This window comes from Paenibacillus tianjinensis (genome assembly GCF_017086365.1).
Taxonomy (GTDB): domain Bacteria; phylum Bacillota; class Bacilli; order Paenibacillales; family Paenibacillaceae; genus Paenibacillus_AQ; species Paenibacillus_AQ tianjinensis.
The window spans coordinates 5,880,529-6,111,214 of sequence record NZ_CP070969.1 but is presented as its reverse complement, the minus strand read 5'-3'; the positions used below and the strand labels follow the sequence as shown (position 1 = coordinate 6,111,214).

Below are 230,686 nucleotides of genomic sequence, written 5' to 3'. Positions count from 1 at the left end.
CCGGCTTGATGGAACGGTTCGCAAAGTAGCGGCTGGTGAAATACAGGATAATCAGCATCACGACACCGACAAGAGAGAAGGTATAGATCAGGTTTGTAAGAATCTTCTGTCTGGCGGTAATGTCAAGGAATACGAGCTTATGCCCGTCAGTGGTCGGCTTGATCTCAAAGATCCAGAGACTGCCGTCCAGCTCGAATTGTCCCCGGGTGGTATCCATGTCCACGGCTTCCTGCAGCGCCTGAGCATAAAACTCGTCATCCATGGTTAGCTGTGATGCAGGTGTCCCTACCTGGTTCCACTCGGCATCCGTTTCAATCATGAAGGAAATCAGACGCTCCGGCGGAGGATCCCCTATTTTGCCGAATGAACCGCCGTCCTGACGCTGCATTCCGTCGTCAATCCCGCCATCCGCGCCGCCATCAAATCCACCGGTAATCCCGCCGTGGCGCTCCCCGTTGCCGGGCTTCTGGTACAATTCCACGCTCCGCTGCAGATCCCTGTTGATATCATTATGAACATCCAGGTAGTTAATAACATAGATGGTAGCAAAGGCGACCAGCATCATTACGGAGATCGTCACCAGGTTCACAATCAAGAAGCGGTTTCTGAGCTTTGTGAACATCAGGCATTCACCTCTAATACATAGCCTACATTCCGTATCGTGCTGATCCGTGTCCCCGAGCCGAGGAACGTCAGCTTTTTACGCAGAAAAGAGATGTACACCTCCACATTGTTATGCTCTGCTTCCGAATCGAACCCCCACAGCTTCTCGATAATCTGCTCCTTGGAGGTTACGGATTGCTTACGCAGAATAAGCAGCTCCAGCAGCTCGCTCTCCTTCAGGTTCAGTTTCATTTCCTTACCGCTCACTGTAAGCCGCAGATTGGTTGTATTCAGCTCCAGATCCCCGAACTTCAGCGCATCATCCGGCAGAATCTCACCTTTACGCCGCAGCACTGCACGGATTCTCGCCAGCAGCTCCTCCGACGAAAAGGGCTTGGCAATATAGTCATCGGCCCCGTAGTCCAGCCCGGTCACCATATCGGTAATTTCTCCTTTTGCAGTCAGGAAGATGACAGGAGTGGCTACACCCTTGGTCCGGAGCGCCCGCAGCAGGCTGATTCCATCCAGCTCCGGCATCATGATGTCAAGCAGCAGGAGATCATAGATCCCGCTCAGCGCGTAGTCCATGCCCGATCTGCCGTCATGCACCGCGTCGACCGAATAATTATGTTTTTTCAAGATTTGGGTTACGGCCTCGGCCAGATGCACCTCATCTTCGACGATTAATATTCTCATAGGTTTGTCATCCTCTGCGTGCTTGATGTGTACTGCTTAACTTCCGCTATTATATCAAGATTACCTTTAACCAACCTTAACCGCGGCAACAAAAGATAAAGCCTCTACTATATATCCGTGATAGCCCAAAAACACAATTGTTAAGCAAGTGTAAATGAATCAACGCAGTGTAAAAAGCATTTAAGATTCATTAAAGGTTTAGCCGCTAAGATACATTCATAAGCAAGCGAGACACGCGAACTACTCCAATAAGAAAGGAACTGATCCCTATGGCTATCGAGGTATTCAACCGGTATGAGAACAAGTACTTGTTCGATACTGCAGCCTACCACCAGCTCTATAATGAACTGCTCGAATATATGGAACCGGATGATTACAACAAACAGCATGAGTTTTATTCCATTACTAATCTGTACTACGATACACCGAGCAACACACTGATCCGCAACAGCCTGTCCAAGCCGAAATACAAAGAGAAGCTTCGCCTCAGAGCTTACGGTGTTCCGGACGGAGACTCTAAAGTCTACCTAGAAATCAAGAAAAAGGTCTTCGGTCTCGTCAACAAAAGAAGAACCCCGCTCAAGCTGCACGAGGCTTATGATTTTGTCCGCACAGGCAACCCGCCGGAATACAAGGACTACATGAACAAGCAGGTGGTTGAGGAAATCAAGTACTTCCTGAGCTGTTATGACCTTAAACCGATGGTGTATCTCTCGTACGACCGCAAAGCGCTGTTCTGCAAAAATAACCGTGATCTCAGAATCACCTTCGATACGAATATCAGAAGCCGGCGGTACGACCTCAAGATGGAGCATGGCACGCATGGTGAGCTGCTGATGGAGCCGGGTCAATGGCTGATGGAGGTCAAAGCCGAGAAGACGATCCCGGTCTGGCTGTCCAAAATGCTCTCAGAGCACCAGATGTACCGCACCAGCTTCTCCAAATACGGCAATGAATATAAAAAAATGCTGAGAAACAGCAAAGTAGAAAGCGAGAGTGTCCTGTATGCTTGATTCCATCTTCACCGCCGTCTCTGACAATACGGCTTTAACCTTTGGCAACGCGGTTCTGACGATCCTGATCTCCCTGGCGCTTGGCGCGCTGATCAGCCTGACCTATATGAAGACCAGCCCTGCCGGTTACACGCAAAGTTTCACCCTCACCATGGTGCTGCTGCCGGTCATTGTTGCCATTATCATTCTCCTGATCGGCAGCAACGTTGCCAGAGCCTTCAGTCTGGCCGGAGCGTTCTCGATTATCCGCTTCAGAAGTGCGCCCGGTGATCCTAAGGACATCACCTTTGTCCTGTTCACCATGGCATCGGGCCTAGCCTGCGGCGTTGGCGCTTACGGTTACGCGGTCCTGTTCACCATCATTCTCTGCCTCATCATGGTGATCCTGAACCGTACAGGCTTTGGCGTTAGAAAATCGATGCAGAAAACACTCAAGGTTACGATTCCTGAGAATCTGGGCTATGAGGAGGCTTTTGCTGAAGTATTCAACAAATTCAATGTCGCTTATGAGCTGAAAAAGGTCAGAACCACCGAGCTCGGCAGCCTCTATGAGCTGGTGTATAACGTTACCCTTGATGAGCACACGAGCCAGAAGGAATTCCTGGATGCCATCCGCACCCGGAACGGCAACCTGGATCTATCGCTTACGATGTGCCCCACTACCACGGAATACTAAACCAGAAACTGAAAGGATTGATCCGATATGAATAAATTTATAATGGCAAGCAAAGCGGGGCTGATTCTGCTGCTGGCAGCGGTTATGTCTGCCTGCGGCACAACCAGCAATGCCTCTACCTCTTCGTCTGCTGGTACGGCAGCAGTAACTACTGCAGCTGCTACCAGCGGGGCTGTAGCAAGTGTGCAACTGGCAGATGTGAAGGCAGCAGACCTCGTCAGCTTTGACGAGGAGGATACCGCAGCGGGCTGGAACGCTGATAGTGCAACAACGGTTGCGCTGAATGGAACCGCCGCTACGGTGACCGGTTCCGGAGCAACAGCTTCCGGCGGAACCGTGACGATCTCGGCCGGAGGGACCTATGTCCTGAGCGGAACGCTGAGTGACGGCCAGATTATCGTTGATGTTCAGGATGACAGCAGCGTGCATCTCGTGCTGAACGGAGTGAAGCTTTCGAACAGTGACAGCGCACCGGTCTACATTAAAGAAGCCGGCAAAGTGATTATGACGCTGGAGGATGGCACAGAGAATACGGTAACAGACGGAGCAGCCTATGTATTCGCTGATGCCGCGGCCGAGGAGCCGGGCGCAGCGATCTTCAGTAAGGCAGATCTGACGATTAATGGAACGGGCACGCTGAAGGTTACCGGCAATTACAAAGACGGGATTTCAAGCAAAGACGATCTGAAAATCGTCTCCGGCACCATTGAAGTACAGGCTGCGGATGACGGAATGGTCGGGAAAGACCTGGTAGCTGTGCAGGACGGGAAGATTACCATCAAGGCAGAAGGCGACGGTATCAAGTCGACCAATGATGAAGAGACAGACAAAGGCTTCATCGCTATATCCGGAGGAACCTTTGATATTACGGCTGTAAACGATGGGATTCAAGGTGAGACTTCGCTTGTCATTGACGGCGGCACGTATAGTCTGGTGACCGGCGGAGGCAGTGCCAATGCTGAAGTGAAGACCAATGATGAGGGCGGCTTTGGCGGAATGGGCGGAGGCGGCGGAATGCGCGGTCAGGCTCCGGCATCCGGCGATGGGGCGGATCAGGCTGCACCACCGGAAAAGCCGGCAGCTGACGGAGTGGCAGGCGCCACAGCAGAAGCTGAGCCGGGAGCTGCATCTGCTGACAGCAGTGCAGAGGCATCTACTGACACGGCAACAACAGCAACAACAACAGACACTGAATCAACAAGCGCAAAAGGCCTTAAAGCCGGAGGCGACATTACGGTTAACGGCGGCAGCTTCACCCTTGACTCTGCAGATGATGCACTGCACAGCAACAGCAACGTCTCCATCACGAATGGAGAGTTCGAAATTACGGCCGGCGATGATGGTGTTCATGCCGACAGTCTGACCGCCATTGCCGGCGGAACGGTCAAGATTACGAAGAGTTATGAAGGGATTGAAGGCGGCGACATCACCATCTCCGGCGGCGATACGCATGTAACAGCCTCCGATGACGGTGTTAACGTATCAGGAGGTAATGATGATAATGCCGCACAAACCACTGGCGGACAGGATCAATTCAGCAGCTCCGGCAGCGGCATGCTGACGATCAGCGGGGGTACATTAACAGTCGATTCCACAGGTGACGGACTGGATTCCAACGGGTCGATCACAATGAGCGGCGGTACGGTGATCACGAATGGCCCTACCGGCGATAACAACGGCGCCTTGGATTACGATGGAACCTTCGAGATCAGCGGCGGTTATCTGGTGGTAGCAGGAAGTGCGGGTATGCTCCAGGCTCCAACCGATGCATCGAGCCAATACTCGGTCGCTATGACATTCACCGATTCGCAGGAGGCCGGACAGCTGGTGAACCTGCAGGATAGTGACGGCAACACGATTGCCACCTTTGCTCCGGCGAAGAGCTATCGGGCGTTTGTCGTTAGCTCGCCGGATCTTAAAGAAGGCGGATCGTACACCCTCTTCACCGGCGGAACCTCAACAGGCACAGCAGTGGACGGCCTGTATGCAGACGGTGCATATAGCGGCGGCAGCAAAGTGGTATCCTTCGACATCTCCGATAGCGTAACCTGGTTGAATGAATCAGGAGTAACCACTGCCACACAAGGCATGGGCGGAGGCATGGGCGGAGGCCGGGGCGGCTTTGGCGGCGGAGCAAGACCTGACCGCGGAACAGCGGGAGGCACGCCTCCAGCCGGCGATGACGTACAATAATGGCGATGACGTACAATGTTGTGAGTGGGCAACGGGTCGGAATGAACGGTATAAATACCGTTGAATTTGCCGAAAGCGGGCAACGGAGGATGGCGTAAAGTAAGTTGTGTACCAAGATTTGGAGCCTAGTCAGGCAACAAAAAAGTAGGGTATTCTCGGGATTGCGAAGTCCACCAAGAAAGGAACCCTACTCGATGACTATTCTACCCGAAAACATGTTAAATAATCTATTTGAAAATCTTGTCACCCAGTTTGTAAAAGATAATCTGGAGTCCATTATGAAAGCGGAAATCCAGCAATTCATGACCAGTGATGAGGCAGGGAATCACAACAGCCGTAACGGATACTACACCCGGGATCTGCACACGAAATACGGTAATGTTGAGGATCTGGCCGTTCCTAGGGACCGTCAGGGAGCTTTCCAAACGCAGTTGTTCGAGCCCTACCAGCGGCGGGACGGATGGCTGGAGGAGGCTGTCATCCAGATGTACAAAAGTGGCATGGGAACGCGAGATGTGGCCCGGTTCATTGAAAGTATGTTCGGCAGCCACTACTCACCCACCACCGTCAGCAACATTACAGCTACGGTACTTGACGACATTCATCAGTGGCAGAAACGCCCGTTAAACAAACGCTACTCCGTGATCTACCTGGACGGCCTATATGTGAAGCTCAAGCGCAGCACCGTGAGCGGAGAAGTCGTTTATTTCGCCATGGGTATCGACGAAGAGGGTCACCGGCAGATCCTTGGCTTTTACGTAGGCGGCCAGGAGAGCGCAAACGGCTGGCGTGAGGTGCTGAAAGACCTTTACAACCGTGGTGTCCAGGCAGTCTTGCTGGGCGTATTTGATGGGCTGCCGGGACTCGATGCAGCGTTTCGTGAAACCTATCCGAAGGCGGATGTGCAGCATTGTATCGTCCACAAAGTGCGTTCGACCTTTCCGAAAATTCGAGTTCAGCACAAAACGGAAGTCATTGAAGATCTGAAGACCATCTACACGGCTGCAGACCATGATCTGGCCCGGGCTGCGTTTGACACGGTGAAGGCCAAATGGGGCAAGCTCTACCCGAAAGAAATGCGGTCCTGGGAAGAACAGTTACCGACGCTGCTGACCTTTTACAAGTATCCCGTGCTCATAAAAGAAGCCATCTACACATCCAATCCGATTGAACGAATGAACAAGGAAATTCGAAAACGCCTGAAGCCGATGAACAGCCTCACGAATATGGATGCGGCAGAGAAAATTGTCTACCTGGACGTCATCGATTACAACGAACGTTTTAGCGAACGGGTCATTCGCGGCTTCGGCGATCTGGAAGTAAAGAAGAAACTAAATGAGATGTTTGAAGCGCGATATTCAGCGCAGGCAGAGCAAGAGAAGTAACTCAAAATCCCTTGTTCTTTGGGGCGGGTCCCCCCGCGCCAAAGAACATCTGCACTTACCAACGAACACCCGAGAAGTTACATTCTGCTCTCTTACACAAACTTCTTGACGCTACCCGGCGGTGCGAGATCAACGGTATAAATACCGTTGAATTTGCCGAAAGCGGCCGGCGGTGCGAGATCAACGGTATAAATACCGTTGAATCCGCCGAAAGTGGGCAACGGTGCGAAATGAACGGTATAAATACCGTTGAATCCGCCGAAAGCGGGCAACGGTGCGAAATGAACGGTATAAGTACCGTTGAATCCGGCGAAAGCGGGGCAACGGTGCGAAATGAACGGTATAAATACCGTTGAATCCTCCGAAAGCAGGCAACGGGATGAAATGAACGGTATAAGTACCGTTGAATCCTCCGAAAGCAGGCAACGGGATGAAATGAACGGTATAAGTACCGTTGAATTTGCCGAAAGCAGGCAACGGTAACCCAAGGGAGCCCGCTGTCCACCAGTCAGGTTACATGAAGTCGAAAAAATACCGGATCACATGGAAGAAGATCGGCGAGGTATATGCCAGGCTGTCGACCCGGCTCAGATAGCTTTTTTGGAGTGCGGCGAACTTGTCGTCGTCACCGATCAGCAGGTCACGCTTCAGGACGGAGACGGTTAAGCTGCCGAAGTAGCCGCTCAGGCTGATCAGCATCCCGGACAGCAGTCCGAACAGCGGAGTGAGTGGTGTCAGGTAGGGATAGATGAGATAGGACACGGCTGTCGTTGCTGCAAACCCGCAGATAAAGCCTTCCCAGGTGAGATTTGGATTGGCGGTCGGGACCACCTTGTGTTTGCCGAAATAGAGCGACGCCAGATAGTGAACCACATCATTCAGCTGGGTGAGCACCACCAGAAACAGTACCAGTCCTGCTCCATATTCCGGGGTGGCAAACTGGAAATAGGCCAGATGGCTAAGCCCGAACACCATCAGCATCATCCCCCACTGGGTGGAGCTGACGCTGCGCAGAAAGCCGAGTGTTCCTTTGTTAAGGAGCCGGGGAAGCGGCAGGAGCAGGAAGACATAGACCGGAATAAAGACGATAAACATCCCGTACCACTCGATATAAATCCAGTAGAACTGCAGCGGGATAGCCAGATAAGCCCACAGGAACAGTCTGCGGTCGGCCTTCCGCGTGCGGATCATAGAGAAGTATTCTTTTAGCGCGAAGAAGCAGAGCACCATCAGAGAGAGCAGGGAAACTACGGAATTAAAGAGAGTTGCCAGGCAGAAAATAAACAGCATGCCCCACCAGGTTTTGATGCGGAAGCCGATGCCCGTATAGTCCTTGTCCTTCTGAAGTCTGCTCACGGCCAGATAAATCAGATGGACGGCCGATAGGCCGGCAAAAATAAGGAGTAGCGTGAATAAGGAGCTGTTCACCAGCAATCACCAGCCTGTTGCAGGATAGGATTCCATTAAAGGAATCATATGTTATTATGGAGGAAAACTCCGAACATGATAAGGGGAAAATTTGTAAAATGACAGGTGATCAATCGGTCTTTATTTTGCTTACGAATACAGGCACACTGTTTACCAGGCTCATTCAGGGCTACACGAAGGCCCCGTATAACCATGCCTCAATCTCATTTACCCGTGATCTGTCAGAGATGTACAGCTTCGGGAGAAAGCATCCCAGCAATCCCCTGAACGGGGGCTTTGTGAAGGAGGATATTCAGACAGGCACCTACAGCAAATATCCGAATACGACCTGTGTCATCTACAAGCTTCAAGTCACGGAGCGTGAAGTGGAGAAAATGAAGCGGGTCCTGCATATTTTTATCCGCAGCCAGCAGAAGTACCTGTACAACATTCTCGGTGTAATCGGCATCGCGCTGAAAGAGCCGGTTGAATTCAGCAACTCTTACTTTTGCTCGCAATTCGTTGCGGAAATACTGGACCGTTCCGGAATTAAGCTGTGGAATAAGCTGCCTGCGCTCGTGACGCCGGATGATTTCCGCCAGAGCGGAAGGCTGGAATTAATCTATCAAGGGAAATTAAGTGAATATAAGCCGGAGGAGTGAGAACCATGGTTCATGCCAAAGAGGTGCTGGCTAATCAATTGCTCGCGGGTGCCAATGATCCCAGCTGGCACCTGCCGTTCATGCAGGCGGTTCAGGGGATTACGGAAGAGGAGGCCTTTTGGAAGCCGGGAGATGACAGTAACAGTATTGCAGAGCTGACGCAGCATTTACGGTATTGGAATGAAACCTGGCAGATCCGGTATACCGAAGGCCGGGTGGATGCGGTGCCGCCGATCGGAGACAACAACGACAGCTTTATTCTGCCGGAGAACTCCTCTTACAGTGAGTTGAGCACAGCTCTGCTGGAGGTGCTGCTGCGATGGCAGGCCATCCTTGCGGAAGACAGCCTGGAAGCACAGGTGACCGGCTTCCCTGAGCCGGCCCGGTGGTGGGAGATCATCAGTAATGCAGCGACGCATAATGCTTATCATATCGGTCAGATCGTCTATATCCGCAAGCTGCGGAGACACTTAGCCTGAATACTTGGCAAGCCGGAGGATTAGGGCTCTGGTACGATGACCTCGATATAACGGGGAAGCAGGCTGAGCCGGATCGGCAGCGCCGGCCCTTCTTCACCGTCAACATTGGTCCGCATAATGTCAGACGATTCCACGGTTACGCTGCGGGCCGTAAAGTAAATTACATCCTTATGATGATTAAGGTTGCCGAGCAGGAGGGAGAGGCTGACGGTCAGGGTGCTCAGGATCGTGAGGTCTTTGAGGATGAAGCAGTGGATCAGGCCGTCGTCAACAGCGGCACCGGGTGCCAGCCGTTCGAAGCCTCCGACCGAATTCGTTAAGGCGGCAATAAACAGCGGAGAGTCCCCTTCCCAGACTTCACCGTCATGGGTGATGCTCAGGCGATGAGCGGTATTGCCTGTCAGCTCCTTAATCCCCTCCTTGAAATAAGCCAGTGCCCCCAGCTTCGACTTATCCTCCGAAGATACAGAAGAGACCGATTCAGCAATAGCTCCGGCGGCCACCACATTGATGAATAAGCGGTCATTTAACCGGCCGGCATCCACTGCACGGGTGCTGGAGGAGGCGAGCGCCTTAATCGCTTCCTCTGGAACCAGGGGAAGCCCGATGGCCCGGGCGAAATCATTAACTGTTCCAAGCGGGATAATCCCCAGCTTCGGGCGGTGCGGCTGGCCGCCCAGCCCGTTGATCACCTCGTGCAGTGTACCATCTCCGCCTATTGAAACCACCAGTTCATAGCCCTCTTCACATGCCGCGATGCAGAATGACGTTGCATCCCCCGCCTTTTGCGTCTCATTAACGGTAATTTCGTACCCCTGCGCAGTCAGAATCTCTTCCACCATGGTGATATATGCGGGTCCTTCTTCTTTACCGGAAGTAGGATTGATAATAATCATTGCTTGCTCCATCGGTAACCTCGTCCTCTCGTGCTCAGATTAGTGTTCTTCACGCCGCCTGCGGAAGGATTCCCCGTAGGCGCTGTGGCGGAAATGAAGGATAGGATCCTCAGACAAGGCTATGCCGGCAGGAACTACGGCCGGGTCCATCAGCAGCCCGTCCGGCTCGTCTACAATTTCTGTAAGGTGCAGGTTCCCGATTTCGATCCGCCTCCGCTCGTCGGGCCAGGCATGGGTCGGATCATCGGTTGGGTCGTCCTCTTCACCAAAAATAACGGCCAGCTGAAACACGGGGGACTCATCCTGCAGGCGCAGCACCAGCTCATCCTCCAGATAATGGTCCGGCTGCTGTGAGGCATCCTCCAGGGACAGGGCACGGACTCCGGTAACCGGGGTCCATTCGAATTTCACCGGCCGCTTGTTCCCCTCAGCATCCACGAAGAAGTAAGTATGAATGCAGTAATAATGAGACTCGGCATAGCTGGCCGGCGGCTGCAGCTTTTTGAGGGCAAGGAAGCTCGCCTTACTTTCGGTGAAGTGGGCCGAAATCTCCTTAACCAGCTCCAGTGGGCGCAGATTACCTGCGCGGGCACGATGTACGGAACGTACGATGTCAACAAAGGATTCAGGGGTACGGGCGAAAAAAACCGGCAGCGTCACCCCGACCAAATTCGTAATGCTGCCATCCGGCAAGCTGAACTGTACAGCCATCCCTTTGGCCGGGGAGAGGAGATCAGCCAGTGCCGGATCGGTAGAGCTGCCGGAGAAACGGACAACCGCCTCTACCTCCTGTTCCTGAAGATGTGCGGCAGTAGTGAAAGGGGCGGCAAGTCCGTTCGGGCGGAAGACCGCACGGCAGCAAATCCCCTTGGCATGTGCACGGCGGTAGCCGGGATGGACGCCGGACAGATCCTCAATAGCATCTACCGCTTGCGCGGTGAGGCCGGAACCGCCCGCAGCAGCGGGAATTCCGCCAGGTGAACCGGAATCCTTCATAATGGAATGACCTCCTAAAAGTTTTGCTCTATCCACATTCATAACCACGCGGGTTTTTAATTAAACGCTGGCTTTTTCCTTCCAGTATTTTTGCGATGATAATAGACTCTGTCTCTGGTATACTTTCGGCAAATTGAACACCGAAGGAGGCTTCACTAATATCATGAAGAGTATGGTGGGAAGATTAGCAGCCGGTGCAGCCGCCGTCTTGTGCGCAGCCGGGCTGTTTATTCCGTATGGCCGGTCTGTCTCCGCGGAGGACACGCTGCCCTTTGAAGATATAGCAGCCAGCTATGCCAAGAATGAGATCATAGACTTGTATAACCGGAAGATATTAACCGGCATTTCGGAGACCAGCTTCTCGCCGGAGGGTAAGGTGACGAGAGCGGAGTTCATTATGATGCTCGGCCGGCTGCTGAAGCTTGAGCCTGTGGCAAGTCCGGTCTCTCCCTATACAGATACCGGGAAGGGCGCATGGTATTACGGCTGGATACAGGCAGCGGTTCAGCTGGGTCTGGCGGGCGGCACCTCGGCTTCCACCTTTGCACCGGCGAAGCCGGTAACGCGCCAGGAGGCTGCCGTCTGGTTAACCAAAGCGTTCAAGCAAACGGGGAGCACAGCAGGCGGGGCAACGGTATTCACCGACGCAAGCACCATCGCTGTCTGGGCGGAAAGTGCCGTGGAAGCTGTAAACCGCTTAGGCTTGATGAAAGGCGACGAAACAGGCGCTTTCCGCCCGGCCGCCCCGATTACAAGGCAGGAAACGGCGGTGCTTCTGTACCGCGTACTGCAGCAGGAGAAATGGACGGCAGAGCTGGCGTCTGCGAAGGACCCTCACATTGTGCTGGGATGGCAGTATGGCCAGACGGCCGCGGAGTATGAGAGTAATATTCTGCAGTCCAATGTGAACACCTTATCTCCGCGCTGGTATTTTGTAGGGAGTACGGGTGTAGTCCCGGATTCCACGGTGGCTTCACTGGTAGCCTGGGCGAAGAAGAACGGCAAGCAGGTGTGGCCGCTGGTCGGTAACCGGTTTGATCAGGCGGCGACACATCAAATGCTGTCCAGTACAGCAGCGAGGAATACGGCGGTTAATCAACTGGCGGGATTAGTCAGTACATACGGCCTGGATGGGCTGAATATTGATTTTGAGAATGTGGCAGCGGCAGACCGGGCTTCGCTGACCGCTTTTATTACACAGCTGGCCGGGAGGCTGCATGCGCTCGGCGCAGTGCTGTCGATGGATGTGTCGCCCGATCTCGGGACAGACTGGACGGAGGCTTTTGATTATGCGACACTTGGCAGGCAGGCTGATTATCTGGTAATGATGGGGTATGACGAGCATTATAGCGGAAGTATGAATCCTGGCTCTAATGCTTCGCTGCCTTATGTTCAGCAAGCGGTAAGCACACTGCTGAAATCTGTACCCGCCGAAAAGGTGATTTTGGCAATGCCTCTATACACCCGTGACTGGACGCTCAAACAGAATGGCATCACTCCGTCGTCCGCTGAACTTTCGCTAACCCAGCAGAACCAGCTCTTGAGCAGCTATTCACTGCATCCTGTATGGAACAGCACACTGGGGCAATATGTGGCCAGTTATACCAAGCAGTCACTGAAGCATACTCTCTGGCTGGAGGACGGAAGGTCTCTTACGGCAAAATACAATCTCGCAGTGAAGCACAAGCTGGCGGGAATTGCCTACTGGCATATAGGCGGGGAGAGTCCTGATATTTGGACCAGCATAAGCAATGCGGAGAAATTCGCCGGCTATTCCTTCTGAAAAGAATCGCATACTGCACTTATAACGGCGCCCGTGTATGGGCGCCTTTAATTTACCCCAAATAACCCCTCAGAGCGTGATGCCGGTTCCCCGGCCGCACCTTCTGAGGGGCTCTTTGCAGTAGGACTATAGAATTCTGCGGGCGGTCACAAAGCGGTCCTTCCACTGGCCGTCAAAGGCTTCCATATGAACGCCCAGCTTAGCGGAATAGGTATGCAGTAACTGATTGTTCCCGGCATAGATGGCTACATGGCCGATGTCCAGCCCGCGCGCGCTGAAGAACAGCAGGTCACCCGGCAGGAGCTCGTCCAGCCCGACCTCCTTGCCTTCCTTGGCCTGATCATAGGATACGCGGGGCAGCTCAATAGACAGGATGTCCCCGAATACGCGCTTCACGAATGAGGAACAGTCGAAGGTACCCGTCTGATCAGGAGAGGCTCCAAATTCATACGGGGTACCGTAAAAGGTCTTGCCGTAGGCAATCAAGGCCTTGGCCTGCTTGTCTGCAAGGGAGGCGCTGGTGTAGTCGGTAAATTTCGGCTTCGCCGAGATATATCCGGTCTGATTGTCCTCGGTCTTTACTTTCAGCCAGAGGGCATCGGCCACACTGACTACATGCACCTTCGTACCTGCTGAGAGTAAATCCGCAGTAACAGGCTTACTCTCGGCATCCGGCTGACTGCGCAGTGTCACTCCCCGGAGGATCGAGGTCTCATAAATGACTGCGGATGTGATCTCCACGGACTGGGTGCTTGGAACCCACTCTACGGTATTTCCCAGGGCCTCGCTGACGAAGCGCAGCGGGATCATCGCGGAACCGCCCGTGAGCTGGCCGGGAACAGCCACATCAATACTTTGACCGTTCAGGTCGGCGGCTGGGGCTCCCATCTGATAGGTAAGCGTAGTGTCTTCTTTGGTGACAGTTACGGTTTTGTCCGTATTGTTCCAGCCCAGAGATGCCCCCTGCGCCTCAAATAACCCGCGCATCGGCACGAGTACGGTTCCGCCCTCGTTCAGAGGCGGGACCTCCGTGTGAAGCAGCTTGCCGTCCAGGTAGACGGATATGACCCCGGATGCTGCCTGCTCCTGTGGCAGGGCATCTGCATAGGCAGCTCCACAGCCGCATAGGGATAGGGTTAGCAGTGAGAGAATTACGGTATTGCGTTTCATCATGTGTTCATCACCTTGCTGATAGAATTCGTTCTATACAGTTGAACTCCGGCAAGGAGAATTGGTTTTGTGGTAAATGATGGTAGTCCGGCCTGATTAAATCCGTCAATAAAATACTTTCTCCTGTAGCAGCTCGAGCGCCCGCCCGATCTCTAGGCGTTCGGCTTCGCTCAGATGCCCGGTGCGCTCGGCGAACCGGATTCCGATGTGCCGGAACGCTTCGTTCATCATGTGTTGGCCTGCAGCGGACAGCGTGATGCCCTGCTTGCGCCGGTCCCCGGGATCGGTCACCCGCTCGCACAGCTGCTTCTCCGTTAATTTCTTCAGCTCGCGGCTCGTATTAGGCATAGACATATGCATACAATCGCTGATTTCACTCAGTGTCACCGGCTGGCTTACCGCAATATATTCGAGAATTTTATACTGCAAAGGCGTTAGCGCCTCGGATTTCACATCTTTGGATAGTTCGCTGGTTATTTGATGGACGGCGGCGGTGAAGGTCACGAATTTCTGAAATAAAGTATTGTTGTCCATAGGATCACCTCTAGAGGACACCATAGCAAAATAATTATCATAAAACAATTATCATTTGACAACTAAAATCCAGGTGTGCTACCCTTTGGTTATCAAATGATAAGTAAAGAGGTGTCGACATGAACACACTGGTTATTTATACTCATCCGAATCATCAGAGCCTCAGCTATGCTTTTTTACAGGAAGTGCTGCGGGGCAGCCGGGAAAATGCTGAAGTTACAGAAATTAAAGTGCTGGATTTATATGAGGAGGGCTTTGATCCGGTGCTGGTGTTTAATGAACAGAAACGCCGCAGAGATATGCACAGCGATCCGAGGCTGGCCGAGTACAGGGAGCAGCTGATCTGGGCTGACCGGATTGTACTGGTCTATCCGATCTGGTGGGGCCGGCCTCCGGCGATGCTCATGGGGTACATTGATCAGATGTTTGCTTCAGGCTTCGCTTACAGGGATAAGGGCGGGATACTGCCGGAGGGGCTGCTGAAGGGGAAGTCTGTAGTGTGCATCTCCGTCATGAAGGGACCGGCGCATTATCCGCTGCTGTGGCTGGGTAATGCGCACAAGATCCTGATGCGCAAAGCATTGTTCAACTATGTCGGAATCCGCAAGGTGAAGTTTTTTGAGTTCGGCAGCATGGAGAGTCCGCGCGGCAAGCATGAACGCAAGCTTCAGCAGGTATACCGCTATTTCAAGACGGTAAGAAGCTAAGCCGCTGAAGCGGAAGCGTTGGTTACAGGCCGCCGGTGTCTCCTGCGGAAGGTCAGGAATATTGCTCCACGTACCAGTCAATAATTTTGCGGGCAATACTGACGGATGGCGGAATATTCGGCAGATTGTCCGGCGTGAACCAGGCGGCATGGTCCAGTTCCAGGCCGTCTACGGTAATTTCCCCGCTCTCGTATTCGGCCAGGAAGCCGACCATCAGCGAATGGGGGAAGGGCCATTGCTGGCTGCCGAAATAAGTGATGTTCTTGACCTTGATGCCCACTTCCTCGCTGATTTCACGCTGCACACAATCCTCAAGCGTCTCGCCCGGCTCGACGAAGCCGGCAATCAGCCCGTACATATTATTCTGGAAATGCGGTGCATGGGCGAGCAGGATCTGGCCGTCCTTCAGGATTGCGGTTATGACCGCAGGTGCAATCCGCGGATAACTGACCTGTCCGCATGCCGGGCAGACCCTGGCATGCTCTGCTCCGGAGAGGACGGTTGCTGTACCGCACTTGCCGCAGAATTGATGGGTCTCATCCCAGGCCAGCAGCTGCAGGGCCCTTCCCGCCAGATGGAATACATCCTCATCGAGCACATCATACAAGGTGCGCAGAGGATGGAAGGCCATACCTGCAGGTTCAGGCATATCTGACGGAACCTCTGCCGCGAAGCAGGGTGTGCCGGCGAACAGGCCAAGATAAAGTGTCCGGATGGGGGCGGCCGCAAGCTGATCCGGCGATTCCAGCTGCGGGATATCTGCCTGTCCGGAAGTTTCCGTTACCAGCAGCTTGCCGGAATGGGTGATGAACCAATAGGCAGATCCGCTGTATTCCGGGTCTGGATTAACGGATGGAAGATAACGCTGATAAACAGATGCTCTTGGTTTAGGCATAATACAGAACCTTTCTGAGTAACGGTAATGGTATTCGTATGCTGTTAAGAATAGCACTATGCGGGAAGGCTAACAAATAAATGGACTGACGGCGGGCTCTCCAGGCTATGGACGGGGCCGCTTTTTGCATTACGAAACAAAGGATTTGACAATCAGTACACTTGTAACTACAATAGTTACAGGAAGCGCGAATCCTTTAATACATCATGAAATACATGGCAGCACAAATAAATAGTTCTAAACGGAGGAATTTGAGATGAAGATCGGATTAACAGGAGCAACTGGACAATTTGGTTCTATCGTGGCGGAAAATTTGCTGAAATCTGTACCAGCCGGCAGTCTTGTCGCCAGTGTGAGAAACCCGGAGAAGGCGGACAGCCTGCGGGCCCGCGGCGTTGACGTCCGCCACGGGGATTTCGATCAGCCGGAGACTTTGGATGCGGCATTTGCCGGTGTGGAACGGCTGCTGATTGTCTCGGCAGACGGGGACAATGATACACGTATCCGCCAGCATAAGGCGGCTGTAGACGCTGCCGTGCGTGCAGGCGTAGGCTTCATCGTCTATACCAGCGTGGGGCATGCGGATTCCAGCTCCCTGTTCCTCGCTCCGGTACACCGAGCAACCGAACAGTTCATTCGTGAATCCGGCATTCCGTACTCCTTCCTGCGCAACAACTGGTATCTGGAGAATGAGGCCGGCTCTATACAGGCTGCTGCAGCTGGAGCACCTTGGCTGACATCCGCCGGAGAAGGCAAGGTTGGCTGGGCAACCCGCCGTGATTATGCAGAGGCAGCGGCCGCTGTTCTCTCTGCTGAAGGCCATCAGAATTCGGTCTACGAATTATCCGGCAAACCGGCTACCCAAGGAGAACTGGCGGCGGTTGTCGGCAGCGTGCTGGGTAAGGAAGTGCCGGTGCAGCAGGTGGATGATGCTACTTATTCCAGTGTGATGGCTGGAGCGGGTGTGCCGGAAGCGGCGTTGCCGATTGTGGTAGCCATCCAGGCCGCAATCCGTGAAGGAGCACTGGACATCGAGAGCGGCGACCTGGAGAAGCTGCTGCAGCGTCCGCTTACGCCGCTTAGTGAGGGTGTAAGTGCAATCCTGAATGGTGCCAAGGCGTAAGACATCACAGCCACACATCAATAAAAAGCGGCCAGAGCCGGATATATCCGTCCAGCTCCGGCCGCAACACGAAAGAGGCTGCACTCATGGTTGATGACCGGAGGGCTGCCTCTTTTTCCTATTGATCAAAATAATTCTCCAGAAGCCTGAGAACAGCTTCCTCCAGCAAGGGCTCCGGCTTCTTGCCAAGCCATTCCTGCGGAACAATCAGATAGCTGCCGGAGCTGCTCTTCAAATAGCTGTAGATGATCTGGGCTTCATCAATCGTATGGCGGCTGATCTCTGTGGCCGACTCAGAGGATGCAGCAGCGAAATGCCCGTTGACCGCTGCGAGTACCGTGCGGTGCAGCTGTTTCATATCCGGCTCGCCCACATCGAGTTTGGTGCGGAAGAGAATCTTTGCGCCTTTGATCAGGATCAGTTTAAGGGTATGCTCGTCCACCGGCTCCAGTACGGCGATGTTTTTGTTCTCTCCGGTGAACCTGGAGACCTGTTCCTTTTGAAGCAGCGCCTGAACCGCTCCTGCATAATCGCGGTATTTGGCGGCTGCCTCGAAATCAAACCGCTCCGCCGCCTCATCCATGCGCTGTTCCAGGTCGTTCAGTATCCCCCTGTCACTTCCGTCCAGGAGAGCGATGATCCGGTCCATAATTGTATTATAGGCATCAAGTGCTTCGCCGCCGCCGCACATTCCGATACAGAGGCCAAGCGAGTGGTTGAGGCAGAGCGAATGCCCGGTGTGCGGGCTGCTGCAGAGAATCCGCTGGCTTTCTTTGATCCCTTGTACCGCCCGCTCGACGGTGCTCCTGCTCGTATAGGGACCGAAATGCAGCTGCTGTCCGGGAGGGCCGGGATCATAGCCCACTTCAATCTGGCGGCGCCCGGTCCTATCCGCACGGATGGAGATGTAGCTGTAGGCCAGCGGATTTTTCATTTTTTTATTGTACATCGGCTTGATTTCTTTAATGAGCTGGCACTCCAGCATGAAGGCCTCAAACTCCGTATCGGTCAGCCTGTATTCAAGGTCTCTGATATTGCGGACGAGCTGCACCACCTTGGGAGAGTGGCCTTTGTTATTATAAAAATAAGACTGCACCCGTTTCCGCAGTTGCTTAGCCTTGCCGACATAAATGATGTGGCCGAGGCTGTCCTTCATCAGATAGACACCTGGCGTTAAGGGAAGGCTTTGCACTTTTTCGGTTAGATTCATAGGAGTCACCTCCGCTTATAGCGTTCATTGGTATATTTAAGTATATACGAGATTTGTGCCCGCAGGCGACTGGCAAAGTATAAGGCTTCGCTCTACAATGGGAGTACTAAGTAGAGTGTAGAGTGGCATCCTGATAGGGGGTAGGCCGATGAAATTCCGGACAACTGTAATACTTGGCGGCAAGACAGCAACGGGGATACCGGTCCCGGCAGAGGTAGTAGCCAGCCTTGGCACAAGCAAGAAGCCGGCGGTCAAGGTAACGATTGGCGGCTATACGTATCCCAGCACGGTGGCTGTTATGGGCGGGCAGTTTCTGATTCCGCTTAGTGCGGACCACCGCAAAGGCGCCGGCGTTAGCGCCGGAGAGGAAATCGAGGTAGAGATAGTGCTCGACAACGAGCCGAGGGAAGTGACCGTACCGCCTGATTTTGCGGAGGCGCTTGACCGGGAACCGGCGGCCCGGAGCTTTTTCGACGGGTTATCATACAGCAATAAGCAGCAGTTCGTGCTGTCCATTGAAGAGGCTAAGACTGCCGAAACGCGGCAGCGGCGCATCGGCAAGGCGGTTCTGAATTTGAGTGAGGGCCGCTCCCAATAGGACGATTCTCCAATAATCGCCAATAATAACCTTTAGTGAAGCGGTCCTTCGGGATCGCTTTTTGCGTTGGCCGGGTGGCAAATAGCGGCCGGGTTTAGATCCCAGTGCCGCTGCTGTGTGATAAAGACCACAAAAGCACCGGGCGGAACCCCTTATCATTAAAAAGATGAATACATGAGTTTCGCCAGAGCTGGGGGGCTTTGATATGAAATATTCTATCGGGGAGTTCGCGTCAATTCTTGGAATCACAGCGGATACGCTGCGGCTGTATGAGAAACATGATATTGTCAGACCGATGAAGGATCATCATAACAATTATCGTTATTTCGATGATTTGGATGCCCGGAATCTGCTGTCGAGCCGCTGGTACCGCAGTATGCAGATTCCGCTGCAGGAAGTAGCGGAGCTGATCAATGAAGCGCCGGCGGAGCGGGTGGTGGAGTCTATCGCAGCCGCACAGCTGCAACTGGAAGCAGAAATCCGGCGGAGCACGATGCTGCTAGGCAAAATTAATGACATCCATAAGGAGCTTAAAGCCATCGGCGAATCCTTCTACAAGTGCCGGATTAAGCAGATGCCGGGTATGTACCGGATCCGGCAGACGGACAAAAATCATCTGCTGCAGAAGGATTGTCTCAAAAGAACGGTGCAGGCCTGGATGGAGCTGCTGCCGTTCACCTTCTATTCTTTCCGCATCCGGAACTCGGAAAGCTGCAGCGGGGAGTTTGATTACAACTGGGGCCTGGCGCTGCTTGAAGAGGATCAGGAGCAGCTTGGGGTATGCTTGAACGACAGCGTGGAGTATCTTCCGCCCTGCACCTGTATCTCCGCGGTTATCGTCGCTTCTGATGAGGAATATATCGAGCAGAAGGTCTTCCAGTTTATGCTCGATTACGCCGGGGAACACCGTTATACAGTTACTGGCGATATATACGGCAAGATTCTTTTCACGGAACGTGTTGAAGGGGAGAACAAATCCTATCTGGAGATCAACATTCCGATTTAATCCGGCCCGGACTGTATACGGCAGATAAACTTTGAGAAAAAATTCACAACTATTTCATTGACCTTGGTGCTGCACCAAGGTTTAGACTCGGTGGCATAGGCGGCCTATAGCAGAGAAAACGGTTAGCCATAAACCATATGGGGGGAAATAGAAGTGCACAAGCAAATCAATTCTAGAATGTTCATTTTGTTGCTATGTCTCGTTATGATCCTGGCAGTCATCAGCGGCTGCAGCGGCAATTCTGCTGAACCGGCAGCTTCAGAGCAGCCATCGGCTTCGCCTGAGGCTACGCAGGGGACGGCAGATAGCAGCGGGATACCGGCTTCTTTCAAAGCGGGAACCTACAAGGCGGAAGCCGACGGCAAAGACGGCAAAGTCCAGGTAGAGGTTACACTGGATGCCGCGCAGACCATTACGGATATCAAGGTCCTGGGCCAGAGTGAAACTGCAGGCATCGGCGTGGAGGCCATGAATAAGATTAAGGACGAGATTATTGCCGGCCAGACTCTGGCGGTCGATGCGGTCAGCGGTGCTTCCGAGTCCAGCAATGCCATTCTGGCTGCGGTAGAAGATGCGCTTAAGCAGGCTGGCAGTAACGTAGAGGCGTTCAAATCACGTGAAGTGGCCAAGGCAGGCGCGGGTAAAACAGAGCAGCTCTCGGCCGATGTTGTCGTCGTGGGGGCAGGAGCCTCCGGCGTGTCGGCGGCTGTATCGGCTGCGGATAAAGGTGCGAAGGTTATTATTATAGAGAAAACCGCTACGATCGGCGGAGCAAGCAATCTGTCCTGGGCAGGCAAGTTCTATAATTCCTCAGCTGCAATCAGCAGCGGGCTAAAAATCAGCGTCGAGAAGGAAATCTCCGACTGGATCGCCAATAACCACTGGCGGGTGGATGCGGCGGCTATACGCCAGTATGTGACGAAATCCGGAGATACCTATGACTGGCTGGCCAAAAAGGGCTATCCAACGACCTTCATTAATTTCGCCGGAGAACAGCTGCATATGCTGCCGGCTTATGATACGCGTCAAGGACTGCTGCGGGCAATGCTGGCGGAATCGGTGGAAAAAGGCGGCGGACAGGTCATTACCGAAACGACTGCCAAGAAGCTGATGACAGGCGCAAACGGCGAGGTAACCGGAGTAGTGGCTGAGAAGGCTGACGGCACAACGCTTGAAATTACCGGCAAAAGCATTGTAATGGCAACCGGCGGTTACGCCGCCAACAAAGAGATGGTCAAAGAGGCCTTCGGCTTCGAAGGTGTAAACGGCGGACTCGGCCAGAATATCGGCGAAGGCCTGAAGATGTCATGGGATGCCGGCGCGAAGGTTCCGGATAATTTCGGCGGGCAGATGCTGCACCAGACCCTGGCCAGATCTACAGAGAAGCTGAAAACCCAGTATGAGCCGTTTGAGGCCAGCTATCCGCTAATGACCACCTACCTGCCTAATTTCATGAACGTCGGCCCTTCCGGGGCGAGATTCAGAGATGAAGCGGCGACACTTACAGCTGTAGCAGCAGCTAATACCAGTGCTTTTAACGGGGCTTATCATTTGGTTATCGTCTCTCAATCGCAAATCGATGCCCTTCAGGCGAAAGGAATGAAAGGGGTAAAAGCACCTGCCCTGCCGGGAATGCCGCCGGAATTCTATGCAGCATTTGCTGATCAGTTCACGCTGGATAACCCTTGGAAGGATGCCGACAAAGTATTCGAGTCCATGGTTGCTAACGGGGACGGTTATAAAGGCAATACCATTGAAGAATTGGCCCAAAATGCCGGCATGGATGCGGCTGTATTTACCGATGCCTTCACTAAATACCAGGAAGCGGCTAAGACCGGTGTGGATACCGAGTTTGGCAAAGCCAAGGAATATCTGCTTCCGATGGGGGAGAGCGGACCTTATTACGCGGTAATCGCTGAGATTAACAATCTCGGTTCGGTCGGCGGATTACTCGTCAACACCAAGTTCCAGGTGCTGAACGACAAGCGGGTGCCAATTAAGGGCTTGTACGCTGTCGGTCTGGAATCGGAAGGCGTATTGTTTAATGATACTTATGTCGGCAACGGTGTCGGCATCGGCTACTCCTTCACCTCCGGACGTCTCGGCGGAGAGGATGCGGCAGCCGGCGCTATGGCACAATAATACTTTATGCTGCTGCCAGAAGCAGGTAGGAAGGGGGAGCCGTTAGGCTTCCTCTTTCCTCTGTCCCCGTGCTACTATGTAGAGGTATTACATCTATTCCAAAAGTGAGGCTGATACATATGGTGATGGCGCGAGGTAACTGCCCGGTGCGGCCAGACTAATCTGATAACAGGATAGTGCCGGGCGTTTCGATAAACAGGTTATCAGGTGAAAATCTCAGCTGCACCTTATCCGCAGAGCGTACTACAATACACATGCGAGAGGGGTATAGTTATGGGAACGGACGATTTAAGAAGACATGATACAGGAAGCAGCGAATGGAAGCAAAGCTGGCTGCAGGAGGAACGGTGTTCCTTCAAGGGATGGGATTTCTCTGCATTATCCGGGCGGATGGAGGACGACGGCCTGCCATGGGATTATGAAGCAGCAGTTAGAACATATATGAACAACAATGAGGGCGCCCTGCTGGATATGGGGACAGGCGGAGGAGAATTTCTCCTGTCGCTCTCGCCTCCGCCGGGACGTACGTACGCTACAGAGGCGTATCCGCCCAATGTGGAGCTCTGCAGGAAGCTGTTCCCGCCGCACGGAATCGAGCTGAGACAGGTGTTTAGCGATGATTCCCTTCCGTTTGAAGACCACAGTATGGAGCTGATTATAAACCGGCATGAGGCATTCTCCATTCAGGAGGTAAAGCGGATATTGAAGCCTGGAGGGGTCTTTGTTACCCAGCAGGTGGGCGGACGGAACAACCGCACCTTATCGGAGTTTCTGCTGGGGGACGAAGCCGCACCGGTCGATGAAGCCTTCAACGTGGAGCAGGTCAGCGATGAGCTGCGCAGCAGCGGATTTACGATTGTTCAGGCGGATGAAGCCTTTCCCTTGCTGAAGTTCAAGGATGTGGGGGCACTGGTGTACTTTGCAAAGATTATGGAATGGGAGTTCCCCGGCTTCTCGGTGGAGAAGTGTTATGACCGGCTGTGCCTGCTGCAGGAGCAGCTTGCGAAGACAGGTTATATCGGGAGTATGGAGCACAGGTTTTATATCATCGCTATAAAAGCTTAACAGAAACCGCCACTCCGGCTTGCCGGGGTGGTTTTTTGCTGTCTGCTGCTCCAGCCAATACCGCTTTTCATGAGGCTGACGAACACTGTCATTTCCCGCCGGACTCCGCGAACAAACGCCTAACCCGATGCATAGCATATAGCACCATCTTGCTATAAAGGAAAGGAGGCGCTATCTATAATGGACATCCATTTAGGTGCGATCCACTATGTATATCTGGTGTTTATTGTGTTCATCCTGGCGCTGCTGATCCGGCGGCGTGACACGACCATGATCTGTGTGGCCGGGATCTTCACCCTGGGGCTGCTGGCTACAGAAACGCTTAGCGGTTCGGTGTCGGGGATCTTCAACTCTTTTGTCTACGCGACCAAGGAGCTGCTGGGCACCATTATGATTATCTCCATCATTGTGGCGATGAGCCGGATTCTGATTATCACAGGCATCAATGAAGCGATGGTCGCTCCGCTTACCCGCTTCCTGCGCACCCCGGCGATGGCCTACTGGGGCATCGGGCTGATTATGATGGTGACGTCGCTCTTCTTCTGGCCTTCGCCTGCAGTTGCGCTGGTCGGTGCCGTGCTGCTGCCGGTAGCGCTGCGGGTCGGTCTGCCCGCGCTTGGCGCGGCGATGGCCATGAACCTGTTCGGCCACGGCATGGCATTATCCGGGGATTATATTATCCAGGGAGCTCCGAAGCTGACGGCGGATGCCGCCGGTCTTCCGGTATCCAGTGTGATGGAGGCGAGCATTCCGCTGGTTATTGTTATGGGCCTGGTGACTACGGTCTCCGCCTTCTGGATGATGCGCAGGGATCAGAAGAACGGGACCTGGAGAGACGGACTCGTATCCTCCAAAGGCGGGGCAGGCCCGCTTACAGCAGCTGAGGCGGAAGATACAGCACCGGTGTTCATGAGCGCGAATCTTAGAAAAGGGCTGGCGATCGCCATTCCGCTGCTGTTCCTGCTGGATCTGGCAGGGATGTTCGCCCTTAACCTGCAGGGCGGCGATGCGACTGCCCTTGTCGGCGGAACAGCTGTGTTCATTCTTATTGTCATTACACTGCTGGCCCACCGGAATCAGGGCCTGGAGAAGGTTACCTCTTACCTGATCGAAGGGTTTGTGTTCGGCTTCAAGGTGTTCGGTCCGGTAATTCCGATTGCCGCTTTCTTTTATCTCGGTGATTCCGCCTTTACCGAACTGTTCGGCAGCACGCTGCCGGCCGGTTCCCACGGCATCGTGAACGACCTGGGCGTCGCCCTGGCGGACCATGTGCCGCTTAACGGCGCGGTCGGAGCCGTAACGCTGACGGTGATCGGGGCGATCACCGGTCTCGACGGCTCCGGCTTCTCGGGCATCTCGCTGGCCGGCTCGATTGCCCAGATGTTTGCGGCGGCGATTCACTCCGGCGCCGCAACGCTGACTGCCCTTGGCCAGGTGACCGCCATCTGGGTTGGCGGCGGCACACTGATTCCGTGGGCACTCATTCCGGCTGCCGCCATTTGCGGCGTCAGCCCGTTCGAACTGGCCCGGCGCAATCTGAAGCCGGTCCTGCTGGGTCTCGCGGCGATGACAGTGGTCGCCATGTTCCTGGTATAAGGGCTCCTTGCCCAAAGCTCCGGTGCATAAGAAATGCTCTCCCTATCCATGCTAATGGAGAACGAAAGCGTGAGAAGGGAGAGTGTTCTTAGTATGAAACATTATGAATCCAGTCTGCGCACGAATAGTACAGTGGATCAGGCGCAGGACTCGGTAACGAAGCTGCATAATGCTGTATCCCAGGCGCTGAGCCATCCGAATGAGCAGACCCTTACCCAGGCAGAGAATAGTCTGGAGCATGCCGAGGAGGCTGTACGGCATGCCCCGGAGGGCTCGGTCGGCAGACGTGGTGTGGAGCTGACCGAAGAACGGCTGGCTGACGAAAAGGAAAGATTGGCCGGTCTGCAAGACCAAGCATACCGGCTCGAAGACTAGGCAGTCATAGGGCAGCAGGGTCTCGGCATTTCCGGCAATGGCCGGGAATGCCTTTTTCCTGTGGTTAAATCCTGAACTAAACGCGGACAACCGCATTCAAACCGCCCGTTTCGGGTTATAGAAGTAAGAGATATGAGGAGGCGATTATATGCTGGAACCCGCGGAAACATTCGTACATCTGGAAACACGGGAGGAGCTTCAGGCTGCGCTTGCTGGAATTGCCAAGTGGGAAAAGGAACAGAATAAACTGATGATCTGGGACCGGATCACCCGGCTCCCGTTCAAACTGCTCGATAAGGTCACTCCGAAGGTCATCCACGAGAAGGTGGGCAAGCTGCTGGATGAGCTGGGCAGCTATATTCAGAACGGGGGCAATTATCTGGTGGCCGGGCGCAAGGTGGGACTGCTGATGGAAGCTGCAAGCAAGGCTGCGGGAGCCCCGGAGAAGGGGCCGTTCCCTCTGGCTGTTATGGATGCCGCTGCACAGAAGCTTAGCCAGAGCAGCCGCAATGTGGCAACGGCGCAGGGAGCAACGACCGGCTTCGGCGGTGTGTTCACGCTCGCAGCTGATATTCCTGCAGTTCTGGGCCTGTCGCTGAAGGTCATTCAGGAGATCGGGTTATGCTACGGATATAATCCTACAGAGAAAGCCGAGCGGATCTTTACAGTGAAGGTGATGCAGTTTGCCTCTTCGGACATCGTGGGTAAGCGGACGATTCTCCGGGAGCTGAATTTGCAGGCCGGAGGCGATGGAGATATAACAGCCGGGGCAAATGCCGCCGTCTCCTCCATCCAGGGCTGGCGCGAGGTTATCACCGTCTACCGTGACAACTGGGGCTGGAAGAAGCTGCTGCAGACCGTTCCGGTGGCCGGGATGTTCTTCGGCGCATTCATCAACCGCAAGGCGCTGGAGGATGTGGCGGAGGCTGCACAAATGCTCTACCGTAAACGGAGAATTATGGCCCGGCTGGCCGAATTAGACAGCGAATAGCCAGGCCAGCCAGGGGTATTCCTGGATTTAACCGAATAACAGCCCTTTGCCGCCCACTGGCTTGATCTTCGTAGACTCGACACCGGCAATCAGCGGCATGGCGCGCCGGATCGCAGCTTGGGTGTCTTCAAGGGTGAGTGAGGCTGCATGGGCATCCGGGCTGCTCCACACCTCTGTTACCCAGAGAATATCGGGCTCAGTATCGGAGATATTGATAATGTACAGTTCACATTCTTCTACAGCCTCGGCGGCAGCTGCACTTTCCAGCAGAATGGCCGCCAGGGTATCGCGCTGGCCCGGTTTGGCGGTGAATTTCGCATACATTCCGAATTTACTCATGGTTCACGCTCCTATCTGCTCTCGATTTCCAGCCAGTTTTTGCGGATCAGCTTCTGGTACCAGTAATAGCTTTCCTTTGGTGTCCGTTTTTGGGTACGGAAATCGACATGCACCAGCCCGAAGCGGCAGGAGTAGCCGAATGCCCATTCAAAATTGTCAATCAGCGACCAGGTCAGATACCCTTTAACGTTGACTCCGGAGTCGATGGCCCGGCCAAGCTCGGTAATATGGCTCTGCAAAAAGCGGATTCTCCGCTCATCCGGCACCCGTCCGTCAATCACTTCGTCATTGTAACAGGCGCCATTTTCCGTAATATAGATCGGCAGCGGACCGCACAGCTCTTTAAGCCAGTTTAAGGTCAAATACAGCCCTTCCGGGAAAATAAACCAGCCCTTGTCGGATTTGTCGTAGCCGATGTCCACATGCTCGAGGTCCAGATAGTTATTCCCCGCTTTGTGCCGCACGATGTTTCCACCGTAGAAGTTGAGGCCCAGGAAATCAAGCTTCTGCGAAATAAGCTCCATATCCCCTGCTTCAATCACCGGTTCAGCGCCTTTGGTCTTGAACCATTGCGCCATGGCCTCGGGATATTTGCCGGTAAAGACCGGCGTAACAAACCAGGTATAGATGGAAAAAGCACGGTAGGCCGCATCTACATCCTCCTGCTTCTGCGAGAACGGATCGTACCAGTAAATGTCCGGCGCATAGCCGATGACACCTGCCGTCCCGAGTTCCCGGAACTTGCGTACCGTAGCCCCGTGCGCAACCAGGACATGGTGAGCGACCTGGATGGCCGACTGCCAGTTCTGGATACCCGGCGCATGTCTGCCCAGCAGATGGCCGTTAATGGCGATGCACCAAGGCTCGTTAAACGTAATCCAGTGCTTGATCAAGCCGTCAAATTCCCGGAACATGGTTTCGGCAAACTGGACAAAAGCATCGATGGTTTTCCGGTTCTCCCAGCCGCCCTGCTCCTGCAGCGCCTGCGGCAGCTCCCAGTGGTAGAGCGTGCAGAAGGGCTCAATGCCGTTATCGAGAAGGGCCGCGACGAGTTTTTTGTAATACGCTATCCCTTTAGGATTCACTTCACCGCTGCCGGTGGGATAAATGCGCGGCCAGGAGACGGAGAAGCGGTAGGCTTTGACACCCAGCTCCTTCATCAGCCGGATATCCTCCTCGTAGCGCTCATAGCTGTCGCAGGCCACACTGGCATCATCACCGTTATAAATACGGCCGGGAATGGCGGCAAGCTCGTCCCATATGCTTGGCCCGCGGCCATCCTTGTCTAAGGAACCTTCAATCTGATAGGCAGAGGTGGAGACGCCCCAGACAAAATCTTCAGGAAACTGAATAATCGTACTCACTGCTAATTCCTCCTATACTGGACTTCTGATCCGGTCTCTTCCCATTTTAGCAGGAAGATCTCAAGGTTCTATATTCAACAGCTGCGCTGCCTTCTCCTTGATCGCCACAGTATTTTTTGGAATAAACGATAAGGTCTTATTTGAGCAAACTAAATAAGAGGTTGATTATTTAATATGGAGAAGGGTATACTTCTAATTAAGAAAGTGACTGATCAATAACTAAGCGAAATAACAAGAGCAGGAGGCACAGACATGACAAGCGGACAGTCAGGCACGACCCGGCTCAAGACGGCAGAAGCAACCAGCGTGAATCGGCGGGAGCAGATTTTAGAGGCGGCGGTTGTAGTTTTTGCGGAGCACGGCTATTTCCGGGCGACCACGGCGCAGGTGGCAGAGAAGGTGGGGATTTCCCAGCCTTATATTTTCAAGCTGTTCAAGAACAAGGAGGAGCTGTTTGTGGCGGCGCTGGACCGGGCTTTTGAGCGGATTATCCGCAGCTTTCAGAGTGTTACGGCTCCGGCCGGGGAGCTGCTTAATGAAACCATCCGTGTGTATGAGCAGCTGATGGAGACACATCCGAGCGAGATTGTGCTGCAGGTGCAGGCCTTCGGCATCCGCGATGACGCGATCCGCCAGGCGGTGCAGAAAGGAATGCAGGAGGTAACCCGTCTGGTCGAAGGAAAGTTTATAGCAGCCGGAATCACGAATCCCGAAGTGGAAGTAAGCACCTTTATGGCCAACGGCATGCTCTGCAATATTGCAATGGTGCTGGAAATGCCTTCGCTTAAGCCGAAGCATTTGAAGCTGGAATAGGTCCCGGCGCAGCGGGGAGTAAGCAGTTATTCTTGAATTTCAGGGTGTAGGGCCCTGAAGCATGGTTTAAATAGTGATTAATCAATAAAAAAACCGCTCCATTATGGACCGGCAGGCGAAATCTTTGTGAACCGAGGACTAAAAACAACCTTTCCGGCGGAAGATAGAAATAGTCAGGCTCTTTGATCTGTGATACTATTTATTTCTATATATAAGAGGGAAGTGAACACGAATGATCAGCATTACAATTCCTGCACCGGATGTAACCATATTCAAACAGGAGAACCCTGTACTAAGCCATATTTACGGGTTTACGGACTTTCACCTGATCACACGGGAAGCCGGCGGTATCTTCATGTTCTACAATGATCAGGATGAGCTGCTGTTTGTGGGCAAAGCCAGAAAGCTTAGACCCCGGATTAAGAAGCATTTTGAAGACAGTGTATCTGTAATGAAGGGGCACCGCGATGAGGTCACCAAGATCGAAGTCTGCCTCGTCGAAGATCCGGTAGACCGGGAGATTTATGAGACGTACATCGTGAACAAGCTCAAGGCGAAATACAATGTAGAGAAAGTACTGTATAAATAAGCTGTTGATGCATAAGCGTAGTCCTTTGGGGCTGCGCTTTTTGCTGTGTTTGTGTTCATAAATCGTTCCAAAGACTTGGGTAATCCTTCCTTCACAGATAAACTGGGCCTTAGGATATATTTAACAAAGTTAGACATTAAGGCTCACTTATACACCGGGCAAATCAACTATAATAATCTCGTATATGCTCGACATTTTTTGACATTATAATGAGGTGATTTATAGATGGCTGCTCCTTTTTTCAAGAAAAGAGATGCGGTGGATAAAACGCTGAGGCCGGGCATGGTTCCAAAGATGCAAGTGGAGGAGGCCCCTCCGGAAGACCTGAACAGCTATGAGAAGAGTGAAAGTCCGGCCAGCCTGATCTCTACAGGCAAGGCGCAGCTGGACAAGAAATCGCTCGATCTGATCTTTGCCGTGGAGCAAATGATCCAGGCCAGAGCGCATACCGAGTCCAATAATCATGAGCTGCAGGACCGGCTGATCCATTCCAGCGGACATGTGGAGCGGCTGAATAAGGATCTGAAGAACCTGAATAAGGTGATTGAGGACCGGGAAAAGAACATTATGGAGCTTGAGCAGAAGCTGGTGGAGAGGAATCTTAAGGTCGACCAGGTGCTTGAGGACTACCGCGAGCTGCATGCGTCCTTGTCAGGCGAAATGGATGAACTGAAGAGCACGATTGATCTGGAGCAGCAAAAGTACGCCAATCTGGTGCAGAAGCATAACGAGGCCCATGCGGAAAAGCTGAAAAAGATGAACGAGCTGGAAGAAAAGATCGGAAGGCTGGAAACGGAAAACAGCCATTTAAGACAGAAGTACGAAACGGTCCGGCAGGAGAAAGCCTACCTCTCCAGCATGATCAGCGATTTCACGAACCGGATGACGGTTCCTTTTGGCGGCAGCATGCCCGCTGCAGAGCGTAATGAAGGAAACGGGGATACCTAGAGCCTATGCCGGTTCATGACATAAGCGCCAATCTGATGGTTGAGCTGTTGTCGCTAGAGCACAGCCCGGATGGCTGGCAGATGGAGGTAGGTCTTACCCGCAGCGGCGGATCACATAAGAGACAAATGATAAGCATCGATGAATATACATATCTGCAACTCCTTGCATTAGGCCCTTTTGAAGGGCAGAGAGTACGGCTGTCGCTTTACACGAAGTGGGACCCGTTTCGCGGAACCCATTTCAGCAGCCTGGTCAAAATGAACCGGACATTCAGCGAAACCCTGTATTTTGCCTGTTCGGAAGGCTATAAATTGCTGCTGCTCCAGCTTGCGCAGCAGAAGGAGGACGCTTCTTCCGGGCCAGGCAATCAGCCAGTGGCCGAAGAAGCGGCGGCTCCGGCAGCGCCTGCACAGCAGAAGCTTGAGCGGACAGCGCTGCTTAGCCGGCCCATCCTCCTGCGGGGCCTCGTGTTCAGCCTTGTGCTGGCGGTGTTTCTCCTGCGCATGGATGGCGAGGTGGAGCTGTTCACGAACAGTGTGGAAGCGAAGCAGGATGTCTCCCTGGCTGCGGCTGGAGCCGGAACACAAGAGGCCGTTCCTGTCCCGGTCTCTAATGCTTCTGATATTCAGCTGGCTGCTCTTCAGAGCGAACCAGCCGGGGCTACCCCGGCACCTGCGGAGATCCCTGAGATCACTGAGCAGTCGAAGCTGTCCTATGAGACGATTGAGCTTACCGGAGACAGCTATGAGTACAGTCTGCCGAAAGGCTATGTTGCACTATCCTTTGATGACGGCCCGTCGCGTTACACGGAACTGCTCGTGGATATTCTCGTGAAGGCAGGCGTCGCGGCGAATTTTCTGTTCATCGGGCAGAATGTCAGCCAGTATCCGGAGGCAGTCAGCTATGCGGATGAACACGGGATGCCGGTCGGCAATCATTCCTGGGACCACAGTGATCTGACCGCTAACAGTGCGGAAGAGAACCGGACTAATCTGGCGCGGGCGAGCCAGTCGCTGGAGCAGCTGATTGCCGGCCCGGTCACGATATTCCGTCCCCCTTATGGAGCGGTGAATCAGCAGCTGGCGGAAGAGGCCGGCAGACAGCATCTGAAGGTGCTGCTCTGGAATCGTGATCCGGAGGACTGGAAGGCGGACAGTCCGGAGAAGATTCTGAATTATTTCTATCATACCGAACCATCCGGCGGCATATATCTCCTGCATGAGAAGAGTATAACGGTTAAAGTGCTGCCCGAAATCATTGCCTACCTGAAGCAAAAAGGGCTGAAATTCGCCATTTTCAAATAACATCAGCAGGAAGAGCGTACTCTTGGCAGGGGTGCGCTTTTTGTGTATGTTGGCCTGAAATTGTAATATACCGGGGCTGCAGGCGGGAATTCCCCTTGTTTTAATAAAATAAATTTGAGAGAATGAGTATTATAGACCGAACTTTAATGTTTTGAAAAGAGGATAAATAACAATGAATAAACAATCCATTTATGGATTAACCCTGGAGCAACTGGCGTCATGGCTGCTGGAGCACGGGCATAAGAAGTCACGCGCTGCGCAGGTCTGGGATTTTGTGTACCGCAAGCGGGTGTCAGACTTCGCTGACATGTCGGAGATGAATCAAGACTGTGTCCGGCTGCTGGCGGAGCATTTTGTGTTTCAAACGATGGAAGAGCATGTGAAGCAGGAATCGGCCGACGGCACGATTAAGTTCCTGTTCCGGCTGAATGACGGCAACCTGATTGAAACCGTACTGATGCGCCAGAAGTATGGCCTGTCTGTATGTGTGACCACTCAGGTCGGCTGTAATATCGGCTGCAGCTTCTGTGCCAGCGGGCTTTTGGCGAAGAGCCGTGACCTGTCGAGCGGAGAGATTGTGGAGCAGATTATGAAGGTCCAGCAGCATCTGGATCAGGCCGGGCTTGGACAACGGGTCAGCCATGTCGTGGTGATGGGCATCGGTGAGCCGTTCGATAATTTTACGAACCTGCTGAACTTCCTGACCACCGTTAAGGATCATAAAGGGTTGGCGATTGCCGGCAAAGGCATCACCGTCTCGACGAGCGGTCTGGCCGACAAAATCAGAGAATTCGCTGATGCCAATATGCAGGTGAACCTGGCGATCTCTTTACATGCGCCGAATAATGAGCTGCGGACCCGGATCATGAAGATCAACCGCGCGATTCCTATAGAGAAATTAATGCCGGCGATTGATTACTATCTGGAGAAGACGAACCGGCGGATTACGCTGGAGTATATTCTGCTGAAGGATATCAATGACCGCCAGGAGCATGCCCTGGAGCTGGCCGAACTGATCGGCGACCGCCGGCAGCTTGTGAATGTGAACCTGATTCCTTACAACCCGGTGGATGAGCACAGCCAATACCAGCGGACGGAGCGGGAGACGGTGCGGGCCTTTTTTGACACCCTGAAGAAGCAGGGCGTCAGCGTAAGTACCCGGCTGGAGCATGGTGTGGATATCGACGCCGCCTGCGGCCAGCTGCGCAGCAAGCAGATCAGAAAGACCAAAGCGGATACAGCGGTGATGGGGTAAGCTGAGGCCGCCCTGTCCGGGCATCATTGCCGGTTCCTGATTTTGTGATACAATAGCTGGGCAGAGATTTAGGAAAAGAGGAATGCGCAGTGCTGACATTTACGAGTTACACCGTGGAGGATGTTAAAGACCCTTTTGGCATTCTAAGCGGGAAGCGATATGAATTCGTCATTCATCTGGATGTGCCGGAAGAGGACGAACTGTACGAAGAGAACGGTGTTTCGATCCGCGCAATTGTCAAAGCCGAAGCCGGAGAAGCGGCGCTGGTTACTTATGACCTGCTGGAAACGACGACCGGCAAGCTGCTGGAGTTTGATCTGGAAGAGGACGAGGAAGCTGAGCTGGCTCAGTTCTGCAAAGAGCATCTGCCGGAATAACGGAACACAAGGAAGCCCCGGGGTAAGCACGTTAACCCGGGGCTTTTTGCTATATAGATAGGCGGATATTACAGGCAGCTGCTGACATAATAATGAATCTGCCTGTTCCACCAAGGCCAGTCATGGTTCACGTCATGGCCCCAATAGTCAATCCGTGCAGGAATGCCCTTGCGCTGCAGCAGGTCCTGAAGCAGACGGGTCTCATGAAGCATCTCGTCTTCATAGGCTCCTTGTCCGACACAGAGGATGATCTGGCTGCTGCGGTATTGACCCAGATAATGCTCATCATTCAGGCCGGGCAGATAATGGAGCGGAGAATTGAAGTAGACGTTCTCGCTCATATAGTCGCCGAAGAAATAATAGGTGGAATATACGCCGCTCAGGGCAATTAAGGTATCGAAAAAGTGCGGATAACGGAAAAAGAAGCTGGCGCTGTAGTACGCGCCCATGGAGCAGCCTGAGATCAGGATTTTCTGGTCGTCACCGCCATTGTTCCCTTTGCTCTCTTGGAGGATGCCGGGGATCAGCTCCTGCGTAATGTACTTGTCGTATTGTTCATGCCGGATCGCCTTATCCTCATGGTTCCAGTGGGTGGAGAAGAAGGTCTCTTCGTCGATGCTGTCGCAGGCCCAGATCTGCAGCTTGCCGGCCTCGATGAACCCGGAGAGCGTTTCGATCATCCCGGAATCCTCGTATTGGTAGAATCTGCCGAGCGAGGTGGGGAAGACAAGCATCGGTTTGCCGGCGTGGCCGTATACTTTATACTCCATGTCCCTCTGCAGGTGACGGCTGTATTCCTTGCGGTAGCTTGTCTTCATCCGTTAACACATCCTATCCCTCTTCTTGTTGTATATACCGTACGATTTCCCTAACATCCTCTAAGGATGGAGAACGGAACTGGTAGGCGCTGTTTCCCATCGCTCTGCTGAATACCTCTTCGATCTCGGCGTAATTCACAATTTTCGCGCCGTAGGTACGGTAAATGTCTTCATGGCTGTGCGTGTAATGCTTGTGCTTCTTGCGGCTGGCATAGCCGGTATAATATTTGCCTTCATAAGGGCCGCCGACCTCATTATTTGCGATCATGCCCGCCCATTCCTTATACACATCGATATCGTACGAGAAGTTAATGGCATCAGTCATCCAGGCACCGGGCGGACGCATATTCACCTCAAGCGCGATGATCCGGCCATCCTTGTTCGACTTGAACAGCTCAATATGGAAGAAGCGCTCCCTGATATCAAAAGCCTTCAGGATACTCCGTCCGGCCTCCTCGACCTCAGGACTGATCTCCTTCAGGCAGAAATAATAGAGATGGTTATCGGTGTTGACCACTTCCATGACGCTGTTCTCGAACAGATGGCTGACGGCAAACCGCACTTCCCCGTTAATATCCACCAGCCCGTCATAGGTGAGAATCACCCCGTCAATGAATTCCTCAATAATGAAGGAGACATCCGCAGGCTTCGTATCAAAAAAATGCTGCAGCTCTTCCTCATTGCTGATTTTGTAAGTATTGCTGGCTCCGGAACCGAGGTCCGGCTTCACCACCAGCGGGAATCCGGCACTGCGGATGAAATCATCTACACTGTCGCGGGTCGTTCCGGTAGAAAACTGGACGGTACTTACCCCACTTTTGCGGAAAAACTCCTTCATCTTGGACTTCTGCTTCAGGTTGGCGACGAAATCATTCTTCGTGCCGTAAATGTTGAAGTCTGTCCGGATCTTCGCGTCCTGCTCCAGCCAGTATTCGTTCAGCGACTCGAAGCGGTCGATTTTGCCGTATTTATGGGTGAAATAGCCGACGGCCCGCAGAATCTCCTCATAATTCTCCAGATCAGACACTTTGTAATATTCCGTAAGCGCGAGCTGCAGCTTGTCCTCTAAATGGGCGTATTCGGCATCACCAATCCCGAGCACGATGACCCCCCGGCGCTGCAGCTGGGTACAGAAATCGGCACTGTTCTTAGGGAAATGAGGGGAAAAGAAAACAAAGTTAATAGGGATCAGCCCCTTTGGTTAAAATGTAATTCCGAGTCGAACCGTATGATTAATTTAATCTAATCTACCAGCTGAATCTGCTTTCGTCAATCCTTTTAAGGGGGAATGCTACTCCGTCAGCTTACGGTTAAGTTTGGCCAGCAACGAGCGGAACGTTTGGCATTCCTCAGGTGACCAATCTTCGAAAATCTCCTCATACCGCTGCAGGCGGAGCCGCCGGGCATTGGCCAGGGTCTGCGTCCCAAGCTCCGTAATCTGAAAATAGCTTGATCTTCCATCCTGCGGATCAGGAATCCGCACGACATACTCCTTGCTCTCCAACACAGCGGTCTGTCTGCTGATGGTTGAGGTGTCCAGTCCAAGCTCTTCGGCCAGCGCCTTAACACCAGTCTTATCGTGTCTGGAGAGATAATGGAGCAGGGTATAGGACGAGCGGTCCAGCCCGCCATGTTTCTTGTCCAGCGTGGAACGGCGTATCAGGGTCATCATCTCATTGTTAAGGGCATCAAGATTTTTTTCATCCATTGGATTATTCAGTCCTTTGTTCAATACTCTTCTCCATAGTATAAGTGAAAATACAGGCACACGGTTAAAAATGGCCGGCTGTTTTGAAAGTACCATGAAACAAGTCACATTGACTTTCAAATCAATAGTTGTATAATACACATATATTATTAATTGTATTATACACCTATTTTATAGAGAAAGTTGAAGTGAATCCGTTGAATCAGCAAAAGGCAAATGCTTCATCGTTCTGGCTTATTATACTGGCGATATTTTTCGGTAATTTTATGGCGATCTTGAGCACGACGACCATTAATGTGGCCTTTCCGGTATTTCTGAAAGATTTTCATGCGGAAATCAGCACCGTCCAGTGGATGATTACCGGTTATCTGCTGGCTACCGGCGTTGTGGCTCCGGTTGTCGGCTATTTTGGCGACAAGTGGAGCTACAAATATGTGTACGTGTTTGCCTTGTCGGGTTTTACCCTGTTCTCCGGACTGTGTACCGTATCCTGGAGTATTCATTCACTCATTACCTTCCGGATTCTCCAAGGGGTATTCGGGGGGCTGATTATTCCTACGACCATGACCATGATTTATCAGTTCATCGCCAAGGAGAAGCAAGCCTTTGCCATGAGCCTGTGGAGTCTGTCTTCCATGCTGGCTCCGGCATTCGGACCCACGCTGGGCGGCTGGCTGACCGGCTATTTCGGCTGGGAATCGCTATTCCTCATTAATCTGCCTATAGGGATTATTGCCATTGCAGTAGCCCTTAAATGCCTGCCCTTCCAGCGGAGCGCCAGTGAGTCCAAGAGCTTTGATCTGCCGGGATTTGTAACGGTTATTCTCAGCAGTGCCTTCATTATTCTGGCCTTTAATAAAGGGAACGCGTGGGGCTGGACTTCCTGGAAGACGCTCTCGCTGCTGGTTACCGGGTGCATCACCCTGGCTTATTTCATCCGCAGAGAGCTGTCGCTGAAGGAGCCGCTGCTGAATCTGACGGTCTTTCGGCAGAACCGCTTCACGTACAGTCTGATCATTAATTGCATCATCACCGTCGCCCTCTATTCCGGGACGTTCCTGATTCCGGTCTTCCTGCAGGATATCCAGGAGTCTACTCCGCTGAAGACAGCTCTGGTGCTGCTGCCCGGCTCCATCGCCATGGCGGTATTATCGCCCGTGGTCGGCAAGCTGTATTCCAGGGTCGGCCCGTTCTGGCTGATTCTCGGCGGTATTCTGCTGCTTAGCCTTTCAACCTGGGAGCTCAGCCACATTACAATGGCGGCTACCCATACGTATATTGCCCTGCTAATGACGCTGCGCAATGTAGGGATCGCCCTGGCCTTTATGCCCGTGACTAATGCCGGGATGTCTGCCGTGCCCAAACCGATTACCGGGCATGCCTCATCTGTGACGAACTGGGTCCGCCAGGCGACGGGCGCACTATCTATTGCAGTGTTCAGCTCGCTGCTGTCCTCGCGGTCCCTTGTGCATCTGAAGGAGCTGGGAGGTGGTTCAGCTTCTGCTGCCGGCTCCCTGCTGAAAGCGCAGGGAATGACAATGAGTGTGCAGGACATCTTCCTCATTGCCACAGTGGTCGGCCTGCTCGCCATTCCGCTGACCTTCCTGCTGAGAACAGGCCGGGGTCATGGTGGAGCTTCCGCAGCCGCAGAGAAATCTGCTTCCGCCAAGCAGGAAGTGAAGGTGTAAGGGATTGGACGCCTCCGGAGCGTATTCTTCACTTATTTTTTCGCATGTTTAGGAAATATGGGGTAGAATACAATAAAGCAGGCAAAAATAGGAGTTGTGGAACATGTCCAATGAAGAAGTATTCTTGACCAAAGAAGGGTTGGCCAAGCTCGAGGAAGAGCTTAGGGAGCTCAAGGAAGTAGGGCGCAAAGAGCTTGCAGCCCGTCTTAAGCTGGCGATCAGCTATGGGGACCTGAAGGAGAACAGCGAATACCACTCGGCCAAGGAAGATCAGTCATTCATGGAGACCCGCATCATGATTCTGGAGAAAATGCTGACTAAGGCACAGATCGTTGATGCCAGCAGCATGGATCTGAGTGCAGTGAGCGTAGGCTCTATCGTGATTCTGAATGATGTGGAATACTCGGAAAGAATCGAATATAGAGTGGTGGGACCGGCTGAGGCCGATGTGCTGGATAACAAGATTTCGTACGAGAGTCCGCTGGGTAAAGAGCTTATCGGTAAAAAAGTAGGCGACATTATCAGCGTAAATGCTCCAATGGGCGTCATTAAATATGAGCTGCTGGAGATCAAAGCATTGTAATTAAAAATCCCTGTTTCCGGGCCACTTGCCGGGGAACAGGGATTTTTACTAAATATAAGCCCTTAAACCAGGCGGTGTCCGCCATCCACATGCAGTACCGTGCCTGTTACAAATCCGTTGTGAATCAAATAAAGGACCGCCTCCGCGACGTCCTCTGCTGTACCAATGCGCTGCACCGGCAGCCTGGCGGCTGTAGTGCTGTAGAACGCACTGCGGGCTGCTTCCGGCATTCCTGCCCGGGAAGGGGTGTCGATAATGCCCGGGGAGACCACATTCACCCGCAGCGGAGCCAGCTCCAGAGCCAAAGTCTGCCCCAGATTGGCAACCGCGGCGTTCACCGCGCCGAGCACCGATGAGCCGGTCATGGTTTTGAAGGCCACAATGCCTGAGAACAGGGTAATGGACCCCTGAGGGTTCAGCTTGGGCGCACCATACTTGGCAGCATAGTACTGGCCCCAGAATTTGTTCTCAAACAGCCCGCGTGCAGCACCAGTAGGCGTAGTCAGAAAAGCCCCGCCGCCCGTTTCCGCTGCGCTGACAACCAGATGATCGAAGGCTCCGGTGTCCGCAAAAAAAGACTGCACCTGCTCCTCATCCGTCACATCCAGCGTATAGGTGCTGACCTTCGCGTTATCGCCGATAGCTGCCTTGGCCTGCTCCAGCTTTTTCCCGGAGCGGCTGGCAATGATAAGCTCCGCGCCTTGTGATGCCGCACGTTTTGCCGTCTCCAATCCAATCCCCGAGCTCCCGCCGATAATGATCACCTTTTGTCCTGTTAACATGGTAATTCCTCCCCTAAAGATAAATTTGTGCTGCTCTTTGAGGAGAGTATATTCCCATAACTTCCTTTAGGGAAGTAGTTACCTTTTTGACATGCAGTTTCCAAAAGGTTAGTTTTGTGCTGGCGCTGCGCTGCGGCTTAAAACTTTTTTAGAGCGCCAGGCCGTATCTTTTGAGTTCGATAAAAATTCCTTCCAGCTGTTTGCCTTTGGGGGTCAGCTTGTATTCCACACGCGGCGGAACCTCGGGATATACCGTCCGTTCAACGATGTCATGGTTCTCCAGCTCCCGCAGCCGCAGCGAAAGGGTCTTCGGGCTGATTCCCTCCAGCGATTTCAGCAGATCACTGAACCGCAGAGTACCCTCAATCAGCAGGTCGCGGATAATCAGAAAGGTCCACTTGGTTCCGATGACATCGAGTGTCTTGGCAATGGGGCAGGGCTCGCCGGGTATGCCTTTGGTCAGAATGACCGGCTCGGGTCCGTTCATATTCATTCAGCCTCCTTGGGGAAACGATGGTTTTGTCTATCATAGCACAATACTATCTTTTGGGAAGTAATGTGCTGCCATAGGCATTGTCTATTAAGCATATTGTTTCCATATCTTAGACGGCTCCTGTGTACGGAGGTATAGTAAGGATTAACTATAGAACAGAGGAGTCTTGGCCGTGATTCAGACTGTGTTGTCGACTCTAGTAGAGGTCATTGTGCCGCTGTCCATTCCCGTCACTGCCGGTGCGCTGCTGGGCCGTTACCGGAATTTAGATACTAAGCCGTTGCTGACGCTTTATTTGTATTTTTTGAGCCCGGCGATCATTCTGGATACGCTGGCTAAGGCTGAGATTTCCCTTGATGATATTTATAAGACGCTCGCCTTTGCGCTGCTGAACTTGCTGTCCTTATGGATCGTGGCGGTATTGCTCGGCCGGATCCTGAGACTGGCTCCGCCGGAAGCAGCCGGACTGACCCTAATCTCCACCTTTACCAACAGCGTGAATTACGGGCTGCCGCTTGTACTGCTGGCCTTCGGCCAGCTGGGGCTCGACAAGGCATCTGTTTATGTCATCGCCCAGATGGTCATTGTCAATACGATCGGCGTGTATTTCGCCGCCAGATCGCAGTTTAATGTCCGCAGCGCCGTGAAATCGGTGTTCGCCCTGCCGGCCATCTACGCGGCGATTCTGGCATTTCTGCTGCGGGCGCTCGGCCTGCAGCTGCCGCAAGAGCTGGCCACAGGGGTGTCCATGGTGGCCGGGGCGTATTCGCCGGTGGTCCTGGCAATCCTCGGTGCCCAAATGGTCAAGGTCAAGGCCGCCCACACGGAGCGCAATGTGCAGCTTGCCTTCTGGACGGGTCTGAGCGTCCGCCTGCTGCTGGCGCCGCTGATCGCCTTGCTCGTTCTGCTCCTGCTGAATATCACCGGCACGCTGTTCTCGGTGCTGCTCATCCTGGCCTCCATGCCGGTCGCCGTTAATTCCGTCGTGCTGGCTGAACGCTTCGGCAGCTCACCTTCGCTGGTCTCGCGCTGTATTGTCTGGACCACGCTGGCCTCCTTCCTTGTACTGCCGGTACTGATTGCCGCGGTAGGCAGCGTCTGACCGGCTTACAGGCAGGACGACAAACAAAGCCCCTCCTTCTCCGTGAGAAAGAGGGGCTTTCGGCGTATCAGAAATTGAAATTGTCGGGGTCCGGACCGACCCGCTGATCGCGGTTCAGCCTGTCAATCCGGGCCATATCCTCAGCGCTCAGGACAAAATCAAAGATGGCGGCATTTTCGGTAATCCGCTGTTCCCTGGTCGACTTCGGAATCGTCACAATGCCGTGCTGCAAATCCCAGCGCAGGATGACCTGGGCAACCGACTTGCCGTATCTGGCAGCAATCTCTTTCAGGTCAGGCTGATCCAGCAGCCCGCCCTGCATCAGCGGCGACCAGGCTTCAATCTGAATGCCCTGCTCCCTGCAGAAGGTTCGCAGCGCCTGCTGGGACAGGTAGGGATGCAGCTCGACCTGGTTGACCATCGGCCGGATTTCGGCATCCTTCAGCAGATCTTCCAGATGATGAATCTGAAAATTGCTGACTCCAATCGCCTTGATGCGGCCAGCTTTATAGAGCGTTTCGAGCGCTCTCCAGGCTTCCTTGTACTTGCCCTCCACCGGCCAATGAATGAGGTAAAGATCAAGATAATCCAGGCCCAGCTTCTCCAGGCTGGCTTCATAGGCGGCAATTGTCGCTTCATAGCCGAGGTCAGCATTCCACACCTTTGAGGTGATAAAGAGATCTTCCCGGGAGAGCTGGTTCTCGGTCATTGCCTCCGCCAATGCTTGTCCCACTCCCCGCTCATTCTGGTAGATTGCCGCAGTATCGATGCTGCGGTAGCCGTGGGCAATGGCGGACTTCACCGCCTGTACAAGTTCGGCGCCGTCGGCTACCTGGAATACCCCAAGGCCGAACCATGGCATCTTCACCCCGTTCTGTAATACTGTCCAATCTTGCAGATGCTGTGCTGTATGCTGTGTCATTATCAATAACCTCCGTAATGTAATTAGTGCTCTGAATTAAGCTGTATTAAATACTTGTTTGATTATGCGGCTTTATGCTTCAGTGTCCGTTCGTCCTTCCGCTCCAGCGCACGGCTCCAGGCCGTAAGAAACACTGCCCCGAGCACCATAACTGCTCCGACCCAGGCGGTATGAATCAGACCCATGTGATCCGTAACCAATCCTCCGAGATAAGCACCGATGGCAATGCCTGCATTAAAAGCAGCGATATTAACAGCTGAGGCGATATCTCTGGCGCTGGGCGCATACCGGTCCGCCAGGATGACCACATAAGCCTGCAGCCCGGGCACATTCATAAAGGCGAGCAGCCCCATGAAGAAGATCGTAATCAAGGCTGCGGCTTTAAACGGGGCCGTAAAGGTTAAGACCAGCAGAACGGCAGCCTGCAGGGCAAACATATAGAACAAGGCGTTCATTGGCTTATGGTTGGCTGCCTTGCCGCCGATCATGTTGCCGATGGCAATGGCTACACCGTAGACAAGCAGAATAACCGCGACAGTCTCTTCCTTGAAGCCGCTAATCTCATGCAGCAGCGGAGACAGGTAGGTGAAGACGACAAAGGTTCCGCCGTACCCTAAAGCGGTGATGGCAAAAGCAAGCAGCAGCCGGCCGTTCGTCACGAGCTTCACTTGCTCGCTGAGCGGCGTACGGGTGCCTTTTCGCAGTCCTGATGGAATGAGAATCAGATTGGCAACCAGCGCGATAACGCCGATGGCAGCAATGGCGACAAAAGCGGCCCGCCAGCCCAGCTGCTGGCCGAGAAATGTACCAAGCGGTACACCTGTGACAGTGGCTACCGTCAAGCCGGTGAACATAATCGAAATCGCGCTGGCCTTACGGTTCTCAGGCACGAGATCGGCAGCAATCGTTGAGGCGATCGACATGAACAGGCCGTGCGACAGGGCGGAGAACACCCGGGCAATCAGCAGCAGGGTAATGCCGCCAGCAGCGGCTGCCAGGCTGTTGCCGATGATGAACAGCACCATCAGTGACAGCAGCAGCGTTTTGCGCGATACCGCTGTAGTCAGCGAAGTCAGGACGGGGGCGCCGAAGGTGACGCCCAGGGCGTACAATGTGACAGTCAGACCAGCCGCAGTTACGGATATATGCAGGTCATCAGCAATGAGCGGCAGCAAGCCAACACTGATAAACTCGGTTGTTCCGATAGCAAAAGCGCTAACTGCCAGAGCCAGCAGCGCGAGGGTGCTTCTTCTTTGTTCTAAGGACATGTTTTCCACTCCTACAGTATGGTAATCACCGGCCGGTAAATGCTATTATGAATTATTCAGTCAATAATGGATAGTACGTACTTTAAAGTAATATAGGTACTAAAAAGTACCCATAACCTAACTTTTAGGAGGATCCTATGTCCAAAAAATATAATATTTCTGTTGAAGCAACGCTGGAGGTTATCGGCGGTAAGTGGAAGTGCGTGATCCTCTGCCATCTGACGCATGGCAAGATGCGGACCAGTGATTTGAAGCGCCATATGCCGAATATTACGCAGAAAATGCTTACCCAGCAGCTCCGGGAGCTGGAGCTGGACGGCATTGTTAACCGGATCAGCTATAATCAGGTTCCGCCCAAAGTAGAATACGAGCTAAGTGATTATGGACAATCACTGCGCTCCATTCTCGATTCCTTATGCGACTGGGGAGAGCAGCATATCATCAGAGAATACGGAGACAAGTTCGCCGTGCTGGAGGATAATGTGCTGAACCATAAGAAGCTTGAGGTTCAGGCAACCGGGGCGGAGCAGCTATGAAGGGCTTAGGCTGCCCTAACAAATAATGAACTCACGGCAAAACCGGCCCTCTGCAAACAGTTGCAGAGAACCGGGCAATTAGAAAAACCGCAAGCGCTCCCTGTCCCGGAGACTTGCGGTTTTAATTTTTTGGAGCAGCGAAGATTAATCCGGGCTGCCTTCGGTGACCTGGATCGTGAAGACAAACGCCGCGCCCTGTTCCATATCCGGCCGGGCATAGATGGTGCCCCCCATTAGCTCCACCAGCATTTTGCTGATGGAGAGGCCAAGGCCCGTTCCCTTGAGCTTGCTGTCAACGGTTGCGCCGATCTGGGTGAAGGGCTGGAACAGATATTTCATTTTGTCAGCGGGGATCCCAATGCCAGTGTCCTCAATGACGAATTCCAGCTGCAGGACGCCATCCAGCGCCTGCCTGAGGCCGACATGGACCTTCACACTTCCGCTGGGCGTGAACTTGATTGCGTTGCCGATCAGGTTGTTGAGCACCTGTCTAAGCCGGTTTGGATCACCGACCAGCAGGGCGGGAATGTTCGGATCGATGAACATTTCCAGCTGCAGGTCGCGTTCCATGGCCAGCGCCCTGAACAGGTCGATCGTTTCTTTAAGGCAGGAATGCAGGTTGAAGAGCTCGTAGTCCAGCTCCATTTTACCGGATTCGATCTTCGTGAAATCAAGAATATGGTTGATGACAGACAGCAGCGCATGACCGCTGGTATGAATGATTTCGGCCATCTCCAGATCCTCCGGCGTCAGCTCCGAGGTTCTCAGCATATCTGACATCGCGATAATACCATTGAGCGGCGTGCGGATTTCATGGCTCATCATGGCGAGAAAGCCGCTTTTGATCCGGAGGGCCACCTCGGCTGTTTCCTTCAGCTCGGTGAGCACCACATTGGCCGACTCCAGCTCCTGCGTTTTGAGCTGCAGCTCCTTACGGGTCTGGTACATACGGACGAAGCCCTCGATCTTGCTCTTCAGGACAAGGGGATGGAAGGGCTTCGTCAAATAATCAATCGCACCGGCCGTATAAGCCATCATATAATTCTCCAGCTCGGAGGTTAGTGAAGTCAGGAAAATAATGGGGATATCCTTTGATTTTTTGCGCATTTTAATCCGTTTGGCCGTTTCAAAACCATTCATATCCGGCATCAGGACATCCATAATAATCAGGGCAAACTCCTGCTCCAGCAGGTACTTCAGGGCATCCATCCCTGATGAGGCGTAAACCAGCCGGTATGGCTTATCCGCAAGCAGGGCTTGAACAGAGAGAAATTCATCGGGACGGTCGTCAACAAGCAGAATATTTACAGGATAATCCATAGTTCCTCCTATGATGAGTTGAAATATTACGGCAAATGCTGTGTAAGAGCTATTGGATTAACCATACTTTCAGTACTGTGACCAATTGTGTAGTATTGATCGGCTTAGAGATATAGTCTGAGGCACCTGCCTGCAGGCATTTTACCCGGTCCTCTTCCAAGGCGCGAGCGGTTAGGGCAATAATGACAAGCTGGTCATAGGCAGGATTTGCCCGGATATGCTTCATGGTCTCATAGCCATCCATTTCCGGCATCATGATGTCCATGAATACTAGCTGCGTTTCCGGATGCTGCTCCAGATGCTCCAGGGCTTCCCGGCCGTTCTGGGCAAAGCTGATCTCCATATTATACCCTTCAAGCACACTCGATAGAGCAAAAATATTGCGCATATCATCATCGACCAGCAGGATCTGCTTGCCGGCAAAGGCGGCCTCCGGATTATGCAGCTTCTCGATCAGCTCCTGCTTGTCCGGCGGCAGATCGGCGTGTTTGCGGTGCAGGTACAATGCGGTTTCATCAAAGAGCCGTTCCATGGAACGCACATTCTTGATTACGATGCTCTCGGCGTAATGCTTCAGGCGCTGTTCATCGGTTTTGCTGAGATCCTTGCCCGTATAGATAATGACCGGCAGCGTCTGCAGCTTGCGGTTGGTCTTGATCTGCTCAAGCAGATCGAAGCCGCTGATGTCTGACAAGCCCAGATCAAGCACCATGCAGTCAAAATGATGGCTGCCCAGCTGTTCCATTGCTTCCCGTCCGGTACCTACAGCGACAACCCGCACATCGGGATGTGCGATGAATTCCACCAGACTGCTGCGCAGGAGGTGGTTATCCTCGACGATCAGCAGGCTCTTGACCGGACGGCGGATGTACGTCTCAATCTGCAGGAAGGCTGTTTCCAGCTCAGTCTGGTCACTCGGTTTTTTCCAGAAGGAAAGTGCACCCATTACCAGGCTCTGCTGGTTCTCTTCGGCAGTTGAAATGACATGAACCGGAATATGGCGCAGCTCCGGCCGGCTCTTCAACCGGCTGATGATCGCCCAGCCGTCCAGTACCGGAAGATGCAGATCGAGCAGGATAGCATCCGGCTTGTAAGCATGGGCAAGGGCAAGCCCCTGGTCGCCCTGGAAGGCTACAATAGCCTTAAAGCCTCTGCTGCGTGCCAGGTTCAGCAGAATAGTCGCGAACTCGGCATCTTCCTCGATAATCAGGAGCAGTGTGTCGCCGCTTGCCAGATTATTCCGGTCATCATCCATCTCTGCATACTGGAGCAGCTTGGGATTGGAGATTGAAATATCCGGTACGAAGGATTCGCGGAAGGCAGAGTGCTCATTGACCGGAGCTATATCTTGCTCGTCAACATGGTGGGCTGCAGCGGCAATGGAGGCGGCTGCCTGGATCAGGTCATGCTCATCCGGCAGCTCCGCAGGAAGAATCAGGGCAAAGGTGCTTCCCTTCCCTTCCACAGAGTCAACCTCGATCCTTCCGCCCAGCAGAGTAGCCAGCTCCCGGCAGATGGTTAGTCCGAGACCTGTACCCCCGTATTTGCGGCTGGTTGTTCCGTCCGCCTGCTGGAAGGCTTCGAAGATACTCTCCAGTTTGGAAGCGGCGATGCCGATTCCCGTGTCGCTGACCGAGAAGATGATCTCATTGCCGCTCGTGCGGACCGACAGGGAGACGGAGCCTTGCTCAGGTGTGAACTTTAAGGCGTTGGAGAGCAGGTTATTCATAATCTGCTGCAGTCTGTGCCCGTCGGTCATCAGGTGCTCAGGCAGTCTGCTGTCACAGTGGACATCAAAGCGCAGATTCTTTTTCTTCGCCTGCTGCTCGAACCGGCGGAACAGGTGGCTGCTGATATCGTTCAGCGGGACAGGCTCAAGAACAGGAGTCATTTTGCCGACTTCCAGCTTGGCCAGGTCGAGAATCTCATCAATCAGCTGCAGGAGGTCCTTGCCTGCCGAGAAGATGGTATGCACGTATTCCAGCTGTTTCACATCCAGATTGCCTTCCTTGTTCTCGGCCAGAATCTGTGACAGGATCAACAGACTGTTCAGCGGTGTGCGCAGCTCATGGGACACGTTGGCGAGAAATTCCGATTTGTATTGGGCGGCCATGAAAATTTCTTCCGCCTGGGCCTTAATTTCGGCCTTCTGCTGTTCGGTCAGCTCCATCTGCTGCTGGAGGCTGCTGTTGGAGGCAGCCAGCTCCTCAGTCTGGGCAAGCAGCTCCTGGGCCTGCGCCTGGAGTTCCTCCTTCTGGTCCTGCAGCTGATTCGTCTGGGCCAGCAGCTCGTCGGCCTGCTCCTGAATCTCTTCCTTCTGCCTTGCGGTCAGCTCCATCTGCAGCTGAAGGTTGCTGTTGGAGACAGCCAGCTCCTCAGTCTGGGCCAGCAGCTCCTGGGCCTGCGCCTGGAGTTCCTCCTTCTGATCCTGCAGCTGATTCGTCTGAGCCAGCAGCTCGTCGGCCTGCTCCTGAATCTCTTCCTTCTGCCTTGCGGTCAGTTCCATCTGCTGCTGGAGGTTGCTGTTGGAGGCAGCCAGCTCCTCAGTCTGGGCCAGCAGCTCGTCGGCCTGCTCCTGAATCTCTTCCTTCTGCCTTGCGGTCAATTCCATCTGCTGCTGAAGATTGCTGTTGGAGACAGCCAGCTCCTCAGTCTGGGCCAGCAATTCTTCCCTCTGTGCTTCCAGTTCCTCTGTCTGGGCTTGCAGCTCCTCAGTCTGGGCCTCCAGTTCATCCTTCTGCAGTTGAGTTTCACTGAGCAGTTCTTCAATACGGACGACATCGGCCAGGGTGTTGATCAGAACCCCCATGTTCTGGCCGGTCCTTTCAATTAATTGCTGCTCCTTGTCGCCAAGCCCGTTCATCATAGCCAGCTCAACAACGGCGACAACCTCAGTCTCATAAAGAACCGGCAATACAATCAGTGTGGAGGGAGGAGCTTCACCAAGTCCCGAATGAACCCTGATATAATTCTCCGGAAGATTGTGCAGTACCATCAGTTGCTTATCCACTGCACATTGGCCGACCAGTCCGCTGCCTAGTTCAATGGGCTTGCGGTTCGAAGCTTCTTCATCGAAGGCGTAGCCGGCCGTGAAATGCAGGCGATTGCCCTGCCTCATATATACCGCTCCATAAAGACCTCCGGCAGCAGAAGTCAGCTTGCTGATGAAGATGCGTGCGGCGGTCTGTAAATGCACGGAGCCCTGAAGCATCAGCGCAATTTCCGAGACCTGGGTATTGATCCAGGCCTGTTCTTCAGCCTTCAGCCGCAGGCTGCGTTCCTCGGCTGTTTTATGATGCAGATCAATCCCCAAATTATAAAAGGACTGTGCCAGCTGTCCGAATTCATCGCTTTGGGCAGCTATACCCGAGGCATTAAGTGTGCCTTGGGCAATATCCTCTGTTATACTAATAATCCTGTTCATGCCCCGGCTCAAATTCCGCTGAACATCTGTCATCAGGTATAGAGCCAGCAGCATGCCTGCCGCTCCCATCCCTGTGGACAGGTACAGCGGAACTCCTTCAAGATAAATAATAGCTATAGTAATCATACTGCCTAAGAGCAGTACAGAGGTTACAGTTGCAAACCCGATTTTCTGTTTTATATTCATGCTCGTCCGCCTTTATCTCGCTAGTTTTACTAATTATACTTTTAATAGAGGGGCGGCGGTAGGGGAAGCGCAGGTAAAAAGCCAGTTTACCCAGAAATTAGCCAGGGAAACAGATAGTTGTGTCAAAAAAGTATAGTTTATATACCATTTGGTGCTAATTGCTGGTGTTGTAAGACCCCTGAACAAGTACAGGCTAGGGGAGTTGGTTGAAACTGGGTGTATTTCATGAAAAATTGTCATTATTAATGATTATTTTCAAGAAATTAAGCTTGTAAGGAGCGCACAGAGCGTGTAAGATATACAAAGGTTTTAAACCGATTATTCATATAACAACTCATATAATCTTGGGAATATGGCCCATAAGTTTCTACCGGATAACCAACGTAATTATCCGACTATGAGTGAAATAGCGCATCTAGGGTTCCGTTTTTTATGCCGTACGGCGGCATAGGAAGGGCTGGTCCAAGCGATGCGGACACTGCGATGTGTTACACCACTTAGGGACAAAAACCCAGAAGGACAGATTCACTTGAGAGAAACGCTCAAGAGAATCTGTCCTTTTTTTGTTTCAGTAAAGGATTGGGCGGGAAGAACCTTGAAGGAGAGAAGCTGCTGTTATGAGAGTATTAGAGGAACGTATTAGAGAAGAAGGCCTGATTCTGTCGGAGACCGTACTGAAGGTAGACTCGTTTCTGAACCACCAGGTGGATACAGAGCTTGCCCTGCAGATCGGGCAGGAGTTCAAGACGGTTTTTGGACATTTGCCGATTACAAAGATCTTAACCGTGGAGGCCAGCGGAATCCAGTTCGCCATGGCAGCGGGGATTGCGCTGGGAGTTCCCTTTATTTATGCCAAGAAAAAGAAGGCTGTTACCTTGTCAGAAGGGGTCTATTCGGCACCGGTTCATTCGTTTACCCGTCAGGAAGACTATCTGATCAGCATTTCACAGAAATATCTGGGGCCGGAGGACAAGGTGCTGATCGTTGATGATTTCCTCGCTACCGGGGCTGCGCTGGTCGGACTGGCCGATATCGTTAAGGAATCAGGGGCACAGCTGCTGGGCGTGGGCTGTGTGATTGAGAAGAGCTTTCAGGAAGGGCGGAGCCTGCTGGAGAAGAGAGGCATTCCGGTGCATGCACTGGCACGCATCTCTTCCATGGCTCCGGGAGAAATTCATTTTATCGCTAATGAAGAACAGATTAAGGAGAGTGCGGGATGTTAAGTAAGCAGAAGATATTCGCCCTGGGATTACAGCATGTGCTGGCGATGTACGCGGGGGCGGTCATTGTACCGCTGGTTGTAGGGGGCGCACTGAATTTAAGCGCAGCGCAGATGGCTTATCTGATCGCCGCCGATTTATTCACCTGCGGGTTGGCCACATTACTGCAGGTAATCGGCAGCAAACACTTCGGCAGCGGCCTTCCGGTTGTTCTGGGCTGTACCTTTACTGCGGTCAGCCCGATCATTGCGATTGCTTCGGGGTCTAACCTGGCGACGGCTTATGGTGCGATTATTATTTCCGGATTGTTTGTTGTGCTGGCAGCCCCGGTTTACGGAAAGCTGCTGAAGTTCTTCCCTACGGTAGTCACCGGATCTGTGGTGACGATCATCGGACTGTCGCTCATTCCGGTAGCGATGAACAATGTGGCCGGCGGTCAGGGCAGCCCCGATTTCGGACAGCCCCGCAATTTGTTGCTGGCCTTGATCACGCTGCTGGTTATCCTTGCAGTGAACCGGCTGGCTACAGGCTTCCTGCGTTCCGTTTCCGTGCTGGTAGGCCTCGCTGTCGGTACGGCAATCGGCTATTTTATCGGTCTGGTCGATTTCGCTGCCGTGGGCACGGCCTCTTACGTCAGTATCGCCCAGCCTTTCTATTTCGGCTGGCCGCAGTTCAGTGTGACGGCAATTTTCACGATGATTATTGTCAATATCGTCTCGATGGTCGAATCGACCGGTGTGTATTTCGCGGTCGGCAAGGCTACGGATCAGAAGGTGGAGGATAAGCAAATCGTGAACGGCCTGCGCTCTGAAGGGCTGGCGATTATGCTGGGCGGGCTATTCAACGCTTTTCCGTATACGGCGTTCTCCCAGAATGTCGGCCTCTTGTCCCTGACCCGTGTCAAGACACGCAATGTGATCTTCGCGGCAGGCGGAATTATGGTTGTGCTGGGTCTGCTGCCTAAGCTGGCTGCGCTGACAACCGTTGTACCGAATGCGGTGCTGGGCGGTGCAATGATCGTGATGTTCGGGTCCGTTGCCGCTTCCGGGATGTCCATTCTGTCCGAGGTGGATCTGCGCAAAGACGGCAATCTGCTGATTGCCGCCTGCAGTATCGCTGTAGGTCTCGGGTCGGCCGTATTGCCGTCCATGTTCGATCAGCTGCCGGAGTTCGCCAGAATGCTGCTGCAGAACGGAATTGTCTCGGGTTCCCTGACGGCGATTATCCTGAATATCTGCTTGTCAAAAACGCAGGATCACGCTGTTTCGGCAGCATCTCCGGCGGCAGCGCCGGAAATCAAATAAAATCTAATCTATTAAAAGAATGACCGCCGATTCCGAAGTATATGGGAATCGGTTTTTTTCTTTATTAACCCAAGTCATACAAGGTATAATTTCTCACATAAAGCAGAAGGGAGCAGAGAATATGAAGAAATATTGGCTGAGCATACTGGCCAGCCTGCTGCTGGTATGCATAGTGCCGCTGTTCTCCATCCTTCAGAATGTTATGGTTAAGCAGGATATACCCGTTTCTAGGCAGGGTGTGATCGATCTGCGGGAATGGGATTTTCAAGAGGACGGTGCCGTGAAGCTGAACGGGGAATGGGAGTTTTACCGTGGCAGGCTGCTGACACCGGAGGATTTTCATTCAACGCGGGCGGACCGGACGGCTCCCTCTGTGTCCACGATGATCCATGTGCCGGAGAAATGGAATACCTACATATCAGATACAGATAAAAGTCAGGCCAAAGGATACGCCACCTACCGTCTGCAGGCGAGGGTTTCCGGCGGTCAGGATATTATATACGGCTTGCGGACGCTTAATATCCGGACAGCTAGCAGAATATTTCTGAACGGACAGGAGATCGGCAGAAGCGGTCTTCCTGCAGTAACCCCGTCACAGGGGAAAAGCAACAACATTCCCTACATGGGATTTGCCGCAGTCGACGGCGATAAATTGGAAGTTATTGTGCAGGTGGCGAATTATAACTATTCTTCCGGCGGGATTGTCCAGCCGATCATCCTCGGTGACCAGTCAACGATCCTGAAGCACCGGGAATTTGCCCTGTTTGTGGACGGTGCAACACTGTTTGGTTTTTTTGCGCTTGCCTTGTTTCTGCTGATGTTCTCCAGGGTAAGGGCGAGCCGGGGAATTACGCTGTACCTGGGATTGTTCAGCTTAGCGGCTCTAGTGTATATTCTGACGCACGGTGAGAAATTGATTTCCGCTGTAATGCCCGGCCTGCCTTATGAAATTGTGCTGAAGCTGCAGCTCGCCTCCTCCACACTTGTCTATTACTATCTGCTCAGATACGTAGCTAACTCGATCAACTATCCAATGCCTCAAGCGGTTATGAGAGCCTCCAAAGCGATTACTTCCGTGCTGCTGCTGATCGCAGTGTTCGTTCCGGCACAGTACTTCAGTTATCTGGAGGGGATGCTGTTAACTTGGGGTGTGGTTGCAATCAGCTTTGTGCTCTACTCAATGGTCGTAGGAACAAGGCAGAATCCGAAGAATATGTTCCTGATGATGGTCAGTATAGAGAGTCTGAGTGTAGTCATCATTTATTATCTGGCCAGTGTCTGGAACCTGTTGTTCCACTATTACGTGCTATCCTATGAAATTTTTCTGTTCGGATTTCTTCAAGCCATTATGATGGCCCGCCAGTATGCCGCTTCCTTCCTGGAAGTGGAGCAGCTCTCCCGCAGGCTGCTCACGCTGGACGGGCTGAAGGATGAGTTTATGGGAGCTACCTCACGTGAATTGCGCAGACCCCTGCAGGGGATTGTGAACATTGCTCAGACGCTTGCGTCAGGGGCGGCAGGCCCGTTAAACGCCAAGCAGAACGAACAGCTGTCAATGGTGGTCTCCACCGGCAAGAGACTGTCCGCATTGATCAATGACATGGCGGATTTCGCCAAGCTGAACCACGGGGATCTGTTCCTGCAGCGGGAGGCTGTTGACCTGCGGAGCGTAGCTTCTTCTGTTATCGAGGTTACCCGTCATGTGACGGGCAATCCCAAGCTTAACTTCAGGCTGGAGCTGCCGGATGAACTCCCGCTGCTAGAAACGGATGAACAGCGTCTTGCGCAAATTCTGTTCAATTTACTAGCAAATGCCCTAAATTATACCCATCAGGGTGTGATAACTGTGTCGGCAGAGGTTATAGAAGATTATGTGGTTATTCAGGTAGCTGATACCGGGGCAGGAATCTCGCCGGAACGCCTGCGGACGCTCTTTGATGCCTTTGATCCGCAAGGTGCCGCAGCCCAGAAAACGTACCGTGAGAACGGTCTGGGCCTCAGCATTACCCAGAAGCTGGTGGAGCTGAACGGTGGAAGGATCGAGGTGCATTCCACCCTGGGAGAAGGGACGGTGTTCCGTTTTACCCTGCCGGTCCTGAAAGACCGGACGGCATTTCCTGCTCAGGAGTATCTGGAGATTACAGGCTGGGAAACAGCGGCTGCGGCAGCGCTGGAAGAAACTCCGCTGGAGCAGACCCAGGAAGGGGAATGCTGCACAATCCTTGTTGTTGATAATGATCCCGTCAATCTGCTGGTGCTCTCCAATGCGCTCCGGCTGGAAAAGCATCAGGTGATTACGGCTGTCAGCGGTACTGAGGCGCTCGCGATCATGCAGAGGCAGCCTGACCTGGATCTGGTCATCATGGATTGGGCTATACCGGGAATGCCGGGACTGGTCTTATGCCAAGCCATTCGTGAGCGATTCATCTTATCAGAGCTGCCTATACTCGTTCTGACAACCGGGAACCGCCCGGAAGACATTCAGGCCGTTTTTGAGGCAGGTGCCAATGATTATTTGAGCCAGCCTGTGGAGCTGAGGGAATTCAGGGCGCGTGCGCAGACCCTGCTGGATATGCGCAAGTCGATCCGCATGTCCGTAGAGACGGAAATTGCCTTCCTTCAGGCGCAGATCAAACCCCATTTTCTATATAATGCGCTTAATGCCATTATCTCGGTTTGCCCGGATGATCCGGAGAAGGCAACCGATCTGCTGCTGGATCTCAGCCAATATCTGCGCAGTAGCTTTGATTTTCAGAACCGCGGGCAAACCGTGCCGATCGGGAAGGAGCTGGAGCTGGTGCGCTCTTATCTGGCCTTGGAGAAGGCGAGGTTTGACGAACGGCTGAACATTGAAATCGATGTACCCGAGAGAATCAGGGAGCTGGTCCCTCCGCTCAGCATTCAGCCAATTGTTGAAAACGCCGTAAACCATGGACTGATGCAGAAGGAAACCGGTGGAACAGTCCTGCTGTCGATCAGGCTTCTGCCGCGGCAGCTGGTGGTTGCCGTCTCTGATGATGGAATCGGCATGTCCCATGAACGGATTGGTGAGGTACTCTCGGAAGAACGTACCGGAGGCGGTATTGGTCTGAGAAATATTCAGCGGCGGCTGCTCAAAATATACGGAACCGGTTTGCTGATTGAGAGTGTGCCCGGCAGGGGAACCCGGATTTCCTTCGCCATTCCTCGAACAGACGCAGCTTTAGAATGAATGACAAACAAGAGGTGAGCCCGGCCTATGAAGGCAATATTAATAGATGATGAAAAACCTGCGCTGCAGCACCTTGAACGACTGCTGGCCAGAGACGGGCGGCTGCAGATTACCGGCAAATACACTTCGGGAAGAATGGGGCTGCAGCATCTGCAGCAGGAGAAGGCTGACATCGTCTTCCTGGACATCGGAATGCCGGAGATGAATGGCCTGGAAGCAGCCGAGCATATTATGGGAGTGGACCGAAATATCCGGATTGTGTATATTACGGCGTACAGTGACTATGCTATTGATGCTTTTGAGCTGAATGCCGTGGATTATCTGCTAAAGCCGGTTACAGCACAACGGCTGAATAAAACGCTGGAGCGGCTGGTGGGCCGTGAAGAACCGGCAGAGGAAGCTTCCGTATCACCGGCAGCCGTAGAGAATCCCTATATCCGCTGCTTCAAACGGCTTGAGTTCATGGATCAGAATGACCCCGGGCGGAGAACACAGTGGAGAACAAGCAAGGCGCAGGAGGTTTTTGCGCTAATGCTTCATTACCACGGGCAATGGATCCTGAAGGATATGATCGTGGATCTGGTCTGGCCGGATTTCCAGCCGGAGAAGGCGGTTACCAATCTGCATACAACGGTGTATCATATCCGCAAGCTCCTGAAAACCTGGGGGATGGACGTGGTTGTGGAATTTTCGCAGGAACGCTACCGCCTGGTTTTAGGGAATGTGACGCTGGATGTGGAGCAATTCGTGCAGGGCTGGCTGGGCGGCCCTGTGGAGAACGAACAGGAATGGGAGCGCCGTGAAGCTGTGCTGGCCTTATACCGCGGGGATTATTTAGGCGAGCATCATTATGACTGGGCCGAGACGAAGCGCAAGGAGCTGCGGGCCAAGTATCTCCAGATGGCACTCCGTTCGGCAGAGTATGAACTCGGCTCCCAGCGTCCGCAGCAGGCACTTACCCGGCTGACTGCACTGCAGGAGGTAGATCCCTATTCGGAGGATATTTGCAGGCTGGCACTGCGCAGTTATGCGGATCTGGGTGATTTTCTCGGATTCAGAAACCACTACGAAAACTACAAAACGCTTTTGCAAAGCGATTTAGGTATTCATCCCGGCAGCATTATGGATAACTGGGTGCAAAAGGTCTTTTAGTCCCCTTTCCCTTCCTTCTGTTCAGGATGAAACGAAAAGAGGATAATTGCGTATCAGAAGCGTAATAGTTAACAGGAAGGAAGTGTAATAAGTGGATAATGGAATGGGTGTCATTCTGCTGGAAAAGATGCCGGAGGGCGACCTTCGCGTCATTGAGGAGCGCACGTGGAGCATGAATATGATTACCGCGCTGGAGCATGTCAATTACATTGTGGTCGGCAACCGGGAGTTTGAAACGGTTGAAGGGCGGCTGAATGTGGACCAGGGGAAGCTGGAGCTTCTGCTCGTCCCGATGCGGACCGAAGACTAAATGTAGGTGTCAGGAAGGGAGGCAATAAGGTTGGAGAACGATGAGCAAAAACCAAAGGGACCGGACAGAGAATCAGCCGGGTCCAAATTGTTTAATGCGGAAGGCAAACCGCTGCGTGTATTATCCACCTCGCTGGGCATTGCGCTGCTGGCCAATGCGATGTTCATTCCGGGAGGCGTTCATGCCACCGGGAGCGGCAGCGGAGAAGAACCGCAGCTGGTCTCCTGGTCGACCGAAGAGGTCAAAGCTTATTTTGACAAAAATGTAGACTGGAACATTCCCTATCCGGAGGAGAACGCTGGAGAGACGGTGCAGGAGGGGACGGGAGTTGTTACCTCAGGCGGAACGACAGTCATCAATAACTACGGCGGCTACAGCTCCGGGTTTGGCTGGGACGATCTGCTGCTCTACCACATGCTGTTCAACAGTGGTTCCTTCTATTCATCCAGAGGCTGGTACAATGACCGGCCAACCTATTACGGCGGTACACGGACTACCTATAGACCGCCGTCTTACAACAGCGGCAGCTTTCAGAATAAGCCGGTCGCCGGGTCAGTGGTTAAGCCGAGGACATCCACCTCTTCCACGGGTTCCATCACCCGAAGAGGCTCTTCCAAGGCCGGCGGGGTCGGAGGCAAATCAAGCGGACTGGGCTCTTCCAAGAGTTCAAGCTCCAGCAAGTCCAGTTCATCATCCCGGTCCGGCTCCAGCAAGAGCGGTTTCGGCGGATGACCAAGGTAGAGAGTGTCTTTCAATTACTGGATCAGTCAGCGCTGGAACGGGCGCCCCGGGTAGAACAGCTGCGTGAGCTGGGCTTTACCTGGGCTGATCTTGGGGAGGAAGAGTACTGGCTGGATGCGATAGCAGTCATGCCGGGAGAGCTTTACCGGGAGCTGGAGGAGGCTTCCGGGAAGTTATGGATGATCCTCGACAAAGCGGTACGGTACGTCCACCGCAGGCATGATCTGTATGATCTGCTCGGCGTTCCTCCTGTACTGTGGCAGATGCTGGATGATATGCCGCTGCCGGAACCGGGCCTGATCAGCCGTTATGCCCGGTTTGATTTTGCCGTGGCGGATGACGGCAGTATTAAGCTGCTGGAGCTGAATGCGGATACGCCTACAGGTTATGTGGAAGCTTCCATTGCGACACCATGGATCTGCGGGCAGGCCGGAATATCCAGTCCGAATGCCGGGATGAAGGAGCAGCTGGCCCGAGCCTGGGGTGAGGAACGCCCGGACACGGCAGCCTGTGTGGCTTATGGCTCTCATCAGGAGGATTCCGGTACGATTGAGGCGCTGGTCCGCCACAGCGGCCTGGACATTAAATGTGTGGATTGTCTGGATTTATGGATTGATAACGGAACGGTTTATGACGGGGAGAACCGGAGAATTGAGCGGATGTTCGCTCTGTATCCGAAGGAATGGATGGCGGTTGACGAAGGCGGGGATGCCCTTGCTTATGCCATAGAGACCGGGCGCCTGCAGCTGTTCAACGGCCCGCACAGTATTTTGCTGCAGTCCAAAGGACTGATTGCCGCGGTATGGGGCATGTATGAACTGGGGCTGCTGTTTACCGAAGAAGAACGCGGGGCCATTTCCAGCTACATCCTGCCGACCTACAATAAGCCTGTATTCTCCGGAAGCTTTGTGTCCAAATCGGTGTTCGGACGTGAAGGCGGTTCCGTACGCCTGTATGGCGACACCGGGGAACTTGAGCTTCAGGATGAGGAAGGCTTTGACAGCAGTGTATTATTCCCGACCGTGTACCAGAAGCGGGCACAACTGGCCCGGATTCAAACGGCGGAGGGTGAGCTTCATCTGCTGACCGGCATGTTCGTGATCAACGGGAAGCCCTGCGGGCTGCTCGGGCGGGCAGGCGGGCCGATTACAGGCAATGCCAGTCATTTTATCGCGCTAGGAGTGAGGGAGCTTGAATAGGAACCAACGGAGAGAGAAGCGGATCCACGGAAAGGCGAGGATCCGGCTGAGTGCTGTTCTGGGTATGCTGCTGCTTGCGGTGCTGCTGAGTGCATGCTCCAGCAACGAAGACAGCGTATTTCATACCGGGACTTCAGCAGAAACAACGGCCAGCGTATCGCGTGTACCCTGGGATTACCGGGTAGTGGAGAGTACAGTGGGCGATTTGATCGGCAGTGACATGACTGTATTGCCTGATAATGAGCTTCTGCCCAATGACGGCAATTATGCTACGGGTGACAAGATTTGGACGCTGCAGTTTATGGATGCCGAGTTGACTACAGATGCAGATCAGAAGAATGAGGTCCGCCTGTCCGCCTGGACAACGATCAAATCGTACGGGACGCAAGAGGCGGCAGCGGAAGATCTGAAGAATCTGAAAGTATCGATTACCACCGATGTTGACCTTGTCGGGGTATATAAGACCAAGTACCAGGAGAAGACGAGAAACTTCGCCGTGCTTGAGCTGCCCTCCGGCAACCGGATCAAGCAGCCGATAGACGATAAGCGCTACACGGCACTGGAGAAAGCAAAGACAGCTTCTGTAGTGCTGGAGGAAGTGCATGATTTCGCCGATTATGATTCGGCTTATGCGAAATTTCGGGGGTGGGCAAAATGACGATAGTTATTAATCTGGTAGTAAGTGTTTTAACGATCATTCTGCTGCAAGTGCTCGGTATGGTCGTCTTTACCCTGATGACTCCATTTAAGGATATGGACGAGATTAAGAAGGGCAATGTGGCGGTGGCTCTGGCGCTCGGCGGCAAATTCCTGGCTACGGCGATTATCCTTGGGGTAGCGGCCTATACGAATACATCGATCTGGCACATGATGCTGTGGTTCGCTGTAGGGTATGTCTGCCTGATCGCGGCGTATTGGATATTTGAGCTGTTTACCCCTGGCTTCAGAATATCCGAACAGCTGCAGAAGGGGAATGTAGCGGTGGGCACAATGCTCTGTCTCGTCTTCATCGGAACATCCTTTGCAGTGAGCAGTCTGATCATCTAGGCTTTTGGGGCTGCCCCGCACGTGTCATCGGTGCGGGGCACCACTTTTATTAGGGAAGAGGGGCGGGCGGATGCATTTTATCCTCAGGATATCAGGGAAGCTGATGGCGCTCAAAAAAAAGACCATTGCACTCCTGATTCTTTGTTTTGTTGTTCTGAGCGCCACCATTGCGTATACACTGGAGCCTAGTACCTTTAATAACTGGTTCAACGCCTTCTACTGGGTAATGACTACGATGTCTACCGTCGGGTATGGCGACTTTTTTGCCAAGACGTTCTCCGGCAAGCTGTTCACTATTTTTTTATACATTTTTGGCATCGGTCTGTTGAGTTTGGTTATCGGCAAAGTTGTTGAAGCCATGGGGGAGATACAGAGAAGGAGAGGAGCTGGAACCTTGAGCTTTCACGGGGAAAATCATGTGCTGCTGATTAACTGGAGCCGGAAAACGCAGGCGGCCGTGGATGAGATTCTATGTTATGACCCGAAGTGCCAGATTGTCATCATTGATGAGACAGGCCAGCATCCGCTGGAGCAGATGGAGCAGGTGCATTTCATCAGCGGCGATGCCTCGAGCGACGATATTCTGCTGAAGGCCGGTATCAGGGAAGCAAGAGCGGCCATTGTATTTGGCGACAACCGCATAGATGAAGCCTCGCTGATTGACGGCAAATCGCTGCTGATCGTCTCCAGCATTGAGCGGATCGCCCCGCAGGTACATACTACAGTCGAGATTATGCAGGAGAAAAATATAAAGAATTTCCGGCATGTTCATGTGAATGAGTTTGTACTTTCGCATGATGCCATCTCCAGGCTGGCCGTGAGGTCGGCACTGCAGGAAGGGAATTCTGAGGTAATCAGCCAGCTGCTCAGCCGTCAGCATGGCGATGACATCTATGAAGTGCCGCGGAATCCAGTCTGGCGAACCTACGGGGATGCTTTTCAGGATCTGCTCCTTCAGGGGGCTACCCTAATTTCCGACCATAGCGATATGGGGATTAACCGTAAGCTAGACCAGCCGATCCCGGCCGGTGCACGTTTGTATATTGTCACCGATGAAGAAACTTACCGCAGAATCAAAGGATAGGAACGGAAGGATCTAATTTTTTCTTCATACCCATAGAGCTGCCCAGGGTTGTTTTCGACCTGAAGGCAGCTCTATTTGTGTTATAAGTCCGCTTTTTTACAAAAAATAGTAGGAAAAATGAATCATTTTATTAATTTGACGCAAAATGAACGATAAAACAGTCAACTTTGTGACTAATATTACCGTAATATAGTTATCGACAAAATATGACCTTCATAAAGGAGTGATGATTTGGGTAGAGGACGCAGCACAGTTCTTGCTTGTCTGATGTCTCTTGCCTTCTTGGCCGCCTGCAGTAATGGGGCGCAGCCGGTACCTACAGCAAGTGCAGTAGTCTCGCCCAGCTCATCAGCGGGACCGGAACAGCCGTCAGAAGAGCATGTAAAAGAAAAGCAGGAACTATATACTTTCATAAATACGAAACTTACCGGCCCCTTTGGAGTGTACACCAATTTACTGGAGACGGATCAGTCAGCAGAAGCCGCCACAGGTCACGAGGTATTAAGCGAGTCAGCCTCCCTGATGATGTTAAGTGCTGTCCGGAACGGTGATGCACAGCTTTTTGCCCGGCAATGGGTGCTCGGCAAACAGACCTTCGACATGGAAGGCGGATTCAGCTACCGGTACAGCCCGAAGCAGCAGAAGCAGTACGCGGTTAATGCGGCGGTGGACGACCTGCGGATGATCGGTGCTTTATTTGCTGCGGGAGAGGTTTTCGGGAATCAGCAGTATACAACGGAAGCTGAGCAATATTCCAGGAGGTTCTATTCTAGTAATGTTAAAGACGGAAACATGTATGACCTATATGACAATTTACACCAACAAAATAACGGGTTTATTACTTTATGTTATATTAATCTGAGTGTGTTGCGAAAATTGTCGATTGATAGCGAATCTTTAGATATTTTGTTGGATAATATGAGCAGAATTCTTGAGCAGGGCTATCTGTCAGACTCATTTCCTTTCTATGAAACGAGATTTGATTATAAGTCCGGAGCATACGGATCAGAACATATCAATACAGTGGAATCGCTGCTGAGCATTCTGAATTTGGCAGAGGTGGGCCGCCAGCGTCCGGAGAGCATCCGCTTCATCAAGCAGCAGGTCGAGGCAGGTACGCTGTACGGACAATATACCCGTGAAGGAAAACCGGCGAATGATGTCCGCTCCACAGCAATCTATGCGCTGACGGCGATGATTGGTGCGGAGGCCGGTGATGATGCCCTCTATGAGGCAGGTATCAAGCGGATGAACGAGTTCAGAATTACCGATCCCGCAAGTCCGCTGTACGGCGGGTTTGGTGATCCGAATACCGGCCAGGCGTACTCTTTTGACAATCTGATGGCTTTATTAGCCTATTCTTATCCGCCCAAAAACGAACATTAACGAAGGTGAATCCGCATGATCTACAACACTGTGAAAACAACCCTGCGGCAGGGCGTCATGCTTGCCGGTTTCCGAGCATCCCCTGCATTTATAGCGGCCTTCGGAGTACTGATGATTACGGTGGTTGCCCTGTTTACGGCTCCTTATATCGGGATGGCTGATAACGGCGACTTTTTTCGCAATATTTACAGCAATGGGCTCTATTTCAGCAAGCCGGGTTATGACAGCCAGTATTTTGGCTATTTCGTAAAGCATTTTGGAATCTATCAATACTATAACGAGAATGGGGCGACCCTTGATTCTTCCCAGTCTCTGTTCATCAAGCTGGCTATAGGCCTGAATAAACTGCTGTTCAGCAGCACGGTGTTCGATATCCGGTTCCAGGCGGCCGTCTATACGATTCTGTATGTAGCCGCTATTTATTTGCTGGTGGAAGCAATCACGTGCCGGATGACCCGCAAGCAGGGGATGATCGTGGCGGTGCTGGCGGTTTTTGTTTTTGGCGATACGGGATACACCGCTTATTTCAATTCTTTTTACAGTGAGAGCCTTGTACTGATCATGATGTTGTTCATCTTTGCCGCATGGCTGCTGCTGTACCGCAAGCGGTACAATGATTATTTTTTGCTGGTGCTGTTTGTAATCAGCGGTCTGATTCTGACGACCTCCAAACAACAGAATGCTCCTGTAGGCATTATTTTATCGGTGCTGGGTATCTCGCTTTTGTGGGTAAGGAGAGACCGGATTTTCCGCAGTCTGACGGTGGTCTCGCTGATTCTGCTGCTGGCTGCCGGAATTGGAACCTATCTCAATATCTCCAAGGAATTCGTAAACATCAACCAGTATCATGCGATGACCCGCGGCGTACTGCAGGATTCTGCCAATCCGGAGACTTCGCTGGAATCCTTCGGGATCTATGGGCAGTATGCGATCCTAAAAAGCAATATTTACTATGAGCAATACGGGACGGTCGATGTGAATTCGCCGCTTCTGGAGAAGGATTTCTACAGCAAATACGGTTTTGTCTCTATCCTGAAATATTATGTCAGGAACCCAAGCCAGCTCAGCTCGATGCTCAATGTGGCTGCCCGGAGCGCTTTTTCGATCAAGCCGGCGGCCATGGGCAATTACGAGGAATCGGCGGGTAAGGCATTTCGGGCCCAGAGTCACTTTTTTACACTCTATAGTCTGTTGAAGGGAATTCTGGCCCCCAAAACCTTCGGGTTCATTCTGCTCTGGATGGTGCTGGTCATCGGTTTGTATATGCCTTCCTTTGTAAAAGCGTTGAAGGCACGGGATCCCAGGGGTATGCAGCGGATGATGCTGATTGTGGCCAGCATGGCGATAGGTTTGTCCGGGATTCTGGTTTCCATCATCGGGGCGGGAGATGCGGACATCTCGAAGCATGAATTTTTGTTCACCCTGGCGTTTGATCTGGTCTCGCTTCTGGCAGTATCCGGTGTGGTCGGGCGGAGAGTCTCGGGCAGCCGCGAACCGGCAGCGGACAGAGCCGGCAAAATTCCGAATGTGCAGGAGGGCGTCAGCGCATGAGCCGGCATAAGCTTGCCCGGCTCATGCTGCTGATGGCGCTGCTGCTGATTATAGCTGCATTAGTCCAGCCGGCTGTCCCGGTTCACGCTGCCGCCGAAGCGCAGTCCGCCGTGCAGCAGCCCAAGGTTCTGCTGCTGTATGACAGCCTGGCAGCGGGAACCCCGCGGGAAGGCAATGTGCGGGAAGTGCAGCGCCAGCTTGCCGCATATCATGTACAGGTCACAGTGGCCGCACTGGACCGCTATGAGCAGGGGATGATGACGGCGTTCTTAAGCGTCATAACCGTTATCAATGCGCCTGATCTGAAGCTGTCTCAGAATAAGCCGTATATGGAAGACTTAGACCGGTATAACGGACAATATTTGCATATTGGCTATCAACCCCCGGCCAGGCTGGAGCAGAACTTACAGCTGTCCACCGGACTTGCGGAGGAGGAGCGCGCAACGCTTACGGCCGGGGCGTTCCGCTCAGAGGCTCTTAAGCTGCTGCAGGTCCCTTATATTACTTCCAGTAAGGCAGAGCGGGAATATGGCAGTCTGTTCCTGAAGAGCAGCGGCCGCAAGGTGCCGTATGCTGTTAGTTCAGGGACCTTCACCTATATCCCTTACCTGGAGAAAGGCAATGCTAGTGTGCTGGCGGCAGCTGCTGTGCTGAAGGATTGGCTGGGGGCTGCTTCTGCGGCCGGACCTTATCTGGTGATTAAGGAAATTTATCCGTTCTCAGATCTGGCGCTGCTGGAAGAACTGTCCGGCCGGCTGTATGAGGCAGGAATACCGTTCACCGCCAGTGTGCGGCCGGTATTCAGCAACACGGACTTTCCGGCCATGCAGCGGTATTTGAAGGCGCTCAAGGTGGTGCAGGCGAAGAACGGGAGCATTCTGGTGAATGCTCCGGCCCTGATGCCCTCCATTAACAGCAGTGACCATACGCTCGGCGGCAAGATGAGCGGATTCATTGATCTGCTGGCCGAGAACGGCATAGCGCCGCTCGGCATGGGTGCGGAAGCCTTCTGGACCTATGACAAGGAATATGCTGCGGCAGGCATGGGTTTTTTTGACTCCGTAGTGCTGTTTCCGGATGAGAACGTGATCCATATGGAAGAGACCAACGTATCCGCAAGCTTTGCCTCCTCGCTGTACAGCATAACGCCGGAGTTCCTGCAGAGCCTGAAGCATGAGGGGAAGGCCATGCCGCGGCTGCCGATGGATGCCGCTGTTACAGTGAATCTTCCGGAGGATGAGGCCGGACTTACGCTGCTGCTGCAGACTGTGGACGACTTATGGATTACCTTTGCCGATTATAAGCAGGCTGGCCATACGGTAGCTACGGATACGAACACTGTAAGCTCCGCGGACGGCATTATTAAAGTGAACGGCAGCACGCTCAATATTGACTATGTACCGGAAATTGTCAGCAGTGATTATCAATACAAAGAAGAGCAGTTCAAAAGCTTCAAGACATTGTTCAGTGTGCAAAGCAAATTTTTCATCGTAGTGATTACCGTCGCGCTTCTGCTCTTCGGGGGACTGCTCACGGTCGGCTACAGGCTGTACCGGAAGAAATACCTGAAATGAACAATTTTTACGTAAGGAGAACAACATGACGATCTCAGACGTGCTGATGGTGATTGCGGTGATCTGTATCTGGTCGCTGCTGCTGGTGAATGTGGCCCTGATTATAGCCGGATATTTGTATTACATTCAAACGGAGAGTGAGGGTGTCCCTGAGATTAAGGGCGAGTATCCGTTCGTGACCATCATGGTTCCCGCACACAATGAGGGCGTGGTCATCAGCAAAACCGTGGAATCCCTGCTGGCGCTTGATTACCCGCATGACCGTTATGAGATCATCGTCATTAATGATAACTCTTCGGATAACAGCGCCCAGCTGCTGGGAAATATACAGGAGCGGAACCCGCAGCGTAACCTGCTGGTCATCAACACCGATTCTGTCACTGGCGGCAAAGGAAAGTCCAATGCGCTCAACATCGGATTTGCCCGCAGCAGAGGCGAGCTGATTGCGATTTATGATGCCGATAATACGCCGGAGCGGACGGCACTGAAATATCTGGTTGCTGAGATTGTGTCAGATTCAAGCCTCGGCGCCGTTATCGGCAAGTTCAGAACCCGCAATCGTGATGCCAGTCTGCTCACACGGTTTATTAATATAGAGACGCTCTCCTTTCAGTGGATGGCGCAGGCAGGGCGGTGGAAGCTGTTCAAGCTGTGCACGATTCCCGGAACGAACTTTATTATGCGCAGGTCGATTGTTGAAGCCATCGGCGGCTGGGACGTCAAAGCGATTGCCGAGGATACCGAAATCAGCTTCCGGATCTATATGATGGGCTACCGGATCAAGTTCCAGCCGAAGTCGGTGACCTGGGAGCAGGAGCCGCAGACCGTGAAGGTCTGGTTCAAGCAGCGGACCCGCTGGGCGAAGGGGAATGTCTATGTCATTGTAAAAAACCTGCCGCTGCTGTTCGACCGGACGGCGTCCAAAATCCGGTTTGATATTCTATATTACGTGTCGATCTATTTCCTGCTGCTAATCTCGCTGATCACTTCCGATCTGCTGCTTGTGCTGCATGCGATGGGATATGTTCATACGACGATTGCCGGACTAAGCAGTTTTCTATGGCTGCTGGCCATTGTGCTGTTTGTAGTGGGGATCTTCGTCACGCTTACCACTGAGAAGGGCGAGATGAGCCTATCGAACTTTTGGATCATTCTGCTGATGTATGTCTCGTACTGCCAGCTGTGGATGGTTGTCGCCGCTTATGGAATGTACAACTACCTTAAGGATGTCATCTTCAAACGGGAAGCGAAATGGTATAAAACCGAGCGCTATTAAAGGCCGGAGGAAGAGAAATAAGACATACAGGAGATACAGAAGATGATAAAAAAACAGATGATGATATGGGCGCTCTGCCTCTCCCTTGTCCTGATTCAGCTTCCGGCAGCCGCTGCCGCCGCTGCACTTCCCGGAGCTGGCAAACTGACGTATGAGACCTCCTTTACAGGCAGCGATACTTCGCTCTCGGGCGGAGAGGCGCAGCAGCAGTATTTTTCGGTGATGGATTACTGGAATGTGGACAGTGTGACGATCAATCTGCACTTCCAAATTTCGCAAATTACGAAGGACCAGCAGTCCAGTGTAACCCTGTCGCTGAACGGCACTCCCTTCTACTCGTTCCGTCCTTCTCCGGACAATAACGGGGAGCAGATGTTGAGTATTCCTGCGCCTAAAGGTTTTCTGAAGGAAGACAGCAACACACTCACCCTGCAGGGGGATCTCAAGACGGCCGGGGACGATAATCAGGTATGTTATGTGGACAACTCGTCCGATAACTGGCTGCACTTTTTCAATACTTCCGGCATTGCTGTGACCTATACTTCCAAAGCACTGACCGGGGGCATCCGTGATTTCAGCGAACGGTTCTCCGGAATAGATACCGTAAAGAGCAATAAGAGTCTTATGACGGTGCCGGTGAATGCCAGCAGTGCTGAGCTGGAGTCGGCCACTTATGCCCTGTCGGGATTCGCTAAAGGGAATACCCTGACGGATAAGACGATCGGAATGCTGCCTTACCGGGAGGATTCCGTGCAAGACAAGAATGCGGTGGTGCTGGTCGCCATGTACGACCATGTGCCGGGTGAACTGAAGCAGCTGCTCAGCGGGACAGAGGATCTGACCACACATGCGCTGATCCAGCTGGTGAACAAGGATACCCGGCCTACGCTGGTAGTAACCTCGAAGGACGAGAGTCTGCTGATCAAGGCTGGAAGAATGGCTGCGAGCACCGGGCTGATGAGTCAGATGAATAGGGATTTGAAGGTGATCGATGATGCTACAGAGGTGAACGAGCCGGCTTCTGTCATCAGTTCGGATGTGACGCTCACGGAGACCGGAGATAAGTTATCCGGGCCGAACCACCGGGAGCAGACGTATTTTGTCTCTTTGCCGTCCAACCGCTCGATTGCCGATTCCGGGAAAATCAGTCTCGATTTCCGCTATGCGGAGAATCTGGATTTTGCCCGCTCACTTGTTACGGTAAGCATCAATGATACGCCGATCGGCAGCAAAAAGCTGACGAAAGAGCTGGCGAATGGCGACACGCTGACCTTGACGGTGCCGCAGAACCTGGGGATTTCCGGGAACTTTTCGGTGAAGGTAGCCTTTGATCTGGAAATGCAGAGTGCAGTCTGCACGCCGAATACGGAGCAGATGCCCTGGGCGTATATCGGCAAGGAGTCACTGCTGCATCTGAATACTAAAGACCGTACGGACCTGCTGTTTAACAATTACCCGTATCCGTTCCTGCGTGACGGAATCTACAACCATGTTGCCGTAGTTCTGCCGCAGGAGATGGATGACTATACGTATCAGAGTCTGGCAAATGTCTTTAATCTGCTGGGTCAATATACGAGCGGGAATACCGGAGACATTCATTATTACACGGATGAGGTCAGTGCGGACAACCTGAAGAACAACAATATTCTGGCCATTGGTTCCTATAAGAACAATAAGGTCATCCGGGATAGCAATGACAAGCTGTATTTCAGGTACAGCAAGGACGGAGCAACGCTGGTTTCCAATGAGAAAATGAGCCTTGAAGAGCAGTACGGTGCAGCGATTGGAACTTTGCAGCTGGTGGATTCCCCCTACGAAAGCGGCCGCGGGCTTATGGCGGTAACAGCGGTGAACTCGGGGGATTATTACCTGGCTTCCAAGCTGATCGCCAGCGAAAAGGACAAGTGGAAGGTCTATGGTGACGGTGTGGTGGCGGACAAGGACGGAAACGTCAGCGCGTACCGGTTCAAGACGGTTACGGGGGCAAAGTCTGACTCCGCAATATCGCAAATCGTGGAACGCAGCGATGTGCTTGGTTTTGTCATTGCCGTGGTGCTTGTGGTTGCCCTGGTTATTGTAGCGCTGCTTCTGCTGCTCCGCAAACATATGAAGAAACGTGGTGATAAACATGAGACGTAACCGCAGCAGTCTGGTCTCCGATCTGGGGTTCCTTGGCTTTCTTGTGCTGGTGTTCATCTGTATTGTGTTTATCGCCGGTTCGGGGAATGATTATATCCAGAATATTATCATTCTGAATATCGCGTTTATTCTGGCGCTTGTAACCTATTTCACCACGGTGACTGCCGGCCTGGTGCTTAACCTCGCCTTTATCTTCGGGTATGGATTCTTCATCGTGTATCAGACCGTGTCGCGGGGAGAGACGATCGGCATCAGCACGTATTTCTGGCTGATCATGGTTCCGCTGATTACGGTGGTGCTGTGGATCTTCACCTCCAGCTCCCGGGAGCTGGAGGCCGAGAATGAACGGCTGAAGAAGACGACGGCCACTCTTGCTACCGTTGATGAGAACACCGACCTGCGGAACAGTGTTGCTTTTCAGAAGGATGCCAGCCTGTTTACGGGGATTTCTACCCGTTACGGGATTCCGCTCACGCTGCTTGTCGTCAAGGTGAAATATTGGAGCGAGATCCGCCGGCTGATTCCAGAGGATCAGCTGTCGGAGGCCATCTATGACGTCTCCCAGCTCAGCCAGTCCAGCATCCGCACCAATGATGCGTTATACTTGCTGGATAAGGAAGACGCTACCTGGGGGCTGCTGCTCTTCACGGACCGAGAGGGAGCCAAAATCGTGATCGAACGGATTAAATTCAAGCTCCAGGAATTGAATGATAATGAATTCACCGGCAAATATAAGGTAAATCTGGGGCTTAAGATTGGGGCTGTGCAGTATGAGGCCGAGACAATCGAGAATCCGCTGGATTTCATTGTTCAAGCTAAAAAGCAGCTGGAGTATGATGTGTAGCTGTTGCTGTGAATAGGAATGGATTAATTGGTAAAGAATATACGAATTCCCTGAAATCGGGCTTAGGTTGACTCCCGGGAGGAGAGCGCGTATGATGAAGAAGTGTGGAAAATCGTAAGGTTTACGCATTTCCCTTCGTCTAAAGCTTGGTTATCAATAGACCTAGAGATGGCTTCATATCAATATAGACAATGTTTTCGGGAAGGAGGTTATCACGATGAAAGAAGGAATACATCCGAGAGTGAACCAGGTCATTTTCCTGGATGCCAGCGTGGGCTTCAAGTTCTTGAGCTCATCCACGAAGTCATCCGGCGAAACTATGGAATGGGAAGACGGTAACTCGTATCCGGTGATCCGTGTGGACGCAAGCTCCGCATCGCACCCTTTCTACACAGGCAAACAGAGAGATGCAGAAACTGGCGGCCGTGTGGACAAGTTCAAACAACGGTTGGCCCAGAAGAAATAAGGGATCCGGGCAGCAGAAAAGGGATACTTGCGCAGTCATGTGATGACGGCGCAGTGTTCTTTTTTTGTTTTAGCGGTGCATTTTGCGGGTAATAATAAGCAGGTGGGAAGTGGAAATTATCAATTAACGGATGGAACGGCATGTAATGTGTATTCCGAAAGGTAGTTGATTCACCCATGTACTATCTGAAATGGAAAAGGAACCGAGGGTGGCGACGGTTGTTTTCAGGAAAAGCCCCCTAGCAATTGGAAACTGGCATAACTAAATAAACACTTCTCACCTTTTTGAAGACTCTACAGGCTGCCTGTAGGGTCTTCGTGTGTATCTGGCATAGGATAGACAATTTCTGCTTCCAAAATAGGACACATTTGTTCTGAATGGTTCAATTGTGCAAAATAGTAGGATATAATAAGGCAGAGCTATCACAAAAATAGGAGAAATATGACATGCCGTGGATGCAGGGTTATCCCTATTATTTAATTATGGGCAGTGTTCTAAGTCTCTACATGGGCGTCAACTCTTATAAGCATCATAACACACCAGGAAGACGCTATTTATGGATCTTAATGCTGCTGGTCAGCGTAATATTTGCGGCTACGGCCGGAGAGATCCTCTCTGCTTCCTTTCAGGCCAAGCTGTGGTTTAGAAACATTCAGCAGGTCCCGCTGCTGCTCAGCACCATATTTACTTATGCTGTTATCAAAGATTACATATCGCGTTCTTCGGCGGGGCTGAACAGGCGGCTTGCAGTGATTAGCATTCCGGTAGTTTTGGATATACTGCTGATCTTTACAGACTCTTACCATCATCTGATGCGTAGCAGCGTGGGCATGAATACAGTGGTGGGCGTGAGCGGAATCGTAGTGCACCCGACCGTGCTGAACATGGCCTTGATTGCCTATGACCAGCTTTTTGGTGTGTACGCTGTTTTTCTGCTTGCGGTTTCCCTGCAGAGCTCATCGAAATATTATTTCAAATGGAATGTGCTGCTGCTGGCCAGCCTCTTCATTCCAGTCGCCTCTATCTTTTTACTTCCGCTGCTCAAAATTACCATTGTCGGATTTACCGCATTTACCTATTTGCCGCCTGTAATCATAGCCTATTTCTCTTTGTTCAGGGATCCCGAGCTCTCCTTATACCCCCGGGCGAAGAAGCAAATTGTCGAGAAAATGAAGGATGGCATCGTGCTGACAGACCGCTACAACAATATTATTGATGTGAACGAAGCGGGGGAGCTTATGCTCTCGGCCTTGGCAGAGCGGCAGGTCAGTTCATGGGTGGGTAAAAATATCTTCATGCTGCTGGAGCAGTACGGGGAAGTGGCGGTGTATTACTACCAGCAGATTGAAGGGCAGTTCGAAATTGAGGTTCCCGGCACGGCCGACGTCTGTTACGGGCTGTCTCTGATCGCCACCGAGAACAATTACGGGCAGGCTGTAGGCATGCTCATCGTGATCCGTGATCTCAGTGAGAAAAAGCGGTATGAGCGCGAGCTGCTGTACCAGGCGACTGTAGATGATCTCACCGGCCTCTATAACCGGAGGCACTTCATGCGTCTGGTGCAGAACTATGCCATGCAGGACGGGTCAGGAAAGGCGCTGCTGCTGTTTGACATTGATGATTTCAAGTTAATAAATGATACATACGGTCATATGGCCGGAGACCAGGCACTGGTCGATTTCTCCAAAAAGGTACTTAAGCTATACGGGAATAACGGAATCGCCGGCAGGATTGGAGGCGAGGAGTTCGCTGTATGCTTCTTTGCAGACAGCGAAGAGGCCGCGCTCAGGGAAGCGGAGACCTTTCGTGCCGAGGTGCAGAAACATATCGTCAGGCTGGACGGCGGACTTCATATCAGGCTTACGGTCAGCATCGGCATTGCGTTCACGGAGCGCTGTGATGCAACCTTTGAGGATTTTTACCGTGAGGCCGACGAGGCCCTGTATATATCCAAGACCGCCGGCAAAAACAGGGTTACGCTGGGACGGCGGCCGGTTCTGATGCAGGCCCGCAAATGAAAAACGAACCTTTTTCCACATCCCTACTGTGTGGAAAGAGGTTCGTTTTTTATTCTTAGGACTGCGTGGTTACAACAACCACTTTCCAGGCTGTTCCGATTGCCGGCAGGCTCTTGGTCAGCATCGGGCCATAGAAGCCGATCACCTTCGCACCCTGTACGATGGCTGCGGCGTCCACTGCCTCTCCGGTTTCCTTAACCAGCGCAGTATCGGCGGATAAGCGGAGTACAATCTCGCTTTGTGACGTTTCGCTAAGGCCGGTACCCTTAATGCGGATCATGCGGGTGCCGTCTTCGGAGGTGGTTACACTCTCAATAGTCCCTTCCGTACCGAGCAGCATGGCTGGTTTCTCAGTGTCCTGCACCGTTATCTGATAAACTGGTGTCTGCGGCGGAAGGCTTCTAGTTGAGAACATGGCATGTTCTGCTTCAACGGTCATACCGATTTGCAGGTCAGCCAGTGTCAGATTGGTACCGTCAGCCATCTGGAAGAGGGTATCTTCGCCTACATTGAGTACGATGCCGGATGTGCCAGTACCTTTAATCTGCACGGATGGATATTTCCCGTCAGTGTTGATGGCGGTGATGACGCCGCTCTCCTTCATATGTTCTACGGCCGGGGCAATCACGATTTGCTGTCCCTCCACGGAAATGGTCTGGCGCAGCACCTTACTTACAAAAGAAGCCGGCACATACAGCTTGTTCTCCTTCGTCAGCGGGGCTGTGCTGAGTGTAGTGTTCATTTTGTTGACGGCATAACGGTTCTCACCGCTCTTAACCGTTGTAAAGATATTTCCTTTGTTCAAATCAACGGCTTTGGTAGCTGTATTCCAGGTGACAGTGAAGCCCAGGGCCTCTGCGACGATGCGTAGCGGAATCAGAGGCTCGTTGGCACCGGAAGGCTGGAAGCCGTTCCCGGAAATGGCCGAGCCGTTCAGCTCAATAGTGAATGTCTTAGCGGCAGAACTGCTGGCTGCCTGCGGCGCTGTGCCCGCATTCAATGAAGTGACCATAGGAGCGGCGGAAACGGCTCCGGTAGAAAGGGCCAGGGATAAGGTTAGGAGGACTGCGCTTGTTTTCAGGGATGGTCTCATGTGTGTAAGCTCCTTTAGTGAGTTTGTCAGGTGTGTGTCGTTTACTAAACGCCGGGGAGCTGGATTTTGTTGCAATATCTCTTTTATTTAGTAAACCAAATAAAGTAATTTATTCCAATTTAATGTGACGAATGTCATCACTTTAGAAAAATTATTCATATAAAATAAACCCGGCAAGAACTTTTCCAAATAAATACTTAAATGAATAAAAATATAATTTTAATCTACTATACGTCAAGTACAATTCTATGATGCTATGCATTGCTGGCCAGCATTCATATAAACAAACAAATTTAAAGGAGCCAAATTCATGTTGAAAAAAGGTTTACTTTACTTATTATTTGTATTAGTCTTAGCTATTCCGTTAAATGTAGTTAGTGCAGAAAGCAGTAGCAACGATATCTCCAATAAGGTTGATTTTGGTTACATTGATCCTAAGCTTCCACAGAAGGATCAGAAAATACTAAGAGAAGTCATGCAGAACCTGGATAAAGAAGATAGAGAGAATGTATTTTATATCGATGAGAATACCGGTTACTTTACTGCGAATCGAACAGAGAAGCTTAATGAATATAAGGCCAAATACAAGGATATAATTGGTTCCGATGGTAATTTAAAACACGATGTTAATTATAAAGAAAATGCTCAAAGTGTTTCTGCGTTGGAGTGTGAGAAGATTGGGCTAGACGCAACGTTCTCTGTTGCTTCTTTTGCGAACCCAACAACACCATGTAACAGTGCAGATTCTGGTCCATTCCGCAAAGTAGTCTCAACCACTGGCAAATCACGTATCACTGCGGATCTGTACCTTCCTGCAAAAGGTACAGAAATGGTTATGAGCCCTAAAAGTATAACCGTAGATGGTAAGCAAACTACTACAGGAGATACGGCTTATATATATGTTGGTGCTCTAAATACGGTTGGATCGGTTGTGCACCAGGTTGATGCAGGTTTACAGTTCAATTATGGTGATGGTGTTGATCCGATGTATGCAACGGAGGAAACGTGGGCAATGACATCGTTAGATATGGGGAGTGTAATATCTGGAAGCCCAGCAAATTTTAAAATGGGGACAAATGCTTTTATGAAATTCTATATTCCAGCCAATAATCAAGCCGCATTGTCTGTAAGTGGTACCGCGAAAGATGGTAGTGCACTAACCGCGACAATGGTATGGAATGTTAGTGCAACTAAGGGATTCACAACATCTGGATCATTAATGCAGGTAAAGCGAATCACTTCAATTGCTCAATTGTACAAACATGAAGATTTAACCACAGGAAGCTATATGAATAATGTCCAATGGAATAACGTAAAGGTCGGGACTGTTTCTGGTAGTGAACAACTAATGAATGCTTCTACAACCTCGTCTGGCTGCGGATACAAGACATCAAATATTTTGGTAGAGTGGACCTCTTGGGCTCAAGAGGTAATAAGAGTGAAGACCGGCACTTTGTAATTTATTAAAAAATGTTGCACCCGAGAATTTGGGTGCAACATTTTTATACGCATTATAGTCATGATAGTAGATATATAATATGGGGAGGTTAACTTATGAAAAAAATGCTCTGCTTTACGCTGGCTTTACTAACCATAATGTTATCGGCATCATCTGTATCAGCAAATTCATTGGGCAAGAATGGACTCTTATTAAAACTAAATGATGCGTATCTAATTTACTCCAAGGGAGAAATGCCTTACGTTGATGCCAACTACAGAACGCTGATTCCATTAAGGGTTATTTCTGATGCAATAAATGGAAGGATCACTTGGGACCAAAAGACAAAAGTTGTTCAGATTGAAGCTGAAAACTTCAAATTAAGTGCTGCTCTTAATGAAAAAGGAGCAACTATTAATAATAAAAAGATAAATTCTGATACATCCATGATAAATAAAAATGGTACTGTTTTGGTACCCGCTAAATGGATTGCTGAAGGCTTGGGGGTTTCCTTGATATGGGATGCTAATAGCAAAGTACTGTCGATGGACGGGGAACAATTTTTTCAAAAAGGGCCATTAGAACGGATGAATAATGAGGAGCATAAAGTAGCCTCTTTTGATCCGCAAATTGTACCGATTGAAATTGGATACGGTACAAACGAAGGCGAAGAACAGCTGAAAATCACATTTAAAAATATTTCAAAAAATACGTACACTAATAGGGAAATCCAAGATCACCTACTAGTCTATATTTCTCCTGATAGTTTTATTGAAGAAGGGATAAATGGGATAACAAATAGCGATCGTTCTGGTATTCGGTTAATTGAAAATCTTGAACCTAATAAAACATATTCCTATTTCCTGCCTGTTGGAAGGTTAGATCAAAAAAAATTGCAAGTCGATACGCCTCAATATGTGTTTATACGTTATTTTAAATATCAATAATTAATATTCTTAAGTCTGCAGCTCATGTTCCTTATTATAAAAATTACTGAGTGGGGTGTCAGGTGAAGAAGAAAGTGGCAATACTAGGAGTTTTGTTTTTTCTAACCATTTGTTCTATACTTTTGATTCTAATCAATGATAAAGAAAGCGAACTGGAGAAATTACCAGCATTAATGGATGCTTCGGGTAAAATAAATATAACTGTTGGCGATTTTCAGCTTTCAACTCAACCCTATATCGGAGATACAAATGCTCCAATAAAAGTGATTGAATTTGCTGATTTTAAATGTCCTGCTTGTAAACAATGGGAACTTTCGAGCTTCCCTAAGTTTAAACAGAAATTCATTGATTCAGGTAAGGTGCAATTTTATTTTATCAATTTTCCTTTCCTTGGACCGGACTCCATAGAGGCGGCTGTAGCAGCTGAGACCGTTTATAATCAGAATCCTGAAGCATTTTGGGATTTTAAAACCAAGTTATATCAATCTCAAGGTAAAGAAAAAACTATATGGGCAACTGAAAAGTTTATCTTGAAGTTTGCGAGGAATAATATCGATGCCATTGATTTTGATCTGTTTAAAAAAGACCTAAAGGATCATAACTATTTATTAAACGTGAAAAAGGACTTTAAAATTTCGGCTGCAAACGGGATCTATGGAACCCCTTCTTTTATCGTAAATGGTACACGGGTTGACTCATCAGAATTAGAAAACAAAATCTTAAGTCTGTTGGAGTAAAGTTATTTCCAACGCACTTTGGATGAACATGCTAAAAAAGATTAAATATATAGGGCTTTGGATTAATTATTATCGGCAACGCTTGATATCGGAATAATATGTTATAAGAGGCCACTCGTTTCAAGTGTTTGTAAGACTACAAGCATCCAAAGCGAAGCGGCCTTTTTCTTGTGTTCTATGGTTCAGAATAGTTGAGTATTGGTTGATTACTAGCATTGTCCCTTTGGCAATCGCTTTATTTAGTTTGAACTTGAAGTTATGAAGTTCCATCGCTAACACTGTTATGAATTCAAGGGGTTTTTAGACAACAGTGACTGGTGTCTTAAAACATTTTCTGTAGTCACAGCCATTGAATATACTGAAATAACTATAGTAGTATGAAAATATTTACAAAGGATTCGTCAAGAATGGGGAGGGAAAATGAATGTATGATACGTATATCTTCGATTTGTACGGTACGCTGATCGATATTGAGACGGATGAAGAGCAGGCTGAGGTCTGGGAACGTCTGTCGCTGCATTTCAGTTATCATGGTCTGAATATTACAGGGGAAGAGCTGCAGAGGCGGTTCCTCGCCGAACGGGACCGGCAGCTGGAGGCTGCTGCCCGCCACTGCCAGTTTCCTGATTTCGTAATGGAAGAGGTGTTCCGGGAAGTGGCCCGTGATCTGGGCGGTGAACCCGGACAGGCCTGGCTCCATGAAACAGTTAGGTGGCTGCGGACCTTATCCATGATTCATATTTCCCTGTATGACGGTGTGGCTGAGATTCTCGGCCGGTTAAGAAGCGGCGGCAAAAAGGTCTTCCTGCTCTCCAACGGCCAGAAGACCTTCATTGAGGCAGAGCTGACCATGCTGGGCATCCTGCATTTATTTGACGGGATCGCCATTTCTTCAGAGGCCGGTGTGAGCAAGCCCGATCCGTTATTCTACCGCTATTTGACGGAAACTTACGGCGCAAATCTGGACTCGGCGATCATGATCGGCAATGATCCGCGCACAGACATCGCCGGTGCAAATGCAGTCGGGATTGCTTCCTGCTATATTCAGACAGCCTCGTCACCCCGGGGTGTTCCGGTTAACAGCACGGTGCAGATCTGGGATGGGGACTTGCGGCAAATCCCCGGCTGGAACCTTTAGTCGTAGGGGACAGGCAGAAAGTTTGCCCGGCCCTGTACAGCGCCTTATAATATGTCCATGATCTTAATTTGGCAGGAGAGAAGGACGACTGTATGACCTTTATTCTTATTGCGGCGGTGATCCTGGCGCTGATTGCCGCTGTTTATTTCGTAATGACCTTATACCCCGCATTTGGCGCACGGGCCTCCAAGGCAGAGCGGGCGGCGATTAGCCGCTCGCCCCAATACCAGCAGGGCAAATTCGTTTATCCCTTTCCGGTGGCCGGAATAGAGAACCCCCGGGGAGGCGGCCTTTCGATCCTGAAGGATTTTGTCAAAGGCAATCCGAACTCCAGGCCTAAAACACCGCTGCTGCCCCAGCCGCTGCTTACCGGTTCTATTCAGCAGAACAGGGAAACTAAGGCGACCTGGTTCGGACATTCGGCAGTATTGCTGGAGATCGAAGGAGTCACCCTGTTTCTGGATCCGATGCTAGGGCGTACGCCTTCCCCCTTTCCAGCCATAGGAGGCAAGCGCTACAGCAGGCAGCTGCCGATAGAGCTGGCCGATCTTCCGCCTATTGATGCCGTGCTGCTCTCTCATGATCATTATGACCATCTCGATTATGGAACGATCAGACAGCTGCAGCAAAAAGCCTCCATGTTCATCGTGCCGCTTGGTGTCGGTGCCCACTTGAAGCGGTGGGGCATCAGCGGGGAACGTATCCGTGAGTTTGACTGGTGGGATGAAATCACCTTAGCCGGATTGACGCTCACAAGCGCACCCGCGCGGCATTTCTCGGGACGCAGCCTGCTGGACCGTAACACCACGCTGTGGTGCTCCTGGATCATCCAGGGAGCGAATGCCAAGATCTTCTTCAGCGGGGATAGCGGCTATGGGCCGCATTTTGCAGAAATCGGGCAGAAATACGGCCCGTTTGATCTGACGCTGATGGAATGCGGGCAGTATGACCTGCGCTGGTCAGATATTCATATGATGCCGGAACAGACGGTCCAGGCCCAGATTGATCTGCAGGGCAAGCTGATGATCCCGATTCATTGGGGAGCCTTTACATTAGCCATGCATGACTGGACTGATCCAGTGGAGCGGGTGCTGCGTGCGGCGAAAGAGCATGGCTTGCGGCTGGCTACACCGAGAATCGGCGAGCCGGTCCATGTGGGTGCCGAGACGTATCCATCGTCTCCGTGGTGGAGATGATGTAGGAAGAGTGGTACAGGCCGGACCTATGCTACAATAGTTGTGCAATAACGGGAGAGGAGTGAATAACAATTATGAGCGATAAAGTAAACGAGCAGGAGCTGCTGGCCGTATTGGCTGCAAAGACTAAGGTGGATCCCGAGCTGATTAAGCGGGTCCTGAAGCATGAGCAGACCTTCATCAACAATGCCAAAGCGGACAGCAAAGGCGAAGTTGATATTGATAATGATGATCTGGTTGATTATGTGACAGGCCAGCGTGATGTGAAGCTGGACGAGCTGACAGTGGAAACCATTCTCGATGCGGAAATGGATTATCTGATGGATAAGGGCCTGGCCGGATATATTGATTAAGGCCTGCTGCGAAGCGGTTTATGATCTATAAGGGAGCATAAACCGCTCCAGTCTATCTGGGTTCCCTGAAATTAATTTCTTAAATTCTTTGCTTTCGGTCATTTAGTGTGCTACAATGAAATTAATCATAAATTTAACCCTTAATTCACATATTGTAAAAGGTTATCATTTGTGCGTATGAATCCTTTTCCAATGTGTGAATTTTTATTTGTTCGTACAATACGTAGGAATAAAAGGACATGTGTTAAATAATCTATTGGAGGTAATACAAATGCAAACAGGTACAGTTAAATGGTTCAATGCAGACAAAGGTTTCGGTTTTATCGAGGTTGAAGGTGGAAGCGACGTATTCGTACACTTCTCCGCAATCACTGGCGAAGGCTTCAAGTCTTTGGACGAAGGCCAACGCGTTGAGTTCAACGTAACTCAAGGCGCTCGTGGACCACAAGCCGAAAACGTTGTAAAACTGTAGTATGAAAACTAAGCTGCCCTTAACATCAGTTGAGGGCAGCTTTTTTTATGTAGAGAGCGCCGCCTGTCCTAAGTTCCTGTAGAGGTTATACCAATCGTCAGATTTGAACTAGAGGGAGGGGTACTTATGTATTTTCGTAAAAAAGCACTGGAGGATCTTCCACAGGAGGATACTGCCATTTGGTCCTGCACCAAAGAGGGCTGCACCGGATGGATGCGTGACAATTTCGCGTTTCAATACGTACCTACCTGCTGGCAGTGCAATTCGCCGATGACCCGAAGCATGAAGATCCTGCCCATGCTCGTGAACACGAATCATGAGATGAAGGAAATGAAAAAAGGGATTTCGATCCGATAAGCAGCTTGAAGCAGACCCGCCGGTTCCCTCTGAGGAACGGGCTTTTTGCTATGGCGGTTGACAATTTCACTGTGGCAGAACATAGTCCTGAATCTCTGAATTGAAAAACCTGAAAGGTTAGAAAATAGACTCCGGTGAAGTAGAATCAAGAAAGAAGGAAGAACCCCTGTATTTCAAGAACTTACCATAGAGGTGCCCAGGTGGATCGAGGTAAGTTCTGTTTTCCTGCGTTAAATTACAATCGCTTTACTCTTTCCGCATTTTATAATTTTCGTGATTAAGTCGATTGTCCAACTAACTGCATAGTTTATTTCAGAAAAGGATATATGATATAGCTAATAAGCAGACCTAAAATAAAAGCGACAGGGGAATTAAGCCATTTTGGCCGATGCTCCTCTGAATTTGAGTCCAATATACCCGTAATACAAACCAGAATAAACACGACGATTTTCAATGGGGTATTGAAATAAGGGTTAGCTATGCCTGCCGCAAAAGCTACAACACGCAACACTGTACTCCAGAAATAGGAGAGCTTGAGAAACAACTTCTCCAACCACCTTTCGAAGCAGAATTCATGGTTCAACGAAAAATAAGGGTTTGATCGAGCAGTACATCATTTCTCTTTAAATAACTACCATCGAAAGTAATTGGCACCGAAGTCTGGTTGAAATAATCATTCTTGTTGTCATGTCTTGTAGTATGGACATGAAGATGAGGTTCACTACTTTTTCTATTTCTTACCCGGCTCTGACAAAGTCCATCTATCTTCACTAAGCTTAATGATAATCATATTTGTTGTACTCTTACCCAGGACTTAATTATATTATTTTTTAAACATTATACAACCATTTTATTCCTTTTTTATATTTTTTTTAATTTTAAGAAAAAAGATACAAACAAAGGGATGGAAGAGATTTTCTAAGAGGGTTCCTCAGATCCGTGAAATGAAGACCTGAAAGGGTTAGAAAAATAGACTCCGGTGAAGTAAAATTAAGAATAGAGTTGGAAACGCTGTCAGTGAGGGGGAGGCTATGTGTTCAGCAGATTTAGAGAAATGAATACACTGCGTAATCAAATATTCCTAGGATTTCTAGGTGTCATGCTGGTTATTATCGCAGTTTCAGGTGCGTTCGTGTATGACAGAGTTTCTTCGCTGCTTAAAGATAATGCTGAACGGCACATCCAGCAGACTGCAGTTCAGGCTAACGGCAGGCTGGATGCGCTGATCGGCCAGATAGACAGCCTGATGGAGCAGGTGGCCAATCACCCGACGGTCCAGCAGCTGCTGCTGGAAGAGCTTAACGGTCAAGAGGTGTCCTTCAACCAGCGCCAATCGCTGCTGCAGATCGTATCCAGCTATCAGGCCTACATGCCGAGTGTCGGCTCGCTGGAGCTGTATACTGCCGATTACCGGCTGCTGTTCCCGATTAAAGACGGCACTCTCAGCACCCGGATCGACAATCGTTATATCGCTGAAGCCAACACTCAGAAAGGACGGCTGGTCTGGATCGGCGTCGATCCGAATGATGACCAGAGTCTGCTGGCGATCCGTCAGGTCAGTCTGATGGACCGCTGGTTCTCGCGGGGCGGCTACCTGATGGCCAAAATCCAGCGCAGCTACTTTCAGCTGAATGATCCGCTATCCGGCAGTGACAGCGGAGAATCGATTCTGCTGGTCAGTGATGAGGGGCATCTGCTTGGCAGCAGTGAAAAGCCGGAGCCCAATCTCCTGCCGCTCCTTTGGACTGACGATCAGACCGTGAGCTTCCGGGGCAAGGAGTATGTGCAGGTCAAGCAGCGTTCGGACAAGGCAAACTGGACGCTATTGGTGCTTACACCTGTCAGCTATGTTACTAAAGGCATCTCCGTACTCCGGACAGTGCTGCTGTTCTCCGGCGGAATTGGAACGCTGTTGTTTCTGTCACTCTCGTTCCTGCTCTCTACGATGATTACCAGACCGATAATTCATCTGATCCGGGCGATGCGCAAGACGAGGCTTGGGGTGCTGACCCCTAATCCGGAGCCGGTCTCCACGATGGAGCTCCGGGAGCTGAACAACACGTACAACGGAATGATTGCAAATATGAATGATCTGATCCGGGTAGTCTATGAAAAAGAAATGCTGCAAAGCCGTACGGAGCTGAAGGCACTGCAGGCGCAGATCAATCCCCATTTTTTGTTCAATACCCTGGAGGCGTTCAATTGGTCGCTGGAGGAGAAGGGGGAAGAAGAGCTGGCAGGGCTGGTAGTTGTCATGTCGCGGTTGTTCCGCTATATTATCGGAAGTCCGAATATGGATGAATGGGTTACGCTCGGGGAAGAGCTGGAGCAGGTGCGGCGGTATCTGCAGATTATGGAGATGCGTATGGGCGAGCGGCTGACCTGGACGATTGAACTGGAACAGCCGGAAGCTGCTGTACCGGTACCGAAGCTGCTGATTCAGCCGATTGTCGAAAATGCCATTCTGCATGGGGTGGAGAGCCGCGTCGGCAGCGGTACTGTCAGTATCGTGATTACGCCTTCCGGGCGGTCAGGATGGACCCGGGTTACAGTGTCCGACAATGGGCCCGGGATGGATGCAGAGAGGTTAAGTGCACTTCGCAGTGCACTGGAGGGCGGCCCGTCTATTTCCTCCAAGGGGACAGGGGTAGGTCTTGTAAATGTCCAGCGGCGGCTTAAGCTTTATTATGGCGGGAAAGATGCAGAGCATGAAGGGCTGGTTATCGGCAGTGAGCCGTCTGCAGGGACGGTTATTACTTTTGAAATACCGAATCATGGGGGAGATATGTATGAGCCTGGGCAGCAAAAAAATTCTGATCGTGGATGATGAGCCGCGGACGCGGCAGGGCATTAAGCAGACACTGGAGGTATGGGCCGGTGGCAGATACGTGGTGGAAACGGCCGATAACGGAGTTGAGGCCCGTGAGCGGCTGCTGCACGAGCAGGTGCATCTGCTGATCACAGATGTGCGGATGCCGGAGGTCAGCGGAATTGATCTAATCCGCTCACTGAAGGAGCGCCCCCGCCAGCCGGTCGTTATCGTGATTTCAGGGTATGCCGAGTTTGATTATGTGCAGCAGGCCATGCGGCTTGGGGCTTTTAACTATCTGCTGAAGCCTCTGGATAAGGCAGAGCTGCTTCAGGTGGTGGAGGCTGCGCTGAAGCAGGAGGAAGAGGTGCAGCGGCGCGAGAAGCTGGAGAAGCTCGTCGATCCGAAGCTGTTCCAGATTGATCCGGACGGAAGCGGAATGGGGGAGCCGGTAAGGGAGGCGATCACTTATGTGGAGCAGCATCTGCAGGAGCAGCTGACGATGGCTGAGGTTGCCGCGCGCATTCACCTGAATGCCAGCTACTTCAGTGTCCTGTTCAAGGAACAGGCCGGGGTGCCCTTCAGTGAATATCTGTCACGCCTGAGGATTCAGCGGGCTAAAGAGATGCTGCTGCAGTCACGGCTGTCCATCGGCGAGATCGGTGAACGTGTAGGCTATAAGACGGACAAGTATTTTATCAAGGTGTTTAAGTCCCTGGAGGGCATCAGTCCGAGCCGTTACCGGAACCAGCACATAGAGGACAATCAGACGGAAATCCAATAAAAGTGGAAGTTTTGCCAATATATTTGGTCTTATAAGCCTCCAAGCAGAATGCTAGAATTTACTTGATAACGGTTACAGTTGGCGCAGCCGAAAACAATGGAGGTTATAGCAATGCCAAGGGACAAGTTGACTATAGGCCTGATTTGGTGTCTCCTGCTTGCGCTCGTGCTTGCTGGCTGCGGCGGTAAGAGCAATAACGGAAGTAAGGATACAGTCAATGGCGCTCCTGAACCAAATGTCACGCTCACTATGATGCACTTATGGCCGGCGGCCAGCTCGGCACAGCAGAATAAGCTGGTAGAGCAGATTATAGATGAATACGAGAACGAGCATCCGAACATTACCGTTAAACAGGAGGTGCTCGAGAATGAACAGTATAAGAATAAGCTCAAGGTGCTCTCTGCTTCCAACGAGCTTCCGGATGTAGGAATTACTTGGGCGGCGGGCTTCATGGAGCCTTATGTCAAAGGCGGATTGTTCGCCCCGCTGGATGATATTCTGAGCGGTGACCGGCTGAAGGATAAATTTGTTGCCGGTACGACGGAAGCTTACATGGTGGGCGGCAAAACCTATGCATTGCCCATCGAGCTGAACATCTCACCGATCTACTACAACAAGGATATTTTTGCAAAATATAATTTAAAGGTTCCGGCCACCTATGAACAATTGAAGCAGGTTATACAAACACTGGCCGATAACGGCATAGCCCCGATTGCGCTCGGGAACAAGGACCGCTGGACAGGATCCCTGTGGTACATGTATCTGGCTGACCGGATTGCCGGCAGCGATACGCTTAAGAAGGCCACCAATGGGACAGGCTCCTTCGAAGATCCGGGTCTGATCCAGGCGGCTGCCGAAGTGCAGACGCTGGTTGATATGGACGCCTTCAACAAAGGCTTTAACGGCTTGTCCAACGATGAAGGCAAGTCCGAATTTGTAAACGAAAAGGCGGCCCTGTACCTGACGGGAACCTGGGAGCTGCCGAATTTCACGACCAACCCGGATATTCCGCAGGAGTTCAAGGACAAGGTCGGCTTCTTCAAATTCCCGACTGTCGCTGGCGGCAAAGGTAATATTAACAGCTGGGTTGGCGGTCCCGGTGTCGGGCTGTTCATTTCCGAAGCGTCCAAGGTGAAGGAAGAGGCCAAGGCATTCGTGGAATACTTCGTATCGAAGTGGGGCGAGGATTCCGTGACTACTGCCGGCGTGATACCGGCAACTAAGGTGGATACGGCGAACAGCAATCTGCCCCAGCTCTACGTGGATCTGCTCAATGAACTGAATAATGCCAGCAGCATTACTTTGTTCGCCGATGTGCAGATGAAGCCGGGTGCCGCCCAGGTCCATCTGGACATGATCCAGGCACTGTTCGCCAAAGCGGTGACCCCCGAAGAATTCGCTACTAAGCATAAGGAAGCTGCTGAGAAGGGCATTTGAAGGTGGACAGCCCGGTGCTTATAGACATTGTTATAGAGTAAAAAAGCGGTCCGCCAGGTCTATAGACCTTGGCGGGCCGCTTTTTGGTTTTGGTGTACAAATTTAATGCGCTGCGGCAGTAGAAGAATTCACCGGCTGCGCCTCGGTGTCGTGCTGGATCAGACCGTGCTTCTCCCAGGCTCTGCTCTTCCAGCGGAAATACATAATAACAGCCCTCACCCATTCGTCAAAGGCAGTGGCGATCCATACGCCGGCGAGGCCAAGGTGAAGCTGGAACACCAGCACATAACCGAGCGGCAGGCTCATGCACACCATCGAGATCAGGCCCATGTATACCGGGAACTTGGCATCGCCCGAGGCCCGCAGGGAGTTGATGATCACAAGATTGCAGGTGCGGCCCGTCTCCAGGAAGAAGCTGAGCAGAATCACCTGCGCACCCATCATAATAATCGACTCATTATCGGTAAACAGTCCGAACAGGGGGACGCGGAACAGAATGACAACAGCATCCATAATTATGGTGACGAGCAGTGCCCATTTCACACTCGTAAATACCCGCGAGTAGGCTTCCTGCGGCCGTTTGGCACCGACAAGATGGCCGACAATAATGGAAGTTCCCATCGACACCGCCACGCTGAACAGGAAAATATAACTGGAGATATTAAGGGCATATTGGCGAGTAGCCATGGCTTCAGCACCAAGGTAAGTAATGTACAGAGTAAATACAAGCTGGCAGGACTGGTAGGTAATCGATTCAAAAGCGGACGGAATGCCGATTTTGAGAATTTGCAGCACATACTTTTTGGACAGGCGGGTGTAATAGGCCCATTTGACCTTTACGTCCATAATCCGGTAGAGCAGCAGGAAGAATAGCACCAGGCAGATCAGCCGGCTTGTTACTGTAGAGATTGCAGCTCCTTGCACACCGAGTGCAGGCAAGCCGAAATGTCCGAAGATCAGGAGGTAGTTGCCGACCACATGGATCACATTCATTAGCAGGGAGACCATCATCGTCTGCTTGGTGAAGCCGTGTGTACGGATGGTAGTTGCCAGGGCATTAAGCAGTGCCTGCAGGAAGATCCCGCCTCCGACGATATTCATATACACTTTGGCATGCACGAGGATATCACCGGTTACATTCAGGGCAGCAAGCAGATTGCCGCCGAACAGCAGCAGTATTGTGCTGAGGACAAGTCCTACCGCCAGATTCAGCGTGATGGCATTACCAGTTACATTGGCCGCTTCCTGGGGCTTTCTGGAGCCGAGATACTGGGAGACGACGATAGCCGCACCATTGCCGATTACACTGAGGACAAGTATAGCCATAGCAATAATCTGATTCGCTGCCCCGACACCGGAAACGGCATCGTCTGATACCGAGCTGATCATGAACGTATCCACGCTGCCCATCAGCATGAAGAGGAATAATTCCAGGAATATCGGCCAGGTCAGCTTCATCAGATTGAACTCTTGCGCTTTCGTTTCTTTCATCTATGCACCTCTTTGAATGATTGCTGGTCATTAAGCTTATTTCGAATCCAGTGTATGTTAGCACAGCTTTTATGAAATTGCAGTATTTTTACGAAAATAGTGAAAAATTTATACGTTTTTCTTTCAGAGCTGCCACTCTTCGGAGCCATATAGAGTCCAATAGTATCCTCCGGGTAACTACAATACGGGAAAGTGCCTACTTCCTTTTTGGGATGCATGAACTTACACTTAGTGCAGCACTTACAAAAATATATTGAAAAGGAGCATTTATATATGAAATTGCAGTTAGCGCTTGATCTTGTCGATATCGCCGGAGCCAAGGAAATCGTCTCGGAGGTCGCAGAATTTATTGATGTGGTGGAAATCGGCACACCGATTGTCATTAATGAGGGATTGCATGCAGTTAGAGCGATTAAGGACGCTTTTCCTGCACTGACTGTGCTTGCGGATCTGAAAATCATGGATGCCGGCGGCTATGAGGTCATGAAGGCGGCTGAAGCGGGAGCAGACATCGTGACTGTACTTGGCGTGTCTGATGACTCCACTATTAAAGGCGCAGTTGAGGAAGCGAAAAAAAGCGGACGTGAGATTCTGGTCGACCTGATCAACGTGAAGGATATTGCCGGCCGGGCCGCAGAGGTAGACGCACTTGGTGTAGATTATGTCTGCGTTCACTCCGGTTATGACCATCAGGCTGAGGGCAAAAATTCTTTTGCTGATTTGCAGGCGATCAAGGGCGTTGTCAAACAGGCGAAGACGGCAATTGCCGGCGGCATCAAGCTGAGCACACTGCCGGAAGTCATTGCAGCCGGTCCTGATCTTGTCATCGTCGGCGGGGGTATTACCGGTGAAAGCGATCAAAGGTCAGCGGCAGCCGAGATGAAGCGTCTCGTCAGCCAGGCCTAATGCTCCTATGGATACAGTGAGCTACGCGCAGGAGATCGTGAAGGAGCTGGAGCGTTCGGCTGGGCAGCTGGATGCTGGCGGGGCAGAGGCGTTCGCCGGGCTGCTGCAGCGTTCCGGTAAGATTTTTGTGGCTGGCGCAGGCCGCTCCGGGCTGATGGGCCGGGCGTTTGCCATGCGGCTGATGCATGCCGGCCGGGCGGCTTACGTGGTCGGTGAAACCGTGACCCCGGGTATTGAGGCCGGAGATGTACTGGTCCTCGGCTCCGGCTCCGGGGAAACGAAAAGCCTGATCGCCATGGCAGAGAAAGCCCAGGCGCTCGGCGCTGCGGTTGTCCTGGTAACGATAGCGCCGGAGTCTACTCTCGGCAGTCTGGCCGATTACACGGTGAAGCTGCCGGGTGTTGCCAAGGAGGCCAGCGGGGAGCGGGCCACCATCCAGCCCATGGCGTCCCTGTTCGAACAGACACTGCTGCTGTTCTATGATGCGGTCATTCTGCGGCTGATGGAATGGACCGGCCAGACAACCAGCCAGATGTTCGGCAAGCATGCTAATCTCGAATAATATAACAAAACAGCCTGTCCGGATTTCCGGGCAGGCTGTTTCATTATAAGGCGAATGGCTCAAGTGCAGGCCAATTCTACACGTTGTATTGCTCCCCGCAGAAGGTGCGGACGGCGTGAGGACTATCAGCCGGTTTGCCGCCTGTCGCTCCGGCGCTACGGCCGGGGATGTGCGGCCCCCGGGTGTTTTGTAGTATGATGGTAAAGAATGAAAGGAGGACGCATCTCTTGGCAACGGATATTAAAGACCGTATTAATTTGCAGGAAATCAATTGTGAGAAGGAGCTTACACTCGCCGTCATCGGCGGGAAATGGAAGCTGATTATTCTGTGGCATCTCGGCCTTGAAGGAACCAAACGTTTCAGTGAGCTGAAGAAGCTGATTCCCCATATTACGCAAAAAATGCTGACCAATCAGCTTCGTGAGCTGGAGGAAGACCAGCTTGTGCTGAGAAAGGTGTATGCCGAGGTCCCTCCGAGAGTAGAATATTCTTTGACAGAATACGGGCAGAGCCTACTGCCTGTCCTGCGTATGATGTATGACTGGGGCAAAAATTACGGAAACAAAGTGATCTGGAAGGATACGGCTAAGGCGGAGGGATAGCGGTATTCTGTGATGTGTTCACCGCTGATCGCCGCCTGCCGTGATACTTATATAGATTATAATAATGGAGGGAATAAGACATGACGCAAGCCAATTACAGTCCGCTGCTGGACGCCTACGGCTTCAAAAATGGAATTACACTGAAAAACCGGGTGGTTATGGCCCCGATGACCAACTTCTCTTCCAATGAGGATGGCACGGTTTCCAAGCCGGAAATCGATTATTATATCCGCCGCTCCAAAGGTGTCGGCATGGTCATCACTGCCTGTGTGTATGTGAGCCGGAGCGGGAAAGGCTTCCCCGGTGAATTTGGTGCCGACAGTGATGAGCTGATTCTAAGCCTGCGCGAGCTGGCGGATGCTATTAAGGGCGAGGGAGCCAAGGCTGTGCTGCAGATTTTCCACGGCGGACGCCAGTGCCCGCCGGACCTGCTGCCGGATGGCCAGACTGTCAGTGCAAGCAGTGTTCCAGCGGAGCTGCCGGGCGGCGGGCAAGGGCCGGTGCCGCGTACGCTGACCGATGAAGAAATTCAAGTCATTATCGCCGATTTCGGGGCGGCAACCCGCCGTGCAATTATCGCTGGCTTCGATGGTGTGGAAATCCATGGAGCAAACAGTTATCTGGTTCAGCAGTTCTTCTCCCCGCATTCCAATCTCCGCGAAGACCGCTGGGGCGGAAGCCTGGAGAAGCGCCTGACCTTCCCGCTCGCCGTTCTGCGCGAAGTGAAGCGGGTCGTGAGTGAATATGCGTCCACGCCATTTCTGGTCGGCTACCGTTTCTCCCCGGAGGAACCGGAAACACCGGGAATTACAATGGCTGAGACCTTTGCGCTGATTGATGCGCTCAAAGAGGAAGGGCTGGATTACCTGCATGCCTCGCTCATGGAGCTGTGGTCGCTGCCGCGCCGCGGCACGGAAGACAGCCGGCCGAGAATTGAGCAGATTGTGGACCGTGCCGGCGGTGCCGTACCGGTCATCGGCGTCGGTTCACTGTACTCGGCGGAAGATGCGCTAAAGAGTCTGGACACCGGTATTGACCTGGTGGCTCTGGGCCGCCCGCTGCTGATCGAACCGGACTGGGTGCAGAAGGTAGCGGGAGGCCGCGCCAGTGAAATTAAGACGGAACTGGACCCTGCAGCGCAAGGTGAGCTTGTGATCCCTGACCCGCTCTGGGGCGCGATCACAAATACACCGGGCTGGGTGCCGGTTAAGGCTTAAGTCAGGCCTTTGCAGAACATCCTTTAGCAAGCCACCGGCTTGATCACAGTAGTTGCGCTGCGCCCCGCGTTAGTCGTTAGCGCAGTATTCTCTGCTAATCAGCTGATGCATGCTGCACGGTTGAAGAAGAATAGCTGGGGCGGCAAGGGTGATGCTTGTAGCATTCGGTGGCTAGCGGACTGGAAAGACCTTATTTTCTATTTGAGGGACATTTCACGAGACTAACGGACTCCAGCGCACTTATTGCCATTCCAGTAGTCCGAAATTCGGGTCAATCGCCGTCAATAAGCGCATTCGGGTCCGTTAGCTTTCCGGAATGCTGCTCCAGACGGAAATAAGATCTCCTCAGTCCGTTGCAGACTGCAAAAGCCTGATTTTTATATTCGCAGGCAGTTGCACAGTAAGTGGTATAGATATTTTCCAGCACAAAATGCCCCCGGTTAAAGCAGCTGCTTTTGACCGGGGGCTTCTCTGTTCATCCCATTAGTTACTTTTTTGCTCAAATAGTCTGGCAATTTCGATAATCACGTTGACGGCCTTCAGCATCACATCGACGGAGGCATATTCAAACTTGCCGTGGAAGTTTTCTCCCCCGGTAAAAATGTTCGGCGTCGGCAGCCCCATATAGGACAGCTGTGAACCATCTGTACCGCCGCGGATCGGGCGGATTACCGGCGAGATGCCGAGGTTCACCATCGCTTCGTGGGCGATGTCGACGATATGGCGGACCGGCTCGATTTTTTCGCGCATATTATAATACTGGTCATTCATTTCCAGCACCACATTGTCATCGCCGTAGGTGGATTTGAATTCATCGACGATAGCGGCGATATTCGCTTTGCGTTTCTCGAAGTTCGCACGGTCAAAGTCACGGATAAAATATGACAGCTTGCTGTGCTCCGCCGAGCCCTGCATGGAGATCAGATGGTAGAAGCCCTCATAGCCGTCCGTAAATTCAGGTGCTTCACCCGCAGGCAGTCTGAGATGAAAGGCCATGGCGATTTTCGAGGAATGCACCATTTTGCCTTTTGCGGTTCCAGGGTGAACGTTGACGCCCTTGAAGCTGATTTTGGCGGCAGCGGCATTGAAGCTCTCGTATTCCAGCTCACCGAGCGGCCCGCCGTCTACAGTGTAGGCATAAGAGGCGCCGAAGGCGGCAACATCGAACTTATGCGGTCCGCGTCCAATTTCCTCATCCGGAGTAAAGGCGACTCTGATTTTGCCGTGTTTGATTTCAGGGTGGGCCAGCAGATAGGCCATGGCAGTCATGATCTCGGCGATTCCGGCTTTGTTGTCTGCACCCAGAAGTGTGGTGCCATCTGTTGTAATCAGCGTATGACCTTTGTATTCAGGCAGCTCGGGGAAGCTGTCCGTCGACAGGACGATATTCAGCTCCTTGTTCAGCACAATATCCCCGCCGTCATAGTTCTCAACGATTTGCGGCTTCACGTTCGCTCCGGTGAAATCGGTCGCCGTATCGAGGTGGGCCAGGAAGCCGATGGTTGGGACATCCTTGTCACTATTGGCAGGCAGGGTAGCCATAACATAGGCATGCTCGTCCACCGTCACTTCCGTAAGACCCAGCTCCTGAAGTTCAGACACCAGCTTGCGGGCCAGCTCCATCTGACCGGGAGTGGAGGGACAGGTATCGCTCTCTTCATTAGACTGGGTATCTATTTCCGCATATGAAACGAACCGCTTAATCAGTTCATCCTTCAATTCAAGTCATCTCCTCTTCATCTAACAACATCTAAGTATAGAATTCTCTATCCGTAAGCCAGAACCTTCCCGCAGAAACAGGCCGTCCGGCTGATGGCCGGTACAGCCGCTTCTATGTGCCGCAGTTCTATATTAGCATGTTCTGTGAGGGGACTCATCTTTTGCAAGTCAACGGTTTAAGAAAAATATTAATTCGATTCCTGAGGCAGCGGCTCCCGGCGGATCAGTGAGGCGGAGAGCAAATAGCGTTCCGGCGCTGAGCCGACATAGCTGAACGGATAGCAGGTGATTAGGGTAAGGATGGGGGTATCGCTCTCTTTAATCGCCCCCCGCTCTTCGCCATCTACAATCGTACTGCCTGTAACCTCATACACGAACTTGCCGTCCACCGTCTCTATCTCGATAAGATCATGTTCTTTGAGGCTGCCGAGTCCGCGAAACACCGTATCACGATGACCGGCCAGCACGCTGTTACCGCTTGTGCCTACTACTGCGCTTCCCGTGTAGTGCCCGGCCCCTCTCTTCAGCTGCGGACGCTGTGTTCCTTCAAGGATGGCCACTCTTTTGTTCAGCGAGGGAAAATAAATCTCTCCGATGACCTCGCCCTCCGTGTAGGTGGTGCCGGGTTGGCTGGTGCTGGCGCTGGAATCGTCCGGTTTATCAGAAAGGCTGACCATACCGGCAGGAAGCGGAGTTTCGTCTTCCGGGACGATAAGGCGGGGAGCTTCCTCCCTCTTTTTCGCCCAATCCTCTAAGGCATGACGGGCTTCCACGGGCGCTTTGAAGATTTGCACGGCAGAATACACCAGCACGCAGAGAGAGAGCAGGAAGATCAGCTTCACGGCAAAAGCTACCCCGGAACGTATCCTCATACTCTCTCCTCCAACCTTCAGCCCTTAGGCTTATTTCTTCGAATTCAGTCTGCGCAGCACGATGATGCTAAGGATCGCTACCGCCATACTGATTAAGATCAGGTTATACCACGGCTCTGCCGTATCGGGTAGTGTGTCACCGCCGTCAGGTCCGGAGAGCGGGAGCTCGTCATCATCCACCGTCACCCCGGGATCGGAAGAAGGAGTAGGCGAACTGCCGGCAGCGATGCTTCCTGACTCCGGAGAAGGTGTTGCTTGAGCATTGTCGCCGCCGAGCGGAACAGGTGCATCAGTAACAGTAACTTCATCTGTCCCCGGTGTAGCTATCACAGCCGGAGTTGCTGACGGAGCAGGCGATGACGATGGTGGTTGCGAACCGCCAGGGATGGATGTAAATGTCGGTGCGCTGCTAGGGCTGCTTGACGGCTCCGGTGAAGCGGAACTGGAAGGTGTCGGACTAGCTCCATCCGATGGCCCCGGTGAAGCCGAAGCTGAAGCCGAAGGTGTAGGACTAGGCTCAGTTGACGGCTGCGGTGAAGCGGAGGCAGCGAAGTTAAAGGCAACGCCAACCTTCTTCCCCTGGAACTCATTGCCTGCCTCAGCGGGAAATACGACATCCATTTGAATCGCTTCCGTACCGCCACCGGGGAGTGACCCTATGGCAACGCGGCCTTCCGCTTGGCTCATCACTCCGGAATAGAGGATTACTCCCTCTTTTTGCAGCGTCATTTGCAGAATATTGTACAATTCCACGTCTCCGGAGAGAAATTCGAAGTCTACAAAGTAATCAAACGGCTCTGACCCTTCGTTAATAACCGTATATTCTGAGGCACTCTTGTCCCCCGGCTGCATATTACTCATAATGGCGGTACTTTTCGTATGCGAATTGACAGTGAGTTTAATTGTGTCCTCTGCACTTACACCTCCGGCATGCCAGATAACGCCGATCAGAACAATTAGAATGTAGGCGCCAATTATGGTCATATGATATCTTTTCTTCACTTTCCTCCGCCCCTTTCTTCTGGAAAGCAACGCTGCCCCCGCACAGCCCGACAAGAATCCGCCGGATCTAAGCTGTTTCCCCACACCATGTCGATATAAGTGGTATTTTGGAGGACTACTATGTTTGAGGTGTTGCGGCCTATTGAAACAGTACTTATAGATAGTATGGTCATATGTATGTTCGTTATAACGAATAATTACAGTATAATCAATAATTTAAATAAACAAAAACGATAGGAGCGCCTCAAATCATTGAAAATGAGCAATATATATATAATTTCAGGGTAATATCAGGGTATAGCTTCAGTTTTCTAATTATTTCTTTGGTTATATCTAAAATTAAGGTTTTTTATTAAGAACAAAACACGAAAAAAAGGAGATTATTCGGAAGGAAGTGATAATTCCCTATCCCCCGGTAATCTCCTTGTTAATGATTCAAGCGAAAAATTGTTTTAGTTGTCCTTGATTAGTTCAGCTACCAGCTCGTAGGAACGTAACCGTGCTGTATGATCATAAATCTGCGAGGCAATAATCCATTCATCCGCCCCGGTTTCCTCAAGCACCTGCAGGAGACGCTCCTTGATATATGCTTTGTCTCCAGCAATGGAATACTTCTGCTTATCGAGCAGGAGAGCTTTTTCCTGGGGAGACCATAGGCTCTCCATGTCATCAACCGGTGGCTGGAGCTTGCCGGTGCGGCCGCGGATAATGTTAAGGAACTGCTGCTGCTGGGAAGTGGCCAGCCAGCGTGCTGCTCCAGTTGTGTCTGCGGCGGTAATGCCAAGACCGACCATAACATGCGGTTTGTCTAGTGCAGCTGACGGCTTGAAGCTGCTGCGGTATAGATGGAGTGCCGGCAGCAGATAATCCGGTGCAAAGTGGCTGGCAAAAGCAAACGGCAAACCCAGCTGACCCGCAAGCTGTGCGCTGAATCCGCTTGATCCGAGCAGCCAGATCGGTACGTTGAGGCCTTCGCCTGGTGTAGCACGCACCCCGAGCGGACGTGAACCCGCGCCGTTCGGATCGAAGTAGGCTCTAAGCTCACTCAGCTGCTCAGGAAATTCGCTGCCGTCACTGCCGAGGCCGCGCCGCAGTGCTCTTGCAGCCGCCTGGTCGGAGCCGGGTGCCCGGCCAAGTCCGAGATCAATACGTCCCGGAAACAGGGATTCCAGTGTTCCGAACTGCTCAGCGATCATGAGCGGCGCATGGTTACTGAGCATGATGCCCCCGGAACCCACACGGATACTCTTGGTTCCGGCAGCCACATGCCCGATAACCACAGAGGTAGCCGAGCTGGCAATTCCGGTCATATTATGATGTTCCGCCAGCCAATAGCGATGGTAACCCCAACCCTCGGCATGGCGTGCTAAATCTAATGTGTTATGCAGTGAATCCGCAGCTGTTCCGCCCTCCACAATCGGAGCGAGATCCAGCACGGAAATGGGAATGTCCCGCAGTTGTTTCACAATAATCCCTCCAGTTATAGGCTTAAGCATCTTACAGCAGTATTTGCAGCTATGAATTGATCTACCCGGCAATTATAACATGAAATAATATTATTTACACACTTTAAGTAAGTTTGTGTCCGTCGGGAAGTGAGTAAGAAAGCGAGAAGCAAAGAGGTCTATAATACAGTTTTGGATATGTTACTGCGTATGCTCTATGAATAGTACTGCGGCTGATGGACTGGCTTATCAGAATGACTGGAGTTTCCTGCCAAAAGCCCAGTGAGAAAACCTCCAACTAATTCATCCATTTTCGCCTAAAAGCAGAATATAGGTGGAATTCCTCCAGCTAAATGCCTGTAATCTGCTGACTTTGATCCATAGAGAAGAAATTAGATGGAGAAATTCCAACTACTGAGATCAAGGAAAGGTTAGCTAAGCATCCGCCAGCTCGTCCAAGCGAGCCTTGACACGCCAGACGGGTCTTTCAGCCAGCCGCAGAAGCAAATTTGAGAAGCTTTTCAAAGATGAAGGACTTGGTCCATTAAATTGTAGCTCTACTCAATAGAAAGGGCATTGAAATAGCTCTATAAGCTTCATAAAATAAAAATGTAAGCGGTTAAATAATTCTGTTGTCAATTTACGAAGGCCTTGCTATAATCGTTTTGAAAAGCTTTTCTAAAAAAGGAAGTTACGTCTATGAAACCAACGATTAAAGATGTCGCCAGATTAGCGGAGGTGTCGATCAGTACCGTATCCCGGGTTATGAATGCGCCGGAGACGGTAGTACCGGGCAAGCGCGACAGGGTCATTGAGGCCATTAAGGAATTGAAGTATCAGCCCAATGCATTTGCGCGCGGGTTAATTTACAAGAAGTCTTTTACACTGGGTCTGCTTATTCCCGATATTGAGAACTTGTATTTTGCAGGTGTGATCCGCGGAATGCAGGATGCCTGCATTAAGCTCGGCTACAGCCTGATGATCTGCAATACCGACCGTGATAAGGAGCGGATGCTGTCCTATATCGATACTTTCCATGAGAAGCAGGTGGATGGGATCGTGTTCGCCAGTGATGTGCTCTATCCGGAGTATTATGAGAAGCTGGTGGATTGCAGAATTCCTTTTGTGCTGGTGTCGTCGCATTCTGATGAATACGAGGTACCCTCTGTAGAGGTTGATGATGAGCTGGCGGCTTATGAGGCCGTGAAGTTCCTTATCGAGCTTGGACACAAGGAAATCGGGATGATCGGCTTCAATCACGACAATTCGGTATCCGGACCACCGCGTGTTGCCGGGTTTGTCAGAGCGCTTACGGAATCCGGGCTGGAGCGGAATGTGGAGAAGATCAAGTACGCAAACCACCGTTTTGAGCATGCCTATCAGGCATCGCATGAGTTGTTCAGCGATTACCCGGAGCTCACTGCCGTCTTCTGTGTAGCTGATGAGTTCGCCATGGGGACGATCTCGTATCTCAAGGACCGCAATATCCTGGTGCCGGGGCAGGTATCTGTAATCGGATTTGATAATTTGCGGATGTCCGGTATGTTTATTCCCAAACTGACGACTATCGCCCAACCGATCTACCAGCTGGGATACCGTGCCGCCGAGAAGCTGCATGAATTACTGACTACCGGCAGTGTTGCTGTAATGAAAGAAAAAATGGAGCATAAGCTAATTGTGAGAGAATCCTCCCGGGAGAAATAATCGGATGCCGGGCTGTAAGATGAAACGCCGCTATCTTTGCAGAAGGATGGCAAGGACGTTTCCATTCGATCATGAAAAGCTTTTCAGATGGTCACTCCGTAAGGATTACCGCAATAAAGCCTGATTTAACGGTGGTTAATGCCAATTTATTCCGACAGTTTAAGGGGATTTTCTACAGTTCACTATTAAATTTAAATATTGAAATAAAAAAAAGGGGAATTATGCGGGGTGATAGTTGGAAACGCATACATTATATGATAATATGGAAATGTAAGCGTTATATTAAAGTCTCGGTGATGAGCATATTTAGCCAAAAACCAGGTTATAGACCCATTTTTGAAAAGCTTTGCAAGGAGGTGATTCTGCGGGCGGACGAGGGAGATTCCCGGAAACAGCAGACAAATGCAGTCTCTAATACAATTATAAGGGGATGTATGAAAAGATGAAGAAAGCTCCAGGACGTAAACTGTCACTCGCCATGGTTCTGTGTTTATCCTTCACCATGATGCTGAGCGGATGCGGCGGAAATAACAATAACAATAATGCTGCTGCACCAACTGATCCGCCGGCTGCAACGGAAGCGCCAGCTACTGATAACAACCAATCATCGGCAAATAACACGGAAGGCACAGCAACCGGAAGCCCGCTGGAATTGGCGATGAAAGGTGAATATAAAGGAACCAAAGTAACGATGTTCGGGCCATTTGTGGACGCCGACCAGGTGAAGTTTGAGAGCAGTATCAAGGAATTCGAAGAGAAAACCGGTATTGATATTCAATATGAAGGCTCCAAAGAGTTTGAAGCGACGATCAACATCCGGGTTGATGGCGGCAACGCGCCGGATATCGCCGATTTCCCGCAGCCGGGCTTGCTCGCCTCCATTGCCAAAACCGGCAAGGTGGTTGACCTGACTGGTGTGCTGGATCAGGAAAAGCTCAAGGCAAATTACAATAAGAGCTGGCTGGATATGTCCACCATGGACGGAAAAGACGGCAAGATCATGGCCGGGATCTGGAACCGCAGCAATGTGAAGAGTCTGGTCTGGTATCCGAAGAAGCAGTTTGATGAAGCGGGCTACACCGTTCCGCAGACCTGGGATGAACTGATGGCGCTCACGGAGCAGATTGCCAAGGACGGCGATCCGGCCTGGGCGATCGGCATTGAGAGCGGTGCAGCTACAGGCTGGCCGGCAACCGACTGGGTAGAAAATATCATGCTGCGTACCACAACTCCGGAGAACTATGACAAGTGGGTCAAAGGCGAGCTGCCGTTTACTTCTCCTGAGGTGAAGAATGCAGTAGAAATTATGTCTAAGATCTGGCTCAACAAAGATTATGTATATGGCGGCACCAAATCGATTGTAACTACAGCGTTCGGCGACGCGCCTAAGCCAATGTTCGAGAATCCGCCAAAGGCCTGGTTCAACCTGATCGGTAACTTTATTACGAGCTTCTTCCCGGAAACAGCCAAGGTTGATGAAGATTATGATTGGTTCTACCTGCCGCCGATCGATGAGCAGTACGGCAAACCGGTACTCGTAGCCGGTGACATCTATGCGATGTTCAACGACCGTCCGGAAGTGCGTGCGGTTATGGAATTCTTCACCACCGGCGAATCGATCAAGAGCTGGGTACAATCGGGCGGCGTAATCGCTCCAATGAATGACGCATCGCTCGACTGGTACCAGTCCGAGTCTGACCGCCGGATGGCGAAGCTGGTGCAGGAAGCTTCGACCCTGCGGTTCGACGGTTCTGACCTCATGCCGGGTAAAGTGGGCGCGGGAACGTTCTGGAAAGGCATGACGGACTACGTGAGCGGTACAGCCACGCTGGATCAGGCGCTGGAACAGATTCAGTCCGGCTGGAACAACTAAGAGCAATAGTTAGGCAGGCGAATCTCGGTACGCATGGATTGGAAGAGGGGCAGACCGCTGTGAATGACATCCTGCCCCTCTTTTTATTTGTCTGACCGCTTACGAAGAGAGTTTTGCTGCGCAAAACCAAGCGTATGCTTACGAGGCAAGTTTTGCTGCGCAAAACCAAGCGTATGCTTACGAGGCAAGTTTTGCTGCGCAAAACCAAGCGTATGCTTACGAGGCAAGTTTTGCTGCGCAAAACTTATAGGAGGAGCTACTATGGATGCACAAATAAAGGCGAAGAAGCCCGGTGTCACGGGCACGCAGGCCAAGCAGAGAATCAGCGTGAGGGCAGTGCTGATATCAATCGGCGTGCTGCTCGCAAACATCGTTGTTAACGGGCTGATCTTCATGTTTTTCCGTGATTCCACGCTTAACCCGCTCCTGACTGCCGTTCTGGCTGTGCTGTGGGGCGTGCTGGGTGTATATCTGATCTACTACACCCTGACCTGGGCAGTTGAACAGTACCCTGATCATATCCGCAGAAAAGTGCTTCCCTATATTTTTATCGGACCTGCGGTCTTAATCCTCGGCTGGCTGTTAATCCTGCCCGCGCTGCGGACCCTATACTTAAGTTTTTTCAACGCTTCTTCAGAGAAATTCGTGGGACTCAGCAACTATGCCGCGATCTTCAGCGACCACTTGATGGCTACGGCCCTGCGTAACAATCTGCTGTGGGTGTTTGTCGGCACGCTGGCCTGTGTCTGTTTCGGGCTGCTTATTGCCATTCTGGCCGACCGCAGCAGCTACGAGAAAATCGCCAAATCGATCATTTTCATGCCAATGGCCATTTCCTTTGTCGCCGCAGGCGTTATCTGGAAGTTTGTCTATTATTATCAGCCGGGTGATGAGCAGATCGGACTGCTGAACGCGATGGTCACTTATTTCGGCGGTGAACCGCAGGCCTGGACGAGTATGCTGCAGCCCTGGAATAATTTCTTCCTTATTATCATCCTGATCTGGATGCAGACGGGGTTTGCAATGGTTATCTTTTCTGCAGCAATCAAAGGCGTTCCTGACGATATTCTCGAAGCAGCACGCGTCGACGGCGCCGGTGAGGTGAAGATTTTCTTCGGGATTATGATTCCGTTCATCTCTTCAACCATCCTCACTGTAACTACAACGATCATCGTCTTTACATTGAAAATATTTGACGTCGTCATGGTGATGACGGGAGGTCAATACGATACAGAAGTAGTAGCGACGCAGTTCTACCGGCAGTTCTTCATGTACCGTAATTTCGGTTACGGCTCAACGCTGGCGATTGTGCTCCTGATCGCGGTATTGCCTGTCATTCTGATTAATCTGCGCCAGTTCCGCAAGCAGGGGGGATTCTAATGGTCGGCAAAAAGAAAAGAAAAGGCAGCAAAACGGTAGTTAACCTTATACTCGGCTTCATCTGCTTCATCTGGCTGCTTCCGACACTGGGGCTCTTTATTTCCTCCTTCCGTCCGGCAGCGGATATTCTGCAGACCGGCTGGTGGAAGGTATTCCCCCATCAGGAATGGACGGCAGGCGAGACCCTGCAGCTGTCCAAGGAGGTGGATCTGCGGGGGCCGATTGAGGTAAACGGCAAGACCTACAGCGATGACCAGTTAAAAGCGGGCGTGAAGGCAGACGACAGCCGCCTGATCTGGGAAAACCGCCGGGCACGCACAATTAATGTGCAGGAGCAGGGGTGGAAGACAACGCCTGATCTGACGCTCGACAACTATAACAATGTGCTGTCCGGCAAGGAGTATAAACTCAAGGAAGCCGATGGCAGTGAAACGATGCAGAAGGGCACAGGTTTATCGCAGGCGTTCTGGAATACGCTGACGATAGCAGTTCCGGCTACAGTTATTCCGGTGCTGATTGCCTCTTTTGCCGCCTATGCCTTTGCCTGGCTGCGTTTTCCGGGCCGCAAAACCTTATTCGTGATCATCATAGCCATGCTGGTCATTCCGATTCAGGTTGCACTGATTCCGGTGCTGAAGGATTACACGGCGCTCGGGCTGAACGGCAGCTACCTCGGTATCTGGCTGGCGCATACCGCCTTCGGCTTGCCGCTGGTTACCTACTTTATGTATAACTTTATCAGCCAGCTGCCCAAGGACTTGTTCGAGTCGGCGTTTATCGACGGGGCGAGCCATTTCACGATATTCAGCAGACTGATTCTGCCGCTGTCCGTGCCTGCACTGGCCTCCATCGGCATCTTCCAGTTCCTCTGGGTATGGAATGATTATCTGGTGTCGCTGATCTTTATCGGCAACCAGCCTTCCGTTCAGGTCATGTCGATGAAGATTGCGGATCTGGTCGGCTCACGGGGCAATGACTGGCATCTGCTGACTTCCGCTGCATTCATCTCGATGCTGATGCCGCTGGCGATTTTCTTCCTGCTGCAAAAGTATTTCGTCAGAGGGCTGATGGGCGGATCCGTGAAAGGTTAGCAGCGAATGGAGGAGAATGACTACCATGAAGATGAAGCCATATGAGCATCCGCCGGCGTTGTACCCTTACCGGGAGTGGAGTCTTGGCGAGGATGCCATTGAGGATGAGAATAATCAGCGGAGTGAGAGTGTGTTTGCGCTCGGCAACGGATATATCGGCATGCGCGGCAATTTCGAGGAAGGCTACCATGGAAAGGCTGGCACCTCGGTTGCCGGGAACTACCTGAACGGGTTCTATGACTCTGAGCCGATTGTATATCCCGAGGGGGCCTTCGGGCTCCCGGCGCGGAACCAGTCGATGCTAAATGTAACCGATGCGCGGATCATAGAGCTGAGTATTGAAGGGCATACCTTCCGGCTGGACAGCGGGATCGTGCACCGCTACCGGCGGTGGCTGGATATGAAGAGCGGTATACTGCACCGCGAGGTGGAATGGGAATCGCCGGCGGGACACCGCCTGCTGCTGATGATCCGGCGGATGGTATCCCTGCAGCACAAGCACCTGGCTGCGATCGAATACAAGGTGACGGCGCTGAATTTCTCCGGCACGCTGCAGTTGGTCTCTGCGCTGGACGGGCAGATTACCCGCACTGAGGCCAGCGATGACCCGCGGCTCGGATCGGGGAGTGCCGAACCCAGCCTGCTGCTGGAAGATGCCGGCTATGACGAAGCGGCGGACATCCTCTGGATGCGGCAACGGACGCGGCATACCCGGTTTGCCCTGCTGACGGCTGTAAGCCATGGGCTGCAGGCTGAGTCCGGCCGTGAGCTGAGCCGGCAGCTGATCGGCCAGAGGATCTGGGTCTGTTACGGGGCTGCGGTGCAGACCGGGGAATCCGTGACATTGACCAAATATATCACGTACCACACCTCGAAGGACTACCCAGAAGAGGAGCTGCAGAGCCGGAGCGTTAAGGTGCTCAGCATGGCTGAAACCTATGGCTTCAGCGGCTTGGCGGATGAACAGCAGGCGTATCTGGACCGGTTCTGGGGACATACCGATGTTGAGATCAAGGGCGATCCCGCACTGCAGCAGGGCATCCGCTTCAATATGTTTCAGCTGCTGCAGTCCACCGGCAGGGATGGCGTAACCAACATTGCCGCTAAGGGACTGACCGGCGAAGGGTACGAAGGCCACTACTTCTGGGATACGGAAATGTACATGCTGCCGTTCTTTACGTACACACAGCCGGCAGTCAGCCGGGCGCTCCTGGAATTCCGTTATGCCACACTCGGCAAGGCACGGGAACGGGCCGCCGTGATGTCGCAGAAGGGGGCGCTGTATCCCTGGCGAACGATAGACGGCGAAGAGAACTCCGCCTATTTTCCGGCAGGTACGGCCCAGGCACATATCAATGCTGATATTGCTTATGGGCTCAAGCAATATGTGCAGGCAACAGGAGACCTCGATTTTCTGGTCCGAAAAGGGGCGGAGATTCTCTTTGAAACCTCGCGCTTCTGGCTGGATCTCGGGCATTTCAATCCGGCGCGGGGTGGAGCCTTCTGTATCGATGCCGTAACAGGGCCTGATGAATACACGGCAATTGTAAATAATAATGCCTACACCAATCTGATGGTTCAGGACCAATTCCTCTATGCCTATGAGACCGCCCGGCTGCTGGAGCAGCAATATCCGGAGGATTACGAGCGGCTCCGGCAGGCAATCGGCCTGTCCATGGAAGAGGCGGAGAGCTGGAAGGAAGCCGCCGGCAGGATGTTTATTCCGTTTGACGAGGAACTGGGCATCTATGCACAGGATGATACGTTCCTGACGAAGCGGAAGTGGGATTTCGAGAATACGCCTGCTCATAAATATCCGCTGCTGCTCAATTACCATCCGCTGGTGATCTACCGCCACCAGGTGCTCAAGCAGGCAGATCTGGTAATGGCGGTGTTCCTGCTTGGAGACAAGTTCAGCCTGGCCGATAAAATCCGTAATTATAAGTACTACGAGCCGCTGACGACGCATGACTCCTCTTTGTCGCCCTGCATCCACAGCATCGTCTCGGCAGAAATCGGTGATTTGGCCGGGGCGTATGCCTACTTCGACCGTACCGTACGAATGGATCTGGATGATATTAACCGAAACGCCAAGGATGGGCTGCATATGGCCGCCATGGCTGGTTCCTGGATGTCCATTGTGAACGGGTTCGGCGGATTGCGGCAGTATAATGGGATGCTGTGCTTTGCTCCGGCGCTGCCGGAGCAGTGGGAGAGCTACCGCTTCAAGATTACAGTCCGAGGCCAGCTGCTGGACATCAGCGTGGACAGCGAGGCAGCCGTCTATACACTTCTGGAAGGCACCAGCCTTCAGATCAAACACAGAGACCGGATCTTAACGCTGCTCCCGCAGGAACCGGTGAGTGTCCCGCTTGCCCGGCAGCTCGAGGCAGTAATCTTCGATCTGGACGGTGTGATCACTGACTCTGCCGAGTTTCACTACCAAGCCTGGCAGGCCCTGGCCGATGAGCTGGGCATCCCCTTCAGCCGTGAGAAGAATGAACGGCTGAAGGGGGTCAGCCGCATGGAATCGCTGGATATTGTGCTGGAGGGCAGCGGACTCCAATTAACGGAAGCAGAGCGGCTTCGGCTGGCAGAGAAGAAGAACGATCACTACAAGCAGATGATCGGCAGCATCACGCCAGAACATCTGCTGCCGGGTATCCCGGAGCTGCTGGATTCCCTGGCGCAGCGGGGCATTGATGCAGGACTGGCCTCGGCCAGCCTGAATGCTCCGCTGATTCTGGAGCGGCTCGGCATTGCCCGCCGGTTTCAGGCGATAGCCGATCCGGCCGGGCTGCGCAGGGGCAAGCCCGACCCGGAAATCTTCCTGACTGCAGCGGAGTTGCTTGGAGTAACACCAGGCAATTGCATTGGTGTGGAGGATGCATCGGCGGGGATAGCCGCCATCAAGGCTGCCGGTATGACAGCTGTGGGCATCGGCAGCGCGGAGCTGCTGGGCAAAGCTGATCTTCTGCTGTCTTCAACCTCAGAGCTGACCCTGGAGAGGCTCCTGGAGCTGCTCAGGAAATAACGGAGCTGTTACACAACAAACCTAAAGCCGCGATTCTCCTTAAGGGAGAAACCGCGGCTTTTGTTGTTATATTGCACGATTAGATGGATAAGGGCACAGCTTATACCTCTGTATCAGGAAAAATCTGTCCCAGATGATGCTTCATATGGTTCAGATAATCATCAATCAGCCACTGCAGGGTAACCGTTTCGCCAGTTTCAAGCCGGAACACAAGCTCAAGCTGAGTAGGGGAGAGGCCAGATATCACCCGCAGGACGGACTGGTTGAGACTAATCCAGAGCGATAGGACCTCTTCCCGGGGGGTGCCGGCATACTGCTGGGCGGCTACCCATTCATTCTGGTCGTAGAGGGCAAGGCTCAGCGGCTGAGGCTCGTACTGCACTCTGATAAAGCGGGACAGATTGTTGAGCGCCGAGTCGCAAAGATGGCCGAGCAGCTGCTGCTTGGACCATTTGCGCCCCGGACGCGGTGCGGCTGCGTCTGCAGCATCCAGCCGGGCAAAAGCCTCGGGAACAGCGGTCAACAGCCGCTTCAGTTCTGAAATCGTAGACCCGATCATGAATCATCACTACCTCTCACATATATTGTTGTGCAGCTCCCAGTAAATAGGAGTGGTTGCCTAGTAGACGACTAAAGCTCATATTTTGTCGAAGCAGGCTCTAGCATGGTGAGATGGACACAACTGCTTCTGGTAACCGGCCAGGCAGTTCTTATGTCGTAGCGCCTTCTTCCAGTTCAACAGGCAGTATGTACTCTGCGGAGACGCTCTCTCCATGCACTTGCCGGATAATTAATTCCACGGCCAGCTTGCCCATCGCTTCTATCGGCTGGCGGATCGTGCTGAGCGGAAGTCCGAGCATATTGCGCAGCGCAATGCCATCATATCCGACAATCCTCACATCTCCGGGCACCCTTCTGCCGCGCTCCATGCAGGCCTTAAGGGCATAGGCGGCGATCATATCGCTGCCGGCAAAGATCCCGTCAATCCCGGGCTGTTCACGGAATAATTGTGCAAGCAGCCGCTCATACGCTGCGACATCAAAGCTGTTATCATCTGTATGCAGCAATGTATGCTGAACATGATGTGCAGCTGCGGTATCGGCAAAAGCCTCCGCACGGAGCCCTGATAATATATTCAGGCCGGGATGTCCGCCGATATGGGCGATATTCCGGCAGCCTTTTTCAATTAATAAAGTCGTAGCCAATTGGCCGCCAAGGTAATTATCTGAACATACATAAGGAATATCAGGTGAAATCTGCCGGTCAAAGGTGACCAGGGGCAGGTTCATCTGCTGGTAAGCCTCCACCTCCAGCGTATGGCTGCCCATAATAATCCCGTCGACCCGGCTGGATCGCAGCATATCGATATATTCCAGCTCTTTGTGTTTATCCTGCCAGGAATTGCAGAGCAGGAGCTTGCAGCCGTTACGGTAGGCGTGCTCCTCAATATAGCCCGTAAGTTCACCGAAGAAAGGATGCGAGACATGGGGAATGATCAGTCCAATAATATTGGACCTTGAACGGCTGAGCGAACGGGCCAGCTCATTAGGCCGGTAGTTCAGTTCATCCATTGCCAGCAGAACCTTTTTCTTCAGTCCCTCGCTTAGATACCCCCTATTGTTGAGCACCCGGGATACGGTGGTGACCGAAACGCCTGCCTTTAGTGCTACATCTTTAATTGTAGGCATATTGTTAGCCTCCTGTCCCTAAGGGGATTTCTAACCAAATTAATTCTAATGCGAGTGCCGGCACAGTGTCTATCCCGGACTGGCCTATTTCATCCTATTAATGATTTCAAAAATCAGCGTTTGCCCATATAATTAAAGCAGACAGTCCTATTAATAGGTAGCATAGCCCAGTTACAGTGAATGTTAACGCTTTTTTCAAACAAAAGAGGATGGAAAAAGGGTTTCAACGAATTAATTATTGTCGAAATCTTCCGGTTTTAACTTTGGGATCGATGAATGGGAGTGTACTTATGGGCTTAAGAAAAACTCATCTCAAGGTATTCAAGGGGTTCCTGTTATTTCTTATGCTGTATGGGGTCCTTTATCAGCCGGCGTCTGCCGGTGCGGAGGAACTGCCGCCTAAGAATGTGCTTGTACTGCATTCCTATCATAAAGGGTTTGCCTGGACAGACGATCAGGGGGCCGGCATTGAAGAAAGGCTCAAGAGTGCGGCCGAACAGCCTGTGATCTACAGTGAGTACATGGATTGGAAACGATACCCCGGCAATGACAACCTCAAGCAGTTCTATCAGACGATCAAGCTCAAGTATCAATCCATGCATATTGATGCCATTATTACGACGGATGATGCTGCGCTGAACTTCGCCATCAAATACCGCCAAGAAATTCTGGATAACGCACCGGTCATATTCAGCGGCATTAACGAGCTGGGTGTGGAGGGTTTGCATGATTTGAACAACATTACCGGTGTCATCGAAAAGATAAAGCCTGTCCATACGGTTCAAATGGCGCTGGAAATCAATCCGTCTCTCCGTAAAGTATATGTCTTGTATGACAATTCGGAAAGCGGACTCTCCACCGGTCAAATGGTGATGGACCAGATTTCGTCACTTCATCCGGAGCTGAAGCTCTATCCGATGAATCGCCTCTCCAGACAACAGATTCTAGATCAAGTCTCGGCCCTTCCATCAGACAGTATTGTGCTTATGACTACATATTTTAGTGACTCGACCGGAATAACGACTGAATTTGACCGGTTCTCAAGTGAGCTGGGCAAGAGCAGCAGTGTTCCGGTGTATCATATCTATGATTTCGGTTTGAATCACGGAGCTTTTGGCGGAAGTCTGATCAGCGGAATAATCCAGGGGCAGACTGCAGCCGGCCTGGCCGTGCGGATTCTGCAGGGTGAGCGCCCGGAACATATCCCGGTCGTCAACAACAGCAGCGTCCGCAATGTTTTTGATTACATCGAACTGCAGCGGTTCCATGTTTCCCTGAAAAAGCTGCCGGAGGGCAGCGAGGTCATTAACAAGCCGTTTTCTTTCTATGAGACTTACAAGGAGCTGGTGCTCAGTATCATCGCTGCGTTTGCGGTCTTGCTGGCCTTTATTTTAATTCTGTTGTTTTACGTACAGCTTGTTAAACGGATCCGCAATAATCTGGAGAAAAGCAACGAGCGCTTCGATCTGGCGACCTATGCCTCGGATGCGGTAATCTGGGATGTCGATATGTCGACCATGGTCTACTATTTCTCTGACAGCTGGTATGAGCTGCTCGGATACGAACGGGATGAAGTAGGTGAAAGTCATGGCGGATGGAGAGATCTCATTCATCCCGAGGATGCAGACCAGGAGAACCGCCAGCGCACCCAGCATCTGGAGGGCCGAACCTCTTATTATTACAGTGAATTCCGGATGCGGAGCAAATCGGGCGAATATAAGTGGTTCCAGGCCCGGGGCAAGGTACTGCGCAACGCCAGCGGCGGCTTCGTCCGTTTTGCCGGCTCCATGGTTGATGTTACGGACCGCAAAGGATACGAGAGCAAGCTGCAGATGAGTTATCAGGAGCTGGAGTCTACCTACGAGGAGCTTACGGCACTGCAGGATGAGCTGATGGAGCAGTACAACAAAGTGGTGGAGAACCAGGAGCTGCTGCAGACCAGTGAAGAGAAGTACCGGCAGCTGGCTTATAACGATGTGCTTAGCGGTTTGCCGAACCGCCTGTCCCTGACTGAAGCGCTGGAGAAGTTCATCAGGGATCATTCAGGCGGCCACGCGGCGCTGTTCTTCCTCGACATCGATAATTTCAAATATATCAATGATACGATGGGGCATACCTTTGGGGATGAATTGCTGGTGAAGGTCGGCGAGCGGCTGCTGGAACTGTCAGATAGCCGCAGCAGGCATTTCCGGTTCGGCGGTGATGAATTCGTCATTCTGTTCCAGGACAGCAGGGGTTTTGAAGAAGTCACTGCCTACGCGAATGCCCTGGTGCAGGGTTTTAAGGAGCCGTTCCAGCTTGACGACAGCATTGTACATATTTCCACAAGTATCGGAATTGCCCAATATCCGGATAATGGGGGCAATGCAGAGGAATTGCTGAAGAATGCGGATATTGCGATGTATAAAGCAAAAGAAGCAGGTAAAGGGACGTATGTCATCTACGGACGGGATATGCAGCAGCATTTTGATGAACGTATGGTAATTGAATCGCATCTCAGAAATGCAATTGCCAATCAGGAGCTGTCGCTGCACTATCAGCCGCTGGTGGATACCGCTTCAGGCGGAATCTGGGGGTTCGAGGCCCTGATCCGCTGGAACAGTCCGGTGCTTGGTTTTGTATCACCGCTGTCGTTCATTAAGATCGCCGAAGACTGCCGGCTCATTGTGCCGATCGGGGAATGGGTGCTCCGTACGGCCTGCCAGTTCATTAAGGATCTGCATGGACAGGGCTATGAGGGATACCATATCTCGGTGAATATTTCGGTGATTCAGCTGATGCTGGATGATTTCACGGATATGGTATTGGGGGTTCTGCAAGAGACCGGCCTGCCCCCGGAATACCTGGAGCTGGAGATTACGGAGTCGATCTTCATGGAATCCTTTGAAGCCATCAGCACGAAGCTGGAGTCGCTGAAGGAGAAGGGGATCGGCATCGCCCTGGACGATTTCGGGACAGGCTATTCCTCACTCAGTTATTTGAAGCAGCTGCCGATCACGACGCTGAAGATCGACAAGTCGTTCATCGACAGTATCGATACGCCTAACAACATGTCACTCGCCCGGTCCATCGTCACGATCGGGCATGACATGGGGCTGAACGTCACCGCCGAAGGAGTGGAAACGCCGGAGCAGCTCGCCTTTCTGGAACGGACCCGCTGTGACAAAATCCAGGGCTACTTCATCAGCAAGCCGATTCCGCAGCAGGATGTAGCAGACTGGGTAAAGGGCAGACGGGCCGGCTGAGGCGGGGATTCCGGGGGGAATGCATTATTTATATACATTAAAAGGCGGCTATCCCTGGTCAGGATGGCCGCCTTTTAATGTTCCTTGTTTTACTGTGCTACAGCTTCTACTTCAATTTCAATCAGCAGCCGGGGATCGATAAGCGACTTAACCTCAACCATGGTCGCGACCGGCTGGATGTTTTTGAAGAATTCACCGTGCGCTTTGCCGTATTCCTCCCATTTCGAGATATCCGTAACAAACATTCTTGTTCTGACGACCTGAGAGAGGTCAGCGCCGAGTTCATTCAGTGCTTTCTCAATCGTCTGCAGAATGAATTTGGTCTGCCCGTAAGGATTGCCTTCAAAGGCAACTTCTCCATCCCGCATTGCCGTAGTTCCGGCCACCTCAATTCGGTTCCCGATGCGGATGGCCCGGCAATATCCTACAACGGACTCCCAAGGCGAACCTGTAAATATCTGTCTGCGCTCCATCGTATCCCCTCACTCTCCATTGAAATATTCTCAGGGTCTTCTACTTCAATAGCTTGCGAACCAGCTTAATTTTATTGCCGTAAGGCGGGTACACAATGCCGAAATCGACTCTTGAGCTTCTTTTGACGATGCTCTTGCGGTGGGAGAACAGGTCAAAGCTGTGCTTGCCGTGATATCCGCCGATGCCGGAATTGCCGACACCGCCAAACGGCAGGCGGGAGCTGGCGACATGGCTGATCGTGTCATTCACGCAGCCTCCCCCGAAGGATACACTGCCCAGTATCTGCTGCTCCACCTGCTTATCTTCGGTGAACAGATAAAGGGCCAGCGGCTTCGGATGCTGATTGATGCTGCTGATCGCTTCCTCCAGCCGGCCAAATTCGATAATTGGCAGCACGGGTCCGAAGATTTCATCCTCCATCGCGGCATCACTCCAAGCAGCCGGGTAGAGCAGGGTAGGCTCAATGTACAGATCCTCGGGCTCAACTGTGCCGCCCGCAATAATCTTGGGGCGGTCCCTTTCAATCATTCCGGCGATTCTCCTCAGCTGGCGTTCGTTCACGATCCGCCCGTAATCCGGATTGCTGCGGGGATTCTCGCCGTAAAAGGCCCTGATGGATTGCTTCATCAGGGAGATCAGCTTCGCGGCAACCTCCCTGTGAACCAGCAGGTAATCCGGCGCGATGCAGGTTTGCCCCACATTGATTAGCTTCCCCCAGACGATCCGCTTGGCAGCCGTCTCCAGATTGGCCGTTTTATCGACAATGACCGGGCTTTTGCCGCCCAGCTCCAGGGTGACGGGAACAAGCTGCTTGGCGGCGGCTTCCATGACAATTTTGCCGACGGGTACACTGCCGGTGAAGAAAATATAGTCAAACCTCGCGTGGATCAGCAGATTGGTCGTTTCCTTCTCGCCTTGCACTACCCGGATATAGCCGGGCTCGAAGGTCTCCTTGATCAATTCCTCGATCACGGCCGAAACGGCCGGTGTGCTCTCCGACGGCTTCAGAACTGCACAGTTGCCGGCGGTGATAGCCCCGATCAACGGCTCGATCAGCAGCTGGAACGGATAATTGAACGGGCCGATAATGAGTACGGTGCCGTAAGGCTCACTGATGATCAGGCTTTTCGACGGAAACATGTGCAGTGGAGATTGGACCTTGACAGGCTTCATCCACCGCTTGAGATGCTTCATCATATAGCCGATGCTGTCCAGCGTGAAGCCGATTTCCGTGGCGTAGGCTTCGAACTCGCTTTTGCGGAGATCCTGATGCAGCGCCTTGATGATCCGGGATTCGTGCCTGCGGATGGCGTCTCCCAGCTTCTGCAGCTGACGAAGCCGGAAGGCCGTCTCCTTGGTCACCCCGCTGTTGAAAAATTGTCTATGCTCGGCCAGCATAAGGCCGATGTCCTGCTCGTTAACTTCAGGCATAACTGATCCCTCCAATGGGATGAAACGAATGGTTATTTCTCTTTGCCGGAATCAGCACTGTCGGTGCGGATGTAGTCATTCATAGCCTCACGGTTCAGCAGGGAAATCCGGCTGCCTTTGAACTCAATCCAGCCGATGTCGCGCAAGTAGCCCATTTCACGGGACAGTGAAGGACGCGCTGTATTCAAATGCTCTGCCCACTCCTTGCGGCTGAACGGCAGGGAGATGATATCTGAAGCTTGCTGCATGGCCTGCTCCAGCAGAAAGTAAATCATCCGCCGCCGCAGCGGGCCTGCGGACAGCATCTCGATTTTGCGGTTCACGAGCACCAGCCGTTCAGACAGATTCTCAATGAAGCGGGTCAGCATGTCTGTATCTGTGGTGAACAGCCTCAGCAGCTCCTGTTTACCTATAAACAGGATAGAGCAGGGGCCTGTAGCTGTGGCAGTAGCCGGGACTATATTTTCTCTGCGGAACAGTACGGCTTCCCCGATTGTTTGCCCCGCATTTAAATGGGCGATAGTCACGCTGCTGCCGGTGGGATGGGTCTTCTGAACCTCGACCCGCCCGGAGAGGATGATTCCGATCCGGTCCGCAGTGTCGCCCTCGGCGAAGATTAGCATGTTCTTCTGGTAGGAAGAAATGGAGTACTGCATCTTTTGCAGCAGAGCTTCAATCTCTTCTACAGGCTTGCCCCGGAACAGCAGACAGGACTGCAGTACAGCAGGATCCGGCTTCATCGATTTCCTCCAAATTTAAATTTATTCGGTAACATCCGTTACCGATTGTATGGCGAAAGTCTACTACAATAAATAGTAACTGTAAAGGCAGATGAACAGTCTCTGCCCTGTGTAACGATACCCATTTAAAGGAGTGAAGGTGCAATGAGCAGCATGTTTTGTTTTCAATGTCAGGAGGCGGCCAAAGGAACGGGCTGTACTATCCAGGGAGTATGCGGGAAGACGAGTGAAGTTGCCAATCTTCAGGATCTGATGATCTACACACTGAAAGGCATTTCCATCTTTGCACGGAGAGGCCGGGAATTAGGCATTACTGACTCCGTCACAGATAAGTTCATTATAGAAAGTATGTTTGCTACGATAACCAATGCCAACTTTGTCCCGGAAGCTTTTATTGACAGAATAAGAACGGGGCTTACCTTGCGTGACCAGTGGAGCAGCAGGCTGAAGGAGGCTGGAGCGGCGGTACCTCTCGCGAATCATGATGCCGCACTCTGGACAGCGGATACAGAAGAGGACCTGCTGGCCAAGTCGGAAACGGTAGGCGTTCTGTCGACGGAGAATGAGGATGTCCGTTCCCTTCGCGAGCTGCTGACTTATGGACTGAAGGGAATGGCGGCCTACATGGAGCATGCTGCAGTGCTGGGCTTTGCGGATACAGGCGCCCATGCTTTTATGGAAAAAGGGCTGGCTTCAGTTCTGGATGACAGTCTGAGCGCTGATGAGCTGACTGCACTTGTGCTGGAATGCGGCAAGTTCGGCGTTGATGTGATGGCTCTGCTCGACCAGGCGAATACAACCACTTACGGCAACCCGGAAATCACCAAAGTGAACATCGGCGTAGGACAGAATCCGGGAATTCTGATCAGCGGACATGACCTGAAGGATATGGAAGAGCTGCTGAAGCAGACAGAGGGAACTGGAGTAGATGTGTATACGCACAGTGAGATGCTGCCGGCTCACTATTATCCGGCCTTTAAGAAGTATAGCCACTTTGTAGGCAATTACGGCAATGCCTGGTGGAAGCAGAATGAGGAATTTGCCAGCTTCAACGGTCCGATTCTGATGACTACGAACTGCATTGTGCCGCCTAAGGACAGCTATATTGACCGGTTATACACGACAGGCAACACCGGCTTCCCGGGAGTGCAGCATATTCCGGCGGATGAGCATGGAGTGAAGGATTTCTCCGCGATTATTGCGCAGGCGAAGGGCTGTGAAGCTCCGACTGAGATTGAAACTGGAGAGATTGTCGGCGGGTTTGCCCACGCAGCGGTTATGAATGTGGCCGATCAGGTGGTAGAAGCTGTCCAGAGCGGGGCCATTAAGCAATTCTTCGTGATGGCAGGCTGCGACGGCCGGATGAAGAGCCGCAATTACTACACTGACTTTGCTGCTGAACTGCCGGGGGATACTGTCATTCTTACCGCAGGCTGTGCGAAGTACAAATACAACAAGCTTGCGCTCGGCGATATCGGCGGAATTCCGCGTGTGCTGGACGCCGGACAATGCAATGATTCCTATTCCCTTGTGGTCATTGCCCTGAAGCTGAAGGAAGTGTTCGGACTGGACGATATCAACGACCTGCCGATTGCCTACAATATTGCCTGGTATGAGCAAAAAGCGGTCATCGTGCTGCTTGCGCTGCTGCACCTGGGTGTCAAAAACATTCATCTCGGCCCGACGCTGCCGGCCTTCCTCTCGCCGAATGTGGCTAAAGTGCTGGTTGATAACTTCGGAATCGGCGGTATTACAACGGTCGAGGAAGATATGGAGCGGTTCATCGCAGCCGTATAAATAAGCAATGCTGTTCTATTAAAAAAGCCTATAGCTCCAGCCCGCCGATAACCGGCAGGAAGGAGCTATAGGCTTCTTGGCGTTCTGCAATTACGGCAGACGGTAGACTGCGAACGGCTCGCCGCTGCGGAACGGGCGGCTGGCTTCTTCCAGCTTGTCCAGGGTCTCCGCGTCCAGCTCAAGAGCGGTGCTCTGCAGATTCTGCTGCACCTGCTCCACCCGTGTAGCCCCTACGATAACCGTGGATACAGCGGGCCTGCTCATCAGCCAGGCTAAGGACAAGGCTGTGGGCGAGGTTCCGAGGTCTGCGGCGATCCGGCTGACTTCATTACCCAGTGCAATCCGCTCAGGGGTAAGGAAGCGGGTAAAGTTCGGATCGGTCTCGGCCCGTGACCCGGCAGGTGCAGCGCCGCTGCTGCTGTATTTGCCGCTCAGTATGCCCCCGGCCAGCGGGAAGTAAGGGATGATACCCAGTCCCTGATCCAGACAGAGCGGGAGCAGCTCGTTCTCGGGGGTCCGGTCGGCCAGTGAATAGCTGCACTGAATCGAGCTGTATTTGATCAGATTCCGCGCTGCGCTGATTCCGAGCGCCTTCATCAGTTCCCAGGCCGCGTAATTAGAAGCGCCGATATAACGGACCTTACCCGCCGACACCATATCATCCAGGGTGCGCAGCGTTTCTTCCAGCGGCGTATACGGATCGAAGGTGTGGATCTGATACAGATCCACATAATCCGTCTTCAGCCGGCGCAAGCTGCCTTCCAGCTCCAGCATCAGGTGATGGCGGGAGGAGCCGCTCCCATTAGGGCCCTCAGCCCGCGGCAGACCTGCCTTGGTGGCCAGAACTGCGCGATCCCGCCTGCCTTCCAGAGCCAGGCCGATGATTCTTTCCGATTCGGTACCGGCATAAATATTGGCGGTATCGATGAAGTTGATCCCCTGATCCAGTGCGGTATGAATAATCTCAATCGAGGTCTGCTGATCGGCACGTTTGCCAAAAGCATTCGTTCCAAGGCCTAGTGCCGATACCTGCAGCCCGCTTTTTCCCAGACGGTTGGTCTTCATATTAATCACTCCTTTACAGTGTTTGTAGCAGGATGCAGATTTCCGGCTTCCGCGAATAATTCGAGCGCAGTATCAATAAGCAACCTGACAGCGATGGACGCTTCCTCCAGCGAATGGACCGCCAGATGGACATCCCGGTAAGCATCGGGTGAAAGCTCCCGGATGATCACATCATCAGGCGGCGCGAGCAGCGACAGCTGGGACAGCACGCCTACGGCAAGGCCCTCCTGGATCATGTTCAGTGCTGTATTGTAGCTGTTGACCACATATTTCACGTTCAGCTCACTGCCGGCTCTCTTGAATAAATCAAGCACTGGAGGCTCATAGCCTGCTCTGCAGATCATCATCGGCTCGTGCTCCAGGTGTTTCACATCAATGATCTGGTGTTGACCCAGCGGATGAGCGCCGGGCAGCACCGCATACAGCTTCTCCCGAAAAAGCGGAATGGTCTCAAATTCCTCATGCGGCGGAATAATTAGCGCGACATCAATCTGGCGCGTTTCCAGCCATTCCTTCACCTCGGCCACCGAGCCTTCGTGGACGGAGATTTCGATCCCCGGATACCTGCTCTTAATCGAGCGGATCATCTTGGGCACAAAGTAAGCAGCCGCCACCGGGAAGGCTCCGATCCGGATCAGTCCCTTCTCCAGTCCTTTCTCCGCGGCAATCTCCTGCTCGACCTTATTGAACCCGCTGAGAATTTCTCGGAAAAGAATCAGGACACGTTTACCCACCTCTGTGAGCATCAGCCCGCTGCGGCGGTCGCGAAGCAGCAGCTTGACGTCCATTTCCGTTTCGAGGGCGGATATAGCGCGGCTGACCGCCGGCTGGGTCATATTCAGCTCCAACCCGGCTTTGGTGAAGCTTCCGGTTTCGGCAATTTTGACAAACAGGCGAATTTGATTGTTATTCATATCGGATTTGTTATGCCCCTCATGATAATAATTCATTTCAATTATGACTGGGGATATTGTATCATTTGGAATGAAAATGAAACAAGAGGTGAATGAATGTCCGGACGTAATAAAACGATAGCTCTGCTTACTTTTTTGGTGATTGTCTGGGGGATCAACTGGCCCCTGTCCAAAATCGCCTTATCCTATGCGCCTCCGCTGCTGTTTGCCGGTATCCGGACAGTGATTGCGGGTATCATCCTGATCATCGCAGCCCTGCCGAAAGGGAAGCAGCTTCAGTTCAGGCAACTGTGGCCGGTCTATTTGACATCGGCGATACTCAGTATCGTCTTTTATTACGGCTTCCAGACGATAGGCCTGCAGTATGTGCCTTCCGGGCTGTTCTCGGCCATTGTGTTTCTGCAGCCGGTGCTGCTGGGCATCTTTGCCTGGATCTGGCTAGGGGAGAGCATGTACGGGCTGAAAATATTCGGCCTGCTGCTCGGCTTTCTGGGGGTAGCCGCGCTGAGCATCGGCGGGTTCAACGGAAGCATCTCTCCTGTCGGTGTTCTGCTTGCGCTGGCCAGCGCACTCAGCTGGGCATTCGCCACCATCTATACGAAACGAAATGCGGCCCGGGTAGATATGCTGTGGATGACGGCGATGCAGATCATGATTGGCGGAGTGATCCTGCTGGCAGCCGGTTCAGCCATGGAAAGCTGGTCAGCAATTACCTGGAACAGTGCTTTTATTGTTAACACACTGTTCATTGCGGTGTTCGTCATCGCGCTCGGCTGGATGGTGTACTTTAAGCTGATCAATGAAGGGGAGGCCAGTAGGGTCGGTTCGTTTACCTTCCTGATCCCGCTGATCTCCATCGGCTCAAGCGTAGTGCTGCTACATGAGCAGATTACGCCCAACCTGATTGTGGGTATGCTGCTGATCGTGGGCAGCATTATTCTGGTAAATGTAAAGCTGGGGCGGACGCCCGGATAAAATAAGAAGAGCCTGCCGGATCTGCATGAGGTCCGGCAGGCTCTTTCATTGGGCTTAAAAACGGTATGTAAGCAAGTTTGCACTATCTTGATTACCCATTCGCAGATTCTGGGCTGTGTATACCGCATTCTCCAGCAAATCATCAATCTCCGTGGTATATTCGCCAATGCACAAGCGGGTAGCGGAAATCCGGCGGGCACTAATTGTACTTCCTGCTGTAAGAACCGATTGCTGGCCGGCTTCTGCGCAGGCGCTCTGCAGGGTGATCGCTCCGCCCGCTTCGACTATGGATCCGCTGCATACCGATTGTTCCAGGAGGAATTGAACATTCCCGGATGCCCGCAGTGTGCAGTTCCTGACGCCTTCTTTATGTATATAGAGGTCTCCGCCGGCTTGGAGCATGCAGCCTTCCGCCTCTGCAACATCAATCCGGGCACTCTCCTCCTGCAGGCCTTCAATCCGCTCGCAAAACGCCTCAAGCAGCTTCAACAACGTCCCAATCACGGAATCCGTTATGAAGTCGGTGAACTGCCCCGGGTGCAGGAAGACCTCCAGCAGTTGTTTAATTTGCTCTGTATCCATAGGACAGGCTGACTCATTGTCTAAAAGCAGGTTCTGAAGCCTGGTAAGCAGACCCGGTATATGGCTGCATTTACTCTCCAGCAGCAGCATAACTACCAGTCCGTATTTCACAGTCTGCTGACGTGACTTAAGATTCTGCTCCAGCAGCCTGGCTGCTTTTCTCAGTGCTGTTATTTCCTCGATCAGGTGACCGGAATGCAGGTACAGCCGCCCTTGTCTTGCTCCGTAATAACCGCAATATAATTGGCTGTCTGTTATCTTTCCCCGGATCACAATGCTGCCTGTGGCGGTAATCACAGCCCCCCGGACATCACCGTATATGTAGACATTGCCAAAAGCCTCAATGATGGATTGGTCCCTGACTCCTTCCGGTGCAACCACATCTCCTGCAAACATAAAGACTCCGTCTGCTGTATCCATGCCCCCCGGCATAATATAGGCAGAAGGGAAATCAATACTCACCACCGGTGTGCCGATGCCTGTGATCCGGGGTCTTCCTTCACGCAGTGCGATAATCTCTCCGCCTGGAAGCAGCGAGATATCGGCGGCGTGCATCAGGCGGATATCCTCCGGCTGGGGTGACGGCAGAATGCCGCCATACACGTCAAAGCCGGGCAAGCCTTCCTGCGGAGGCAATTTGCGGGCCAGCACTTCTCCCGGATGGACAGACGCAATCCCCGGATAGTTCAGGTAATTCAGAGGGTCGGGGGCTTCCTGACGGCTGAACTCATCAGCCATATCAGGCTGCAGCAAGAGCTCCAGCCTGCCGTTGAACCCGGGAACCGGGGCTTTGCCCACAGCAATGCAGACCGGAAGATAGGTCGGATTATTTAATTCGGCGTAAAGAGCAGGAATGTTGAGATTAGGAATGAAGGCGCTTTTAGGAAAGCCGGCAAGAATCTGATCTACAGTCAGCTTAGACAGCAGCAGATCATAGTCCGGCTCGGCCCGGACAGAGACTTCGGCGGAGGCGGGGCAATTCACGAGCTTCCAGGCGTACTTCTCCACACGGTAGAGGGTAAAGTAGGCTCTTAGCTTATCCTCGGAAATCGTAATCTGGTACTGCGGCTTCTCACTGATCTCCCAGCTCAGATGATTGACTGAAGTGACCCGGGTGGGTTCAGTTACCTTCTCGCCTTCCATCTTCAGAACGACAGGGTGAACAGCAGAAATCAGGGCAGCCTTGCCGCCGCATAGAGGGGGAGTGATGAAAATCTGACTATTCTGTACAATGATTATTCCATCCTTATCCTCATTTCCGCCCACTCCGCTGAACGGATAGGACGGGGTAGAGGACTCCATCGGAAAAATAGTGCTAAAGGACGGCATCGTTTTACTGAACACATGCCGGGAATGGTCAAGGATGCGCTGCGGCATAGGTATAACCTCGCTTTTCGTATTATCAAACCGGCAGCCTGGCAGCCATGAATGCACAGCGGCATTGTTAGGCCCATTGCTTTGCGTCCCGCCCTTTCGGGCAGTTTGCCTTTATACATGAACATGATAAACACTCAGCATGAGGTCATTTAATGAAGTAATCGACAATAAAATGATCATAACTGGTACTATAGTACTGCATTTCGACAACTTCTTTAAACAATCCTAATTTTATTCCTGTATGAGCCGGTTTTCAACTGTAATTTCACCTGAAATATATAAGATTTTGCAGCAGCAAAAAAAAGGACACTCCCAAGCTTAAAGCTTGTGGGAGAGTCCATTATTTACAAGATGGATACTGCGTGAAGCTTCGGTTCTTGCCGGCAGAGGTGCGGCCGAAACTGCCGCATAATCGGCCTGTTCGATGACCTCCAGCACCCGGTTGAGGTGAGAGAAGACAGCACCGAGGTCGCGGATAGCCGTCAGCGGGCATATTCCCTGCAGCTCGGAGAACCAGGCCAGCTGCAGATCACGGGCATGCCGGAGCGACTCCTGCAGTGGACGCTTAACTTCGGCGTCCGACAATGCCTTGGTCCCGTACAGGGCGATGCAGTCGGCAGTTGCGCCGGCAACCTCCACCATCCAGTCTGCGGCAGCATAATGCGCAGGCAGCAGAGAGAGCTCGTCGGCAATCTCTTTGACGTAGAAGTGAACCTTCTGCAGATGGGCCGTAGCCTGTGTCAACCCGCGCAGTCCGCTGCGGCAGGGGTAGTGCGATAAGGTGAATTGCATTTCCTGGCGCAGCCGGACACTCTTCGCGAGCAGTTCACCTGAGCGGGTCAGCGCCTTCTGGGCCTTTGCTGCGTCTCTGCCGCCGGTAGCCATCCCGCTCAGGGAATCCGCCAGCAGCAGGCTTCCTTCGAGCGCCAGGCTTTTCACCTTGACGAACCCTTTGGGCGAGACGATAATCATATTGATCAATAAGGCAATCAGTACGCCGATTAGAGTCTCGGCAATTCTCCACACAATATAGTGATCATGGTAGAAGGTAAGCGCGAGAACAGAGGTCACGCCAACCTGTGACACGGCCTGGATATTAATCCGGCACGCGGTGGCAATACCGATGCCCAGCAGCAGGATCAGCAGGATCGAGAGAATGCCGATATCCAGGAAGCGGCCGACAATCAGGCTGACCGTTCCGCCGAGCACAATGCCGAGCAGGCGGTATAAGCCTTTTTCAAGCGAGGCTTTAACCGTTCCTTGGGTAATCAGAATAGCTGCAAGCGGGGCAAAATATAAGTAATGGTCACCGTACAGGCTATGAACTGCCACCCAGGAGAGTGAAGCAGCCAGTGTGATCCGTATCATATAAAGGGATAATCCAAATTTCTCAAGGCGGTCTTGTAACCCCTCGTTCATTTTCAGTCATCTTCTTTCATAAAAAGAGGAATTTTCAAAGTGTTTTCAGACGGTTTCATTATAGCACCTCATACGCAGCGTAAAGAGGGCTATTTTTTACGAACTTGTTAAGATTCTGAAAGGCTATAAGCGTTGTTAGCTATCGCATATATGGGATATATCCTATATGCTATATAATGTGAAATGCTATTGAAGCAGTGGCACAGAATTGCCGCTGAGGCAGTGCTGGGCCTATTAAGGCCGATTGTGCGCTGTTAGATGAGGGTAAATGGTTTGTAATACATAAGGTAAGGGAGGTCGTTAGCTATCGCTACCCCGGAAGGCACTATTATTTCTTTTGACCAGGTTACTAAGCAATATGATGATGAGGAGGCCGTGTTAAAAGGTGTCAGCTTCGAAATCGAACGCGGCAAATTTTATACACTGCTGGGACCGTCCGGCTGCGGCAAGACGACCATTCTGCGTCTAATCGCCGGTTTTGCCGAACCGACTGAAGGTTCTATTTATCTAAACGGTAAAATGATCAACCACATTCCCGCCAATGAGCGCCAGGTGAACACGGTGTTTCAGGATTATGCCCTGTTTCCCCACCTGAACGTATTCGAGAATGTGGCTTTCGGACTGCGCATTAAGAAGCTCAAGAAGGATGTCATTACCCAAAAGGTGCAGGAAGCGCTGCGGTTCGTCAACCTTGTCGGTTACGAACAGCGCGCGATCAACGAAATGTCCGGCGGACAAAGACAGCGTGTAGCGATTGCCCGCGCGATCGTCAACGAGCCGCAGGTGCTGCTGCTGGACGAGCCGTTGTCCGCGCTTGACCTGAAGCTGCGTACGGAGATGCAGTATATCCTGCGGGAAATGCAGCAGCGGCTTGGCATCACGTTCATTTTCGTTACCCATGACCAGGAGGAAGCGCTGGCGATGTCCGACTGGATCTTTGTCATGAACAAAGGGAAGATCGAGCAGAGCGGCACACCGAACGATATTTATGATGAGCCGATCAACCGTTTCGTCGCCGATTTCATCGGAGAGTCGAATATCGTACCCGGTGTTATGATCGAGGATTATCTGGTGGAATGGGGCGGCCAACGTTTTGAATGCGTGGATGCAGGGCTTAAGCCGAATGAATCGGTTGAAATTGTGATCCGTCCGGAGGATCTGGAAATCGCAACACTGGAGCAGGGAAAGCTGAAGGTGCGCGTCGATTCCCAGCTGTTCCGGGGAGTACATTATGAGATCAGCTGCTACGATGAATCCGGCCATGAGTGGCTGGTGCACTCTACACGCAAGGCTGAGGTGGGCAGCCAGATCGGGCTCTATTTTGATCCGGAAGCGATTCATGTTATGCGTTTCGGTGAAACGGAGGAAGAATTCGACAGACGTCTGGAAGCTTACGGCGAGGTGGAGAGCCATGAACAATAAGGGCCGGTCGTACTATCTCATCCCTTATTATTTATGGATCGCCCTGTTTGTAATTGCACCCGTGCTGCTGGTTATTTACTACTCCCTGTTTGACCTGGACGGGCATCTGACACTGGATAATTACGTGAATTTCTTTACGCCGGTATATATGAGAATGATGCTGAACTCCTTCTGGTATGCGTTCCTGATCACGCTGTTTTCGCTGCTTGTCGCGTATCCGGCCGCTTATCTGCTGACCCGCACGAAGCATAAGCAGCTGTGGCTGCTGCTGATTATTCTGCCGACCTGGATCAATCTGCTGCTGAAGACGTATGCGTTTATCGGGATCTTCGGCACCTTCGGGCCGGTGAACAGCTTCTTCGACCTCCTGGGGCTCGGGGAGCAGCAAATTCTCTTTACCGGTTTCAGCTTTGTGTTTGTATCGGTGTATATATTTATTCCGTTCATGATTCTGCCGATCTTCAGCGCTCTGGAAGAGCTGAACCTGTCTCTTGTGGATGCCGCGCGCGATTTGGGCGCTTCCGGGTGGACGACGTTCCGGCGGGTTATTTTTCCGCTGACGGTCTCCGGGGTACGCTCCGGCTGCATGGCTGTATTCATCCCGGCGCTGTCGCTGTTTATGATTACGCGTCTGATCGCCGGCAACCGGGTGATTACGCTGGGCACCGCGATTGAACAGCACTTCCTGGTTACGCAGGACTGGGGCATGGGCTCGACGGTTGCCGTCTTCCTGATCGCCATCATGGCGCTGTTCATGATCCTTACGGGCAGCTCGCGGAAAGGGGTGCGGCATGAAAAATAAAAACGGGATTGCTAACCTGTACCTGGTGCTGGTGTTTGTCGTACTGTACGCGCCGATTTTCTATCTGATGTACTATTCGTTCAACAGCGGCGGTACGATGCATAAATTCGAGGGCTTCACGCTCGATTATTACCGGGAAGTGCTGCAGGATACGCGCCTGATCATTATTGTGATCAACACGCTGGTGATCGCGCTCCTGTCTTCGGCAATTGCCACGCTACTGGCGGTCATTGGTGCACTTGCCATCCAGCGCAGCCGCAGCCGCCGGTCGAAGAACGCACTGCTCTCGCTGAACAATGTGCTTATCGTCAGTCCAGACGTTATTATCGGGGCTTCCTTTCTGATCCTGTTCACCATTGCCGGCATCAAGCTTGGCTTCACCTCCGTGCTGCTCTCGCATGTGGCGTTCAGCGTGCCGATTGCCGTGCTGATGATTCTGCCGCATCTTCAGGAGATGAGCCCCACGCTGACTGATGCCGCCCGTGACCTTGGGGCCAGCAGGCTGAATGTCCTGACCAAAGTGATTCTGCCGATTATCAAGCCCGGGATCTTCAGCGGTTTCTTCATGGCGCTGACCTATTCGCTGGATGATTTCGCGGTGACGTTCTTCGTGACCGGCAACGGCTATTCCACACTCTCGGTGGAGATTTATTCCCGGGCGCGGCAAGGGGTATCACTGTCGATCAATGCGCTCTCGACACTGATCTTCCTCTTTACGATCCTGCTTGTTATCGGCTATTACTTCCTGAACCAGCAGAAGAATAAGCCGTCCGCCATAATAGCGGAGCCGGTTGCAGAAGCGGGGGTGCCTAGATGAAACAGCTGGTCAATGCGTTTCTGGCGATTCTGCTCGTTGCTTTCGGCCTGATGTTCCTCGGCTCCAGGCTGAACTCGGCAGAAGGATATACGGGCGGCAATACGCTGACGATTTATAACTGGGGCGACTACATTGATCCTGATCTCCTGGAGCAGTTCGAGAAGGAGACCGGAATTACAGTTATCTACCAGACCTTTGATTCGAATGAAGCGATGCTGACCAAGGTGGAGCAGGGCGGAACGGTCTTTGATGTCGTGGTTCCTTCCGACTATGCCATCGCCAAGATGCGGGAGGAGAACCTGCTGCTGCCGCTGGATCACAGCAAAATTCCGAATCTGGCTAATATCGACTCCAGATTCATGGACCTTTCCTTTGATCCGGGCAACAAGTATTCGGTGCCTTACTTCTGGGGAACGGTAGGGATTATCTACAATCCTGAGATGACTGGAGACATTGATTTCAGCAGCTGGGATTCCCTCTGGGACAAGAGATTGAACAATAATATCTTCCTGGTCGACGGAGCCCGCGAGGTCATGGGCATGGCACTGAACAGCCTGCACTATTCGGTTAATGATACCAATGAAGAGCATCTGCAGGAGGCACTGTCCAAGCTGAACAAGCTCTCGCCTAACGTGAAGGCGATTGTCGGTGACGAGATCAAGATGCTGCTGGCTAATGAAGAAGCAGCCGTCGGGATCGTCTGGTCCGGCGATGCTTCAGAGATTATGGATGAGAACGACAAGCTTGACTATGTAGTGCCGGAGGAAGGCTCGAACAAGTGGTTCGACAACATGGTCATCCCCAAGACGGCAGCCAATGTGGAGGGTGCACACAAGTTCATCGACTTCATGCTCCGACCAGAGGTCGCAGCACAGAATGCCGAATACGTAGGGTATTCCACCCCTAACGTTCCCGCCCTTGCGCTGCTGCCCGAAGATATTTCCGGCGATGAACGTTTCTACCCGCCTGCGGCGATTACCGACCGCCTAGAGGTGTATGACAACCTCGGCAAGCGGATGCTCGCCCATTACAACGAGCTGTTCCTGAAGTTTAAAATGAACAAGAAATAAGCAGGCTATATGGTGGACGGACAAGCGCCCAATCGCGGAGTTATCGCGGTTGGGCGCTTGTTTTTTGGATAGAGGCGGGGCTGGTGTGTCCTCAGACGATTTGTAGCTCATGTCAGGCTGATGAATAGTGATGATGTGTTTGCATGCACGTTAGTTTGTTGGTTTTTTATACGGTGGTGTGTCTGGTGCTACCGGTGACTCTGATGTGTCTGGTTCTTCTGATGCTAGTGCGTCTGGTGCATCTGGTTCAATGACCTCCCGGCTCAGTATAATTAGTAGGAATTTCTCCAGTTAAATGATCATCAATCGGGCTTAACGGGAGGCTAGTTGGAAAAAGTCCACTTCATCTAGCCATCACCAGGAGAATTGGGGTGAACGGGACAAACTAAATTGCTTTTTTCCAACTAATCATTCAAAAATCGCTATATGGAGCCAAATAGGTTGCCTTTTTCCACTTAGCTGCTTACTGGCATGAGGAAAAAATACAATTCTTAAATAGCCAGAGCAAACAGCCACAGCAAGTGTGACGTTATTCTTGAGAAGCTACCTAACTGAAATAATCCAGCACCCCATGTGCCAGTTCATACCGGACGACTCTTTCTTGGTTGCCCCGGCAGGAGGGGACCAGCCAGCCCTTATCAGACAGACTACGGAGCGTGCGGACTGCTGTTTTGTAGTCAATGCCGAAGTGCTCTTTAACATCTTGAGGCCGGACAGTCCCGGTAAGCTGGATGGCCAGACGGATGACCTCCTGCTCCATAAGCTGCAGCCGTGATACAGGAGCCTCGGCAGCCTGATATCTGCCCATAATCAGTCGAAGTAAACTTATACAAAGTTCGGGGCGCTGCTCAACATCGTCATAGGCAAAAGAGACAACGCGGTATCCCATCGCCTGCAGAAAGGTTTCGGGGTTCAGCTCACTGCAGAATTTATGCCGGTCCATATCACGGACGTGGGAGGCGTAGCCCTTAATCTCAATAAGCAGTCGGATGTGGCCCGGAAGCCAGGCAAAGTCGGCAAAATAGGATCTGCCGCGCCAGTCCATCACCTCATATTCAGGGTGAAGTTTGGTGAAATCACCCCGGAGCGGCCACCAGACATTGCGCAAGAACAGCACCTCCGCATGCTGATGTCCTCTTTCCAGCCGCCCCCGCCGTTCTCCGGGCGGTCTTCCTGCAAGATGACCTGCAATAAATTGCTGATGTGCGTTTTCAAATGACATAAACACGCACACTCCCCCTTAAAATAGAAAACGTCCCGGCTTCCCTCAAAGAGGGCAGCCGAGACGTTCTTCGTCTCGTTGCAATAAGTATAAGATAAACTTGTGCGGGTGAACAGGCAAATCGCCTAACCCCTAAACTGCTCAGTCAGACAGTTACTTAATCCCGATCCTCATCCGGTAGCTGACCAGAACCGGCAGTGTCCGGCCATCGAAGTAGGCCTCTACCGCAGCAGAGAACTCAGCTAGGTCCGTGTCCAGAGCAGTGGATCCGGTTTTCAGTACCGTTTGAATGCCGCCTTGGCTGAGCATAAGCCCTACGTACCGCCCGGCGTCGCAGGTTTCGGTATTATGGAATACGATTTCCCGCGTGAACTTGAAATGGCCGCTGGCCTGAATCCGGGCCAGGTGGCCCTCCTTATCCCATTTATGCGCCCGCTGGGATTCGGGCTGCAGTTCAGCCAGCAGATTATCGGCGGCCGTAATCAGAAGGTTATACCTGGTTTCAATATCTGCCTGAAGCATCAGCGGCCAGTCGCAATCGTAAGCGGCGAATACGCCCCCTGGCCGCAGGCAGCGGGCAATCTCCTGCAAGGTGCTCTGCGGCTCCATCCAATGGAAGGACTGGGAGCAGGTAATGATATCAACACTGCCGGAATCGAGCGGAAGCTGATTGGAATAGCCCTGGATGAAGGACAGTGATTGCGCCTCATCCTCCTGCTTGAGCTTCTCGACCGCTTTACTCAGCATGTCGGGATTAGGTTCAATACCAATTACAGAATCGGCGGTATTCTTCCATAGAAACGTGGACAATCCCGTGCCGCAGCCGATATCGGCAACCACGGAAGGCCGTCCGCCCAAATAATTGCTCAGCAGACTGGTAACCATCGGCGGCGCCTCCGGGCGGTAACGGTCGTATTGGTCCTGATATCCCAAGAACCGGTCAATATTCTGCTTGCTGTTGCCTGCAGGAATCACAGAATCCTCTCCCATCATTGATAATTAAGCCTCAACCTGGCGGATAGGGAACTCTACGGGTATCTTAGCGCAGCTGCGAAGGATCAACGGCAGGCACAAGCCCTTCGGCGGCCGCGCGGTTCAGCAGCGCTGAGATGGCGGCGTAGCCGTCGTCCCCAAGATTCATCGAAAACTCATTCACGTAAAGATCAATATGCGATTTGGCGACCTCCGGCGACAGCTCCTGGGCATGATCCAGCACATACTCTCTGGAATCGGTGGGGTGATCCCACGCATATTGCAGGGAGCTGCGGATCCAGCCGGCAATAGATTCGTGATCCAAGTCGCGGCGGGCGATGATCGCCCCGAGCGGGATGGGCAGGCCCGTATCGCTCTCCCACCAGCTGCCCAGATCTGTCAGCAGGTTCAGGCCATAGGAAGGATAGGTGAAGCGTGCTTCGTGAATAACCAGGCCGGCATCGATTTGGCCGTCGCGTACGGCTGGCATAATCTCATCGAACGGCATGACCACAATCTCAGCAGGGCCGTCCGGCACCTGCTGGGCCGCCCATAGGCGGAACAGCAAATACGCGGTGGAGCGCTCGCTCGGTACGGCAATCCGGCGGCCGGACAGCTCCTCCGGGCGCTTGATCGCGCCCGGGCCTTTGCGGGTCAGGACCAGTGGGCCGCAGCCCCGGCCAAGCGCGCCGCCGCAAGGCAGCAGCTTGTATCGTTCCAGCACCCAGGGGAGTGCGGCGTAGGAGATTTTGAGTACTTCCGGTCCGGCGCCGTCAGCGGCCAGTCCATTGGTGATGTCAATATCGGCAAAGGTCACATTCAGCTTGGGCGCGCCCTCTACCAGCCCGTGGGCCCAGGCATGAAAGACAAAGGTATCATTGGGACAAGGGGAAAAAGCAATATTGAGTTCTGTTGTCATTACAGCACCTCCAGTAGTATAGCGGCCGCTGCCGCTAGCGCATCGAGCGCTTCAGGGATCTTCCACGCGGCCCGGTCGCGCGGGCCGACCGGGTTCGAGATCGCGCGCAGCTCGAGCGCCGCGATCCCGAAGCGATGGGCGGCCACGGCAACCCCGTGGCCTTCCATCGCCTCCGCGACGGCACCGGGATGCCGCGCGGCCAGGGCGGCGGCCGTCCCGGCGGTGCCGGTCGCCGTCGACACCGTCAGCACAGGGCCTGTGCTGACGACAAGCCCGGCCGCAGCCAGCGCGGCCGCAAGGGCCTCAGCCGTGCCGCTGTCTGCCGGCACGGATACGCTGCCGAAGCCGAGCTCGGCAGCGCTGCGAAAGCCCTCCGGCGTCTCGGCCCCCAGGTCGGCGGCGATCATCTCGCTGGCAACGGCCAGCGAGCCTACGGGCGCCAGCCCGGGGAAGCCGCCGCCGATCCCGGCGCTAATGACGCAGCCGTACGGGCCGGCTGCCAGAGCAGCGGCGGTACCCGCCGCAGCGGCTGCGGTGCCTGCGCCCGCAGCGAGCACCTCGAACCTGCTGCTGCCTCCCAGGCCGCGCAGGACGGCTTCGCGCTCGGCCGCGACTGCCGTCACGATCAGCACGCGCGGCGCATGGTTTTCTCCCGCCGCAGCAAAGCCCGCGGCAGCCTCCGGATGTGGATCAATCTTCCCTTCCATAATGAGCCTCCTTCTATATAAGTAACGATGTGATAAGTAGTTATAAATGTAATCGGCCATCACCCGGTTCAGCTGTTGACCAGCTGCCAGGCTGCTTCATGTGAAATGACTGCAGGTGCCAGAATGGCATCTTTGCAATAATCCGCAATGACTGGTAACTAACTGTATTCTGTACAGTTATCATCTGTCTTGTCAGAGTATGGGGGAGATAGCTGCATTTCGTACAACTAAAAATCCAGGTTTGCACTGAAAAACGCTGGCTCAGCCATTTTAGTTGTATAGAATACATTTAAATTTCAGGAACGGGGGATTCTACCGTATATAATTGCACGGAATACAGTTAAATGCACCCGTCCACGAGGACAGCTGTACAGCTTCAGCTTCACTAACAAGGATGTGCCGTCTGCCTCCTAGACAGGTCGCCGCAACAAAAAGGATACGCCGTTTTGAAAGTGAGGTCAAACCGCGCGGGATTATTTTTAGATTAACTGTTGACAATAGAGAATAGATGACGTATATTTATCTTAACTTAAAGATAATTAACTTAAAGATAAGTGCTTCGGCAATCCTCAGAGGTGGCAGACGGCACAGTTGAAGGAGGTGTACATGATGAGCGACTACAATGAACTCATAAGCAAAACGACAGGCAGCTCGGATGAGGAGCAGGCTTCATCATTGAAACTGTTCGTGGTTCTATCCAAGGCTTACAAAAGCTTGATGGATCATGCGGTTAAGGATATGAAGAGTCACGGGCTGGCATCGGCCGAATTCATGGTGCTGGAAGTACTTTACCATAGAACAAGAATTCCGCTGCAGCAGATCGGGGAGAAGATTCTCGTCACCAGCGGCAGCATCACTTATAACATCGATAAGCTGGAAAAGCGGGGACTGCTGAAGCGTGTGCCATGCGATGAGGACCGCCGCGTGACTTATGCCGAGATTACGGAAGCGGGACGCGAGCTGTTCGATGACATTTTCCCCCGCCATGTGGCTTCCATTCATGGTCTGATGGGCGGACTGAATCAGGAAGAGAAGGAACAGGCGATTGGGCTGCTGAAGAAGCTTGGCAAAGGCGTGTAGAACCGGCAATGCCGGGATGCAAGTGTCCCTGACGGTTCCGCATTTGCTTTTGCCAAGCCGCGAAGCGGTTTGCAGATTAGGGTAGTCAAAAAATTTTTAACATATATCTTAAGGTTAAGATAATTAAATCAAAGAGAATGGAGAGTGTTTATTATGGTAAGTGTAGGATTATTGTTATTGAGACTTGTAATCGGGGTTGCTTTTATTGGACATGGGGCGCAGAAGCTGTTTGGCTGGTTTGGAGGTTACGGGCCGAAGGGAACCGGCGGCTGGATGGAATCTGTCGGAATTAAGCCAGGGGTAGCGATGGCGGTAATGGCGGGACTAATGGAGCTGGTCGGAGGCGTACTGTTTACAGCCGGCCTGCTGACACCGGTGGCAGCTGTGCTGATTGCGGCAACGATGCTGGGCGCGATTATCAAGGTTCATGCTCCTAACGGCTTCTGGTCAACAGCTAACGGGATAGAGTTCCCGCTGACAGTACTTGTAGTAGCAGTCGCAGTGGCGCTGACCGGTCCGGGAGCGATTTCGCTGGATGCATTGTTCTTTAACTAAGTAGTTTTGCCGACGTACCACAAGGATGTTCATGCTCACAAAACTTAAGCATATGCTTCCGAAGCCAGTTTTGCCGACGTACCACAAGGAAGCTCATGCTCACAAAACTTTTAAGGAGATGGATAACATGACTCTTCAAACTGCAGGAATTCACCATATTACCGCTTTTGTTAAGGATGCGCAGCGCAACGCCGATTTCTATGCCGGGATTCTCGGGCTGAGACTGGTCAAAAAGACGATTAACTTTGACGCTCCGGAGGTCTACCATCTCTATTTCGGGAATGAGCAGGGTGCTCCCGGTACGATCATCACCTTCTTCCCTTGGGTAACCGGGCGTAAAGGCAGAATCGGCGGCGGTCAGGTTGGGGTAACTACCTACGCTGTGCCGGCCGGATCTCTGGGATTCTGGGAGCAGCGGCTGGCTGCCTACCAGATTCCGGTGACCAAAGTAACCCGGATTTCGGAGTCCTACCTGTCCTTCGCTGATTATGACGGCCTGCGGATCGAGCTGGTGGAACGCGAAGCCGGCCCGCTCAGCACCTGGTCCTTCGGGGGAGTACCCGCTGAGCACGCAATTAAAGGCTTTGGCGGCGCAGTCCTGTACAGCACAGACCCTGGCAAAACGGCGGATACACTGACCCGTACGCTAGGCCTTGAGCAGATTGCCGAAGGCGACGGTTACATCCGTTACCGCTCTACAGGCGATCTTGGCAATATTATTGACCTGAAAGCAGCGCCGGTGCCTCAGGGCGGCGGAGGAACAGGTACGGTGCATCATATCGCGTGGCGTGCCAAGGATGATGCCGAACAGCTCCAGTGGGGCCGGACCGTGCAGAGTCATGGCTATCAGCCGACGCCGGTGCAGGACCGCCAGTACTTTAACGCCATCTACTTCCGCGAGGAAGGCGGCATCCTATTCGAGATTGCTACCGATCCTCCAGGCTTTGCCCGTGATGAGGATGCGGATAAACTGGGGCAGAAGCTAATGCTGCCAGCCTGGTTTGAACCGAACCGTGCAGTGATTGAAGCGAAGCTGAGTCCGTTTGAAATCCGTGAAGTGGAGGTGAACCAGCTATGATTCATATCTTTAAAAAAGGTACGGATGCCACTCTGCCGACCCTCGTATTATTCCATGGCACCGGCGGCAATGAGCATGATCTGATTCCGCTGGCGGAAATGCTGTCTCCCGGCTCCTCAGTGCTGGGTATCCGGGGAAATGTGCTGGAGAATGGCATGCCGCGTTACTTCCGCCGCCTCGCTGAAGGGGTATTCGATGAGGAGGATCTGATCTTCCGTACCCATGAGGTGAATCAGTTCCTGGACAGTGCCGCAGCCCAGTACGGCTTCGACAGCAGCAATCTCGTCGCCGTCGGCTACTCCAACGGAGCCAACATTGCCGGCAGCCTGCTCTTCCATTACGGAAGCATCTTCCGCTCTGCGGTGCTGCTACATCCGATGGTTCCGCTGCGGGGTCTGACATTGCCTTCCCTTGCCGGTGTCTCCGTATTCATCGGGGCGGGAACCAATGACCCGCTGATCAAGGCAGAGGAAACCCGGGAGCTGGAGCAGCTGCTGCAGGGAGCAGGAGCGGACGTGACCGCCCACTGGGGGAATCAAGGCCATCGCCTCAGTACAGCCGAGGTGGAGGCTGCCCGGAATTGGCTGGGTCAGCACATGAATTAAGTTCAAGTCTGCAAAAAGAGTATTACCTATAGCCGCCTGTGGGGCCGCTGCTAAGAGTGCTGACAACCTCTTAAAAGCTCCTGCGGGCGGTTTTTTGGATAAATATAAGAATATATATGTTTAGATGCATTGAACATTCTGTCCCCGATCAGGTAGTATGGAGATTACTAAAAACAGGCCTGAGGGTTGCTGCAGAAAGGTTGGCGTCATTGTATCATGATCAGAGAAAAAATGGATAACCGCGTGCTCCCGGCAGAGGGGCCATCCCGGAAACAGAGGCTGCAGCTGGTACTCATTCTGGGGGCCGTTGCGACGATTGGCCCTTTGTCGATTGACATGTATCTGCCTGCCCTGCCGGAGCTCGGCAAGCATTTCGGAACCAGTGCTGCGTTGGTGCAGCTTAGTCTGACCTTCTTTCTGCTGGGACTGGCTTCCGGTCAACTGGTGGCCGGACCGCTCAGCGATGTCCATGGCCGCCGCCGTCCGCTGCTGATCGGCATGCTGATCTATACCGTATCTTCATTGCTGTGTGCATTCAGCCCCTCTATCGGGCTGCTGGTCGTGCTGCGCTTCATCCAGGGCTTTGCCGGCTCTGTAGGAGTAGTCATCTCGCGGGCGGCGGTCCGTGACCTGTACAGCGGCTCAGAATTAACCAGGTTCTTCTCACTCCTGATGATTGTCAACGGGCTGGGGCCGATTTTTGCACCGATTATCGGGGGGCAGCTGCTGAGAGTAACCTCCTGGCAAGGGGTGTTCATTGTGCTCTTTTGCGCCGGGCTGCTCTTCTGCGCGATGATTCTGCTGGGGTTGCCGGAGACGCTGCCGAAGGAGCGGCGCGTGAGAAGCGGGCTTAGAAGGACACTGCTTACCTTCCGCGGACTGCTCGGCAACGGACGGTTTATGGGCTATGCCCTTTCCCAGGGGTTTGTTACTGCAGCGATGTTCGCGTATATTTCGGGTTCTTCCTTTATCCTGCAGAATATGTTCGGGGTCTCTCCGCAAATGTACAGTCTGATCTTTGCCGTTAACGGGTTCGGTATTATCCTCTCCGGACAGATTGCCGGCAGATTGTCCGGGAGACTTGGTGAGAGGAAGCTGCTTGCCAGCGGTCTTGCACTCTGCACGCTCGGCGGAGTAATGCTGCTGGCTGCGGTTCTGGCCGGAGGCGGCCTGCTCCCGATCCTGATCTGCCTGTTCGCTGTGGTCTCGAGCGTCGGATTGGTCAGCACGACCAGCTTCTCGCTGGCCATGCAGGACCAGGGTGAATCGGCAGGAAGCGCCTCGGCGCTGCTCGGACTATTGCCGCTGCTGCTGGGCGGCTGCGTGGCTCCGCTGGTCGGTCTTGGCGGCGACGAAACGGCAATTCCGATGGCGGTAGTCATCGCAGGGGCCGGTCTTTGCTCCATCCTGTCCTATCTGCTGCTCTGCAGGAAGGGGGGGCAGCGATGAGCCGGAAAGACTTTACGGTACTGCTGCTGCTGGCATTTGCCTGGGGAGCTTCATTTCTGTTTATGAGAATCGCCTCTCCTGAGCTAGGACCGGTGTTTACCACAGAACTCCGCGTAACGCTGGCTGCAGCCGCTTTGCTGCTCTACGCCAGGATTACACGGAAGACGCTTGGGATGGGGCGGCACTGGAAGCAGTTTCTGCTGCTTGGGGCGCTGAATGCCGCGCTGCCTTTTACACTGATCTGCATGGCTGAACTGGAGCTGAACGCCTCACTGGCAGCCATTCTTAATGCGACTACCCCGATGTTCACAGCGCTTGCCGCCTGGGGAACCCTTGGCGAGAAGCCGGGAATATCGAAATCCATCGGCTTAATCATCGGACTTGTGGGCGTGGCTGTTCTGGTCGGGTGGAGTCCGGTCCCGCTTGAGGGAAGGGTGCTGTTGTCGGTCTTCTTTTCACTCGGGGCTGCGCTTTCTTACGGCTTCGGCGGGCTGTATGCCGCCCGTGCCGGCCGTGGCCTCGCACCACTTACGCTTGCCGCCGGCCAGCAGCTTGGGGCAGCCGTAGTGCTGCTTCCGCTCGCGGTCATTTTTGCTCCCCGGCATATGCCGTCAGCGGCGGCGGTCTACTCTGTGCTCGGCTTATCCCTCATCTGTACCGCTGTCGCCTATTTACTATATTTTTACCTGATTCAGAGTGTGGGTGCGGTAAAAACCGTCAGTGTAACTTTCCTGGTTCCGGTATTCGGGCTGATGTGGGGGGTTATCTTCCTGAACGAGCCGGTCTATGCCAATACGGTCGCGGGACTAGCCATTATTCTGCTGAGCGTAATGCTGGTCAACCGCAAATCCAGGGCTAAAGGCAGCACAGGCGTTGATTCCGTCACAGGGAAGCAGGGATAGCTGCAGTTCCCTCCTTCAGGCACTTTCAGCAAACTTTCAGCCCATTTTAACGTTAGGTTCGGGTACAGGGGTTATATTGAAGTGGTGAAAGGAGGGACAAGCATGAATATTTCATCCGCCACATCCGCCGCCGCTTCGACTTCTTATACCTCTTCCAGTGCAACTGATACCAGCTCGCTGGAAAAACAAAAAGCGAAACTGGAGGCTGACCTGGAGAAGGTCGCGTCCAGTAAGGACGACGAGAAGACCAAGGAAACCAAAACCAAGCAGATTGAGCAGCAGATTAAGCAGATTGAGGCGCAGATTGCCCAGAAGTCCAAAAGCAGCAGCTCCTCTGCGGCAGCTCAGAGTGCACCTCCTGAAAAACCTGCTACCAGCAATTCGCTTACAGCAGCAAGTGCAGAGCAAATCGCTAACGCTACCACTGACAGTGAGGGCAGATTTGACATTCGCGTTTAAGATCACACCGCAGTAAGCAGCATCCAAAGAGGACATCCTTTGCCGTGAAGGGGTCCTCTTTTTGGTGCTGTTCTGCATGAGCCTTTCGTCCCTGAAATTGGTATAATGGGGAGATAGAAACGGCTGAAATGTCTGAATCAGAGGCATGCGCCCATCATAAGGCAGGGAGAAATCATGCATTCAATTAAACAGACATTGGAACGTTTCCGGATTGTACGGCTGCTGTTGTCCATCTACCGGATAAGGGCGGTAAGAATGCTCTTTCCGGTGGCAATTATAGCCTTGGTATATTGGGAAGGGCAGCACGAGCTGAAACAGGTGCACCTGGGGCTCACGATAAGAGAACTCCGGCATGTGCCGGCTTCTGCCGTTATGGAGATGATGGGGGTTGCGCTGCTCTCGGTGGCAGTTATGAGCGCCTATGATTATTTGATCCGGAAGCACTTCCGCTTCAGGACCGGAGCCTGGAGCACCTTCCGCTACGCCTGGATTGCCAATACCTTTAATAATCTGATCGGGTTTGCCGGACTTGCCGGGATAGGCCTGCGCTCGCTGCTCTATAAGAAAAGCGGTGTCCCCGCTGCGGCCTTAGCTCCTGCGCTCGTATTTCTATCCCCCTTGATGATTACCGGCCTGTCGCTGCTGTCCTGGGGCAATCTGACCGGCCTGCTTCCTGCCCACGGGCTGATGCGTGAGCATACATGGCTGATCTTCGCGGTCTGGGGCATGGCGCTCTATTTACCGTTTTTTGTGATTATCCAGCGTTCCTCGCTGTTTGCCAAATGGATTAACCGGGGACAGGGCAGAACCCCCTGGTTCACAGTAGCGGCTTCAGTAGGAGCCTCTTTTCTGGAATGGCTATTTGCCGGAATCACGTTCTGGACTATCGGCAGTCACCTGCTTGGCGGCGTGGCGTTCGTTACGCTGTTCAGCATTTATCTGGTTGCTGCGGTGGCGGGGATTCTGAGCATGGCCCCCGGCGGCATCGGCGCATTCGATCTCATTGCGCTGCTCGGCCTCACACAGCTCGGACATACCAGTGATCAGGCTATGGCTGTGCTGGTGATCTACCGGCTGTTTTATTATGTAGTGCCCTGGCTGATCGGCCTTGTACTGGCTGCCCTGGAAATCGGACTGCCGGGAAGAAAAAACACGGACCAGAGCGGGGAAGTGCCCGAACCCTCGCTCAATATCTGGCAGAAAATCTGGGGCTGGCCCGGACAGTATACTTTTCTGAGCGATCTCGGGTTCTGGGCGCTCGGTAAGCTCGTTCTGGCGAGCGGGCTCATTCTGCTGTTGTCTGCGGCAACCCCTGGGCTGCTATACCGGCTGCAGATGACGGAGGAGCTGCTGTCCCTGCCGGTCATGCAGATTTCGCATCATTTATCGGTGCTGATCGGATTTCTGCTGATTCTGCTGTCCAGAGGCATCTCCTTGCGGGTCAGAAGAGCTTATCTCTGGACCAGCGTACTTTTGTTCGGAGGAGCCGTATTTGCATTCACCAAGGGATTTGATTATGAGGAAGCGGGTTTTCTGCTGCTGGTTGCCCTGATTCTGTGGATCTCCAGATCAAGGTTCTACCGGATCAGCGTACCAGTCAACAAGCAGAGTGTACTGTGGTGGCTGCTGCTGACCTCACTTATCGCGCTTGGTTATTACCTGCTGGGCAGCTACGCGCATCGCGGATTTATGAAGCATCTGCCGCCCGGCATCCGGCCGGAGTGGCTGCAGCAGCACAGCAATGTTGCGGTGGCAGCGGCCGGTAGCCTGGCGGTGTCCTGGCTCGTCGTGACGATGCTGGCGGTCCTCCGTCCGCAGCGGAAGGCGGAGGAGATCTTTGCGGATAAAGATATGGAGCGGGTGGAGCAGTTTCTTGCCGGAACGAAGGGGAATGCCTTGACACATATGCTGTTTCTGGGGGACAAGAGCTTTTACTGGGCACAGAAGGGAAAAGTGCTGTTCGCCTTCGCCAGAACCAGGGACAAGCTTGTCGTACTGGGCGATCCGCTTGGCCCCAGAGCGCTGATGAACGAGGCCATCAGCGAATTCCGGCGGGCGGTGGATTTATATGGGCTATCTGTTGTATTTTACCAGGCGACACCTGAGTTTCTGCCGGTCTATCATGAGCAGGGCTATCATTTCTTCAAGCTGGGTGAAGAAGCCAGAGTGCCGCTCGCAGGTTTTACACTCAGCGGCAAAAAAAATTCTGACCTGCGCAGTGTCTGCAACCGGTTCGAACGCGAAGGTTATACCTTTGAGATTTCGGAAGCCCCGCATTCCGGGACGTTGCTGCAGGAACTCCAGGCTGTATCGGAGGAGTGGCTGGACGGACGCACTGAAAAGGGTTATTCCCTGGGCTGGTTCAAAGCATCCTATATGCAGCTCGCACCTGTAGCGCTGCTGCGCGGGGCGGAAGGCAGAATTGCCGCCTTTGCCTCTATTGCACCTTGCTATGACGGCGGAACAACCGTTTCGATTGATTTAATGCGCCACCGGAAGGATACTCCGAACGGCACTATGGACTACCTGTTTGTCCATCTGCTGGAATGGGCGAAGTCGCAAGGCAATGCGTGGTTTAATCTCGGGAATGCTCCGCTGTCCAGTGTAGGGCAGAATTCCGGCGCATTGCGGGAGGAGAAGGTAGCCCGGCTTGTCTTTATACGGGGAGGACACTGGTACGGGTTCGCCGGCCTGCGCCGTTATAAGGAGAAATTCAATCCGCAGTGGGAGCCCAGATATCTGGCTTATCCTGCCTCCCTGATTCTGCCGATACTGACTATAGATCTGGTCCGGCTGGTTTCCCGTCATCCGCAGGAGAAGGAATAGAGCTGAAGAAGGCAAGGCCTGGGGATGCCCGGGCTTTGTCTATTTTATTAGAATGATCATCTTCGCGGGAAGTTTCATTTCTGAGCCTTAAGCTATGCATAAACATCTATAGATGTTAATATTAGTTTGTGAAAAAAGTTACGTACAACGCAGCTTTTACAAACCGGCCAACGGTAAAAGGCAAACTCTGCAGCAGGGAGAGTAGAAGAAGGGGCTGAGTATATTGGGTATCGCCGTTATGGATATCATCGAGAAGCGGAAATCAGTACGCACCTATGAGACGACACCGATTGGGGAAGAGGTCCACGCTTCTATTATGGACTATCTGCACCAGGAGGAGAATCTGCTCGGGCCCTTCGGGGGAAAGGCAAGGATGGAATGGATCTGGGCCAAAAGCGGCGGCGAAGACGGCAAGGGCATCAAACTCGGCGCATACGGGATTATTCAGAATCCGCAGGCCTATCTGGTTGGCGTGGTGCGCAACGACCAGACGGCACTGCTGGAGTTCGGGTATATTTTTCATAAGCTGATTCTTTATGCTACAGGCCTTGGCCTGGGCACCTGCTGGATTGGCGGAACCTTTAACCGCAATTCCTTTGCCCGTGAGCTTGAGCTTGCGCCCGGAGAGATCATTCTCTGCATCACACCGCTTGGCTATGCACGGGAGAAGCAGCGGTTGCTGGATGCTACCATGCGTTATGTCGTCAAAGCGGACCAGAAAAAGCCGTGGCGCGATTTGTATTTCGACTCGGGATTTGAAAGACAGCTGGCTCCGGAGTCGGCCGGCAAGCTGGCCGCTCCGCTGGAGATGGTCCGGCTGGGCCCTTCGGCTTCCAACAAGCAGCCCTGGCGGATCGTGCTGTCCGCTGACCGGCGGCAGGCACATTTCTATCTGCAGCATACGCCAAATTACAGCGGGAACAAGCTGGGCTTTGAAATGCAGCGGATCGATCTCGGCATTGCCGCCTGCAATTTCGAGCTGGCCTGCCGGGAGATGAACATTCCCGGGGAATGGACTGTAAACGATCCGCAGCTCGGCGTAATCGACGGGCATACGGAGTACATGCTGAGCTATAAGCTCAGCTGATCCGGGAGATCCACCACAGCAAAGCCGCTACAAGCATAACGCAGGCCAGCGCCAGTGTGTCCTTAGGCTGCCAGTTTAGCTGGTATGATGGAGTCCGTGCTTTCTTCGGGTCATAACCGCGGGATTCAACGGCTGTAGCCAGCTCATCCCCCATGCCGATGACAAGAATCAGGAGCGGCACTATGAGTAAGCCAATCTGCCGGGGAGTCCAGCGCGCGAGGCCGCGCTGAATTCTCCCACGCGACTTCAGCGCCAGCTGCAGCTGGCTCAGCTTGCCGAGAATCCAGGGCACGAACTGCAGCGTGACGGATACGGCCAGCGACCAGCCCCGGGTACGGATACCCAGCTTCTTCAGCGGGGCGATGGCCCACTCCAGCGCTTCGCGCAGCGGCGCGCCGGTGGTCGTCTCCGTGAATAGGAAGCCAAGGGCAATCAGCAGCAGGAAGCGCAGCACATTCAGCCCGCCGCGCAGGATTCCTGCCGAGCTGAAGCCTAAGAACCCGAGTCTGATATCCGGGGATGCCCAGCTTAGCGCAGACAGCAGCCAGAGAAACAGGAACATCAGCAGGAACGGGCGGAAGAACCTTGCCGTCCGGCTCCAGGGAATTCCCGCAGAGCCGATTAATCCGGCAATGAGGGCGGATGTGAGCAGCAGCGGAGTCAGGCTGTTCATGCCCAGTACAACCAGTGAACCCAGCACCATCCCCAGCCATTTCACGCGGGGGTCAAGCCCCTGCCAGGAACCCCGGCGCGGGGCTGTTTGGCTATGAGTCCTGATAGAAGCTGGCGGATTGTTGTTTACAGGATCAGCTGCGTGCTGCGGTCCTTTAGGTATCTGAGGACTGACGGCTTTTACAGGTGCAGGCGGCAGCAGCCGGCTTATACCGGTGAGCAGATCATCCATGCTGTCCGGCTGCTCCGTCAGCAGTCCCTGGCGGCGGAGTCTGTGCCCGATGCGTGAGTATGCGGGCGGTTCCAGCCCCGCTGACCGGAGCAGCAGATGATCGGCCGCCAGCGGAGCGGCGGGTCCGTCATAATGAACCGACCCTTGGGACATCACGACCGCTTTGTCGGCCAGCGGCAGGAAGCTGTCAAGATCATGGGTTCCAATGATCAGGGTGATGCCGCCCTCCAGCAGTTCCTGCACCAGCGCAAGCAGCGCCTGTGCCGCCTGCGGATCAAGGCCCGCGGTCGGCTCGTCGAGAATCAGCAGCCGGGGCCGTACAACGATAGCGGCGGCAATGCACAGCCGCCGCTTCTCCCCGCCGCTGAGCAGGAAGGGAGAACGTTCGGCGAAGCTCTCGTAGGGCAGACCGACCTTGGACAAGGCGCTGCGGATCCGCTCCGTCCGCTGCGCCTTCGGCACTCCGTGCTGCTCCAGACCATACTCAATTTCCTTATGCACATTGCCTGCAAACAGCTGGGTCTCCGGCTGTTGAAATACGATGGATACGTTAGGCTCGCCCCCTGAGCCAGCAGTATAAACAACCCTTCCCGCAGCAGGGGCGGCAAGTCCCGCAAGCACCCGCAGCAGAGTGGACTTGCCGCTTCCGGTCACACCGCAGAGGACGGTCAGTGTTCCCTGGCTGATCTCCAGATTGATGTCCTGGAGGGCGACTGCAGTATCGTAGAAGAATGAGAGCTTCTCCGCCCGGATGCTCATGCTCATAGGATGGCCTCCAGTTCCTGCTCGGTCAGCGGCAGCAGCCTGAGGGGCCAGCCCTTCGCCTGCAGCAGCCTTCCGATGGAGATCACCGGTGCAGGCTCCCAGCCCAGCTGCCCGGGCAGCTCCGAGCTGTAGAACAGGGTACGGGGATCGCCGTCATACAGCATCGTTCCCTGCCCCATAACCGCTACTCTTGGACTCTCTGCAAGCTCCTCTACCCGCTGGGTGACCCAGAGAATGGTCGTTCCCTGGCGCCATAGATTCCGGGCCAGCTCCAGAATGTCGCTGCGTCCGGCGGGGTCCAGCATGGATGTAGCCTCATCGAAGATAATCATCTCGGCCTGAAGCGCGAGACAGCAGGCTACCGCCAGACGCTGCCGTTCCCCGCCGGACAGGGCGGAGATATCGGTTTCCGATTTATGCGCCAGCCCCACCTGCTGCAGGACCCGGCTGATCCGCTTCGCCATCTCGTCTGGGGATAACCCCCGGTTCTCCAGGCCGAAGGCTACGTCCTCGTAAGGGGTAGAGCCCACGTTCTGGGCCTCGGGATTCTGGAATACAAGCTGAATATGCTGCTTGACCGCAGTGCGGTTCTCCGGTGAACGCAGATCAAGTCCGGCTGCGGTTAAGCTGCCTCCGGCCGGAATATTCAGGCCGTTGAACAGACGGATCAGAGACGATTTGCCGCAGCCGTTTGCCCCGGTAAGCGCGACCCATTCGCCGCGTTCAATAGGGATGGAAATTCCCTGCAATACCGGCAGCCTGTACTGGCCGTCCCGGAAGAACAAAGATAAATTTTGCGCCGTAATCATCAATCCTACCTGCTTCCCTGACAGTGTTAATGCACAATTGCTCTTGATTATATCAGAGATTAGAGATTGATGTATAAGGAGCGGGATGGTATAGTGTTCCTAAAAAAATGGGGGGACTGCTACAAATGAAAAAGTGGACGACTCGCGGCCTGATATTCAGCGCATTGTTTGCCGGAGTCATGATCGCACTCAGCTTTTTTAAAATTTACCTGCCTTTTTCGGCTGTGCCGATTACGCTGCAGACACTGGCTGTCATGCTGGCAGGCGCTATTCTTGGAGCACGCTACGGCACCTTGGCGGTGCTGATTGTCATTGGTCTGGCCGCCGCCGGATTCCCGGTGCTGGGCGGCAGCGGAGGGATGGCCGTGCTGGTCGGGCCGACAGCAGGCTATATTTTATCCTGGCCGTTTGCAGCTTTCCTGATTGGCCTGTGCGCCGAGCGCACACAGCAGAATAAATATACGTTTCCTAAGCTGCTTACCGCCAATTTCCTGTTTGGCGCGCTGCTTGTCTATCCCGGAGGGGTATGGTGGCTGGCGCATTCCACAGGCATGGATTCCCTCACCAAAGCGTTAACTGCAGGCATGTGGCCGTTCATTCCGGGGGATCTGATCAAAGCCGTGTTATGCGCAGGTGTCGTAACCGCCGTGCGTCAGGTGTATCCGATGGAACGTATTCTGAACAGTGATAACGGGGGATGGGCCGAGGGCGAGCATCCGCCGCTCAGCCGCTGATCCCGGCAACAGCAAAGAGGGGAACCTCTGCCTGCGCGGCAGAGGTTCCCCTCTTTTTTTGAAATATGATTTACGTAACGGCCAAGCCGTTTCTTCTTGCTTATGACGCGTCCTCTCCGCTTGCGGGAGCCTCTTCCCGGTCCGTATTCTCTTCGTCCGGCAGGGCCCAGACGGATACGCTGCCGCCGTTCACCGGAAACACAGCCCAGCCATCCCCGCCAATCGTCACCTGATCTTCGCGGTTATGGGTGAAATCCTCCCAGACTTCCCCGGCACGCTCTTCACCCACGAACATCCGTTTCTCGCCGTTGTCCCCATTGGAGATGATCACCGCACAGCCCGAGCCCGGAAGCTCCTCCACGCCGCGCCGCACCCAGCCGATCGTGTTGGGATGGTCGAAATAATCATCCTGTTCGCCGTAGGCCTTGTGATAGCGGGTGTACAGCAGCGGATCGATGGCCGCTTTTTTGCCGTCCACCGGAACCGGCCCGCCGATTCCGTAATAATCACCGTAGAAGACCACCGGATACCCGTCCCGCCGCAGGAGGATCAGGGCGTAGGCGCTCTGCTTAAACCAGTCGCCAACCCAGGACTCCAGCGCCTCGTGGGGCTGTGAATCATGGTTATCTACGAAGGTTACCGCATTAGCGGGATGGGTCTGGACAAGCGTGTCATCAAAAATATGCGTCAGATCGAAATCCCTGCCGCCCAATGACGCCGAGTAAAGCTTATAGTGCAGCGACACATCGAACAGGTCGATCTGATAATCTACCGTATTGAGGAATTCACGGCACGCCTCCAGATTGTCATTCCAGAATTCGCCGACAATGTAGAAATCCTCACCGCGTTTTTTACCCATTTCCTTGGCGAATTCCTTAATGAATTCATGGTTGATATGCTTGATGGCGTCGAGGCGGTAGCCGCTGCACTGCAGCGTATCGACCAGCCATTTTCCCCAATCCAGCATCTCTCGTCTGACATCCTCGTGGCTGTAATCGATATTGGCGAACATCAGGTAATCATAGTTGCCGAACTCGTCGTCTACGTTCTGGTTCCAGGCTTTGTTCTCCCCGTTGATCCGGAATACTCCGGTCCGGCCTTCCTTCGCATCGAAATCGGTACCGTTGAAATGGGTATGGTCCCATTTGAAGGAGGAATACTCGTCCCCGCGCCCCGGAAAAGTGAACTTGGTCCAGCCCTCAATCTCGAAGGGGGCTGAGATTTCCTTGTTGCGGTCGTTCGGGTCCACCTCTATGACCTCAAAGACCTCCGTCTCGTCTGCGCCTGCTTTATGATTCATCACGAGATCGACATATACGGCAATGCCGTTCTTCAAGCACTCGGCAATGGCTTCGACCAGCTCTTGCTTGGTGCCGTATTTCGTACGGACCGCTCCTTTTTGATCAAACTCACCGAGGTCATACAAATCATACACCCCATAACCTGTGTCTTCCGGCGTAATGGCCTTCGTTACAGGCGGAACCCAGACGGAGTCAATAAAGCTGGCCTTCAGCTCCGGCGCCATCTCCGCCAGCCTCTTCCAGTGCTGCCCGTCTGCCGCAACATGCCATTCAAAAAACTGCATCATCGTATGATTTCTCTTCATTCCCTTTTTGCCTCCCTATAAATTCAAGTGCTGAATAGTGATTTTTGGTGGTTCAATGCGTTGCCAAGGAGTAAAAGAGATATATGTAGAACTTAGGTCTAGCGGGGCCTAGTTGAATAAGTCTAACTGAAGCGGTGCCAGGCCGCCGTCAATTCCCAGTAATGCCTGTAATTCTTTGGCATTGGGTGTGGCATCCCCGGCGGAATTATTATTGAAGACCACATACAGCTCCCGGCATGTTTTTTCCAGCTCCCGCAGCCGTTCACGCCACTCTGTCAGTTCTTCTGTGCTGTAGCGGTACAAATAACGCAGCTTACGCCAGTCGGGGTGGCTGCTCTGATTCCAGCCTTGGGTATTGCGGCCGTGCAGACGGACATAGGTAATATCCGGTGTAGTCGCTACTGGCACAACCGGAATGGAGCCCGATCCTGCCTGAGGCTCGTCGGCTACGGTATGAATCCAGCCTTCCCGGGTAAGAAAACCCAGCGTTTTATCGCGCATTTCCGGACTGTACCAGGATTCATTGCGGAACTCGACTGCAGCCGGGACATCCAGCATCCGTTCCTTGGCCTCGCGGAGAAATTCCACGTTTTCCTTGGTGCAATCGAACCATGGAGGGAATTGGAAGAGAGCCATCGCCAGCTTCCCGGCTGTTTTTACCGGGGCAATGGAGGTGTGGAAGGCCTCGTACATTTCTCCTGGCGTATCGTAATAATTCTTTTTTCTGCGCAGGTGCCCGGTCATCCCCTGGTAGGCTTTAACGATAAATTTGAATTCATCGGGGGTCTGGCTGACCCATTTCACGTAATTTTTGACCGGCTGCACAGCATAAAAGGAACTGTCGATTTCCACGATGGGAAAATGTGCGCTGTATGCAGGCAGACGCTCGGCCGGTTTGATTTTGCCGTAAAGCTCTTCATGGTCCCCGAAACCGGTTAGCCCGATCTTGATCATCGCAAAATCCTCCTTATCGGCTGTCCCGTACACAGGGCCGATTTAGATTAACTAACCTCTATTAAACTTAAACCCTGCTGTCGCAAACAACTGCAGTTGATTAATACGTCCATTTGATGCAACATGGAGAGATAAAGCGGCTGCAAGCATGCCTGTTCCGGAGATATCGCTATGGGTGCTGTTATCGCCAAAAGAATGACGGGATATACTTTGCCGGCCTGCCTTAATTCATGTTGATTGATTGCACAGGAGGATGCTGGGAATGGAGCATAAATTCGAGCAGATTAGTCCGCATATTCTGATTATGCACGCGGAGCATGCAACCGACCGTCCGGTGCTGGCGGCAATTACGGGAGAGCGGCGGACGCTTTTAATGGATGCAGGCGCTTCGCCTGCCCATGCCGGGCTATTCCGCGAGGAGCTGGAGCGGCGCGGCTGCCGGCTGCCGGATATGCTGGTGCTGACGCACTGGCATTGGGATCACAGCTTCGGTACGGGTGCTTGGGGGATTCCGGCGATTGCCCATAAGGAAACCGCAGAAGCACTGGCTGCTCTGAGCGGGCGGGGGTGGTCGGATGAAGCAATGGCTGAGCTTGTGCAGGCGGGTACCATCAGTGAGGACAGTGCACAGCATATCCGTCTGGAATATGGTGATTCAAGGGAGGTTAACGTCAGGGAACCGGATATTGTGTTCACCGGAAGGATCACTATTGATCTCGGGGGAGTGACTTGTGTGCTGACCCATGTCGGCGGTGATCACTCGGCAGACTCCTGCGTGCTCTATGTTCAAGAGGACAAGGTTCTATTCCTGGGAGATGCGCTGGGCCCGTCCATTTATGGCGGCCCGTATAAGTACAGCAGCACCGGCTTTCTCAGACTGCTTGAAATAACCTATGGCTTCGGGGCGGAATGGTTCGTGGAATCGCATGGGATTCCGATGAATGAACCGGATTTCCGTGCCGATCTGGCGCCATGGGAACGTCTGGCCCGGCTGGTGGATGTGTTCGGACACAACCGTGAACGGGTAGTGCTGGAAATGAAGAATTACCTGAAGCTTGAGGAGCTGCCCCGGGATTTGCTGCAGGGCGTGGACTATTTCATGGCCGGACCGAAGTAAACAGATGCAAGGGATTTGCAGGCAACATATATAAATACGGACAGCCCCGGTTCCAATGGAACGGGGCTGTCCGGCGTAATTTCAGTAACAGCTATAGCGGATTGAAGTGGGTAATAGCTGCTCCGCTGGACAGGTGAACGGCATTTCTTCCGTTGCGCTTGGAAGTGTACAGGGCATGATCGGCTTCGGAGAGCAGCTCTTCCAGGGAGATATTCTCCCGGCCGGCCTCGGCCACCCCGAAGCTGGCTGTTACATTGATGGGTCCTGACAGTGTATAAAATGCGCTGCGCTCAATATCATTACGGATCGCCTCCGATAATAAAGCCGCCTGCTGGAGCGAAGTGTCGGGCAGACACATCACGAATTCCTCGCCTCCGTAGCGCCCGAATACATCCCCTTCACGGGTATGTCTGCGGCATACACCTACGATATGCTGGAGCGCCATGTCGCCATACTGGTGGCCATAACGGTCATTGATATTTTTGAAGAAGTCGATGTCCAGCAAAATAATCGAGAGCGGGATCTGATTCACGGAGGCCTCTTCCAGCAGCGTACGGCTCTGTTCCATGAAAAAGGTACGGTTATAAATACCGGTAAGACTGTCAATGGTGGCAAGCTGCTGCAGCTTCTCCTGGAGCAGAGTCCGTTCGGTCACGTCGATCAGCATGATCATCCGCCCGGCCAGGCTGCCGTCCTTCTTCAGTACCGGAGAGGAGCGGACCTGATAATAACAAGTGCTGCCGCCTAAATTCCAGGCCAGCTCACGCTCCTCACTCAGCAGTGGGTCCGCATTCATTACATAATCCACGGCTTCTTTGCCGGCAGGAAGAAACAGCTTGGCCAAAGGATGCCCGATGGCCGAGGAGTCCAGGCCCTCCAGCATTTCGGTAGCAGCCCGGTTGTAGTCGATCAGCATATCGGAACGGTCGGTGACCAGCACTCCGTCACGCATGCTCTCGAACAGATTCTCTCGGGCAATGGGAGCCGCAGTCAGCATCCCCCGGGAGAGAATGGCCCAAATATACAGCGTTGAAGTTATGCTCATGATAATCGGCACGGGATCCATGCCGTAGGGAGTCTGGTCTATCAGGTAGAGGAATGCGCCGAGAGCCGGAAGGAACTGCCCGATAAAGATCGTGATCATCTGCCTCCGGTAGACCCGCTTCATCCGGTTCCACTGCCAGAGAATCAGGCACATTCCGGCCAGCATACATCCGAAGGTCATGCTGCCCTGCACGATATACCAGGGACCCATCACAACATCAACCAGCGGAGTGGGGGCATTTTCCCGGAACAGCATCGACTGGTAGAACAAATGATGAGACTCATTGGTCCATACGAGCAGTACAGAGATGCAGGGAATGGAAAACAGCAGAGTCAGCAGCTTTTTATTAATTAAACGCTCCAGTCCCACGAAGTACATGATCATAATCAGGCTGGAAGGCGCAATAAAGGGCATGCCCAGATACTCTACTTTGATCCAGAACCCGATTTCCCCCATGGTGCTGCCCGACAGCTCCAGTGCAAAGCCGAACGTATAGACCGCTGAAAAGAAGGAGCTGTAAATAAACGGCTTAATTCCCGCGAAATCGGTCTTCTTATAATAAGCAAACAGGCCAAGGAGTACGCTCAGTACACCGGATATGGAAACGACGACAATATAGTTTGAAATCAAAGAGCCCATGTGATGTTCCTCCAAGCAGGATGATCATCAGATGCAGGGTCCGGGGCCGGAAAGAGTGCCTTAGATAACCATGGGGCATTATTCTGTACATTTAGCATCGGTAAAGGGTCTCCTGTTTTAGCAAGGATATATGAATAAATATTATCACAGTTTTAAAGGGATAACATTCAGGTTTCAAAGATATCCGTTAGCCCGGCGGGTTCAGGTGAAAACGGTCATGCCCGCTCTCTCTTTATCGGCACACTTCGCAATCCGTGACAATAATAGCCGGCGGCTAGACAAAGTGACGGAATTTAGCAGGTGCAATTTTACTTTTTGTCTAGTGAGTGTCCGGGAAGCAAAGTGTAACATGTTAGTTAATCCTACACCGTAAGGATGTTATCATCATTTTAAACTTAAATATGTTATGTTATTTAACATAAAATAATCCGATTCAGGGATGAAGGGGGAGCTGGACATGTCACTTGTAGCGACGAAAATTCCTGAAATACTGCTGGAAAATGTGGAAATGCGCTATCAAACGGAGACTGCGGATGTGCTCGCGCTGCATCAGGTAAGCCTGGATATTGCCAAAGGCGAGTTCGTTTCTTTACTGGGTCCCTCCGGATGCGGTAAAACGACATTGCTCAGATTGATGGCAGATCTCCTGACACCAACAGCCGGCAATGTCACGGTGGCAGGCAAGAGTGCCAAGGAGGCCAGACTGGCGCAAAAGTATGGAATTGTTTTTCAAAGCCCTGTGCTCTATGACTGGCGTAAGGTGAAGCATAACATTACATTGCCGCTTGAGCTGATGGGTGTCAAGAAATCGGTCCGCGAGGACAAGGCGCTGGAGCTACTGGATCTTGTAGGTCTGCAGGGGTTCGCCGATAAATATCCCTGGCAGCTCAGTGGCGGTATGCAGCAGCGCGTCGCTATCGCCCGTGCGCTTTCGATGGAGCCGGAGATTCTGCTGATGGATGAGCCGTTCTCCGCGCTGGATGAGTTTACCCGGGAGCGCCTGAATGAGGAGCTGCTATCCGTCTGGAGTAAGGTGCAGAGCACGATCGTTTTTGTAACCCACAGTATCCCCGAATCGATTTTCCTCTCTGACCGGGTCTTCGTTCTCTCCCCGCATCCGGGCAGACTGTCTGCCATCGTGGATATCCCGCTGCCGCGTCCGCGCACAGCTGAGATGAGAAACAGCCCGCAGTTTTTTGAACTGATCGCCCGTATCCGCGACAGTTTCGAAGGGGTGTAGCGAATGAAGGGGAACAGCCCGATTATGCGCAGCCGTGTTCTGCCGCTGCTCGTCTGGATCTTCGGCCTACTGGTTGTATGGGAGGCAGTCTCCTGGATGCTGCTTCATGTGGCCAAAACGCCGCTGGCCCAATCCAAGCTGCCATATGTGCATGAAGTGGCTACGACCTTGTGGAAGTACAGCGGCACGCTGCTCAGGGAAGGGGGGGCGACCTTTGGTAATGCCGGTATCGGATTTCTGATTGGTGCCGCAGCCGGCGTGCTCCTCGCTGTACTGATGAGCCTGTCCAGGACGATTGAACAGCTCGCCTTCCCTTATGCCGTTGCCTCACAGATGATTCCGATCCTAGGGCTTGCCCCGATCATCTATGGGATTGTGCGGGATGAACAGGTGTCACGGATTATTATCTCCGGCTACATTACCTTTTTCCCGGTTGCCCTGAATATGCTGCGCGGTCTGCGCAGTGTGGATCTTTCGGCAGTTGAACTGATGCACTCCTACGCCGCCAAGCCTTGGGCTGTGTACTGGAAGCTGCGCTTTCCGGCTGCACTGCCCGGACTGTTCAGCGGCCTCAAAATCGCTGCCCCCCTGGCCGTAACCGGAGCGATTCTGGTGGAGCTGATGGGGGCCCAGCACGGCATCGGTGTGATTATGCTGCGTAATCTTTATTACGGTCCGTCCCATACCTATATGTTCTGGTCTACGGTGCTGGTCGGGGCGCTGCTTGGCATCGCCAGCTATTGGCTGATGACTCTAATTGAACGGTTAGTAGCGCCATGGCAGCCGGAGTTTCGTCCGAAGGGAGGGGACCGCTGATGGGAAGTAACTCTGTGCGTGAACCCTCATATATCACTGCTGCCGGAACTGAAGAGGCGCCGCCTTCTCTGATAACAACGAGAAATAGTGTATCCTCCGGTCCGCAGAAGCAAAAAGGCAAACGGCGCCTTTTGAAATGGTTTAACCCTGGTGTGATTCTCCCTCTGCTGGCTGGAGTGCTGTTCCTGCTCCTCTGGGAGTATCAGGTGTTTCATAAGCTGTTTGACCTGAAAAAGTATCAGCTCCCGCTGCCTTCAGCCATTTGGGAAGCGATGAGGGAGAATTACAGCCTGCTGCTGTCTTATACCGGCTATACCTTGACCGAAGCGGTAGTGGGAATGCTGATCGGTTCGGCCTGCGGCTTCCTGATTGCCCTGGCCGCCACCGCCTGGCCCCGCTGGGGCGGTGGCAGCCTGACTCTTGTGGCTGCGCTCAACGCGGTGCCGATTGTGGCGCTCGCTCCGATTATGAATCTGTGGTTCGGTGACGGCATCGGCTCACGGGCCGCGATTGTTACCGCGACCACGATGGCGGCGATGGCGATCAATGCCTATAAGGGTATGGCGGCTGTGGACCCGCTGGCGCTGGATCTGATGCATTCCTATGCCGCCGGCAAGCCCGCAGTGTTCCGCTATCTGCGGATCCAGAACAGTCTGCCGTATGTGTTCACAGCACTGAAGATCAACGCTACTGCCAGTATGATCGGAGCGATAGTGGGGGAGTTTTTCTTCTCCTCAAGAGGGCTCGGCTACCTGCTCTCCAATTCGATCAAGGTGGCGAAGATGCCGCTGGGCTGGTCGTGTATTGTGCTGGCGGCGATTGCCGGAGTCCTCTTTTACCTGATGGTTGAACGGCTGGAGAAGGTATTCATCAAATGGCATAGCTCCCAGCGTTCGTAACACCCTTATTCCATTACATCCGGACTATCGCGTGAGGGGAAATAGAGAACCTGACCGCGGGCCGTATGCATAGAGTCACCACGACGGTAACCATGCTGTGCTTTTGCAGGACTACAAACTCAAATTGGTAGGGGGAGTTGCACTTGATGAACGGGAAAAAAGGCAAATTTCGTGGCGGGCTGCTGCTGGCGGTAATGATCATGGTCCTCTCTTTGCTGGCAGGCTGTGGCGGGAACAACAATAATACGTCTGCAGCAGAAGCAACGGCGGGAACAGAGGCATCTGCATCACCGGAGACGGCGGCAACAACAGAACCGGCTGCAGACCCGGTAACAGTGAAGTTGCAGCTGAAGTGGGTGCCGCAGGCACAGTTCGCCGGTTATTTCCTGGCACAGGATAAAGGATATTACGCAGAGGAAGGGCTTAAGGTAGAGATTCTGCCGGGCGGACCGGATATCGTACCGGAGCAGCAGGTGGCCGGCGGATCGGCAGATATCGGTGTGGACTGGGTCGCGAGCCTGTTGACCAGCCAGGAGCAGGAAATGCCGCTGGTGCAGATCGCGCAAATCTTCCAGAAGAGCGGACTTGTTCTGGTCTCCAAGAAGGATGCAGGAATCAGCGGACCGGCTGACCTGAAGGGCAAGAAGGTCGGCAACTGGATGGGCGGCAATGAGTTTGAGATTCTGGCATTGTTTGATAAGTACAAACTGGATTCGAATAAGGATCTGAACTTCACGAAGCAGGGCTTCACGATGGACCAGTTCCTTGGCGGTGAGATTGACGCTGCTTCGGCGATGACCTACAACGAATATCAGGTGGTGCTGGAGTCGGGCATCAAGGCGGAAGACCTGAATGTTATCGACATGAATGACGAGGGCGTGGCGATGCTGGAAGACAATCTGTTTGCCAACAAAGAATGGCTGGCAGAGAACAAGGAAACGGCAGCCAAGTTCGTCCGCGCTTCCCTTAAGGGCTGGAAAGACGCTATCGCTGACCCTGAAGCGGCTGTAGACAGCGTGATGAAGCTGGCAGAGGAAGGCAGTACCACCCGTGAGCATCAGCTGACGATGATGACTGAGGTTGCCAAGCTGATTCAGCCGGAAGGCTTTGATGCTGCCAAAATGGGTTATACCGATGCTGCAGCCTTCCAGCAGACCGCGGATATCGCACTTAAGTTCGGTGTAATCAAAGAAGCCTCCAAAGTGGATGAAGCCTATACGAACGAAATTGTAGAGATGGCGGCAAAATAAAGGTTTTCTCTCATATTCCTAATAGATGACCGCCGGATGTGGCGGTCATCTATTATAATCGGCAACTCAGATGATGAAAGAGGTGAAGGGGATGTCCTTGCTAGTAGGGCAGGCCGGGAAGGTTAAGAATTATGTAAACGGCACTTGGGTGGAATCGCGCTCCGGGAAAGAGGAGGAAGTGTATAATCCGGCGACCGGTGAGGTAATCGCTTACGTTCCGATTTCGAGTAAGGAAGAGCTGGATGATGCGGTACAGGTAGCGGCGCTGGCTTTTAAATCGTGGAAAAAGGTGGCCGTTCCGCGGCGGGCCCGCTATTTCTTCCAGTACCAGCAGCTCCTGGTGCAGCACTGGAATGAGCTGGCAGAGCTGATCACACTCGAGAACGGCAAAAGCCTGGAGGAGGCGCTGGGCGAAGTGCAGCGCGGCATCGAGTGTGTGGAATTTGCCTCCGGCATTCCGACACTGATGATGGGCAGCCAGCTGCCGGACATTGCTACCGGAATTGAATCGGGGATGTACCGCTATCCGCTGGGGGTTATCGGCGGGATTGCGCCATTCAACTTCCCGATGATGGTGCCCTGCTGGATGTTTCCGCTGGCCATCGCCTGCGGCAATACCTTTGTCCTGAAGCCTTCCGAGCGGACGCCGCTGCTGGTCAACCGGCTGGCTGAGCTGTTTGCGGAATCCGGGTTTCCGCCGGGTGTACTGAATGTGGTGCACGGTGCACATGAGGTGGTAAACGGGCTGCTGGAGCATGAAGAAGTGAAGGCGATTTCCTTCGTCGGCTCGCAGCCGGTGGCGGAATATGTATATAAGCAGGGAACGGCCCACGGCAAGCGGGTGCAGGCTCTGGCCGGAGCTAAGAATCACTCCATTGTGCTTCCTGACGCAGACCTCGATAACGCGGTCAAGAATATTACCGCTGCGGCATTCGGCTCGGCGGGCGAGCGCTGCATGGCCTGCTCCGTAGTGGTTGTGCATGAGGAAATCGCGGATGAGCTGGTAAGCCGCCTGGTAGAGGCTGCTGACGGACTTAAGATCGGGAACGGCAAGGAGGACGGTGTCTTCCTGGGTCCGGTTATCCGCCAGTTGAATAAGGAACGGACGATTGCCTATATCGAAACGGGACTCACGGAGCAGGCGGAGCTGGTGCGCGACGGCCGGAAGGACAGCGCGGTCTCCGGTGCAGGTTATTTCCTCGGCCCGACCATCTTCGACCGTGTACAGCCGGGAATGAAGATCTGGCAGGATGAGATTTTTGCTCCGTTGCTGTCGGTCGTACGTGTGAAGGATCTCGCCGAAGCGATTGAGGTTACGAACCGCTCGCCGTTTGCCAATGGTGCCTGCCTGTATACAGACAGTGCCCGGGCGATCCGCGAGTTCCGGGAAGAGATTGATGCGGGAATGCTGGGCGTGAATCTCGGCGTGCCGGCACCAATGGCCTTTTTCCCGTTCTCCGGCTACAAGAAATCGTTCTATGGAGACCTGCACGCGAACGGCCGTGACGGTGTTGAATTCTATACCCGCAAGAAGATGATTACTGCACGCTATTAGCCGCATCAGATGCATGTTAAATAAACTGGAATATCGAGAGGAGAGAGTTGCCATGCAGAGCCTGGGCAAAGAGAGTGAAGCGGCCATCAAGAAGGATCAGCAGTATTTATGGCATAACATTACACCTTACAGCGAGGCGAATCCGCCGATGATCGCAGCTTCAGCCAGCGGATCCTGGGTTACCGATATCGATGGAAACAAATTTTTGGATGGCATGTCCGGACTATGGTGTGTAAATGTCGGATATGGACGCAAGGAGCTGGCCGAGGCGGCCTACAATCAGCTGCTAAGCCTGCCGTATTTTCCGCTGACCCAGAGCCATATGCCGGCTATCGCGCTCGCCGAGAAGCTGAACGAATGGCTGGAGGGTGATTATGTGATCTTCTTCTCCAACAGCGGATCGGAAGCGAACGAGGCAGCCTTCAAAATAGCGCGTCAGTACCAGCAGCAGATCGGCCAGCATTACCGGCATAAATTCATTGCCCGCTACCGCGGCTATCACGGCAGCTCGCTCGGGGCGCTGTCGGCGACAGGCCAGGCGCAGCGCAAGTATAAATATGAGCCGCTGGTTGCCGGGTTCCTGCATGTTGCTCCGCCGGACAGCTACCGCCGTCCCGCAGGCATGACTGTAGAGGAATTCAACCTCCAATGTGCGCAGGCGATTGAGGATACTATCGTCTGGGAAGGCGTTGAGACGGTTGCAGCCGTTATTATGGAGCCGGTCATTACCGGCGGTGGTGTGATCGTGCCGCACCAGGTGTATCTGGACCGGGTGCAGGAAATCTGCCGGAAGCACGGTGTGCTGCTGATTATTGACGAGGTAATCTGCGGCTTCGGGCGGTCCGGGCGTAAATTCGGCCATCAGAATTTCGGGATCAAGCCGGATATCGTAACCATGGCGAAAGGCTTGACCAGCGCTTACCTCCCGCTCTCGGCAACGGCAGTACGCAAGGATATTTATGAAGCCTTCAAGGATAACAGTGACAGCTACGGCCATTTCCGCCACGTCAACACCTTCGGCGGCAATCCGGCTGCGTGTGCTCTGGCACTGCGCAATCTGGAGGTGCTGGAGCAGGAGAATCTGGTGGAGCGTGCAGACATTCTGGGGCAAAGGCTGTACAGCGGGCTTTCCGGGCTGCTGGAGCACAAGCTGGTCGGCGATATCCGCAGCTTCGGGCTGGTTCTCGGCATTGAACTGGTGGCCGACAAAGCTACCAAGCAGCCGGCCGATCTGGACACCGTCAAAGGCATTATTGCCGACTGTAAAGCCAAAGGCCTTATCATCGGCAAAAACGGGGATACGGTGGCAGGCTTCAACAATGTGCTGACCGTTGCACCTCCGCTGTCCTCTACCGATGAGGATATCCAGTTCATTGTGGAGACACTCACAGCTGTGCTGAACGGGAGCTGGGCAGAGTGAGCTTCTCCGGATATAGAAGCTGGTAAGCCCGCAGGGCAACTTGAATCGATATGCGGTTCTCCGGGAGCATGAAGTCCTCACCGAGCAGCTCGGTGATTTTGTCCAGCCGGTAGTAGAGCGATTGTCTGACGATGAACAGATTGCGGGCCGCGATTTGCTTCGAGCCGTCATGATCAAGGAATACGCGGAGCGTGAGCAGCAGCTCGCTGCCCTTGGACTGGTCATGGTCAATCAGCGGGCCGAGATAGCTGCGGATGAAGTTCTCCAGGGTCTTGCCGTCATTCAGGTTGAGCAGAAGCTGGAACACCCCGAGCTCCTCGTAGAACAGTACGGATTTCTGGTAGCACGAATAGAGTGACAGGGCCTGTACGGATTCCTGATATCCGGCATAGGCATGCTTCAGACCCTTATGGGACTTGCTGACTCCGATGACGAGCTGCAGGTCCTTCAGCTTCTCGTCGGCCCGGATATGCTGGAGGGCATCCAGTGCCTGCTGCAGCCGCAGCTTGCCGGGAAGCTTCGACTGGATGTCGAGTGCAATTACAGTCAGGCGGTTGTTCTTGAGTGTGATTAGCGGCCGCAGGGAGTATTTCTCGAAGAGGGAACGCAGAATGAGCGACAGGTGGAAGGTAATCGATTCCCAGTCATTTTCCGAGCTGTTCCATTTGACGTCGCGCGGATTCTCGATTTCAATCAGGCAGACACGGTAGGGCAGTTCGTTCACAACATTGAAATCCGGGCCGACCAGCCCTTTGAGCCGGTTATCGTCCTGGGTGCGCCCGCTGATCAGCTCATCGACCCACAGATTCTCGGAGAACAGCTTGCGCTCTTCCATATAGCGGGTGCGCAGCAGCTCCTGGGCAATCGAGAGGGAAGCGGAATCCAGCAGCAGACAGTCGAATTCCTGCGGCTTGTGATTGCAGACCATCAGGATATAGGCCCAGGTCTGGTCGAGTGCGCCCACCGGCTTAACCGCAATCATCTTATGGCCGTATTCACGGATATATGGTGCGGCATCGGGCTGCACCCCCTCCATCTCCTCGCTGAAGGCTTCGAAGAAGCTCAGCAGCGGAGCCTGCTCATCCGGCGAAAGCGCCGGGAAGAACAACGGTTTACCCTGCAGCTGCATATAAACAATTTGGGTGCGGGTGCTTTTGCATAATAACTGCAGCACCTTCAGGGTGCCCTGGGAAGTCAGTGTCAGACGGTGGAACTCACGGGAGATACTCTCCAGTTCCTGGAGCATCCGGTGATGACGGTTAATGATGAGGGAATGCAGGTCGAGTGTGATATCTACGAAGCGTACGGTACGGGTAAAGATGATCAGCGGAAAATCATGGCGGTTGGCCAGCTCGATCATCTCCTGCGGGATGCTGCTGAAGTAAGCTCCCAGCTCGATACATAAGCAGGCGGCGTTCTTATCAATCAGATTCTGCATAAAGGATAAGGAAGAAGCAATATCTGCACACGCACCCATGCCTGTAGTCAGAATCATTTCCTCACCGTGGATCAGACTTTCGAAGCTGGCGCTCTCCAGCACATGCACCCAGCGGATGGCCCGGTTCAGTCCGTGTTTGCCGCCGATGATCTCCGCCTCTGCAAACAGCGGTCTTTTCAGCGCATCACGGATGGTAAATACAAGTTCCCAATCCATATGCTTTCCCCCCTCGCTCTTGTGCCCTGTCACTTGCTTTCACGTAAAAAATACACTTTTGAAATTAGACAATGTGTCTAATGTAACGAAAAATCGAAATGACTATAGTTTGATTATAATATGTTAGGATATATAACCTGAGCAGATAGAAAAAGGACATTTTTTTTGATTTTAAGTTTATTTTACTACATTATACCTTATATGTAAGCAAAATATTAAGGCAATTATCGTAATAGTGTTATATTATATAACACAAAGATGATTTAGAAGCCGGGAATAAGGATTTTCTGTAACACCTAAAACGCCATTTGTCCAAAGGGAGGGATAACTGATGGAGCACACTTCTCCGTTAACTGCATTCACGCCTGACATGTTCATGCGAAACTTCGCCGAGGCTGAGCCCGGGCTTAGCCGCAAAGGTGCAATTGAGGAATCCAACCGCTGTCTCTATTGTTATGATGCGCCCTGCATTAAAGCCTGCCCGACCAGCATCAATATTCCTTCCTTTATTAAGCGGATTGCCACCGATAATCTGAAGGGCTCGGCACAGACCATTATGGATTCCAATCCGGTGGGGGCCAGCTGCGCGCGTGTCTGCCCGACCGAGGAGCTGTGCGAAGGCGCCTGCGTGCTGAACGATGCTTCGGCGCCGATTCAAATCGGATTGCTGCAGCGTTATGCTACCGACTGGGCGATTAACAGCGGAGTCCAGTTGTTTAAGGCTGGTGTGCCGAACGGCAAAAAGGTCGCTGTAATCGGCGGCGGTCCTGCAGGCTTGTCCGCAGCCAGAGAGCTGGCGCGCGAAGGGTTTGCTGTAGTGATCTATGAGGCCAAGCAGCTTGCCGGAGGACTGGATACACACGGGATCGTCTCGTTCCGGCTGCCGCAGTCCATCTCGCTGTGGGAAGTAGAGCAGGTAGAGAAGCTGGGCGTTGAAATCCGTACCGGGGTAAAGGTTGGCGTTGACGTTGCGGTAGAGGAGCTCAAAGCGGAGTACGATGCGATTGTACTGGCAGCAGGAATGGGGTATGTTCCTCCGCTGGGAATAGAAGGCGAGAAGCTGTCCGGTGTATACGATGCAATAGAGCTCGTAGAGACCACGAAGACGGGGATCCCGACACTGGAGCTGATGGGCCAGCGTGTGGCGGTCATTGGCGCAGGCAACACCGCGATTGATGCTGCGACCTGCTCCATGCGGCTCGGAGCAGCGAATGTGAAGATGGTCTACCGCCGCACCCGGAGCGAGATGACGGCCTACGACTTCGAATATGAATTCGCCAAGCAGGAGGGTGTGGAATTCAATTGGCTGACGCTGCCAAAGCGGATTGTCGGCGATGAGCTGGGTAATGTGACCGGGCTGGAATGTGTGCAGATGAAGCTGACCGGCGAGACCGGCAAAGACGGACGCCTGACGCCAATGCCTATTGAAGGCTCGGAATTCGTGATGCCGGTCGACGCTGTAGTAGTAGCGATCGGGCAGAAACGGCGCATTGATCTGATCGAGGCGCTGGGTCTGGAGCACAATTGGGGTGTAGTGAAGATTGATGAGAAGACCGGCCGGACGTCTGATCCAATGATTTTTGCGGCCGGGGATATTGTATTCGGCTCTGGTAAAGGTGAAGCGATGGTGGTATCCGCGGCACAGCAGGGCAAGGATGCGGCCTACGCGATTGTGAAGCAATTATCGGGTCTGCAGGACAGCGTAGTAGGCTCCGCGGTATAACCGGGAGTATGTGAGCAGCACGGGCCCGGCTGGTTTAGGCGGACTTCATATGACAGGGAGGGAATATCAATGGCAGATTTGAGTATTGATCTTGCAGGAATCAAGTCACCCAATCCGTTCTGGCTGGCCTCTGCGCCGCCTACCAATACAGGTTATCAGGTGCAGCGGGCGTTTGAGGCTGGCTGGGGAGGAGCCGTCTGGAAGACGCTGGGTGAACCGGTCATCAACACCTCTTCCCGGTTTGCAGCGGTGCATTTTAATGGACAGCGGGTAGCGGGCTTTAACAACATTGAATTGATTACGGACCGTCCGCTGGAAGTGAACCTGAAGGAAATCTATGAGACAAAGAAGAGATTTCCGAATCATGCGATTATTGCCTCCCTGATGGTAGAACCAAAGCAGGAAAAGTGGCATGAGATCGTCAAGCGGGTGGAGGCGGTCGGTGTAGACGGGCTGGAGCTGAACTTCGGCTGTCCGCACGGCATGGCCGAGCGCGGAATGGGTGCGGCCTCCGGCCAGCAGCCTGATCTGGTGCAGGCGCAGACGACCTGGGTGAAGGAAGTGGCGACCACGCCGGTTATCGTGAAGCTGACCCCGAATATTACCGACATTACGGTCGTGGCCCGGCATGCGGTTAAAGGCGGTGCAGACGCGATCAGCCTGATCAATACGATTAACAGTCTGGCAGGCGTGGATATCCACAGCTGGAACACGATTCCGAATGTCGGCGGCCAAGGCGCGCACGGCGGCTATTGCGGCCCGGCAGTGAAGCCGATTGCCCTGAGCATGGTGGCAGAATGTGCCCGGGACCGTGGGGTCGGTGTTCCGATTTCCGGGATCGGGGGCATTTCCACCTGGCAGGATGTTGTTGAATTCATGCTGATGGGATCCACCGGCATTCAGGTCTGTACGGCGGTCATGCATCACGGCTTCCGGATCGTTGAAGAAATGATCGACGGTCTGAATAACTATCTGGATGACAAGGGTCTGGCTTCGGTAACGGAGCTGATCGGCAAATCAGTGCCTAAATACTCCAACTGGGGTGATCTCGACCTTAACTATAAAGTGGTTGCACGGATTAACGAGGACAACTGCATTAACTGCAATAAATGCCATATTGCCTGTGAGGATGCCTCGCATCAATGTATTGATATGCTGACGAATGCTGACGGCAAAGCGGTTCTTCAGGTGCGTGAGGAAGATTGCGTAGGCTGTAATCTGTGCTCGATTGTCTGTCCGGCGGATGGCGCGATTGATATGGTCGCCCTGGAAAGCGGCGTGGCGCCAATGACCTGGAATCAGCGGAATCAGGTAATCAGCGGCTTGAACGGCTCATATTCGGAAGCGGAGGTGGTTTAGGATGAAGAAGATCATCAAGAACGGAATTATCGTTACCGCAGCGGACACTTATGCAGGGGACGTTCTGATCGAGGACGGGATTGTGACCGGAATCGGTCTGAATCTGGAAGCGCCGGATGCTGAAATCGTAGACGCCTCCGGCTGTTATGTATTTCCCGGGGGAATTGATCCCCACACCCATCTCGACATGCCCTTTGGCGGAACTGTTACCGCCGATGATTTCGAGAGCGGAACGATTGCCGCCGCATTCGGGGGCACGACAACGGTTATCGACTTCTGCCTGACTACCAAGGGCCAGCCGCTGCAAAGCGCCGTGGATACCTGGCATAACAAGTCACAGGATAAGGCGGTCATTGACTACAGCTTCCACCTGATGGTGTCGGAGCTGAATGACAGGGTACTCGCTGAACTGCCGCAGATTATTGAAGACGAGGGCATTACCTCGCTGAAGGTATTCATGGCGTACAAGAACACCTTCCAGGCGGATGACGGCGTGCTGTTCAAGACACTGCAGGCTGCCAAGCGGGAAGGCGCACTCGTTATGGTTCATGCCGAGAACGGTGATGTGATCGAATATCTGGTGGAACAGGCTCTTGCAGCCGGCAACACGGATCCGATCTACCACGCACTGACCCGGCCTCCGGAGCTGGAAGGTGAAGCAACCGGCAGGGCTGCTTATTTGACAGAGCTGACCGATTCTCAGCTATATGTCGTGCACGTGACCTGTGCCGAAGCGGTCTGGAAGATTGCCGAAGCCCGCAAAAAAGGGCTTCGCGTCTACGGCGAGACCTGTCCGCAGTATCTGGTCCTGGATCAGACTGCGCTTGAGAAGCCGGATTTCGAAGGCGCCAAATATGTTTGGTCCCCGCCGCTGCGCGAGCAGTGGAACCAGGATGTGCTGTGGGATGCTTTATGGAGCGGTACACTGCAGACCATCGGCTCCGACCAGTGCTCGTTCGATTTCAAGGGACAGAAGGACCTCGGGCTCGGCGATTTCTCCAAGATTCCGAACGGCGGGCCGACCATCGAGGACCGCTTCAGCCTGCTCTACTCCGAAGGTGTACAGAAGGGGCGGATCTCGCTCAATAAATTCGTGGATATCATCTCTACCTCCAGTGCCAAGCTGTTCGGTTTATTCCCGAAAAAGGGAACGATCGCCATCGGCAGCGATGCCGATATCGTGATATTCGATCCGTCTGTGGACAGAATTCTCTCTGCGGAAACCCATCATATGAAAGTGGATTACAATGCCTTTGAGGGCTTCGAAGTCAAGGGCGAGCCGGTCTCCGTCCTCAGCCGCGGTGAATTTGTCATCCGTGACAAGCAGTTCGTCGGTCAGGCGGGCTCCGGCAAATATCTGCACCGCAAACGTTTCGAGGCAGAAGCAGCACGTCCGGTCAAAGCGGAAATCAGCGGGGGAGTGGTCTAAGATGTCTGCATTCGAGGAGTTTGACCAAGAGCGGCAGGCAATCGATGAGCTGCTGGAACAGGGCTACCAAGTGATCAATATCGCTGAGGACCTGGACGGGGCCAGGGTTACCTTCGCCCCGGGCGGTCCGGGACAAAACCCGGTGGAGCTGCTGCTGCTGACGGCAGATGCGCGCAAGTATGTGACAACGGTGGTTTTTGCCGGGATTAAGCCGGCTGCGCCAGTGGAAACACCTATTTAAGGGAAAGACCTCATGCTAGGGGGCTGTGATCTTCGGATCGCGGCCTTTTTTCATGCTTAGGATACAATCAGCAATTTGGTGAAGCGTGGCCAGTCAGGATGTGGAGGAATTAAAGCTCCGGCAGCTGCTGTCTGCACTCCATATACTCCTGGCGCAGGACCGACATAATCAGCAGGGTCTCAAAAATGTCACCCCGTTTAACGGATTCGCGGAGTGCACCGTCCACCTTGAAGCCTGCCCCTTCATACACATGCCGTGCTCTGGAATTCAGCTCATTGACGTCCAGCCATAGCCGGTGCGTCTCTGTATGCGTGAAGATCCATTCTGTGAGCAGTGCGAGTAATTTTTTGCCGTATCCGCGGCCCTGGATATGAACGACGATCCGCATAAGGCAGACGGTCAAATTGGGGTCCTGCAGTCCCGTAATGATCACGTAGCCGGCCGGCTGGCCAGATTTCTCCTGAAGGATCAGATGCAGCATATCTTCATCTGTGATAGCTGCAGCGTGCTTGTCCCTCGCCCATTGTCCAATGTAGCGGCGGTTATTCTCATCCTGCTCGGCAGCCAGCACGAAGTCAAGATCCTGCCCGGTGGTCAGCCGTAAATCGATCAGCTCTGATTGAATGAACATCAAATGCTCCCCCTTTATTGACAGTCACTATAAGAACACGGTACATGAGGGGAATGAAACTGGCAATACTAAAAGGCGTTTCTGCGTCCGGATATTGAAATGTAAGGAGAGCCCGAGCTGGCTCGCTTCCGTTAGAGTATGCTCCGGCTGGTGTCTTTTCAGCGTTGCTGAACGGAATTATTGTATAATTGAGAGGAGTAGGTTTGATGAAATTCGTAGTGTGATGAGGAGAGAGTAATCGATGTACTTGCTGGATGTGATGTCATGGCTGACAGAGGAGCGGCTCCGGCTGATGCTGGAACAATACCGCACGCTCGGGCCGCTGCCCGGGATCGGGCTGACGTTTATGAAATCATTCGTTCCGCCGCTGCCTACTATTGCAATTGTAGGGTTAAACGGGGCGGTTTACGGTTTATGGCTTGGCTTTTTATATTCATGGATCGGGCTGGTGGCGGGCTGTGTGACGACCTTCCTGATTATCCGCAAAATCGCTTCCCACCCGTATCTGCAGAAGTGGGCCGGGCGGCCGAAAGTAGCCAAAAGCATGACCTGGGTCCGGCAGAGCGGGTTCAGCTATGTTTTTCTGCTTAGTCTGTTTCCGGTCGGTCCGTTTGTGGTCATTAATATGGCCGCCGGGCTTGCCGGCATGCGTCTGCGTTCCTATCTGCTTGCGCTCTGTGTGGGCAAAGCGATCATGGTATTCGCGGTCTCTTATATCGGAAACGATGTGGACCGGTTTATCCGCAATCCATGGGAAGTTATCTATGTGCTGCTATTCATCGGTGTCTCCTTATGGTGCGTCAAGGCGATAGAGGCCCGGTTCGCCCGGGCGGCGAAAGAGGATGGGGCAGCCTAAGCAGGTGGCCCGCTATACACTAAACAGCCGACGGACAGCCTGCTCCATCTCTAGCTGTCCGGAGTTGTGCTGCCAGCTGTTCGTAGCGGCGTTATAGCAGTAATCAAGGCTCCATTCCGCGATATGGCTGACAATGCCCTGCACTGCCGTGATCATACGGTCCACCTCACGGGTGGTCATAATGGGATGCAGGGAGAGCCGGACCCAGCCCGGCTTCGAAGACTGGTCACCGGCATGGAGTGCCTCAATAATCTGCCCGGACTGCTTGTGGCCAAGTCCCAGGAGATAGTGCCCATAAGGGCCGGCACAGGAGCAGCCCCCGCGGGCCTGAATGCCGAAGCGGTCGTTTAGCAGCTTTACGGCGAGATTATAGTGGATATCCCGCAGCGTAAACGATACGATACCATGGCGCTCCGTATGTCCGCCGGCCAGAATAGAGCAGCCGGGAATACGGGCGAGTCCGGACAAAAGCCGGCTGCACAGCTCCTGCTCCCGCAGCCTCATCCACCCCCCATAGCCGTTCATCCGCTCTTTCAGCTTCAGGCACAGTGCTGTTCGAAAAGCCTGGAGGAACCCTGGCGTTCCCCCGTCCTCACGGACCTCTACCTCATCTATGTAACGGCGTCCTCCCCACGGGTTGACCCAGACAACGGTGCCCCCGCCCGGTTCATCCGGCAGTCTGCCGCTGCAGAGCGCAGCGTCGAACAACAGCACTCCATTCGTGCCGGGGCCGCCGAGGAATTTGTGAGGGGAGAAAAAGACTGCATCGAGCTTCTCCAGCGGAGAGGAAGGGTGCATATCGATATCCTCATAAGGGGCGTTGGCGGCAAAATCCACAAAGCATACTCCGCCGTGGCGGTGCATGGCGGCAGCAAGCTTCGCGTAGGAGGTCTGAATCCCCGTTACGTTGGAGCAGGCGGTGAAGGAGCCGATCTTATAGCGGCGGTTCCGATGGAGATGGAGCAGATCCTCAAGCGCACGCAAATCGATATTGCCGTCCGCACCGGCCGGTACTGTAACCACATCGCCTATCCCCTCCTGCCAAGGCAGCAGATTGGAGTGATGCTCCATATGGCTGGTGAAGATCACCGGGCGTTCTTCCGGGGTACAGCAGAAGTTCCTGCGCTGCCATTCCGGCAGCTTTAAGCCCATCAGCCGCTGCAGCTTGTTGATCGCACCGGTCGTGCCGTTGCCGCAGAAGAGCAGGACATCTTCCGGCCCTGCATGTACATGCTTTCTTATAATATTCCGCGCCTCGGTATAGGCCAGGGTCATGGTCAGTCCGGTAGTATTCGACTCGGTATGCGGATTGCTGACATAAGGGCCGAATACCTCCTGTACGGTACGTTCAATCGGCTCGTATAAACGGCCGCTGGCTGTCCAGTCGGCATAGAGCAGCGGTTGCCGTCCATAAGGCGTAGTTATTTGATGGCGGATGCCGATGGTGTGCTCCCGAAAAGCAGTGAAATGTGCCTCAAGTGAAGCCGGCCCCTCTTCTGAAAAGGCATGGTTGATGCTTAGCACAGACAATCCCTCCAGCCGGTTAGTTCTCGCAGACACGGGTACTGGTGACAAAGGAAACAGGCGATAAGGAGTATCGCCGTATCCTTCCTCGCACAGCGGTGTCTTTCTGGCTCAGTATATGCCCGGCGGAGGGAATAGGTTAAAGCCCATCAGCCGCTTATATAAACAGCTGCATATCACTTTCCAGCGCATCCTTCAGATAAGCGGAGGCATCTATAATCTCAACCTCCGGCAGGAATTCCTCCGGCTTGAACCCCATAATCTCTACAGACAGCTTGCAGGCGTAGAATTTGATGTTTTTTTTGCGGGCGCCCTTAAGAAAATGAATCAGCTTCGGCGCGTTATTGTCCTCCATCATTTCCTCCAGCATCATCCGTCCCAGGCCGCTGAAATTCATCCGCGAGAGCGGCAGCTGCTGCGGACCCTTCGGGGTAATGACATCCATCAGCTTCTCATAGATCGTTTTGTCCTCCAGCGTCATTTTTTCCGGATCACGAACCAGAAATAATCCCCAGAAGGCGAAAAACATCGTAACTTCCACCTCAATATCCCTTGCCGCATTGGCCAGAATCAGCCCTGCCATCGCTTTGTCGTATTCACCGCTGAACATCAGCAGGTTCAATTTTTTAGCCATCTCTGCATCCTCCGTCATCTTCATAGAATGTAATTAGTATGGTTGCGGCGGCGAGAAGTATGCCTGCTGTCACAAAGATGTACCTGCGGAGAAGCAAAAAGGCAAGTTTCCTCTGGGGGAAACTTGCCGATCAAATAAATGTATAGTTGGTACAGACATTGAATTGTTATACCAGTTGAACTTACGTCGCTTCAGGCTCTTAATGGAAAAACTCCATCTAATTCATTCGTTTTTGACTGAGAACGGAATCTAGTGGGAAAACTTCCAGCTAATTTCCCGTGAAATACTAATTTTTATCTGCGTGGAAGGGATTAGTGGGAGTAAATCCAATTAGGTCCTATTTTTAACCCACCAGAAGGTAGTTAGGTGGAGAAAATCCCACTGGTGTACCGCCTTCGCCTCCGTAAACCTATTTATCACGGCTGCAAGCGGTATAACACCGCGCCGTGCGGAGCAACCTCGCGGGCCAAGCTGTCTCCGGTAAGCTGCGCTTCTTCTCCGCTCCACAGCTCCTTGACAGATAATGGGCCTTCGAGATCCAGCGCTGTCAGCTGCACGGAGACTGTCTGCGCGGCTTCACCTGTATTAAACAGTGCAATGTACTTCACACCGTTCGTACCCTCTGCCGACCATACAACACGGTTATTCTCACGGCTGACGAGCCGGGCGCCGCTGCTGCTGTTGTGCATATCCAGTACATCACGGTTAGTCAGCAAGCCTAGAGTCCATTCGTCATTGTCGCGCAGCTCACCGCCGAAGAACAGTGGAGAACGGAAGATGCTCCACAAGGTCATCATCGTAATCTGCTCATCTCGTGTAAACCGCGTCCAGCGGTCTGCCCCGCCGCCGTCTACCGAGCGGATGCCGATATGTCCAAGCGGCAGCATATCGCAGTCCGGCCAGCTGCCCTCCCCGGCTTTGCCCTGCCAGCGCTCGCAGCGGTCGAACATATCCAGCAGCAGCTCCCAGTGATCCCAGAAGTCATCGGTGATCCGCCACATGTTGGCATGTCCGCCGAAGAAGTCGGCATACTCTACCGGTGCCGGTCCGGGCGAGAGGCTGAGCACCATCGGGCGGCCGCAATGCTCAATCGCGTTATGAATCAGTGCAATCTCCGGCTGGTGGGTATCGTATAGTCTGGACGCTGCGATATCATCGACCTTTACGAAGTCCACACCCCACTCGGCGTACAGCTCGAACAGCGAGTTGTAATAAGCCTGTGCGCCTTCCGCAGCGGCATCGACCCCGTACATATCGGTATTCCAGGGACAGATGGAATTCGGATGGGCAATATCGCGGGCAGTGGCCCGGGAGCCTTTGATGGCGGATGCCGCATGGGCGGCTTGCCTTGGAATGCCGCGCATAATGTGAATTCCGAATTTCAGGCCAAGGCTATGCACGTAATCCGATAACGGGCGGAAGCCCTGACCGCCTTCAGCGGAGGGGAAGCGGTTCACAGCCGGCATCAGCCGGGAGTATTCATCCATCTCCAGCGGAACAAAGGCCCGGTACTGTGAGGATACGGCTCCCGGCTCATACCACTGAATATCCACAACGACATATTCCCAGCCGAATTGCTGTAAATTCGCCGCCATATATTCGGCATTCCCGCGGATTTCCTGCTCGGTAACGGCTGCCCCGTAGCAGTCCCAGCTGTTCCAGCCCATCGGCGGTGTCTTGGCAACCTGTAAATGATTCATTAAGATGTCGTCTCCTTAAAGCTCCTTAGCGGGAGCAATAAAATAAAGTTGCTGTAATAGAGACATCATAATTCCTTTTATACATACAGTTCTACAGTAATATAGGCATATGAATAGCACTAAATTGCTGTTTGCTCAGGTTCTAGTCAAAAAACAGGCGGTTATAGTGCAGACTGCCGCTCCCGGAACGGAAAGCGCCAGGCGTTTGTCCGGTCAGCTTCTGAAAGACTTTAATGAAATAGCTGCCTGAGGAGTATCCAAGCTCGGCGGCGATCGCTTCAATGCTCCTGTCGGTGGTTCTCAGCAGTTCTACCGCATGCCGGATCCGCACCCGGTTCAAATATTCATTCGGGGTCACACCGACATATTTGCTGAAGATGCGGAGCAGATGGAATTTAGATAGTCCCACCTGCTCGGCCAGCTGTTCCTGGCCAATCATTGAATGGTAGCGGGCTTCGATGATGCTGACAGATTGCCGGACCGCCGGCGGCCATTCCGCCGTATGATGCGATCCGCCTGCGGCCAGCCGTCCCAGCTCCATCAAGAACTGGTAGAGCAGTGAAGAAGCGATGTACGGGTCGGTTATTTTCCCGTCATGAGCTTCACGGGCGATATCGCGCAGCAGGCGGATAGGAATACTTCCAGGGTCAATGGCCGGAGCAGGGCCGAGCTTGGACTTGATGTCTTCCCACAGAGGCAAGGCCAGCTGCGGCCGGAACAGGATGAAATAGAACTCCCAAGGGTCCGCTCCGCCGGGATGGTAATAGCGGTGGCTGCCGGGGATTTCAGCCATGAAGCCTCTTCCAGGTCCGATCCTGAAGCTCTCGCGTTCCGTATCGAACATGCCTGTGCCCTCAATCGTATATTGAAAAAGGAGCAGCGGCCCGTCACTGCGCTCCATTCCGTTCCAGGAATAAGCCGGACCCGTCTCCAATTGATGTCCCACTGCGAAAAGGCTGAGCAGCGGCAGCCGCTCAGGCTCATTGAAGCGGAACCCGTAGACCCCGTAACTGTGGTCATGTTTCACGTTACCCCTCCTGACGGTTGTCCCTGATTACTAAAAAAGCCCCCCTAAGGGAGCTTGAGATGGTGTGGTCTATGGGCTGGGCCTTGCGGTTTATTCGCCCGGGGTATCCTGCCCGGAGGAATCTGCTTCAGGCGGACGGCGCATGTCATAATACCGGGCAGCCCACCAGACACTGCCGGTAAACAGTACAATCAGCCCCAGGATGATTGCAAACCGCCAGTCACCGGCCTTAAAATTCAATTGGAGGACGGTCAGCACCAGTGCAACCTGAGTCCATACCAGTGTTCTTTTACGGAAAGCGGTAATGTTTCCGGACATCTTCGGCATGCCGCGGATGATCCGGTAAGCGAGAATAGCAAGAATCAGCGCAAAGATGGCTGTTCCGATTAATTCTGAAGTGGAAAACGCATTCATTATCTCGAAATCCTTTCGGTTTAACATCATGTTCTTGTTTATTATAGCGGTCCGCAGCAGTTTTACCAAGCGCGGGCCGCATTTTTGAAAATATAAGAATTTATTTGTTTTACGTAATAAATTATCCTTCTATTTCCCGCAGCAACGGATACCGTCCTAAACAGGACGGCAAAGCCGTTTCTTCTTGGAATCAAAGTTCAGGATTGCCGGGAGCTGCTTAGGAAGCCAGCTTGATAATCTCCTCCGCAGGAAGCGGCGGGAAGAAGTAGAAGCCCTGAATATGCGGGCAATCGTGTTTGACCAGGAACTCCAGCTGTTCGACGGTCTCTACGCCTTCTGCAATCAGATCATAGCCCAGCTGCGAGGCGACAAACACAATCGACTTGATAATCGTCTCGTCAATCGAGCTGATGCCGATGCCGGTGATGAAGGTCCGGTCAATCTTGATTTTGTTGACTGGGAAATGCTTCAGGTAATTGAGTGATGAATATTTAGTACCGAAGTCATCGATCGAAACGATAATTCCATGGTCGCGCATCTGCTGGAGCAGCGGATAATGTTCTTCCAGCAGTGCCGTGCTTTCCGTGATCTCGAACTCCAGCACATTCGTGCCCAGCCCGTAATGATCAAGCACAGACAGCAGATTCTCGATCAGGTTGCGGTTATAGAACCAGCTGTTGGAAATGTTGATGGAGGTGCGGAGCAGAGGTATGCCCATCTTTCTCCACTCGCAGAGCTGCCGGCAGACCTCGCGGAGCACCCAGTCTGTCAGCTGAATCATCAGGCCAGCTTCCTCTACGGCGGCGATGAAGGTACCGGGCCCGATCAGCCCCTTCTCCGGATGGTTCCAGCGGATCAGCGCCTCCATCCCGATCATTTGACCGGTAACGGCGTTGATTTGCGGCTGGTAATGAAGCACGAATTCCTCACGTTCCAGTGCAGAGTGCAGGTACTTGGCGATCATCGTCTTCTGTTCCAGCTTCTCGCGCAGCTCCCAGTCGAAGATGAAATAATTGCGGTCCTCCTGGGATTTCGCCTGGTACATCGACATATCGGCAAATTTCAGCAGATCGTCTTTATTGAGAGAGTGTTCAGGATACAGCGAGACTCCGATGCTTGTAGACAAGCTTAGGTGGGCACCGGCAATCAGTAGAGTCTCAGAGATCAATGCGCTGATTTGTCCGGCCAGCTGCGGAATCTCCTCCTGGGCTAGATCGGCGAATATCATGACGAACTCGTCGCCGCCGGTACGTGCGAACAGCTTGAAGGGCAGATGGCTGTTTTTGAGCCGGCCCGCCAGTATTTTGATAACCTGATCGCCTGTAGAATGGCCGAGGGTATCATTGATTTCCTTAAACCGGTTCAAGTCGAAAAAGAACAGGGTATAGGTCTGCGTCGGATCCGCACTTTGCAGCAGGCGTTCAAATTCATCCATGAAATACCGCCGGTTCGGAATCTCAGTCAGGCTGTCATAATGAGCCAGCTTCTCATAAAGCCGCTTGGAGACACGAAGATCCCGGGTGCGGATGTTAACTACACGCTCGAGTTCAATGTTAAACCGGCCCTGGTGCCAGAAGTAATATAGAATAAAGGCGAAAATAAGTAAAAATGCAATGTCAATCCAAAGAACGCTGCGGAACACTTCCCACTTTTTATGCACCGGGAAAGGGGTTCCCATCAGCCAGTGCTGATTATACACTTCAATGGGCGCGGTAACCTGCTCACCTGCTATTTTTGTTTGATTGCTGAATAGCAGCGTGTGATCCTGAGTCATTACATAGACCGGAGAATCCTGAAGCTGCAGCTGCTCTGCAATGTCATCCGCCCGAACGGTAACCGAGACAATGCCGGCAAAAGTGTTTCCGTTATAAATAGCCTGCCTGATTACCATCCCGTAATCGCCCTGGGCCAGTGTCCGGGGACCGTCAATGGTAATGCCGCGTGAGCGGATCGTTTCCTGAATCATCCCGGGTGAGGACAGAACAGGATCGAGCAGCAGGCTTTTATTGAGAATGGAAGTATTGCCGGTGAGCGGATAGAGATAACGGATGATTCCGCCCGGCGCGATCATGATATTCATAACCGTTTGGCTTGAGTTGTTATAGGCGGTGATCAGGTACTGGTTAATAATTGAGGGCGTTGCATCAAAGCCTACCGTTTGAATAAAGGAACTTACGCCTTTGACAATCGATACTTTCTCTTCAAGGTTCGATGTGAGTGTGACTGCGTGTGAGGACAAATCGGCTTTTTCAGCCCGGTATTCCCGGTCTACCGATAAGGAGTAGTAATAGAACAGAGAGAGTTGCAGCGCGACTAAGAAGCCGAGGATGATCGTTAAAGGCTTTTTATTAATGAAAGCCATGGAGTGCCTCCGATATCAAAAAATTCAACATTATATTAGCAATTTGACCAAAAGTGGTTCCTGCCCACCGAAAAATGTCGAGATATGTCGTAGGTGTCTCTATAGCATGTCATTTTTAGCGTCATTGCGCAAGGGAAAACCTTATAGCGGGCATGAAAAAAAGAAAAACGGATAGACACATTCCGCCAAAGGGCAGCTTGTATTTATCCGTTGCTCTTGCAGTTGTTGCTTTATGGATTTTTACATAGGTTGCGTAAGCTTATTTCTTGAAAATACGCATTGGTGCGCCGATCGGCAGGAATGTGCGTCCGAAGTGAGCGTTAAGCACAGATGCGCCGCAGCCATAGAGCGAGACGATACCGATGGCCATTTCCGAAACGGCAGCCAGCTTGTGGAAGAACTCAGCAGCAACGCCGAAAGCATCCATAGATAAGCCGAGGAACAGGAAGTCAATCAGGATAAAGATGATCAGCAGTACCCGGTTGGCTTCGACAGCCCCGAGGGTCATGAACAAGGTGAATACCAGATATCCGAGAAAAACAAATCCAAGCTGCTTAGGATCTACGCCTTCGGCAAGAACGGTACCGAATACACCGAGCTTAATCAGCCAGCTTGCGCCCATACCGAACCAGAAGAAGGCATAAGCGCCAAAAGCAGTCATGCCGAACGTGTTGTTGTGTTTGGCATCCTGAATGGAAGCGAACAGCTGGGCGAAGGCTCCGAGGAAGATGGCCCAAGGAATACAGTAGCTGAGACCTGTTGTAATTTCGAGCTTTTGTGAAGAAGCGACCAAGGTGACGATAGCAAGTCCGAACAAGCCGATGGCGCTGGGGTCGGCAGTGACGATTTTGACGGATTGCGTTGTTTGCGGTTGCGCTGACATAGCAATAAATGCCTCCAATTTTCAAAAGTGTTCGCATAGGATAACAGCACCCGGAGCGGGTGCTGTTATCAGCTTGCCTATCATATCATATCGTCAAGAGCTTGCCTATAAAAGAAGTAGTCATTTTTTGTCGGTAAACAGATTATTTTGTGATAAAAAAGAAGGGATATGCATGGCCCGGATCGGCTTGCTGATGAAGTAGCCCTGCAGCTCATCACTGCCGAGCCGGCGGAGCAGGTCAAACTGCTCCTGAAGCTCTATACCTTCGGAAACGACCTTCAGTCCGAGGCTATGGCTCAGCTCAATAATGGAATTGACGAGTACGTCGCCCTGCGGCTCCAAGGTCATCTCGGAGATAAAGGAACGGTCGATCTTGATCACATCCACCGGGAAGCGGCGAAGGTAGCTGAGGGAAGAGAAGCCTGTACCGAAATCATCGAGGGAAATGCGGAACCCGCAGTTCCCAAGCTCCTGCAAGGATGAGAGAATGTTGTCCCCTGAGACCAGCACGCTCTCCGTTATTTCCAGCTCCAGGCTGGAGCTTGGCAGCGTATACTCCTCAAGCAGCCCAAGCAGCAGCCCGCGCAAGTCTGACTGCATCAGCTGGACAGCAGAGATATTGACCGCTGCCGTCAGCTCAAGGCCGTTCTCACGGAAGCCTTGCAGGTCGGAGCAGACCTGCCTCAGCACCCAGCTGCCGATGTTTATAATGGAGCCGCTGGTTTCGGCGAGCGGGATGAATTCTGCAGGAGAGACAGGGCCGTAAGTGGGGCTGTTCCAGCGCAGCAAGGCTTCCAGCTTCGCTACCTTCAGGTTGTCTGAACTTAGAATCGGCTGGTAATGGACCTCGAATTCATCATTGTCTGCGGCGGACAGCAGCTGCTGGGACAGTGTTTTTCGGCGCCGAATACTCTCTTCAAGAGCCTCCGAGTAGTGAAGGATATTGTTGCGGCCGGACTCCTTCACATGAAACATCGCCAGATCGGCCTGCTTGACCAGATAATCTGCGTCTCCGCCGTTCTCCGGATAGATGCTGACACCGATGCTTGCTGTGTTGTAGAGCAGATGCCCCTGAATACGATGCGGCAGCGAGAGGGCCTCCTGTATTTGTGACAGCTGCATTGACATACTGGCGGCATCGGGAACGTCGGCCAGCAGAATGGTGAATTCGTCACCACCCAGCCGGGATACTACATCATTCCTGCCGATAACCCTGGAGATCCGTAAGGCAATTTCTTTCAGCATGTCATCCCCGAAATCATGCCCCAGTGTGTCGTTAACGGTCTTGAAATGATCCAGATCAATAAAGACCAGTACAATCTGTTTACCGGCCCCTGAAGCGGAGGCAATGGCTTCATTAAGCCTGTTGAAAAAGAGCGAGCGGTTTGGCAGCTGGGTCAACGGATCGAGCATCGCCTGCTGCTGCAGCTCTGCCTGAGCCTGCTGCAGGGAATCTATCATCCGGTTGAATTCATGCTCGACATCGCCGAATTCATCCCTGCCTGAACTCCTGATTCTTATGGATAAATCTTTGCTGTTTCCGATAGCACGGATATTCCTCATGAGTGAAGACATTCTTCCCAGAATGAAGCGTCTGACAAAAATAAGGCTGGCTACACAAAGCAGCAGGGTGGAGGCAAAAAAGAAGCGCCGGAAGTTTAGAATCGACTCCAAACCACTCTCATAAATCTGCCGCGGATGCTTCAGCGTAATCATCACTCCGGGATCGCCGAACAGGTCGTAGATCACAGTGTGAATCGACATCATCTGGCTGGAGCCGGAGCTCATCCAGACTGGCTGGCCCCGGCTTTCGGCAATTGTGTCTGGGGTGATGCGGGTCATCTGCAGGGAGGAGGTCGTTTCGTCCCAGATCCGGGTCACTTCCTCCTGCTGCAGCATTCTACCGGCGATGGCCGTCCCAATTACAGGCTTGTCTTTGCTGTTGTTGACTATAGGAGTAAGGGTGATCAGCATAGGGCCTTTATCCAGAAGGACTACGCCGGCCTTGCTGTCCTCTGCCCCCGACAACCCCGGGAGCTTGCGGTTGATAAGATTGAATAGGGTGAGGTATTCAGAATTTAGTGGAGATACCTTGCCGGAGTCCGGATTATACTCGCCGCCATACAGCGGAAGTCCGGATGAATTCAGCAGGGCGATGATATCGAAATGATTAATTTCATAGGTTACCGGGCTGAAATTTTTGTTGAGATAGACCTGGCTGGTTGGATCCGCCTGGTCAGGTGCTGCAGCCGATTCCATAAACTGATAGGTTTCATCCCAGATCGAATATTTCAGCAGGCCAGTCTTCATATTCATCAGCTCGCTCTGATAGGAAGAGACCACATCGTCCAGCTTGTCCCGTAATGCTTCCTGATCCAGCTTCTCGAAACGGTTCAGCAAAATGAGGTGCAGGAGAAGATAGGTGACTCCTAATCCGAGCAGGGCTACAACACTTATGAAGATCATTATTTTTCTGCTCAGCTTCATGATGCTCCCCTTTTAGTAGTTATAGACTTTTATGGGAATTAAGTACCACCTAATCCAGTGTACCATGATTAGGTAATATTTTGCAGCGGATTTCTCTCCAAAGTGTCGAATTTTGATGTATAATAGTTGTGCAATAATATTAATCACAGGAATTTAGAGAAGGGGATATCTCTCGGCATGGATAAATGGAAATTATTTAAGAAGATCACACGGTTTGGAACGATTCCCGTGATGCTCATTCCGGTTGTTTTGGGAACGGTTGGGGCATATGTATGGGAAGGAAGTTTCCATCCTTTTTTGTTTGTAATCACAATTATCGGCGCAGTTGCAGCCCATTTGTTCTCGAATATGGTGAATGATTTATGGGACTTCCGTAATGGAACTGATACCGAAGCAAAGAACACGCCGGGAATGATATCGACGAATTCCGGGTTTTTATCCGGGGGGCTGATGCCGGAATCCCTATTTGCTTCATTGACGTGGGGGCTCCTCGCTGTAGCTGTGGCCTGCGGCCTGTTTCTCAGCATTTCCAGCGGCTGGGAGACACTCTGGTTCGTCGCAGCCGGTGCACTGATTGCCTACTTCTATGTCGCTCCGCCGCTTCGCTTCGGATACCGGGGCAAGGGCTACAGTGAGTTTGCGATTTTCGTCGCCTTTGGCATTATGCCTGTGCTGGGTTCTTATTTCGTGCAGACTGGTCAGTTCAGTCTGAAGCCTGTCCTGCTGTCGGTGCCTGTAGGCCTGCTTACGACCCTGCTCTTATTCAATCATCATTTCCTGCACTGGAGAGCGGACAAGCAGGCCGGAAAACGCACCCTGGTGGTAGTCTGGGGGGAACGCAGGGCGCTGGTGTTCTCGCAGTTCCTGCTGCTTATTTCCTATGTATCACTGATTGTATGTGTGATTTTTGGCGTGCTGCCGGTCTATGGCCTGCTTGCGCTGCTTACCGCAGTTGCACCGGTGCATGTGTACCGCGGACTGCAGCCGCAGAATGCTTCGCCGGCATACCTGCCGCTTATGGGCGCTTCACAGCAGGCTTCCGTGCGCTGCGGTGCGATCATGGCGCTGGCCTTGCTGATTCAAGGCTTAATCTAAAAATTACAGAAAGAGAGCGCGATTATGGACAAGAACAAAGAAATAACCGGAGAAGTACAGCCTGTCTTGAACAGCCAAACCGTAATTGGAGACTTCCATACCATTCTGTCGGAGGGGCAAGTGTGGAAAACCGGCGGATTCACGTTGCCTGACGGCTCGTTCTGGGCTTACCGTGAGCCTGAGGCTGTAGTGATTGTGCGGAACGGCTTCCTGTATGTCCGGGCACAGCTGAGCCGCCAGCATAACCATGTCCAGATTCTCGACAATGCGAAGCATATGTATTATTCGGCTAAGCCGGTAGAGGTGCCCGAGGACGGGGAGATCAGCTTTGAGCTGCAGATCCGCGCCCGTACACAGGGGACAGCACCGGGGGATCTGTATGACGGTTACGTGTCACTGAATCTGCTTGACTTCACGACCGGTGCGGCGCTTGATTTTTTTGCCGGGAATGACAACTATGCCAGCGTATACGGTGTGCTGCCTTTTCCGGGTGTTACGGTGCCTGAGACGGGCGGAACGAAATATTTTTGTATTTTTAAAGAGGCTGCCGACTTCAAACCGCGTGAGTTCAACACGTACAAAATCACGTATCACCGCGGCAAGGACGAGGCTGTGTTCTATGTAAACGGGCAAGAGGTGCGCCGTGAGCAGAATGTGCCGATCAAGTTTAACAGTTTCACCATTGCCCTCGGCATTATGACAGAGAAGGATCTGACGCCGGAGGGCAGCGTATCGGCACATGGACAGACAGTGATCGCCGAATGGTCGCCGGTGACCGTAACAACCACCGCAAAATAAGGTGCATATATGATGAATAAGGGTGATATGCGGTGAATGTAAGGAGCTTCCTGGGGTTTGTCGAGCTGCCGACCAAGGTGGCCAGTGTTATCCCGTTCCTGCTGGGGACACTGTATGCCTTATACCGGTTTGAGGATTTCTATGTTCTGCGTTCGATCCTGATGTTCGTGTCTCTGCTGAGCTTCGATATGGCGACAACGGCCATTAACAACTATTACGATTTCAAAAAAGCGGCCAAGAAGCATGGCTACGGGTATGAGACTCATAATGCGATCGTTCACTATAAGCTGAAAGAGAGCACAGTGGTAGCAACCATTGCAGTTCTGCTCGCTCTGGCTGTCGGCGGCGGCATTGCCCTTGTCTCCCAGACCGGGCTGATTATCTTTTTGCTGGGCGGACTGTCGTTTCTGATCGGCATTCTGTATTCCTTCGGGCCGATTCCGATCTCGCGGATGCCGCTGGGCGAACTGTTCTCAGGTCTCTTTATGGGCTTTGTGATTATCTTTATCTCCGCCTATATTCACTCGGATCAGAGCCTGGTCACACTGCTGCTGCGGGACGGCTGGATCGACCTGCACATTAACTTCGTCGAGGTTCTGTACATCTTCTGGTTCTCCGTACCGGCTATTCTGGGGATAGCGGGGATTATGCTGGCCAACAACATCTGCGACATCGAAGATGATCTGGAGAACCGCAGATATACCCTGCCGGTCTACATCGGGCGCCAGAATGCGCTACTGTTGTTTAAAATGCTCTATTATGTCTCATATCTTGATCTGATTGTTCTGCTGATTATAGGTGTGAATCCGGTGCTGGTGGCACTACTGCTGATTACGCTGGTACCCCTGCGCCGCAACATTTCCCTGTTCTATGAGAAGCAGGAGAAGGCGGTAACCTTTATTCTGGCGGTCAAAAACTTCGTGCTGATGAGTACAGCACGGATTGTTGTGCTGGGGGTTGCCGTTATTCTGAGCAGTCTGGATATTCTGACGTAAACGCATAAACCCTTAAATACATTAGCAGCGCCTAGACGGAACAATGCCGTTAGGCGCTGCTTTTTTGAATGGTCTACGGAGGCATTCAAAAATAGAGAAGCGGCGGATTCTGTGATATGGTGTCAATAGATATAATGACAATCTTATATAAGGAAGGTGTATATCTATGACGCAGAAACTCCGATGGGGAATTATCGGATGTGCCCAGATTGCAACGGGTTCTGTCATGCCGGCAATTCTGGAATCGGAAACCGGCATCATTGAGGCGGTAGCAAGCCGGGGGCTGGAGAAGAGCAGCGCCGTTGCTGCGGAGTTTGGTATCAATAAGGCTTACGGCAGCTATGAGGAACTGCTGGCCGATAAGGACATTGATGCTGTGTATATTCCGCTTCCGAATCATCTTCACCGGGAGTGGGTGATCCGTGCGGCGGAAGCGGGCAAGCATGTGCTCTGCGAGAAGCCGATTGCCCTGAACAGTACCGAAGCAGCGGAGATGGTGGAGGCCTGCCGCAAAGCGGGTGTACATTTGGCTGAAGCTTATATGTACCGGCATCATCCGCGGATTGCCGAGCTGCGGGAGATCATATCGCGCGGGGATATAGGTGAGCTGCGGTCGATCCGCGGAACATTCACCTATAATGATGCCGGAGATATCTCGAATATCCGCTTCAAGTCAGCATGGGGCGGAGGCTCGCTGTACGATGTCGGCTGCTACCCGCTTAGCGCGGCGCGTCTACTGTTTGGTGCAGAGCCGGAGGCGGTGACGGTGCAGGCGATTTTCTCACCAGAGCATGACAATGTAGATATGATGGCCTCGGGCCTGGTCGAATTTCCCGGCGGCGTGAGCCTGATCTTCGATTGCGGCATGTGGGCTTATAACCGCCAGCTGCTGGAAGTCCTCGGCACAGAAGGGCGGATTGAGATTCCGATGCCGTTCAATGCCAGATTCGAAGATGCCGAGTTCTACGTGCATACCGGTGGGGAAGTGAGCCGGTTTGCGGCTACCGGTGCCAATCCGTATGTCCGTCAGGCCGATGATTTTGCCGCAGCCGTCTCTGGAAGCAAGCCTATTGTTGCCGGGGATGACCCGGTCCGGAGTATGAAATTGATTGAAGCCTGTCTTGAATCTGCCCGGCGGCGCGAGCGGATCAGCCTGCTATAGGATGTTGTCCCTGAAAAACCTCTGTCTCCGCTTGCGCTTGCGGATATGGAGGTTTTTTGTATTCTGACTTATAGGGTATAAAACCTAATAGATATATAGAGTTAAATTTTGATAATATAGGAATACTATTGAAGGAATTTCTATAAAGTTACCTATTACAGATTCTGAGAGGAGCTTCTCTAATGAGCCTTGCGGAAGAACCGGTGATTTCGATTTCCGGCCTATGGATGAACTACAGTGACAGGATGGTGCTGCGGGGAATCGACCTTGCGGTCTATCCCGGACAAATTATCGGTTATATCGGTCCCAACGGGGCAGGCAAAAGCACGACCGTCAAAATTATGCTCGGCCTGGTAGAAGGGTACACTGGCACAGTGAGCATTTTTGGCAAGGATATCGCAGACGGCGATGCTGCTTATAAAAGACGGATCGGTTACGTTCCGGAAGTTGCGGAATTGTACGACAGCCTGACCGCCAGAGAATATCTGACCTTCATCGGGGAGCTCTACGGAATGAAGCGGGCTGAGGCAGACAGCAAGGCCGAAAAGCTGATGGGACTGCTGAATCTGGAACGGGCCTACGATATGCGGATCGCTTCCTTTTCCAAGGGAATGAAGCAGAAGGTGCTGCTGATCTCAAGCATGCTGCATGATCCTGATATTTTGTTCCTGGACGAGCCGCTTAGCGGATTAGATGCCAACAGTGTAATGATCGTTAAAGAGATTTTTGCTTCACTTGCTGCAAGGGGTAAAACTATCTTTTACTCCTCGCATATTATGGATGTCGTTGAGAAGATCAGCAGCCGGATTATTCTGATTGACGGCGGTGATATTGTGGCGGACGGAAGTTTTGCTGAGCTCAAGGAACAGAGCAAGGAAGGGTCACTTGAAGGGATTTTCAATGAACTGACCGGATTTGATAAGTACCGGGATATTGCCGGCGAGTTTGTTGCGGTCATAGGGGAAGGTGCCCGGCATGAATGAATTTTTCGTACTGAAACTGCTGGACCGGCTGCAGGGCGGTTTCCGGAGAATGGGAGTCGACTACCCGGTACTGCGCAGTATTCTCCAGCTTAAGCTGACGATGGACGGCAGGCGGACACCGACTGTGCTTGCAGGGGGGAAGGAAAGTAAGCAGAATACGGAGGGATCTCCTTTTCGGATACAGTGGATCTATTTGCTGCTCGGGTTGGTGCTGATCGCCTTTGTGGTACCGGAGGGTAATTATCTATTTTCAATGAGCATCACCTTCGGGATTGCAATGTTTATGATATCGACTACGCTGATCTCGGATTTTTCGTCGGTCATGCTGGATTTACGGGATAAAAACATCCTGTTTGTAAGACCGGTGAACCGCCGGACATTAAATATGGCGAAAAGCTTACATATTCTGATCTATCTGTTTACGTTAACGCTGACTCTTATGGGGCCTTCGCTGGTTTTCTCCGTATTTAAGCAGGGGGTGCTATTTTTCCTCATCTATGCCGCGGAAATCATCCTGATGGACTGCCTGATACTGGTGATTACGGGCCTCATTTATTTGCTGATTCTACGGGTATTTGACGGGGAAAAGCTGAAGGACATCATTAATTATGTACAGATCATTCTGTCCATCGGGATTACGGTGGGTTACCAGCTGATCTCCCGGCTATTCAATTTGGCGGATCTCAGCATTTCCTTTAAACCGGCCTGGTGGCAGTATTTCCTTGCACCTGTCTGGTTTGCATCCCCGTTCGAACGTCTGCTTGGCGAGACCCGTTCAGACAACCTTACGGTAATGGCCGTGATGGCGCTGGTGGTTCCTGTATTACTGCTTGCGGTTTATATTAAACTGATGCCGCTGTTTGAGCGGAGCCTGCAGAAGCTTGCGGAACAGGGAGTTGGGGGGAAAGATAGCGGACGCCTGCCTCGCCGGTTGTCAGAAATCGTCTGCCGGAGTAAAGAGGAGGCCATGTTCTTCCGCTTCACCTGGTCGATGATGCGTAATGAGCGGGATTTCAAGCTCAAGGTATATCCTACCTTCGGGCTGTCCCTGATTCTGCCGTTCATCTTCATCTTTAACTCGCTGAGCAGCGGAAATATGGATGCCGTCCGCAACTCGAGAGGCTTTTTGTTTATCTATTTCAGTGCCCTGCTGATGATGACCGCTGTACAAATGCTGCGATATTCGACAAGCTACAAAGCGGCGTGGATTTATAAGGCTATTCCTATACGTGAGACGGCTCCGGTTTACCGCGGCATGCTTAAGGCTGCCGTTCTCCGGCTGCTGCTGCCGCTTTTTGTTATAGAGTCAGCAATATTCCTGTGGCTGTTCGGAGTACGGCTTGTGCCGCATCTGATTATTGTGCTGCTGTCCCTGCTTGTGTACTCCGTACTGTGCTTTCGCCTTTTGCCGCAGGCACTGCCTTTTTCTGAAAAGTACAGTGCGGCCAGACAGAAGGATTTTACAGGGAGCGCGTTTGTGCAGTTGTTTATATTGATACTTTTTGCAGGACTTCATTATCTGGTTACTCTGATACCGTTCGGAATTTATATCTATGCTCCAATTCTGGTAATCGCCAACTGGTGGCTCTGGAGTGTTTCGTTCTCGGATGCTGCTTCGCGGCCGCGGCAGATTCCAACCTTGCGTCTATAGGGCTTTGACAAATATGGACAATTATTGCCTTCGGCAAAAAAAGGGTCAAAGTTCCAGTATTTACTTAGACAGTATAGCAAATACAAGGTAGAATACAGCTAAAGTCACTTCTCATGGAACTCTATAATCTTTCTACACTCTTCCATTTATCTGATATTCGTAAATAGGTTTTTATACTTGAGAATGAGCTGCAGCGATAATGATAATATAACCGGTGAAGAGGTCAACTATGGATCAGATGGGAACCCACTATAATACATGGATTGTTTTACTATCTTTTGCACTTGCTGTAATAGCGGCTTATTCAGCGCTTAACCTGATTTCCCAGGTTTCCCATTCCAACCGTAAAATCCGCAGGTTCTGGCTTGCATTGGGTGCAGTTGTGCTTGGGGCCGGGCTTTGGGCGATGCACTATGCCGGCATTTCCACTCTGGCGACAGAAGGTAATCTCCATTATAATCCAATTGCCCAAGGCATCTCCGTCATCGTCACCCTCTTGGCATCTTCTGTCGGTATATTTTTATTCAGGAAATTCAGGGGACAGGGGAAGTTTAATTTCTGGAAGCTTGGCTCCGCATTATTCATCGGATGCGCTGTTACAGGCATGCATTTTATCAGTCTAAGAGCGAGCAGCGTGGAGCTTGACAGCTGGCTTGGAACAAAGCCATTTGCCATGGAGAATGTTATCCTGTTGACCGGGGTTTCGCTGGTTGCCCTGTTTATGCTCGCCATCTCCGGAGGGGCTGTTTTCCTCGACCGGCATGTGCTGGAAATTATGGCCTATAATGATCCGCTGACAGAGCTGCCGAACCGGCATGGCCTGGAGCGTTATTTCAAGGATGAGTTTTTCGGGGTGAATTCAGGTGCGGTGTTTTTTGTGGATCTGGACCGCTTCAAGTCGATTAATGATACGCTCGGACATGATGTCGGTGATTTGCTGCTGCAGGAGGTCGCAGACCGGTTAAGAAAATGTGTCTCGATGAAAGGCAAGGTCTTCCGGCTCGGCGGCGACGAATTTCTGATCGCTCTGCCCGATTGCGGGATAGAGGATGCCCAGGAGGCGGCACAGCATATTCTGCGGGAGATTAAGAAATCCTACAGCGTCGAGGGCAACGAGCTGTATGTGACGGCCAGTATCGGGATCAGCATGGCTCCGGTGCACGGAACAGACCGTTCTGCGCTTATGAAAGCCGCTGACACGGCGCTGTACACCTCCAAAGACTCCGGCAAGAATAAATTCAGTGTATTCGACCAGGAGATGAACCGCCATCAGGTGCGGCGGATGTCACTGGAGAAGGATCTGCGCAGGGCACTCGCCCGTTCTGAATTTATGGTAGTCTACCAGCCTAAGTGGGATTCACTCATGAATGTCACTGTCGGTCTTGAAGCCCTGCTGCGCTGGAGACATCCGGAGCATGGAATTATCTCGCCGGCGGAATTCATTCCGATTGCCGAGGAGACGGGACTGATCGTGCCGATCACTTACTGGATGCTGCACGAAGTGTGCGGCCAAAATAAGCTGTGGCACCGGGCAGAGGTAGCGAATGTGCCTGTATCCATCAACATGTCGGCGCGGATGTTTGAAGGCGGCAGCCTGTATGATGTAGTGGAAGAGGCGCTCATCCGCTCGGGGCTGGAGCCGCATTTCCTGGAGCTGGAGATCACCGAATCGATTGCCATGAACAATATGGAAGAGACGGTTGCCCAGCTCTCCAAACTCCGGGCCCTTGGGGTACGAGTCTCGCTAGATGACTTTGGTACCGGCTTCTCATCACTCGGCAATCTGGATGAGATTCCGGTGAATACGCTGAAGATTGATCAGGTCTTCATCCGCAAGAGTAAGATGCACTCCAAAAAAGCGATTATCAGCAATATTATCGCCATTGCCAGCAACCTCAATATGGAGGTGGTGGCAGAGGGCGTGGAGACACCGGAGCAGATCGAGCTGCTGCAGTCATTGGGCTGCCGGGTTATGCAGGGCTTCTATTACGGCCGCCCGATGCCGGTGAATGAGCTGGGCCAGTGGTTTATTGAGAATACGGCTTAAAAGTAAAAAAAGCAGCCAAGTCCGATGAAAGAGGACTTGCTGCTTTTTTAAATCCCCCTCTTTAAAGAGGGGGATTCTTTAAAGGCAATTGAAATGAAATGTTGAGGTGTGAGCGGCGGAGGGGAAGTTTGGAACTGTAGGAGCGTAGCGTCCGCCTTTATGTTTGGATTTCTACCGCGGCCAGCGGTTCCAATCAGGAAATCCAAACATAACAGCGGCCGGAAGTCCAAACATTCCCCGCAGCGGCGGCTTTAACCTCAACCAAGGTCATTTTCATTAAGATTTCCTTTAACAAATCCTAAATTTTAAAGTTCTCGACAAGTACCTGCAGCTTCTCCGCAAGCGAAGAGAGGAAGGCTGCAGAGGATTCCACTTCCTGCATCGCGGCAAGCTGTTGCTGCGAAGAGGCGGATAATGTCTCTGCACCCTCAGCGGTCTGATTGGAGACGGCCACAATACTCTGGATCGCTTCTACGAGTCCCTCGGAGATCAGTGCCAGCTCGCGTACGGTTTCCGAGATCTGCCGGCTCTGCGAGGACATATCTGATACGGAGTGTTCAATCTCGGAGAACGACTGTCCGGCGGCCATAATCATCTCTCTGCCTTCCACCATTTCACCGGTTGAGCGCTTCATCATCTCTCCGGCCTTGTCCATTTGGGTGACAATCAGGCTGACCAATTGGCCGATCTGGCCGGCGGATTGGGCGGAGCGTTCCGCCAGTTTGCGTACAGATCCGGCCACTACGGCAAAGCCGCGGCCTTCTTCTCCGGCACGGGCAGCTTCGATGGCTGCGTTCAGAGATAATAGATTTGTTTCTTCCGCTATGCCGGCGATCGTGCCCACAATGTTCTCGATCTCTTTGGAGTGACTGCCAAGGGATTCGATGATTTCGGACAGGTCAGTGATGCTGTCACTGACAACCTGCATCTGCGAGGTGGTAGAATCCATGGATTCCCGGCCTGAACGGGCCTTAAGGGCATTGCTGGCGGCCGTATTCATTGCGTTGTCAGCATTGCTGGCGATCTCAGTGATGAACCGGGACATTTCCTGAACGGACCGGTAGCTTCCCTCCAAATTTCGCAGCTGGGTATGAGCGCCGTCGGCTAATTCGAGGGTTACATTAACGCTGTGCTCACCAGCGCGGTTCGTCTCCTGTGCACTGGCGGACAGCTCCTGTGATGAAGAGGCCACCAGCATGGAAGTATCGTTGACCTGAGTGATAAGCGTGCGCAGACTCGTTGTCATCTCATTGAAGTCACGGGCCAGTGTGCCAATCTCGTCCTTGCGGTCAAACAGGAGCGGGTCATGGGAAAGATCACCCTTTGCTACGGTGTTTACGGAGCCGGAGAGCTTAGTCAGCGGGCTTACCAGGCGGCGAATGAACAGGTATGCTGCAAGGATGGCCACGATCAGGATAGATATACCGATAATAAAGGGTTGAACAATGATATCCTGTGTCCGTTCCTGAATCAGGGAGCCGTCGAAATTGATAGCCATGAGTGCAATGATAGGTTTGGTTGGGTCGTGATCCTGATAGATGGGGCCGTAGCCGGTTTTAAGAGAGGCACCTTGATATGTATAAACTTCGGAGTATGCGGAATGCTTCATGGTAGTAATCATATCTTTATCTTTTTCTGAGAAATAAAAGGAGTCTCCTGCTTTATATCCCCTCTTTTTGAAATTAGCATCTGCGGCAAGAACTTTGCCGTCCAAGGAGAGGATGAATGCTTCCTTGAAAATCGGTTTATGCGCATTAATCCAGCCAATACGATCCTCGATGGCGGTAAGTTTACTGTTGTCTCCTGCGGCAAGAGCCGCTATGTCAACGGGGTCAACGAGGCCGGTTGTAATATTGGCGCAGCCTACCAATTCAATACCCGCAGCTTCATCTAGTTGATTGTACGCAGCGCGGTATCCGAAGAACCCGATGGATGATCCGACAAGAAGTAATACAATGAGCATCATCCAAGTTAATTTTGTTGCCAATTTCATTGTTAGCACCACCAACCCTGACTATAGTTAATTTTATATGATAATTGCTATCACTGCTAAGATTATAGCGCATCGCTGGGTCTATAAAATGTAGTTTTTTTGTGTCGAAAAAGAACGAATTTGTCTGAAAAAAGCAGCCTTGCAATGATACTTGTCATACCAAAGACAAAAAGCATTGAATCATTAGCTGTAAAAATGATACGCTAGATGCAGGACAAACGGACTGGGAGTGAAAGGAATGCCGCAGCAAATTGATCCTTTGGTAGAATCCTTGGGATTATCCATGTGGAGAGTACAACGCAGAATCACATCACAGATGTCTTTGCATAAAGAAATGGGCCTTACTGTTCCGCAGTTCCATCTGCTGCATATCATTGCACAAGAGAAGCAGGCGAGGGTCATCCAGCTTGCCGAGAAGCTGGAGGTAAAATCAAGCGCGGTTACCGTCATGCTGGACCGGCTGGAGCTGCTGGAGCTTATCACCCGTGTTCCGGATGAGAATGACCGCAGAGCCGTCAGTGTGACGCTTACTACGAAGGGCGAGGAACTGCTCAAAGAAGCACATTATCGGTCGCTGCTTCTGTTGACCGAACACTTATCGATTTTAAAGCCGGAGGAATTGAAGAATTTTGCCGAATATTATACGCTGCTGGAGAAGCAGGAACGATAATCGGCCGGCTCATACCCGTTGAAACAACAAACAGCCACGCTCCAACATTGGAGCGTGGCTGTTTGTGTAATTATTACCTAAGCTTATTCTTTGTCCGGCGCTTTATCCGGCAGCTGCGTAACATAGCTGTCCGACAGCTGGCGTAATCTCAGCGCACGGGTGTATTCATCTTCGGTTCCGGCAGGTGATTTCCCTCCGGCAGCAAGGGTGTACTGCGTGTTGTCCTCAAAGCTGTTGCCGGGAATAAGCAGTGCGGAACTGGCGATAAAGGACCCGGTCGGCAGATAGTAACGCTGCGGCAGCAGATTGTAAGTCTGGGCGGTGATGTCCTGGCCAAAATGAATGGTATCACCCATGGGTACACCCAGCAGGCTGGCTGCTGTCGGCATAATATCGACTTCTCCGCCGACCTGTTCTAGTGTCTGCGGCGCAAGGCTGCCCTGTTCATGGATAAGGAGCGGAATGTTAAGCATGTCGGCATACCCGTATTCATGCCCGTATATTTCCTCCATTAATTCCTTATCGTCATGGTCCAGCGAATATATCGGCAGTCCCATATGGTCTCCGTATACCATGATCAGACTGTTGTCCCAGAGGCCGTTTGCTTTGAGTTCTTCAACAAATTGTCCAAAGGCATAGTCGGCATAATTCTGGGACCGGACATAGTCACCGACAAAAGTGCCTTCATAACGCTCCGGCAGCTTCATCTGATATTTCTCTGCAGGAATCGTAAACGGATGGTGGGCAGACATCGAAATCACTTGAGCGTAGAACGGCTTGCCATCCCCTTCCATTTCTTTAAGCTTATCGGCTGTTTTACGGTAGAGCACTTCATCGGATGCCCCGAAGAAGAAGGTATCCTCATCACCGAAGAACTTATGGTCATAATAATGCTCCCAGCCCAGCGCGCTGTATAGCTCGCCGCGGTTCCAGAATTCTACATCATTCGTATGGAAGGTCGCTGTCTGATATCCGTTCGCCTGCAGCAGACGGGGCAGACTCGGCAGCTCCTTATCTACATAAGACATTGTAGCCGCACCTTGCGGCGGAATATAAAAGGAAGAGTTGACGACGAATTCAGCATCGGATGTATTCCCTTGGCCTACCATCTGATAGAAGTTAGGGAAATACAGGCTGTCTTTCATCAGGCTGTTCAGGTTCGGTGTAATTTCCTTGCCGTCGATCGTGAGCCCCAGCAAAAAGCTCTGGAAGGACTCCAGCTGGATGATAATCAGGTTCTTGCCTTTGGCCGTACCCTGGAACGGGGAGACCGCTGCCGTATCGATGCCCTTCACCTGGTTAATAACATCCTGGGTAATCTCACTGGCCTTCACCAGTTCCGGTTTGTCTTGAGCAAAAATGGTATAAGCCTCATAATTGAGGAGACCCATTTCCTGGGCTTTCTTGATTTCATTCATACTGGCCTTATTGGGCAGAATGTTGAACAAGCACAGTCCGAATGACACCGCGAACAGCAGGCTGTATGAGAACTTTGAGGTTCCGGTGCGGCGGTTGATGTTTTCCTTTTTATATTCCCGGCCTTTTTTATTAAAGAAGAAGTATGCACCAAGAATAATGATATCGGCAAAAATCAACAGATAATACGGGTCCATTAATGAAAATACACTGTTGCGCACAGCGGTGACCTGATTCACCTGCTCGGCTGCATGGTATGTGACAATGACACCATAATATTTGAAATACATAATGGCTGCAAAAAAGATAGCGGTAACTAGCAGGTTCACCAGCATGTAATACCCGAGCTTCCGTTTGGAGGCGAAGGCCTCAATAAGACAAAAAAGGGCCCAGACAAAAGGGATTTCAGTAATTATAGATTTCCAGGACAGCAAATCGCCGAAAATAACGCCCCAGGCCAGGAAACTTTTGAGGATAAAGATGATCGTGAAAAAGATGAATGGTTTGACTAACCACCGTCTAATTGTCAAAGATGACACAGCTTCGCCTTCTTTCTACGGGATGAAACGCCGCTTCCCGGCTGGGAGGATGCAGCGCAAAGACAAGAAAATTCCATATTAATAGAACTTATTATGCAGCGCTTGCCGATGAATGTCAAAAATCAGAAATGCCGTATAAGCCCCGTGGAATGCGTAAGATCAGATGCGCCTCTCTGCAGCAGAGATTAACGTACTCAAATGAGGGTATACAGGGAAAAAAACACGAAAATGACTGCCTGCGCCCAAAAAAAAGGGCAAGGCGGATGATGGAGGTGGACTCTATATATGCAATACGAGGTATTTTCCCTTTCGGTAAGGACTTTGGTGGAATATGTGTTCAGCAGCGGCAGTCTGGAGCCGGGATTCCGCAGCGGTGCGGCAATGGCAGAAGGGACACGTATTCATCAGCATATCCAGAAGCAATATAAGGAAGGAGACCGCAAGGAGGTCTACCTTAAGACGGAGATTCCCCATGAAGGGCTTCTATTCGTTATCGATGGACGGTGCGACGGCCTGTTAACTGGAGAGAATGGGTCCGTTACGGTGGAAGAGATTAAATCTACGGCCGAACTGCTGGAGCCGGATTTCGCAGGACGGGATGTTCATTGGGCGCAGGCACTTATGTATGCCTACATGATTTGTCTTGAGCAGGGGCTATCCGGTATAGAAGTGAAGCTTACCTACGTCCGGCGCGGCGGTGAGGAGCAGCAGAGCCTGTACAGGAATGTCACGCGGGAGGAACTGTGCGCCTTCGCTGCGGATACAGTTGCCAAGTACGCTCCTTATGCAGAGCTGATGGTCCGCCACGGGAACAAGAAGGAGATCAGCATCCGGCAGTTGCCGTTTCCTTTTCCCGCTTACCGGGAGGGACAGCGGCATTTCGCTGCTGCAGTGTATAAATCGGTTTCGGAGGGCGTCAATCTGTTTGCACAGGCACCGACCGGCATCGGCAAAACCATGTCTACGCTCTTTCCGGCGCTGAAAGCGCTGGGGGAAGGTAAAGCAGCCGGGCTGTTCTATCTGACGGCCAAGACGGTGAACCGGCTGGCTGCCCAAGCGGCGATAGCTATGCTGGTCGATCAGGGGCTGCATCTGCATGCCATTACACTTACAGCCAAGGACAAGGCCTGCTTCCGTGAGGAGGGCCTCTGCAGCAAGGAGTTCTGCCCCTATAGAGAAGGTTATTATGACCGGATTAATACGGCGCTGCTGGATATGCTGGAGCATGAGACTCTGATGACACAGGAGGTTATTGCGTCGTATGCCAGGAAGCATGAGATCTGCCCGTTCGAGTTCTCGCTCGATGCCGCCTATGCCTGCGATGCGGTCATTTGCGACTATAACTATATCTATGATCCCAGGATCAGCCTTAAGCGGCTGCCGGAGGAACGGAAGAAGAAAACAGTCCTGCTGGTGGATGAAGCGCATAATCTGGTAGACCGCGGGCGTGAGATGTATTCGGCAAGTCTGTCCAAGGCGCCGTTTCTTACGCTGCAGCGGCAGTATAAATCGGGTAATAAAGCCCTAAGCGCAGCGGCCAAAGCCGTCAATGCCTTCTTCATCGGCTTGCGCAAAAGCTGCAGTGAAGCAGGTGAAGGGGAATGGAGCAGCTATCCGGAGGAGCTTCCGGCTTTACTGGAGGCCTTTGCTCTGGAAGCGGAGACTGAGCTGCTGTCCCCCTCTCTGCCGCTTCTTGCACCGCCCGGGGAAGACGAAGACGGAGATGGAGAAGGGCTGCTGGATACGTATTATTCAGTACAAGGCATGCTGCGCACGTTTAAAACCTACGATGAGCGGTATATAACTTATGCTGAGGTTCAGCGCGGGGATGTATATCTCAAGCTGTTCAATCTGGACCCTTCCTACCTGCTGCAGCAAATGGGCAAAAGCTTCCGCAGCCAGATTCTGTTCTCGGCAACGCTGTCCCCCCTCTCATATTACAGGGACATGCTGGGGGCGCGGGAGGAGGATTACAGCCTGATGGTTCCTTCGCCTTTTCATAAGGAACAATGGCAGGTATCCGTGCTTCCGGTTTCCACGCGGTACCGGGACCGGGAGGATTCCCTGTTCCCGCTCTGTGATGCGCTGAAGGGAATGACTGCGCGTAAAGGCAATTATCTCGTGTTTTTCCCTTCCTATGCTTATCTGCAGAATGTATATGCGCTGTTTACCGAGAAATATCCGGAGGTCTCAACGCTTGTGCAAAGCACCGGTATGAGCGAACCGGACAGGGAGAGCTTCCTTGCCTCCTTCCGCCCGGAGAATCCGCAGACCCTGCTTGGCTTCGCCGTGCTGGGCGGGATTTTCTCGGAGGGGGTTGATTTGCCGGGCGACCGCCTGAACGGTGTAATGGTCGTAGGTGTCGGGTTGCCGCAGGTAGGGCTTGAGCGTAACCTGCTGCGCGCGTATTTCCAATCCCAGGGTAAGAACGGCTTCGATTATGCCTATGTCTACCCGGGCATGTGCAAGGTGCTGCAGGCGGGGGGCCGGCTGATCCGCAGCGAGAGTGACAACGGAACGATTATACTGGCGGATGACCGGTTCCTCCAGCAACCTTACCGGGGGCTGCTTCCTGAGGAGTGGCGGGACTACCTTGTCATGACGTAAGCGCTTATACTGATATGAGACAAACTATATGTAATATGGTGTAGAAGATAGTTTTTAGAAGATTAGAGGGAATAAACAATCCACTATATAAGGTGGGCTTTAGGAACTTGCATGGATAGGCGGTAGAAACGGAGGGGAAGTTTGGAATTGGAGGAGCGATAGCGTCCGCCTTTGTCTGCAGATGTTATCTGCTGGTAGCGGTATAATTCAAAACATCTGCAGACAACAGCGGCCGGAAGTCCAAACATTCCCCGCAGTTTCGCCCTAAGCCGGTCCATTAGACTTCCTGCCCGTATTATATAGCGACCACAGGAGGGAACAAAATGACACTTAATATCGGAATCGTAGGTACCGGCTGGTTCTCCAAAGTACACGCGGATTTGCTGGCGGGAATGGAGGATGTGACGCTCAAAGCCGTATGCGGCAGCAGCCAGGCCAAGGGTGAGGAGATGGCCCGGCCTTACGGGGCCGAAGGCTATGGGGAAATCACGGATATGCTGGATGCCCAGAAGCTGGACGCGGTCTATATTTGTGTGCCTCCGCAATCACACGGGGCCATAGAGCGGGCGCTGATCAGACGTGAGATTCCTTTCTTCATCGAGAAGCCGCTGGGCTCGAGCACGGAAATTCCGGCCAGCCTCCTGCAGGATATCAAGGAGCATAATCTGCTGACCTCGGTGGGCTATCACTTCCGCTATCAGGAGAATATCCAGCGGCTGAAGGCGGCACTGGAAGGCGATAAGGTAGGCATGATCGTCGGACAATGGATGGGCGATATGCCGGGCGTAGCCTGGTGGCGCAACCAGGAGCAGTCCGGCGGACAATTTACGGAACAGACCACCCATATCGTGGACCTTCTGCGCTATCTGGCCGGTGAAGTAACAGAGGTCTACGGGCTGTTCGGCAACCGGATCATGCATGAGCGGCATGAAGGAGTGACCGTGTCCGATGTCGGCACAGTATCGCTGAAGCTGGCAAGCGGGATTATCGCGAACATCTCCAATACCTGCGTGCTGCCGGGCGGGGTGGGCCGCTGCGGCATCAGCTTCTACAATGACAACGGGCTGCTGGACTGGAATCCCGAACGTCTGCTGGAAACGCGCAGCGGCGACAGTAAAGAATATGCGAGCACAGGGAATCCCTACCTGACGGAGAGCGAAGCATTCCTGCATGCGGTACGGACCGGAGACCGTTCGCGTATTCTGAGTGATTATGAGGATGGCTATAAGACGTTGAAAGTGACCTGCGCAGCTTTTGATTCTGCGCAGAGCGGGCTGCCGGTGAAGCTCTAAGAGAAAAAAAGCCCTGCTAATCCGTATTACGGATCAGCAGGGCTGTGGCCCAAGCGGGATCGGCCTAGTGGAGGAAAACAGTGAGCAGCGCAGGCGCAAGGCCGATGGAGAACAGCGCTGTCAGAATCATAGCTATACTTGAGATGGTGCCGGTAAGAGAGCTGAGCTCGAAGGCTTTGGAGGTACCGGTACCGTGCGCAGCGGTTCCCAGCGATACACCGCGCGCAATTTCATTGTCAATGCGGAAGAGGCGAAGTACGGAAGGTCCCATCATTGTTCCCAGTACACCGGTCAGGATGACAAAAACAGCCGTGATGCTCGGGACACCGCCGATGCTTTGCGAGATGCTCATGGCGATCGGTGTAGTTACCGACCGGGGCACAAGACTGGTAGCCAGTTCACCGCTTAAATGCAGCCATTTGGCCAACAGCATGGAAGAAAGAACGGCAATTACCGTACCTGACAGCACGCCAGCCGCAATTTCGGCGGCGTGCTTTTTGAGCACCCTGAAGTTTTTATGTAGTGGGATCGCAAAGGCGATAGTCGCCGGCTGCAGCAGCTTAGTCAGCCACTGGCCCCCCGCATTGTAAGAGTCATAAGGAATTCCCGTCACCAGCAGGATGCTGATCATAATCAGCGGGGTGATGATGAGCGGAGAAAAATACATTTTGCCGGTGGAAGTATAGATCCGTTTCGCCAGCAGATAGACCAGCAGCGTGAGGCTGAGCAGAAGCATTCCTGTAATCATGAGTCTCTACGCTCCTTTACTTTATAAATTGCGCCGGTAAGCAGTCCGGATCCGGCCATGACGGCAAAGGTTCCGACAAGGACCACCGCCAGCACCTGAAGGCCGTCTGCCTCAAGCAGTCTTGAATATTTCATCACTCCCACAGCGGAGGGAATAAAAAACAGCAGCAGTTCAGCTAGCAGCCAGGAGGCACCGACCTCGACCCAATTCAAGCGGACCGTACCGGATTCCAGCAGCAGAAACAAAATGATCATCCCGATGATACTTCCGGGAATGGGAATATGCAGCATAGGGGTTAGGGTATTAATAAGCATGGAGAAGGCCGTAAGTCCGGCAACCTGCAGCAAGCCTAAAGTTATTTTTTTCATAAGGCTTCGCTCCTTTCATTCTAATGAAAGTTTACAACAATTATTTTCATAGGTAAAATGAATATAACGAATAAGTAACATTCCTTTTGTCTATATATGAGGTGAAGATATGGAAATCAGACAGCTGCAGTATTTTGTGCAGGCGGCAAGGCTGAACAGCTTTTCCAGAGCGGCAGAATCCCTGTTTATTACCCAGCCGACGATCAGCAAAATGATCCGCAATCTGGAGGAAGAGCTTGGGGCGGACCTTTTTTACCGTGAAGGCAAAAGCATAAGATTAACCGATGCGGGTGAGATCCTGCTGGCAAAAGCGCAAAATATTGTAGAGTCCTTCGTAAGCCTCTCTTCTGAGCTGGACGGTCTGCGCAATCTGCAGCGTGGCCATATCCGTATCGGTCTGCCGCCCATGGTGGGGGCAAGTTTTTTCCCTGCGGTCATCGGGGAGTTCCACCGGCGTTATCCGGACGTGACCATCCGCCTGCATGAAGACGGAGCCAAAAAAGTAGAAGATGACGTGGAGACGGGCCTGCTGGATATCGGGGCCATTGTGCTTCCTGTAAATACGGCTAAATTTCACTGCTTTACTTTTGTGGAAGAGAAGCTGGAGCTTCTGGTGCCGGTAGGGCACCGTCTGGCAGGTGCGGAGTTTGTTGCCCTGAAGGAGCTGGAGGCGGAGGAGTTTGTGCTGTTCCGCGAGGATTTTGCCCTGCATGACCGGATTATTACGGAATGCGTGAAGGCTGGTTTTCAGCCGAAGGTCGTCTACGAGAGCTCGCAATGGGACTTAATCAGCCGGATGGTGGCAGCCGGCATGGGTATCGCTTTACTGCCGGAGACGATCTGCCGGGATATGGACCGTACACGGATTGCGGTCATTCCGTTGACAGACCCGGTCATTCCCTGGCAGCTTGGCATGATCTGGCGCAGAGACCGATATCTATCCTTCGCAGCGAAGGAATGGATTGCTTTTGCCATGCGCGTGCTTGGGGAACGTTATCTTCCCCCGGAGCAAGCGGGAAAAAATGAATAAATGTAAATTTACACTTGTAATATCTTCGACAATTTTTTCTTTTTTTTCAAAATATGTTTTTTGGCATCATGCCTTATGATAGTGGAGAAGTTGATAGAGGGCAGGTGACTAAACGTGAATTTTTACCGGACTTCCCATGAAGAGCCTAGAAGAGATTATAGAGAAGATGAGTTATTTATTACTATAGAGAGCCTTAGAAGCGAGCTGCTGGAGGTAGCGCAGGAACGCAGCCTCAGCGACCATACGGTTGTGGAGCTCAGCCAGCGGCTGGACGGATACATTGTCCTGGCCCAGAACAAAATGATGGAGAGTCTGCGGAGCCGCCAGAATGAAGACGTCCCGTACGGGAAAATCACCAAAAGCAAGCGGATTAGAAGCAAAGCAGCCTTCCAGCAGTAATGCTTACTGCAGCTGCAGCCTGAATTTTGTAATAGAGATATTAGGTGCCATTCCTTCGCTGCTTTACCAGGATAAACCATTAAAATTATTTATGTTTTTATAATGAAGGTCCCGCTGAAGCGGGGCCCTTTTGTTGTGCTTTCAATAGTCATCCCCTATAATGGCAATTAATAGAAGAGTTAATTTAAGCCGCTGAGGAGGGTGCCGGGTGGAGATGAAACTGACAACATTACGCTCCGAAATTGAGAATAATCTATTCCGCTCCGGGTATAACCTCGCCTCATTTGCGAAAGTATCCGGCCTCAACCGGGGGAGTCTGAGCGCCATTCTTCACGGCAATCCGCCTAAGCCGGTTTCCCTGGGACAGCTGGATGCACTTACGAAGGCCTTTGGATTCCCGGAAGGGTGGTTCTATACCCTTTATGTAGATGAATGCTTCAGCGAAGACAAGGTCTCGCGCCGCAGGGTGGAGCCCTTTTTAATCCGTTGTGTGGAAACCGGTAAACAGCAGTGTGTGGATGACATACTAAACAGAATCATGGAATATCCCAAGCCGCTGGATGTGGTCTACTCGGTAGCGGAGAAATTATTTGCCGGCGGGAAGATTCAGGATGCAAAGGACTTTTATAAAATCATTGTTGAACAGGAGCAGGACAGCTCTTCTGAACGTCTGGCCATCAGCCAGTACCGGATCTTCAAATCGCTGGAGTCTGTTGTGGATATGGAGGAAATGCTGCGGGCGGTCATCACCTTTGAGCCGTTCCGCGGCCGTATTCCAGAACATCTGCAGCTGGACGGGCTGCTTAAGCTGGCAAATGTCTGCTTCACGCTGCACCGGTGGTCAGACATGGAGAGATACACGGATGAGCTGAGGGCACTGGCCGACGGGATTTACCGGGAGCAGCTGCGGAAGAAGACGGGCAGACGTACGGAAGAGTTACATTTGCTGCGGCCGCTCGTGCTGTATTATGCCCATGGACATTTGATGAAGGCGACAGCACTCACCAAACAGGGGAAATATGAAGAAGCCCAAAAGTTTACGGCTATGTATGCTGACCTGGGCTGGTTTGAACTCCTGGATGAAGAGGGGCTGCGCATCGTCGATGCTTTCCGTTCCTTTGCTGTTGGCAACAGCTTTACCCTGGAAATGCAGGTGGGTAATTTTACGGTTCTGCCGGAGTATACAGCATATATGGCGAAGCAGCCCAGTGAGATTCTGCCCGGCCTGGTGAGTATTCTGGAGGCTGCCAACCGTTTCGGTTATTCAGTAGATCATATACTGGAACAGTTTTCGGCGGAGATGGCCCGGTTTGAACAGCTTCAGGACCGTCTCAACATTGAACGGATCTACCGGCTCGGGTATCAGCTGGCTTTATACTATTCAGAACGTAGCCAATATACGCGTGGGATTGATTATATTTTGCAATGTCTCAGGGCAGCCATTCAGCTTAACAGCGCCAAGGACATCCTCGAATGTGTAACGTTATTTGAAGAGAGCCGCGAGAGAGCGGACGGACAGCAGCTGCTGCGGTACAGTGAACTCCTTAAAGGACTAAGAAAACATCAGGATCTGGCTGCCAGCAGGGAACGACGTTCTGCCATGGCAGAGCGTTCCTTCTAAGCGGGGCTCTTAAATGAATTAAACAAAGCGCTCCTCCGCCCCCGGCGGGGGAGTTTTGGTGTGCTGCAATGCTGCTGATTTGTTCGTCATTCCGTAATATTTGATAGCGCATTCAAGGTTTGACAAAGAATTATATTGAAAATATAATTAGGTTACCTAATTAATATTGCATTTAATTATTAGTTAACCTAAGTAAAATAAGGGGATGGGAAGCATTGGGATAAACAATGAAAATCCAGTCGCACAAAAGCTGTTTATGGCTCTACGGCAGCTGCGTAAAGCACATGTGCATCAGGCTGTTGAAGGGCATAAGCCGAGTGAAATGACTTTACTGATATGCCTTGCAAGAAAATCGCGTTCTGCGGAGGAAGGGCTCAAAGTATCCGAAATCAGCCGTTTGCTGGGGATAACGCCTCCCACAGTTACGCAGCTTATCAACAGCCTTGAGGCCAAGGACATGGTCGAGAGACAGCCGGATCCTTCTGACCGGAGAGTGGTGCGCATCCGGCTGACGGAGCAGGGCAGAGTGATCACAAGAAAAGCGAGAGAGCACATGGATGCTTCCCTGAACAAGCTGGTGGAATATCTGGGTGAGGAAGAGAGCACCCTTCTGGCGGATCTCTTGCTGAAGGTACATGAGTTTATAGAAAATAATCCGCGCCCTGACTTAGATCGGTTACAAATGAACGGAGATGAGAAGCTTGATTAAATTGTTAAAAGGACTTAAGCCCTTTCGGTGGGGCGTTGCAGCTGTATTAATCCTTGTTTTTCTGCAATCCATGGGTGATTTGTATCTTCCAACCCTGATGTCCGACATCGTGGATAAAGGAATCGTACATGGCGACCGAGATTATATCTGGAAAATCGGTGCCTATATGCTGCTTGTGGCAGGCGGCGGTGCGCTTTGCTCCGTGATTGCCAGTTATTTGTCGGCGAAGGTAGCCGCAGGCTTCGGGAGAAACACCCGATCGAAAATGTTCAAACATGTAGAGAATTTTACGCTGCATGAATTTGACAAAATCGGTACAGCTTCACTGATTACACGCACAACTAACGATATTACTCAGGTACAAACCGTATTGACGATGATGCTCCGCATGATGGTCGGTGCTCCGATGATGATGATCGGGGGGATTATTATGGCGGTGTCGGAGGATGCCAAGCTGTCCCTGATCTTTGTAGTTGTAATTCCGGTGCTCGTTGGCGCGATTTTCTTCATCGGGATGAAGGGGCTGCCGCTGTTCAAAGCGATTCAGGTCAAGCTGGATACGTTGAACCGTGTGCTGCGCGAGCATTTGACCGGTATCCGTGTTATCCGTTCATTTAACCGGATCGATCATGAGAACAGAAGGTTCAGTGCAGCCAACCAGGATCTGACGGGAACGGCCATTAAGGTTAACAAAATCATGGCCGGATTAATGCCTGTCATGATGCTTGTTATGAACTTTTCGATGATTGGCATTCTGTACTACGGTGGTATCCGGATTGGTGACGGCGACCTGCAGGTCGGCTCGCTGATGGCTTTTATTCAATATGCGATGCAAATTATGTTCTCCCTGATCATGGTATCCATGATGTTCGTGCTGATTCCCAGAGCTTCTGCTTCCGCACTGCGAATTAACGAAGTGCTCGATATGCAGCCTGAGATCAATGACCCGACCAGAGGGGAGCTTCAGACTACAGCTACAGCCACCAAAAAAGACGGACGTGATGCCATGCATGGCTTTGTCGAATTCGACAACGTGTCCTTCTCCTATCCAGGAGCGGAGCAGCCGGCCCTGTCCGGGATCAGCTTCAGCGCCCGCCCCGGTGAGATTACAGCCATTATCGGCGGTACCGGATCAGGTAAATCTACACTGCTCAGCATGATTCCGAGATTCTATGATGTCATTGAAGGCGCCGTACGGGTGGATGGGGTGGACGTCCGTGAGATGACGCAGGAGGATCTGCGCAGCAAGATCGGTTATATCCCGCAAAAGGCGGTGTTGTTCACCGGAACAATCAGCGAGAATATCCGCTACGGTAAAGATGACGCTACCGACGAAGAGGTTATTCATGCAGCTAAGGTAGCGCAGGCCTACGACTTCGTCTCGGCGATGAAGGATGGCTTTGGCTCGGAGATTGCCCAAGGCGGCAGCAATGTCTCCGGCGGCCAGAAGCAGCGGCTCTCCATTGCCCGGGCTCTGGTAAGAAAACCGGAAGTATACCTGTTTGACGACAGCTTCTCCGCACTTGACTTTAAGACGGACGCTAAGCTGCGGGCTGCACTTAAAGAGGAGACGACGGAATCAACGGTGCTGATTGTTGCCCAGCGGGTCAGCACGGTTATGGACGCCGACCGGATTATCGTACTCGATGAGGGTACCATTGCCGGAATCGGCAATCACCGCGAGCTGATGGAGAATAGTGAAGTGTACCGCGAGATCGTATCCTCGCAGTTGTCAGAGGAGGAAATAGCATGAGTGAGCAAAATCGGCAAGTGAAGCCCCCGGCCCGCCGAGGCGGCGGCTTTGGACCAGGCCACGGCGGACCCGGCATGGGAATGCCTCCGGAGAAGGCCAAGGATTTCAAGGGCACGCTCCGCCGGCTGATCACGTATCTGCGGCCCCGTCAGGTGCAGCTGCTTATCGTGTTTATTACGGCCATAGCCAGTACTGTATTCAGTATTTTCAGCCCGAAGGTCATGGGTAAAGCTACAACCAAGCTGTTCGAAGGAGCTTACGGACTGCTGATGGGTGTCCCGGGAGCTGCGATTGATTTTGATTATGTGAATAAAATTCTGCTTATTCTGGGCGGTCTATACCTGTTTAGCGCTTTGTTCAGCTATATCCAGCAATATGTGATGGCTGACGTTGCACAGAAGGTTGTGTTCGATATGCGTGAGCAGATCAACAGCAAGCTGGAGCGCCTGCCGCTGAAATATTTCGATTCCCGGACCCATGGGGAAATACTCAGCCGCGCAACCAATGATGTGGACAATATCAGTACAACGCTGCAGCAGAGTTTAACCCAGCTGATTACGTCCATTGTGACCATTATCGGCGTTATCATCATGATGCTGACGATCAGCCCTTGGCTGACTCTGATCACCATAGTTACCCTGCCGCTTAGCTTTGCAGTTATTATGATGATCACCAAACGTTCCCAGGGCTATTTCATCGGCCAGCAGAAATCGCTCGGCCAGTTAAACGGCCACGTGGAGGAAATGTATACCGGTCACCGGATTGTAAAAGCCTTCGGCCGTGAGCAGCAGTCGCTTAACGAGTTCAACAAAATCAATGAAGACCTCTATAACTCCGGCTGGCGTTCCCAGTTCATGTCCGGAATGATCATGCCGCTGATGATGTTCATCGGTAATCTAGGGTATGTGCTGGTCTGTGTGGTCGGCGGGATTTTTGTTACCAAGAAGGTTATTGAAGTCGGTGATATTCAGGCTTTCATCCAATATTCGCGCCAGTTTACAATGCCGATTACCCAAACAGCGAATATCGCCAACATTATACAATCGACGATTGCTTCAGCAGAGCGTGTCTTTGAACTGCTGGATGAAGAAGAGGAAGTGCCTGAGACTTCAGCCTCTCTGGCGAAGCAGGCCAAAGGCGCGGATGAAGGTGCTGTGGAGTTCCGCCATGTGAAATTTGGATACAAACCGGATGCGATTCTGATCGAAGACATGAACATTGATGTCAGTCCCGGACAGACGATTGCGATTGTAGGACCAACCGGTGCTGGTAAAACGACGCTGATCAACCTGCTGATGCGGTTCTATGAAATTAGCGGCGGAGAGATTATCATCGATGGCGTGAATATTACCGACATGAAGCGCAGTGAGCTGCGCAGCAAATTCGGCATGGTGCTGCAGGATACCTGGCTGTTTAATGGTACCATCCGCGACAATATCGCTTATGGCCGGGAAGGTGCGAGCGAAGCCGATGTTATCCGGGCTGCAAAAGCTGCGCACGCTGATCATTTTATCCGTACACTTCCGCTCGGCTACAATACGATTCTGAATGAGGAAGCCTCCAATATTTCACAAGGGCAGAAGCAGCTGCTGACCATTGCCCGGGCAATTTTGGCTGATCCTTCGATTCTGATTCTGGATGAAGCGACCAGCAGCGTAGATACCCGGACTGAAGTGCAGATCCAGAACGCGATGAAGACGCTGATGACCGGCAGAACAAGCTTTGTTATTGCCCACCGTCTGTCAACCATCCGCGACGCGGACCTCATTCTGGTGATGAACCAGGGCAGTGTGATTGAAAAAGGTACGCATATCGAGCTGCTGGAACAGGGCGGATTCTATGCCGATCTCTATAACAGCCAATTCTCAGGCGATGACCTGCCGGATGCAGGCTAAAGATAGAGCCGCCTAACCCGATTTCATTAGAATAGTTACCGTAAGGACTCACGCCCTTCTGCTCACAGTAGACTTGTACTACTAAGAACAGAAGGGCGTTTTTTGTATCAGTATAAAAAAAGATTTGCTTAAAAATTTTAGGGTATATATGATAAGGGTAATAAAATGACCCGCGGCTCATTTTTGAAGACCGGGGTAAAGAAGGGATTGATTAAAATGTCGGGCTACGGGAAATGGGTGGCAGGCCGTACTACCAAATGGATCACTCTGCTGATATGGATTGTGCTGGTGGGGATACTTACAGTTCTGTGGCCTTCCGTAAATTCACAGGTACTGAACAATGCGCAAAATCTTCCCGAAACTGCTCAGTCCGTCAGGGCAGCTGCTGTTGCAGAGCAGGAGTTTCCAAGCGGCAGCGGTGTCCCGGCACTGCTGGTATGGCATCGGGAAGGCGGATTATCAGAGGAGGATCTAGTACATATCATTGCGGTATACGGCAAGCTGGAGCAGCAGCCGCTTCCGCATCAGAATTATGTGCCGCCGCTCGGGCAGCTGCCGCCGCAGGCGCTGCAGGCTTCACTGTCGGAGGACCGCAGTACTCTGGTCACTCCGGTGCTCTTTGACAAGGCTGCAGACAGTGATCAGCTGGGTGAAGCGATAACGGAAATGAAATCGGTGATTAGTAAGGAGACCGGAAATGATCCGGCGGCCGCCAAAGTGGACGGGAGTGAACTAAGCCTCCGGGTATCCGGTCCTGTAGGAATCTCCATTGATGCAACCGGGCTGTTCAAGGACGCGGACGTCTCCCTATTGATTGCGACAGTCGTTCTTGTGCTTGTATTCCTGCTGCTGATCTACCGTTCGCCGATTCTGGCGCTGATTCCGCTTATAGCAGTAGGATTTGCCTATGGTGTTACCAGTCCGCTGCTTGGACTTATGGCCCGGGAGGGCTGGATTACGGTTGATTCCCAGGCCGTGTCGATCATGACGGTGCTGCTGTTCGGCGCGGGAACCGACTATTGCCTCTTCCTGATCTCGCGGTTCCGCCAGATGCTTAAAGTGGAAGAGAACAAAGGGCGCGCACTGCTTAGCGCGATTACCCATTCTTCCGGAGCGATTGCGATGAGCGGCTTCACGGTCGTGCTTGCGCTGTTTGCATTGCTGCTGGCAAAGTATGGAGCCTATCACCGCTTTGCAATTCCGTTCAGCGTATCCATTCTCATCATGGGTATCGCCAGCCTGACACTGGTGCCGGCACTGCTGGCGATCTTCGGGCGGATGTCGTTCTTCCCATTTGTGCCGCGCACACCGCAGATGGAAGCAGAGCGCGCAAGAGCCAAAGGCAAACCGGCTCCAAAGCCCAAGACCCGCAAAAAGGGAATCGGCGGCCTGGTAGTCTCCCGTCCATGGACGATTGTGGCGGTAACCATTATTGGCCTTGGCATTCTGGCCTCCTTCTCCAGCGGGATTAAGTTCACTTATGATATTTTGTCTTCTTTTCCGGAGGATATGGAATCCCGGCAAGGCTTTGATCTGATCGGCACGCAATTCTCCCCCGGAGAGCTGGCGCCGGCCAAGCTGATCATTGATACACAAGGACAAGTAAGCGGTGAGGATTTCAAGTCTGTTTTGGGCGGGATATCCTATATAGATACGGTATCCGACCCGCAGCAGGGTGCGGTTAATAAAGATATTGTAGGCTTTGATATTGAGTTCAAGAGCAATCCGTATTCACTTGAGGCAATGAGCCATATTCCGGCGCTGCTGAAAACAGCTGAGCAGGCGCTGGCTGAATCAGGCCTGGATCATGCGGAAGACAGTGTATGGATCAGCGGGCAGACGGCAACCCAGTATGACACCAAAGAGCTGGGTGAACGCGATACCGACCTGATCATACCGGTGGTCATCGGAATGATTACCCTGCTGCTGCTGATCTATTTGCGGTCGGTGACGGCAACCGTCTACCTGGTGGCAACCGTCATTCTGTCCTTCTTCTCCGCCCTTGGGCTCGGCTGGATTATCATTCACTATGTACTGGGGGCCGATGCGATTCAGGGATCGATTCCGCTATATTCCTTCGTCTTCCTGGTTGCACTCGGTGAGGATTATAATATCTTCATGATCTCTAACATCTGGAAGAAGCGCAAACGGATGCCACTGAAGCAGGCGATTGCCGAAGGGGTTAATGAAACCGGATCGGTCATCACCTCTGCCGGGCTTATCCTGGCAGGAACCTTCGCTGTCCTTGCTAGCCTGCCAATTCAAGTACTGGTGCAGTTTGGCATCATTACCGCGATCGGGGTGCTGCTGGACACCTTCATCGTCCGGCCGTTTCTGGTGCCGGCGATTACCGTGCTCTTTGGCCGCCTGGCATTCTGGCCCGGCAAGCATCAGGAGCTGGAGAAACCGCTGCCTGCCAGCGCCGATGAACATTATTAAGGCTGCAGCTTAAGCCTGAACAACAAACAGGGATGCCTTCGCTTAGACCTAAGGTCTAAGGCTGGCATCCCTGTTCCTGTTCTTGTATTAACCTGCTGCGGTATGCAGGAGGATATTTATTGCTCCGGCTGGCGGCTGATTACAAGCTCATATTTGTCGAGCGAAGCGCCCAGGATGACTTCATTTCCGCCTGCCCCGCGGTGTGATTCGCGGAAGGCGGGGCTGGCTGTCCAGCCCTTGAACGCTTCCTCGTTCTCCCATACGGTGCAGATTTTCAGCTCTTCTACGCCTTCTTTGGCGGCACTGTGCCATACTTCCAGCCGGACAAAGCCGGGCATGGATTGTACACCGTTTGCCACTCCAAAACGCTGGGCCAGTGTTGCCCCGTGGCCTTCCTTGACCTTTATTGTATTGGTGACGACCAGCATAATTGCAGTTCCCCCTCAAAGTCAAAGTATCGCAAAGTATCAGCTAAGCTAAGCTAATTTATTGCGGATTAGTCGTCCAGATGCCTGCGGTTTTCAGGAATACGCGGTCCGGCAGCTTCAGTGCCGCTAAGGTCAGTTCGGCTACATCCTCCGGCTGCATCATCCGGTCTTCATCGCCGATCTTGAGGCCCGCATTTTCGGCCAGACCCGTATTAACCGTGCTTGGCGTCAGCGCCACGACCCGGATATTGTGCTTGCGCACCTCCTGGGCAAGTGCTTCAGTCATGCCCATGAGGGCAAATTTGGAGGCACAGTAGGCCGAACCGGTGGCAAAACCGCGTTCACCGGCTGTGGAGGAAATGTTGATGATGTTACCGCCGCTGCGCTCAATCATGGCCGGCAGAGCTGCACGGGTAACATAATAGGTACCGAACAGATTGACCTCCATGTGCTTCTCCCAGTCAGCCGGATCCATCTCCAGGAAAGTGCCGAATTTGGCGATCCCGGCATTATTAATCAGTGCATCGAAGGCACCAAGCTCATGCTGCAGCGAGACAACGGCCCGCTCCGCCTCTTCACGTACAGAAATATCGGCTACAGCAATGCTTACCTTGACATCATAGACTTCGGTCAAGGCAGATTTCAGTGCCTCCAGATCCGCAGATGTTCTGGAGATCAGGCCCAGGTTTGCACCTTCCTTGGCTAATGCCATCGCTAATGCTTTGCCGATTCCTTTGCCGGCACCTGTGATCACAATACTTTTTCCTCTTAAATCCATGACTTTTCTTCACGCTCCCTATCGCTCTATTATTGAGGTTCCTTTACAACCCTATTATACCTGAGCGGAAGCGGACAATCACTTTTCCGGCGTAAGCTTCGTAAGTGGCACTGTAGCCGGGCCCTCCAGCACCTTACCCTCATAGGAGAAGCGGGAGCCGTGACAAGGGCAGTCCCAGGAACGTTCGCCGTCATTCCACTCGCATTCACAGCCCATATGGGTGCAGGTCCGGTCTACCAGATGCAGCTGGCCTTCGGGGTCACGGTAGGCACCGACGCGTTTGCCGTCATGAAAGACAACCGCGCCCTCATCCGGCGCAAGATCGCTTGTCTTTTTGCGGATAATCTCAACCTTTCCGGCTACCAGCTCTTTGGCGACATTGGCGTTCTGTACAATGAAGTTTTTGATGCCGGGGTTCGCTTTGAAGCGGGAAGGATCGTACAGACTGCTGTATGGATTCGTCTTCCCCTGAATCTGATCCGCGATCATACGTGCAGCCAGCGTCCCGCTGGTCATACCCCATTTACCGTAGCCGGTGGCGATATAGATCTCTTCATCCTCTCCTGCCCGTCCGATGTAAGGGACTCTATCCAGCGTAACGAGATCCTGTGCTGACCAGCGGAAGGGGATTTGCTTAATCCCCAGCAATTCTCCGGCGAACAGCTCCAGTTTCTCATAGTGGCCGAAGGTGCAGATCCCCTGTCCGGTCTTGTGGTTCTCTCCGCCGACAATCACAAGTCTCTTGTCGCCCCATTCCACGGCACGCAGAGACCGTGTAGGATTTCCGGCGCTGAGGTACATGCCGCCCTCAAAGTCCGTTTCCGGCTCGATTGCCAGAGCATAGGAGCGGTCAGCATGCAGGCGTGTGAAGTATAGCCCGCCTCCATCATAGAACGGGAAATGGGAGGCGGAGATGGCATGACGGCAGCGGATTTGATGCTCGCTGCCTTCGGTGTACAGCGTGAGGCGGTCGCCTTTGTCCACCTTTTCGCCGATCGTGGTGTGCTCGTAGACAACGCCGCCTTTGTCGAGGACAGCCAGCAGCATCCCTTTAAGGTATTCCAGAGGATGAAAACGTGCTTGCCCCGCCAGCTTAATGGCTCCTCCGGCCATCAGCGGCAGCGGAACATGGTCCAGCCATTCTCCCGGCAGACCCAGCTTCTCGTAAGCCTTGAACTCCTTTTCAAGCTGCTTCAGCGCTTTTTCGTCTCCCTGATCGGCATAAAGATAGGCGGACTCACGATGAATTCCGCAGGACAGATCAAGCTCTCCGGCTGTGGCAAGGATCCACTCCAGCGATTCACTATGAGATTGGAAGTAAGCCCGCGCCTGCTCCTCACCGAAATGACTCAGCAGATCATGATAGATCATCCCGTGCTGGGCAGTGATCTTGGCAGTGGTAAATCCGGTAGTTCCGGTTAGAATCTCTCCTGCCTCCAGCAGAGTGACCTTATAGCCTGCATTACTAAGGAGATAGGCCGCCGTAATTCCCGTTATTCCCGCGCCTACGATTGCCACATCTGTAACATGGTCTTCCGCAAGCCTCGGAAAGGAAGGCAGCTCAGTCGTACCTCTCCATAACGATTCCGGAAATTGGGGAAGACCTTGTGAGTTCATGTTCGATGTATTCATTATCCAATCCCTCCATGTGCAATATTTCATTTCATTTATTACCACATTACTGGTAAAAGAAACCTGGCAGCCCCAGGTGCATGAAATAAGAACTGCTGTGCCAAAATAAGGTTCAGCTTCCGGAGAATTCGGCAGAGGAGGATAATGATGCCTGCGCAGCAGATCGTGGAGGAAGTATCCGTACAATGGATCAAAGAGCAGCTCAGCCATTTTGCGGACCTGGAAGAAAGAGTGCTGACGGCGCCTTCGGGAAAGGCTGGTTTGCTGTATATCAAGAGCATCACCGACCCGCAGATCATTAACCGGAGCATTATTGCGCCTTTTTATGAGATGGATAATCCGGCAGTCTATGCAGAATATCTGGCCGCCTATCCCGGAAGTGAAGAGGCAAAGACAGGGAAGCATGTACTGGAGCTGATGCTAAGCGGTTATGCCTGTGTCCACACCGAGGGGAAATTATGCTTCTTCGAGGCGCTGAAGGCGGAGACCAGAAGTGTCAGTGAGAACATGACGGAGAGTGTAACACAGGGTCCATCGGATGCGCTGACCGAGAACCTGGCAGTGAACCTGAATCTGATCCGCCGGCGCTATCAATCCGCCGAACTCAAAATGGAGTCGATACTGATCGGAAATATTTCCAGAACCAAGGTGGCCATTCTTTACGATGACAGCCGGGTGAACCATCAGGTGCTGGACGAGCTGCGCGAAAGGCTCGGGACATTACGAATAGATCTTTTACAGGCTTCAGGGGAACTGGAGAAATACATTAGCGGTGACAAGATGCGTATCTTTCCGAAAACTATAGTGACCGAAAGGCCGGACCGGGTTGTATTTAATCTGGCAGAGGGGAAAATTGCAGTAATGCTGGATACTACAGGCTTCGCAATCCTGTTGCCGGTAATCTTCAACGATTTCTTCGTGGCGATGGATGACAAGATCCAGCTTCCTTTTGTCGGCCGGTTCCTGAAGCTGCTGCGGATCACAGGCGTAGCCATGACACTCTGGCTGCCGGCGCTGTATGTAGCCTTTACCTCCTATAATCCGGAAATTGTTCGTGTGCAGATTGCGCTGCTGATTGCCGGGAGCCGGGCAACCGTCCCTTATCCTTCCTTTGTGGAGGTGCTGATTATGCTGCTCATGATGGAGTTTCTGACAGAGGCGAGCCTGCGGCTGCCCCGTGCGATCGGGCCAACGGCAACGACAGTCGGCGGTCTGATTCTCGGGCAGGCCGCAACGGCGGCAGGGCTGGTTGGCAATATTATGATCATCCTGGTATCAGCGGTGGCAATCTCCAATTTTATGATTCCCCTGAATATGATGAGCTTCTCGATCCGTGTGCTGAAATATTTGTTTATTATAGCAGCAGCTGTTCTCGGCTTGGTCGGTGTCGTGGTCTGCCTGGTCGGATTCACAATGTATCTGTGCAGCCAGAGAAGCTTCGGGCAGCCGTATTTCAGGATGTTCTTCCTGGACAGCCTCGGAACCTCCGGCAGGCAGAAGGGCGGCGGGCGCTGATGGGTCAGAGCCGCTATTTTTACTGGCTTTTTTTAATGAACAGCCTGATCAATATTATTAACTTTGTCCCGAGAGAACTTATGGATGCACGGTTTAGGGGCGCACAAACCTCGATCCTTGCGGCAGTAGTGCTGGGAACTGTGTTTGTCTATCTGTTCACCGCACTCATGGCAAAGTTTCCGGGCAAAGATGTACAGGAGATTCTAACCGCTGCCATTTCCAGAGGGGTTATCAATCCGCTGATCATTATCTTTGCTGCACTATGGTGTGCCGCCGGACTGATTACGATCCTGTCGTTTATCGATATTACGCTGCGTTTTATCAGTCCCGATACCGGCCCTTACCTTGTAGTACTCGGCTTTTTGGTTGTTGTCTGTTTTTGCGCCCGGATGGATTCTCTGTCCCTGCTGTACGGGCTGGAGGTGATGCTGGGAATCAGTGTGCCCTTAATCCTGTATACGCTTATTAAAGCGGTGACTAATCCGGATTTCAGCTGGGATGCGGTTCTGCAGATCATCACTTATTTTCCGCATGCGCCGGATGTTAAAAGCATGGCCGCAGCCACTTTTTCCTTCAGCGGTTACATCAATATGGCTGTATTCAACCGGGTGCTGCCAAAGATGAGACTGAAACACCGCTGGATCCTGGGGGTTCAGGGACTGGCAGTGCTGCTGCTGACCTTCTATGTTCCAATAGGCTATTTCGGCACGGTTGCGGTGGAGAGGCATGTCTATACGTGGTTTTCTACGGCCGACAGTATCGGGATTAATACCTTTATCATTGAGCGGATGCTGTTTATTTTTTATTTTGCTTATCTTAATCTGTCGCTGACCAGTGTGATTATCCATTGGCATGTAGGCAAGGAGCTGCTGACTGGGCTGTTCCCCTCCCCCAAAAACCCGAAGTCCAGGGCAAAAAAATGGAGGGAGCTAGCGATACTCGGCTTGTTCAGTGCAATCACCCTGACCTTAATGAGGCTCGATCAATACCAGTTAAATATATTAGGCATATGGTTTCTGCTTGCCCGCTGGTTAGGGGAGTTACTGCTGATTATGCTGCTATTCTACTGTTACACCATGCTGAGGAGGCGGAAACCGTGAGGAGATTGCTGTTAGGAATCGGTCTCCTGCTACTGTGTCTGACAACAGGCTGTGAATACAAGGATATTGACCGGCGGATATTTGTGGTAGCGATTGGCATTGATCCCGGAGAGAAGGAGGATCATTACAAGGTCAGCCTGAAGCTTGCAATCCCCCAGGGCGACGTGACCAAGATTGACGAAAAGATGCAGATCCTCACCGAGGAATCCTCCAGTATTTCTGAGGCGCTGCGCAGAATGAAATCCAAGGTCGAGAAGGAACTGGATTACGTGCACTGTAAATCACTGATCGTAGGGGAAAAACTTGCGGCGGAGGATATTAGGCATGTCCTGGACTGGGCCGTGCGCCGCAGGGATATCCAGCTTATTCTTAATTTTGCCGTTGGCCGACCGGAGGCACTTCAGGTCATTCAGGTAAAACCCCCGTCAGAGCGGATTCCCTCCAATTCGCTGATAATGGCCATGAGCGGACAAGGGACCGAATCCCCCTTTATTGCCAGTGTATATGCCTATCAGCTGATGAGGAATATTTATGAGAACGGGAAGGACCCCATTCTGCCGATTATCGAAGCGCAGGGCAAAGAACAGTTTCTGATTAATCAAATCGCCCTGCTGGATAAACAAAAAATCCGGCTGGTGCTGAGTCCCAAGGAAACCAGGCTGTTTAATCTGCTCACCCGCTCTAATCTGCGGACTAATTTTCCGGCCACGGTAGATGACGGGAAATACCAGTACTATACAGAGAGCAGCTCCTCCAGCTACCGGATTATCACTACTAAGGAAGGCGAGCCTGCGATCCGCTACAAAATCAAAATCAAAGGCATTCTCGAGGAGAGCAGCACACAGGAGATCGTCACCCACAGCCTGCTGCAGCAAATATCTGATGCCGGGGCGGAAGCCCTAAATCAGGAAGTTGAGGCTTTGCTGTATAAAGTGCGGGACAGCGGACTTGATCCTTTCGGCTGGGGAATCCATTATGGAGCCCGTCACTGGAATAACAGCACAGAATTAAAGGAGTGGGAGCGGTTGTATCCCCGGCTGAAGTTTCAGGTGGAAGCTGCCGTGGGGGTGAAATATTCCGGAATGATCAGATAGGCGGCAGAATGGATTGACGTTGGGGTATTCAGGATTTATACTTGATCTAAAAATAAGTTAAAGGATGATAAAGATGAGAAACCTGAATTTGACCTCACAGCGGCAAGCCGTTTATGATATCGTCCGTAATTCGCATGACCATCCAACTGCCGCAGAAGTGATGAACCGGCTGGTAGAGCAGGGACATAACCTGGCCTACGGCACGGTGTATAACTCGCTGCGTTATCTTACAGATAAACAGATGATCCGTGAGCTGAAGCTGGGTGAGGCTGCCAGCAGATACGATGCCCGCCTGGACGACCACCAGCATATCCTTTGCGACGTCTGTGGTACAGTGGATGAAGTGATGACCCATGTGCCGGAGGAATGGATGAATACAGTGGCTGAGGAAACCGGATATACCATTTCCCATGCCCATGTGGTATTCGGAGGCGTATGCCCGGCCTGTAAGAATAAGATTGTAAATTAAGAGCTGGACAGGACCTGCAATATTCAGGGCGGCTGCGGGAAAAGGTTAATTATATAACAAAAGACCGTTTTCATTTGGACGGTCTTTTTTGTTTTTCTATAAAAATTCTCAGATATTATAGGATTATAAGAATAAATAATGCTCAAAAAAAGGGATTCCAAGTGCGATATATAATTATATATATCCTATACTAAATCATTCATACTTAAGACCCAGACGAAAGAGAGCGTGAATCCCCATGAACAAAAAATTCCACATAAACATCCGCATGAAGCTTATTCTGACATACCTGCTTGTGCTGCTGGTCCCCAGCATCATCATTGGCTGGCAGACCTATCAGTCCGCAAGCAGCAGGGTAGAAGGACAGCTGATGAATAATGCTGCGGAGAGCGTAGCGGCGGCCAATGAGATCATCAATGCCAACATCCAGTCTAAAATAAATGATATCAATTATTTCGCTGCCCAGCTTACTGCAGATGCAGTCAATGCAGAAGCGGGAGGAGCCCCGGCTGATATTACTGCCCGGTTGAAGGAATACGCTGCGCTGCACCCGGATGTACTTGATATTTATGTTGGTACGAGCCGGGCCGCTGCGTTACATGCTTCTGAGGCCAAGCTGCCGGACGGGTATGATCCGCGCAAGCAGAATTCCTATGTCAATGCCCTTAAGCACGGCCAGGGTATCGTAATCTCGCCTGCTTTTGAGACAGTAAACAAGGTGACGGCGATCGCTATCTCGGCAGTGCTTGAAGGGGGGAACGGCGTGGTGGCGCTCGACCTTGATCTGTCGGCACTGGCTGATCTGACCAATATTAAAGTGGGCGAGCAGGGTTATATTTTCATTGTCGACAGCAGCAAAAAGTACCTTGTACATCCTACAGAGACGCTGGGGCAGGAATCCAAAGAGGAATTTGTAAAGAAGATGTTCGAATCCGAATCCGGCTCCTTTAATTATGTTTACAAGGATTTACCAAAAAAAATGACCTATAAGCTGAATGATCTAACCGGCTGGAGAATCGGGGGTACCATCAGTAAAAGTGAGGTATCCAGCGCGACCGCCGACATCCGCAATACCGCTATTCTTGTAATCGGCATCTCGGTCTTGCTGGCACTGGTAATAATCTACCTCAATGTGGAGTCCATTCTGCGGCCGCTTAACAGGCTCCGCAAAGCTACCGCGGTAATTGCGAAAGGGGATCTTTCAGAGGATATTGGCATATTCCGCCGGGATGAGCTCGGCATGCTCGCCGACAATTTCCGGTCAATGGTCGCCAGCCTCCGTGAAATGATTATCGGTGTGCAGGAGATGACCGACGATGTGTCTTCTTCCGCTGAGGAACTTGCAGCCGGTGCAGAGCAGACAACCAGAGCCATCGAGCATGTCACTCTGGCGATTCAGGAAGTAGCGGCAGGCACAGAACGCCAGGCGGACAGTGTGGAAAAAGGAATGGAGAGCACAGCAGCCACAGCTGGTGAGGTTCAGAACATTTCCGGCTTCATGGAGCAGGTCTCGGCAATGATGGACAAGACGTCGCAGTCTGCTTCCGAGGGCAACGATTCGGTAATCAGTGTGGTGGACAAAATCAACGGCATTCAAGAGACCGTGGAGGAGCTGGGCGGGGTAATCGACAAACTGAATGAGCGGACCGAGCAAATTCACGGCATTGTCGGTGTAATCACGGGAATCTCGCGTCAGACCAATCTGCTGGCACTGAATGCCTCCATCGAAGCCGCCCGTGCGGGTGAGCAGGGGCGCGGTTTTGCAGTCGTCGCTTCTGAAGTACGCAAGCTGGCGGAAGAATCGGAGAAATCGGCCCGGCAGATTTCTGAGCAGATCTTCTCCATTAACGAAGAGATGAAGCAGGCAACAGTGACGATGGAAAGCGCGAAGAGCAAGGTGTCGGACGGCATCCTGGCTGTAGATACCACCGGCCGTTCGTTCTCACGGATCCGCAGGGCAGTTAAAGGTGCAGCGGAAAAAATCGAAGCAATGGACGGGGCCGTACGCTCCCTGACGGCCGAAGCTGTAAGCATGGAACGGGCAATCGGCGAGATTGGCGGCATTTCCAGGGAGGCTGCCGGCAATACAGAGACGATCTCTGCCGCTGCTCAGGAACAGCTAGCTGCCGTGGAGGAAATTTCCTCTTCGACGATGAACCTGAGCCATCTGGCGGAAGAGCTGCAGAAGCTGGTAGGCCGCTTCAAGCTTTATCCTGAGCAGGCAGGGGCCGCTGCAGATCAGGCCAAATCTGGGGATACCGGCAGCGCTTCCTGATCAGGAATTACCCGGCAGCACTTTTCTTTTCCCGCCCTTTGCAAGTATACTGATAAACAATAATGCAGGGTTACGAGGGGAGAAGAGTTCATGGCAGAGCAATTAAAGGGGATTACTGTCGCTCTGGCAGGTCCGCGCAAATCAGAGGACATGGCCAGGCTTGTGGAGAATATGGGCGGCACCGCAGTGTATCGTCCGGCCCAGGGCACGGTATTTCTGGATGATGAAGCGCTGCGTCAAGGGCTGACCGCCTGGACCTCACAGCCGCCGGATTGGGTCATTCTGACAACAGGAATGGGGCTGGATGCGATATTCGGCATGGCTGAGAATATGGGTATCGCCAGCCGTTTTCTGGAGATTCTCGCCGGTTCGCCTATTGCCGCGCGGGGCTACAAAACGGTCAATGCCCTGAAGAAACGCGGACTGGTCCCGGCTGTCCGTGACGACGACGGAAGCACCAGCGGACTGATCCGGGGGCTGCAGGAATTCGATTTGCAGGGCAAAGAGATCGTGCTGCAGCTGCATGGCGAATCCGCCCCCAAGCTGATAGCCTGGCTGGAAGCGTCCGGAGCAAGGGTCCGTGAGGTGCAGCCTTACCGCCATACCCCGCCGGAGCCGGGAGCGCTGGATCTGCTGCTGGCCGACATCCTGGAGAGCAAAGTCGATGCCGTAGCTTTTACCAGTGCGCCGCAATTCCGGTTCCTGTCACAGCACGCACGGGAGCAAGGCAAGCTGGAAGAAATGGTGCAGGCCTTCGAACATGGAGTACTGGCCGTTTCTGTAGGGAAGATTACTTCCCAAGCTCTGTTAGAGGAAGGCGTGCAAAGGATCGTGATGCCTGAACATGAACGGATGGGTAGCATGTTCGTTGAATTGGGGCGGTATTTAGCCGCAAGGCGCTGAGTCAGGCAAGAAATTCATTCCCGCCCCTGGGCGGGTTTTGCTTTTATGCGCTGACATGGACATCTGGAGCAGTTTTACTTAGAATAGTAGCAACATGTGCGACGTTTTAAACCGAAGAACCTTGAAGGAGGATCCCTATGGACAAGAGAAAATGCCTGCTGCTGGGCGATTATACCCATCCCCGTTTCCACCCGCTGCAGGGCGTGGACAAACAAATCAGCGAAATTCTGAATGACCTGCTGACCGTACAATGCTCAGAGAATAAAAAGCTGCTGCTCGGAGAGCATTTAGCCGGCTATGATCTATGCATTTCCTATAATGAGTTGTGGAACGAGACGGTTTCTCCCCAGCAGACCGCAGGTCTGCTTAGTTATGTGAGCGGAGGGGGAGGACTCATTGTTCTGCATACCGGCATATCACTGGCTAAACGCTATGAGCTGGCCCAGCTGATCGGCGGCAGATTTACCGGCCATCCGCCCTATACTTCCCTGAACTTTAAAGTACGGGAGCATGATATTACCGAGGGCATGGAGGACTTTCAGCTGGATGAGGAGCCGTACCGCTTTGAGTTTGATCCGTTTACAGAAAAGACCATCCTGCTTGAATACGAGGCGGACGGCGAAACGTACCCGGCAGCGTGGTGTCACAGTTATGGGCAGGGACGCGTAGTGTTCCTGATGCCCGGTCATCATGAGCCCTCCTTCCGCCATCCTGCAGTCCGTGAGTTAATTCTGCGGGCGGCAACTTGGGCAGCCCGCATTCCCAGATAACTTCATCTTGTCATTAAACCTGCCCCTTGCAGCCTGAATTTTGTGAAATAGGCCGACAAGGGGTATACTTTATCCATAACTGGAATCTTTGGGAGGAAAGTGCCATGAGTGATCTGTTCAAAAAAGCAATCTCTTTAGGAGTAGGCCTCACCATTGTCAGCAAAGAGAAGGTCGAGAAGGCAGTAGATGAGCTGGTTAAACGCGGGGAGCTCGCTCCCTCAGAATCCAAAGCGCTTGTTGACCGGCTGGTGGAACGCGGCGAAGAAGAACGCGGTGCGTTCAAGACCGCCGTACAGGAGCAGGTTCAGCGTGTGCTCAAGGAGCTGAAGGTTCCTGCACAGAGCGATGTTACTGAACTCGAAACACGGATTGCCGCACTGGAGCGGCGTGTAGCCGAGCTGGAGGGCACCTCTCCCCAGGAGGATACTATGACGGATACGCGTACGGATTAAATGGCAGTTCGAATCAGACATGCCGGGCGGTACCGGACCATTGCCATGGCGCTAATGCGTCATGGCTTCGGCTATATGGTGGAGGAGCTGGGGCTCTACCATCTGCTGTCATTGCCGCGCCGGATTATGACGCAGGAGGTTCATACGAGTCTGACAGTAGGAGAGCGCATACGGCGTGTGCTGGAGGATTTAGGACCGACCTTTGTGAAGTTGGGCCAGCTCGCCAGCACCCGTTCCGATTTGCTGCCCGAGCCCATTATAGCGGAGCTGGTCAAGCTGCAGGATAATGTGCCGCCGTTTTCGGCGGAGACCGCGCGGAGTATTGTCGAGCAGGAGCTGGATCAGCCGCTTCATGAAATTTTTGAAAGGTTTGAGGATACCCCTATCGCTGCGGCTTCGATTGGCCAGGTGCACCGGGCCGTGCTGCACGGCGGCCAGAGCGTAGCGGTTAAGATACAGCGTCCGGGTGTGACGCGCACGATGAACCGGGATCTGGAAATTCTTCAGGATCTAAGCGCCTTGGCCGAAAGACGGCTGGACTGGGCGAAGCAATATGGACTGACCCGGATGGTGGAGGAATTCTCACGCTCACTGCTGGCCGAGCTGGATTACGCCCAGGAGGGCCGTAATGCCGAGCGCATTGCCGGCCAGCAGCCGGAGCAAGCTAAAGCCAAGGTTGTGATTCCCGCGATCTATTGGGATTACAGCTCGGCCAGGGTCCTGACCATGGAATTCGTCAGCGGGATTACCCTGAACCGCCGGGAGGAGCTGCTGGGGCGGGGGATGAAGCTGAAGACCATTGCGCAGCAGCTGGTAGAGATGATGCTGGACCAGATCTTTATTCACGGCTTTTTTCATGCCGATCCCCATCCCGGCAATGTGATGCTGCTGGAGAACGGCAAGCTGGCACTGATTGATTTCGGGATGGTCGGGCGGCTCAGCGAAGAGATGAAGGACAGTCTGTCTGCACTGGTCATTGCGCTGATGCGCAGGAATACCGATTCGATGGTGCGGGCGATTCTGCGTCTGGGGGTTATTCCCGAGAATGCCGACCGTGCAGCGCTGCGGGATGATATGGACCGGATGCGGGAGTCCTATTATGACATCCCGTTCAATCAGGTGAGTATCGGCAAGGCATTGAACGATTTGTTCGGCATTGCCCGTAAGCACAGGCTGGTCATTCCGCCGGATCTGGCGATGCTTGGCAAAACAATGCTGACGCTGGAGGGGATTGTGGCGAATCTGGACCCTTCCTTCAGTATTGTGCAGATGGCTGAGCCCTTTGGCAGGCAGCTGGTGAAGCAGCGCTTCAGCAGCAGACGGGTGCAGCGCAAGCTGCTCGGCGGTGTCGCTGATCTGGCTGAAAGCCTGGTGGAGCTCCCTTCACAGGCCCGGCAGCTGTCAGCGCTGATCAGCAGCGGCAAGCTGAAGGTGGAGGTAGGGGTTCCCGAGCTGAAGGATCTGGAGCATAAGTTCAGCCGGGTCGGCAACCGCCTGTCGTTCAGCATTGTGCTGCTTGCCTTCAGCATCATTATGGCCGGACTGATTATCGGTTCATCGCTGCGCGGCGAGCCTTCGCTGCTATGGGATTTCCCCACCGTGGAGATCGGTTCAGTCATAGCGCTGCTGATGGTGATCTGGCTGCTGCTGTCAATTTTTAAATCGGGCAGATTCTAGCTATGACGGGTCCCGGAATAATTATTATCGCGCAGTTACACACAAATGCCCTGATATCAAGTACAATAAGAAGGATAACTTTCTAAGCTTACTGTTTCCGTGCGTCAAAAGCCGGACAGACTATTGTATAGAGTGTAATGGAACGCAAAAGGAGTGCCGTCATGAATGTCCGGTGGATCGCTGCTGCCCTAGAAACCGAACTTTGACCGCGCACCTGCAGGGCAAGAGGCGGCAAATGGGACGGAAGGACCTGGGTAGACGGGTTCTTCCGCTTTTGTTTGCCCCTTAATGAGGGAATATGAACGTACATTACTCCGAACATGGATGCCTATAAGTTATGTAATCCGAATATATCCAAGAATTTAGTGAGGTGGAGCAATTGTCAGGTTTTAAGGGATTAGGAGTTTCTGAAGTATTGACTGATCTGCTAAAAGGACAAGGCATCGTCAAGCCGACGCCGGTCCAGGAAGAATCCATTCCGCCGCTGGTGCAGGGTCTGGATGTCATTGCCAGAGCAAAGACAGGTACGGGGAAGACACTGGCCTTCCTGCTGCCGATTATGGACAAGATCCGCGTAGAGGCGGCTTATCCGCAGGCGCTGATTCTGGCGCCGACACGCGAGCTGGCACTGCAGATTACCGAAGAGGCGCGCAAGCTGGCGCGTCATACGGGTGTGAAGATTCTGGCTGTATACGGCGGGCAGGATGTGGAGAAGCAGCTGCGCAAGCTGGAGGGCGGCAGACATCTGATTATCGGTACGCCGGGAAGAGTGCTTGACCATCTGCGCCGCGAGACGCTGGATCTGAACGGAGTGAAGATGCTCGTCCTCGATGAAGCAGACCAGATGCTGCATATGGGCTTCCTGGAGGATGTGGAGACGATTATCACGGCTGTGCCTTACCGCCGTCAGACGATGCTGTTCTCTGCGACGATGCCGGATCCGATCAAACGTCTGGCTGCGAATTATATGAAGGAGCCGCTTGATATCATCATTAAGAGCGGCTCGCCGATCCCGCTGGACAATATCCGCCAGCAGGTCGTTGAATGCTCAGACCGCAATAAGGAAGAAGCGCTGCAGGCACTGATTGAGCGGGACCGTCCATACCTCGCGATTATTTTCTGCCGGACCAAGCGCCGGGTGTCGAAGCTGAACGAAGCGCTGCAGGCAGCAGGCTACGACTGTGACGAGCTGCACGGTGATCTGTCCCAGGGCAAGCGTGAAGCGGTCATGAAGCGGTTCCGCGATGCCAAGCTGCAGCTTCTGGTTGCAACGGACGTTGCCGCCCGGGGCCTTGACGTTGAAGGGATTACTCATGTCTTCAACTATGACCTGCCGCTGGATGCGGACAGCTATATCCACCGGATCGGCCGGACCGGCCGGGCGGGCGGCAAAGGCCTGGCGATCACCCTCGCCTCGCCGCGTGAATACAACCTGCTCGACCTGATCGAGCACGGGATTTCCCAGCGGCTGGACCGCCGCCGCTACGAGAAGGATGAATTCGGCGTAGGCGAATTCACCGCTGTGCAGGGCGGCGGCTCCCCGCGGGGCGGCCGCCGGAGCGGCGCGCCGGAACCGGCGCGTGCCGGCCGCGGCGGGCGCGGCCAGGGACGCAGCGGCGGTGCGCCGCGTGCGGAAGCCGGTGCACGCCTTGGCGAACGCGCACGCGGCAAAGAAGCAGGCAGCTGGGACGCGCCTGCCGAGAACCGCGGCCGCAAGGAAGCGGCCGGGGCCAAGCGCAGCGCTTATGGCGCAGCTGCGCCTAGAGGCGGGGAATCCGCCGGCAGAGGCGCGGCGAAGCCAAGACCGGGCGGCGGCTACGGCAGCTTCGACCCCCGCAGTAACAGCGCGGCTGCAGGCTCTGCAGCCGGAACGAAAGCCGCCGGCCAGCGCGGCGGCAGAGGGGCCGCCGGTTCTGGTGGCGGCCCGAGCAGCGGCTACAGCGCCAATGTAACACGCGGCGCGGAAGCCGGCGGCTTCAGCTACGGCGCCTCCAAAGGGGCAGGCTCCGGCAGCGGCTACAACCCGGGCGGGGCTCAGGCCAGCCCTAAGCATAGAGCCAATGTGGCCCGCAGCAATGAGGCAGGTGCCTGGAGCACGTCCGCACCGGCTTCTAAGGGCGGCGGTTCACGCGGCGGCTCCAAGGGCGGCAAAGGCGGCTTCGGCTCGGGCGGACGCAGCGGCGGAAGCGGCAGCCAGTCCCGTGGCGGCGGCCGCGGCAAGAACTCCGGCGGCTCACGCGGTGGGCGCGGCTCATCCAGATAGGGCGCCGGATGTCATCCTTAAAACTTGTTACCATAGGGCGGTCAGCTTGCTGCTGACGTTCTGTGGTAACATTTTTTTTCGTCTGCAGCAGGCGCCGGAGAGATATTTAAGTTATTTAAAAATTTGAAACATTTTGGACGCAAAGCTTGTCTATAATGTACATGTACAGCATGAAGCATTTATAACTTACTTGAGAGGAAGCAGCAGCATATGTCTAGGACTGTCAAAATTGTTATCTTGTTTATCGCCGTGATTGCCGTGGGCTGGGGGATCGGTAAATACACCTCCCCTTCTCCATCGGCTTCCATAGAAGAAGGTGCGTCCGCAGGTGCGGGAAATGATCTTCAGGCTCCGCCAGACTCGTCGCCCGAGCCCTCGCCCCTCCCTTCGGCAGTAGCCTCGGATGCTCCGGAGGCATCGGATGCGGCCACAGGGAGCGAGCCTACCACTGCACCTGCGGACAAGCCGGACAATTCCGGCAATCAGGCTAGCGCAGAGCCTTCGCCGGCCCCAACCGCTAAGCCTGCAACGGCTAAGCCCACTGACGCGGGCAGCAGCAGTACAGGCGACCCTGCAGCGGAGCAGACTGCCGCAGAACCGGACAGTATGACTGTTATGGTCAACAAACAGTATCAGCTGCCGGACGGGTACAAGCCTGCCGATCTGGTGTATCCGGATGTGCCGTTTATTTTCTCGGAAAAGATCGAGAAGCGGATGATGCGCAAGACTGCAGCCGGGGCACTGGAGCGGATGTTCGCAGGCGCGAAGAAGGACGGTGTCAATTTGGCGGGTGTGTCTGCCTACCGTTCCGAGAAGACGCAGACCAGGCTGTTTAACAATTATGTAGCCAGAGACGGCGAAGAGAAGGCCCGCACGTACAGTGCAGTGCCCGGTCACAGTGAGCATCAGACAGGTCTGGCGATTGACGTATCGGGCAGTGACGGTAAATGCGCCGCTGAGAGCTGCTTCGGGGGAACGAAGGAAGCCGACTGGCTGGCCGCCCACGCTGCCGAATACGGTTTTATTATCCGCTATCCTGAAGGCAAGCAGGGAATTACCGGTTATATGTACGAGCCTTGGCACATCCGTTATGTAGGTCAGGATATTGCTGAAGAGATCGCTGCAAAAGGCATCACCCTGGAAGAATACTACGATGCCGTTCCGGTGTCGAAATAATAAAGCAGGCGGTTCCGGTTTACGGGCCGCCTGTTTTTTTTATAAGGTTGGCGGGGGGAGCGGGTGAACGGGAGTCCGCCGGTGGTTCACCCCGGATACGGCTGGTTAAGTAGTGGGAAACCCTATTCTTGAGAGACGGAGGCGATCAAGATGTCCGAACATAATCATGTGGTCAGCAAGGATGGAAATCTCAGCATTAACCGGGTGGATGATGCCTTGGAGCGGATTGAACCGGAACAGAAAGAGCGGATCTTGAATAACTTTGAGGATTTTAAAGCTTATTTGAGTAAGCGCATTCAATTGGCGCAAAAAATCGGCCTGGGCGAAGAACAGCTCGCTGTGGCAGCAGAAAAAATCGCTGATTATCTGGCCGCACATGAAGAGCCGCGCAATAGTGAAGAGAAGCTCCTGCTGGAGCTGTGGAAGGTCGGCAGCAAAGAAGAAAGACACCGGCTGGCGCATATGCTGGTGAAGCTGGCGCAGCAGTGAAGCATGGCCTGATTTTGTATTCATGTGCCTGCTTACGGTATGATAGGGTGGACACATGAGGCCATGGAAAGGATGAAGAGCGAATGTCGATCTACAGTTTTGCCGGAGTGACCCCTTCGGGTAAGGAAGTGCCGCTTAAGGATTATGAAGGCAAGGTGTTGCTGATAGCCAACACTGCCAGCAAATGCGGACTTACTCCGCAGTATGGCGATCTTCAGAAGCTTTACGAACAGTATGGCGATCAAGGACTTGTGGTTCTGGGCTTTCCCTGTAATCAATTCGCCGGCCAGGAGCCGGGTACGAGCGAGGAAGCCGAAGAATTCTGCCAGATCAACTATGGTGTTAAATTCCCTATCTTCGCCAAAATTGATGTAAACGGACCGGAAGCCAGCCCGCTATTTCAATATTTGAAGGGGCAGCAGCCGGGTGAGGGTGAGAGCAGTGACATCCAGTGGAATTTCACCAAGTTTCTTGTAGACCGCAGCGGAAATGTGACAGCACGGGTGGAACCGAAGGAATCGCCTGAAACCATGAAGGGGCTTATTGAGTCTTTGCTGTAGCCTGCTGCTTATCCTGTTCATTCCCGAAGAAACGGATACTGTCCATATAAGGACGGCTATGCCGTTTCTTTTTGTTTGGAGATATGAAAGCTGCACTAAGGATGCACAGTGAAAATAGTCCTTGACGCTTTTCAGGGACACTGTATTCTTTGAAAGAGGAACATTACCGCTCACGATGACATTTGGGTATAAACAGGGAAGCTGAACAGGATAATAACGGCAGGAGGGTTTTTAAAAAGTTATGAGGTTAATTACAGAGGTGGCATCGGCAGCAGGGATCAATGAGGAGCATTTGGAGCTTTACGGTAAATATAAAAGCAAGCTCGCCCCCTCCTTATGGGAGGAACTGAAGCATAAGCCGGATGGCAAGCTGGTACTGGTTACCGCAGTTAATCCTACCCCCGCAGGGGAAGGCAAGACGTTAACAACCATCGGACTGGCCCAGGCGATGAATGCGGCAGGAGTTAAGACGGTAGCCGCACTTCGCGAGCCTTCGCTCGGTCCTTGCCTGGGGATGAAGGGTGGAGCTACCGGCGGCGGCAAGGCGCAGATTGTTCCGGCGGATGAGATCAACCTTCACTTTACAGGAGATATCCATGCGGTTACATCTGCGCATAATCTGCTGTCGGCAATGATTGATAACCATATTTTCCAGGGCAACCTTCTAGGTCTTGATCCACAGCGTATCGTCTGGAAGCGTGTCCTGGACATGAATGACCGGAGCCTGCGCAGCATTGTGACCGGGCTCGGAGACGGCAATGGAACGGTACGCGAGAGCGGATTCCAGATTACAACGGCTTCTGAGATCATGGCCGTGCTCTGTTTGTGCAGCGACCTTGCCGATCTGAAGCAGCGGCTGAGCCGGATGCTGGTCGGCTATGACATGCAGGGCCAGCCGGTGACGGCCAAGGATATCGGTGCGGTAGAGGCCATGACTGCGCTGCTGAAAGAAGCGGTGAAGCCTAATCTGGTGCAGACGCTGGAAGGAACACCGGTGATTGTCCACGGCGGTCCTTTCGCCAACATCGCCCACGGCTGCAGCAGTGTCATTGGTACCCGCTATGCGCTCAAGCTTGGCGAGGTGGTCGTGACGGAAGCCGGCTTTGGAGCCGATCTCGGTGCAGAGAAATTCATGGATATCAAATGCCGCCAGGCGGGCCTTGCCCCTTCGGCAGCCGTGCTGGTTGTTACGGTGAAATCACTGAAGTATAACGGCGGTGTGCGCAAGGAAGAGCTGTATGCCGGCAACCGGGCCGCGCTGCTCTCGGGACTTGCGAACATGGAGCGCCATATTGAGAATCTCGGTAAATTCGGTGTGCCGGTACTGGTGGCGCTAAATCATTTTGAAGGCGATTCGCCGGATGAGGTAGGCGATGTGCTGGAGGCTTGCCGCCGCTTGGGCGTACCTGCTGCTGTTTCTAAGGTATGGGCCGAGGGCAGTGCGGGCGGGGAGGAGCTGGCAACCGAACTGAAAAAGCTGCTCGGCCGCGATCAGGCTCTGAAGTTCGCTCCACTGTATGAGGATTATCTGGACATTCCGTCCAAAATCAACAAAATCGTCACTGAAATTTATCACGGTTCCGGGGTAGCCTTCTCACCGGCGGCGAAACGCAGCCTGGCCGTCATCGAGAAGCTTGGCCTGCAGCAGCTTCAGGTATGCATGGCCAAAACCCCGTATTCCTTCTCTGACCAACCGAGACTGCTGGGCGCCCCTGAGGGCTTCACAATGGGCATCCGGGATATTACATTGTCGCTTGGCGCCGGCTTTGCTGTTGTGATAACAGGCAATATCGTCACCATGCCGGGACTTCCGGCCAAGCCGGCGGCTGAAGGGCTTCGGGTGGACGAAGACGGTGTACTTCACGGTCTGGAATAGAATAGCCTTATTATAGAGTGCATATCCTATAAACTCCCAGTGCCAAGCGGAATCCGCCTGGCACTGTTTTTATTCACAGCTGAATTCTCCTCCGCTTCCTCCTGCTCCCTGCTGCCGAAGGACATAAACTGCATCCGTTCGGAGAAACTAAGGCAATCGGAGCAGGGCACAGGCTGCAGCTAACGCGGCATCAGACGAACCCATTTGTGAACAATGTGAGAAAAATCACAATTATACTTGTAATGTGAGAAAAATCACAATATAATCAGTATATAAAGTGAAATTAATCACAAATAAAAACAAATAAATATGCTTGTCAATTTGGAGGAGGAAGAAATCATGAAAGTAGCAGTCATTGGATGTACCCATGCCGGAACCGCCGCAATTGTTAATACCGCACAGCTTTACCCGGATGCCGAGATTACGGTTTACGAACGCAATGATAATATTTCCTTCTTGTCGTGCGGTATTGCTCTATATGTGGGTGGAGTCATTAAAGATCCGCAGGGCTTGTTCTATTCGTCACCGGAAAAGCTTGCTGAACTCGGTGTTACCACTAAGATGCGCCATGAAGTCATCAAGGTAGACACAGCCGGCAAAACGCTGCGCGCCCGCAATCTGGCGACCGGTGAGGAATTCAATGATTCCTATGACAAGCTGATCATGACGACTGGTTCATGGCCGATCGTTCCGAAGCTGGAAGGCATGGAGCTGGACGGCATTCTGCTCTCGAAGAACTATAACCATTCCAATACCATTATTGAAAGAGCACAACAGGTCAACAGAATTACGGTTGTTGGTGCCGGATATATCGGCGTTGAGCTGGTAGAGGCCTTCCAGATGAACGGTAAGCAGGTTACGCTGATTGATGGCGAGGACCGCATCCTCAGCAAATATCTGGATGAAGAATTCACCACTCCGATCCAGCAGTCGCTTGAGGATCACGGTATTAAGCTGGCGCTCGGTGAAAAGGTAAGCTCATTTGCCGGTGAGAACGGTAAAGTGACCAAAGTGATTACGAGCAAAGGCGAGCATGAGACAGATCTGGTTATCCTCTGCATCGGCTTCCGTCCGAATACAGAGCTGCTGAAGGGGCAGGTAGATATGCTGCCTAATGGCGCCATCATGGTCAATGACTATATGCAGACCAGCCTGCCGGATGTCTTCGCTGCCGGTGACAGCTGTGCGATCCATTACAACCCGACCGGACAGCATGCCTATATCCCGCTGGCAACAAATGCCGTCCGTATGGGAACACTGGTCGCCCGCAATCTGGTGGAGAACACCATTCCTTACATGGGAACACAGGGAACTTCGGGAATCAAAATATATGAAGATAACATCGCCGGCACTGGTCTGACTGAGGATGCAGCGAAGGCTGAAGGTATGGATGTAGAAAGCGTAATGATTACCGACAACTACCGTCCAGAATTTATGCCAACTTTTGAACAGGTGCAGTTGAAAGTGGTCTATGCCCGCGGTACCCGCCGGATTCTCGGTGCACAGATTATGTCCAAGATGGATCTGACCCAATCGATCAATACCGTGTCGGTCTGCATTCAGAACCGTATGACCGTAGACCAGCTGGCCTTCATTGATTTCTTCTTCCAGCCGCATTACAACAAGCCTTGGAACTTCCTGAATACAGCCGGCCTTCAGGCCTTGCCGAAAACTATCGAGCGTAAAGAACCCGTAACTGTATAATAAAAAGCTTAAAACCGGAGCCGCAGCTCCGGTTTTTTTGTGCTGTCTGCACGGACTCTGAAAAATTGCCCCCGTGTGTTTTTTATCCTATGCACCTTCTCCTTCCTAAGGTAAATTTGACATGTCAGTGAAAACTTTCACGAAGTCTTTCTTGAGGTGACATTTATCACGTAAATGTGATTGGGATCACGCTACAATGGCATAAAGGAACAAATTTTAAGTAAATAGAAGGGGATAGGAATCATGGCTTATAACAAACCGCAGCAGATCGCCGAGGTCACGGTAGAGAACGGGATCAAGAAAGCCCACAACCCGCTTGCCGCTGTACTCATTCTCGGTTTTCTGGGAGGAGCGTTTATTGCGCTCGGATTTTTACTGGATATTCGCGTCATTGCCGGCGCTCCGAAGGAATGGGGCTCCATCGCTAACTTTATCGGGGCTTCCGTCTTCCCGGTAGGGCTTATTCTGGTGCTGCTTGCCGGAGGGGAACTTCTGACAGGTAATATGATGGCGGTACCGCTGGCATTCATGGCGAAGAAGATTTCGTTCTGGGAAGTGATCAAGAACCTGGTGCTGATTACGCTCAGCAACCTGGCAGGTGCATTGTTCGTTGCTTATTTCTTCGGTCACGTGGTCGGTCTTACGGCAGATGGAGTGTACCTGGATAAACTGGTCGATATGGCCGAACATAAGATTGATGTAACCTTCCTGCAGGCTTTTGTCTCGGGGATTGGCTGTAACTGGCTGGTAGCACTGGCAGTTTGGCTCTCCTACGGAGCGGATAATTTCAGCGGCAAAATTCTCGGGATCTGGTTCCCGACGATGGCCTTCGTAGCTATCGGCTTCCAGCACGTTGTAGCTAACATGTTCCTGATCCCTGCTGCTATATTCGAAGGACATTTCACCTGGGCCCAGTATTTCGGCAACTTTGCTCCGGTCTGGCTCGGCAATCTCACCGGGGGAGCTATTTTTGTAGGGGCAGCTTATTATATGGCTTATCTGCGCAAAACGCCTGCAGCTGTTCAAGCGGTAGAAGGCGTAGCTGCTTCCGGTGTGAAGAAACACGCTTAAGTTACAGGCTCAGGCAGCCTGAATTGAACTTATAAGATACGCTTACTGTCATAGACATTCCTTGTGCTTGTTTTTCTCCAGTCCGCTTATGCGGATGTGTGGGGAGGAACGCCCAGGGAATGTCTTTTTAATATGGGGATTCTCTAATATGGACAACACAAAATTCGCCGTGCATATCCGACTCGGGGGAACGAAATCGGGCTCACGGCGAATAAATAGGGAGTGTTTCATATGTTCTATTACCCGGGGATTCTTAGAACGAAACAGGGCGTTTACAGCTATTTTCTTTACGCCCGGAAGAGCTGGGCTTACAATGAAAAGATAAGCTATATTATGAACTCAAGAGATCATCATACCCAATACAAAAGGGAGGACTATTGCCTTGAAGCATAGCAAGGACGGCATATTTCCGGCGGTATGTCCACTGGATTGCCCAGACACCTGCGGACTGCTGGTGCATAAACAGGATGGAAAAATTGTAAAAGTAGAAGGTAATTCCGAGCATCCGGTGACCCGGGGAGCCATCTGCAATAAGGTGCGGAACATGGCGGAGCGCGTACACCATCCCGAGCGTCTGATGCATCCCCTCCGCCGCACCGGCCCAAAGGGCAGCGGAGCTTTCGAGCAGATCAGCTGGGATGAAGCGATTACGGAAATTGCCGGGCGCTTCAAGCAGCTGTCACAGGAATACGGGCCGGAGAGCATCCTCCCGTACTATTTCTACGGCAATATGGGCGTGCTCAGCGTGGGCGGCATGGACCGGCGCTTCTTTAACAGGCTGGGCGCAAGCCGGCTGGATGCCAAAATCTGCAGCGCGGCCGGCACGGCCGGCTGGGTGTACACTATGGGAATGGACGGGGGAGCCAGCCCGGAGGATACGGTAAATGCCGATCTGATTATCGTCTGGGGCGGCAATATTGTGAGTACCAACATGCATCAGGTCGTATTCGCGGAGCAGGCGCGTAAGCGCGGCGCGAAGGTAGTAGTCATTGATGTGCACCGCAACCGGACAGCCCAGTGGGGGGACTGGTTCCTGCCGCTCTACCCCGGTACAGATACCGCACTGGCGCTTGGACTGATGCATATTCTGTTCCGGGACGGGCTGACAGACGATGCCTTTCTTGAAAAGTACACAGTAGGACATAAGGAACTGCGTGAACAGGCGCTGGGCTACCCACCAGAGCTGGTGTCGCAGATTACCGGCGTGGCTGTGCAGGATATCGAACAGCTTGCCAAGATGTATGGCGAAGCGCAGGTTCCGTATATCCATATCGGCAACGGTCTGCAGCATCACGACAATGGCGGGATGAATGTCCGCAGCATCGCCTGTCTGCCGGCGCTGGTCGGCGCGTGGCTGAAGCCGGGCGGAGGGGCGGTCAAGTCCAACGGCGCCTATTCCTCGACCAACGCCCGGGCGCTGGCCCGTCCCGATTTGCGGAGCAATCCGCGGGGACGCAGCATAAATATGAACCGGATCGGCGAGGCGCTGGAGCTGAAAGAGCAGCCGATTATGAGCCTGTTCGTCTACTGCAGCAATCCGCTTGTGGTTGCCCCTAATGCCGATAAGGTTAAGGCAGGCTTTGCCCGTGAGGATCTGTTCACGGTTGTGCATGATCTGTTTATGACCGACACGGCGCTGTATGCCGATATTGTGCTGCCGGCCACCTCGACTTTTGAGAATACGGATTTATTCGGCTCTTACTGGCATCATTATATGCAGCTCCAGGAGCCTGTTCTAGAGAAGCAGGGCGAGTGCAAAAGCAATGTGGAGCTTTTTTCGCTGCTGGGGAAGGCCATGGGCTTTGAACCGGAAATCTTCGGCCAGTCCGAGCTTGAGATGATCCGTGAGACGCTTGACCATCCCAGCAATCCGTATATGAACGGGGTCACGCTGGAACGGCTGATGGCGGAACGGTTCGTCAAGCTGGACATGAAGCCTAAAGCGCATTATCTGGAGAACCTGCCTACCCCTTCGGGCAAAATCGAGCTTTATTCCCAAGCGATGGAGCAGGCCGGCCTGCCTCCACTGCCTCAGTATACTCCGCTGAAGGAAGGGTATGACGGGATGCGGCGTCCGGAGCAGGGAGCAGCGTATCCGCTGATGTTCATTTCCCCGCCGAACCATAATTTCTTGAATTCGACGTTCGGTAATGTGGACAAGCATAAGAAGATGGAGAAAAAACCGGCACTGCAGATTCATCCGGAGGATGCGGCGGCACGGGATATTGCAGACGGTGATGATATTACCGTGTATAACGGCAGAGGTATCGTAGAACTCACGGCTATGGTTACAGAGAAAATGCTGCCGGGTACAGTGATCAGCCAGGGGCTGTGGTGGGAAGGCGAAGGAACAAGGCAGCGTGTGAATGTGTTAACGCCGGACCGGCTGAGCGACATGGACGGTGGGGCGACCTTTTTCTCGTCCACTGTTGAAGTCAAGAAGCGGGAGCAGGCCTTGGTTTCACCCGGTTCTATGCAGCTTTAGATTAAGAAACATCAAACGTTCTGTGTTCGAGTGACGCGTCATAACGTCAATGCATAAGCTTGCCCTTCACCCTGTTTTGGGCGGATACTGGATGGAATTAAGACATATATGTAACAGGGGATGAAAGACAAGTCATGAAGTTTCTGCAAGACTATCCGAAGGAAGTCAAAGTATTTTTGATCGCAAGTCTCGTCAATGCGACCGGCAGTGCACTCATGTGGCCGCTTGTAACGATGTATGTATTCGATGAGCTGGGACGCAGCATGAAGGATGCTGCACTCGTTATTGTTATTCAATCGCTTGGGGGAATATTCGGACAATTGCTGGGCGGCTCGCTCTATCATAAGGTCGGTGTGAAACAGCTGATTGTCGGCGGTCTGGCCATGAATGCCCTCGCTTTGTTCGCCCTGCCTGCGGCAAGCGGAAACTGGCACATATTCATGGTGGTTATGGGTCTCGTGGGGCTGTTTAACTCCATGTCGCAGCCTGCGATTCAGGCCTTTGTCGGCTTCCGCTTTGCAGAGCGGCGCGGGGAGCTCTTCAATGTAATCTATGTTGCGAATAATATCGGGGTGGCGCTGGGCACCGGGCTCAGCGGGGTGCTGGCTGATCTTTCCTATAAGCTGAGCTTTGTGATGAACGGGCTAACCTCGGCTATATTCGCTGTGTTTTTCCTGGTCTATCTGCGAAAAATCGGCAATGCTCCGGCTCATAATGAACTGCAGCAGAGGTCCCGCCACCGGGACCAGTCAGGCTGGAAGCTGATGGGGAACACCCGGATCTATTTGTATATGGCGCTTGGCTCCATGTTCCTCCTGCTTGGCAACTCGGTCTGGAATACAGGCGTATCGCCATTTATTATTTCGGAGGGCTGGTCCAAAAGCCTGTACAGCTTTCTGTGGACGCTCAACGGTATCCTGATCTTTGCCGCCCAGCCGCTGGTCAGCCTCATCAAACGCTGGTTTGCCGGAACCTCAACCGCCCAGATGACGGCAAGTGCCGTATTCTATTTGAGCGGATACGCAGTTATTCTGTTAATGCCTAGCTATCCCGGCATGGTGCTGGCGATGTTGCTGGCAACGCTGGGCGAGATGCTGATTTCACCGGCAACCCCGGCCTTTATCTCGGATTATGCCGGCCGGAATGCCCCATTCTATTTGGGCCTCAGCGGAGGAATCGGTGCTGCCGGCAGAGTTATCGGGCCGTATCTAATGGGCAGCCTGTATGATACCGGCGGGCTTGCGCCCACCGCATGGCTCGCCTGCGGAATGGCAGTATTGGCGGTAGGCTTCTTTATCGTCCATGCATATGTCAACCGTTCAGCCCGTACACTGGAACAAAATACGGTATAATGGATGCAAATGGAATGAACTTGCAGGATAAGAACCTAGAGATTTTTTAAAGGTAAGGCAAGGGGTGGAAGAGCTATGCAACAAGTTAATGGGGGCCAGCTTACGATCCGGCCCTCCGAAATCAAGGATGCCCGGGAGCTGATCGTGCTGGACAACATGATCTGGACGGAGGATACGACACCGGGCCCTTTGATGTGGCGTTCGCGTGAGGATTATCTGCTGCATGCGCCTCCAGGCTCCCAGCTGGTCGCCCTGCAGGAAGGGGTGCTATGCGGATATGTCGGCTTTGGCTGCCCGAGCGGCATGGAGAGCAACCGGCATGTGTGTGAGGTAAATATCGCCGTGCATCCGCGGTTTCAGCGGCAGGGCATTGGCGGTATGCTAATTGAAGCGATCAAACGGCATGCGGCAGCGCACGGAATCCGCAAGCTCCGTCTGCGGGTACTGTCGAGTAATGAGCCGGCCTTAGCCTTTTACCGCAAATGCGGGTTTCACGAGGAGGGCCGGCTGAAGGATGAGTTCTATCTCAGCGGACATTATGTGGATGAAGTCTTTATGTGCTGTATGCTGACTGGAGGGAATAAGGATGGAAGTCATTTCGCTTAATGTGGGTAAGCCGGTAAAGGTAGATTACCGCGGCAAGCCGCTGGAAACAGGAATTTACAAGCTGCCCGCGATGGGGCCGGTTCGTCTGCATACCGGAGGGTTCGATGGGGATGGACAGGCAGATCTGGTCAACCACGGCGGTCCGGACAAAGCGGTTTGTGTGTATCCGGTTGAGCATTATGCTTACTGGGAGGAGCAGCTTGGCAAGAAGCTGGAGAATTCCGCCTTCGGTGAGAATCTTACAGTCCGCGGACTGCTGGAGACTGAGGTCTGCATCGGGGATGTGTACGAGATCGGCTCCTGCCTGCTGCAGGTCAGCCAGCCCCGGTTCCCATGCTTCAAGCTCTCTCAGAAGCATGGTCCGGCCGATATGCCGGCCAAGGTGCTGGCTACAGGGTACAGCGGCTTCTATTTTCGGGTACTGCGTGAGGGCGTGATTGCAGCGGGTGACGCTGTTGTGAAAGTCGGGTCCGGTGAAGGAGTGTTCACGGTCCGGCGGGTGCTCCGGGCAATGGAAGTCGGCCGGAAGGACAAGACGGATCTTAGGGAGCTGTCGGCGCTGGAATCACTGACAGAAGGCATCCGTCATGATTTCCAGAATTGGATGGAGCGGGAGTAAGGTCGGTTAACCTGGACGGGAGACAACCGGCAAGACAGCACCTGCCGGAATTCTGCTTAGGGCAGCACAAATAGCCTGAAGTGACTTAGCTTCCAGGCTATTTGTGTGTGAATGCGGCAGAGTCCGCCGGAGGAAGTGTGCTTTCTCAGCCTTACCCGAGCAGCTTCCACTCGCTGCGCAGCAGGCCATATACGGCATGGTTCACATAGCCGCCCGGCAGCTTTTCCGACTGGCGCAGCACACCTTCGAACACAAAGCCGAGCCGCTCAGGGATCGCCCGGCTGGCTTTATTGCCGGTCGCACAGCGGATTTCGATCCGGTTCAGTTCCATTTCCAGCAGGGCGTAGTCTATGAAGACCCGGCAGGCGCTGGTCATGTAGCCATGGCCCTCGTAGCCTTCCCCCAGCCAGTAGCCGATGCCGACCGAACGGCTCTGCCAGTCGATCTGATGATAGCCGATAATGCCGGCCAGCTCATCCCGGACCCACAGTCCGGCAGTGAAGCCGCCATTTTCGCTGCCTTGCTTGGCGGCATTTTGAATAAATGATGCGATATGGGCTTGTTCGGTTACTCCGTCAACCCAAGGCAGCCATTGCCGCAGCCGCAGCCGTGAGCGTTCGACCAGGGCGAACATCTGGCGGGCATGCTCCGGCATCAGCAGCTTCAGCACAAGCTCATCATCTATCACATAATTAAACATGCGGCTGCCTCCTTGTACGGCACAAGGCCGGTATGGTGCTTAACGCTTTTTCCATTCGAGGGCGTAAATATCCTCCTCCAGTGACTGCATCCGCTGTACGGCCAGGGTGCGGCAGTCGCTGAGTGCGCCGTTATAGATGGCCGGTCCCAGCTCCTTCAGGAAGAATTCGAGCAGGTTATCCGCAGCGAGATGGCCGATCGTCTCGCCGCGTTCGGCTTCGAAGTAGGCACGGATATTTTCTGTAATTAGATCGCGCTGCTCTTTAGGCAGCTTAATTGGCTTCATTGCGATAAGTCCCCCTTTTTTTGAATATCAGAAAGTATAAATAAGCAGATAAATGACAAAGCTTTATAATTTCCATGCTACTCTATCGCCTTGAGGGAAGTCAAAGGGCTATCCGGGATGGCTTAATTCCCCATTTCATTGATCATTCTACGGTTAACGGGTATATTAATAGGAAACATGTTCATACAAGGAAGAAGAAATATTACAGAACGAGAGGTTGATAGCTGTGGAGAACCGTGGAACACCCTCCAATTTCATCAAGAATGTCATTACCGAAGATTTGAGCTCAGGTAAAGTAAAGGAAGTGGTCACCCGCTTTCCGCCGGAGCCGAACGGTTATTTACATATCGGACATGCCAAGGCGATCTGGATTAACTTTACACTGGCTGATGAATTCGGCGGCAAGACCAATTTGCGCTTCGACGACACGAACCCGCTGAAAGAGGATACGGAATATGTAAATTCTATTCAGGAGGACGTGAAGTGGCTCGGTTACGAATGGGATGAGCTGCGGTTTGCTTCTGATTATTTCGGGGAAATGTATGAGCGCGCCGAACTGCTGATCCGTAAGGGCAAAGCCTATGTGGATGACCTTTCGGCTGATCAAATCCGTGAGCTTCGCGGCACATTGACTGAGCCCGGCAAGAACAGCCCGTACCGTGAGCGTAGCAGCGAAGAGAGTCTGGATCTGTTCCGGCGCATGCGTGCAGGCGAGTTTAAGGACGGCGAGAAGGTGCTGCGTGCCAAGATTGACATGGCTTCCCCTAATATCAATCTGCGTGACCCGGTGATTTACCGGATTTCGCACTCCCACCACCATAATACAGGCGATACCTGGTGCATCTATCCAATGTATACCTTCGCACATCCGCTGGAGGATGCGATTGAAAGTGTGACCCACTCTCTGTGCTCCCTCGAGTTCGAGGATCAGCGCCCGTTCTATGACTGGGTTATTGCTGAATGTGAGATGCCGGCTGTGCCGCATCAATACGAATTCGGGCGCCTGAACCTCGCCCAGACGGTAACAAGCAAACGCAAGCTGAAGCTGCTCGTGGATGAAGGCCATGTGGACGGCTGGGATGATCCCCGCATGCCGACCATTTCCGGTCTGCGCCGCCGGGGATATACTCCGGAAGCCATCCGCAGCTTCGTGCATGAGACCGGTATTTCCAAAAGTCAGGGTCTTGTGGATCTGCAGATGCTGGAGCATTTCATCCGTGAGGATCTGAAGCTAACCGTGCCCCGGACGATGGCCGTGCTGCGGCCGCTGAAGGTGGTTATCACGAATTATCCGGAAGGCCAGACGGAATATTTTGAGATTGAGAATAATGTGGAGAATCCTGAAATGGGCAACCGCCAGATTCCATTCTCCCGGGAAATCTATATTGAGCGTGATGATTTCATGGAGATTCCGCCGAACAAATATTTCCGCTTGTTCCCTGGTAACGAAGTGCGCCTGAAGAATGCCTATTTCATCAAGTGCAATGAGTTCATTAAAGACGAGAACGGTGAAGTTGTGGAGCTGCACTGCACGTATGATCCGGAGACGCGGAGCGGCAGCGGATTTACCGGCCGAAAAGTCAAGGGTACCCTGCACTGGGTGGATGCCAGCCAGGCTGTTCCGGCGGAATTCCGCCTCTACGAGCCGCTAATTTCCGCTGAAGAAGCCGATGCAGAGGCCGAAGTTGAAGGTCTTGAGCCATCCGCAGACAAGCCGGAGCCGAGCTTCCTGGATCAGCTCAACCCGAAATCCATCGAGATCCTGCAGGGCTTCGTGGAACCTGGGCTGAAGGACAGCGTACCACAGGACAAGTTCCAATTCTTCCGCCACGGTTACTTCAACGTGGACAGCAAATATTCGACCCCTGGACATCCCGTGTTCAATCTGGTCGTTTCGTTGAAAAGCTCGTTCCAGCCCGCTAAATAAGGCTGAATAATTAATTAGAGGCTGTTTCCCCATTTATAAATGGTGGAGACAGCCTCTTTGTTTGTTCTCAGCATGTGTTCGGCCTCGAACTGTGGTGGAAGCGGCGGTAAGGGCAACTCATGCTGGGACCCAGTTCACTTTTCGCAAAATCAGAGGTATAAGTGCCTCTCATACGGCCACCTAGCCCATATTCCACGAAATCAGAGGTATAAGTGCCTCTCATGCCGCCACCCAGCTCACATTCCACGAAATCAGAGGTATAAGTACCTCCCATACCGCCACCTAGCCCACATTCCACGAAATCAGAGGTATAAGTGCCTCTTATACGGCCACCTAGCCCACTTTCCACGAAATCAGAGGTATTAGTGCCTCTCATGCCGCCACCCAGCTCACCTTCCGCGAAATCAGAGGTATAAGTGCCTCTCATGCCGCCACCCAGCTCACTTTCTGTAAATCAGAGGTATTAGTACCTCTCATACGGCCACTTAGCTACAAATTACCATATCTCATTATCCAATAATGAGTGAATATACTCATACCGGCATATCCTATTACTGCCCTCGGCTGGTACGGGTCTGAATTTCCCCTTTTCACACAGCTGCTTCATGAATTTCCTTATTGTACGCGGATTGACTCCAAGCTCCTTCACCAGATCAACAGGGCGGATCAGCCCGTTAGAGCGCGCCGCCATGCGCAGAATGTCCCTTTCCAGCCTTGTATACTGACTCCTCACACCATCCGCATTCTTCAGCAAATATGGAATCAGCAAAGATTTAAACAGGGATATCGTCAGCTCCGGTGTGGATTCCAGATCATCGTATGGCACCGAGACAACACGGTATCCGGCGATTTGCAGATAGGTTTCCCGATTTAACTCCTGCCGGTACCGGGTCCGGTCCGTATGCTGCACATGGGGCCCATAGCCTTTTATCTCGACGGCAAACTTCACTTGGCCCGGTTTCCACACCAAATCAACAAAATATGGCCGCCCCCGCCAATCCAAAACCTCATACTCCGGGTGCAGATCATCCAAATGACCAAAAATGGGCCACCATACCCGCTCCACAAACATTTTTTCACCATGACTATGCCCGCGCTCCAGCCGGTCCAGACGTTCTCCGGTTCTTATTTTTTTGTGGTATGCGAGCCACTTTTGATGTTCTTCTGCAAACCCCATCCTCATTAACCTCCTCTGTAAAAATACAAAACGTCCCGCACCCCATGAAGCGTGGAGTACGGGACGTTCTTCGTCCGTTTTTTTGATTATAGGTCTCAGCGTTTACCGGGTCAATGACATCCGGCCAGCTGTGCTGTGTTTTGTTTCGTCCTGTCCTGCACTGCACAATTGCTTCAATGCTCGAAATCCGATAACTCGTCCTCGTGCTCTGCCGGAGGCCGGTAGCCCCCGCGGCTGACGAACAGGCCCATTATGCCGAAGCCGAGGGTTCCGATGAAGGTAAGGAATACACCGGACTGATACATGCTCTGCGCCCCGAGGTTCTGGTACAGCCATCCACCCAGCACACCGCCAAGAATGCCTGAAATCCCGCTCCAGGTCAGGGTGTAAAGGGCCTGTCCGGAAGAACGGTAAGGCTTCGGGACAAGCAGCATCGTCAGCTGTGTGCCGACATAGAAGAATCCGCCGAAGGTAATGCAGTGCAGAATCTGGATCATGGCTACCTGAAGCGGCGTAGTCGACCCGGCCATCAGCCA

The 230,686-nt window shown here is 52.7% G+C and carries 198 protein-coding genes and 2 riboswitches (2 of these 200 running past the window's edge); of the genes, 131 read left to right on the top strand and 67 right to left on the bottom strand.

All coding sequences use genetic code 11. The features are described from left to right. Both JRJ22_RS28295 and JRJ22_RS28290 read right to left on the bottom strand, forming a co-directional pair. A protein-coding gene (locus JRJ22_RS28295) for a sensor histidine kinase (protein WP_206102499.1) crosses the window boundary here: on the bottom strand, window positions 1-622 show its start. 692 nt of this gene lie to the left of the window's left edge; 622 of the gene's 1,314 nt are visible here — the first part of the coding sequence; its start codon is at window positions 620-622; its stop codon lies beyond the left edge, outside the window. Beyond that, window positions 622-1,299, bottom strand: coding sequence for a response regulator transcription factor (locus JRJ22_RS28290; protein WP_054942503.1), 678 nt, complete (start codon window positions 1,297-1,299; stop codon window positions 622-624). The genes JRJ22_RS28295 and JRJ22_RS28290 overlap by 1 nt, the downstream gene beginning before the upstream one ends. Before the next feature lie 269 nt (window positions 1,300-1,568). Here JRJ22_RS28290 and JRJ22_RS28285 point away from each other — a divergent pair, with 269 nt between their 5' ends. The 4 genes from JRJ22_RS28285 (at window position 1,569) to JRJ22_RS28270 (ending at window position 6,566) form a co-directional block, all read left to right on the top strand. After that, on the top strand, window positions 1,569-2,312 hold the full coding sequence (locus tag JRJ22_RS28285; protein WP_206102498.1) for a polyphosphate polymerase domain-containing protein: 744 nt from the start codon (window positions 1,569-1,571) through the stop codon (window positions 2,310-2,312). After that, a complete protein-coding gene (locus tag JRJ22_RS28280) occupies window positions 2,305-2,988 on the top strand; it encodes a DUF4956 domain-containing protein (protein WP_206102497.1) in 684 nt (227 codons plus the stop codon). The genes JRJ22_RS28285 and JRJ22_RS28280 overlap by 8 nt, the downstream gene beginning before the upstream one ends. Before the next feature lie 27 nt (window positions 2,989-3,015). After that, window positions 3,016-5,181, top strand: coding sequence for a carbohydrate-binding domain-containing protein (locus JRJ22_RS28275; protein WP_206102496.1), 2,166 nt, complete (start codon window positions 3,016-3,018; stop codon window positions 5,179-5,181). A gap of 194 nt (window positions 5,182-5,375) precedes the next feature. Then, complete coding sequence (locus JRJ22_RS28270) at window positions 5,376-6,566, top strand: IS256 family transposase (RefSeq protein WP_206102495.1); 1,191 nt, start codon at window positions 5,376-5,378, stop codon at window positions 6,564-6,566. Window positions 6,567-6,658: 92 nt separating this feature from the next. On the opposite strand, the gene JRJ22_RS28265 is transcribed toward JRJ22_RS28270, so the two are convergent. Both JRJ22_RS28265 and JRJ22_RS28260 read right to left on the bottom strand, forming a co-directional pair. Continuing rightward, window positions 6,659-7,054 (bottom strand): hypothetical protein, encoded by a 396-nt coding sequence (locus tag JRJ22_RS28265; protein WP_206102494.1) that lies wholly within the window; start codon window positions 7,052-7,054, stop codon window positions 6,659-6,661. A gap of 25 nt (window positions 7,055-7,079) precedes the next feature. Further along, window positions 7,080-7,994 carry a phosphatidate cytidylyltransferase gene (locus tag JRJ22_RS28260; RefSeq protein WP_206102493.1) on the bottom strand — a complete coding sequence of 305 codons (915 nt, stop codon included), beginning with the start codon at window positions 7,992-7,994 and terminating at the stop codon, window positions 7,080-7,082. Between the two features lie 98 nt (window positions 7,995-8,092). Between JRJ22_RS28260 and JRJ22_RS28255 the strand changes: the two genes are divergently transcribed. Both JRJ22_RS28255 and JRJ22_RS28250 read left to right on the top strand, forming a co-directional pair. Beyond that, entirely contained in the window at window positions 8,093-8,635 is a 543-nt protein-coding gene (locus tag JRJ22_RS28255; protein ID WP_206102492.1) for a hypothetical protein, read from the top strand. A gap of 5 nt (window positions 8,636-8,640) precedes the next feature. Then, entirely contained in the window at window positions 8,641-9,114 is a 474-nt protein-coding gene (locus tag JRJ22_RS28250) for a DinB family protein (protein ID WP_206102491.1), read from the top strand. Window positions 9,115-9,134: 20 nt separating this feature from the next. On the opposite strand, the gene JRJ22_RS28245 is transcribed toward JRJ22_RS28250, so the two are convergent. Then, the gene (locus JRJ22_RS28245) at window positions 9,135-10,022 is read right to left on the bottom strand and encodes a diacylglycerol/lipid kinase family protein (RefSeq protein WP_206102490.1); all 888 of its coding nucleotides are present in this window, start codon (window positions 10,020-10,022) and stop codon (window positions 9,135-9,137) included. 27 nt (window positions 10,023-10,049) lie between these two features. Next, complete coding sequence (locus tag JRJ22_RS28240) at window positions 10,050-11,006, bottom strand: catalase family peroxidase (RefSeq protein ID WP_206102489.1); 957 nt, start codon at window positions 11,004-11,006, stop codon at window positions 10,050-10,052. 163 nt (window positions 11,007-11,169) lie between these two features. Here JRJ22_RS28240 and JRJ22_RS28235 point away from each other — a divergent pair, with 163 nt between their 5' ends. Next, complete coding sequence (locus JRJ22_RS28235; protein ID WP_232380984.1) at window positions 11,170-12,789, top strand: S-layer homology domain-containing protein; 1,620 nt, start codon at window positions 11,170-11,172, stop codon at window positions 12,787-12,789. Window positions 12,790-12,915: 126 nt separating this feature from the next. Here the strand turns inward: JRJ22_RS28235 and JRJ22_RS28230 are convergent, their stop codons facing one another. Together JRJ22_RS28230 and JRJ22_RS28225 are read right to left on the bottom strand one after the other, a co-directional pair. Further along, window positions 12,916-13,962: a C40 family peptidase gene (locus JRJ22_RS28230; RefSeq protein WP_206102488.1), complete on the bottom strand. Its 1,047-nt coding sequence runs from the start codon at window positions 13,960-13,962 to the stop codon at window positions 12,916-12,918. Window positions 13,963-14,064: 102 nt separating this feature from the next. After that, window positions 14,065-14,493 carry a MarR family winged helix-turn-helix transcriptional regulator gene (locus JRJ22_RS28225; protein ID WP_206102487.1) on the bottom strand — a complete coding sequence of 143 codons (429 nt, stop codon included), beginning with the start codon at window positions 14,491-14,493 and terminating at the stop codon, window positions 14,065-14,067. 119 nt (window positions 14,494-14,612) lie between these two features. Between JRJ22_RS28225 and JRJ22_RS28220 the strand changes: the two genes are divergently transcribed. Continuing rightward, window positions 14,613-15,200: an NAD(P)H-dependent oxidoreductase gene (locus JRJ22_RS28220; RefSeq protein ID WP_206102486.1), complete on the top strand. Its 588-nt coding sequence runs from the start codon at window positions 14,613-14,615 to the stop codon at window positions 15,198-15,200. Between the two features lie 52 nt (window positions 15,201-15,252). Here JRJ22_RS28220 and nudC read toward each other — a convergent pair whose 3' ends face one another. After that, entirely contained in the window at window positions 15,253-16,095 is an 843-nt protein-coding gene (gene nudC / locus JRJ22_RS28215; RefSeq protein WP_206102485.1) for an NAD(+) diphosphatase, read from the bottom strand. A 256-nt stretch (window positions 16,096-16,351) separates the two neighbouring features. Between nudC and JRJ22_RS28210 the strand changes: the two genes are divergently transcribed. Then, window positions 16,352-17,218 (top strand): SDR family oxidoreductase, encoded by an 867-nt coding sequence (locus JRJ22_RS28210; protein ID WP_206102484.1) that lies wholly within the window; start codon window positions 16,352-16,354, stop codon window positions 17,216-17,218. Between the two features lie 118 nt (window positions 17,219-17,336). On the opposite strand, the gene JRJ22_RS28205 is transcribed toward JRJ22_RS28210, so the two are convergent. Continuing rightward, window positions 17,337-18,428 (bottom strand): UvrB/UvrC motif-containing protein, encoded by a 1,092-nt coding sequence (locus JRJ22_RS28205; RefSeq protein WP_206102483.1) that lies wholly within the window; start codon window positions 18,426-18,428, stop codon window positions 17,337-17,339. Between the two features lie 148 nt (window positions 18,429-18,576). On the opposite strand from JRJ22_RS28205, the gene JRJ22_RS28200 reads away from it, so the two are divergent. The 7 genes from JRJ22_RS28200 to JRJ22_RS28170 all read left to right on the top strand — a co-directional run bounded on the left by JRJ22_RS28200 (window position 18,577) and on the right by JRJ22_RS28170 (window position 26,201). Then, window positions 18,577-19,026 (top strand): YdeI/OmpD-associated family protein, encoded by a 450-nt coding sequence (locus JRJ22_RS28200; RefSeq protein ID WP_206102482.1) that lies wholly within the window; start codon window positions 18,577-18,579, stop codon window positions 19,024-19,026. A 205-nt stretch (window positions 19,027-19,231) separates the two neighbouring features. Then, complete coding sequence (locus JRJ22_RS28195) at window positions 19,232-20,032, top strand: MerR family transcriptional regulator (protein WP_206102481.1); 801 nt, start codon at window positions 19,232-19,234, stop codon at window positions 20,030-20,032. A 177-nt stretch (window positions 20,033-20,209) separates the two neighbouring features. Further along, window positions 20,210-22,174 (top strand): FAD-dependent oxidoreductase, encoded by a 1,965-nt coding sequence (locus JRJ22_RS28190; protein WP_232380983.1) that lies wholly within the window; start codon window positions 20,210-20,212, stop codon window positions 22,172-22,174. 273 nt (window positions 22,175-22,447) lie between these two features. After that, a complete protein-coding gene (locus JRJ22_RS28185) occupies window positions 22,448-23,239 on the top strand; it encodes a class I SAM-dependent methyltransferase (protein WP_206102480.1) in 792 nt (263 codons plus the stop codon). Between the two features lie 180 nt (window positions 23,240-23,419). Then, complete coding sequence (locus JRJ22_RS28180; RefSeq protein ID WP_206102479.1) at window positions 23,420-24,835, top strand: hypothetical protein; 1,416 nt, start codon at window positions 23,420-23,422, stop codon at window positions 24,833-24,835. A 93-nt stretch (window positions 24,836-24,928) separates the two neighbouring features. Further along, window positions 24,929-25,210 carry a hypothetical protein gene (locus tag JRJ22_RS28175; RefSeq protein ID WP_206102478.1) on the top strand — a complete coding sequence of 94 codons (282 nt, stop codon included), beginning with the start codon at window positions 24,929-24,931 and terminating at the stop codon, window positions 25,208-25,210. Between the two features lie 148 nt (window positions 25,211-25,358). Continuing rightward, on the top strand, window positions 25,359-26,201 hold the full coding sequence (locus tag JRJ22_RS28170) for an EcsC family protein (protein ID WP_206102477.1): 843 nt from the start codon (window positions 25,359-25,361) through the stop codon (window positions 26,199-26,201). A 27-nt stretch (window positions 26,202-26,228) separates the two neighbouring features. On the opposite strand, the gene JRJ22_RS28165 is transcribed toward JRJ22_RS28170, so the two are convergent. Both JRJ22_RS28165 and JRJ22_RS28160 read right to left on the bottom strand, forming a co-directional pair. After that, window positions 26,229-26,540, bottom strand: a complete 312-nt coding sequence (locus JRJ22_RS28165) for a putative quinol monooxygenase (protein ID WP_206102476.1) — start codon at window positions 26,538-26,540, stop codon at window positions 26,229-26,231. 11 nt (window positions 26,541-26,551) lie between these two features. Beyond that, window positions 26,552-27,904 carry a GH1 family beta-glucosidase gene (locus JRJ22_RS28160; protein ID WP_206102475.1) on the bottom strand — a complete coding sequence of 451 codons (1,353 nt, stop codon included), beginning with the start codon at window positions 27,902-27,904 and terminating at the stop codon, window positions 26,552-26,554. Between the two features lie 252 nt (window positions 27,905-28,156). Between JRJ22_RS28160 and JRJ22_RS28155 the strand changes: the two genes are divergently transcribed. The 6 genes from JRJ22_RS28155 (at window position 28,157) to JRJ22_RS28130 (ending at window position 33,190) form a co-directional block, all read left to right on the top strand. Continuing rightward, window positions 28,157-28,717, top strand: coding sequence for a TetR/AcrR family transcriptional regulator (locus JRJ22_RS28155; RefSeq protein WP_206102474.1), 561 nt, complete (start codon window positions 28,157-28,159; stop codon window positions 28,715-28,717). A 232-nt stretch (window positions 28,718-28,949) separates the two neighbouring features. Further along, window positions 28,950-29,306: a nucleotide excision repair endonuclease gene (locus JRJ22_RS28150; RefSeq protein ID WP_206102473.1), complete on the top strand. Its 357-nt coding sequence runs from the start codon at window positions 28,950-28,952 to the stop codon at window positions 29,304-29,306. Window positions 29,307-29,531: 225 nt separating this feature from the next. After that, complete coding sequence (locus JRJ22_RS28145; RefSeq protein WP_206102472.1) at window positions 29,532-30,254, top strand: hypothetical protein; 723 nt, start codon at window positions 29,532-29,534, stop codon at window positions 30,252-30,254. A gap of 5 nt (window positions 30,255-30,259) precedes the next feature. Beyond that, window positions 30,260-31,558, top strand: coding sequence for a polysaccharide deacetylase family protein (locus tag JRJ22_RS28140; RefSeq protein ID WP_206102471.1), 1,299 nt, complete (start codon window positions 30,260-30,262; stop codon window positions 31,556-31,558). A 172-nt stretch (window positions 31,559-31,730) separates the two neighbouring features. Beyond that, complete coding sequence (rlmN, locus tag JRJ22_RS28135) at window positions 31,731-32,813, top strand: dual-specificity RNA methyltransferase RlmN (protein ID WP_206102470.1); 1,083 nt, start codon at window positions 31,731-31,733, stop codon at window positions 32,811-32,813. Window positions 32,814-32,902: 89 nt separating this feature from the next. Continuing rightward, a complete protein-coding gene (locus JRJ22_RS28130) occupies window positions 32,903-33,190 on the top strand; it encodes a DUF6509 family protein (RefSeq protein ID WP_206102469.1) in 288 nt (95 codons plus the stop codon). Window positions 33,191-33,258: 68 nt separating this feature from the next. Here the strand turns inward: JRJ22_RS28130 and JRJ22_RS28125 are convergent, their stop codons facing one another. From JRJ22_RS28125 to JRJ22_RS28115, 3 genes are all read right to left on the bottom strand, one after another. Beyond that, window positions 33,259-34,008, bottom strand: a complete 750-nt coding sequence (locus JRJ22_RS28125; RefSeq protein ID WP_206102468.1) for an esterase family protein — start codon at window positions 34,006-34,008, stop codon at window positions 33,259-33,261. A 13-nt stretch (window positions 34,009-34,021) separates the two neighbouring features. Next, a complete protein-coding gene (locus JRJ22_RS28120) occupies window positions 34,022-35,110 on the bottom strand; it encodes an ATP-grasp domain-containing protein (RefSeq protein ID WP_232380982.1) in 1,089 nt (362 codons plus the stop codon). A 189-nt stretch (window positions 35,111-35,299) separates the two neighbouring features. Beyond that, window positions 35,300-35,740 carry a MarR family winged helix-turn-helix transcriptional regulator gene (locus JRJ22_RS28115; RefSeq protein WP_232380981.1) on the bottom strand — a complete coding sequence of 147 codons (441 nt, stop codon included), beginning with the start codon at window positions 35,738-35,740 and terminating at the stop codon, window positions 35,300-35,302. Between the two features lie 164 nt (window positions 35,741-35,904). Here JRJ22_RS28115 and JRJ22_RS28110 point away from each other — a divergent pair, with 164 nt between their 5' ends. After that, entirely contained in the window at window positions 35,905-37,404 is a 1,500-nt protein-coding gene (locus JRJ22_RS28110; protein WP_332461357.1) for an MDR family MFS transporter, read from the top strand. 103 nt (window positions 37,405-37,507) lie between these two features. Beyond that, complete coding sequence (greA, locus tag JRJ22_RS28105) at window positions 37,508-37,987, top strand: transcription elongation factor GreA (RefSeq protein WP_206102467.1); 480 nt, start codon at window positions 37,508-37,510, stop codon at window positions 37,985-37,987. Between the two features lie 62 nt (window positions 37,988-38,049). On the opposite strand, the gene JRJ22_RS28100 is transcribed toward greA, so the two are convergent. Both JRJ22_RS28100 and JRJ22_RS28095 read right to left on the bottom strand, forming a co-directional pair. Next, window positions 38,050-38,769 carry an SDR family oxidoreductase gene (locus JRJ22_RS28100; protein ID WP_206102466.1) on the bottom strand — a complete coding sequence of 240 codons (720 nt, stop codon included), beginning with the start codon at window positions 38,767-38,769 and terminating at the stop codon, window positions 38,050-38,052. Window positions 38,770-38,917: 148 nt separating this feature from the next. Continuing rightward, a complete protein-coding gene (locus JRJ22_RS28095) occupies window positions 38,918-39,256 on the bottom strand; it encodes a winged helix-turn-helix transcriptional regulator (protein WP_206102465.1) in 339 nt (112 codons plus the stop codon). Window positions 39,257-39,434: 178 nt separating this feature from the next. Between JRJ22_RS28095 and JRJ22_RS28090 the strand changes: the two genes are divergently transcribed. Further along, window positions 39,435-40,364, top strand: coding sequence for an AEC family transporter (locus JRJ22_RS28090; RefSeq protein WP_206102464.1), 930 nt, complete (start codon window positions 39,435-39,437; stop codon window positions 40,362-40,364). A gap of 67 nt (window positions 40,365-40,431) precedes the next feature. Here JRJ22_RS28090 and JRJ22_RS28085 read toward each other — a convergent pair whose 3' ends face one another. Then, on the bottom strand, window positions 40,432-41,286 hold the full coding sequence (locus JRJ22_RS28085) for an aldo/keto reductase (RefSeq protein WP_206102463.1): 855 nt from the start codon (window positions 41,284-41,286) through the stop codon (window positions 40,432-40,434). 62 nt (window positions 41,287-41,348) lie between these two features. Then, window positions 41,349-42,554 carry an MFS transporter gene (locus JRJ22_RS28080; protein WP_206102462.1) on the bottom strand — a complete coding sequence of 402 codons (1,206 nt, stop codon included), beginning with the start codon at window positions 42,552-42,554 and terminating at the stop codon, window positions 41,349-41,351. A gap of 137 nt (window positions 42,555-42,691) precedes the next feature. On the opposite strand from JRJ22_RS28080, the gene JRJ22_RS28075 reads away from it, so the two are divergent. Beyond that, window positions 42,692-43,090 carry a winged helix-turn-helix transcriptional regulator gene (locus JRJ22_RS28075; RefSeq protein WP_206102461.1) on the top strand — a complete coding sequence of 133 codons (399 nt, stop codon included), beginning with the start codon at window positions 42,692-42,694 and terminating at the stop codon, window positions 43,088-43,090. 144 nt (window positions 43,091-43,234) lie between these two features. Here the strand turns inward: JRJ22_RS28075 and JRJ22_RS28070 are convergent, their stop codons facing one another. Both JRJ22_RS28070 and JRJ22_RS28065 read right to left on the bottom strand, forming a co-directional pair. Next, complete coding sequence (locus tag JRJ22_RS28070; protein WP_206102460.1) at window positions 43,235-44,410, bottom strand: ATP-binding response regulator; 1,176 nt, start codon at window positions 44,408-44,410, stop codon at window positions 43,235-43,237. Between the two features lie 49 nt (window positions 44,411-44,459). Then, window positions 44,460-48,020 carry a response regulator gene (locus JRJ22_RS28065; protein ID WP_206102459.1) on the bottom strand — a complete coding sequence of 1,187 codons (3,561 nt, stop codon included), beginning with the start codon at window positions 48,018-48,020 and terminating at the stop codon, window positions 44,460-44,462. Between the two features lie 314 nt (window positions 48,021-48,334). After that, window positions 48,335-48,438: riboswitch (purine riboswitch) on the top strand. 199 nt (window positions 48,439-48,637) lie between these two features. Between JRJ22_RS28065 and JRJ22_RS28060 the strand changes: the two genes are divergently transcribed. The 18 genes from JRJ22_RS28060 to JRJ22_RS27975 all read left to right on the top strand — a co-directional run bounded on the left by JRJ22_RS28060 (window position 48,638) and on the right by JRJ22_RS27975 (window position 70,542). Beyond that, window positions 48,638-49,243, top strand: a complete 606-nt coding sequence (locus tag JRJ22_RS28060) for a xanthine phosphoribosyltransferase (RefSeq protein ID WP_206102458.1) — start codon at window positions 48,638-48,640, stop codon at window positions 49,241-49,243. Beyond that, the gene (locus JRJ22_RS28055; protein ID WP_206102457.1) at window positions 49,237-50,544 is read left to right on the top strand and encodes a nucleobase:cation symporter-2 family protein; all 1,308 of its coding nucleotides are present in this window, start codon (window positions 49,237-49,239) and stop codon (window positions 50,542-50,544) included. Before JRJ22_RS28060 ends, JRJ22_RS28055 begins: the two co-directional genes overlap by 7 nt. A gap of 121 nt (window positions 50,545-50,665) precedes the next feature. Further along, window positions 50,666-53,755 carry an ATP-binding protein gene (locus tag JRJ22_RS28050; RefSeq protein ID WP_206102456.1) on the top strand — a complete coding sequence of 1,030 codons (3,090 nt, stop codon included), beginning with the start codon at window positions 50,666-50,668 and terminating at the stop codon, window positions 53,753-53,755. A gap of 27 nt (window positions 53,756-53,782) precedes the next feature. After that, window positions 53,783-54,907 carry a response regulator gene (locus JRJ22_RS28045; RefSeq protein WP_206102455.1) on the top strand — a complete coding sequence of 375 codons (1,125 nt, stop codon included), beginning with the start codon at window positions 53,783-53,785 and terminating at the stop codon, window positions 54,905-54,907. 91 nt (window positions 54,908-54,998) lie between these two features. Then, a complete protein-coding gene (locus tag JRJ22_RS28040; protein ID WP_206102454.1) occupies window positions 54,999-55,217 on the top strand; it encodes a hypothetical protein in 219 nt (72 codons plus the stop codon). Window positions 55,218-55,247: 30 nt separating this feature from the next. Beyond that, window positions 55,248-55,949 carry a hypothetical protein gene (locus tag JRJ22_RS28035; protein ID WP_408637859.1) on the top strand — a complete coding sequence of 234 codons (702 nt, stop codon included), beginning with the start codon at window positions 55,248-55,250 and terminating at the stop codon, window positions 55,947-55,949. Next, window positions 55,946-57,157: a glutathionylspermidine synthase family protein gene (locus tag JRJ22_RS28030; RefSeq protein ID WP_206102453.1), complete on the top strand. Its 1,212-nt coding sequence runs from the start codon at window positions 55,946-55,948 to the stop codon at window positions 57,155-57,157. Before JRJ22_RS28035 ends, JRJ22_RS28030 begins: the two co-directional genes overlap by 4 nt. Continuing rightward, window positions 57,150-57,815 carry a hypothetical protein gene (locus tag JRJ22_RS28025; RefSeq protein ID WP_206102452.1) on the top strand — a complete coding sequence of 222 codons (666 nt, stop codon included), beginning with the start codon at window positions 57,150-57,152 and terminating at the stop codon, window positions 57,813-57,815. Before JRJ22_RS28030 ends, JRJ22_RS28025 begins: the two co-directional genes overlap by 8 nt. Next, window positions 57,812-58,204 carry a DUF350 domain-containing protein gene (locus JRJ22_RS28020; protein ID WP_206102451.1) on the top strand — a complete coding sequence of 131 codons (393 nt, stop codon included), beginning with the start codon at window positions 57,812-57,814 and terminating at the stop codon, window positions 58,202-58,204. Before JRJ22_RS28025 ends, JRJ22_RS28020 begins: the two co-directional genes overlap by 4 nt. Window positions 58,205-58,208: 4 nt before the next feature. Continuing rightward, window positions 58,209-59,288, top strand: coding sequence for a potassium channel family protein (locus JRJ22_RS28015; protein WP_332461356.1), 1,080 nt, complete (start codon window positions 58,209-58,211; stop codon window positions 59,286-59,288). 231 nt (window positions 59,289-59,519) lie between these two features. Continuing rightward, window positions 59,520-60,674, top strand: a complete 1,155-nt coding sequence (locus JRJ22_RS28010) for a glycosyl hydrolase family 8 (RefSeq protein ID WP_232380979.1) — start codon at window positions 59,520-59,522, stop codon at window positions 60,672-60,674. Window positions 60,675-60,689: 15 nt separating this feature from the next. Then, entirely contained in the window at window positions 60,690-62,225 is a 1,536-nt protein-coding gene (wsfD, locus tag JRJ22_RS28005; protein ID WP_206102449.1) for a glycan biosynthesis hexose transferase WsfD, read from the top strand. Further along, window positions 62,222-63,799, top strand: a complete 1,578-nt coding sequence (locus tag JRJ22_RS28000) for a hypothetical protein (protein WP_206102448.1) — start codon at window positions 62,222-62,224, stop codon at window positions 63,797-63,799. The genes wsfD and JRJ22_RS28000 overlap by 4 nt, the downstream gene beginning before the upstream one ends. A gap of 25 nt (window positions 63,800-63,824) precedes the next feature. Continuing rightward, window positions 63,825-65,075, top strand: coding sequence for a glycosyltransferase family 2 protein (locus JRJ22_RS27995; protein WP_206102447.1), 1,251 nt, complete (start codon window positions 63,825-63,827; stop codon window positions 65,073-65,075). Between the two features lie 42 nt (window positions 65,076-65,117). Continuing rightward, window positions 65,118-67,214 carry a cellulose biosynthesis cyclic di-GMP-binding regulatory protein BcsB gene (locus JRJ22_RS27990; protein WP_206102446.1) on the top strand — a complete coding sequence of 699 codons (2,097 nt, stop codon included), beginning with the start codon at window positions 65,118-65,120 and terminating at the stop codon, window positions 67,212-67,214. Then, complete coding sequence (locus JRJ22_RS27985) at window positions 67,204-68,058, top strand: diguanylate cyclase domain-containing protein (RefSeq protein WP_206102445.1); 855 nt, start codon at window positions 67,204-67,206, stop codon at window positions 68,056-68,058. The genes JRJ22_RS27990 and JRJ22_RS27985 overlap by 11 nt, the downstream gene beginning before the upstream one ends. A gap of 217 nt (window positions 68,059-68,275) precedes the next feature. Further along, window positions 68,276-68,524 (top strand): type B 50S ribosomal protein L31, encoded by a 249-nt coding sequence (locus tag JRJ22_RS27980; RefSeq protein ID WP_206102444.1) that lies wholly within the window; start codon window positions 68,276-68,278, stop codon window positions 68,522-68,524. 446 nt (window positions 68,525-68,970) lie between these two features. After that, window positions 68,971-70,542 (top strand): diguanylate cyclase, encoded by a 1,572-nt coding sequence (locus JRJ22_RS27975; RefSeq protein ID WP_206102443.1) that lies wholly within the window; start codon window positions 68,971-68,973, stop codon window positions 70,540-70,542. Between the two features lie 55 nt (window positions 70,543-70,597). Here the strand turns inward: JRJ22_RS27975 and JRJ22_RS27970 are convergent, their stop codons facing one another. Further along, the gene (locus tag JRJ22_RS27970) at window positions 70,598-71,635 is read right to left on the bottom strand and encodes a copper amine oxidase N-terminal domain-containing protein (RefSeq protein ID WP_206102442.1); all 1,038 of its coding nucleotides are present in this window, start codon (window positions 71,633-71,635) and stop codon (window positions 70,598-70,600) included. A gap of 310 nt (window positions 71,636-71,945) precedes the next feature. Between JRJ22_RS27970 and JRJ22_RS27965 the strand changes: the two genes are divergently transcribed. From JRJ22_RS27965 to JRJ22_RS27915, 11 genes are all read left to right on the top strand, one after another. Continuing rightward, window positions 71,946-73,094 carry a hypothetical protein gene (locus JRJ22_RS27965; protein ID WP_206102441.1) on the top strand — a complete coding sequence of 383 codons (1,149 nt, stop codon included), beginning with the start codon at window positions 71,946-71,948 and terminating at the stop codon, window positions 73,092-73,094. Between the two features lie 95 nt (window positions 73,095-73,189). Continuing rightward, window positions 73,190-74,020: a copper amine oxidase N-terminal domain-containing protein gene (locus JRJ22_RS27960; protein WP_206102440.1), complete on the top strand. Its 831-nt coding sequence runs from the start codon at window positions 73,190-73,192 to the stop codon at window positions 74,018-74,020. A 62-nt stretch (window positions 74,021-74,082) separates the two neighbouring features. Then, window positions 74,083-74,757, top strand: a complete 675-nt coding sequence (locus JRJ22_RS27955) for a thioredoxin domain-containing protein (RefSeq protein WP_206102439.1) — start codon at window positions 74,083-74,085, stop codon at window positions 74,755-74,757. A gap of 424 nt (window positions 74,758-75,181) precedes the next feature. Then, the gene (locus JRJ22_RS27950; RefSeq protein ID WP_206102438.1) at window positions 75,182-75,895 is read left to right on the top strand and encodes an HAD family hydrolase; all 714 of its coding nucleotides are present in this window, start codon (window positions 75,182-75,184) and stop codon (window positions 75,893-75,895) included. 92 nt (window positions 75,896-75,987) lie between these two features. Further along, window positions 75,988-77,091 carry an MBL fold metallo-hydrolase gene (locus tag JRJ22_RS27945; RefSeq protein WP_206102437.1) on the top strand — a complete coding sequence of 368 codons (1,104 nt, stop codon included), beginning with the start codon at window positions 75,988-75,990 and terminating at the stop codon, window positions 77,089-77,091. 74 nt (window positions 77,092-77,165) lie between these two features. Beyond that, entirely contained in the window at window positions 77,166-77,444 is a 279-nt protein-coding gene (locus tag JRJ22_RS27940; RefSeq protein WP_206102436.1) for a hypothetical protein, read from the top strand. 271 nt (window positions 77,445-77,715) lie between these two features. Continuing rightward, entirely contained in the window at window positions 77,716-77,916 is a 201-nt protein-coding gene (locus JRJ22_RS27935) for a cold-shock protein (RefSeq protein ID WP_036722718.1), read from the top strand. A gap of 126 nt (window positions 77,917-78,042) precedes the next feature. After that, window positions 78,043-78,273, top strand: a complete 231-nt coding sequence (locus tag JRJ22_RS27930) for a cold-shock protein (protein ID WP_054942438.1) — start codon at window positions 78,043-78,045, stop codon at window positions 78,271-78,273. Window positions 78,274-79,327: 1,054 nt separating this feature from the next. Further along, window positions 79,328-81,100 (top strand): cache domain-containing sensor histidine kinase, encoded by a 1,773-nt coding sequence (locus tag JRJ22_RS27925; protein WP_408637914.1) that lies wholly within the window; start codon window positions 79,328-79,330, stop codon window positions 81,098-81,100. After that, window positions 81,063-81,866 carry a response regulator transcription factor gene (locus JRJ22_RS27920; protein WP_206102434.1) on the top strand — a complete coding sequence of 268 codons (804 nt, stop codon included), beginning with the start codon at window positions 81,063-81,065 and terminating at the stop codon, window positions 81,864-81,866. Before JRJ22_RS27925 ends, JRJ22_RS27920 begins: the two co-directional genes overlap by 38 nt. Window positions 81,867-81,977: 111 nt before the next feature. Further along, window positions 81,978-83,303, top strand: coding sequence for an extracellular solute-binding protein (locus JRJ22_RS27915; RefSeq protein ID WP_206102433.1), 1,326 nt, complete (start codon window positions 81,978-81,980; stop codon window positions 83,301-83,303). 102 nt (window positions 83,304-83,405) lie between these two features. Here the strand turns inward: JRJ22_RS27915 and JRJ22_RS27910 are convergent, their stop codons facing one another. Continuing rightward, a complete protein-coding gene (locus JRJ22_RS27910) occupies window positions 83,406-84,794 on the bottom strand; it encodes an MATE family efflux transporter (RefSeq protein WP_206102432.1) in 1,389 nt (462 codons plus the stop codon). A 273-nt stretch (window positions 84,795-85,067) separates the two neighbouring features. Here JRJ22_RS27910 and hxlA point away from each other — a divergent pair, with 273 nt between their 5' ends. The 4 genes from hxlA (at window position 85,068) to JRJ22_RS27890 (ending at window position 88,081) form a co-directional block, all read left to right on the top strand. Then, complete coding sequence (hxlA, locus tag JRJ22_RS27905; RefSeq protein ID WP_206102431.1) at window positions 85,068-85,700, top strand: 3-hexulose-6-phosphate synthase; 633 nt, start codon at window positions 85,068-85,070, stop codon at window positions 85,698-85,700. 7 nt (window positions 85,701-85,707) lie between these two features. Next, window positions 85,708-86,262 carry a 6-phospho-3-hexuloisomerase gene (gene hxlB, locus JRJ22_RS27900; protein ID WP_206102430.1) on the top strand — a complete coding sequence of 185 codons (555 nt, stop codon included), beginning with the start codon at window positions 85,708-85,710 and terminating at the stop codon, window positions 86,260-86,262. A gap of 227 nt (window positions 86,263-86,489) precedes the next feature. Beyond that, window positions 86,490-86,864, top strand: coding sequence for a winged helix-turn-helix transcriptional regulator (locus JRJ22_RS27895; RefSeq protein ID WP_232380978.1), 375 nt, complete (start codon window positions 86,490-86,492; stop codon window positions 86,862-86,864). A gap of 80 nt (window positions 86,865-86,944) precedes the next feature. Beyond that, complete coding sequence (locus JRJ22_RS27890) at window positions 86,945-88,081, top strand: NADH-dependent flavin oxidoreductase (protein WP_206102429.1); 1,137 nt, start codon at window positions 86,945-86,947, stop codon at window positions 88,079-88,081. Window positions 88,082-88,352: 271 nt separating this feature from the next. Here JRJ22_RS27890 and JRJ22_RS27885 read toward each other — a convergent pair whose 3' ends face one another. The 5 genes from JRJ22_RS27885 to JRJ22_RS27865 all read right to left on the bottom strand — a co-directional run bounded on the left by JRJ22_RS27885 (window position 88,353) and on the right by JRJ22_RS27865 (window position 93,170). Beyond that, window positions 88,353-88,508 (bottom strand): hypothetical protein, encoded by a 156-nt coding sequence (locus JRJ22_RS27885; RefSeq protein WP_206102428.1) that lies wholly within the window; start codon window positions 88,506-88,508, stop codon window positions 88,353-88,355. A gap of 56 nt (window positions 88,509-88,564) precedes the next feature. Then, the gene (pepT, locus tag JRJ22_RS27880) at window positions 88,565-89,800 is read right to left on the bottom strand and encodes a peptidase T (RefSeq protein ID WP_206102427.1); all 1,236 of its coding nucleotides are present in this window, start codon (window positions 89,798-89,800) and stop codon (window positions 88,565-88,567) included. 188 nt (window positions 89,801-89,988) lie between these two features. Then, on the bottom strand, window positions 89,989-90,672 hold the full coding sequence (locus JRJ22_RS27875) for a sortase (RefSeq protein WP_206102426.1): 684 nt from the start codon (window positions 90,670-90,672) through the stop codon (window positions 89,989-89,991). 30 nt (window positions 90,673-90,702) lie between these two features. Further along, window positions 90,703-91,674 carry a hypothetical protein gene (locus JRJ22_RS27870; protein ID WP_206102425.1) on the bottom strand — a complete coding sequence of 324 codons (972 nt, stop codon included), beginning with the start codon at window positions 91,672-91,674 and terminating at the stop codon, window positions 90,703-90,705. 452 nt (window positions 91,675-92,126) lie between these two features. Beyond that, window positions 92,127-93,170: an LLM class flavin-dependent oxidoreductase gene (locus JRJ22_RS27865; protein ID WP_206102424.1), complete on the bottom strand. Its 1,044-nt coding sequence runs from the start codon at window positions 93,168-93,170 to the stop codon at window positions 92,127-92,129. Window positions 93,171-93,818: 648 nt separating this feature from the next. Between JRJ22_RS27865 and JRJ22_RS27860 the strand changes: the two genes are divergently transcribed. The 5 genes from JRJ22_RS27860 (at window position 93,819) to pgmB (ending at window position 102,201) form a co-directional block, all read left to right on the top strand. Continuing rightward, window positions 93,819-94,823 carry a LacI family DNA-binding transcriptional regulator gene (locus JRJ22_RS27860; RefSeq protein WP_206102423.1) on the top strand — a complete coding sequence of 335 codons (1,005 nt, stop codon included), beginning with the start codon at window positions 93,819-93,821 and terminating at the stop codon, window positions 94,821-94,823. A 442-nt stretch (window positions 94,824-95,265) separates the two neighbouring features. Then, window positions 95,266-96,696, top strand: a complete 1,431-nt coding sequence (locus JRJ22_RS27855; protein ID WP_206102422.1) for an ABC transporter substrate-binding protein — start codon at window positions 95,266-95,268, stop codon at window positions 96,694-96,696. A gap of 261 nt (window positions 96,697-96,957) precedes the next feature. Then, complete coding sequence (locus JRJ22_RS27850) at window positions 96,958-98,076, top strand: carbohydrate ABC transporter permease (protein WP_206102421.1); 1,119 nt, start codon at window positions 96,958-96,960, stop codon at window positions 98,074-98,076. Continuing rightward, complete coding sequence (locus JRJ22_RS27845; protein ID WP_206102420.1) at window positions 98,076-99,167, top strand: carbohydrate ABC transporter permease; 1,092 nt, start codon at window positions 98,076-98,078, stop codon at window positions 99,165-99,167. The genes JRJ22_RS27850 and JRJ22_RS27845 overlap by 1 nt, the downstream gene beginning before the upstream one ends. A gap of 25 nt (window positions 99,168-99,192) precedes the next feature. Continuing rightward, the gene (gene pgmB / locus JRJ22_RS27840; protein ID WP_232380977.1) at window positions 99,193-102,201 is read left to right on the top strand and encodes a beta-phosphoglucomutase; all 3,009 of its coding nucleotides are present in this window, start codon (window positions 99,193-99,195) and stop codon (window positions 102,199-102,201) included. A 100-nt stretch (window positions 102,202-102,301) separates the two neighbouring features. On the opposite strand, the gene JRJ22_RS27835 is transcribed toward pgmB, so the two are convergent. Then, window positions 102,302-102,760 carry a DinB family protein gene (locus JRJ22_RS27835; RefSeq protein ID WP_206102418.1) on the bottom strand — a complete coding sequence of 153 codons (459 nt, stop codon included), beginning with the start codon at window positions 102,758-102,760 and terminating at the stop codon, window positions 102,302-102,304. A 151-nt stretch (window positions 102,761-102,911) separates the two neighbouring features. Continuing rightward, window positions 102,912-103,889 (bottom strand): LacI family DNA-binding transcriptional regulator, encoded by a 978-nt coding sequence (locus JRJ22_RS27830; RefSeq protein WP_206102417.1) that lies wholly within the window; start codon window positions 103,887-103,889, stop codon window positions 102,912-102,914. Window positions 103,890-104,179: 290 nt separating this feature from the next. Between JRJ22_RS27830 and JRJ22_RS27825 the strand changes: the two genes are divergently transcribed. Then, window positions 104,180-107,134, top strand: a complete 2,955-nt coding sequence (locus tag JRJ22_RS27825) for an ABC transporter substrate binding protein (RefSeq protein WP_206102416.1) — start codon at window positions 104,180-104,182, stop codon at window positions 107,132-107,134. An 89-nt stretch (window positions 107,135-107,223) separates the two neighbouring features. Here the strand turns inward: JRJ22_RS27825 and JRJ22_RS27820 are convergent, their stop codons facing one another. From JRJ22_RS27820 to JRJ22_RS27810, 3 genes are read right to left on the bottom strand one after another with little or no spacing between them, the layout of a single operon-like run. Continuing rightward, window positions 107,224-107,607 (bottom strand): RidA family protein, encoded by a 384-nt coding sequence (locus tag JRJ22_RS27820; RefSeq protein ID WP_206102415.1) that lies wholly within the window; start codon window positions 107,605-107,607, stop codon window positions 107,224-107,226. Between the two features lie 40 nt (window positions 107,608-107,647). Then, complete coding sequence (locus tag JRJ22_RS27815; RefSeq protein ID WP_206102414.1) at window positions 107,648-109,039, bottom strand: aldehyde dehydrogenase; 1,392 nt, start codon at window positions 109,037-109,039, stop codon at window positions 107,648-107,650. A 32-nt stretch (window positions 109,040-109,071) separates the two neighbouring features. Then, window positions 109,072-109,779: a Crp/Fnr family transcriptional regulator gene (locus tag JRJ22_RS27810; protein WP_206102413.1), complete on the bottom strand. Its 708-nt coding sequence runs from the start codon at window positions 109,777-109,779 to the stop codon at window positions 109,072-109,074. A 144-nt stretch (window positions 109,780-109,923) separates the two neighbouring features. Between JRJ22_RS27810 and hcp the strand changes: the two genes are divergently transcribed. Continuing rightward, the gene (hcp, locus tag JRJ22_RS27805; RefSeq protein WP_206102412.1) at window positions 109,924-111,576 is read left to right on the top strand and encodes a hydroxylamine reductase; all 1,653 of its coding nucleotides are present in this window, start codon (window positions 109,924-109,926) and stop codon (window positions 111,574-111,576) included. A gap of 90 nt (window positions 111,577-111,666) precedes the next feature. Here the strand turns inward: hcp and JRJ22_RS27800 are convergent, their stop codons facing one another. Next, window positions 111,667-112,641: an aldo/keto reductase gene (locus tag JRJ22_RS27800; protein ID WP_206102411.1), complete on the bottom strand. Its 975-nt coding sequence runs from the start codon at window positions 112,639-112,641 to the stop codon at window positions 111,667-111,669. Between the two features lie 5 nt (window positions 112,642-112,646). Then, the gene (locus JRJ22_RS27795) at window positions 112,647-113,555 is read right to left on the bottom strand and encodes a LysR family transcriptional regulator (protein WP_206102410.1); all 909 of its coding nucleotides are present in this window, start codon (window positions 113,553-113,555) and stop codon (window positions 112,647-112,649) included. A 96-nt stretch (window positions 113,556-113,651) separates the two neighbouring features. On the opposite strand from JRJ22_RS27795, the gene JRJ22_RS27790 reads away from it, so the two are divergent. Beyond that, window positions 113,652-114,530 (top strand): DMT family transporter, encoded by an 879-nt coding sequence (locus JRJ22_RS27790; protein WP_206102409.1) that lies wholly within the window; start codon window positions 113,652-113,654, stop codon window positions 114,528-114,530. A 54-nt stretch (window positions 114,531-114,584) separates the two neighbouring features. On the opposite strand, the gene JRJ22_RS27785 is transcribed toward JRJ22_RS27790, so the two are convergent. After that, window positions 114,585-116,546, bottom strand: a complete 1,962-nt coding sequence (locus tag JRJ22_RS27785) for a flagellar assembly protein A (protein WP_206102408.1) — start codon at window positions 116,544-116,546, stop codon at window positions 114,585-114,587. After that, window positions 116,519-116,609: riboswitch (cyclic di-GMP riboswitch) on the bottom strand. It overlaps the preceding gene by 28 nt. A gap of 198 nt (window positions 116,610-116,807) precedes the next feature. Next, window positions 116,808-117,908, bottom strand: coding sequence for an FUSC family protein (locus tag JRJ22_RS27780; protein ID WP_206102407.1), 1,101 nt, complete (start codon window positions 117,906-117,908; stop codon window positions 116,808-116,810). A 306-nt stretch (window positions 117,909-118,214) separates the two neighbouring features. On the opposite strand from JRJ22_RS27780, the gene JRJ22_RS27775 reads away from it, so the two are divergent. The 4 genes from JRJ22_RS27775 to JRJ22_RS27760 are packed head-to-tail and all read left to right on the top strand — an operon-like array spanning window position 118,215 to window position 122,019. Further along, window positions 118,215-119,330 carry an ABC transporter ATP-binding protein gene (locus tag JRJ22_RS27775; protein ID WP_206105338.1) on the top strand — a complete coding sequence of 372 codons (1,116 nt, stop codon included), beginning with the start codon at window positions 118,215-118,217 and terminating at the stop codon, window positions 119,328-119,330. Then, a complete protein-coding gene (locus tag JRJ22_RS27770) occupies window positions 119,320-120,132 on the top strand; it encodes an ABC transporter permease (RefSeq protein WP_054942404.1) in 813 nt (270 codons plus the stop codon). Before JRJ22_RS27775 ends, JRJ22_RS27770 begins: the two co-directional genes overlap by 11 nt. Further along, window positions 120,122-120,949: an ABC transporter permease gene (locus JRJ22_RS27765; protein WP_206102406.1), complete on the top strand. Its 828-nt coding sequence runs from the start codon at window positions 120,122-120,124 to the stop codon at window positions 120,947-120,949. Before JRJ22_RS27770 ends, JRJ22_RS27765 begins: the two co-directional genes overlap by 11 nt. Next, a complete protein-coding gene (locus JRJ22_RS27760) occupies window positions 120,946-122,019 on the top strand; it encodes an ABC transporter substrate-binding protein (protein ID WP_206102405.1) in 1,074 nt (357 codons plus the stop codon). The genes JRJ22_RS27765 and JRJ22_RS27760 overlap by 4 nt, the downstream gene beginning before the upstream one ends. Window positions 122,020-122,566: 547 nt before the next feature. On the opposite strand, the gene JRJ22_RS27755 is transcribed toward JRJ22_RS27760, so the two are convergent. From JRJ22_RS27755 to JRJ22_RS27740, 4 genes are all read right to left on the bottom strand, one after another. Next, window positions 122,567-123,241, bottom strand: a complete 675-nt coding sequence (locus JRJ22_RS27755; protein WP_206102404.1) for a type IV toxin-antitoxin system AbiEi family antitoxin domain-containing protein — start codon at window positions 123,239-123,241, stop codon at window positions 122,567-122,569. Between the two features lie 153 nt (window positions 123,242-123,394). Then, window positions 123,395-124,216: a class I SAM-dependent methyltransferase gene (locus JRJ22_RS27750; RefSeq protein ID WP_206102403.1), complete on the bottom strand. Its 822-nt coding sequence runs from the start codon at window positions 124,214-124,216 to the stop codon at window positions 123,395-123,397. Between the two features lie 64 nt (window positions 124,217-124,280). Beyond that, on the bottom strand, window positions 124,281-125,132 hold the full coding sequence (locus tag JRJ22_RS27745; protein WP_206102402.1) for a 1,4-dihydroxy-6-naphtoate synthase: 852 nt from the start codon (window positions 125,130-125,132) through the stop codon (window positions 124,281-124,283). Then, window positions 125,132-125,839 carry a futalosine hydrolase gene (locus JRJ22_RS27740; protein WP_206102401.1) on the bottom strand — a complete coding sequence of 236 codons (708 nt, stop codon included), beginning with the start codon at window positions 125,837-125,839 and terminating at the stop codon, window positions 125,132-125,134. Before JRJ22_RS27740 ends, JRJ22_RS27745 begins: the two co-directional genes overlap by 1 nt. A gap of 609 nt (window positions 125,840-126,448) precedes the next feature. Between JRJ22_RS27740 and JRJ22_RS27735 the strand changes: the two genes are divergently transcribed. The 9 genes from JRJ22_RS27735 to JRJ22_RS27695 all read left to right on the top strand — a co-directional run bounded on the left by JRJ22_RS27735 (window position 126,449) and on the right by JRJ22_RS27695 (window position 135,880). Continuing rightward, window positions 126,449-126,919: a MarR family winged helix-turn-helix transcriptional regulator gene (locus JRJ22_RS27735; RefSeq protein ID WP_206105337.1), complete on the top strand. Its 471-nt coding sequence runs from the start codon at window positions 126,449-126,451 to the stop codon at window positions 126,917-126,919. Window positions 126,920-127,072: 153 nt separating this feature from the next. After that, entirely contained in the window at window positions 127,073-127,474 is a 402-nt protein-coding gene (locus JRJ22_RS27730; RefSeq protein ID WP_206105336.1) for a DoxX family protein, read from the top strand. A gap of 127 nt (window positions 127,475-127,601) precedes the next feature. Continuing rightward, entirely contained in the window at window positions 127,602-128,552 is a 951-nt protein-coding gene (locus JRJ22_RS27725) for a ring-cleaving dioxygenase (protein WP_206102400.1), read from the top strand. Next, entirely contained in the window at window positions 128,549-129,157 is a 609-nt protein-coding gene (locus JRJ22_RS27720; protein WP_206102399.1) for an alpha/beta hydrolase, read from the top strand. Before JRJ22_RS27725 ends, JRJ22_RS27720 begins: the two co-directional genes overlap by 4 nt. Window positions 129,158-129,373: 216 nt before the next feature. Further along, window positions 129,374-130,606: a multidrug effflux MFS transporter gene (locus tag JRJ22_RS27715; protein ID WP_232380976.1), complete on the top strand. Its 1,233-nt coding sequence runs from the start codon at window positions 129,374-129,376 to the stop codon at window positions 130,604-130,606. Then, the gene (locus tag JRJ22_RS27710; RefSeq protein ID WP_206102398.1) at window positions 130,603-131,508 is read left to right on the top strand and encodes a DMT family transporter; all 906 of its coding nucleotides are present in this window, start codon (window positions 130,603-130,605) and stop codon (window positions 131,506-131,508) included. Before JRJ22_RS27715 ends, JRJ22_RS27710 begins: the two co-directional genes overlap by 4 nt. A 102-nt stretch (window positions 131,509-131,610) precedes the next feature. Beyond that, window positions 131,611-131,967: a FlxA-like family protein gene (locus JRJ22_RS27705; protein WP_206102397.1), complete on the top strand. Its 357-nt coding sequence runs from the start codon at window positions 131,611-131,613 to the stop codon at window positions 131,965-131,967. Between the two features lie 174 nt (window positions 131,968-132,141). After that, a complete protein-coding gene (gene mprF / locus JRJ22_RS27700) occupies window positions 132,142-134,793 on the top strand; it encodes a bifunctional lysylphosphatidylglycerol flippase/synthetase MprF (protein WP_206102396.1) in 2,652 nt (883 codons plus the stop codon). 238 nt (window positions 134,794-135,031) lie between these two features. Continuing rightward, a complete protein-coding gene (locus JRJ22_RS27695; protein WP_232380975.1) occupies window positions 135,032-135,880 on the top strand; it encodes a nitroreductase family protein in 849 nt (282 codons plus the stop codon). Here the strand turns inward: JRJ22_RS27695 and JRJ22_RS27690 are convergent. Together JRJ22_RS27690 and JRJ22_RS27685 are read right to left on the bottom strand one after the other, a co-directional pair. Continuing rightward, window positions 135,873-137,549, bottom strand: coding sequence for an ATP-binding cassette domain-containing protein (locus tag JRJ22_RS27690; RefSeq protein ID WP_206102394.1), 1,677 nt, complete (start codon window positions 137,547-137,549; stop codon window positions 135,873-135,875). The two genes, JRJ22_RS27695 and JRJ22_RS27690, sit on opposite strands and share 8 nt — an antisense overlap. After that, complete coding sequence (locus JRJ22_RS27685) at window positions 137,546-138,358, bottom strand: ATP-binding cassette domain-containing protein (protein ID WP_206102393.1); 813 nt, start codon at window positions 138,356-138,358, stop codon at window positions 137,546-137,548. Before JRJ22_RS27685 ends, JRJ22_RS27690 begins: the two co-directional genes overlap by 4 nt. Window positions 138,359-138,483: 125 nt before the next feature. Here JRJ22_RS27685 and JRJ22_RS27680 point away from each other — a divergent pair, with 125 nt between their 5' ends. Beyond that, a complete protein-coding gene (locus tag JRJ22_RS27680) occupies window positions 138,484-139,092 on the top strand; it encodes a biotin transporter BioY (RefSeq protein ID WP_206102392.1) in 609 nt (202 codons plus the stop codon). 100 nt (window positions 139,093-139,192) lie between these two features. On the opposite strand, the gene JRJ22_RS27675 is transcribed toward JRJ22_RS27680, so the two are convergent. Then, window positions 139,193-140,698: an alpha-amylase gene (locus JRJ22_RS27675; RefSeq protein ID WP_206102391.1), complete on the bottom strand. Its 1,506-nt coding sequence runs from the start codon at window positions 140,696-140,698 to the stop codon at window positions 139,193-139,195. Window positions 140,699-140,806: 108 nt separating this feature from the next. Continuing rightward, complete coding sequence (locus JRJ22_RS27670; protein ID WP_206102390.1) at window positions 140,807-141,652, bottom strand: DUF72 domain-containing protein; 846 nt, start codon at window positions 141,650-141,652, stop codon at window positions 140,807-140,809. 262 nt (window positions 141,653-141,914) lie between these two features. Here JRJ22_RS27670 and JRJ22_RS27665 point away from each other — a divergent pair, with 262 nt between their 5' ends. After that, window positions 141,915-142,769 carry an MBL fold metallo-hydrolase gene (locus JRJ22_RS27665; protein WP_206102389.1) on the top strand — a complete coding sequence of 285 codons (855 nt, stop codon included), beginning with the start codon at window positions 141,915-141,917 and terminating at the stop codon, window positions 142,767-142,769. Window positions 142,770-142,860: 91 nt separating this feature from the next. Here the strand turns inward: JRJ22_RS27665 and JRJ22_RS27660 are convergent, their stop codons facing one another. Then, complete coding sequence (locus JRJ22_RS27660) at window positions 142,861-144,453, bottom strand: histidine kinase N-terminal 7TM domain-containing diguanylate cyclase (protein WP_206102388.1); 1,593 nt, start codon at window positions 144,451-144,453, stop codon at window positions 142,861-142,863. 457 nt (window positions 144,454-144,910) lie between these two features. On the opposite strand from JRJ22_RS27660, the gene JRJ22_RS27655 reads away from it, so the two are divergent. From JRJ22_RS27655 to JRJ22_RS27630, 6 genes are all read left to right on the top strand, one after another. Further along, entirely contained in the window at window positions 144,911-145,693 is a 783-nt protein-coding gene (locus tag JRJ22_RS27655) for an ABC transporter ATP-binding protein (protein WP_206102387.1), read from the top strand. 3 nt (window positions 145,694-145,696) lie between these two features. After that, complete coding sequence (locus JRJ22_RS27650; RefSeq protein ID WP_206102386.1) at window positions 145,697-146,509, top strand: ABC transporter permease; 813 nt, start codon at window positions 145,697-145,699, stop codon at window positions 146,507-146,509. Continuing rightward, entirely contained in the window at window positions 146,509-147,408 is a 900-nt protein-coding gene (locus tag JRJ22_RS27645) for an ABC transporter permease (RefSeq protein WP_206102385.1), read from the top strand. The genes JRJ22_RS27650 and JRJ22_RS27645 overlap by 1 nt, the downstream gene beginning before the upstream one ends. Before the next feature lie 146 nt (window positions 147,409-147,554). Then, a complete protein-coding gene (locus JRJ22_RS27640; protein WP_206102384.1) occupies window positions 147,555-148,658 on the top strand; it encodes an ABC transporter substrate-binding protein in 1,104 nt (367 codons plus the stop codon). 91 nt (window positions 148,659-148,749) lie between these two features. Continuing rightward, window positions 148,750-150,213, top strand: a complete 1,464-nt coding sequence (locus tag JRJ22_RS27635) for a CoA-acylating methylmalonate-semialdehyde dehydrogenase (protein WP_206102383.1) — start codon at window positions 148,750-148,752, stop codon at window positions 150,211-150,213. A gap of 52 nt (window positions 150,214-150,265) precedes the next feature. Next, window positions 150,266-151,633, top strand: a complete 1,368-nt coding sequence (locus JRJ22_RS27630) for an aspartate aminotransferase family protein (protein WP_206102382.1) — start codon at window positions 150,266-150,268, stop codon at window positions 151,631-151,633. On the opposite strand, the gene JRJ22_RS27625 is transcribed toward JRJ22_RS27630, so the two are convergent. Beyond that, window positions 151,599-153,287, bottom strand: coding sequence for a PucR family transcriptional regulator (locus tag JRJ22_RS27625; protein WP_206102381.1), 1,689 nt, complete (start codon window positions 153,285-153,287; stop codon window positions 151,599-151,601). The two genes, JRJ22_RS27630 and JRJ22_RS27625, sit on opposite strands and share 35 nt — an antisense overlap. A 331-nt stretch (window positions 153,288-153,618) precedes the next feature. On the opposite strand from JRJ22_RS27625, the gene JRJ22_RS27620 reads away from it, so the two are divergent. The 4 genes from JRJ22_RS27620 to JRJ22_RS27605 all read left to right on the top strand — a co-directional run bounded on the left by JRJ22_RS27620 (window position 153,619) and on the right by JRJ22_RS27605 (window position 158,039). Beyond that, complete coding sequence (locus JRJ22_RS27620; protein WP_206102380.1) at window positions 153,619-155,010, top strand: NAD(P)-dependent oxidoreductase; 1,392 nt, start codon at window positions 153,619-153,621, stop codon at window positions 155,008-155,010. Window positions 155,011-155,079: 69 nt separating this feature from the next. Further along, window positions 155,080-156,369: an NAD-dependent dihydropyrimidine dehydrogenase subunit PreA gene (gene preA / locus JRJ22_RS27615; RefSeq protein WP_206102379.1), complete on the top strand. Its 1,290-nt coding sequence runs from the start codon at window positions 155,080-155,082 to the stop codon at window positions 156,367-156,369. Between the two features lies 1 nt (window position 156,370). Next, window positions 156,371-157,798 (top strand): dihydropyrimidinase, encoded by a 1,428-nt coding sequence (gene hydA, locus JRJ22_RS27610; RefSeq protein WP_206102378.1) that lies wholly within the window; start codon window positions 156,371-156,373, stop codon window positions 157,796-157,798. 1 nt (window position 157,799) lies between these two features. Continuing rightward, window positions 157,800-158,039 carry a hypothetical protein gene (locus JRJ22_RS27605; RefSeq protein ID WP_206102377.1) on the top strand — a complete coding sequence of 80 codons (240 nt, stop codon included), beginning with the start codon at window positions 157,800-157,802 and terminating at the stop codon, window positions 158,037-158,039. A gap of 109 nt (window positions 158,040-158,148) precedes the next feature. On the opposite strand, the gene JRJ22_RS27600 is transcribed toward JRJ22_RS27605, so the two are convergent. Next, the gene (locus tag JRJ22_RS27600; protein ID WP_206102376.1) at window positions 158,149-158,670 is read right to left on the bottom strand and encodes a GNAT family N-acetyltransferase; all 522 of its coding nucleotides are present in this window, start codon (window positions 158,668-158,670) and stop codon (window positions 158,149-158,151) included. Window positions 158,671-158,911: 241 nt separating this feature from the next. Between JRJ22_RS27600 and JRJ22_RS27595 the strand changes: the two genes are divergently transcribed. Further along, on the top strand, window positions 158,912-159,526 hold the full coding sequence (locus JRJ22_RS27595; protein WP_206102375.1) for a TVP38/TMEM64 family protein: 615 nt from the start codon (window positions 158,912-158,914) through the stop codon (window positions 159,524-159,526). Between the two features lie 12 nt (window positions 159,527-159,538). Here the strand turns inward: JRJ22_RS27595 and JRJ22_RS27590 are convergent, their stop codons facing one another. The 8 genes from JRJ22_RS27590 to JRJ22_RS27555 form a co-directional block, all read right to left on the bottom strand. Next, window positions 159,539-161,050, bottom strand: a complete 1,512-nt coding sequence (locus tag JRJ22_RS27590; RefSeq protein ID WP_206102374.1) for an aminotransferase class V-fold PLP-dependent enzyme — start codon at window positions 161,048-161,050, stop codon at window positions 159,539-159,541. Window positions 161,051-161,207: 157 nt separating this feature from the next. Continuing rightward, window positions 161,208-161,684, bottom strand: coding sequence for a DsrE/DsrF/DrsH-like family protein (locus JRJ22_RS27585; protein ID WP_054942370.1), 477 nt, complete (start codon window positions 161,682-161,684; stop codon window positions 161,208-161,210). A 416-nt stretch (window positions 161,685-162,100) separates the two neighbouring features. Continuing rightward, window positions 162,101-163,384, bottom strand: coding sequence for a glycoside hydrolase family 27 protein (locus JRJ22_RS27580; protein WP_206102373.1), 1,284 nt, complete (start codon window positions 163,382-163,384; stop codon window positions 162,101-162,103). 142 nt (window positions 163,385-163,526) lie between these two features. After that, window positions 163,527-164,411 (bottom strand): helix-turn-helix transcriptional regulator, encoded by an 885-nt coding sequence (locus JRJ22_RS27575; RefSeq protein ID WP_206102372.1) that lies wholly within the window; start codon window positions 164,409-164,411, stop codon window positions 163,527-163,529. Between the two features lie 90 nt (window positions 164,412-164,501). After that, a complete protein-coding gene (locus JRJ22_RS27570; RefSeq protein ID WP_206102371.1) occupies window positions 164,502-164,855 on the bottom strand; it encodes a hypothetical protein in 354 nt (117 codons plus the stop codon). Window positions 164,856-165,042: 187 nt separating this feature from the next. Further along, window positions 165,043-167,187 (bottom strand): putative bifunctional diguanylate cyclase/phosphodiesterase, encoded by a 2,145-nt coding sequence (locus tag JRJ22_RS27565; protein WP_206102370.1) that lies wholly within the window; start codon window positions 167,185-167,187, stop codon window positions 165,043-165,045. Window positions 167,188-167,446: 259 nt separating this feature from the next. Beyond that, entirely contained in the window at window positions 167,447-168,070 is a 624-nt protein-coding gene (locus tag JRJ22_RS27560) for an acetate uptake transporter (RefSeq protein WP_206102369.1), read from the bottom strand. A gap of 120 nt (window positions 168,071-168,190) precedes the next feature. Then, the gene (locus JRJ22_RS27555; RefSeq protein WP_206102368.1) at window positions 168,191-170,557 is read right to left on the bottom strand and encodes an EAL domain-containing protein; all 2,367 of its coding nucleotides are present in this window, start codon (window positions 170,555-170,557) and stop codon (window positions 168,191-168,193) included. Between the two features lie 177 nt (window positions 170,558-170,734). Here JRJ22_RS27555 and JRJ22_RS27550 point away from each other — a divergent pair, with 177 nt between their 5' ends. The 7 genes from JRJ22_RS27550 (at window position 170,735) to JRJ22_RS27520 (ending at window position 179,288) form a co-directional block, all read left to right on the top strand. Then, window positions 170,735-171,652 carry a prenyltransferase gene (locus tag JRJ22_RS27550; RefSeq protein ID WP_206102367.1) on the top strand — a complete coding sequence of 306 codons (918 nt, stop codon included), beginning with the start codon at window positions 170,735-170,737 and terminating at the stop codon, window positions 171,650-171,652. Between the two features lie 24 nt (window positions 171,653-171,676). Continuing rightward, complete coding sequence (locus JRJ22_RS27545) at window positions 171,677-172,450, top strand: DUF6081 family protein (protein ID WP_232380974.1); 774 nt, start codon at window positions 171,677-171,679, stop codon at window positions 172,448-172,450. A gap of 32 nt (window positions 172,451-172,482) precedes the next feature. Next, complete coding sequence (locus tag JRJ22_RS27540) at window positions 172,483-173,445, top strand: prenyltransferase (protein ID WP_206102366.1); 963 nt, start codon at window positions 172,483-172,485, stop codon at window positions 173,443-173,445. 166 nt (window positions 173,446-173,611) lie between these two features. Next, window positions 173,612-174,607, top strand: coding sequence for a Gfo/Idh/MocA family protein (locus tag JRJ22_RS27535; protein WP_206102365.1), 996 nt, complete (start codon window positions 173,612-173,614; stop codon window positions 174,605-174,607). 182 nt (window positions 174,608-174,789) lie between these two features. After that, complete coding sequence (locus JRJ22_RS27530) at window positions 174,790-175,590, top strand: ABC transporter ATP-binding protein (protein ID WP_206102364.1); 801 nt, start codon at window positions 174,790-174,792, stop codon at window positions 175,588-175,590. Next, window positions 175,583-177,241 (top strand): hypothetical protein, encoded by a 1,659-nt coding sequence (locus JRJ22_RS27525; protein ID WP_206102363.1) that lies wholly within the window; start codon window positions 175,583-175,585, stop codon window positions 177,239-177,241. Before JRJ22_RS27530 ends, JRJ22_RS27525 begins: the two co-directional genes overlap by 8 nt. Window positions 177,242-177,470: 229 nt before the next feature. Then, window positions 177,471-179,288 carry an EAL domain-containing protein gene (locus JRJ22_RS27520; RefSeq protein ID WP_206102362.1) on the top strand — a complete coding sequence of 606 codons (1,818 nt, stop codon included), beginning with the start codon at window positions 177,471-177,473 and terminating at the stop codon, window positions 179,286-179,288. A gap of 298 nt (window positions 179,289-179,586) precedes the next feature. Here the strand turns inward: JRJ22_RS27520 and JRJ22_RS27515 are convergent, their stop codons facing one another. Next, window positions 179,587-181,281, bottom strand: a complete 1,695-nt coding sequence (locus tag JRJ22_RS27515; RefSeq protein WP_206102361.1) for a methyl-accepting chemotaxis protein — start codon at window positions 181,279-181,281, stop codon at window positions 179,587-179,589. A gap of 238 nt (window positions 181,282-181,519) precedes the next feature. On the opposite strand from JRJ22_RS27515, the gene JRJ22_RS27510 reads away from it, so the two are divergent. Continuing rightward, the gene (locus JRJ22_RS27510; RefSeq protein WP_206102360.1) at window positions 181,520-181,951 is read left to right on the top strand and encodes a MarR family winged helix-turn-helix transcriptional regulator; all 432 of its coding nucleotides are present in this window, start codon (window positions 181,520-181,522) and stop codon (window positions 181,949-181,951) included. Window positions 181,952-182,034: 83 nt separating this feature from the next. Here the strand turns inward: JRJ22_RS27510 and JRJ22_RS27505 are convergent, their stop codons facing one another. Beyond that, window positions 182,035-183,906 (bottom strand): LTA synthase family protein, encoded by a 1,872-nt coding sequence (locus tag JRJ22_RS27505; RefSeq protein ID WP_206102359.1) that lies wholly within the window; start codon window positions 183,904-183,906, stop codon window positions 182,035-182,037. A 285-nt stretch (window positions 183,907-184,191) separates the two neighbouring features. On the opposite strand from JRJ22_RS27505, the gene JRJ22_RS27500 reads away from it, so the two are divergent. Both JRJ22_RS27500 and JRJ22_RS27495 read left to right on the top strand, forming a co-directional pair. Next, on the top strand, window positions 184,192-186,513 hold the full coding sequence (locus JRJ22_RS27500) for an ATP-dependent DNA helicase (protein ID WP_206102358.1): 2,322 nt from the start codon (window positions 184,192-184,194) through the stop codon (window positions 186,511-186,513). Between the two features lie 323 nt (window positions 186,514-186,836). Continuing rightward, window positions 186,837-187,805, top strand: a complete 969-nt coding sequence (locus JRJ22_RS27495; protein ID WP_206102357.1) for a Gfo/Idh/MocA family protein — start codon at window positions 186,837-186,839, stop codon at window positions 187,803-187,805. 64 nt (window positions 187,806-187,869) lie between these two features. On the opposite strand, the gene JRJ22_RS27490 is transcribed toward JRJ22_RS27495, so the two are convergent. Further along, the gene (locus JRJ22_RS27490; protein WP_206102356.1) at window positions 187,870-188,553 is read right to left on the bottom strand and encodes a CidB/LrgB family autolysis modulator; all 684 of its coding nucleotides are present in this window, start codon (window positions 188,551-188,553) and stop codon (window positions 187,870-187,872) included. Beyond that, window positions 188,550-188,921, bottom strand: coding sequence for a CidA/LrgA family protein (locus JRJ22_RS27485; protein ID WP_054942351.1), 372 nt, complete (start codon window positions 188,919-188,921; stop codon window positions 188,550-188,552). Before JRJ22_RS27485 ends, JRJ22_RS27490 begins: the two co-directional genes overlap by 4 nt. 109 nt (window positions 188,922-189,030) lie before the next feature. Here JRJ22_RS27485 and cidR point away from each other — a divergent pair, with 109 nt between their 5' ends. The 7 genes from cidR (at window position 189,031) to JRJ22_RS27450 (ending at window position 198,767) form a co-directional block, all read left to right on the top strand. Beyond that, complete coding sequence (gene cidR, locus JRJ22_RS27480; RefSeq protein WP_206102355.1) at window positions 189,031-189,951, top strand: cidABC operon transcriptional activator CidR; 921 nt, start codon at window positions 189,031-189,033, stop codon at window positions 189,949-189,951. A gap of 114 nt (window positions 189,952-190,065) precedes the next feature. Next, window positions 190,066-190,350 (top strand): aspartyl-phosphate phosphatase Spo0E family protein, encoded by a 285-nt coding sequence (locus JRJ22_RS27475; protein ID WP_232380973.1) that lies wholly within the window; start codon window positions 190,066-190,068, stop codon window positions 190,348-190,350. Between the two features lie 214 nt (window positions 190,351-190,564). Further along, window positions 190,565-191,971, top strand: a complete 1,407-nt coding sequence (locus tag JRJ22_RS27470) for a DNA-binding protein (RefSeq protein WP_232381226.1) — start codon at window positions 190,565-190,567, stop codon at window positions 191,969-191,971. A 256-nt stretch (window positions 191,972-192,227) separates the two neighbouring features. Beyond that, the gene (locus JRJ22_RS27465) at window positions 192,228-192,680 is read left to right on the top strand and encodes a MarR family winged helix-turn-helix transcriptional regulator (protein ID WP_206102353.1); all 453 of its coding nucleotides are present in this window, start codon (window positions 192,228-192,230) and stop codon (window positions 192,678-192,680) included. Further along, window positions 192,673-194,433, top strand: a complete 1,761-nt coding sequence (locus JRJ22_RS27460; RefSeq protein WP_206102352.1) for an ABC transporter ATP-binding protein — start codon at window positions 192,673-192,675, stop codon at window positions 194,431-194,433. Before JRJ22_RS27465 ends, JRJ22_RS27460 begins: the two co-directional genes overlap by 8 nt. Then, a complete protein-coding gene (locus JRJ22_RS27455; protein WP_206102351.1) occupies window positions 194,430-196,328 on the top strand; it encodes an ABC transporter ATP-binding protein in 1,899 nt (632 codons plus the stop codon). Before JRJ22_RS27460 ends, JRJ22_RS27455 begins: the two co-directional genes overlap by 4 nt. Before the next feature lie 216 nt (window positions 196,329-196,544). After that, on the top strand, window positions 196,545-198,767 hold the full coding sequence (locus JRJ22_RS27450; RefSeq protein ID WP_232381225.1) for an MMPL family transporter: 2,223 nt from the start codon (window positions 196,545-196,547) through the stop codon (window positions 198,765-198,767). A gap of 116 nt (window positions 198,768-198,883) precedes the next feature. On the opposite strand, the gene JRJ22_RS27445 is transcribed toward JRJ22_RS27450, so the two are convergent. From JRJ22_RS27445 to JRJ22_RS27435, 3 genes are all read right to left on the bottom strand, one after another. After that, window positions 198,884-199,195, bottom strand: a complete 312-nt coding sequence (locus tag JRJ22_RS27445; RefSeq protein ID WP_206102349.1) for an antibiotic biosynthesis monooxygenase — start codon at window positions 199,193-199,195, stop codon at window positions 198,884-198,886. Window positions 199,196-199,253: 58 nt separating this feature from the next. Next, window positions 199,254-199,973 (bottom strand): 3-ketoacyl-ACP reductase, encoded by a 720-nt coding sequence (locus JRJ22_RS27440; RefSeq protein WP_206102348.1) that lies wholly within the window; start codon window positions 199,971-199,973, stop codon window positions 199,254-199,256. Between the two features lie 78 nt (window positions 199,974-200,051). Next, window positions 200,052-201,605 carry an FAD-dependent oxidoreductase gene (locus JRJ22_RS27435; RefSeq protein ID WP_206102347.1) on the bottom strand — a complete coding sequence of 518 codons (1,554 nt, stop codon included), beginning with the start codon at window positions 201,603-201,605 and terminating at the stop codon, window positions 200,052-200,054. Window positions 201,606-201,749: 144 nt separating this feature from the next. On the opposite strand from JRJ22_RS27435, the gene JRJ22_RS27430 reads away from it, so the two are divergent. The 20 genes from JRJ22_RS27430 to JRJ22_RS27335 all read left to right on the top strand — a co-directional run bounded on the left by JRJ22_RS27430 (window position 201,750) and on the right by JRJ22_RS27335 (window position 226,061). Further along, window positions 201,750-203,120 (top strand): spore germination protein, encoded by a 1,371-nt coding sequence (locus JRJ22_RS27430; RefSeq protein WP_206102346.1) that lies wholly within the window; start codon window positions 201,750-201,752, stop codon window positions 203,118-203,120. Window positions 203,121-203,155: 35 nt separating this feature from the next. Beyond that, window positions 203,156-204,220, top strand: coding sequence for a GerAB/ArcD/ProY family transporter (locus tag JRJ22_RS27425; RefSeq protein WP_206102345.1), 1,065 nt, complete (start codon window positions 203,156-203,158; stop codon window positions 204,218-204,220). Continuing rightward, window positions 204,217-205,314, top strand: coding sequence for a Ger(x)C family spore germination protein (locus JRJ22_RS27420; protein WP_206102344.1), 1,098 nt, complete (start codon window positions 204,217-204,219; stop codon window positions 205,312-205,314). The genes JRJ22_RS27425 and JRJ22_RS27420 overlap by 4 nt, the downstream gene beginning before the upstream one ends. Window positions 205,315-205,387: 73 nt before the next feature. Further along, complete coding sequence (locus JRJ22_RS27415) at window positions 205,388-205,783, top strand: Fur family transcriptional regulator (protein ID WP_206102343.1); 396 nt, start codon at window positions 205,388-205,390, stop codon at window positions 205,781-205,783. A 268-nt stretch (window positions 205,784-206,051) separates the two neighbouring features. Then, entirely contained in the window at window positions 206,052-208,058 is a 2,007-nt protein-coding gene (locus JRJ22_RS27410; RefSeq protein ID WP_206102342.1) for a methyl-accepting chemotaxis protein, read from the top strand. 90 nt (window positions 208,059-208,148) lie between these two features. Beyond that, window positions 208,149-208,961 (top strand): uroporphyrinogen-III synthase, encoded by an 813-nt coding sequence (locus tag JRJ22_RS27405; RefSeq protein ID WP_206102341.1) that lies wholly within the window; start codon window positions 208,149-208,151, stop codon window positions 208,959-208,961. 137 nt (window positions 208,962-209,098) lie between these two features. Continuing rightward, window positions 209,099-209,731: a ThuA domain-containing protein gene (locus tag JRJ22_RS27400; protein ID WP_206102340.1), complete on the top strand. Its 633-nt coding sequence runs from the start codon at window positions 209,099-209,101 to the stop codon at window positions 209,729-209,731. Between the two features lie 104 nt (window positions 209,732-209,835). Beyond that, window positions 209,836-210,183, top strand: a complete 348-nt coding sequence (locus tag JRJ22_RS27395; protein WP_206102339.1) for a phasin family protein — start codon at window positions 209,836-209,838, stop codon at window positions 210,181-210,183. Beyond that, entirely contained in the window at window positions 210,184-211,860 is a 1,677-nt protein-coding gene (locus tag JRJ22_RS27390) for an ABC1 kinase family protein (protein WP_206102338.1), read from the top strand. 379 nt (window positions 211,861-212,239) lie between these two features. Next, window positions 212,240-214,123, top strand: coding sequence for a DEAD/DEAH box helicase (locus JRJ22_RS27385; RefSeq protein WP_408637858.1), 1,884 nt, complete (start codon window positions 212,240-212,242; stop codon window positions 214,121-214,123). A 210-nt stretch (window positions 214,124-214,333) separates the two neighbouring features. Next, window positions 214,334-215,299: a M15 family metallopeptidase gene (locus JRJ22_RS27380; RefSeq protein ID WP_206102337.1), complete on the top strand. Its 966-nt coding sequence runs from the start codon at window positions 214,334-214,336 to the stop codon at window positions 215,297-215,299. A gap of 150 nt (window positions 215,300-215,449) precedes the next feature. After that, window positions 215,450-215,788, top strand: a complete 339-nt coding sequence (locus JRJ22_RS27375) for a DUF3243 domain-containing protein (protein ID WP_206102336.1) — start codon at window positions 215,450-215,452, stop codon at window positions 215,786-215,788. 83 nt (window positions 215,789-215,871) lie between these two features. Then, window positions 215,872-216,348, top strand: a complete 477-nt coding sequence (locus tag JRJ22_RS27370; protein WP_206102335.1) for a glutathione peroxidase — start codon at window positions 215,872-215,874, stop codon at window positions 216,346-216,348. Between the two features lie 241 nt (window positions 216,349-216,589). Continuing rightward, window positions 216,590-218,224 carry a formate--tetrahydrofolate ligase gene (locus JRJ22_RS27365; RefSeq protein WP_206102334.1) on the top strand — a complete coding sequence of 545 codons (1,635 nt, stop codon included), beginning with the start codon at window positions 216,590-216,592 and terminating at the stop codon, window positions 218,222-218,224. Window positions 218,225-218,563: 339 nt separating this feature from the next. Further along, window positions 218,564-219,928 carry an FAD-dependent oxidoreductase gene (locus JRJ22_RS27360; RefSeq protein ID WP_206102333.1) on the top strand — a complete coding sequence of 455 codons (1,365 nt, stop codon included), beginning with the start codon at window positions 218,564-218,566 and terminating at the stop codon, window positions 219,926-219,928. A 243-nt stretch (window positions 219,929-220,171) separates the two neighbouring features. Further along, on the top strand, window positions 220,172-220,999 hold the full coding sequence (locus tag JRJ22_RS27355; protein ID WP_206102332.1) for a formate/nitrite transporter family protein: 828 nt from the start codon (window positions 220,172-220,174) through the stop codon (window positions 220,997-220,999). A 382-nt stretch (window positions 221,000-221,381) separates the two neighbouring features. Beyond that, the gene (locus tag JRJ22_RS27350) at window positions 221,382-223,484 is read left to right on the top strand and encodes a molybdopterin-containing oxidoreductase family protein (RefSeq protein ID WP_206102331.1); all 2,103 of its coding nucleotides are present in this window, start codon (window positions 221,382-221,384) and stop codon (window positions 223,482-223,484) included. Between the two features lie 134 nt (window positions 223,485-223,618). Further along, on the top strand, window positions 223,619-224,836 hold the full coding sequence (locus JRJ22_RS27345; RefSeq protein WP_206102330.1) for an MFS transporter: 1,218 nt from the start codon (window positions 223,619-223,621) through the stop codon (window positions 224,834-224,836). A 75-nt stretch (window positions 224,837-224,911) separates the two neighbouring features. After that, window positions 224,912-225,442 (top strand): GNAT family N-acetyltransferase, encoded by a 531-nt coding sequence (locus tag JRJ22_RS27340; RefSeq protein WP_206102329.1) that lies wholly within the window; start codon window positions 224,912-224,914, stop codon window positions 225,440-225,442. Beyond that, window positions 225,408-226,061, top strand: a complete 654-nt coding sequence (locus JRJ22_RS27335; RefSeq protein WP_408637913.1) for an MOSC domain-containing protein — start codon at window positions 225,408-225,410, stop codon at window positions 226,059-226,061. Before JRJ22_RS27340 ends, JRJ22_RS27335 begins: the two co-directional genes overlap by 35 nt. 151 nt (window positions 226,062-226,212) lie before the next feature. Here the strand turns inward: JRJ22_RS27335 and JRJ22_RS27330 are convergent, their stop codons facing one another. Both JRJ22_RS27330 and JRJ22_RS27325 read right to left on the bottom strand, forming a co-directional pair. Continuing rightward, on the bottom strand, window positions 226,213-226,761 hold the full coding sequence (locus JRJ22_RS27330) for a GNAT family N-acetyltransferase (RefSeq protein ID WP_206102327.1): 549 nt from the start codon (window positions 226,759-226,761) through the stop codon (window positions 226,213-226,215). Between the two features lie 39 nt (window positions 226,762-226,800). Further along, complete coding sequence (locus JRJ22_RS27325; protein WP_206102326.1) at window positions 226,801-227,046, bottom strand: DUF2164 domain-containing protein; 246 nt, start codon at window positions 227,044-227,046, stop codon at window positions 226,801-226,803. 226 nt (window positions 227,047-227,272) lie between these two features. Here JRJ22_RS27325 and JRJ22_RS27320 point away from each other — a divergent pair, with 226 nt between their 5' ends. Next, window positions 227,273-228,973 carry a glutamine--tRNA ligase/YqeY domain fusion protein gene (locus JRJ22_RS27320; RefSeq protein ID WP_206102325.1) on the top strand — a complete coding sequence of 567 codons (1,701 nt, stop codon included), beginning with the start codon at window positions 227,273-227,275 and terminating at the stop codon, window positions 228,971-228,973. Window positions 228,974-229,469: 496 nt separating this feature from the next. Here JRJ22_RS27320 and JRJ22_RS27315 read toward each other — a convergent pair whose 3' ends face one another. Together JRJ22_RS27315 and JRJ22_RS27310 are read right to left on the bottom strand one after the other, a co-directional pair. After that, window positions 229,470-230,150: a DeoR/GlpR family DNA-binding transcription regulator gene (locus JRJ22_RS27315; RefSeq protein WP_206102324.1), complete on the bottom strand. Its 681-nt coding sequence runs from the start codon at window positions 230,148-230,150 to the stop codon at window positions 229,470-229,472. A gap of 173 nt (window positions 230,151-230,323) precedes the next feature. Next, on the bottom strand, window positions 230,324-230,686 hold the 3' portion of the coding sequence (locus JRJ22_RS27310) for an MFS transporter (protein ID WP_206102323.1). It continues 861 nt past the right edge of the window; only the last 363 of its 1,224 coding nucleotides appear in the window; the start codon falls outside the window, past its right edge; the stop codon is at window positions 230,324-230,326.

Excerpts from the sequence above, each read along its gene's own strand:
- JRJ22_RS28290 (WP_054942503.1), bottom strand. The coding sequence starts at position 1,299 with ATGAGAATATTAATCGTCGAAGATGAGGTGCATCTGGCCGAGGCCGTA.
- JRJ22_RS28285 (WP_206102498.1), top strand. The coding sequence starts at position 1,569 with ATGGCTATCGAGGTATTCAACCGGTATGAGAACAAGTACTTGTTCGAT.
- JRJ22_RS28280 (WP_206102497.1), top strand. The coding sequence starts at position 2,305 with ATGCTTGATTCCATCTTCACCGCCGTCTCTGACAATACGGCTTTAACC.
- JRJ22_RS28275 (WP_206102496.1), top strand. The coding sequence starts at position 3,016 with ATGAATAAATTTATAATGGCAAGCAAAGCGGGGCTGATTCTGCTGCTG.
- JRJ22_RS28270 (WP_206102495.1), top strand. The coding sequence starts at position 5,376 with ATGACTATTCTACCCGAAAACATGTTAAATAATCTATTTGAAAATCTT.
- JRJ22_RS28255 (WP_206102492.1), top strand. The coding sequence starts at position 8,093 with ATGACAGGTGATCAATCGGTCTTTATTTTGCTTACGAATACAGGCACA.
- JRJ22_RS28250 (WP_206102491.1), top strand. The coding sequence starts at position 8,641 with ATGGTTCATGCCAAAGAGGTGCTGGCTAATCAATTGCTCGCGGGTGCC.
- JRJ22_RS28245 (WP_206102490.1), bottom strand. The coding sequence starts at position 10,022 with ATGGAGCAAGCAATGATTATTATCAATCCTACTTCCGGTAAAGAAGAA.
- JRJ22_RS28240 (WP_206102489.1), bottom strand. The coding sequence starts at position 11,006 with ATGAAGGATTCCGGTTCACCTGGCGGAATTCCCGCTGCTGCGGGCGGT.
- JRJ22_RS28235 (WP_232380984.1), top strand. The coding sequence starts at position 11,170 with ATGAAGAGTATGGTGGGAAGATTAGCAGCCGGTGCAGCCGCCGTCTTG.
- JRJ22_RS28230 (WP_206102488.1), bottom strand. The coding sequence starts at position 13,962 with ATGATGAAACGCAATACCGTAATTCTCTCACTGCTAACCCTATCCCTA.
- JRJ22_RS28225 (WP_206102487.1), bottom strand. The coding sequence starts at position 14,493 with ATGGACAACAATACTTTATTTCAGAAATTCGTGACCTTCACCGCCGCC.
- JRJ22_RS28220 (WP_206102486.1), top strand. The coding sequence starts at position 14,613 with ATGAACACACTGGTTATTTATACTCATCCGAATCATCAGAGCCTCAGC.
- nudC (WP_206102485.1), bottom strand. The coding sequence starts at position 16,095 with ATGCCTAAACCAAGAGCATCTGTTTATCAGCGTTATCTTCCATCCGTT.
- JRJ22_RS28210 (WP_206102484.1), top strand. The coding sequence starts at position 16,352 with ATGAAGATCGGATTAACAGGAGCAACTGGACAATTTGGTTCTATCGTG.
- JRJ22_RS28205 (WP_206102483.1), bottom strand. The coding sequence starts at position 18,428 with ATGAATCTAACCGAAAAAGTGCAAAGCCTTCCCTTAACGCCAGGTGTC.
- JRJ22_RS28200 (WP_206102482.1), top strand. The coding sequence starts at position 18,577 with ATGAAATTCCGGACAACTGTAATACTTGGCGGCAAGACAGCAACGGGG.
- JRJ22_RS28195 (WP_206102481.1), top strand. The coding sequence starts at position 19,232 with ATGAAATATTCTATCGGGGAGTTCGCGTCAATTCTTGGAATCACAGCG.
- JRJ22_RS28190 (WP_232380983.1), top strand. The coding sequence starts at position 20,210 with ATGTTCATTTTGTTGCTATGTCTCGTTATGATCCTGGCAGTCATCAGC.
- JRJ22_RS28185 (WP_206102480.1), top strand. The coding sequence starts at position 22,448 with ATGGGAACGGACGATTTAAGAAGACATGATACAGGAAGCAGCGAATGG.
- JRJ22_RS28180 (WP_206102479.1), top strand. The coding sequence starts at position 23,420 with ATGGACATCCATTTAGGTGCGATCCACTATGTATATCTGGTGTTTATT.
- JRJ22_RS28175 (WP_206102478.1), top strand. The coding sequence starts at position 24,929 with ATGAAACATTATGAATCCAGTCTGCGCACGAATAGTACAGTGGATCAG.
- JRJ22_RS28170 (WP_206102477.1), top strand. The coding sequence starts at position 25,359 with ATGCTGGAACCCGCGGAAACATTCGTACATCTGGAAACACGGGAGGAG.
- JRJ22_RS28165 (WP_206102476.1), bottom strand. The coding sequence starts at position 26,540 with ATGAGTAAATTCGGAATGTATGCGAAATTCACCGCCAAACCGGGCCAG.
- JRJ22_RS28155 (WP_206102474.1), top strand. The coding sequence starts at position 28,157 with ATGACAAGCGGACAGTCAGGCACGACCCGGCTCAAGACGGCAGAAGCA.
- JRJ22_RS28150 (WP_206102473.1), top strand. The coding sequence starts at position 28,950 with ATGATCAGCATTACAATTCCTGCACCGGATGTAACCATATTCAAACAG.
- JRJ22_RS28145 (WP_206102472.1), top strand. The coding sequence starts at position 29,532 with ATGGCTGCTCCTTTTTTCAAGAAAAGAGATGCGGTGGATAAAACGCTG.
- JRJ22_RS28140 (WP_206102471.1), top strand. The coding sequence starts at position 30,260 with ATGCCGGTTCATGACATAAGCGCCAATCTGATGGTTGAGCTGTTGTCG.
- rlmN (WP_206102470.1), top strand. The coding sequence starts at position 31,731 with ATGAATAAACAATCCATTTATGGATTAACCCTGGAGCAACTGGCGTCA.
- JRJ22_RS28125 (WP_206102468.1), bottom strand. The coding sequence starts at position 34,008 with ATGAAGACAAGCTACCGCAAGGAATACAGCCGTCACCTGCAGAGGGAC.
- greA (WP_206102467.1), top strand. The coding sequence starts at position 37,508 with ATGTCCAATGAAGAAGTATTCTTGACCAAAGAAGGGTTGGCCAAGCTC.
- JRJ22_RS28100 (WP_206102466.1), bottom strand. The coding sequence starts at position 38,769 with ATGTTAACAGGACAAAAGGTGATCATTATCGGCGGGAGCTCGGGGATT.
- JRJ22_RS28095 (WP_206102465.1), bottom strand. The coding sequence starts at position 39,256 with ATGAACGGACCCGAGCCGGTCATTCTGACCAAAGGCATACCCGGCGAG.
- JRJ22_RS28085 (WP_206102463.1), bottom strand. The coding sequence starts at position 41,286 with ATGACACAGCATACAGCACAGCATCTGCAAGATTGGACAGTATTACAG.
- JRJ22_RS28080 (WP_206102462.1), bottom strand. The coding sequence starts at position 42,554 with ATGTCCTTAGAACAAAGAAGAAGCACCCTCGCGCTGCTGGCTCTGGCA.
- JRJ22_RS28075 (WP_206102461.1), top strand. The coding sequence starts at position 42,692 with ATGTCCAAAAAATATAATATTTCTGTTGAAGCAACGCTGGAGGTTATC.
- JRJ22_RS28070 (WP_206102460.1), bottom strand. The coding sequence starts at position 44,410 with ATGGATTATCCTGTAAATATTCTGCTTGTTGACGACCGTCCCGATGAA.
- JRJ22_RS28065 (WP_206102459.1), bottom strand. The coding sequence starts at position 48,020 with ATGAATATAAAACAGAAAATCGGGTTTGCAACTGTAACCTCTGTACTG.
- JRJ22_RS28060 (WP_206102458.1), top strand. The coding sequence starts at position 48,638 with ATGAGAGTATTAGAGGAACGTATTAGAGAAGAAGGCCTGATTCTGTCG.
- JRJ22_RS28055 (WP_206102457.1), top strand. The coding sequence starts at position 49,237 with ATGTTAAGTAAGCAGAAGATATTCGCCCTGGGATTACAGCATGTGCTG.
- JRJ22_RS28050 (WP_206102456.1), top strand. The coding sequence starts at position 50,666 with ATGAAGAAATATTGGCTGAGCATACTGGCCAGCCTGCTGCTGGTATGC.
- JRJ22_RS28045 (WP_206102455.1), top strand. The coding sequence starts at position 53,783 with ATGAAGGCAATATTAATAGATGATGAAAAACCTGCGCTGCAGCACCTT.
- JRJ22_RS28030 (WP_206102453.1), top strand. The coding sequence starts at position 55,946 with ATGACCAAGGTAGAGAGTGTCTTTCAATTACTGGATCAGTCAGCGCTG.
- JRJ22_RS28020 (WP_206102451.1), top strand. The coding sequence starts at position 57,812 with ATGACGATAGTTATTAATCTGGTAGTAAGTGTTTTAACGATCATTCTG.
- wsfD (WP_206102449.1), top strand. The coding sequence starts at position 60,690 with ATGATCTACAACACTGTGAAAACAACCCTGCGGCAGGGCGTCATGCTT.
- JRJ22_RS28000 (WP_206102448.1), top strand. The coding sequence starts at position 62,222 with ATGAGCCGGCATAAGCTTGCCCGGCTCATGCTGCTGATGGCGCTGCTG.
- JRJ22_RS27995 (WP_206102447.1), top strand. The coding sequence starts at position 63,825 with ATGACGATCTCAGACGTGCTGATGGTGATTGCGGTGATCTGTATCTGG.
- JRJ22_RS27990 (WP_206102446.1), top strand. The coding sequence starts at position 65,118 with ATGATAAAAAAACAGATGATGATATGGGCGCTCTGCCTCTCCCTTGTC.
- JRJ22_RS27985 (WP_206102445.1), top strand. The coding sequence starts at position 67,204 with ATGAGACGTAACCGCAGCAGTCTGGTCTCCGATCTGGGGTTCCTTGGC.
- JRJ22_RS27980 (WP_206102444.1), top strand. The coding sequence starts at position 68,276 with ATGAAAGAAGGAATACATCCGAGAGTGAACCAGGTCATTTTCCTGGAT.
- JRJ22_RS27975 (WP_206102443.1), top strand. The coding sequence starts at position 68,971 with ATGCCGTGGATGCAGGGTTATCCCTATTATTTAATTATGGGCAGTGTT.
- JRJ22_RS27970 (WP_206102442.1), bottom strand. The coding sequence starts at position 71,635 with ATGAGACCATCCCTGAAAACAAGCGCAGTCCTCCTAACCTTATCCCTG.
- JRJ22_RS27965 (WP_206102441.1), top strand. The coding sequence starts at position 71,946 with ATGTTGAAAAAAGGTTTACTTTACTTATTATTTGTATTAGTCTTAGCT.
- JRJ22_RS27960 (WP_206102440.1), top strand. The coding sequence starts at position 73,190 with ATGAAAAAAATGCTCTGCTTTACGCTGGCTTTACTAACCATAATGTTA.
- JRJ22_RS27950 (WP_206102438.1), top strand. The coding sequence starts at position 75,182 with ATGTATGATACGTATATCTTCGATTTGTACGGTACGCTGATCGATATT.
- JRJ22_RS27945 (WP_206102437.1), top strand. The coding sequence starts at position 75,988 with ATGACCTTTATTCTTATTGCGGCGGTGATCCTGGCGCTGATTGCCGCT.
- JRJ22_RS27940 (WP_206102436.1), top strand. The coding sequence starts at position 77,166 with ATGAGCGATAAAGTAAACGAGCAGGAGCTGCTGGCCGTATTGGCTGCA.
- JRJ22_RS27935 (WP_036722718.1), top strand. The coding sequence starts at position 77,716 with ATGCAAACAGGTACAGTTAAATGGTTCAATGCAGACAAAGGTTTCGGT.
- JRJ22_RS27930 (WP_054942438.1), top strand. The coding sequence starts at position 78,043 with ATGTATTTTCGTAAAAAAGCACTGGAGGATCTTCCACAGGAGGATACT.
- JRJ22_RS27925 (WP_408637914.1), top strand. The coding sequence starts at position 79,328 with ATGAATACACTGCGTAATCAAATATTCCTAGGATTTCTAGGTGTCATG.
- JRJ22_RS27920 (WP_206102434.1), top strand. The coding sequence starts at position 81,063 with ATGAGCCTGGGCAGCAAAAAAATTCTGATCGTGGATGATGAGCCGCGG.
- JRJ22_RS27915 (WP_206102433.1), top strand. The coding sequence starts at position 81,978 with ATGCCAAGGGACAAGTTGACTATAGGCCTGATTTGGTGTCTCCTGCTT.
- JRJ22_RS27910 (WP_206102432.1), bottom strand. The coding sequence starts at position 84,794 with ATGAAAGAAACGAAAGCGCAAGAGTTCAATCTGATGAAGCTGACCTGG.
- hxlA (WP_206102431.1), top strand. The coding sequence starts at position 85,068 with ATGAAATTGCAGTTAGCGCTTGATCTTGTCGATATCGCCGGAGCCAAG.
- hxlB (WP_206102430.1), top strand. The coding sequence starts at position 85,708 with ATGGATACAGTGAGCTACGCGCAGGAGATCGTGAAGGAGCTGGAGCGT.
- JRJ22_RS27890 (WP_206102429.1), top strand. The coding sequence starts at position 86,945 with ATGACGCAAGCCAATTACAGTCCGCTGCTGGACGCCTACGGCTTCAAA.
- JRJ22_RS27875 (WP_206102426.1), bottom strand. The coding sequence starts at position 90,672 with ATGAGGATACGTTCCGGGGTAGCTTTTGCCGTGAAGCTGATCTTCCTG.
- JRJ22_RS27865 (WP_206102424.1), bottom strand. The coding sequence starts at position 93,170 with ATGCTTAAGCCTATAACTGGAGGGATTATTGTGAAACAACTGCGGGAC.
- JRJ22_RS27860 (WP_206102423.1), top strand. The coding sequence starts at position 93,819 with ATGAAACCAACGATTAAAGATGTCGCCAGATTAGCGGAGGTGTCGATC.
- JRJ22_RS27855 (WP_206102422.1), top strand. The coding sequence starts at position 95,266 with ATGAAGAAAGCTCCAGGACGTAAACTGTCACTCGCCATGGTTCTGTGT.
- JRJ22_RS27850 (WP_206102421.1), top strand. The coding sequence starts at position 96,958 with ATGGATGCACAAATAAAGGCGAAGAAGCCCGGTGTCACGGGCACGCAG.
- JRJ22_RS27845 (WP_206102420.1), top strand. The coding sequence starts at position 98,076 with ATGGTCGGCAAAAAGAAAAGAAAAGGCAGCAAAACGGTAGTTAACCTT.
- pgmB (WP_232380977.1), top strand. The coding sequence starts at position 99,193 with ATGAAGATGAAGCCATATGAGCATCCGCCGGCGTTGTACCCTTACCGG.
- JRJ22_RS27835 (WP_206102418.1), bottom strand. The coding sequence starts at position 102,760 with ATGATCGGGTCTACGATTTCAGAACTGAAGCGGCTGTTGACCGCTGTT.
- JRJ22_RS27830 (WP_206102417.1), bottom strand. The coding sequence starts at position 103,889 with ATGCCTACAATTAAAGATGTAGCACTAAAGGCAGGCGTTTCGGTCACC.
- JRJ22_RS27825 (WP_206102416.1), top strand. The coding sequence starts at position 104,180 with ATGGGCTTAAGAAAAACTCATCTCAAGGTATTCAAGGGGTTCCTGTTA.
- JRJ22_RS27820 (WP_206102415.1), bottom strand. The coding sequence starts at position 107,607 with ATGGAGCGCAGACAGATATTTACAGGTTCGCCTTGGGAGTCCGTTGTA.
- JRJ22_RS27815 (WP_206102414.1), bottom strand. The coding sequence starts at position 109,039 with ATGCCTGAAGTTAACGAGCAGGACATCGGCCTTATGCTGGCCGAGCAT.
- JRJ22_RS27810 (WP_206102413.1), bottom strand. The coding sequence starts at position 109,779 with ATGAAGCCGGATCCTGCTGTACTGCAGTCCTGTCTGCTGTTCCGGGGC.
- hcp (WP_206102412.1), top strand. The coding sequence starts at position 109,924 with ATGAGCAGCATGTTTTGTTTTCAATGTCAGGAGGCGGCCAAAGGAACG.
- JRJ22_RS27800 (WP_206102411.1), bottom strand. The coding sequence starts at position 112,641 with ATGAAGACCAACCGTCTGGGAAAAAGCGGGCTGCAGGTATCGGCACTA.
- JRJ22_RS27795 (WP_206102410.1), bottom strand. The coding sequence starts at position 113,555 with ATGAATAACAATCAAATTCGCCTGTTTGTCAAAATTGCCGAAACCGGA.
- JRJ22_RS27790 (WP_206102409.1), top strand. The coding sequence starts at position 113,652 with ATGTCCGGACGTAATAAAACGATAGCTCTGCTTACTTTTTTGGTGATT.
- JRJ22_RS27780 (WP_206102407.1), bottom strand. The coding sequence starts at position 117,908 with ATGAACGAGGGGTTACAAGACCGCCTTGAGAAATTTGGATTATCCCTT.
- JRJ22_RS27770 (WP_054942404.1), top strand. The coding sequence starts at position 119,320 with ATGAACAATAAGGGCCGGTCGTACTATCTCATCCCTTATTATTTATGG.
- JRJ22_RS27765 (WP_206102406.1), top strand. The coding sequence starts at position 120,122 with ATGAAAAATAAAAACGGGATTGCTAACCTGTACCTGGTGCTGGTGTTT.
- JRJ22_RS27760 (WP_206102405.1), top strand. The coding sequence starts at position 120,946 with ATGAAACAGCTGGTCAATGCGTTTCTGGCGATTCTGCTCGTTGCTTTC.
- JRJ22_RS27755 (WP_206102404.1), bottom strand. The coding sequence starts at position 123,241 with ATGTCATTTGAAAACGCACATCAGCAATTTATTGCAGGTCATCTTGCA.
- JRJ22_RS27745 (WP_206102402.1), bottom strand. The coding sequence starts at position 125,132 with ATGACAACAGAACTCAATATTGCTTTTTCCCCTTGTCCCAATGATACC.
- JRJ22_RS27740 (WP_206102401.1), bottom strand. The coding sequence starts at position 125,839 with ATGGAAGGGAAGATTGATCCACATCCGGAGGCTGCCGCGGGCTTTGCT.
- JRJ22_RS27735 (WP_206105337.1), top strand. The coding sequence starts at position 126,449 with ATGAGCGACTACAATGAACTCATAAGCAAAACGACAGGCAGCTCGGAT.
- JRJ22_RS27730 (WP_206105336.1), top strand. The coding sequence starts at position 127,073 with ATGGTAAGTGTAGGATTATTGTTATTGAGACTTGTAATCGGGGTTGCT.
- JRJ22_RS27725 (WP_206102400.1), top strand. The coding sequence starts at position 127,602 with ATGACTCTTCAAACTGCAGGAATTCACCATATTACCGCTTTTGTTAAG.
- JRJ22_RS27720 (WP_206102399.1), top strand. The coding sequence starts at position 128,549 with ATGATTCATATCTTTAAAAAAGGTACGGATGCCACTCTGCCGACCCTC.
- JRJ22_RS27715 (WP_232380976.1), top strand. The coding sequence starts at position 129,374 with ATGATCAGAGAAAAAATGGATAACCGCGTGCTCCCGGCAGAGGGGCCA.
- JRJ22_RS27710 (WP_206102398.1), top strand. The coding sequence starts at position 130,603 with ATGAGCCGGAAAGACTTTACGGTACTGCTGCTGCTGGCATTTGCCTGG.
- JRJ22_RS27705 (WP_206102397.1), top strand. The coding sequence starts at position 131,611 with ATGAATATTTCATCCGCCACATCCGCCGCCGCTTCGACTTCTTATACC.
- mprF (WP_206102396.1), top strand. The coding sequence starts at position 132,142 with ATGCATTCAATTAAACAGACATTGGAACGTTTCCGGATTGTACGGCTG.
- JRJ22_RS27695 (WP_232380975.1), top strand. The coding sequence starts at position 135,032 with ATGGATATCATCGAGAAGCGGAAATCAGTACGCACCTATGAGACGACA.
- JRJ22_RS27690 (WP_206102394.1), bottom strand. The coding sequence starts at position 137,549 with ATGAGCATGAGCATCCGGGCGGAGAAGCTCTCATTCTTCTACGATACT.
- JRJ22_RS27685 (WP_206102393.1), bottom strand. The coding sequence starts at position 138,358 with ATGATTACGGCGCAAAATTTATCTTTGTTCTTCCGGGACGGCCAGTAC.
- JRJ22_RS27680 (WP_206102392.1), top strand. The coding sequence starts at position 138,484 with ATGAAAAAGTGGACGACTCGCGGCCTGATATTCAGCGCATTGTTTGCC.
- JRJ22_RS27675 (WP_206102391.1), bottom strand. The coding sequence starts at position 140,698 with ATGAAGAGAAATCATACGATGATGCAGTTTTTTGAATGGCATGTTGCG.
- JRJ22_RS27670 (WP_206102390.1), bottom strand. The coding sequence starts at position 141,652 with ATGATCAAGATCGGGCTAACCGGTTTCGGGGACCATGAAGAGCTTTAC.
- JRJ22_RS27665 (WP_206102389.1), top strand. The coding sequence starts at position 141,915 with ATGGAGCATAAATTCGAGCAGATTAGTCCGCATATTCTGATTATGCAC.
- JRJ22_RS27660 (WP_206102388.1), bottom strand. The coding sequence starts at position 144,453 with ATGGGCTCTTTGATTTCAAACTATATTGTCGTCGTTTCCATATCCGGT.
- JRJ22_RS27655 (WP_206102387.1), top strand. The coding sequence starts at position 144,911 with ATGTCACTTGTAGCGACGAAAATTCCTGAAATACTGCTGGAAAATGTG.
- JRJ22_RS27650 (WP_206102386.1), top strand. The coding sequence starts at position 145,697 with ATGAAGGGGAACAGCCCGATTATGCGCAGCCGTGTTCTGCCGCTGCTC.
- JRJ22_RS27645 (WP_206102385.1), top strand. The coding sequence starts at position 146,509 with ATGGGAAGTAACTCTGTGCGTGAACCCTCATATATCACTGCTGCCGGA.
- JRJ22_RS27640 (WP_206102384.1), top strand. The coding sequence starts at position 147,555 with ATGAACGGGAAAAAAGGCAAATTTCGTGGCGGGCTGCTGCTGGCGGTA.
- JRJ22_RS27635 (WP_206102383.1), top strand. The coding sequence starts at position 148,750 with ATGTCCTTGCTAGTAGGGCAGGCCGGGAAGGTTAAGAATTATGTAAAC.
- JRJ22_RS27630 (WP_206102382.1), top strand. The coding sequence starts at position 150,266 with ATGCAGAGCCTGGGCAAAGAGAGTGAAGCGGCCATCAAGAAGGATCAG.
- JRJ22_RS27625 (WP_206102381.1), bottom strand. The coding sequence starts at position 153,287 with ATGGATTGGGAACTTGTATTTACCATCCGTGATGCGCTGAAAAGACCG.
- JRJ22_RS27620 (WP_206102380.1), top strand. The coding sequence starts at position 153,619 with ATGGAGCACACTTCTCCGTTAACTGCATTCACGCCTGACATGTTCATG.
- preA (WP_206102379.1), top strand. The coding sequence starts at position 155,080 with ATGGCAGATTTGAGTATTGATCTTGCAGGAATCAAGTCACCCAATCCG.
- hydA (WP_206102378.1), top strand. The coding sequence starts at position 156,371 with ATGAAGAAGATCATCAAGAACGGAATTATCGTTACCGCAGCGGACACT.
- JRJ22_RS27605 (WP_206102377.1), top strand. The coding sequence starts at position 157,800 with ATGTCTGCATTCGAGGAGTTTGACCAAGAGCGGCAGGCAATCGATGAG.
- JRJ22_RS27600 (WP_206102376.1), bottom strand. The coding sequence starts at position 158,670 with ATGTTCATTCAATCAGAGCTGATCGATTTACGGCTGACCACCGGGCAG.
- JRJ22_RS27595 (WP_206102375.1), top strand. The coding sequence starts at position 158,912 with ATGTACTTGCTGGATGTGATGTCATGGCTGACAGAGGAGCGGCTCCGG.
- JRJ22_RS27585 (WP_054942370.1), bottom strand. The coding sequence starts at position 161,684 with ATGGCTAAAAAATTGAACCTGCTGATGTTCAGCGGTGAATACGACAAA.
- JRJ22_RS27580 (WP_206102373.1), bottom strand. The coding sequence starts at position 163,384 with ATGAATCATTTACAGGTTGCCAAGACACCGCCGATGGGCTGGAACAGC.
- JRJ22_RS27570 (WP_206102371.1), bottom strand. The coding sequence starts at position 164,855 with ATGATGTTAAACCGAAAGGATTTCGAGATAATGAATGCGTTTTCCACT.
- JRJ22_RS27565 (WP_206102370.1), bottom strand. The coding sequence starts at position 167,187 with ATGGCTTTCATTAATAAAAAGCCTTTAACGATCATCCTCGGCTTCTTA.
- JRJ22_RS27560 (WP_206102369.1), bottom strand. The coding sequence starts at position 168,070 with ATGTCAGCGCAACCGCAAACAACGCAATCCGTCAAAATCGTCACTGCC.
- JRJ22_RS27555 (WP_206102368.1), bottom strand. The coding sequence starts at position 170,557 with ATGAAGCTGAGCAGAAAAATAATGATCTTCATAAGTGTTGTAGCCCTG.
- JRJ22_RS27550 (WP_206102367.1), top strand. The coding sequence starts at position 170,735 with ATGGATAAATGGAAATTATTTAAGAAGATCACACGGTTTGGAACGATT.
- JRJ22_RS27545 (WP_232380974.1), top strand. The coding sequence starts at position 171,677 with ATGGACAAGAACAAAGAAATAACCGGAGAAGTACAGCCTGTCTTGAAC.
- JRJ22_RS27535 (WP_206102365.1), top strand. The coding sequence starts at position 173,612 with ATGACGCAGAAACTCCGATGGGGAATTATCGGATGTGCCCAGATTGCA.
- JRJ22_RS27530 (WP_206102364.1), top strand. The coding sequence starts at position 174,790 with ATGAGCCTTGCGGAAGAACCGGTGATTTCGATTTCCGGCCTATGGATG.
- JRJ22_RS27525 (WP_206102363.1), top strand. The coding sequence starts at position 175,583 with ATGAATGAATTTTTCGTACTGAAACTGCTGGACCGGCTGCAGGGCGGT.
- JRJ22_RS27520 (WP_206102362.1), top strand. The coding sequence starts at position 177,471 with ATGGATCAGATGGGAACCCACTATAATACATGGATTGTTTTACTATCT.
- JRJ22_RS27515 (WP_206102361.1), bottom strand. The coding sequence starts at position 181,281 with ATGAAATTGGCAACAAAATTAACTTGGATGATGCTCATTGTATTACTT.
- JRJ22_RS27510 (WP_206102360.1), top strand. The coding sequence starts at position 181,520 with ATGCCGCAGCAAATTGATCCTTTGGTAGAATCCTTGGGATTATCCATG.
- JRJ22_RS27500 (WP_206102358.1), top strand. The coding sequence starts at position 184,192 with ATGCAATACGAGGTATTTTCCCTTTCGGTAAGGACTTTGGTGGAATAT.
- JRJ22_RS27495 (WP_206102357.1), top strand. The coding sequence starts at position 186,837 with ATGACACTTAATATCGGAATCGTAGGTACCGGCTGGTTCTCCAAAGTA.
- JRJ22_RS27490 (WP_206102356.1), bottom strand. The coding sequence starts at position 188,553 with ATGATTACAGGAATGCTTCTGCTCAGCCTCACGCTGCTGGTCTATCTG.
- JRJ22_RS27485 (WP_054942351.1), bottom strand. The coding sequence starts at position 188,921 with ATGAAAAAAATAACTTTAGGCTTGCTGCAGGTTGCCGGACTTACGGCC.
- cidR (WP_206102355.1), top strand. The coding sequence starts at position 189,031 with ATGGAAATCAGACAGCTGCAGTATTTTGTGCAGGCGGCAAGGCTGAAC.
- JRJ22_RS27470 (WP_232381226.1), top strand. The coding sequence starts at position 190,565 with ATGAAACTGACAACATTACGCTCCGAAATTGAGAATAATCTATTCCGC.
- JRJ22_RS27465 (WP_206102353.1), top strand. The coding sequence starts at position 192,228 with ATGGCTCTACGGCAGCTGCGTAAAGCACATGTGCATCAGGCTGTTGAA.
- JRJ22_RS27455 (WP_206102351.1), top strand. The coding sequence starts at position 194,430 with ATGAGTGAGCAAAATCGGCAAGTGAAGCCCCCGGCCCGCCGAGGCGGC.
- JRJ22_RS27450 (WP_232381225.1), top strand. The coding sequence starts at position 196,545 with ATGTCGGGCTACGGGAAATGGGTGGCAGGCCGTACTACCAAATGGATC.
- JRJ22_RS27445 (WP_206102349.1), bottom strand. The coding sequence starts at position 199,195 with ATGCTGGTCGTCACCAATACAATAAAGGTCAAGGAAGGCCACGGGGCA.
- JRJ22_RS27440 (WP_206102348.1), bottom strand. The coding sequence starts at position 199,973 with ATGGATTTAAGAGGAAAAAGTATTGTGATCACAGGTGCCGGCAAAGGA.
- JRJ22_RS27435 (WP_206102347.1), bottom strand. The coding sequence starts at position 201,605 with ATGAATACATCGAACATGAACTCACAAGGTCTTCCCCAATTTCCGGAA.
- JRJ22_RS27430 (WP_206102346.1), top strand. The coding sequence starts at position 201,750 with ATGATGCCTGCGCAGCAGATCGTGGAGGAAGTATCCGTACAATGGATC.
- JRJ22_RS27425 (WP_206102345.1), top strand. The coding sequence starts at position 203,156 with ATGAACAGCCTGATCAATATTATTAACTTTGTCCCGAGAGAACTTATG.
- JRJ22_RS27415 (WP_206102343.1), top strand. The coding sequence starts at position 205,388 with ATGAGAAACCTGAATTTGACCTCACAGCGGCAAGCCGTTTATGATATC.
- JRJ22_RS27410 (WP_206102342.1), top strand. The coding sequence starts at position 206,052 with ATGAAGCTTATTCTGACATACCTGCTTGTGCTGCTGGTCCCCAGCATC.
- JRJ22_RS27405 (WP_206102341.1), top strand. The coding sequence starts at position 208,149 with ATGGCAGAGCAATTAAAGGGGATTACTGTCGCTCTGGCAGGTCCGCGC.
- JRJ22_RS27400 (WP_206102340.1), top strand. The coding sequence starts at position 209,099 with ATGGACAAGAGAAAATGCCTGCTGCTGGGCGATTATACCCATCCCCGT.
- JRJ22_RS27395 (WP_206102339.1), top strand. The coding sequence starts at position 209,836 with ATGAGTGATCTGTTCAAAAAAGCAATCTCTTTAGGAGTAGGCCTCACC.
- JRJ22_RS27390 (WP_206102338.1), top strand. The coding sequence starts at position 210,184 with ATGGCAGTTCGAATCAGACATGCCGGGCGGTACCGGACCATTGCCATG.
- JRJ22_RS27380 (WP_206102337.1), top strand. The coding sequence starts at position 214,334 with ATGTCTAGGACTGTCAAAATTGTTATCTTGTTTATCGCCGTGATTGCC.
- JRJ22_RS27375 (WP_206102336.1), top strand. The coding sequence starts at position 215,450 with ATGTCCGAACATAATCATGTGGTCAGCAAGGATGGAAATCTCAGCATT.
- JRJ22_RS27370 (WP_206102335.1), top strand. The coding sequence starts at position 215,872 with ATGTCGATCTACAGTTTTGCCGGAGTGACCCCTTCGGGTAAGGAAGTG.
- JRJ22_RS27365 (WP_206102334.1), top strand. The coding sequence starts at position 216,590 with ATGAGGTTAATTACAGAGGTGGCATCGGCAGCAGGGATCAATGAGGAG.
- JRJ22_RS27360 (WP_206102333.1), top strand. The coding sequence starts at position 218,564 with ATGAAAGTAGCAGTCATTGGATGTACCCATGCCGGAACCGCCGCAATT.
- JRJ22_RS27355 (WP_206102332.1), top strand. The coding sequence starts at position 220,172 with ATGGCTTATAACAAACCGCAGCAGATCGCCGAGGTCACGGTAGAGAAC.
- JRJ22_RS27345 (WP_206102330.1), top strand. The coding sequence starts at position 223,619 with ATGAAGTTTCTGCAAGACTATCCGAAGGAAGTCAAAGTATTTTTGATC.
- JRJ22_RS27340 (WP_206102329.1), top strand. The coding sequence starts at position 224,912 with ATGCAACAAGTTAATGGGGGCCAGCTTACGATCCGGCCCTCCGAAATC.
- JRJ22_RS27330 (WP_206102327.1), bottom strand. The coding sequence starts at position 226,761 with ATGTTTAATTATGTGATAGATGATGAGCTTGTGCTGAAGCTGCTGATG.
- JRJ22_RS27325 (WP_206102326.1), bottom strand. The coding sequence starts at position 227,046 with ATGAAGCCAATTAAGCTGCCTAAAGAGCAGCGCGATCTAATTACAGAA.
- JRJ22_RS27315 (WP_206102324.1), bottom strand. The coding sequence starts at position 230,150 with ATGGGGTTTGCAGAAGAACATCAAAAGTGGCTCGCATACCACAAAAAA.